Source organism: Kribbella sp. NBC_01510 (assembly GCF_045040325.1).
GTDB lineage: Bacteria > Actinomycetota > Actinomycetes > Propionibacteriales > Kribbellaceae > Kribbella.
This window is the reverse complement of the sequence record NZ_CP109418.1, coordinates 4,693,465-4,924,150: the sequence shown is the minus strand read 5'-3', so window position 1 is coordinate 4,924,150 and position 230,686 is coordinate 4,693,465. Positions and strand designations below refer to the sequence as shown.

Here is a 230,686-nt window from a genome sequence, read left to right as displayed (position 1 = left end):
CGGTACGACGGTGGTCGCGATCGACGCGGATCCCGACGTACTGGACCAGGCCCGGCAGCACACTGCCGGCGCGGTCCGGTGTGAGCTGGCCTCGATGGACGACGGCGCGGAACCGTTGCGTAAGGCAATCGACGCACCTGCCGACCTGATCTGGGCGTCGGCTTCGGTGCATCACGCCGGCGACCAGCAGGCCGCTGTCGACGCACTGGCGTCACTGCTGGCACCAGGCGGTCGCCTGGCTCTCGCCGAGGGCGGTCTGCCGGCCCGGAGCCTGCCGTGGGACCTGGGCGTCGGCGAGCCCGGCCTCGAGCTGCGACTCGACCTGGCCCAGGACCGCTGGTTCAAGGTGATGCGTGACTCGCTCCCCGGCTCGGTGCCGATGCCGTACGGCTGGACCGAGGCGCTCACGCGCGCCGGGCTGAGCGACGTCACCACCCGAAGCATCCTCAGTGAAACCCCACCACCACTCTCCCCCGACCGCCTGGAGCATCTGGTCTCCGCGTTCCGCTTCCGAGTCGAACGTCTGACGGCTGAGCCTGCGGAGGACGGGCACTCACATGGACACGGTCACGGGCATCTGGTGCCGGCCGATGGCGAGTGGTTGAGTGCTGACGACGTGGCGGCGTGGGAGCAGTTGCTGGACCCGGCCGGCCCGCACTACCTCGGCCACCGGACCGACCTCGCCGTACTGTCCGTGCGCAGCGTCCACGTCGGCCACGCACCGCGCTGACCACGCTCCGGCCCCGGCGTACGGCGTACTGGAGACGAACGCCACGCCGGGGCTTGGGCTGGTGGTGGCCTGGGTGTCGGTGGCTCGCCGTAAGGTGGGTGCCCATGAACGACCGGCTGGTGTGGATCGACTGCGAGATGACCGGCCTCGACCTGGCGGCGGACGCCTTGATCGAGGTCGCGGTGCTGGTCACCGACTATGAGCTGAACGTGCTCGGTGACGGGATCGACCTGGTGATCGCGCCACCACCGGCCGCGCTGGAGCAGATGGGCGACTTCGTCCGCGACATGCACACCGCCTCCGGTCTGCTCGCCGAGCTCGAGCACGGGATCCCGCTCGCGGACGCCGAGCAGCAGGTGCTCGAGTTCATCTCCGGATACGTGAAAGAGCCGCGCAAGGCCGCCCTCGCCGGGAACTCGGTCGGCACCGACCGGACGTTCCTGGTCCGCGACATGCCGCGGGTCGAGGCGCACCTGCACTACCGCAACGTCGACGTCAGCTCGATCAAGGAGCTGGTCCGCCGGTGGTATCCGCGGGTGTACTACGCCACCCCTGCGAAGACCGGTAACCACCGTGCGCTGGCCGACATCACCGAGAGCATCGCCGAGCTCCGCTACTACCGCGAGACCGTGTTCGTCCCGCAGCCCGGTCCGGACTCCGACACCGCCCGAGCCGCCGCGACCCTGATCACCACCCCGGACGCCCCGCCGGCCCCCTGATCCAGGGTGCGGGTGGGCCGATTTCTGGTCCACGGGGTTCATCGCTATGATTGCTCAGCCGTCGCAGTCAGGGCGGCAATGGTGGGTGTAGCTCAGCTGGTAGAGCACCTGGTTGTGGTCCAGGTGGTCGCGGGTTCGAGTCCCGTCACTCACCCGAAGGCGAAGGCGATCTGTGTCCGCGGAAAGCGCGGACCTGGTCGCCTTCGGCATTTTGTGCGGCTGCGCTTCGCTTGCCGCGGGTGGGGGCTTCGCCACCCACACCCCCTGCGCCTTCGCTTCGCTCGGCTCCGTGGCTGGGGTTGCCTTTTGGCTTTCGTCTGTGGCTGAGGTCGCCGTTCGGCTTGTCCGTGGCTGAGGTCGCCGTTCGGCTTTTGTCTGTGGCTGAGGTCGCTTTTGGGCTTGTCCGGGTTGGGGTTGTCTGCGGCCTTCGCTGGTGGCTGATGGGAGGATGCTCGGGTGAAGTCTTCTGGGAGTTTGTGGTTCGGGTATGGCGTGGTGCTGGTGGTCACGTTTGTGGTGGGGTTCTTGGCGTTCGCCGTCTGGGTGCTCTCGATGGTGTTCTGAAAAGTCGGGTGTGATCTTCCCGGCGGGTGGGTGCGTCTCTTGAGGCAGAGGCATCGACCGAGAGGCTGCGATGAGGGCAACTGAAGACTTCGAGGAGTTTGCGCGGGCGCGGATACCGCAGCTGTACCGCACCGCCTGGCTGCTGACAGGTGATCGGCACCACGCCGAGGATCTGGTCCAGGACACGCTCGCGAACATGCTGCGGACCTGGCATCGGGTCGAGAATCCGGCGGCGTACGCGCGGGCCGCGCTGGCGCGGACGTTCATTTCACAGCGGCGGCGGAAGAGCTGGACCGAGCGGCCGACCGCGGAGGTGCCGGAACGCGCCGAGCGGGCCGGGGATCCGGAGCTGCGGATGGCGCTGCAGAGTGCGTTGGCCGAGTTGGCGCCGTTGGATCGCGCCGTGCTGGTGCTGCGGTTCTTCGAAGATCGCAGCGTCGAGCAGGTCGCGCTCGATCTCGGCAAGAACGCCAGTGCGATCACCACCCGCACCGCCCGAGCCCTCGACCGCCTCCGCGCGGTCCTCGGCGACGGCGCCGCCCAGCTGATCGCGCACTGAACCCGAGGAGCACCGATGAACAACCAACTCACCGATCTCATGCAGCGGGCCACCGAGAACCTCGAGCCGGTCACGCCCGACCTGCTCGAACGGAGCGTCCAGCAGGGCCTCCACCTCCGGCGTCGTCGTACGACGGTCCTCAGCCTCACCGGAGCCGGAGCCGTCGTGGCCACCGTGGGCCTGATCGCCGGCGGAGTCCAACTGCTCGGCGGCCCGTCGGAAGCAGCAGTCGCCGGTACGCCGGCTCCCTTGACCGCACCGCCGGCAGCCAAGCCGCGCCACGTGACCCCGCAGCAGACTCTCGCCACACTCCGGTCTCTCGTCGAGGCACCTGGCCGGACTCTCACCAAGCCCGAGACGTGGGGCGAATCCAAGGACGGCTTCGTCGCCGCGGCGTACGTCGTCGACGACGGCAAGGGCGCCTCCCGCGTCGACGTCCTGCTCTCCGCCGGCGGCGAGGAGAACCCCTGCGCCACCGCCTCGACCGGCTGCACCAAGTTGCCCGATGGCTCGTCGGTGTTCGCCATGGCCGAGCAGCCCGAGTACCCGGGCAACCGCAACAAGGACGGCGTCACCAGCAACTACGTCGCCCTGTACCTGCGCGACGGACGCTTGATCAGCATGACCAGCTACAACGCGCCGGCCGAGAAGGACTCGCGGCACACCCGCCAGAAGCCGTTGTTCACGGTGGCGCAGCTCACCTCGATGGTGAAGAGCAAGACCTGGAAATTCCCACCGGCGAACCCGGTCAAGCCCAGCGGTACGGCGGTCAAGCCGTCGTCGAAGGTCCAGCCCAGCAAGTGAACGCAACGGCCCGGCTACCCAGGTGGATAGCCGGGCCGTCGGCGTTCTCGCCGTCACTGGCGGATGAAGCGGACCGCATCCGTTACGACGTAGCCGTCGCCGCTGTCGGCCAGTTCCACGGTCCCGGCCAGTCCGCCGGCGAAGGGGTAGGTCCCCAACGACACCCATTCACCGCCACATACGTCGGGCACGCCACGAACGGTCTGGTCGACGGCGACTGCCGTGGATCCGTCCGCGTGATTGACGACGTACGGCGTCGGCGCCCGACCTGACGGACGGCGAGTTCGACCGCGTCGAGAATGAGTTCGGCGGCATCACCGACCCCGACGCCGATCCCATCGCCACCATTCCGTTCTGGCGAGATCTTCTGTAGCTCACTTGCGCCGGAAGCTTCGCAGTGAGCGGCTGATCCAGGCCCAGGCGATGGGGATCCCGGTGGGGGCTAGGGCGACGAAGGTGACGTTCACTGGGTTCCAGCGCCATGACTGCGGATCGCGGACTCTTGTGGGTTTGCGCGGGTCAACCTCGAGTTGGATGACGTCGCCGCTCTCCGGTCGCTGGTGGATGTCCTCGACCTGCACCCTGACGCCGGCGAAGGGCGACTGCAGTTCCGCGTTGAAGCTGGGTCCCCGCTGGTCGTAGTTGGTCCGGATCACTTGCGCGCGAACGAGCTCACCACGCTGATCGAGCATCAGGTCGTCGTAGGCGAAGGAGATCGAGAGCCCAGCCATGACAGCGATCCACAGCAGGCTCACGACCAGCCGCAGCGTCGACCAGTTGCCGACCGGGGTCGACAGAACGATGCGCTCGAGCCACGGGCCGTCGGCGGCGGGACGGTGTCTACCCGTCGACATGTCGGCCTCCCCTGCCGGGGCTGGTTCGTGGACCACTGAGGAGGCGGTTGGAGGCTGTCCAGCCGACGAGGACGGCGATGATGGTTGTGCCGCCGATGGCGATCAGGCCGGCGACGTCCGATGGAGTTCCGCTGTCGGTTGCGAAGTCCTCGGCATCGACCGCGGCGATGACCTGGGTCGGGTCGTCCGGCTTGTAGAGGATGCGGAGCGGGGCGGCGTATCGCGTGCCGACCGCCGGTGGGTGGCGGCCGTCGGCGTTGCCCTCCGGATCGCCCAAGTTGTTCCACAGCGTCGCCAGGTGACGTTCCGCCGCCACGACGAACGTCACTTCGACCTCGTCGATGTAGCTACCACCCTTGCTGTACAGGACCCGCAGCTCGACCTGATCCGCCACGGTCTCGACACCCGTGTCCTGGTACTCCTGCGCCACGGCTCGCTGATGGCGGATGTCGAGAAGGGCTACGAGACCGAGCACGGTGGCCACCAACGCAAGAGCGCCCACGACCGAGGCCCAGCGCGGAATGGACGGCACGATCAGGCCTCTTTCGGTCGACGACAAGTACGTCGCCGACCAGGCTTCCCGGCACACCCTCGGCCGTCGTCCCGCGAGAGTACGACGGACTCACTCGTAGTATCGCCGTCCGGCACCGCGCGTTACACGCGTCCGGGTGCAGACTCGTAGGCAGACAGTGGGCCCGGAGTAGGGAGCACGGATCATGCGCGACACGGTGGAGCCCGGCGGTGACGGACCGGAGGTCGAGGAGGCCTGGTCGCAGGAGGACTACCACCACCCCGCTGCCGGCTGGGGTGCGGCGGTGTCGGTCGCCCGGGTGCTCACCCGCGAGCACACGGTCGTGTCGGGTACTCGCGCGATGCTCAAGATGAACCACGAGGACAGCGGGTTCGACTGCCCCGGGTGTGCCTGGCCCGACGCCACCGACGGGCTGAAGCTCGACCTCTGCGAGAACGGCATCAAGCACGTCGCGTGGGAGATGACCTCGAAGCGCGCCGGCCGCGAGTTCTTCGCCCAGCACACCGTGTCCGAGCTCGCTACCTGGACAGACTTCGCGCTGGAGGATCAGGGCCGGCTGACCGAGCCGCTGGTGTACGACGCTGCCACCGATCGCTACCGGCCGATCGAATGGCAGGCCGCATTCGACCTGATCGGCCAGGTGCTGCGCAGTCTCGACACCCCCGGCCAGGCGGCGTTCTACACCTCCGGCCGGCTCAGCAACGAGGCGACGTTCCTCTATCAACTGATGGCCCGGGAGTACGGCACCAACAATCTGCCGGACTGCTCGAACATGTGCCACGAAGCCTCCGGCCGAGCACTCCAGGCAGCGCTCGGCACCGGGAAGGGCACGGCCGACCTCAAGGACTGGGAGACCGCCGAGGCCCTGTTCATCCTCGGCGTCAACGCCGCGTCGAACGCACCGCGGATGCTGACCGCGCTCTCGGACGCGTATCGCCGCGGCGCGCAGATCGTCCACATCAACCCGCTGGTCGAGGCCGCGGCCCGGCGCACGATCGTCCCGCACGAGGTCGTCGACATGGCGCTGTTCAAGTCGACGCCGACCAGCACCCTGAACCTCCAGGTCCGGCCGGGCGGCGACCTGGCCCTGCTGCGCGGCATCGCGAAAGCCGTACTCGAGGAGGCGCGCACCGATCCGAAGGCGCTCGACGAGGTCTTCCTCGAGCGGCACACCGACGGGTTCGCGGCGTACCAGAAGTTGTGTGAGGCAACGGATTGGCGGGAGCTGGAGCGGCAGTCGGGACTGTCCGAGGCGGACATCCGGCGCGCGGCGGAGATCTACTCACGGTCCAAGCGCACGCTGATCAGTTGGTGCCTCGGCCTTACTCAGCACGAGCACGGCGTCGACACCGTCCGCGAGATCGTCAATCTCCTGCTGCTGCGCGGGAACCTGGGCCGCGAGGGCGCAGGACCGTCGCCCGTCCGCGGGCACAGCAACGTGCAGGGCAACCGCACCTGCGGGATCGATCACCGCCCGACGACCGAGTTCCTCGACCGGCTCGCCGCCGCCTGTGGCATCGACCCCCCGCGCGAGCACGGCCTCGACACGGTCCGCACGATCGCCGCGATGATCGACGGATCGGTCAAGGTCTTCGTCGGGATGGGCGGCAACTTCGCGCTGGCCGCTCCGGACACCGCGGCGACGGCGGATGGCCTGCGGCATTGTGAGTTGACCGTGCACGTCAGCACGAAGCTCAACCGAAGCCACCTGGTGCACGGGCGGAAGGCGCTGATCCTGCCGTGCCTGGGGCGGACCGAGCTGGATCTGCAGTCTGCCGGACCGCAGTCGACCTCGGTCGAGGACTCGATGAGCATGGTTCATTTGTCGAGGGGCCGGAAGCGGCCGGCCTCGCCGTACCTGCTGTCGGAGCCGGCGATCATCGCCGGGATGGCTCGGGCGACGCTGCCGGGGAGCGCGACGCCGTGGGAGTGGTACGTCGAGGACTACGACCGGGTGCGTGATGTGATGGCGAAGGCGCTGGACGGGTTCGAGGACTTCAACCGGCGGGTCCGGGGGCCGCTCGGGTTCCGGCTGCGGCAGCCGGCCCGGGAGCTGGTGTTCCGGACGCCGTCCGGGCGAGCCGAGTTCTCCACCGCCGACCTGCCGGACGTAGTGCCCGCGGACGGCGTCCTCGTGTTGCAGACGATGCGGTCGCACGACCAGTGGAACACCACGATCTACTCCGACGACGATCGCTATCGCGGGGTGAAGAACCTCCGCACGCTGATCCTGATGAACCGCGACGACATGCGGTCGCGCGGGATCGGGCAGGGTGCCTTGGTGGACATCACCGCGACCGCGCGGGACGGGTCCACGCGCGTACTGCGGAACTACCGGGCGCTGCGGTACGACGTACCTCGTGGCAGCGCCGCCGGGTACATGCCCGAGATGAACGCGCTGGTCGCGGCGAGCGACTACAGCACGCAGAGCGATCAGCCGTTGATGAAGAACATCAAGGTCCGCGTCGTCCCGGCCTGAATCCGGCGGCGAAGCGGTCAGGTGACGGGGTCGACGTACCAGTCCGGGAGGGGGACCGGGCGGAGGTCGGTCGGGTCGCCGGGGCGGCTCAGGGTCAGCACGGCCCGTTCGATCTCGGGGCGGGCGTTCAGCGCCTCCTCGATGTCGTTCAGGCGGATGGCCACGGCGGACTCGGGGTCGTTGCCGATGACGTCGACCGCGGCGACCAGGAAGATCTTGTCGGCGCCGACCCACTCCATGTGCAGGAAGCTGACCCGTTCGATGTCCTTGTGATCGAGCAGCGCCCGCAGTGCCCGGTTGCGGGCCAGCGGCGTGACTGCCTCACCGGTGAGGAAGTCCATGTTCCGGCTGATCAGGAACAGCGCGACCCCGCCGAGCAGCAGGCCGACGATGATCGACCCGATCGCGTCCCAGACCGCGTTGCCGGTCAGCTGATGCAGCAGGATCGCCAGCGTCGCGATCACGATCCCGATCAGCGCCGAGAGGTCCTCGACGAACACCGCCCGCAGCACCGGGTTCGAGGTGATCCGCACGTACCGCAACGGCCGCAGCATCCGCTTGAGCGCACCGGCCTTGGTCTGGCGCAGCGCCTGCGCGAACGAGGTCCCCTCGAGCACGAACGAGATCGCGAGGACGACGTAGGCCCAGGTGTACGACGGGCTGCCCTCCTCCCCGTTCTGCAGCGACTGGATCCCGTGCCAGACCGACACCGCCGCGCCGACGGTGAACAGTCCGAACGCGGCGAACATCGACCAGATGTAGCCCTCCCGCCCGTACCCGAGTGGATGCGTCCGGTCGGCCGGTTTCCGGGCCCGCCGCTCGCCGACGAGCAGGAAGATCTCGTTGCCGGTGTCGGCCCAGGAGTGCGCGGCCTCGGCCGTCATCGAGGCTGAGCCGGTGATCACCGCGACGGCCGTCTTCGCCACCGCGATCAACAGATTCGCGGTCAGCGCGACCACCACGGTCAGAAAGCTCTCGCCCCCCGCGTTATCCGAGCTACTCACAGCACGACAGTAATCCCCCGCCCTCGCCGGTCACCGCAACGTCGGCGCCCGGGCGCGCATCGTCAGCCAGGTGGGCGGATGATGCGTTGCTCGATGGCGCGGGCAACTGCGGCGGCCCGGGTGTCCACTTCGAGCTTCGTGTAGATGTGCGAGAGATGCGACTTCACCGTCGCTTCGCTGACGAACAGGCTCCTGGCCAGTTCCCTGTCCGCGACGCTGGCACTCTCCGCGGCCCTGGTCGGCGTCGGCGTACCCACGGCGTCTGCCCGGCCCGCTACCTACGAGCTCTCCGGTGACGCCGGTGGGTCCAAGTTCGAGGGCATCGGGTACGACGCTCGCACGCAGCGGTACTACGTATCGGAGACCACCGGTGGCGAGATCCACCGCGGACAGTTGCGATCCGCGGCCGCGACCGAGTGGCTACCGGGTGACGGGACCGACGGCCGCTGGACCGCGCGTGGTGTCGCGGTCGACTCGCGCGGCCGGGTATACGTCGCGGGTGGCCCGAACGGCATCGATCACCCAGGGGCGCCGGACCTGTGGGTCTACGAACGTGATGGCCGGCTCCTCGCGGCACTGCGGACCGGCGTGCCGAACGCGTTCCTGAACGACCTCGTGATCGGACCGGACGGAGCGGCGTACGTCACGAACTCGAATGCCGCAGGTGTTCCGCGTTACCGAGGAGCACGGCCGCTGGACCATGCGGACCTGGGCGGACGCCACTGCGACCATCCCGACCCAGACCGGCTTCAACCTCGGCGGAATCGTCCTGTCCCCGGACCGGCGCGCGCTGGTCGTCGCCCAGGGCAACGTCGGCAGGCTCTGGCGGTTCGCCCTGAGCACTGGCACGGTTTCGGCTGTCGACACCGGCGCGGCTGACCTCGTCAACGCGGACGGTCTCGTGCAGGATGGCCGTCGGCTCTGGGTGGTCCGCAACTTCTCTCGCGTCCTGACCACGCTGCAGCTCTCAAGCGACGGCCGTACGGCGCGATTGGCTTCTGCGACCCCTACGGACCCGGACCGGGTGCTCACCACGGCGAAGCTCGCCCAGGGCAGACTGCTGCTGGTCGACAGCAAGTTCGACGAGCCCACCGCGGTCCCGCCGTACCAGGTCGTCACCCTTACCCCACCGCGCCGATGAACCGCACCATGGCAGCGGCTGCCGTCATCATGGTGACGGCAGCCTGCACGACCACCGACAGGACCCCACCTCCGTCCCCGTCCCCTCAGAGGACCAGCGCAGTGTCGACAGTCAGCACCCTCGATCAGCAACTGATCGCCGCCGCCTGGAGGAACGACGTCGCCGAAGCCCGCCGGCTGATCAACGCCGGCGCGAACGTCAACGCGGTCGACGACTCCGTGCAGAGCGCCTTCCTGATCGCCGCGAGCGAGGGGTACGTCGAACTCCTCGACCTCACGCTGCAGCACGGCGCCGACATCCGCAGCCTCGACAGCTACCGCGGTACGGCGCTGATCCGCGCCGCCGAGCGTGGTCACGCGGCGGTGGTCGGCCGGCTGCTCCAGGCCGGTGTGGCAGTAGATCACGTCAATCGCCTCGGCTGGACCGCGCTGCACGAGGCCGTCCTGCTCGGCAAGGGCACCCCGCAGTACGTCGACACGGTCCGGCTTCTGATCGCCGCCGGAGCCGACCGGAACAAACCAGCGGAGCGCGACGGCACCACACCGGTGCAGGGAGCGCGGAGCCAGACCGAGGTGGCGGCTGTCCTGGCGACCAAGCTCCCGAGCTCCCCCGCCGCCGCTCTGCTAGCGGCTGCCGCGGCTGGCGACGCTGACCAGGTCGCTGCCGCCCTGGCCGCCGGTGCGCCACTGGAGTCCCGCGACGACAACCGCCGTACCGCTCTGCTCCTGGCCTCCTTGAACGACCGCGTCGACGTGGCCCGGCTCCTGGTCGCGCTGGGCGCCGACCCCGATGCGCAGGACGACCGGCAGGACTCCGCGTGGCTCGTCACCGGCGTCACCGGCAGCGTCGCGATGCTCGAGACCCTCCTGCCCGCGAAGCCGGACCTGACCCTCCGCAATCGCTTCGGCGGCATCTCGGTCATCCCGGCGAGCGAACGCGGCCACGTCGACTACGTCCGCCGCGTGGTCCAGACCGGCATCAATGTCAATCACGTCAACGACCTCGGCTGGACCGCCCTCCTGGAAGCCATCATCCTCGGCCAAGGCACCAAGCCCTGGCAGGACATCGTCCGCATCCTCCTCGCCGCCGGCGCGGACCCGTCCCTCCCCGACACCGACGGCGCCACCCCCCTCCACCACGCCACCAACCGCGGCTACACCGAAATCGCCGCCCTCCTCCGCTCCGCCGGCGCCCGCTAGGCCCAGATGGCAGCCAGCGTCCCGTCACCGAGAGCTTCGGGGGGATCGGGGTACGGGACGGCTCGGCCCTCGGCGTACCGCTTGGCCGTCCAAGCCGCCGCGGCGGCATCCAGCACGTCGTCGACAGCCGCGAACTCGCCGGCGGGACCGATGTCGCCGGCGATGCTCATGCCGGCGGCCGCGAGCAGTTGTCTGCGCTCCTCCCCACCGGCCCAGGTCGACTTCGGATGGGCCAACGGCCGCCCGGCCATCGTTGCGAAGCAGACTTCCGGGTGGACCTCGATCACCGCGCAGCGAGCGCTCGGCACCCAGGCGTCGACCTCGAGGATCTTCCGCGCCAAGGCGTACGCCTGTTGACTGATCCCCTTCCCTGCCGCCTGCACATTCAGCGCCGACGCCTCGGCGTGCGTCGCCGCCGTCAGCGCCTGCCTGACCGGGGTCGCGAACACCGACGACGCTCGCCGCCCGACCGTACGCCGCGCCAGCACGTCAGCCTGTCGCGAGCCGGTCGACGGCAGCCCGATCGGAATATCGACGCCCACCACGGCCAACGCCCCATCCAACTCCGCCAGGTCGACCAGTTCTTCGATCGTCGTCCCGAAGTAGGCCCGCAGGCCGTCGGTAACGCCCACCCACCCCTTCTTGCACGCGTCGACACCCATCACCCGCGTACCGGCCGATCCTTCCCGCATTGCTCCTCCGGTTGTCACGCCAGCAAGGTAGCGCCACAGACCGTCGATACGTCGGGGCGTGACACGATTGCGGGGTGCGGCTCTTCTCTGGTGGCGGTGGCGACAGGGCGAGCGAGCTGGCGGTCGGGCATGCGTTGGTTCGGCGCGCGTCGGCCGGCGAGGTGGAGGAGGCGCTGCGGGTCTATCGGCCGTCAGGCCCGGTGGTGGTGTTTGGGCGGCGGGACACGCGGCTGCCGGGCTTCGGGGCGGCGGTGCGTGCGGCTCGGGCGGCCGGATTCGAACCGCTGGTGCGGGCGGTGGGTGGACGCCCGGTCGCGTACACGGATCAGGCGTTGGTGGTTGATCACGTCAAGCACGAGCGGCTGGCGCCCGACGGGATGGAGACCCGCTTCAAGCAGTACGGGTCGCTGTACGCCGACGTGCTGCAGACGCTCGGGATCGACGCGCGGGTCGGAGCGGTGCCGGGCGAGTATTGTCCGGGCGCTCACAGCATCAACGCGCGCGGTCTGGTGAAACTCGTCGGCACCGGGCAGCGCGTCGTACCCAACGGGTGGCTGTTCAGTGCCCTGGTCGTGGTGGGCGACGACGGGCGCCTCCAACCACTGTTGGCCGATGTCTATCGACACCTGGAGTTGCCCTTCGACCCGGCGTCCGTCGGCTCGCTCTCGACAGAAGTGCCGGGCTTGACGGTCGAGACCGTGGAGCGCCATCTGCTCGACGCGTACGGCGCGACAGACCGGCAGGCGCTCGACGACACAACACTCGAGCTCGCGACGTCACTCGCCGCCGATCACCGGGTCGCCTGAATCAGTCGTGGGTCAGACAGCGCGACGGCAGCTCGAACCACCTCAGGTGATCGAAGTCCGTGTTCACGCGGCCCTCGGAGTCGGTGCTCTGCTCCTGACAGGTGGACAGGAGTTCGCGGGCTTCGCTGAGGTAGTCCTCGAGAGCTGACTCCGGTGCGGTGTGATCGTGGCGTGGGTACCTCAGCTTGCCGTCTGCGTCGTACCCGACCTGCGACAGCCGCATCGGCGGCTCGACCGGACCACGATGGTGCCGCCACAGGCCCGTCGCCGGGTCGAAGCGGTAGTCGCCGAGCAGTCGCCATCCGTCACGGGCGACCAGCTTCACCGCCTCCACGACGTACGAGAAGACCGCCTCCGAGATGAAGTAGTTGAAGTTGACCCGCACCCACCCCGGCTTGATCCCCTCGCAGCCGTGCAGGATCTCCTCGGCGAACTCGTGCGAGCGCACCAGGTCGATCCCCAGCAGCGTGTGTCCGTACGGACCCGCGCACGAGCACCCGCCCCGCGACTGGATGCCGAACAGGTCGTTCAGCAGGGCGACCACGAAGTTGTGGTGCAGGTAGCGCCCGGACGGCGCCTTGACCTCGAACGAGACGATCGACAGCCGCTCGGAGTCCAGATTGCCGAGGATCTGCAGGTGCGGCTCGTCCTTCCACGCCTCGACCGCGCGGCGCAGGTACGCGTCCTCGTGCGCGCGGATCACGTCGATCCCCACCGCCTGCTTCAGCTGGAAGGCCAATCCGGCCCGGATCGACCCGATGATCGCCGGCGTACCGCCCTCCTCCCGGTGCACCGGGTCGTCGAGATAGCGGTGCTCCAGCGGATTCACGTACGCGACCGTCCCGCCACCAGGTACGTCGGGGACCCGGTTGCGGAGCAGCTCACGCCGGGCCACGAGTACGCCGGGAGTCCCCGGACCGCCGATCAGCTTGTGCGGACTGAGGAAGATCGCGTCCTTGTACGACAGCGGGTCGGTGTCGCGGCCGCCGTACATGTTGATCTCGACGTACGGCGCCGCGGCCGCACAGTCCCAGAACGACAGAGCGCCGTACCGATGGAGCAGCGCCGAGACGCGATGGGTGTTGCTGACGATGCCCGTGACGTTGCTAGCCGCGGAGAACGAGCCGATCTTGAGCGGGCGATCGGCGTACTCGATCAGGCGCTCCTCGAGCTGCGGGATGTCGATGTGGCCGTCGTGGTCCTGGCTGATCAGGACGACGTCGGCGATCGACTCACGCCACGGGAGTTCGTTGGAGTGGTGCTCGTACGGCCCGATGAAGACGACCGGGCGCTCGTCGGGCGGAATCTGGTCGGTGAGGTGATAGGTGTCGTCCAGTTCGGCCGGGATGCGTAGGCCGAGGATGCCGATCAGCTTGTCGATCGCGCCGGTCGCGCCGGAGCCGCAGAAGATCAGCGCGGTCTCGTCGTCACCGCCGACGCTCTGGTGGATGATCCGGCGGGCGTCCTCGCGCAGGCGGGTGGTCTGCAGCCCGGTCCCGCTGGACTCGGTATGCGTGTTCGCGTACCGCGGCAGGACCTCCTCGCGGATGAAGTCCTCCAGGAAGGTGAGCGCGCGGCCGGACGCGGTGTAGTCGGCGTACGTGACTCGGCGGGGACCGTACGGCCCCGGCATCACCTGGTCGTCCCCGATCACCGACGCCCGGATCCGCCGCAGCAGCGGCGTGTCCGGCGGCATCTCCCCCTGGCTCCTCATGCCTCAGAGTAAGGCGACCGAGTGACGTTCGTCTCGTGCCGTCGGGGCGAGCTGTGGATAAGGTCGGTCCCAGTCGACGGCGAGGAGTTGGGATGACGTTTTCCGGCGAGCTGTGGGACCGCGGTGGGGCGGCCATGTACGACCAGATCGTCCGGCATCCGTTCATCACCGGGCTGACCGACGGGACCCTCGACCACGATGCGTTCCGTTACTTCGTCGTCCAGGACAGCCACTACCTGCGGGCGTACTCGCGGGCGCTCAGCCTGGTTGCCGGACGCGCTCCGGACGACGACGCGGTGAGCATGTTCGCGCTGCACGCCGCCAACGCGATCGCGGTCGAGCGCTCGTTGCACACGTCGCTGCTGGAGTCTCTGGGGTTGACGGTGGCCGATGTCGACGCGGCCGGGTCCGGACCGACGACAACGGCGTACATGTCCTATCTGACCGCTGTCTGCGCCACAGGCACGTACGCCGAGGCTGTGGCCGCCGTACTGCCCTGCTACTGGATCTACCGCGACGTGGGCCGCGAGCTGCTGAAGCGGTCGTCGCCGGACCCGCTGTACCGGCAGTGGATCGCGACGTACGGCTCGGACGAGTTCGACGCGGTGGTGGAGTCGGTGCTCGCGGTCGCCGACGCACTGGACGTGAGCGCGTCCGAGCGGGAACGATGTCATCAGCACTTCGCCACGACGTGCCGCTATGAATGGATGTTCTGGGACGCCGCGTACCACAAGCTCGATTGGCCGGTGGGATGAAGGACTTCTACGACGTCGTGATCGTCGGCGGCGGGCACAACGGCCTCGTCGCCGCCACGTACCTGGCCCAATCCGGGCTGTCTACGCTCGTACTGGAGCAACAGGCCCACACCGGCGGCGCAGCGGTCAGCCAGCAGGTGTTCCCGGGTGTGGACGCGCGCCTGTCCCGGTACTCGTACCTGGTCAGCCTGCTGCCCGACAAGATCTCCGCCGACCTCGGTCTGTCCCTCGAGCTCCGCTCGCGCGCGGTGGCGTCGTACACGCCGGTACGCCGTTCTGGACGCGATCTGGGCCTGATGGTCGAGCGGCCGGAGGGGGCGGCGACCCGTGCGTCGTTCGAGGCCCTCACCGGCAGCGATGCCGACTACGCGGCGTGGACCTCCTTCTACGGCGCCGTCGGCTCCCTTGCCGCCGCCATCGCCCCCACACTGCTCGAACCCCTGCAGTCCGGCGCCGTACTGCGCTCACGTGTCGACTCGGCGCTCTGGGACGAGCTCATCGAACGACCTCTGGGCGAAACCATCGAACGACGCTTCGCCGACGACACCGTGCGCGGCGTGATCGCGACCGACTCGGTCATCGGCACGTTCGCGTCACTCCACGACGAGTCACTGATCCAGAACCGGTGCTTCCTGTACCACCTGATCGGCAACGGCACTGGTGAGTGGCGGGTGCCCGTTGGCGGCATGGGCGCTGTCACGGACGCCCTGGCTGCTGCAGCCCGCCGCGCCGGCGCCGCATTGGTCACCAACGCCGAGGTGACGTCTGTGGAGGCCGACGGTGTGCGCGGGTCTGTCACCTGGATGGGTGGCGACGGCGAGCGGTCAGTTGACTGTTCCTACGTCCTCGCGAACGTCGCACCGGCGACGCTGGATGCTCTCCGTGGTCGCCATGTCGAGGTGCGGCCTGAGGGGTCGCAGCTGAAGATCAACCTGCTGCTGCGCCGGCTGCCTTTGTTGAAGTCCGGCGACGATCCGGCGCGGGCCTTCGCCGGGACCTTCCACATCGACGAGGACTACAGCCAGTTGGAGTCTGCCTATTCTGAGGCGGCTGCCGGCGGGCTGCCCGCCGTACCTCCCTCAGAGGTCTACTGTCACTCCCTCACCGACCCGTCGATCCTCTCGCCGGCATTGGTTGCCTCCGGCCACCACACGCTGACCGTCTTCGGTGTCCACTTCCCCGCCCGGCTGTTTGCCGACGACAACGACGCAGCCCGGGACCTGGCGACCCGCCGGGTGCTGGCCGGCCTGGAGTCCTACCTCGCCGAGCCACTGGAGGACTGCATCGCCCGCGACGCGGACGGCAACCTGTGTGTCGAGGCCAAGACGCCGTACGACATCGAGGAATCCGTCGGCATGCCCGGCGGCCACATCTTCCACGGCGACCTCCAATGGCCCTGGGCCACCGACGACGCCGACGCCGGCCGCTGGGGCACCGAGACCGACGTCGCCAACCTCCTGATCTGCGGCTCCGGAGCCCGCCGCGGCGGCGCCGTCTCCGGCCTCGGCGGCCACAACGCCGCCATGACCATCCTGACCGCCTAACCGATTTCGCATCTCCCCCGCCCCCCTGCTACGATCCTCATCGTTCGAAAGCACCACAAGCGCCGCTAGCTCAATTGGCAGAGCAGCTGACTCTTAATCAGCGGGTTCGGGGTTCGAGTCCCTGGCGGCGCACAAAAGCCCAGGTCACCAAGGTGTCCTGGGCTTCGTTGTGTCCGCTACGTCCCCTTTACGTCCCTCTTTGCCGCGGATCGCCCACAAGCTGCCCCGTGTCGCCCGACCTCATGTAGTCCTGTCGGTCGATCGCGCCAGCACTCCCACATCCACATGATCGTGACTGTGCGTCACATCACACCGCTTCCCATCGTTGCCGTTCTTCGCGATCCATCGGTCCGGCCAGCGTTGAGCAGCCAACCATCACGCCGGTTGGAGGCTTGATATGTCGAGGCCACCGTTGCCCGTCGGGACGTGGGGAAGCATCTCCACTCGAGTCGAGAGGACTGATGCCAAGAGCAAGCCTGTCCGCTACCTGTCGAAGGCAAACTTCCGCGACCACGACGGACGCGTCCGCGACGTGACCGCGTTTGGCAAGACAAAGACGGCAGCCGAGCGTGCCCTGCTGAAGAAGCTCCAGGACCGCGCCAAGACCAACCAGTCCGGCGAGCTGACCGCGATGCACAAGATCGATCACCTCCTCGACCTCTGGGAGAAGCGCTTCGAGGGCCTTATCGCCGACGGCAAACGCTCCCCGACATCGCTGGACACCTACCGCCGAGCCATCAAGAACCACATCCGCCCCGCACTCGGCGAACTCCGCGTCGGCGAAGCCACCACCCCACGCATCGACACAGTCCTCACGAAGATCAAAACCACCGCCGGCGCCCCCACCGCCAAGACCTGCCGCGCCATCATCTCCGGCGCCATGAAACTCGCCGTCCGCTACGGCGCGACCGCCGTCAACCCCGTCCGCGAAGTCGACTCCATCGAAGCCCAACCCAAGAACCCACCCCGAGCCCTCACCACCGAAGAAGTCACCCTCCTGCGCAAAGGCCTCGCCGCCGACGACCGCGCCGCCCAAGCCGACCTCCCCGACCTGGTCACCTTCATGCTCTCCACCGGCGTACGCATCGGCGAAGCCGTCGCCGTCCTCTGGTGCGAAGTCGACCTCGAAGCCGGCACCGTCGAGATCACCCACACCATTGCCCGCCTCAAAGGTGAAGGCCTGATCCGCAAGACCACCAAGTCAAGGGCCGGCCAACGCGTCCTGCATCTCCCGAACTGGGCCGTCGCCATGCTCCGCACCCGTCAGACCGCCGGCATCCGGCTCGACGAACCGATCTTCGCCGACGTCCTCGGCGGCTACCGCGACCCCTCCAACACCCGCCGCGCCCTCCGCACCGCTCTGTCCCCCGTCGGCAACACCGCCCGCCGCGACCTAGGCCTCAGCCTCCGAGCCATCCGCCGCCAAACCGGCTTGACTCGCAAGCAAGTCGCCGACCACTTCAGCTGGCCCCAATCCAGACTCGAGCTCATCGAGACGGGCCGCGTCAGAGTCGACCGCCAAATGATCGCCACCCTCGTCGCGACCTATTCCATCCGCCTCGAGGATCACCACCGGCTCCTCGCCCAAGTCCACGACGCCACCCAGCCAGCCGAGTCCGACAAACTCGCCTGGATCCGATCCCATGCCCTCCGCAAAACCACCGCCACCGCCCTCGACCAAGCCGGCCACACCGCCCGTCAAATCGCCGACCAACTAGGCCAAGCCAAAGTCTCCATCACCCAAGACATCTACCTAGCCCGCCAAGCCGCCAACCCAGCCGCCGCCCAAGCCCTCGAACACGCCTTCGACGATCCAGAACTCCTGTGAACGGCGGAAGGCACGTGGTCGGGCAAAGATGTTCCAGTTCTACGCCGAGGACCACGTCCGCTTCACCGGCGAACGGGACGTGACGAAAGTCCGGGAGCTCAACCCCGACCTGGAGTCCTTCGCGACATGGCTCGAGAAGCACCGCGACGAGCTCAAAGCCTCGCAAAACTGACGAATCCGCACTCTTCCGCGGCGGCCTGAGCCGTGCACTCAGGCCGCCGTACATCTGTCCGATCTGCACTCATCGATTCGCGTCAGTGACCGGCATTTCGCAGCGCCTCACGGAGCAGTGACGGAGCAGAGTGCCTTGCTCGGCCGGTTCACGGAGCGCCCCTCCGACGACGAATCCAACACGTTCGGCGTCTGGGACAGCGCGGTGAACGGATGGCGCGCAACAGGCATCACCAACGAGCCGAAGGCCCGCGAACTGGCCTCAGACCTCGACATCCAGTACCGCGCCCATGGCCCACGCCCGGCTGACGCGATCCGGCACGTCCACCCCTCCCAGGAGATCCAGCGCGCCGCCTGGTCCACCGGCGAGCTCGACGTCTGGATCCGCGACAAGCGAAGCGGTCTGGCGGTCTGGCGGACCCACCTACAGGCCGGACTCTGTCTCGCCTTGTGCATCCCCGTACGAGGAGATGAGCAGGGACATCGCCGGCCCCGGACCGGAACCACCACCTCTCGCCGTACCGGTCATCGCCAAGGCGCCCGGCGCTGTAATCGCCTGCCTGATGCTCGCCGCCGCACGCAGCGGCAAACCGATGCCCAGGTCTACTCGTGGCTGACCAGCGTCAACTCCACCGAGCCCGAGGGACGGCTGCGCGATTCCGCCAAAAGCACCGGTGATTCCGACGACATCACCATGGCCGAGGGCTCGAAGCGATCCGCTTCGCCCGGAACGGCTGCGCGCGACGTGTTCGGTACCGCGCAGCAAATGGCCAGCTGCCTCGGATCCAGCAGGGTCCCGGCCTGGATCAACCCCGCGGCCGGAGTGCAACCAACATCAATTCGTACGCCGCGCCGGCCCCCTCTACAGCCCGTCCCGCGAGGGCGCCGCCAGCGCCGGCCGCTGGTGACCGCGCTCACCGCGGCGTCGTCAAAGCCGCCGAGGACTACGCCACCACCTGCCCCGGCGGCCGGCTCCCCGTGCCGATGATCGGCGTCCTCGACGAAGCCGCGAACGTCTGCCGCTGGAAAGACCTCCCCGACCTTTACTCGCACTACGGGTCGCGTGAGATCGTGCTCACCACGATCCTGCAGTCCTGGGCCCACGGCTCGGAGCCTGGGGCGACCGTGGCATGGAGAAGCTCTGGTCCGTAGATCTACGTCAGGGCGTACCGGCCCATCACGCCGGCGCAGGCCTGGTGTCACGAGTGGTGAAACACGGCGAAGCCGTCAGCGTCTTGTCCGGGCTGCGGCGCGCCTGGGAAGTGCTGCGCCTCGAGCTCCGGCACCGGCATGAGCGTTGGTGGCGCGACCACTGCTACCCGCACATGAACAGCCTGATGAACCCCCAAGGAACTTTCAGCAAGTGCACCCGCGACGGCCACCACCACAACGGCAACGCCTCGAACCGTCGCCCTGGGCCTCCGGCCGAGCTGTACGAGCCCCTGTCGTACGGCGGCTGACGGCGACTTTGCTCAATCTCTGAGCACACGCTGCTCGGCAACATGACGGGTTGCGAGGAGTCCATCGACCGTCTTGTAGCCCGGCCGAGTCATATCGATCACGCCTGTGTCAGGCAGGCCAGAGTCGATGATGACGCTGTCGCCGCAGTCGCCGCAGTCGCCGCTGTCGCCGCTGTCGGCGGCCAACTTGACGCCTGCGAACAGATCTGAGCCGTCGCTATCAGCACTGGCCTCGCGGATTCCCTGAATAATCTGCTCGACAGCTGCCGATTTGGTCTGCTGCTTGCCGGTGTTGCTTTTGATGCCGGCGGGCGAAATGCACGTGCTTCACGATCTTCGGCGACCCGTCTACTGCCCGATGGTCATCCAAGCCTTTCGATACGTGGACTGTAGCATAATTGGCGAGAACCTCGTCTCGCAGGCCGGCCACGGCTCGGATCACACCATGATTCAGAGGTTGCTCTCGGTCGTCGGAACGTCGTCTGGCAGTGCGGCAGCAGGCCCCGCTGCTGAGCCGACGGTCGCGTCACAATCGAGCCCGAGAGTGTAGGCGGCCATCGAGATCGAGCCGGCGGCATGTCCGTCGACAAGGAGATCGAACGGCTCATCGTCGGCGAGCCCGGCCGCGTAGAGCAGAGGCAGGAAGTGGTCTGGCGTCGGAACCGCCTGGGCGAAGTCAGGATGAGCATCCAGAGCCGCGACCTCCGAGGGGGAGCCCTCGAGCAGCTCGCGCGCGGCTTCGTCGAAACGCAACGCCCAGTCGTATCCCGAGTCCGGCTTGCGGTAATCGACGGCGCGCAGATTGTGGACGATGTTGCCACTGCCGAGGATGAGAACGCCCTCGTCACGCAGCGGGCTCAGCTTACGGCCGAGTTCGAGGTGATGGTCGAAGTCCTTGAACGCGTTGAGAGACAGCTGGACGACCGGGATCGAGGCGTCCGGGAAGGCGTGGAGCAGTACCGACCATGTGCCGTGGTCGATTCCCCAGCTGTCGATGTCCTGTCCGACCCAGCGGGGCTTGCAGACGTCCGCCACGAGTTCCGCGACCTCTGGCGCCCCAGGCGCCGGGTACTGCACATCGAACAACTCCTGCGGGAATCCGTAGAAGTCGTGGATGGTCCGAGGCCGGGGCATCGCGGTCACTGCCGTCGCATTGGTGTACCAGTGCGCGGAGATGACCAGGATCGCGCGGGGCCGCGGCACCGATGCGCCGAAGATCCGCCAGGCCTCGGTATAGCGGTTCGTCTGGAGCGCGTTCATCGGGTTGCCGTGGCCGAGGAAAGCAACGGGCATGCGGGTCTTGTCCACGGTCATCTCCCGATTCGAGTCCAGCCCGACATTACGCCGCGCGGCCATACGTCCGCACCACACAGGAGAGCGTCGAGCCGGCCGAGAACAGATGCCCGATGTTTTTCACTACGCATTGGGTATCGAAAAGCACCGCTGAGATCCCACTGGGCCTCGTTTTCGGCCACGTCGCGGGACGGGATGTTGCACCGGGACAGGAGACCCCTTGAGCGCTTCCGGGCGACGAGCCTGCTGGCTGCGGGACCGGCGTGTCAGGGCGGCAACTGCGCTACCCAGGTCAGTGTCGGCCACGACCACTCGTTGGCTATGGCCGACGTGTGTTCGGCATGTCAGTATGCAGACGAGATGAGCAGTTCGCCACCACCGCAGGTACCCGCAGACCTCGACACCGGCGCCCCAAGGCCCTCGGAAAGCCCGGCGCCGGAGCCGCGGGAGCCCGCGGCCCCGGACATCGTCGAAATTTGGGGACTCGACTCCTTCCCAGCCAGTGATCCTCCGGCGAACTGGTGAGTCTTCGACATTGAGCGGCGCGCGAGATCGTCGATGGCCACCTCCAGTCACGAGAACCAGGCGTCGACCACAGCCACCCTCGCGGTTGTTTACCAGCCACCCGAGCGTCGCCGGACTCAGCCCCGGCCATATAGGCCCCCAGGACAAGCGTTCAGGGCGAGACGGTTCAAGCCCGGCTGATCCGGTCGACATCGATTGACAGCATGCTTGCGGCTCTCCGATTCGACAGGATGATGGCCTCGAGACTCTCCAGAAATGCCGAGTCGACCGAGCCGTTCGACGAGGCAAGGAGGTACTGCAGGCTCTTTGAGTTTTCGGAAAGGATGTCGATCACCTGCTGTGCGACGACTGCCCAGTGTCCGCCTTCCTGCCGAGCTCGCGCCGCGTATTCGAGGATCCGACGCATGACGGCCGGTTCGCGGTCGACCATGCTCTGCACCGAACCCTGGACGGATCGATGGAGTTCAAAGATCTCCGGCCTTGCAGCCTCATCCATACCGGCCGTAGCCGCCAGCGACTTCGCCGGGCCGTTGACCGCAGCAACGTTTCCTGCCAGATCGTACGAGAACAGGGCAACTCCGGCAGAGTCCGCGAAGTCACTAGCGGCCGCTGTATAAGGGCTGAGAGAGTAGAAGATCGCGCACTGCCGGTCGTAAGCTGCACCACGCAACTGCTCAACCGCCGGCGCTCCCACCGGTGCCTGCGCGTAGTACTTGACCTGGGCAACCGCCTGAGCGGAACGGACGTCGATACCACCGTCGTTGCCTGCTCCGGTGACAGCCGCGTCGGCGAAGCCGAGGCTCTTCATATGCCAGGCTGCCAGACGTTCCGCCTCTTCCCACGTGTCGACGACGACTCGAGCCTGCATCGCAACCTGCGGCCGAAGCTGCCAGAATTGCCAGCCGACGGGCGGCGGACCCCATGTGGGATCCGGTTGCCAAGTCTCTCCCGGAGCCCAACCGTCAGGCGCCGACGGCCAGTTCGGTGGCGCTACCCAGGTCCATTTCTGTGCCTCTTCCACGCGACCCCTCCCCAGACAACTCCTGGTCGCCGATCATGGCACCCACCGCCGACAGCGGCTCACCAGAGACGAGGACAACCTCTCGGACTGCGACCTCCTCGGCATGGTGGCACTGGGCGCAGTAGCGAAGATGCGGCATGATTCGAAGACGTTGCAGACCGATCGGCGCTTCGCAGATCTCGCAATGGCCGTACACGCCGGTGTCGATCCGATTCAAGGCGGCCTCGCTGTCAGTCAGTACCTTCATCGCAGCAGCAGTGAGCTGGGCCTGAACCTCGATCCGCGCACTCGTGCACTCCGTTTGTGCCTGCCTAGGCCATGCGGAGAGCTCACGCAATTGGTTCCGGCGGAAGATGCGGTGTTCGCGCAGCCTCAGCTTGAGTCGGGCAAGTTCGTCTGCGGACAACATCTGTCTGTCCCGGACAGCCCTCTGACCGGCCGCCACAGCACCTCCAACCTCGATCACGGAAGCCATCGATCAGCCCTCCGCCTGGCTGCGGTTTCCGTCCGTCGCTCTGGCGACCGGCGGGATGATCACGATGGGAACGGTGGCCTCGTGAGCGACCTGCTGACTGACCGACCCGAGCAGCAGCCCGGCGAAGCCGCCTCGTCCGCGCAAACCGACCACGAGGAGCGAGCTCTCCCGTGCCGCTTCGATCAGAGCTGGTGCGGCGGAGCCTTGCACAACGACTTGTTGAACCTGACCTACGATTTCAGTGACGTTTGCCGCGGCCACACTGTCGGTCAGCGTCCGCCATGCTGCCTCCTCCAACGCGGCGGTATCGGCCAGCACCGGCGCATACGGGGACATCAGGACAGCAGCTGGTTGCTGCCAGGTGTGTACGACGAGCAGGTCAGCGCCACGCAGTTTGGCCTCAGCTGCCGCCCATTCCAGGGCTTGTTGTGCAGACTCGCTGCCGTCGACACCGACGACGATCTTCTCCATCTCTGTCTCTCCTCTGGTGATGTACGCGCGCATCGAGCGCGTCCTGGGGTACGGCGTAGGTCGTCAGCGACGACCCGCGCTCATGGCGGACTCAGGCTCCGGCGCGTCGCCGGCAGTGCCCGCCGAACCGGAGTCAGTCGCCGGCTTGGGCAAGGCCGCCTGCTTGATCCGGTGGGCGCGCACAGCGAGTCGGACGGTGATGATCACCACCGTCACCCCAAGCAGCATCAGGAGAATCGCCTCAATTCCACCTGTCACGGTTACCACTCCTCTTCGGGTTGTCGCTCCAACATTCATCGCTACACTGACTGTAGCGTAATTGACTGCAGATCTATTCCCGGCAGACTGGACTCATGCCCCACACCACACACGGACGAGGCCGCCCCCGGCTCGAGTCGACCGACGAGCGCATCTTCGAGGCGGCTCACGAGTTGCTTCGCCAGAAAGGCCCGGCCGCGGTGAACATCGACTCGGTCGCACATCGATCCGGCGTTGCGCGTACGACGATCTACCGGCGCTATCGCAGCCGGCGCGAGCTCCTGACCGCGCTCATGGAGCGGCTTGTCGAACCTGCTCCGCCGGCCCCTGACCTCCCGGTCCGAGAGAAGCTGCGCTGGGTTCTCGACCGGATCTGCGACATCTTGCAAAATCGGCTCGGCCCGGGTGCGACGGCGGCCGTCATAAGCGACAGTGATCCTGAATTCACCACTGCCGTACGCGCGCGACTTGCCACTCGTCTGAGTTCGCTCATCGATCTGATGAATGCCGACATCGAATCGGGCCGGCTCTCCCCCGACATCGATCCCGACACCGTTCTCGGAATCCTCGTCGGCGCGTACCTCGCAGAGGTCCTCAGATTCGGGAGTCCGCGTGAAGGGTGGACCGACCGCGCCATCGACTTCCTGACGCCTGCGGTGACGTCGCACCTGTCGCGCAGCTGACGGGACGAGCGGCTCATTTGCCTGTCCCATGGATCAGCCTGTCCCAATCGATCGGAGAACGGCCCGCACCGTGTCGCCGAGAACGAACGGGCTGGGGTCTCCCGCGGCTCTCGCGCCGGAGGCCAGCCAGACCGCGATGCCGCGACGATTTCGGCGCTCGAGCTCGTCGAGGCAGGCCTGTCGTTGTGCGACGATCCGCAAGCGCTGCGCCAGTGAGGTGGACCGTTGCAGCGCAGAGAAACTGGCCCGCCATGCCAGGCACAAGTCGTAGTCGCTCAGTTCGGAAGCGTCGGTCCGGACAGGTGCTGGTGGCTCCGATTCGGCGTTTGCGCCGGGCTCCAGGACAGACTCCGACAAGGTTCCGGTACGGTCTGCGGCAACACCCTGGCGGTGCGGCATTTGCAGGTAGTCGTGTTGCCTGAGCCAGCGGACGCAGAACCGGATGACTCGAGGCGATCCGCCGACCGCAAAGGTCACGAGAACCACCGCTGTCGGGGCGCCCAGAAGGGTCCCCAAGCCGATCAATGCCACGCAGCCACCGCCGCTGAGAGCCGAACTCGCTGCCACCGCTCGTCGCTGGCAGCGCGGGAGTCGTGGGTTGTCACCTTCGGGCGTCAGGACGAGCCAGGTGAGAAAACCGCCGACGACGGCCGCCATCACCAGCGCGGCGATCACCGCACCGAGCGACAACGTGAACGCAGCCATCGCGCCTACCGCACCGAGCAGCCCGCACAACAGCAGCCAGACGACACGACACACCCTCCCCACAGGTGCACGACGCACCTCCTAGTAGCGTGTCGCTGCTTAGTTCTGGGGGTGTGGTTGGGAGGTTTGGGTCCGGCAGATCTTCCTTCCCCTCTGCCAGACAGGACTGTTGTCGTGCCTTCGCTGATGAAGCGTCCGGTGGTGTTGACCGAGGCGGATCGTGACTGGCTGGTTCGGGTGACCACGACGGGTGTGCATCCGGCCGCGGTGATCAGGCGGGCGCGGGTGCTGCTCGCGCTGGATACCTCGGTGGGCGAGGTCGATACCCAGGAGGTGCTCGCGGCCCGGGTCGGTGTCTCGGCCGAGATGCTGCGGCTGGTCGCCAAGCGGTTCGCTGAGACCGGCGGGGATGTGGACGCCACGATCTCGCGCAAGCAGCGTGAGCATCCGCCGGTGCCCTCGCCGGTGACCGGCGAGGTCGAGGCGAGGCTGATCGCGCTGGCGTGCTCGCAGCCACCGCAGGGCTATGCCCGGTGGTCGCTGCGGTTGCTGGAAAGGCATGTCGCGCTGGTCGAGGACATTCCGGACCTGGATCACTCCACGATCGGGCGGGTGTTAAAAAAACGAGGCTGCGTCCTCATCTGAAGAAGTGCTGGACCATCCCACCCACGGCGAACGCGCAGTTCGCTGCCGCGATGGAAGACGTTCTCGCGGTCTACGCCCGCCGCTTCGACCCGGCGCGTCCGGTGGTGTGCATGGACGAGAAGCCCTACCAGCTGCTGGGTCACGCCCGCGACCCGATCCCCGCCGCACCGGGACAGGACCTGAAGGAAGACAGCGAGTACGTCCGCCGCGGCACCTGCTCGATCTTCTGCTGGGTCGAGCCGCTGGCCGGCTGGCGGCGCGTCGACGCCCAGCCACAGCGAACCAGGACCGACTGGGCCCACCAGACCGAACGGCTACTCACCCTCGACTACCCCGACGCCGAGAAGGTGGTGCTGGTGATGGACAACCTCAACACCCACACCATCGGATCGCTCTATGAGGCGTTCGATCCGGCCAAGGCGTTCGCGTTGGCGCAGCGCCTCGAGATCCACCACACCCCCAAACACGGCTCCTGGCTCAACATCGCCGAGATCGAACTGTCCGCGCTCACCCGCCAATGTCTCGACCGCCGGCTCGACGACCTCACCCTCCTGAACACCGAACTCGCCGCCTGGCAACAAGCCACCAACACCACCCAGCGTCAGGTCGACTGGCAATTCACCACCCACGACGCACGCACCAAACTCCGCCACCTATACCCAAACAATTAGCTGCGACGATCTACTAGCAGTACTCCGTCATACCGTTGGTCACGTCCAACCTTGCCGCGCTGCGGCGATGACGAGTAGGGCCGCGATCGGCGAACCGTCCGATGCCCTGCTTCCGGCGTCCGGCAACAGCGCCCGATGCGGACGACCGCGACCGGCCCACCTATCTGTCGGCTCGACGTCGGCGCGGGGCAGTTCGACGCTGCGCAGCCTTCATCTCGTGAGTTTCGCGAGAACGTCCTGGTAAGCCTTTTCGAAGCTGGCGATGCCGTTCTCTTCGAGGGTGCGTCCCACGGCCGTCATGTCGATACCGACCGCAGCCAGGCGTTCCATGATTTCGGCTGCCTGCGATAGACCGTGGTCGACGGTCCGCGCCGTTCTGCCGTGGTCCTCGAAGGCGGCAATGGTTGCCTCGGGCAAAGTCGTGACAGTGTCGGGGCCGATGAGCTCCTCGACATAGCGGGTGTCGCGGTCGCCGGGATTCTTGGTGGACGTCGAGACCCACAGCGGACGCTGGATATCAGCTCCCAGGTCGGCGAGGTGGTGCCAGCGTCGGCTCGAGAACTGTTCGGTGAACGACCGGTAGGCCAGCTTGGCCTGAGCGACGGCGGCCTGACCGCGCAGGGCCAGCGCCTCGTCGGTGCCGAGCGCCTCGAGTCGATGGTCGACCTCGGTATCAACCCGGCTCACGAAGAAAGATGCGACGCTGCTGACAGTCGAGGGATCACCGCCGTTCGCAGTGAACTTCTCCAGGCCGGACAGGTACGCCTCGATGATCTCGGCGTAGCGGGACAGGGAGAACAGCAGCGTCACGTTGACACTGCTCCCTTCGCCGGTCAGCGTTTCGACGGCGGTCACACCTTCGGCCGTCGCCGGGATCTTCACCAGCAGATTGGGTTGGGGCGAGACGACGCCGCAACCATCGCGCTGCGTCGATCGTGCCGGCCGCGTCGTGAGCCAACTCCGGAGACACTTCCACCGACACGAACCCGTCAACGCAGTCTCCGGCGTCGAAGACCGGTCGCAGTACAGTGAGCGCCTGGCCGACGTCGGACATGAGCAACTCCCAGTACGCCTTGTCCACCGATGCGCCGACCGACATCAGCGCCGAGAACTGCTCGTCGTAGTCGTCGGATCCAAGGATGCTCCTGGCGAAGATCGTCGGATTCGCTGTGACGCCGCGGATCCCTTTGCCGACCAATCGCGTCAGAGTTCCGTCACGCAGGTAGGCCCGGGTGAGATTGTCGAGCCAGGGGCTCTGCCCGAAGTAGGCATAGAGATGTTCCAGTTTGGTCATCGCGCTCTCGGTCCCCCGGTATCCGCCGGAGTCGTGGTTGTTCACTGCTCCATGTCGTGGAGCAGGTCGTCCCAATCAATGCGGGCGCGACTTGCAGCGCCGTCGCCCAGCACGAATCTGCTCGGGTCTCCAGCGGCCCTCGGCCCTGACGCCAGCCACGCCGCCATGCCGTGCACGCTTCGGCGTTCGATCTCGTCGAGATATGCCCGGCGCTCGTCGACGATCCGCATCCGTTGCGAGGTGCCCCAGGGCCAGCGTAGATTTTCCGCGACTGGTCGCTTCGACAATCATGACATCGAGGTTCTCGTTGCAGTGATCGGTCGCAGACAAGGCCGGCCGCGACCATAGCGGCCCGACCCAAGCCGGAAGTACCCAAGTGGCGCGTCGGAAATGGCGCCCAGTCCCCTCGACGCCCTGACAGCCGCCACGCAGCCAGAGCCCACTGGTCGAAGGGAACACCCTCCGCATCGATCGCTGACACAGGCTGAGCCTCCCCGCTGCCGGAGCCTCCGCGTTCAAAAGCGCGGCCGTCAACACACCTTTCCATCAGCATCCCGTCGATCGCCGCGCCCAGGCCGCCACCCCAGGCCTGGGCCAGCTCAATCTGGGTCTGGGCCTCGATCAAAGGCGCGTTCGCGGCGTAGGTTTCGGCGCGCAGATAGTTCTGGTCCAGGTGGGACAGCCGGTCGCGGGGTCAGTACCGCTATCCCTGGCGACATGACCGGTGGGTACCCGATGTTGAGGGCGTGCGCGGTCAGGACGGCCGCGATCGTAACGTGCAGATCGGCCAGCCGGGTCCCGCCGCCGGACACCGCGGTGAACGCTTCGACGAATCTTGGCTGCCAGGCTGCGACCTCGAGCAGCACCTCAGACAGATCCACCCCTCGGCAGCATGGCCTGCAGCCGCTGGCGCAGATCGATCAGGCTCGGTGGGTCTGGGAGGCCTTCAATGTGTTGCACATGCAGCTGGCCGTCGTCGACGGTGACGGCGGTGTTCACCACCAGCCGGCCGCCGACCTCGCGGTAGGAGACATCCAGCAGCCTTGCATGCCCCAGCCAGCAGCCGATCCGGATCCTCGGGCAGCCCGAGCGAGTTCAACGCGGCCGGATCGCCGCCACCCACGCAGGCCCGTCGAGCAACTGGGCCCGCGGATCACGCCACCTGGTCGACGTCGCCGCGTACACATCGCGACGCAGCAGCGCCCGATGGAACCGCTCCCCTACACAGAACTCCCAGCCCGCCTTGTCGACCACGCCGTCCGGCAGCCCCGCCGGTGCACCAGCCGGCGCCGCTCACCACCCAGCAGGTCGGCATCGATCACAGTCCGGGATCTGTCCGCCAGTCAGCTTGCGTGACCGGTAGGCCAGCACCTCCGGCAGCGCACGCATCGCGGCCAGGACCCGCTCGCCGTCGGTGGTCGCGCCGAAGGAGATCACCTCGCACAGCATCGGCAGAGAACCCCGCACTGTGGCGATCCGCCCGGCGAGCTCGGCGCGCCATTCCCCATCCGGATCGGCTCCCGGTGGTGGTGCCACATCGTCGATCTTGTCCACCGCCGCGCGTAGTTCCGCGCGCGACACCACCGCTTCGATCGACTCCCACAACTGCTCGACGGTGATGTTCTCGCCAACTCAGTCGCCTCGAACAGCACCTCCACCGCAGCCGCAAGCTTGCCCGCATCCTTGGAGACCCACGGGTAACGGCGCAGCTTCTCCCTGTTCGACTCCCGCTCCCCGCGAGCCAGCAGGTTCCGACACCAGCAACACCGTCCAGGAGCTCCAAGGCGTCATCGACCGCCTTGCCCTGTAGGTGCCGGAGCGCGGCGAGCATCGTGGCCAGCCGGCGCTCAACCGGGTGCCGCTTCAACGCCGGAGCCTTGCCTGACAGCCCGTATCGGGCCAGCTCGGCCACCCGCCGCGCCGGTACCGCGGTCAGATCGATCCCGCCGACCCCGAGGCCGGCGATCTGCGACACGCGGTCCAACGCTTTCACCATCTGCGGCCCCGACGGCTTCGCGGACGGTCCCTTCCGGAGCTGGTCGAACCGAGACGTCCGCGCACCATCCGGCACCTCCAGCGACAAATCCAGCAGCGGGCTACAGATCGACGACCCGGCCGGCGGGGCTGCCTTGCTCGGCGGCGCGACGCCCGAGTTCGCGCACGATCGCGAGCTCGTGCTCGCGGGGCTGCAGCCCGGCGATGGCAGCGTCCGCGAGCAAGGTGAGGTATTCGATCAGCAGCTCCAGCGGCGCTTGGGAATCCCCGACGGCGGCCTGTGCGATCGCGGTCAGCCAGGCTTCATCTGCGCTGTTCACGGGCCGTCGCCCGAACGCGGTAGCCGACGGGATTCGCTTATCTCACTCCCCTTCGCGCGGGATCGATGCGGGTGTGAGGCGCTGTTCCAGTAGAGCATCGTTGCCGGGCGTCGGCCATAAGGCCGGTCACAGGTTCGCCGATCGTGGCAGTACCTGTCGTGGCGCAGGAACGGCACAGTCGAAGCCACAGGGATCCAAGCTGAACGGAGCGACGACATGACGAAGGCAAATGCTGTATCAACCCACGACTACCGGGCCGAGACCATTCCCTACTGGGGGCCCGCCGATAGGCCCAGCTACCGCCTGCCCGCCACGCGCCGTAGCGGCGCGCGTCGCAGCCTACGCGCAAGCCTCCGGCATTGGCGCCGCGGCATGGGAAGGGCGCGACGGAATGCGCCTCCTCCGACCCGTGTGTAGTCGCATTAAACCGTGACCGCCGCCCGGTCCTTGTCGGTGTCGACGGCTCGGTGTCTGCGCCGGGCGCGCCGGCCTAGGTGTGATGTCCAGGGAGGTTGGTCAGCCGGGTGATGGGTGGCTGGCCTCCGATGGCGGAGTGGGGTCGGTGGTGATTGTAGAAGTGGAGCCAGGCGGGTAGGGCTGTTCGTCGTTCGGTTTCTGATTGGTAGTGCCGGGTGTAGGTCCAGCCGTCGGCCAGGGTTCGGTGGAATCTCTCGATGCCGTTGGTTTGGGGCCCGTGGGGCCGGGTGTGTTTCGGGGTGATGCCGAGCTCGGTGCAGGCGTCGCGCCAGGCGGAGGATTTGTAGGCCGAGCCGTTGTCGGACAGGACGCGTTCGACGGTGACACCGTGGTCGGTGAACCAGGCCAACGCGCAAAGCAGCATTTCTGAGATTCAGCCCACACGAATTGGCAGGAATCGAACGATTGTGTTGGATGCCTTCTCCGTCGAATCTGGAGCCCTGTCGCCAATCGTCACGATCGATGTCCCAGGCAACGAGGTACCGGCGACGACCGGTGCGCACCAGCCGATGCGGCAGACCGCCAACGGGGCGGTCATCTGCTGCCTGGCCGGAACAGCGCCGGTCCCACCGCTTCCACCGGGCCTTCATGCGGCGCTCAAGGCGCTACGCTATCGACTAGAAGCCGTGGTGGGCTCTGGGCTGATGTCTCAATGCAGACGCCGACCTGAAGGAAAGGTGCCAGGCGCCGCAAAGTCAAACAGCCCCGTCGTGGCCGCCACCATCCGGCATTCAGGTGCGTCAGCGGCCTATGAAGCCAGGGGCACCCACCGGGGTCGGGTTGGGACGTACAGCCCCGCCACCACCATAAATGGGTGTTGGCCCCGATGGTGGTTGCGGTCGGCCTCAACCATGGTTGGAGGCAGGACGCAACTGAGGCGAACGGCGCGCAAGACGTGGCCCTGTTGGCCTCAGCGGCGCCTATCTTCATGTCCACTGTTCGTGAGAGGACGTACCTTAAGTGAGCACCGACGCGGCCCGTTCCCCTGAGCATGACGTGCATGAGGCCCGCCAGCGCCTGGGACACGAACACAGCTCCCGTCTCATTCAATTGAGCGCAATCGAAGACGGCGCTGCCCACGCCGCAGAGGAACTCATCGCGGCTCAGACAGCCGCCATCCGGCGCGTGCTGACCGAGATCAAGGCTGCCGAGGACCGTCTGACCAACCGCTCCTATGGCACGTGCCAGCACTGCGGCACGAGTATTCCAGTTGAACGTCTGGGGATCCTGCCCTACGTGCGCTATTGCGTCGATTGTCAGCAGCGCGCCTCCTGATCTGTCTGTCTTCTTACGCCTGGTAGAGGGTTGTGAAGCCTTGACTTACTCGTTCGCCACTGTCGGCGAAGTCGAACTCGCCCCCGAGGATCTGGCCTCGCTGCGCGCTGATCTTCACGACGAGCGCGCGTTCCGCCTGGAGCAACTGGACGGCATCGCCGAAGTCTGGCCAATCGACGGCGGCCGGCCAGACGACCAGCACGCGATAGCCCGAGAAGAGGTGCTGAACGCGCTTGCTGCAGCCGCCCAAGTGGTACTCACCGATGTCGACGCCGCGCTCAGCCGGATGAAGTCCGGCATGTACGGCAGCTGCCACCTGTGCGACTGGCCCATCCCTCTGCCGCGCTTGCGCATCATTCCGCACGATCGGTACTGCGGGCCGTGCCACCAACTCAAGGAGGCAGCCTCATGACTTCGTTTCCGCGTAGGGCGCCGCTGCAACGCCGTGGAGCGTGGTCGGCTAGCCAGCGGTCTTTCGGCATAGCGATCGACCTGGGCAGCGCCCGCACCCGAGCTTGGATGCCCGACCATGGGCTGATCTTCGACGTGCCCACGATCACTTCGCCAGGCGCAGACGGTGTCTCTTATCCGGTGCGCCGCGGCAATATCGTCGACCGCCCAGGGGCCGCGCGCATGCTCGATCAACTGCTGGGCTGCCGAGCCGGCCTCGGTCGCTACTCCCTCATCGTCTTGACCACCCCGGTCCTGTGCGCCGACCAGCAGCGCAGCGCGGCTCTGGCCGCGCTGGAGGTCCTCGACGTCCGCAAGGTATTGACCATCGAGAGTGTGAAAGCTGCCGCCTTCGGAGCAGGCGCCGATCTGAACCGGCCACTGCTGGTCGTGGATATCGGAGCCCACCTCACCGAGGTGGGACTGCTCGTGCACAGTGCCGTGATGCAGGCCCATCGACTCGCCGTGGGAACCTCGGATCTGGGCACTACGACGACCGCTGCTGGGCTGGTGCGGTCGATCGTGGCAGTGGTGACCGATCTCCTGGGCCAGGACTGCCGCCCGCAGGTTGTCGGTGCTTTGGACCGGGGGCTGCTGCTCACCGGAGGTGGCGCTCTGCGTCCGGAGATCACGTACCGGTTGGCCAAACGCCTGTCCGCCCCGGTGCGGCCCGCTCCCGCCCCGCACTTCGCCGCCATCCGTGGCGCCGGCCTCACCCTGGTCGCGGCCCAGCGCCACCCCAGCTTCGGGACCAAGTCGCGTTGTGACTCCCTGCGCCTGCCAGCCGGGGGCACAGAGCGACGTGCCGATTGACAGAGGCTGCTCCGGGACGACGCTAGTTGGCCCGAGGCGAACGCCATCAGTTGACTTTGACGGTCCAGGAGGCGGATGGCCGCGGCTGCCACGGGACGGGTCCTGTTCCGGGCGTACGGCACTCCCGCGCGGTTCGGATCCAGCGGGCGGATACTGAGCGTAGGTGTGATTGAGAGAGGCGACGTTGCGATGGCGTTGTTCTTGCGAATCTTCGGACTCAATGCGGTGGTCCTTGGCGCAGCCACGGCGCTGCTGCTGTGGACGTGACCGTGTCCGTGCCGGTACTCCTTACCGCGGCTGTCGTGCTGATCGGCGGCTTGGCCGTAATGCTGGTCGCCAACGCCGTCCTGCTGCGCGTTGGCCTGGCACCGTTGGAGCGAGTGACTCGTCGGATGGCCACGGTCGCAGACATCAGCTTCGGCGATGGACGAGAGTCTTTGGTGCGCACCGCGATCGACATTACGGGGCGCCTGGACGTGCTGGTCAACAATGCGGGAGTGACCGCTACGGCGCCTGTTCGCGGGCGCCGCGAGACTGCCCATCATGCCGCTGCCGGCCGGCCGCCTTCAGCCCGTTGACGTACGCGAGGTGGCCGACCGGCTGGTCGAGCTGGCGCTCGGGCAGCCGCGTGGCCGCGTACGCGACCTGGCCGGCCCTGGGGTCCGCGACACCGGTGATCTGGCGCGCGCCTACCTGCGCATCAACGGCAAGCAACGCCCCCTCTTGACTGGGTCGATGTCACCAGCGGTAGATCCGTTGCATGACCTGATGCCGCGGCGCTTCCTGCGGGCCGGGGTAGGCGATGAGGATCGGGGCGTGGTCGGGTCCACGTCCCTCGACGAGGGTGAACCCATCGAGGGTTGACCGCGTCACCTGGGCGGACTGTTGCCTCAGTACTCGTTCGCACCGGTCCAGTTCGCTCTGGCTGGGCGCGGTCCAGATGAGGTACTGCACGCCAATGTGGCCGAGGCTGTGCGGGGCCCTTGGACCGCGTCTGCGCAGATACAGCTGGAAGCCGTCAGGGCAGGTGAGGAGCGCGGCGTCGAGGTCGCGGACGGCGATGGTCCACGCCAGCAGCTCGGTGTAGAAGGCAACCGCCCGGTCCAGCTCGGTCACGAACATCACCGCGGAGGCAAGGCTCAAACTCCCCGGCCGTCCCGCCTCAGCTGGGTTCTCCTGGCCGGGACGGGGGCCAGGTTCAGCTGCGGCGAGTGCGGCTGCGTCGTCGAGAGACATCCCGGGAACCTTTCTCGCGGGTCTGGCCGGCTACCAGCGGGGATGCCGCCAGGTTCGCCAGCACCTCGTGGTAGGCCTTGTCGAAACTGGCGATGCCGTTGTCCTCCAGGGTGCAGCCGACGGCGGTCATGTCGATGCCGACCGCTGCCAGCCGCTGCATCAACTCGGCTGCCTCCGGCACACCGGAGTCGACGGTGCGAGCCATCTTGCCGTGGTCCTCGAAGGCGGCGATGGTTGCTTCGGGCAAGGTCGTGACGGTGTCGGGCCCGATGAGTTCCTCGACATAGCGGGTGTCGCGGTCCTTGGGGTTCTTGGTGGACGTCGAGGCCCACAATGGACGCTGGATATCTGCACCCAGGACGGCGAGCCGGTGCCAGCGGCGGCTAGAGAACTGTTCGGTGAACAACCGGTAGGCCAGCTTGGCCTGCGCGACGGCAGCTTGGCCGCGCAGGGCTAGCGCCTCGTCGGTCCCGAGCGCCTCGAGGCGCTGGTCAACCTCGGTGTCGACCCGGCTGACGAAGAACGACGCGACGCTACTGACCGTCGAGGGATCACCCCCGTTCGCGGTGAACTTCTCAAGCCCGGACAGATAGGACTCGATGATCTCGGCGTAGCGGGTCAGCGAGAACAACAGCGTGACGTTGATGCTGCAGCCCTCGGCGGTCAGCGTCTCGACGGCGGTGACACCTTCGGCGGTCGCTGGAATCTTCACGAGCAGATTGGGTTGGTCAATCCGCCGGCGCAGCCACCGCGCGGCGGCGATCGTGCCCGGCGCGTCGTGAGCCAGCTCGGGAGACACCTCCACCGACACGAACCCGTCGATGCAGTCACCCCCGTCGAAGACCGGACGCAGAACATCGAGGGCCTGGCTGGCGTCGGAGATGACCAACTCCCAGTACGCCTCGTCCACCGACTTGCCGGCCGCCATCAGCGCCGCGAACTGGTCGTCGTAGTCGTGCGAACCGGAGATGCTCCGGGCGAAGATCGACGGGTTCGCGGTGACGCCGCGGATCCCGTTGGCCACCATGCGCGCCAGAGTCCCGTCACGCAGATAGGCGCGGGTGAGGTTGTCCAGCCACGGGCTCTGCCCGCAGTAGCCGTAGAGGTGCTCAAGCTTGGTCATCGCGTACCTGGTCTCCCTGCCGTCCGCAGCAGCGGCTGTCGAGTTGTGGTGTTCATTTGCCTGTGTCGTGGAGCAGGCCGTTCCAGTCGATCGGGGCGCGGCCTGCCGTGCTGTCTCTCAGGACGAACCTGGTGGGGTCTCCGGCGGCTCTGGCCCCGGATGCCAGCCACGCAGCCATGCCCCGGGCATTGCGGTGCTCGATCTCGTCGAGATACGCCCGGCGCTCTTCGACGATCCGCAGCCGCTGTACTGGCGAATTCGCCCTTTGCAGAGCAGAGAAGCTGGCCCGCCAGGCGAGGCACAAGGCATCGTCGCTCAGGGAGGCCGGTGCGACGTGAGGCTTTGCCGGGCGGTCCAGCTCGGCCCTGGAGGTCTGCTTCGGCGCGGACCCTGGCGAGCGCTCGCCAGGGTCCGGTGGGGCAGGCCGCAGCGAAGGCTCCGCCAGGTGACCGTGTTGTCTGAGCCACTGCAAGCAGAAGCGGATCGCGTAGGGCGATCCGCCGACCGTGATCGCCAGCAGCAGGACTGCCATCGGGGCACCGAGTAACGTCCCCAGGCCGACGAGCGCCACGCTCCCTGCCCCGCTGAGAACCGAGCTGGTGAGCACTATTCGTCGTCGGTCGCGCGGGAGCCGGGTCGTGCGTTCAGGGTCCAGCGCGACCATTGCGGCGACTCCGCCAAGGAAGGCCGCGACGACGAACAGCATGACGTTCGCCGCCGACGACCAGGTGAAGGCGACCACGGCGCCCAGGGCGCCGAGCATCCCACACAAGAACAGCCATACAGTGCGATAGATGCTCATCGTGTGCTCTCCCGCACCGCAGCGACGGCTGCGTTGAACCGGGCGGCGGATAATTGGTCCACGACAAACCTCCTAACGAGTGCGGGCGGGTCGCACGTGCCCCCTGTCTTTCGGCGCTGCACACGAACGACAGTCCACTCGTCATCCACGCTGCTCAGCCAGACAACGCAGTACGCCCTCATTGCGTCCTTCTGCATCTGATGTTCGTGCACTGACGACTCTGCCCTTACGGGGCGACGACGCCTATGGCCACGATCGGCCATCCTGCGGCCGGTCTGATGGCCGACGCTCGGCAACCAAGGCAGCGTCAACTAAGCGCCGGGCGGAAGGTCCCACGCCGTCATTCAAGGAGCCGCGCGCTGAGTACGGCGGTGCGAACGCGAACCGTTGCGCTGGATCGGCTGGATCATGGCTGGTCAGGGACTTCACATTGCCGGTGGTCGGTCAGGAAGCCAGTCACAGCTTGGCCGGTCGCGGCAGTACCCGCCGGTCCGCGCGAATGACACGGTCGGTACCGCAGGGCATCGAGAGCTGAAGCGGAGCGGCGACATGACGAAGGCAATTGCTGTGAGGTACCGCGGCCGTCGGCCGGTCCTGGTCGGGGTCGATGGTTCGGTCTCCGCGCAAGGGGCGCTGTCCTGGGCCGCAGCGGAGGCGTCGTACCGGCACTGTCCGTTGCACATAGTTCACGCAGTCAATTGGCCGACGATCGGCAACCCACTCGACAGATCGGTGGTCGGGCCGATGACCGACGGTCTGCGAGCAGCGGCCGAATGGGTCCTCGGCGATGCGGAGAACCACGCGCGGCGCGCGGCTCCCGGCATCGGAGTCACCGCTGAACTGTTTATCGCCGGCACCGCACCGACGTTGCTGAGTCAGGCACAACACGCCGAATTGGTGGTCGTGGGCAGCCGGGGCATCGGCGGTTTCCGCGGTCTGCTCGTCGGGTCGGTAAGTGCCACCCTGGCCGCGCACGCCCCATGCCCGGTGATCGTGGTGCGTCCGCACCGGGAGGGGGCGGCGTTCCGTGCCTCTCCACGGGGCCGGATCGTGGTCGGCGTCGACGGGTCAGAGGTCTCGACCGCAGCGATCCGGTTCGCGTTTCAGGAGACCGCACGCCGCCATGTCGGAGTCATCGCCGTACACGCCGCGATGCCGCGGCGACGGCATCCGTCACATGGCATGTCCGCAGCGGTTGTCGCACAGCTCGAACAGCAACTGTTCGGTGAGTCGCTGGACCACCTGCGGATCCGCGGCATCGGCTTGCAGACGAAGCTGGTTCGCAGTCATCCGGCACAGGCGCTGATCGACGAATCGGCTGGCGCCGAACTGGTCGTGGTTCGCTCGCACGGCCGCGGCGGCTTCGCCGGCATGCTCCTTGGCTCTGTGAGCCAGGCAGTGCTGCAGCACGCCAGCTGTCCGGTAGCCGCGCCCGACGCCGTCGTCCATCTGCTCACCAGGATCCCTGCCAGGATCGATCCGAAGCGGATGTCCCGCGACTTCGCCCAGACCAACCGGCTGCGGACCCAAGGCACCCTCAACCTGGTGGACGCAGCTCATCAGGCCGGAGCCAAGCGCGTCATCACCCAAGGCCTGGCCTACGTCTACGAGCCGAAGAGACCCGGTCTGGCCACCGAGGACGAGCCGTTCTGGCACCACCCACCAAAGGAGTTCCGTCCTGTCCTCGATGCCCTGCGGGAGCTGGAAGAGCTCACCGAGGAAGCGGGCGGACTCGTTTTGCGGCTGGGTCATCTGTACGGTCCCGGCACGATCTATGCGCCTGATGGAGCCTTCATCGGTCTGGTGCGGGCCGGCAAGGTGCCGATCATCGGACCCGGCACCGGAACCTTCTCCTTCACACACACAGATGATGCCGCCGGCGCCATCGCCGCGGCCCTGGACAGTACCGTCAGCGGCGCGCTCAATGTGGTCGACGACGAGCCTGCGCATGTCCGCGAGTGGCTGCCGGTCCTGGCCCGACTCCTGAACGCACCCCAGCCGATACGTGTGCCAGCAGCACTGGCCAGATTGGCGATCGGCAGTTGGGGTGTCGCCTTCATGACCAGACTCCGCGGCGCCGACAACACCAACGCCAGATGCGTCCTCGACTGGCGCCCAAACTACCCATCGTGGCGCCAGGGGTTCGCGGCCGAACTTTCTCGCGAAGGGTCAGCGCCGTAGATGAGTCTGGCTTGAGGCTCGGGTAAGGCGGGTAGCAATGGGGCCGAGCCGGGGCGTGCAGGACGAAGCCCCCCTGCACGGGATAGACCGAGGTCGAGATGCTGGTCGAGGTGAGCCGCGCTACGTCCTCCTCGGACAGCTCGCGCGGCGTGAACCGGGTTCCGGCCGGTACGCGCGGAGACATTCGGTCGACCCGAAAGGTGCGCCAGTTGTCGCGATCGATGTCCCAGGCAACGAGATACCAACGACGCCCGGTGTGGACGAGCCGGTGCGGCTCGGTGGTACGGATGCTCGACGTCCCGGTCTTGTCCCGACAGTCGAAGCGCAGCCGCTGATGGTCCGGCAGACCGCAGCGACCGCATGGTCTTTGCCAGCAGGTCTGCGTCGGAAGCAATTCGCCCTGTCCAGCTCCGTCGCGAACATCATTGCGGAAGCGAGACTCAAACCGGGCAGCCACACGACGACGTACAGCGGCGCCGGATATCGCCACCGGTCAACAGGGCTTGGGTGGAGACGCGCGCGGTGGCCGGGATCGTCAGTTTGTTGGTGCTCATGGTGGGGTCCTTCCAGGGGGATTGAGGTGATTCGTCACCCCTGCGTCGATCGAGCCCACCAGGAATCGACACCCCGTGAGATTCAGGCCAGTTCGGACTTGAAGCCGAGGCGCCACGACGGGTAGCGCAACTCCCAGCCGAGCTCCCGCTTGGCCTTCGCGTTGGAGAAACCGCGACCCTCGGCCAGCACCGTCACCGCCACCGCACCGGCCAGCGGCCGGGCCAACCAGACCGGGACCCGCATCGGCTTCTTCGCTCCCGCGCACTCGGCCAGGTAGGGCAGCCAGTCGTTCGCCTCGGCCGGTTCGTCGTCGACGATGTTGAAGACACCCTTGGCCTTCTGCTCGACCGCAAGCACGGTCGCGCTGGCTGCGTCGTCCAGATGGATCCACGAGCAGACACCCGCACCACTCCCGACCACCGGGAACTGCCGCTTGCGGATCGGCTCGACTAGATCCTCCATCGCGCCCGGCCCGTAGAACCAGCCATACCGCAGTACGGCGCCACCCGCCTTCACCACCACGTCCTCGACGTGACGCAGCGCAGCCATCCCGGGCTCGGCCGGCGTACCCGTCATCGGGTCGATCGGATCCTGCTCGGTCTTCAGCAACGCACCGGAACGCAGGCCGTTCCAGGCGCCGTAGCCCTGCGCGACGAGGTTCGTCACCCCGGCCGCCTCCGCGGCGGCGAGCAGGTGGTCGGTCCCCTCGGTCCGCAGCCTGTTGGTCCCGGCGAACCACCGGTCCATGTGCTTCATGTCGGCCTTCCCGGCGTGCGTGGCCGAGATCGCCGTCATCTGGTGCACTATCGCATCCGGCGCGGCTTTGGCCACCGCCGCTCCGACCGACGCCGCGTCGAGTCCGTCCATCACGACCGCCTCGGCGCCCAACTGCTCCACCAGGCCGGCCTTGGCCGAACTCGTCGTCGTAGCCGTCACCTGGTGCCCACGAGCCACCAACTGCGGTACCAGCCGCCGACCCAGAACGCCCGTTCCACCAGCCACGAACACCCGCATTGCCATCACCTTTCCGATTCAGACGTCACCAACCAGACACTTGCGCCGACGGCGTGTGACATCGGCGAGCCGGCTCAGCGACGCCGAGCGCTGTGGGTCGTCGCGAGGCATCCTTGGAACCTTTCGCGCGGGCGATGCCGGGGGTCTCGGCGGCCGCGGTCAGGTCTGCGAGTACGTCGCGATAGGCCTTCTCGAAGGCGGCGATGCCGTTCTGCTCGAGGGTGCGCCACGGGCTCTGCCCGCAGTAGCCGTAGAGGTATTCCAGTTTGGTCATCCTGTCCTCGGTTTCCCTGGCACCCGCCAGCGGCGGGCTGTCGAGTTCGTTGTTCACTTGTCCGTGTCGAGGAGTAGGTCGTCCCAGTCAATGCGGGCACGGCCTGCCGCGCTGTCGCCCACGACGAATCTGGTGATGTCTCCCGCTGCTCTCGGTCCCGACGCCAGCCACGCTGCCATGCCGTGGGCGGTGCGGCGCTCGATCTCGTCGAGATACGCCCGGCGCTCGTCGGCGATCTGCAACCGTTGCGTCGGCGAACTGGCCCTTTGCAGAGCCGTGAAGCTGGTCCGCCAGGCCAGGCAGAGGGCTTCGTCGCTCAGTGCCGCCGGCGCGACGTGAGGCTTGGACTTCTGCGCTGGTTCGGTCCTGAGGCTGGGTGCCGTCGCGGACTCTGGCGAGGGGTCGGCACGATCCGGCTGGACAGGCCGAGGTGCCGGGCTTTCCAGGTGGCCGTGGTCCTTGAGCCAGCGATGGCAGTAGCGAATCGCGTAAGGCGACCCGCCGATGGTGATGGCCAGCAGCAGCACCGCCGTCGGAGCGCCCAGTAATGTGCCCAGGCCGACGAAGGAGAGTGTCCCACCCGCGGTGAGGGCTGTGCTGCTGGCCACTATCCGTCGCCGATCCCGCGGAGGCCGGGTGGGACCGTCGGGGTTCTCCAAAGCGACCAGGGCGACGACTGCGCCCATGAGTGCCGCGAGGACGAGCAGCATAATGACGGTCGAGAGTGACCAGGTGAAGGCCATGACTGCGCCCAGGGCGCCCAGCGCACCGCACAAGATCAGCCAAACGATCCGATAGGCTCTCATGGTGTGTCCTCCTGCACCGTGGCGTCGGGTCGGGGGACGGCTGATTGGTCCACGACAACCTCCTTGTTCGTGCAGCTACGACTTTGCCGCTGCCGGTCCGCGACAGGTACGGCGCCGATCGGCGAACTGAGGCGGTCCTGATCGCCGGGGTCCGGCAACGATGGGCTGCCTCAGCGGGACATGGCGCGAGGTCGGCTAGGAGTGGGTGTCCGCGCCGTGAGGGAGATCGCGTGCGGGCCAGTCGAGAAGTCGTGCGCCGAGGACGGCTATGTGCAGGATGAACCGCTGAGTAGGATCGCCCGGGTCGTGGCCCGTGAGTTCCTTGACCTTGGTCAGCCGGTAGGTGACGGTGCGGACCGAGACGTTCAGGCGGCGCGCGGCGTCGGTGGCGACCTCGCCGGTCGCGAAGTACGCCTCGAGGGTCAGCAACAATGGGTCGGCGCCCCCACGGGCCTGGGTCAACGGGGTGAGCACGGCCTGAATGAGATCGACGATGGCGGCCTGGTCGCGGACCAGGACCCGGTAGACGAGCATGTCGCGGGCATCGACCACGGGTGTGTCGAGTTGCAGCCGCTCGGTCAGCATCAGCGCCTCGCGCGCCTCTTCGTAGGAGCGGGCGATGCCGTAGGAGCCGGGGTAGGGCCGGCCCGTCGCGACGCGCCATTCGCGGCCCGAGCGGTGCCGTAGCAGCGCGTCGTGGATCAGGGTTCCCACGCCCTGGGTGATGGTGCGTGGGGCCGTGGCTGGGGCGGTGGCCGGGATCAGCACCACGAGGAGTCCCTCTTTGGTGGCCACCAGGACTTCGCGGTCTCCGAATCGGTCAAGTATGAAGAGTTCCAGCATGTTCGCGCTGGTGTCGCCCTCGGGGAGTCCGTCGGCGGGGCGGGCCAGGACCACCTGGTGGGGCCGTCCGAGGTCGAGCCCGAACGGTTCGGCCCGCTCGACGATCCGGGAGACGTCGGGGTCGCCGCGCAGCAGGTCGTCGACCAGTTCGCGGCGCAGCGATTCCTCTTGTCTGATCAGCTGCTTGGTCGCGACCTGGTAGCTGTCCACGAGGACGGCGATCGCTTCACCGACGGCCCGCAGTACCGCCTGGGCCGAGGCGCGGACCGTGTCGCGATCGCGGTACGGCACGACATCGGGCAGGTCCCGCCACATCCGCCACGCCGCGGACAGGTACAAGTCGACAACCCGCCCCGCCGGGATGCCCTGCTCGGCAGCGCGACGCCCGAGTTCACGCACGATCGCCAATTCGTGTTCACGGGGCCGTCGCCCCGAGATGGCGGCGTCCGCGAGCAGGGTGAGGTACTCGACCAGCAACTCCAGCGGCGCCTGGGAGGAGTCTCCAGCGGCCGCTTGCGCAATCGCCGTCAGCCACGCTTCATCCGCGCTGTTCGCGCCGCCGGAACCCGGCCACCGCAGCCCCCCGGACTCGCTCATCCCACTCCCCCTCACACCGGATCGACGCAGGTGCTGGGCCATGTCCCAGTAGAGCATCCTTGCCGGACGTCGGCCATAAGCCCGGTCACAGGTTCGCCGATCGCCGCACTACCTGTCGCACCGCTGGAACGGCACAGTCGAAACCGCGGGGGCATCTAGAGCGGAAGCGGAGCAGCGCCATGACGAAGACAACTGCTGTAGACAACCGCGGCCGCCGCCCGGTCCTGGTCGGTGTCGACGGCTCGGTTTCCGCGCAAGCCGCGCTTGCCTGGGCGGCCGCCGAGGCCTCGTACAGACGCTGTCCGCTGCACATCGTTCACACCTTCACTTGGCCGATGATCGGAGACCCATTCGGCCTGAACCTCACCAAGCCCATGAACGACGGCCTCCGGGCAGCGGCCCGCTGGATCCTCAGCGAGGCGGAGAACCAGGCGCGCCGGGCCGCTCCCGACATCAAGGTCACCGCTGAGCTGTTTGCCGCCGCCGCCGCTCCGACGCTGCTGGGCCAGGCGCGAGACGCACAACTGGTGGTCGTCGGCGGCCGGGGCATTGGTGGCTTCCGTGGCTTGCTGGTGGGCTCGGTCAGCTCCACAGTGGCCACGCACGCCCAATGTCCGGTGATCGTCGTCCACCCGCACCGAGACGGCACCGCGTTCCCCGCCTCCCCGGCCGGCCGGGTCGTGGTCGGCGTCGACGGGTCCGAAGTCTCGGCCGCGGCGATCCGGTTCGCGTTCCAGGAAGCCGCACGTCGCCGTGTCGGAATCACCGCCGTGCATGCCGCGATGCCGACCCGCCAGCATCCGTCTCTTCATGTCCCTGCGGACATCGTGGAGCAGGTCGACCGGCAACTGTTCGCGGAAGCGATGGACAGCAAGCGGATCCTCATGCCCGGCATCGACGTGAAGACCAAACTCGTGCACAGCCACCCGGTCCAGGCGCTGCTCGATGAAGCCGACGGTGCCGAGCTGATCGTGGTCGGGTCGCGCGGGCGCGGCGGCTTCACCGGGATGCTGCTGGGATCGGTCAGCCAGGCCGTGCTGCACCACGCCGCCTGCCCGGTCGCGGTCGTCCACCCCCATCGGACCAAGACCGATAAGTCGCCTGCGCAGCAGCCCATCCTCCAGATCGCCGCACCGAATCGCTTCGCGGACTTGAAGGAGCTGTCATGACACCGACGCCGCAAGGTTTGCCGGAAAGCCTTGGGTTGCACAGCCAACTGCTCGACCTGGATCCATCAGAGACCCAGGAGTGGCTGGAATCGATCGACCAGGTGGTCGATCATGCTGGGCAGAACAGGGCGCGTTACCTGCTGCTCAGCATCCTGCAGCGGGCGCGTGACCGCCGCGTCGGTGTCGCGAATCTGCGCAGTACCGACTATCTCAACACGATCGCACCCGATGCTGAGCCGACATTCCCCGGCGACGAGTACGTCGAGCGGCGGATCCGGGCGTACAACCGCTGGAACGCCGCGGTCATGGTGCACCGGGCGCAGCGGCCCCGCATCGGCGTCGGTGGGCACATCTCCACCTACGCCTCCGCGGCGGCGCTGTTCGAGGTCGGCTTCAACCACTTCTTCCGCGGTCACGACGCGCCCGGCGGCGGCGATCAGATCTACTTCCAAGGACACGCCTCGCCGGGCATCTACGCGCGCGCGTTCCTGGAAGGCCGACTGACCAGCGACCAGCTCGACGGCTTCCGGCAGGAATTCTCTCACGCCGGACTGGGCGGCGGTTTGCCGTCGTACCCGCACCCGCGGCTGATGCCGGACTTCTGGGAATTCCCCACAGTGTCGATGGGGTTGGGCGCGATCAACGCGATCTATCAGGCCCGCTTCAACCGCTATCTGCACAACCGTGGCCTCAAGGACACCAGCCGGCAGCGGGTCTGGGCGTTCCTCGGCGACGGTGAGATGGACGAGCCGGAGTCCCTCGGCGCGATCGGTGTCGCGGCCCGCGAAGAGCTCGACAACCTGACCTTCGTCGTCAACTGCAACCTGCAGCGCCTCGACGGCCCGGTCCGCGGCAACGGCAAGATCATCCAGGAGCTGGAGTCGTACTTCCGAGGTGCCGGCTGGAACGTCATCAAGGTGATCTGGGGCCGGGAATGGGACCCGCTGCTGGCCGCCGACACCGACGGCGCGCTGCTCAACCTGATGAACACCACACCCGATGGCGACTTCCAGACCTACAAGGCCGAATCCGGCGCGTTCGTGCGCGAGCACTTCTTTGGCCGCGACCCTCGCACCGCGGCCATGGTCGAGCACCTGTCCGACAGCGAGATTTGGAACCTCAAACGCGGCGGGCACGACTACCGCAAGCTGTACGCCGCCTATCGGGCCGCGACCGAGCACACCGGGCAGCCGACGGTGATCTTGGCCAAGACCATCAAGGGATGGACCCTGGGCTCCCATTTCGAGGGCCGCAACTCCACCCACCAGATGAAGAAGCTGACCATCGAGGACCTGAGGGGATTCCGGGATCGGTTGTTCCTGGAGATCCCCGACTCGGCGCTGGACGCGGTGAAGCCGCCGTACTACCGGCCGCCGGAGGACTCATCGGAGCTGGAGTACCTGCATGAGCGGCGGCGCGCCCTGGGAGGCTATCTGCCTTCGCGCAGAGTCCGCAGCACGCCTCTTGCGCTGCCCGGTGAGGCGGCATACGAGGTCGCAGGGCGCGGCTCAGGCCGGCAAGAGGTCGCCACCACGATGGCGTTCGTCCGGCTGCTCAAGGACCTGATGAAGGATCCGCAGATGGGACACCGGTTTGTGCCGATCATTCCCGACGAGGCCCGCACCTTCGGGCTGGATTCTTTGTTTCCGTCCAAGAAGATCTACTCCCCGCACGGGCAGAACTACCTGTCGGTCGACAGAGAGCAGATGCTGAGCTATCAGGAGAACCTCCACGGTGTGCTCCTCCACGAGGGCATCACCGAGGCCGGCTCTGCCGCGTCCTGGACAGCCGCCGGTACGTCGTACGCCACCCACGGCGAGCCGATGATCCCGCTGTACATCTTCTACTCGATGTTCGGGTTCCAGCGCACCGGCGATCAGCTCTGGGCGGCTGCGGATCAGATGACCCGAGGCTTCCTGCTCGGCGCCACTGCCGGCCGCACCACCCTCAACGGCGAAGGCCTGCAGCACCAGGACGGTCATTCGTTGCTGCTGGCATCGACCAATCCCGCGTGCATCGCGTACGACGCCGCCTACGCGTTCGAGCTCGGCCACATCACCGCCGACGCACTCCGGCGCATGTACGGCGAACCGCGACCCGGCGAAGACCAGAACGTCTTCTACTACCTCACCCTCTACAACGAGCCGATCCCGCAGCCGGCCGAGCCCGATGGCGTCGACATCGACGGGATCCTCGCCGGGATGCACCGCTACTCCCCCGCCCCGGACGGCGACGGTCCGAAGGCGCAGATCCTTGCCTCCGGCATCGCGATGCCCTGGGCAATGGAGGCGCAACGCCTCCTGCAGACCGACTGGGGGGTGCAGGCCGACGTGTGGTCGGTGACGTCGTGGACGCAGTTGCGCCGCGACGCGCTCGCCGCCGACGAATGGAACCAGTCTCACCCCGACCAGCCTCCCCGAGTTTCCTATGTCACGAAGCGGCTGGGGGAAACCGAGGGCCCGGTCCTGGCGGTCTCGGACTGGATGCGGGCGGTACCCGACCAGATCGCTCCGTTCATCCACAGGCCTTGGACGTCGCTGGGCACCGACGGATTCGGCCACTCCGACACCCGCGCCGCGCTGCGCCGCCACTTCGGAATTGACGCGCAGTCCATCGTCGTGCGGACGCTGCAGCAGTTGGCCGATTGCGGCGAACTGGACGAGTCGGTACCTCGGTCGGCCACGATGACCTATCTGGCTGCGCAGGAGGACGGAGGCGCGACGGACGGCGGCGATGACACGTCGCAGTGACGCCGTGCGGCCCACAGACGGGATCGCTCTCGAGGAGGAATCATGCGCGTCTTCGTAGCTGGTGCAACCGGCGTCATCAGCCGCCGGCTGCTGCCACTGCTCACCTCCCAGGGCCATGAGGTGATCGGGCTAGCCCGCTCGTACGGCGCCGCCGTCGAGGTCGAGATGCTGGGAGCCGTGGTCGCCGAGGCCGACGCACTGGACTCCGAAGCGCTGAGCCGCGTAGTCAAGGACGCCGCACCCGACGCGGTGGTTCACCTGCTCACCGCGATCCCGGCCAAGATCAACCCGCGCCGGATGAGCCGCGACTTCGCACAGACCAACCGGCTCCGCACCGAAGGCACCCGCAACCTGCTGTACGCCGCACAACAGGCCGGCGCCAAACGCATCATCACCCAGGGCCTGGCCTGCATCTACGAGCCGAACACGTGGGTCCCGGCCACCGAGGTCACGCCGTTATGGCGGGATCCGCCCAGGCAGTTCGGCCCGGTGCTGGCCTCGTTGAGGTCGCTTGAAGAGCGCACCAGGCAGGCAGATGGGCTGGTACTGCGTCTGGGACAGCTCTACGGCCACGGCACGATCTATGGCAGACAGGGATCATTCGTCCGTCAGGTACAGGCCGGGAAGATGCCGATCGTCGGCTCCGATGGCGGCACTTTCTCCTTCACCCACGTCGGCGACGCCGCCTCGGCCATCGCCGCGGCGCTGCACAGCCACGTGCACGGCGCGCTCAACATCGTCGACGACGAGCCGGCACCGGTCCGCGAGTGGCTGCCCATCCTGGCCGAGCTGCTAGAGGCTCCCCCACCCAAGCACGTACCAGTAGCTCTTGCCAGATTGGCCGCCGGGGCCTGGGGAGTCGCCTTCATGACCCAATTGCGCGGCGCCGACAACACCCTCGCCCGGCGTATTCTCGACTGGGTCCCGCGCTACAGCTCATGGCGACAGGGGTTCGCGGCCGAATTGACCCACCCCGCGCATCCCTGACCCGAGCGGCAACCCATCCCACCGGCGACTGCTGGTCTGCGCAGACGAGCGGTGCCTCGCCTCGAGATCCCGATCATCTCGGCCTCGCGCGCGGTGATTGCTCCCTGACACGCGTCGCCGGGAAAGCGTTGCCTAGGCCAACGTTCCGATGGATCCGGGTGTTGCCGGTCATCGGCAGCCAGAGGGCTCTAAGTCAGCCGAGCAGGGGCGGTGCTAGTTCGTGGCCGCGAGACAAGCATAGAAGTACATCGACGCTCTAGAAGGAGCAGACTATGAGCACTGAAGGGCGCACCGCCCGCACGCCAAGCCGGGAGACGCTGTCCGACCCGGCCTACCAGGCCTTCCTGGTCCTGCGAACCGTCTTCACGGTGGCCCCGATCCTGTTCGGCCTCGACAAGTTCGCCAACCTCCTCACCGACTGGCCCGGCTACCTGGCCCCCTGGATCAACGACATCGTCCCCGGCTCCGGCCAAGACGCCATGTACATCATCGGCGTCATCGAGATCGTCGCCGGGATCGCCGTCGCCCTGATCCCCCGCTACGGCGCACTCCTCGTCGCGGCCTGGCTCGCCGGCATCATCGTCAACCTGCTCACCCTCTCAGGCTTCTACGACGTCGCCCTGCGCGACTTCGGCCTCCTCGTCGCCGCCCTCGCCCTGGCCCGCCTCGCCACCAAATACGCACCGGCCCGACACAGCTCCTGACGAGAACAAACGAACAGTTCATGTTCCCTTCGCATTGAAGGAGCCGTCCACCGACCAGCTGGCCGACGCCCCGCGCCGGGCAACCAGCCGGCGAGCAAACCCCGCTGACCTTGCCCTTCGGTGGCAGGATCCCCCGGTTCCAGGAAAGCGGGGGCAACAAGGTCTCGACAGCTTTGCCCGTCGGTCGTCGAGTAGCCATCGACGAGACCACGGGCGACGTCTTACGGAGAAGAAATGATCATCCTTTACCTACTACTCGCAGCGCTGGTCGCCGGCCTGATCGGATCGGCGGCGTGCGTCCGCGTGGTCAAGCAGTTCGAGCGCGGCGTCGTGTTCCGGTTCGGCCGAGTACGCCCGACGATCCGGCCACCTGGCCTTGCCTTGCTGGTGCCGATCGCGGACCGGCTGCAGAAGGTCAACATGCAGATCATCACGATGCCGGTCCCCGCACAGGACGGCATCACCCGCGACAACGTGACGGTTCGCGTCGACGCGGTCGTCTATTTCAACGTAGTCGATCCGGTCCGCGTGGCCGTCGACGTCGAGGACTACATCTCGGCCATCGGCCAGGTCGCGCAAACGTCCCTGCGCTCGATCATCGGCAAGAGCGACCTGGACGACCTGCTGTCCAACCGCGAACGCCTCAACCAAGGAATGGAGTTGATGATCGACAGCCCGGCGCTGGACTGGGGCGTCCACATCGAGCGGGTCGAGATCAAGGACGTCGCGCTGCCCGAGACCATGAAGCGGTCCATGTCGCGCCAAGCAGAGGCCGAACGCGAACGCCGGGCCCGCATCATCACCGCCGATGGCGAGTTGCAGGCCTCAGAGAAGCTCGGCCAGGCCGCCGAGGTGATGACACAACACCCAGCCGCCCTGCAGCTGCGCCTGCTCCAGACCGTCGTCGAAGTCGCCGCCGAGAAGAACTCCACCCTGGTGCTGCCCTTCCCCGTCGAGCTGCTCCGGTTTCTCGAACGATCGACACCGCCGGAGCCCGCCAAGGCAACCGGCGCCGACCAAGCGACGCCGACCACAGCCCCGGCCACGAGGAACGGCTCGCCGGCGACTGACATTGCCCCGATCCGCGAGATCGAGCAGTTCCAGCAAACCAGTGGAATCTCACTCGACTCGTTGACGGTATCCCCAGCGGTGACGGCCAAAGGACCGGCACTGCCGGCCCCCGAAACGGCCGGGCTGGCACAACCGAAGTGGGGCGGACTCCACGCCGGTTGCGCCGACCCGGCATGGCAGCCGTGAGGACGCAAGGTCAGTCGGCGGTGGGAGGCCAGATCGTCCGGCACGTATGTGCCGGTGAAGGAAAGGAAGCGCGACATGGCAACGGTCTCGTTCAAGGGAGCCACCCGGGTGTATCCGGGCTCCGACACTCCCGCCGTCGACGGGCTGGATCTGGACATCGCCGACGGCGAGTTCATGGTCCTCGTCGGCCCGTCGGGTTGTGGCAAGTCCACCTCGCTGCGGATGCTCGCTGGCCTCGAAGAGGTCAATGAGGGCAAGATCTACATCGGCGACCGCGACGTCACCAACTTTCCGCCGAAGGAGCGGGACATCGCGATGGTGTTCCAGAACTACGCGCTCTACCCGCACATGACGGTCGCGGACAACATGGGCTTCGCCCTCAAGATGCAAAGCCTGCCCAAGGACGAGCGAACCAAGCGCGTCACCGAGGCGGCCAAGCTGCTCGGCATCGAGGAGTACCTCGATCGCAAGCCGAAGGCGCTGTCCGGTGGTCAGCGTCAGCGTGTCGCGATGGGCCGCGCGATCGTGCGTAACCCGCAGGTCTTCCTGATGGACGAGCCGCTGTCGAACCTCGACGCCAAGCTCCGCGTGCAGACCCGCACCCAGATCGCCGAACTCCAGCACCGCTTGGACGTCACCACGGTCTACGTGACCCACGACCAGATCGAGGCGATGACGATGGGCGACCGTGTCGCCGTGCTGAAGGACGGCCGGCTGCAGCAGGTCGACACGCCGCTGGGCCTGTACGACCGGCCGAAGAACGTGTTCGTCGCGGGCTTCATGGGGTCGCCGGCGATGAACCTGATCGAGGCGGAGATCACTGGCAGCGGGGCGAAGATCGGCGACTATGTGGTGCCGATCGAGCGGAACCTGCTGGCGAAGGCCGGTAACGATAAGACGCTGGTGCTGGGCATCCGGCCGGAGGCGTTCCATCTCGCGGATGAAGGGTTGGCGGTGAAGGTCGGGGTGATCGAGGAGCTCGGCTCGGACGCGTTCCTGTATGGCATCGCGGAGCACTCCAGCCTGAACCAGCAGATCATCGCCCGGATCGGCACCCGGATGCACAGCGAGACGGGCGCCATCGTGCACCTCGCCCCGCTGCCCGACAAGCTGCACCTCTTCTCGACCTCCACCGGGCTGCGCCTCACCGCCTGACCGCTTCGTACTCCGCCGGCGGACCCGGGTCCGCCGTGGATTGTATGTCCGGCCACCCCCGGTGAGCTACGGGCAGGTTCGCCAACAGCACGCCGATCGGCAGCGGAGCGCCGTATCAGAAGCGGCCCCGGCAGCGCGGGCTGCCGCGGTCCTCGCAACACCTCGACGTGAGAAGTTGTGAGGACAGTGTCGTATTCGAAGGAGTGCCCTGGTCTGCTGCGGTTGGTGGATGCTGGCGTGTCGGTACCTGGTGCGGGGCTCGGGGGCGGCAAGGCAAGCAACTCGAGGCTTCGACGCAGCCTGCTGCGCTGGTTCGTGGTGACTGCTGGTGCGGCCCTCCGATGAAGGTCGTCCTCCGCGGTCTTGTTGGGTGTCAGTCGCGGCCGGCGGGGTCGGTCTTCGACCCGTTCCCGCGAGATCCGCCGGCGTGGCCCTCGGCCCGCGCGGCGTGGAGCCTGACGCCGGCCAGCGAAGAGATGACGGTGATGATCAGGACGCCGGCGATCACACTCAACGAAACGCCTGTGCCGATTTCGGGGACCTGGAGAGGCTGCGCGTCGTTGACGAACGGGAGGTTGTTCTCGTGCAACGCGTGCAGGATGAGCTTGACCCCGATGAAAGCCAGGATCGCGGCGAGGCCGTATGACAGGTAGATGAGACGGTCCAATAGACCGTCGATGAGGAAGTACAACTGCCGCAGCCCCAGCAGGGAGAACGCGGTGGCGGTGAACACGATGAACACGCTCCGGGTGAGGCCGAAGATCGCCGGGATGGAGTCCAGCGCGAAAAGGACGTCGGTTCCACCGATGGCCACCATGACGAGCAGCATCGGCGTCATCACGCGGCGGCCCCGGTCGACGGTGAGCAGTCTGTCGCTGTCGTAGGTCTCAGAGGTGCGCAGGAACCTCTTGGCGAGGCGGACGATGATGTTGTTCGCCGAGCGGCCCTTCGCGGTCCCGGGTCTGAGCATTTGGCCGGCGGTGACGAGCAGGATCAGTCCGAAGATGTAGAACACGAAGGCGTAGGAGTTGACGAGCGCGGCGCCGAGGAAAATGAAGGCGGTGCGCGCGAGGAGGGAGAAGACGATGCCGAACAGCAGCGCCTTCTGCTGGTCGGCCCGCGGGACCTTGAAGCTGGCCATGATGATGAGGAACACGAAGAGGTTGTCGACCGACAAGGCCTTCTCCGTGATGTAGCCGGCGAAGTATTCGCTGCCCAGCGCCGCGCCGCCCAGGAGCCAGACGCCGACGCCGTACAGGATGGCGATGCCCACGTAGATGGCTGACCAGATTGCTGCCTCGCCGAGGGTCGGGGTGTGAGCGGTGCGTACGTGGAAGAAGAAGTCGAAGAGCAGCAGGGCAAGGATCCCGAGGATCGTCAGCGCCCAGGCAAGGGGCGAAACATCCATCAAGCATCGGTCGCCGTCACGGTCGCCTCGTGGTGGTAGCGCGCCAACTGTTCGGCGCTGACGCGTTTGAGTTCGCCGCCCGGGAACGGCGACAGTAGTTGCCAACCCAGGTCGAGAGTGTCGGTCAGGGTTCGTCGATCTGGTCCTTGATCCAGGTAGGTGCGTTCGAAGGCTGCGGCGAAGGCCAGGTAGCGGCGGTCCTCTGCGGGCAGGCCGCTTTCGCCGACGATCGACATCAGCCGGCGGACCTCGCGGCCGCGCGCATAGCAGGCGTACAGCTGGTCGGCCAGGCCGCGGTGGTCGTCGCGGGTCTTGCCGGCGCCGATGCCCGCGTTCATCAGCCGGGACAGCGACGGCAGTACGTCGATCGGCGGCTGGATGCCTTGCCGGTCGAGGTCACGCGACAGCACGATCTGACCTTCTGTGATGTAGCCGGTGAGGTCGGGGATCGGGTGGGTGATGTCGTCGTCGGGCATCGAGAGGATCATCAGCTGGGTGAGCGATCCGGCGCCGCCGCGGATCCTGCCGGCCCGTTCGTACAGTGAGGCCAGATCGGTGTACATGTAGCCGGGGTACCCGCGGCGGCCCGGCATCTCCTCACGGGCGGCGGAGATCTCGCGCAGCGCTTCGCAGTAGGCGGTCATGTCGGTCATCACGACCAGGACGTGCCGGTGCTGTTCGAACGCCAGGTATTCGGCCATGGTGAGCGCGACCCGCGGTGTCAGCAGCCGCTCGATGGTGGGATCGTCGGCCAGGTTCAGCAGCAGGACGCTGCGGGCGGCGGCGCCCCCGGTGAGGAACTCCGCGCGGAAGAACTCCGCCTCCCGGCGAGTGACGCCCATCGCCGCGAAGATGACGACGACCTCGGTGTCATCGTCGGGCACGCGTGCCTGGGCCGCGATTCGGGCGGCGAGGCTGTTCGCGGGCAGCCCGGCGCCGGAGAAGATCGGGAGCTTCTGTCCCCGGACGAGGGTGATGAGTCCGTCGATCGCCGAGACCCCGGTTTCGATGAACTGGTCGGGGTGGGCGCGGGTGATCGGGTTGAGTGGCAGTCCGTTGACGTGGCGGTAGTCGTCCGGGACGGGTTGCGGGCCGCCGTCGCGTGGTCTGCCGGCTCCGTCGAGGATTCGCCCGAAGTAGTCGGTGCCCACACCGGTCCGGGCGGCGCGCCCGCGGGTGAGTACGGAGGTTTCGCGGCGTCCGATGCCGACGGTTCCGCCGAAGACCTGGACGATCGCCGTTGACCCGTCGAGCTCGAGTACCTGGCCTTCGCGGACCGGGCCGTCGCCGGTTTCGACCTCGACCAGTTCGCCGTACCCGACGCCGTCCATCCCGTCCACGATGATGAGTGGCCCGGCGACCCGGGTCACGGTGCGGTGCCCGACGGTGAAGAGGGCTTGGGTTTGGGCTTGGGTGGTGGTCACAGCGAACTCATTTCTTCAGCTATCCGCTGGATGAGGAGGGTTGCGGAGTCGTCGACGTTGTCGATGGGCCAGCGGCGCATCCGGCCGAGATCGGCAAGCACGCTCGCGGAGGTGATCGCGGTGATGGCAACGCCCCGCTGGTGCGCTGAGCTCATGGCAGCGCCGGCCTCGTGGATGACGCGCAGCATGGCCAACATCCGTTGTGGTGGACATGAGGCGTCGAGGTCATCGAACGAGGACTGCTGGAGCAGGTCTTCGCGCAACGCCTGCCCGATGCGCAGAGTGATCCGTTGCTCGGCGGCCAGCGCTTCGACGCCGAGCAGCGACACGACCTCCTGCAAGGCGCCCTCGTCTTGCAGCGCTGTCGCCGCCCAGCGGCGCAGCGGCGACCAGTCCGAGCCGATCTCCCGGTCGAACCATTCGTCCAAGCCGTACTGCGAGAAGCTGCGCAGCCAGTTCACGGCAGGGAAATGACGTTGCCGGGACAGCGCGGTGTCGAGCGCCCAGAAGCAGCCCGCGAGCCGCAGGCTGTTCTGGGTGATGGGCTCGGAGAAGTCGCCGCCGGCCGGCGATACGGCGCCGACGACCGTCACCGACCCGGTGCGTTCCGGCGTGCCGAGGCACTGGACCGCGCCGGCCCGTTCGTAGAAGCCGGCGAGTCGCGTGGCCAGGTAGGCGGGGTAGCCGTCCTCTGCGGGCATCTCCTCCAGCCGACTCGACACCTCACGCAGCGCCTCGCCCCAGCGACTGGTCGAGTCGGCCATCATGGCGACGTCGTAGCCCTGGTCCCGGTAGTACTCCGCGATCGTGATCCCGCTGTAGATGCTGGCCTCCCGGGCCGCGACCGGCATGTTGGACGTGTTCGCGATCAGCACGGTGCGTTCCATCAGCGGGGCGCCGGTGCGAGGATCGGTCAGTTCGGGGAACTCCTCGAGCACCTCGGTCAGTTCGTTGCCGCGTTCGCCGCAGCCGACGTAAACGACGATGTCTGCGGTCGAGAACTTCGCCAGCGCCTGTTCCAGTACGGTTTTGCCGGTCCCGAAGCCGCCGGGGATGATGGCGCTGCCGCCGCGGGCGACCGGGAAGAGCAGGTCGAGGACCCGCTGGCCGGTGATCAGTGGCACGGTGAGCGGCAGCCGGTTCGCGACCGGGCGGGCCCGGCGCAACGGCCACCGCCGCAGCATCGCCACCGGGTGCCCGTCGATGTCGACGACGGGATCAAGGATGCTGGCTGGCCCGGGGCGGACTGCCGTCACCACCCCGGTGATGCCTGTCGGCACAAGGATCCGGCGCTCGATGGCGCGGCCCTCCGGGACCGATCCGAGCAGGTCACCGGGTCCGACCCGGTCCCCGACCTCGACGGCGGGCCGAAAATCCCACCGGTGGTCGCGGTCCAGGCGGGGCGGGTCCGCGCCTCTGGCGATGTAGAGATTGCCGTCGGTGCTCAGGTTGCTCAGCGGACGCTGGGTGCCGTCGAGGATGCCGCCGAGAAGTCCGGGGCCGAGTTCGGCGTACAGGGGTTCGCCGGTTGCCTCGACCGGTTCGCCGACCTGGAGGCCGGTGGTGTCCTCGAAGACCTGCATCACCACCACGTCGCCGTCGATCTTGATCACCTCACCCAACAGCCGCTCTGCGCCGACCCGCACCACGTCGAACAGACGGGTATGGGGCAAGTCGGCGGCACTGATCACCGGGCCGGAGATCTTGACAACCCGGCCGCTGTCGGTCGTCACCTGCCTGGCCGGTCCGGGACGCCCCGGTTGCACTGGCGTAGTGCGTGGTCTGGTCCTGGTCATTCCGGGCCTCCGCTGGGGGTGAAGGTGATCTGGTAGCCGATTGCGCGGGCCAGCAGGTCACGGAGCGCTGCGTCCTTGGCCGCGGAGACGTCGCCGTCCTCGTCGGGGAGCGTGAGGATGAGCGGGGAGGTCTGTTTGGTCCAGGTCGCGCGGACCGACGGTGCGACGAGCGACCAGAGTGCCCCGTGGATGGCGATGACTGCGGCTCGGCCGTCGGCGATCTCTTGGGTGACCGCGGCGATGGTCTGGGCAGCGTCGTCCGCGGTGATGGTTCGCGCCCCACCGAGACGGAACCCGGTGGCGGTGGCGGGTGTGGCGATGACCAGCGCGTCGGTCATGGGCTTGTCTTGTCTGAGCGGCGACGTCGTGTTCATCGGACGAGCAGGTCTCGGACGTCATGAGCGGGAGCGGTGCCGGCGAGAAGGAGCCGGATGGTGCGTGCCTCGCATTCGGCGGCCAGGACGTAGCCGACGGGCACGTCGGCGCCCAGGGGGTCGTCGCGCCGCAGGCCGCGCACTGCCTGTCGCCACAGGTCCATGGCCAGGTCCCATTCGAGCGCGGGGAGGTTTTCGTTGTGGAGGTGACGTTCTAAGGGTTGCCGCCAGCTGGGGCGGGTGGCGACGGCGGTCTGGAGGTCGCCGCGCCGGGCGGCCAGCAACGCCGATTCGGGCACCAGCCCGGTGGGCAAAAGACGCGGCATCTGGAGTGCTGGGTCGCGCAGGACCGCGAGCAGGTTGGCCCGATCGCTTTCGGCCTGGATCAGCTCCAGGATGGGGCGAGCGGCCCGGCCGACCCATTCCAGACGGTCGATCCAGCCGTCGATCGCGGCCGCCGCGACGGCTGTTTCGAACTCGTCCGGGTCGCCGGTCAGCTCGTAGCGTTCCCAGGCCCTTGGGAGCGCCCCGGCGGTCAGCGGGTCGGGGAGCCGGTGCGCGGCGAGTCGGAAGGCTGCTGTCGCGCCGTCGGGTGCCGCGGCGACGTCGGCGGCGGATCGCTGATCGAGAGCACCGACCCCCATGACTGCGGCGAGCCGGTCTACGGCGGGCTGCCCGGTGCGCGCGCCGCGCAGCAACGCGAGAGTGTCGCGCAGGTCGTGCCGGGCCAGCAGTACCCCGACCGCGGTGCCGGCAATGCCGCCGTACAGTCCCCGAACTCCGCGCAACAGGTCGCGCAACCGGCGCCCGACAGCGTCGAGGAGCCTCAGGTCGCCCGCAGGGTCACGGCTCAGGTAAGGGCGGTAAATCGACGCGGCCAGCCGTTCGGCGACTTCGCTGCGGGACAGACTGGCGAACTGCTCGTACTCGAAGGGGCCGAGCAGGGCGGGCAGTCGCGCCCGGAGCCGGGTGTTGCCGGCGATGAAGTCTGCGCGGGGCGTCACGAGTCCTGATTCCAGGAGCTGCTCAGTTCGGCGCGGATCTCCGGCCAGGTGTTTGCCAGCCGAGTGAGGTAGGTGTTGTCGATGTAGCGGCCCTGGTCGTCCTCGGCGATGGCGCCGCCGTGTTCGAGGTCGGCGACGATCTGGAACGTGGATTCGGGCCTCAGCTTCGGTGCGTCGGCAGGGTGAACATGCACTGTCGTAGCCTGCGGCATCGCGATGACCGCTTCCTCCAGGCAGGCGGCCGCCAGTCCCGGCCCGTCTGGGCTGCCGGGCAGGGCAAGCAGTTGCTCGCGTACCTGGCTGAGGACCTCTTCCAGCGCGTCGTCGCGCGCGGTCCGGGCGGCCCGGCGGGCCCTGAACCGCGCGGTGATCAACAGATTGTCCGACTCCTGCCGGGCTGCGGTTTCGGCCGATGTGACGGCATCGTGATGGATCTTGGCGGCGCGCTCGTGGGCATCGGCGAGAAGCTGAGCTGCCTCCTGGCGCCTGTCTTGTTGGGCCTTCTCGTGCTCGGCTGCTCCTTCTTCTTCCAGTGCGGTGAGCAGGTCGCGCAGGGCCATCATTTGCCGCCGAGGAGCAGGATGATCATGGCTGCGACCGCGAACCCGAGGATGACTAGGGTTTCCGGGATCGCGACGAGCAGGATCGCGCGGCCGGTCAGTTCGGGCTTCTCTGCCACCGCGCCCATGGCCGCGGCTCCGATGCGTGCCTGGGCGTAGCCGGTAGCGAGGGCGGCGAGTCCGACGGCGAGGCCGGCGGCGAGGGCGATCAGTCCGAGTTCCATGGTGTTTGTCCTTTCAGACGGGTGACCCGGCCGGGACCGGCTCGGGTGAGTTGGCTGCGGTGGAGGGCAGCGCAGCGAGGCGCTCTGACTCGAGACCACGGGCGACGGATCCGCCGAGAGGTGCGAAGAGTCGGCCGCCGCCTTCGTAGAACTGTCCGAAGAACTCGACGTAGTGCAGCCGGAGCGCCTGGATGGTCGGGCTGAACGCCGCCAGGGCGAGATTCAGGGCATGAAACAGGATGGCGACGAGTAGTCCGAGCAGCAGCGGCCCTCGGGCGCCGAGCTGGTTGGCGACCTCGGCCAGGTACGTCGAAGCGAGACCGACCGCCGCCAGCCGCAGGTAGGACAAGACGTTGCCGAGGGCACCGAGCAGATCGAGTGGGCCCAGCAGCAGCCCGAGCGCGCCCTGGGACACGCAGGCCACGACGACACCGACGACGAGCGCGGCAACTGCGGGAGTCAGTACCTGTGCGGGGAATCCTGCGGCGGTGACACCGGCCAGCCCGAAGAGCCCGGCCAGCACCAGAAGGGTTCCCAGTTTCGAGGCCAGATGCCGACGCTGGTGTCCGCGGGCGGCCGTCCATACGCCCAGCAGCAATCCCAAGACGACGTGGGCCAGGCCGATGGCCAACGAGAACAGCAGCAAGGGTTGGAGCGCGGTCGGGCCGCCTCGGTAGAACCAGAGCGCCGGCATGCCGATGCTGTGGCCCAGGCTGCCGAGTGCTTCGCCGTAGAGGAGGCCGAACAGGACCGTCCAGGCTCCGCCGAGCATCATCACCCGGCCGACCTCGCCGATCGTGCTGTTCTTGGCCCAGTGCGATCTGAGCCACCACGCGGCCGCCAGCAGGAGGGCACCGTAGACGACGTCGCCGACCATGACGCCGAAGAAGAGCGGCAGCACCAGCGCCGTCAGACCGGTGGGATCCAGGTCGCCGCGCGACGGCCAGGACAAGAGCCCGACGAGCTGCTGAAACGGCTGCCAGCCGGGCCGGTTCCTCAGCAGAACCGGCTGATCCTCAGCCTGTTCACTGGTGTCGAGGCGCTCGACGGCGACAGCCGGTCCGAGCCGGTCGGTCAGTGCCTGCTCGACCCGTGCGGTCTGTTTGGTCGGGACCCAGAGCCTGAGGATGAACGTGCGCGAGGACAGATCGGCCTGTGTGGCCGCCACAGCTCGTTCGGCACGGGCCCGCAGCGTGGCGATGGTGGCGTGCAGTGACCCCGCGACCGGCGTGACTGTGGCGGCCAGTCGGGCCTGCACGCGGTCGCGTTCCCCGGGCAATGCGGCGAGCCGTTCGCGCATCGCCTCGACGGTCGCGCGCAGCGACTTGCCGGCGTAGGCAGCGGGGACACCTACCTCGACGATCCGCTCCGTGCCGAGCAGCGCGTGGACGTCGGGTAGATCGCGGCGGCGAAGAACGAGCAGGCAGCCGACGGGGTTGCCGGGTGTCGCCGGGGAGGTGACCATCAGGTATCCTCGGCCGAGCAGGTCGGCGAGTTGCCGGGTGAGCTCGGGGACGATCCGCAGGTCAGGGTCGTCGAGGACCAGCGCCATACTGGCCAGGCCCAGGTTCGCCAGCTGCCGATCATCCAGCCGCCCGAGTTCGGGCACGAGCGGCTGTAGCCCGTCGAGGGCGTCGATGGACCGAGGCAGTGCCTCAGCTTCGCTGCGTAGCTCCTCCTGTTCGGCCAGCAGTTTTGCCACCTGAGGTTCGACGTGGTCGAGGGTGGTCCGTAGGGCGCTGTCGCTGGGCACGGTGCCGGTCGCGGACTGGTCGACGAGCTCGAGCAGGGCGTCGGTGCGGGCGATGAGGTCAGCCAGGTCGGGCGGGGTCTCGCCTGGATCGACGATGGTCACGACCTCGGCCAGCCGCAGTTCCTGCAAGGCTGTCAGCGCGTCGTCCAGGCGCGGCCGAAGCCCGACGACCTCGAGCTGGGTGAGCGGGACCATCATGCGCGGCTCACCTCGTCCTGCGATGACCGTATCTGTTGCGGCAGCACCGCGGCGACGACAGTGGCGACGTCCTGGTCACGGTGCCGGGCGGCGACCGCGGTCAGCTCGGCGGCGCGGCGGAGGCCAGCTTCGGTCAACCGGGCGGCCTCGGCGCGGGCGGCGGACAGGATCGCGGCTGTCCGTTGCCGCGCCTCCTCCGCCGCCCGAACCTCAGCCTCGGCGATGAGGTGATCCGCCTGCACTTGAGCTAGTGCCACCTCAGCGCCGGCTTGGTTCGCCGCGGCCAGCCGGGCGGCGATCGAATTCTCAAGCTCGCGCACCAACTCGTGCGGCGTCGCCTGGGCAACCGTGTCGCCGTCAGATTGCGCGCGGCTCATGCCGCGCTCCGACTGCGGTCAGGGCCGTCGCTGGTCGCGTCGCGGGAGGCCCGCCGGGTCCGGGCGCGTCTGAGACGGGCGTGCTCCTCGCGTTCGCGCTCGTCCAGCGTGAGCGCGATCCGCCGCGCCTCGTCGTGCAACTGAGGGAGCACGATGTTGTCCAAGGCATTGACCTGCGTGGTGGTCCGGGCAATCTCCGTAGCCAGCCGGCGCACGCTCAGCTCCACCGCACACAGATCCAGCAGCCACTTGAGTTCCTCCTCGTAGGCCGTCGCGACGGTGTCGAGGTGGACCGAGACCAGGGCTGGTGCCCAGCCGCGGGTGGCAGCGTTGCGGCGGACCGGGCCATGGCGCAGGTCGAACACATGAACACCGGCCACGGTTCGAGACCGCAGCTCCGCGCCGATCCCGATCCCGGCGGCCAGCGCGCCCGATGCGAGTGCCTCCGGGCCGCACACCGCGGTGGCCTCGTCAAGACGCTGCCGTGCCTGGACCGCGAGGATCCGCAGCCGTTCCAGCCCGTCCAGGAGCTCTGTCTGGTGGTGGCGGAACTCGCGCACCAGCGCGGTTCGTTTGTCTTTGAGCAGATCGCGGCCTTGAGCGACGAAGACCGCCCGCCGCCGGCGGTCGAGCAGCTCACTTCGGGTAGCAACAGGGGATTGCATGGCACACTCCCGGATGCGTGATCGGGTATCTCTGACACTGCCGTGACGCCGCTTCGCCGGGTATTGGCACCTTCGGCGAAGGTCGCATCTCGTTGATTGCCGGGAACCGGCAATGGTGCAGCTGGTCCAAGGTCGTTCTCGACCGACCGTTTTGGGCGCGGCGCAACGCCTGGGATGCGGGTTCGACGACCGGGGTGCCCTGCTCAGGGCAGTTGGGCGGATGCGAGGCGCCGGATCTTGCCATCGGGCAGGTACGTCACGAGGCAGGCGGGCGGTCCCGGAGCGCGAGAGCGGCCTGGATGAGGGCGGCGTGGGTCAGTGCCTGCGGGTAGTTGCCGAGGTGTTCGCGGGTCGTGGGGTCCATCTCTTCGGCGTACAGGCCCAACGGGCTGGCGCGGTCCAGCAGTTCGGTGAACAGGTCGAGGGCCTCGCACCGGCGGTCATCAAGTGCCAGCGCTTCAACCAGCCAGAAGGAACATGGCAAGAACGCGCCTTCGGTGCCCGGCAGTCCGTCGCGTCCCGGTGGGTATCGGTACAGCAAGGGACCCTCGGCACTCAGTTGGCTGCGGATGGCATCCACTGTCCCGCGGACCCGCGGTGATCCGCGCTCCTCGAGTCCGATCCGGGGCAGGACGAGGACGGCGGCGTCGAGTTCCTGTGACCCGTAGCTTCTGGTGTAGCTACCGATACTGGTGTCGAAACCCAGCTTCTTTACCTCGATGCGGATCGCCTCGCGGCCGGCCTGCCAGCGGCGCCGCCGACGGTCGGAGAGCCGGTGCGTCTCGGCGATCCGCAGGGCTCGGTCGAGCGCCAGCCAGGCCATCAGCTTGGAATGCACGTGATGGACCTGGTCCCCGCGGACCTCCCAGATGCCTGCGTCCGGCTCACTCCACCGTCGCGCGACCAGGTCGGCGAAACCGCGCATCGCGCGCCACGTTTCGGAGTACAACGGATGCCCCGCCTGCACGAGGTTCCAGGCGGCGTCGAGCACCCATCCGTAACCGTCAAGTTGATGTTGCTGGGCCGCACCATTGCCCACCCGGACCGGGACGCTGCCAGCGTAGCCCGGCCAGTTTCGCAGGCCACGTTCTGGGGGTGCTTGTCGACCGTCCAAGGTGAGGAGAACCGGTAGCCGGGGACGTTGCAGCCGGCTGGCGTGCAGCAACCACCACAGGAACCCTCGGGCTTCCTCGACCATGCCGACACCGAGGAACGCCGCGATCCCGATGCTTGCGTCCCGGGGCCACGCAAAGCGGTAGTCCCAGTTCCGCACCCCGCCGAGCTGCTCGGGAAGTGAGGTGGTCGGCGCGGCCACGGGCGCACCGGACGGCGAGTACGTCAACAGGCGCAGCGTCAGCAGGCTGCGAAGCACCTCCTCACGAAAGGGCAGCTCCTGGTCGACCCGAGCCGTCCAGGCACGCCACCGGCTCTCGTCCTCGGTGAGAAGCGCCCAGGCGGCGGCAGCCTGAACCTGGACCAGCGGTTCCCGATGCGCGATGGTGAGGACGAACGTGACCGGCCGATCAGGGGTGACCGTGAAGGGCGTCGGCATACCGGGCTCGATGGCTGGCCCGGCATCGCAGCTCAGCGACATCGCCAGCGCGCCCCATTCGCAGACGAGATCCTGGCCGCGGCGTCGGCTGCGCGGCCGGGTGTGCTCCTCACCGCGGCGCGGGTCGAACTCGACCAGAGCCTCGACGGCGTCGCCCTCGGCGGACAATCGCCGCACGAGGACCGTCGCAGGCAACAGGCGTCCGGCTACCTCGGCCACCATCGCCTCGGTCAGTGTCAGCTTGCCGCGGGGGGTGGCCCAGGTGGTCTCCAGGGTCGCGGTGTGGAGGCGGTACTTGCGCTCGACAACAGTGGCGGTGGCGGCTGGTCCCAACCGGAATCTGCCCGCGTCAGGACCGCCAACAAGTGCTCCGAAGACCGGGGCGCCGTCGAAGCGCGGAGCGCACAGCCAGTCGAGTGAGCCGTCGCTGGAGACGAGTGCCGCGGTGCGGGTGTCACCCAGCAGTCCGTAGTCGGCGATCGGCTTCATTTCAACGGGCCTGGAGCAGCAGGCCGAGCATGGCACCGTAGACGAGGTGGGCGGCGATGGTTACGGCTGGAGTCTGCACGCCATAGTTGAGGGCGAGCAGACCCGGTGGCTCGAGCACGGCTCTGCTCGCGGGTCCGGCGCGGTGCGATGCCATCCGGGGATGGAGCCCGGGGAGCACTGGGAGCAGCACCATCAGCGCGACCGCGACATGCAGGAGGCCAAGCAGGCCGCCAAGCCACCAGGTGGCTCGATGCAGCAGGGCGAACACGGTCGCGTAGCCGAGCGCGAACACCTGGCCGACCACCAGATGGATGAGGAACCCAGCGACCCGGGCACGATCGGGGTCCTCTGTGACCAGGGTGCCGAGTACGAGCGGAAGGTCCAGCCGGGTGAGGCCGGCCAGCTGCGCGGTGATCATCACGGCAGTCAGCGCGGAAGTGGCCACCAACCCGAATACCGCCCACCCGAACCAGTCCACGACGTCGCCTGTCAGGCCCGTCGGCTACGGGTGAACCGAAGGCTCCGCCAGTCGTCCGTAAAGCGGCGGCCGGCCAGGCGAGAAGAACAGCACAACGGCGATCGCTGGTCTGGGCCGCGCACTCCCCCGGTTCCACGAACCACGGCGCACCTCCTGGCGCATCGCGCGCCCTGTGGAGCGACCTGCGCAAGTATATCGTAACACGATATACTTGCGTCAGGGCCGGGTCTCCCGGCGAAACCACTGAGGATGTGACCACATGCAGCCGGACACGATGCACGATGAGCAGGCGGCAGAGCCGTTGACGAAGGCGGATTTCGAGGCGTTGGCTCGTTTCCGTTTCGGCATCCGCCGGTACCTGCGCTTCAGCGAGCAGACCGTTCGCGGTCATGGCCTGACGCCGCAGCAGTACCAGTTGCTGCTGGCGTTGAAGGGGTTCCCCGGCCGCGAGTGGGCGACCTTGACCGAGTTGGCCGACCGCCTCCAGTTGCGTCACCACAGCGTCGTGGAACTCGTGAACCGTGCGCAGGCGCAAGATCTCGTGAACAGGGCGTCAGATCCGACGGACGCCAGAGTGGTCCGGGTGGAGTTGACGCGGCACGGCGAGCGGGCGTTGGCGCGGCTCAGTGCGCTGCACCGCGACGAGCTTCGACGCATGGGCACGGCCCTCGCAGTGCCCGACTGGAGCGGCACCGCCGGCGGTGCCGCATGACGCGCCACACTGTCCGGGTCCGCAGGATCTACGATCACCCTGCGGCCGATGATGGCATCCGGGTCCTGGTCGATCGTGTGTGGCCCCGCGGGATCCGCAAGGAAGCGGCCGCCATCGATGAGTGGGCAAAGGACGTCGCACCATCCACCGAACTCCGCAAGTGGTACGGCCACGTCCCGGAGCGGTTCGCACAGTTCGAGGCGCGTTATCGCGACGAGCTGGCAACACAGGCCGGACGGAACGCGCTGGACCACCTGCGCACGCTGACAAAGCGCGATGCCCTGACCCTGGTGACGGCGACCAAGGACGTGGATCACAGCCAGGCGGCGGTCCTGGCCCGGCTGCTGCAGGAGCCGCGTTGACCTCCTGTCCGGTCTGATCGGCTAGCTGGCAGACATCGACCTACTGAGCGGGGCGCTTCCTGATCTGCAGGCCGGGACGGCGCCGATGGATGGTCAGGTAGGACAGGCCGTTGTCGCCGGCGGTGATGTTACGGGTCGAGCCGTGGGGCAACCAGACGACGTTGCCGCCGGCAAGAGCCTGCTCACCGTCAGGTGTACCGACGGAGCCGCCACCCGCGATGACGATGAGGATGACGTCGAGATCCGGCTCGGTGTGGGTGTCCACGCGCTGTCCGGCAGGTAGATGGATGAGGTTCGCGTCGAGCTGGCGACCCGGCTCGGCAAGCGTCCACCGCGCACCCGAGGGTACGGTCGACTCGTCGACGAGTTCACGCACGTCGACCAGGACCCGCACCGTCGGCCGCTCAGGCAGGAGGTCAGCTGGAACCGCAGGCGACTCCTCAGGCATCAGCGGCAACCCGACCGATCCGCACCCGCCATTCCTCAGGCCCGGCCAGCAGATAGTCCCAGCTGAAGGCGCCCGGGTGCATGGCTTCGAACTCCCGGCGCAACGGCTTGGGGTCGTGGCTGTTGACCAAGATGAACGCCTCCCCCGGAGCCAGCCGAGCATAGCGGGCGAATACGCGTGGATGACGGCCGCCCCGAGCGATTCGCCGTACGTCGATGACCGTCGGCTGCTCGACCTGCTCCCCCGCGAGGTAAGCCCGCAGGTCCGCGGCCAGTAAGGACGGATCCACACCAGTCAGGCCGGCGAGCGCGGGAAGCAACACCGACTCCTCGATCTGGAGGTGGCTATCCAGGGCCGCCGCGATCATGACGCCGAGCCTCGCCGCATCTACCGGGCCGGCGGCTGCCAGTTCATCGATCTGCGCGTTGAGTGCCGCGGCCCCGATCCGGAGAGCATCGACCAGGAGCCGGGTCTCATCATCCTCGGAGGCGGGCGCATACAGGTTCCGATCCGCAGTGACTAGGTACCGGCGCACTTCATGGAGGCAGAAGTCCACCAACTCTGCAGACAGCCGCTCGGCACCTTGGGCAACTGGCTGCGCCGTGGTCAGCTCCGCCAGTCCGGACAGCAGTCGATCGTGGGCCTCTTGGACCGCACCGCGAGCGATGACGTCCGGGTCGGTCTCGGTCGCCTGGATGTAGATCTCCGAAGCCGGCATGCTGCCACTCTCCTCAGGTCGCTTTTCAATGATTATTACATGTGATATTTGTAGTAATTACAAGCGTCTGATGAGGGAGCCCGCTGTGACCTACGTGATCGCGTTGCCGTGCGTCGACCTCAAGGACCGAGCCTGCGTCGACGAATGCCCGGTCGACTGCATCTACGAAGGTGGGCGCTCCCTCTACATCCAGCCCGACGAGTGCATCGACTGCGGCGCGTGTGAACCGGTCTGCCCGGTCGAGGCCATCTTCTACGAGGACGACCTGCCCGAGCAGTGGAAGGACTACCAGGCCGCGAACGCCGGATTCTTCGACGACCTCGGCTCCCCCGGCGGTGCCTTCAAGGTGGGCGCCATGGCACACGACCACCCCCTTATTGCGGCGCTACCGCCGCAGGAGCAGGCAAGCTGACCTCCATGACCAGGACTGACCAGACGGCCGGCGACCAGCCCCGCCGGCAGGCACTGCTCGAAGCCCTGCGCGGCTCCGACGCTCCGCTGGGTGTCACTGAGCTCGCCGGACGGCTCGGTATCCACCCCAACACGGTCCGGTTCCACCTCGACGCGCTCGTGACGCAAGGACTGGTCGACCGCCGGCTCGAGGAGCCGACCGGGCGGGGCCGGCCGCGGACCGTGCACACACCACATCCGGGGATGGACCGAGGCGGCCGGCGTCAGTACCACCTGCTGGCCAAGATCCTGCTCGGCCAGCTGTCCACGAGTCCCGATGCGGGCGCGGCAGCCGAGGCCGCGGGCCGCAACTGGGGCGGCTATCTGGTCGAGCACATCCCCCCGTCCCGTCAGCCCGGCGTCGCCGAGGCCACCCAGCGGTTGACCGCGATGATGACCGACCTGGGGTTCGCGCCGGAACCCGACGGCGACCCAGCCGATCGCATCAGGCTGCGACACTGCCCCTTCCTGGAGCTCGCGGAGGAGTACTCGTCTACCTTGTGTCCGCTGCATCTCGGCCTGATGCGAGGTGCCCTCACCGAGATCCGCGCACCGATCACGGCAACGAGCCTCGAGCCGTTCGCCGAGCCCGACGCCTGCATCGTCCACCTCTCCCCCGCCCGCAGTACCGGCGTGGGCGCCCGGGCGCACAATCGTCGCAACAGGAGCGCATGATGTACCTGACCAGGATCGGTACCACGCCCCGGCGCCGGGCGCCCATCCCCGGAGGTCCGACGATGGAAGTACTCGTCGCGGCCGAGACCTCCGACAACATCGCCATGGTCCAGGTCTGGATCCCGCCCGGTGGCGGCCTGCCCGAACACGACCACGGACCGTCGGAAATCATCCTGATCCACCTCTCCGGCTCCATCGAGCTTCGGCAAGGCGACCAGCAGCACAGACTCGCCCCCGGCGCCGTCGCACACCTCGCCACCGGGGAACGCGTCAGCCTGACCAACCCAGGAACCGAACCCGCCGTCATGATGATCGTCGCCTCACCGCCCGACTTCGTCGCGCGAATCACCGGTTGGCCGGCCGCATAGGGCCATCGGCAACCACGCCGGGACTCCTCCACGGTCCCCGAGCGCGGGCAACGTCACGGATCCAGAAGGAGCAACAGTGAACGCCGCACCAGCCGCCGTAGCAACCGCCGCCGTCTTCACCTGGCTCGGCATGGTGCTCGCGATCTCCTTCCTGGAGGCGCCCCTCAAATTCCGCGCCCCAGGTGTCGACATCCCCATCGGGCTCGGCATCGGCCGCATCGTCTTCCGGGCGCTCAACCGCGTCGAGATCGCATTGGCGCTGGTTGCGCTCGCAGCGATCGCCGTGGGACGGCCGACCGGCTCCGTAGCGACTCTCACAGCAGCGATCCTGATCATCCTGGCCGGACAACTCATCGCCATCCGGCCCCAACTCAACCGGCGCACCGACCGCGTCCTCGCCGGTCAGCACCCGCGCCGATCGAGCATGCACCTGTACTACGTCGGTCTCGAGGCAGCCAAGGTGCTCACGTTGGCAGCGCTCGGAATCTGCCTCCTCGTGGCGGAGTGACTTGTACTTGACGCGACACAGCCCTCGCGACTTCAGCCGTTGGCCCAGGGCGGATCTCAGCGCAGTGCGGGCCTGGGGATGGGTATCGGTAGCAGCCAATGTCGGCATCTTGACCACGGGTGGCCTGGTGCGTCTGACAGGTTCGGGACTCGGCTGCCCAACCTGGCCGCAATGCACCGACGCGTCGTACGTCCCACACAGCGCGATGGGAATCCATGCAGCGATCGAGTTCGGGAACCGGATGATTACCATCGCGGTGGCCGCGGTCGCGGTCATGACGTGGCTGATCGTGATGCTCCATCGGCCGCTACGGACAGACCTGCGCCGGTTGGCCACGTTCGCCGCGCTCGGAGTGCCTCTGCAGGCTGCACTCGGCGGAATCAGCGTCCTGACAGGCTTGAATCCATGGATCGTGTCGACACACTTCCTGGTCTCGCTGTCGATGGTGACGCTTGACCGTGACACTGGCGCGCCGCGCCGGCGCCTCAGCTGATCCACACGCGCCACCGGCGGTGCGGGCACTGGCTGCAACATGCCTGATCACGGCCTGGCTGGTGCTCGTACTGGGCACTGTGGTCACGGGCGCCGGGCCACACGCCGGCGACCCCGAATCAGGACGCAACGGCCTCGATGAAACAGCGATCAGTCAGCTGCACACCGACGCGGTCTGCGTGTTGCTCGGCGCGACAGTGGCGCTGGTAGTCGTTTCCCGGGCCACGGAGACCGCCCGAACCGTCCGGCGGTTGTCCACCGTAGTGCTGGTGACCGAACTCACCCAGGGCGCGATCGGGTTCACTCAATACTTCACCGGCCTTCCGTGGGAACTGGTACTCGTGCACATGGCCCTAGCTGCGGTGCTCACAGCGTTGATCACCGTGCTGTTCGATCACAGTTACGCTGCCTGTGCCCCACTGACCACCACCTGAACCGGTGCGACCCGCCTCCTCGTGGCGGGGCGACATGACGCGGCTAAACCGTGACGTGTGCGGCCAAGGGAACTGACGCGTCCGCAAGCCGGTCCGGATCCACCGGTTGCCGGCTGCGGATCAGCTCGTCGACGGGCGCGATGCCGTCGTCCCACAAGTTGACCTGCATCCCTGCCACCACTCGATTGTCGGTCAGCCAGAATGCGTGGAACGCCTGCCCAGCGACATCGCCGCGGGTGACGAGACGGTCGTAGCCGTCCGGGCCGATCCAGCCGGAGAACTCCATCCCGACGTCGTACTGGTCGGTGAAGAAGTACGGAAGCTTGTCGTAGGCAATCCGCTGCCCGAGCATCGCCTGGGCTGCGACCGGAGCACCATGCAACGCGTTGGCCCAGTGTTCGGTTCGCAGATGCCCGCCGTAGAAGGGCCGGTACGAATTCGCGACATCGCCCACTGCATAGACGTCCGGGTCTTGCGTGCACAGCATCTCGTTGACGACGATCCCGTTGTCGCAGCTCAAACCTGCCTGCTCCGCGAGTTCGATGTTCGGGATCGCGCCGATGCCCACGATGACCGCGTCCGCCGCGAACTCGCTGCCGTCATCGGTCAGGACACTGTTCACGCGACCGGTCCCACGGAACTCGGTCACAGTGTGACTCAACCGCAGATCGACACCATGGTGCAGGTGCAGGCCGGCGAAGAACGCGCCCATCTCGCTTCCGAGGGCAGCGAGCAGCGGCGCCGGCTGCGGATCGATGACGGTCACGTCGCAGCCGAACTCACGGGCCGCGGCGGCCGTCTCCAGGCCGATCCAGCCGCCACCCACGACGACGATGCGGCCACCGGCGCGGATGGCCTCGCGCAACCGGTCGGATTCCTCGACCCGCCGCAGGTAGTGCACGCCCTCGAGCTCCGCGCCCGGCAACCGGAGGCGGCGTGGCGAAGCTCCCGTGGCCAGCAGCAACTTCGCGTAGCCGATCCGGGCGCCGGTGTCGAGCTCCACCTGGTGGGCGACGCGGTCCAGCAATGTCACGCGCCGGCCGAGCAGAAGGTCCACCGCGTGGTCGGCGTACCAGCACTCGTCGTGGACGTAGATCTTCGCTCGCTCATCCGTGCCGAGCAGATAGCCCTTCGACAGCGCAGGCCGCTCGTAAGGCAGCTCGATCTCGTCACCGATCAGGACGATCCGTCCGGCGAACCCCTGTTCCCGCAGCGTCTGAGCCGCCGCCGCTCCCGCCAGGCTCGCGCCAACGATGACGTAGGTGGGCTGGTGGTTCATGATCACCTTTCCAGTGACGAAATCTCGGGATGAGAGCAGCTATTGACGGGTGCTGGGTGTCGCTTCAGGGACGGATGCCGGCCAGTGCGAAGAACTCCTGGCGGGAGATCGGGCTGTCTCTCAGCAAGCCGTGCAGGGCCGAGGTGACCGTGCGCGAACCGGCGGCACGAACTCCGCGCGATGACACGCACAGGTGCTCGGCTTCGATCACCACGCCGACGCCCTTGGGTGCCAGGTTCTCCTGCAGCCAGTCGGCGACCTGCTTGGTCAACCGCTCCTGGCCTGCAGATCGCGGGCGAACAGCTCGACGACCCGCGCCAGCTTCGACAGGCCCAGGATCCGATCCCCGGGCAGGTAGCCGATGTGGGCGACGCCGTGGAACGGCAGCAGGTGGTGTTCGCACAGCGAGTTCACCGGAATGCTTCGGGCCAGCACCAGTTCGTCGTAGCCCTCGTCATTGGGGAAGGTGGTCAACTCGAACGCAGGAGGCGTGAGCAGCTCGGCATACGACTTGGCGACCCGGCGCGGTGTGTCGGCGAGATGCTCGCCGGCCGGCTCCTTGCCCAGGGCAATCAGGAGATCGGCGACCGCCTGTTCGGCAGCCACCAGATCGATCTCACCTCGCCCCGGGACAACGCGGAGCCGCTGAGGCTTCAGCGGTTGCCGCGCGAAGCGATCCGGCTCTAAGACAGTCATGCGGTTCGGTCCTTCCCCGCCCGTCAGGAGTGGTGTCGGGCCGGTGCGTATTTGGTGGCGAGGCGGGCCAGGGCGAGGGCGGCGACGAGGAGGCCGAAGTCGCGCAGGGCGACGTCGTAGAAGCCTGAGAGTGTGAGCAGGTTGACGATGATGCCGGCGAGCCAGGCCGCGACGAGGAGTGCGCCGTAGCGGGGGATCAGGGCGACGGCGATCCCGGCGACGATCTCGATGACGCCGATGATGTACATGGCGTCTTGGCCGGAGCCGGGGACGATGTCGTTGATCCAGGGGGCCAGGTAGCCGGGCCAGTCGGTGAGGAGGTTGGCGAACTTGTCGAGGCCGAACAGGATCGGGGCCACCGTGAAGACGGTTCGCAGGACCAGGAAGGCCTGGTAGGCCGGGTCGGACAGCGTCTCCCGGCTTGGCGTGCGGGCGGTGCGCCCTTCAGTGCTCATAGTCTGCTCCTTCTAAAATAGATCTATTTTGACTTTAGAAGGAGGCTCAGGGTTTCGTCAATGGGAGTTGGCTTTAGAATGGGTGTCGTGGACGACACCAGGGAAGCGCGGATCTTGGCGGTCGCCTCGTTGGAGGAACCAACGCGGCGGCGCCTGTACGACCACGTCGTACGCCAGACAGCCGCGGTGACCCGGGACGAAGCAGCTACGGCGCTGGGGTTGCCGCGTGCCACCGCCGCGTTCCATCTCGACCGGCTCGCCGCCGAGGGTCTGCTCGACGTCGTTTACGAGCGTCGCAGCGGCCGGTCCGGCCCCGGTGCGGGCCGGCCGGCGAAGCTGTACCGACGATCGGAGCGGCATGTCGAGGTGTCGCTGCCCGAACATCGCTACGACCTGGCGGGAAGCCTGCTCGCGGCAGCCATCGAGGACGCCGAGACCACCGGAGAAGCGCCACGAGCAGCACTCGAGCGGCGAGCCCGCCAACTCGGCAACGAACTCGCGGCCGCTGCCCGGGGCACCGCTAGTGCGCGAACCAGTTCCGATGCCGTGATGCGCATCCTCGAAGCACATGGCTTCGAGCCCCGCGCCGGCGAGGACGCGATCGTGCTCGGCAACTGCCCCTTCCACACGCTGGCCCGGCAGCACACCGACCTGGTCTGTGAGATGAACCTTTGCCTGCTCGACGGACTTCTGACAGGCCTCGACGCCACGCAACTACAGGCTCGGCTCAAGCCGGAGCCCGGCCTCTGCTGTGTTCGCCTCGAGCCCAACCCGACATTCCGCTCATGAACTTGGGAGGACCTAGATCCTCGGCAGCGGCGCTCGCCTCCGGGCTGGCTTCCGAAAGAGGCGGGCGTTCTCACGTCTCGTCGTCTCCTTCGGCCTCGATGCCGGCGGTCTCCTCGAGATGCTTGACCCGGCCCTGGTCCTCGCCGGCGTCGAGCAGGTTGTCCTTCGGCGCGCGATTGTCGGGGTACTCCGTGAGCGCCAACTCCGGGTGGTGTCGGTCGAAGGCGGGGCTTTCGGACCGGATCCTTGGCAGTTCGATGAAGTTGTGCCGGGGTGGTGGGCAGCTGGTCCCCCACTCCAGGGAGCGGCCCCAGCCCCACGGGTCGTCCACGCCCACCAGCGGCGCCCTGCGGGACTTGTAGATGTTGTAGAGGAACGGGAGGGTCGAGGCGCCGAGGATGAAGGCGCCGACGCTGGAGACCTGGTTCAGCGTGGTGAAGCCCTCGTGCGCGCCGTAGGACGCGTAGCGCCGCGGCATCCCCTCGACACCGAGCCAGTCCTGCACCAGGAATGTCGTGTGGAAGCCGATGAACAGCAGCCAGAAGTGCACCTTTCCCAGGCGTTCGTCGAGCATCCGGCCGGTCATCTTCGGCCACCAGAAATAGAAGCCCGCGAACATCGCGAACACCACCGTGCCGAACACGACATAGTGGAAGTGCGCCACCACGAAGTAGGTGTCGGTGACTTGGAAGTCCAACGTCGGTGAGGCCAGGATGACCCCGGTCAGGCCACCGAACAAGAAGGTGGTCAGAAACCCGAGCGACCACAGCATCGGCGTCTCGAACGACACCGAGCCACCCCACATCGTGCCGATCCAGTTGAAGAACTTCACCCCGGTCGGAACTGCGATCAGGAATGACATGAAGGAGAAGAACGGCAGGCTGACCGCGCCGGTGACGAACATGTGGTGCGCCCATACCGCCATCGACAACGCAGCGATCGCCAGCGTGGCGCCGACCAGACCGAGGTAGCCGAACACGGACTTGCGGCTGAACACCGGCAGGATCTCGGTCACGATGCCGAAGAACGGCAGCGCGATGATGTAGACCTCGGGATGCCCGAAGAACCAGAACAGGTGCTGCCACAGCATCGGGCCGCCGTTCGCGGCATCGAAGATGTGGGCCCCTAGGGCTCGATCCGCCTCCAGCATCAGCAGCGCGCCGGCCAGGATTGGGAACGCGACCAGCACCATGATCGACGTGATGAGAGTGTTCCAGGTGAAGATCGGCATCCGGAACATCGTCATGCCGGGCGCTCGGAGGGTGATGATCGTGGTGACGAAGTTGACCGCGCCGAGGATCGTGCCCAGGCCGGCCATCCACAGGCCCATGATCCACAGGTCGCCGCCGATCCCTGGCGAGCGGACCGCGTTGGACAGCGGCGCGTAACCGGTCCAGCCGAAGCTCGCCGCGCCGCCCGGGGTGAAGAATCCACTGAATGCGATGAGCCCGCCGAACAGGAACAGCCAGTAACTGAACATATTCAGCCGCGGGAACGCCACGTCGGGGGCGCCGATCTGGATCGGCATGATGACGTTGGCGAAGCCGACGAACAGCGGGGTCGCGAACAGCAGCAGCATGATCGTGCCGTGCATGGTGAAGAGCTGGTTGTAGACCTCTTCGTTCACGATCTGCAGACCCGGCTTGGCCAGCTCGGCCCGGATCACCAGCGCCATCACGCCGCCGATCAGGAAGAACGCGAACGACGTCATCAGGTACATGCGCCCGATCAACTTGTGATCGGTGGTGGTGAGCACCCGCACCACCGCACGGCCCAGCGGGCGGCGACGTCCTGCCGCGGGTTCGCCGGATCCGACCCTTGCCGTCACTGACCAGGGACGGTTCTGGTGGGCGCCGACATGCGTCAACTGCTCGTGGATCGGGTCGCTGTCGTCGGCCTGAGTGGTCCCCACGGGCCGACTCACCAGTTCGCCGGCGGGTCGCTGGCAGGGAACGAATCCTCGCCCCAAATGTCGACGATGTCCCGCGGCGGTCGCGAAGCCGACTTCGGGATGGTTCCGGTGCGCCAGGTATGCCGGCGGGGGTTCTCGGATTCCTTGGAGAGTTGGCATCGCAGGCAGTGGCTGGCCATCGGGATGGCCTGCAGCCGGTCCGCGGGGATGGGGCGACCGCAGCGTTGACAGTCCCCGAAACGACCGATCGCGAGCCGGAACAGAGCAGCGTTGATGTCCGCCAGGGAAGCTCTCGCGGCTCTCATCAGCGTCGCTGTCACCTTACTTCGAGCGTCGTCGGATGCGGCCAGCGCGTCGTAGGCGAGATGAGTGAGCTGATCGAGACGAAACCGGCGCTGCTGTTCGAGCTCGCGACGGTACCACTGCACGTCGACGATGTGCCGGTCGCTTGGTGGGCTGGGTGGTGCCACCTGATCCAGGTCGGTCATCGAAACCTCCTCGTCGCCACGGATCGCGGAGCCGCGATACTCCGCGCCTCCCTGGCCGCACGGTCCCAACGATGTCGTCTCGCACGGGGGCCGAATAGGTGTCCGACCGGCGAAGGTCGGAGTCCGTCGTTGCCGGGTATCGGCAGCCTCGCGGACCTGGCTGCGGATGTGCGGGTTCTCATGTCTCGGGCGGTCCGTCATCAGGTACTCCCCTCGTAGGGAAGATGGCTTGCTGAGACGCCAAGCCCACGAAGTAGCCGCTGGGCCAGCCGTCCCGCGACTTCAGCCGAGGAATGTCGAAGCTGCTCGGAAGAACACGCAACAGTCTGGAGGTACTCCGGCGAAGGGAAGCCCTCGAGATCGAGCCCGAACTCGAAGTCCTCAATCGCGTCAGTGGCCCGGATGCCCGCGAGCCTGTCGATGAACAGACCCAGCCGCCACGGGCCGGTGTAGGCGAGGTGCTGCTCGCCCAGATGTGCGACGAGCCGGCAGAAACTCGTGAGGAACTCGAGCACCCAAGGCGGATTCACCGCCTGTTCGAACTCGGGACCAGTGAACAGAAACTGCGTACGCTGTGCGGTGGTGCCGGCGCCACAAGCGACCTCCACGGCGCCGGCATCGGTCACCAGCAGCCACACCAGATCGTCCTCGGCGAACCGGAGGCCCGAGCCGCTCGTGTCCTTGCGGACGCCAGCGGTCAACAGGCGGCCATCGGGATGGGCCCGAAGGGTCGCCGCGCTATGCAACAGCGGAGGGTCGTGGTCCGGCTCGATGCCGATCGCTCGCCGCAGCGTTTCCGTGTCAAGGCAGCGCCGGGACGGAGTAGCCACCGGTCCGGCAGCAGGTTCGGCGAGCAGATACAGGTGGCCGTTCTTGCGATCTGAGGCCGGTACAGGGTCGAGGTTGCCGGCGATCGATCGCAGCCGCGATTCGAATCGTTCCGTGTCGAACCGCCGAGCCAGCATCACCTCACGGACCTGCGGGTCGGTCAGTATCTGCCTCCCGTTGGAGGTGCGGCCCCAGTACCGGCCGTCCACCTGGTGAGGCGCCTGGGCGGACTGCGGCACCGTCGCAACAAGGACACCCACAGCAGGATCGTCGGGACTTCGAAACGGCGGGTGCAGCACGACCTCGACCCGGGGTGTGACAAGACTCGAGGCCACCCGAAGGATTCGTTCGGCCATGCCGGGGAGCGGGACGCCGGTCACCCGCCAGGCAGACCCCTGATCACGGGCAACACCAAGAATCAGGACTCCGCCGTCCATGCCGAGGCTGGCGAGGTCTTCGGCCAGGTCCCTCTGCGCCTCGAGGCTCGTCGGCAGCCCACTGTGGAAGGCGACCCGATGACCTTCGGCGAGCGCGCCAGTCGCGACCGCGGACACGACCTCGTCCCAGCCGACGGCCGCCAACCGGGTGTGGTCGGGCGACGAGAAGAGAAGCTCCCGTGTCATAAAGGGCTCACCGGGCGACGAGTTCGGCATCGGCTGCCCCTCCACGCTCACCGTTCTTGGTGGCTGCCTCTGCGGTGTCGGACGGCGTCGAACGCTCGAGGAAGCGGAGCAGTTCGACCGGGAACGGGACGACAAGAGTTGAGTTCTTCTCCGCCGCGACCTCCACGACCGTCTGCAGAAGCCGCAGTTGGAGCGCAGCCGGGTGTTCGGCCATCACCTCGGCCGCCTCAGCCAACTTCTGCGACGCCTGCAACTCGCCTTCGGCAGTGATCACCCGGGACCGGCGCTCGCGTTCGGCCTCGGCCTGGCGCGACATCGAACGCTTCATCGTCTCCGGCAACGCGACGTCCTTGATCTCCACCCTGTCGATATGCACCCCCCACTCCGCAGCCGGGCTGTCGATCATCAACTCCAGGCCCTGGTTCAGCCCTTCGCGGTTCGACAGCAGATCGTCCAGATCGCTCTTTCCGATGATCGAGCGCAGAGAAGCCTGCGCGACCTGGAGAATGGCCGAACCGTAGTCCTGGACGTCCACAGCCACCCGGAACGGGTCGATCACGCGGTAATAGACCACCGCGTCGACCCGCACGGTGACGTTGTCACGAGTGATGCCGTCCTGGGCCGGCACCGGCAGGGTGATGATCTGCAGGTTGACCTTCTGCAACCTGTCGATCACAGGAACGATGAACGTGAGCCCGGGAGCGCGCGGTGTGCGCTGCACGCGGCCGAAGCGGAACACCACACCACGCTCGAATTGCTTGACGATCCGGACGCTGGCGAACGCGCCGATCAAACCGACGACCGTGACAGCCACCAACAGATCAACGATGATCACTGCTTCCTCCGTTACTTCCTTCCGTGGAACCGCTGCGCGCGGCACCACGGCCTTGGTTTCTATCGTAATACGACATATTTTTGGGTGAGCCTTGGCCGTGACGGTGCTTCGGATGGAGTGCGGCTAGCAAGAGGGCTGGGTCTCCCCCCGTTGCCAGGGCCAACGAATCCCCACCGCCCCGCTTAACCAGATCGCTCCCTCCATTGGTTGTTCGTTGGTTGGGCGAAGGTCCTTGACGTCAGGCCTCGATCAGTCCGGCCCGGATCGCGTAGCGGGTCAGTTCCAGGCGATCGCGCAGGCCGAGTTTCTGGAGCATGTTTGCCCGGTGTCGCTCGACCGTTTTGATGCTGATGAACAGGGTCTCGGCGATCTCCTTGGAGGAGTGACCCTCGGCAACGAGTTTCAGGACCTCCTCCTCGCGGGCGGTCAGGATCTGCTCCGGGATGGTCTGGCCGAGGCTTGCCCGATTCAGGTAGTTGCGGATCAGCGCGTTCACCGCTCCCGGGTAGAGGAACGGTTCTCCGCGCATCGCGGCCCGGCAGGCCTCCACCAGGTCGCGGTCGGCGACGGACTTCAGTACATACCCCGCCGCTCCGGCCTTGAGGGCTTGGAAGAAGTACTGCTCGTTGTCGTACATCGTCAGCATCAGAATCCGCAGGTCGGGGTGGCGCGACGACAGCTCACGCGCTGCCTGCAGACCGGTCATTCTCGGCATGGCGATGTCGAGAATCGCCAGATCGATCTCGACGGACCGGGCGAGGTCGACGGCCTCTTTCCCGTCCCCCGCTTCGGCGACCACCGTCAGATCGGGTTCGCTGTCCAGGATCAGCCGTACGCCACGTCGAACCAGCGCATGGTCGTCGGCGAGCAGGATGCGGGTGGCGTCAGGTGCAGGCATGCTCATGGTCCGTTCCGGTCGAGAGGCACCAACAGGTTCACCTCGGCACCGCCTGCCGGCGCGGCGCCGAGGTCGAGGCTGGCGCCGACCAGCAGTGCGCGCTCTCGCATGCCACGGATTCCTGCTCCCTCGTGGGCTAGCCCGAGGCCGCGGCCGTCGTCACGGATCCGGAGGCGGACAACTCCGTCGCTGTGGCGCAGGCTGATCTCTACGTGGGTCGCGTCCGCATGACGGGCGACGTTGGTCAGCCCTTCCTGGGCGACCCGGTAGATCACCAGCTCGGCCTGCTCGTCCAACACGGGTAAACCAGGCTGGAAACGGTGACGTATCGCGAGACCGGTGTGCGTGGACAGCTCGGTGACCAGCGCAGTCAAAGCACTGACGAGCCCAAGATCCTCCAACACACCCGGCCGCAGCCTCCGCGCCAGCCGGCGTACCTCGTCCAGGCTCTCCCGGGTCGTCTCCTGAGCATGGAGCAGGTCCGCGCGCAGGTCGGAGTCGTCCACCCGCCCGGCCGCGCGTTTGAGTTCCAGCAGTACGGCGGTCAGGCTCTGGCCGACTTCGTCATGCAGTTCCTGGGCGATCCGTCGCCGCTCCGCCTCCTGGGCAGACAGCGCACGCGTACTGCTGGTGGCACGTTCTGCCTCCAACCGCGACAGCATGTCGTTGAAGGCACGGATCAGCTGCGAGACACCACCGTGCCCGGCCACCGGCAGGCGCTGCCCGGGCTTCAGCAGATCGACCGTCGCCATCCGGCGGCTCAACCGATCCAGTGGAGCCAGACCCACCTGCAGCAGTACGGCGTTCGCGACCAGCATCACCGCCAGTCCGCCCAGCAGCACCAGGGCCTCGGTGAAGACCACGGGAACCGACACGGTCACCGGCGCCCACAGCAACAAAGCTGTCGCGGCAGCAAGCACTACCGCGTTCAGAGCGAAGATGCGCCAGAACAATGGCACCGTAAGCACCCCTTTCTTCACCGCCGTCGTCTCACGGCCCGGCAGCCACTTGCCGTGCCCGCCGGACCACTGGCGACTCCCAGCGGTCGTGAACATGGGGTGGAGGCGGTCATTAGACGTTGCATGTCTTCCAGCCTGCCTCCAGCCCCGCCACAAGTCGATCGGGGCTGACACTCATCTGCCTATCGCTGCCTGCAGGTGTCCGAGCACCCGAAATGGGTGTCAGGCCCGATGGTCAGCGCCCGCAGCATCGCCGATGGTGGTGACAGAACCAAGACACGAGCCTGAAGACGGCGACATAGGCCACCGGCGTGCGCAATGCCTCTCACTCGCACGCCGGTCCCCGTTCCCGTCCCTTGAAAGGACCCGATTCAATGACCACCGACATGGGCCGCGCCCGGCAGCTCACAAAACACGAAGCGCGCCAGCGCCTGGAACACGAGCGCAACTCGCGCCTCACCCAACTGAGGGCGATCGAAGAGTCCGCGCCGCATGCCGACGAAGACCTGCAGGCGGCGCAGACCGCCGCGATCCAGCGCGTGCTCGAAGAGATCGACGCTGCCGGACGACGTCTGGCTGACGGCTCCTACGGAGACTGCGACAACTGCCGGACCGCTATCCCCGTCGAGCGCCTCGAGATCCTGCCCTACGTGCGCTTCTGCGTCGGGTGCCAGCAACGTGCCAGTTGATCACAACGCGATTCCCGCGCCCGTCTTCCCACCGAGCCATCCGTTCGTCCCCAGTCGAGGAGCGCCAGTCGTGACCCATCAGATCTCAGCAGTCGGCAACCATCGCCTCGCTCCCGCGGAACTCACCGCGCTGCGGGCACGTCTGCACGAAGATCGCCTGTTCCGACGCCAACAACTTCGCGGCATCACCCAATTCGCCAACGCCGCCGCCGGAACGGCCGGCGCTCCTGACGTCGCCGCGCACCGCGAGGTCCGTCACAAACTCACCGTGGCCGCACGAATCGCGCTGGCCGAAACCGAGGACGCCCTGGCCCGGATGGACGCGGGGCGGTACGGCGGATGCGGCCGATGTGGCCGCACCATCAGTCTCCAATGCCTATCCGCCCATCCCCAGGCGCGCTACTGCACACAATGTCGGCATTTCCTGGAGACACAACGATGAGCGGGTTCCACAGACTGGGAGCAGTCCACCACCCCGGCGGCTGGTCACGGAACCGGGACCGCTCCGGTCTTGCTCTCGGGAGCCTGCGCACCCGCGAATGGATACCTGACCATGGCATGGTCGTCGACGCCCCTACGATGACGACACCGCCCACCGGCGTCAGCTATCCCATATCCCGGGGCAGGATCACCGACGTTCCCGGCACCTCCGCATGCTCGATCACCTTCTACTCGGGCATGCCAGTCTCGCCCCGCAGCCCGAGATGATCGTCATCACCGTTTCCGGTCCTCTGCCCCGAGGCCGAACGACACGGACTCCTGGAGGCCGTCGAAATCCTCCAGCCCCGCACCGTCATCACCATCGACAGCGTCAAAGCAGCCGCCATCGGCGCCAACTCCGACCTGGTCAAACCTCTCCTCGTGATCGACCTCGGAGCCCACCTGACGGAGACAGCCGTTCTGGCAAACGGATCCGTGATCGAAGCGCGGCGTACTCCCCACGGCACGGCCGACCTTCGCACTTCAATCACGATCGACAATCTCATCGAACGCATCCGCGCCATGGTGGCCGACCTACCGCGCCACGACCGTGGGCCCCCTAGGTCGTCGACGCACTCGAAAGAGGACCACTCCCCGCCGGTGGCGGCGCCATGCTCCCAGCCATCACCTACCAACTCTCCAAACAACTAGCCTGCCCGATCCAGCCGGCACCCGCCGCGTACGCAGTCGCCCTCCGCGGCGCAAGCGCCATCGTCCTCGCCGCCAACCGCCACCCGGGCGCCCATTACCGCGACTTCGCACGGTGAACCAGATCTGATGCGCGACGATCGGAGGGTCGTGCGTGCCGCCGAGAGAACCGGACGTCGCTGGTAGTACTGCGTCGAACTGGCCGCCCGGACCCACTTCGAGCAGGACCCTTCGCTCCGCAGCGGCTCAGGCTGGGCCAACCTTTCACCTCAGGTGATCGACCAATGGCGGGCACCCATGGAACTCACCAACACCGAGATCCGCAAGCTAGTACCGATGCACGACACCATCGGTGCCGTCCGGGACGCGTTCCGCGAACCGAGCGAGACCATCCATGCCCTCGGCAACGGGCTCATCAGCAGAAAGGTGTTGAGAATCGATTGTTATCTGGAGCCGCTGGCGTGGGCGCTGCCGGTGACCTGGGAATTTTTCGTCTTGGACGATGTCCCTATCGAGGCGGTCATGGTTCGTGAGGCCGACTTCAGCAGGACGCGATCGTTATCGAAGTGCGTCCCGAAGGTCCGAGGGCCAGGGGTGGTCCTCGTAACGCTCGTCGACGCTGCCGTCGGCCCTAGAAATGCCGTTCGATCCACGCGACTACTGCTTGAACGGTTGCGCGCGCGTCGAACAGCCAGGCTGTGGCCGCGCCGACCTTCCCCTCCCGTCCGGCGCCTGCCTGGACAGCCTGGACGGCGAGAGTCTCGACTGCGTTCTCGATCGCCAGATCCGGCCGTTCCCAGTATGGCAAGCCGCCGTAGAAGGTATCCAGCGTGCTGTAGTCCCGCCAGATGGTGCCAGCGTCTGTCCTCACCGGCATGCGGTAGCTGTGGTAACGCTTCTCGGCCACGTTGGCGACAGCCTCAGCGTGATGGCAAAGGGTCAGGGTCTTGAGGGGGGCACCGAGTAGCAATACCCGGCCGCCCAGGTCGACGAGACGGCCCAGCGGTCCGCCAGGGCCCCAAGGGTTGTCATCATCAGTCCCCAGGACCAGGTCCGCGGCATGGCGACCGAGGGCAGTGAAGCTGGCTTCCGGGTGGGAGCTGCGCAGTGCTCCTGGCCAGGTGCGGAGCCGCTCAGGGAAGCGTCCGAAGTCTCGACGAGCAGACGACACCCTTGGATCGAACGCCGGAACCTCCTGGTAGGCCTTTTGCCAGTGCCGCGGCCAGAATGCGACGTGATACGGGCTGTCGTCCCAGCCGCAGAACGCGAGCAACGTGCCATTCGAGCCAAGAGCGTCCCGAAGGGGCAGCACCACGGTGTCGATGCCGCCGACGACCCACTCCAATGCCGACAGCCGGACGTGGACCATCAAAGTGTCGCCTTCGGCCACGCCTAAGCCTCGATCCACCGATCAGGCTGGTGTGAGTCGCTGATTTGGATTGATGGCGATGCCGGGCTGTTGGTGGCGTGGTGGGGCGTCCCGCCTCGCTGCGGGGGTGTTCCGCTTCGGGTCTCCGGTCGGGCCGATGTTCGGCGCGGTGGTCAGGGCATGGCGGTGGCAGGTGGCCCGCAGGCATGCGCGAACAGGCGGGTCCATGGTGTCTGCCAGGGCCAGTTGCTGGGCAGGTGCAGGGTGATCCGCCGCGCAGACGAGGCGATCCGGGCGGCGATGTTGACCAGCTTGCGTCGCACCGTGGCGGTGACGGCCTTGGCCAGGTTGCCGCCGGTGAGGGTGGCGGCCGCGCGGGTGAGGTTGAACGCCATCACGGCGAGCACGAGCCAGGCGGCGTTCGCGGCGAACACCCCGGACGGCAGGTGCGCGAGCGCTGAGTTCTTCAGGTCGGCATTGACTTGTTCGATGATCGCGTGCCCGCGGTGGGTCTTGTCCGCGGTGACGGTGTCCATCACTTCGACGTTGACGGTGGTGAAGAAGGCGTGGAACCGCCACATGTCGAACAGCGTTTCCTGCCCGGGCGCCTGGTTCTTGCCGGGGTTGAGGTCCGGGATCCGGCGGACCACGAGCCGGCCGGGCACCTGCTCGGCCTTGCTGCGGGACGTGAACGCTGTGAACGGGATTTCGGCGACCTCGGCGCGAGAGATCCATCGGCCGGTTTGCTCGTCGTAGATCGCGTCTTTGTACTCGATCGGGGTCCAGGCGTCGTCGGCGATGCCGGCGATCGCGGCCTTGACCCGCTTGTCCAGGCGGGCGGTGACCGACACATCGGCACCGGCGCGGACCGCGGCCAGCACCAGACCACGCCCGTAAAACGCCGAGTCGGCCCGCACCAGCGGCCTGCCATTCGACACTCCGGCCAGTCCGCGCACGGTCTTCAACGCATCGGTGATCAGGCGTTTCGCGCCACGCGGCGACCCGACCGAACCCTTGCGCAGCCGCTGCGCCACGATCACCGGCGCCGTGTGTGGGGTGGTGACCGTTGCCAGCAGCGCGTTCAGCCCACGCACCCCGGAGTAGCCGAACCCCGCGCCCTGCTTGGCATAACCGTGCACCTCGATGACCGTGTCATCGACATCGACCAACACGAACTCACCGTCGCCGGCCTCACCGACCAGCGGGGCCCGTCCAGCCAGCGCGGCCACGAACCGCGACGCCACCGCATCCAGCTGGCGAACATGACCGAACGTGAACGCCCGCAGGAACGCCCCCAGCGTCGACGGCGCGTAGACGTGGTCGAACACCCGGCGCATCCCGCCGTGGCGCAGCAGCGCCATGTCGTCGATGCTGTCCGCGCCGGCCACCATCCCCGCAACCAGCGAGCACACCTTCAGCCCCGCGTTCGCGCCCTTGTCCGTCGGCACACTCAACCGCACATCGGCCAACTCACGCAGCCCCACAGACTCCGCCAGCGCCAGCGCCATCACCGGCACCAACCCACCCGACGACACCAAATTCGGATCATCGAACACCGCGCGAACGACCCGAGGACTATGAGACAGTTGCACTCGACGGATGCCCTTCGCGCTCGGTGATCTGGAACCCTAGACAAGTCCCAATCTCCCAGCCCGCAAGGGCATCCTCGCGTTACGCCACACCCACCCCACCGAACTCATCGGTGGATCCGGGCTAAGCCGATCAACGCCTGTGTGACCTGTGACCGTGTCAGGGGGGCGAAGCCAGAATCGTTCAGCATCGACTCGGAGGGAAAAGCCATAGCATCATTCTGGCGGGATGGCCGCAATGACGCCGCTGGTTTAGATCGTGCTAACAGCTCTGCTAACAACAGCGTGGACCTCGACAGAGATGGATAACCGGCCCGGCAGGCACCGGCGTCCAGGCGTCGTTCAGACCGCCCTGGACACGTTGAGCTCGACTACGGATCAGCCCGACCCGGCAGCCTGCCTGCCATTCCGATTGCTCGTAGCTCGCCGAGGGTCTGGGCGAGTTGGCGTCGGAGTCGCTGGTTGTCTTCGGCGAGTTCACGGTTGCGTGCGTTGGCGATCTCGAGGCGTTGCAGCAGCGACGGGTCGGTGGTGCGTTGTCGGGCGGGCACTGCTTGCGCCGGTGCCCGATGGTGAAGGCTCCGGAGTTGTTGGATCTCGGCGCGAATGTCGGGTTGGGTGTAGAGCCACGACCTGGATACGCCGGCGGCTTTGGCGACGATCGCGAAGGTGACCGCTCCGCCGGATGCGTCGAGCTCGCGCAGCGCCTGGATGGTCTTGCTTCGGGTGAGTTCGTGGCGGCGCCGGGCGGCTGTGGTCAGGTGGATCGTGTTGTCAGCTCTCATCTCGGATGTCCTGGTCGCTGTCGCTGTCGTCGTCGAGGGCGCCGATGATCCGGTCGAGGTTGCCGAGCACCTGCTGGTTCATCTCCGACAGCCGCCGCTGTCCGCGGGCCTCGGCGGCGGAGATTATCTGCAGGACCTGTTGGCGGTGCTCGTGGTGCTGGGGCAGGAAGTCGGCGGTGGTGATGAACATTGGACAGCTCAGGCAGGCGTTGGCGTGCGGGCAGGACTGCTGCAGTGGCAGACCGCAGTAGCCGTTGGGCAAGGCCTGGGTTGCCCGGCCGAGTCGTTGCTTGGCCCAGGCCGCGTCGGCCAGTGGCCCGGAGGGATCGAACGACACCGTCTGTCCGCTGATGTTGACCTTGCGGGCCTTCTCCCAGTGGCGCCGGATGGTGGTGTCGCTGAGCCGGGCGTAGTGCGCGGTCATGACGTGCGAGTCGTGGTCGAGGATCCGGCGTACGACCTCTTGGGGGACGTCTTGGTTGATCAAGCGGGTTCCGAGCGTGTGACGGAACCTGTGCGGGGTGATGTTCACGGGCTGTCCGTGTTCGTCGCGGACGTCGCAGGTTTCCAGCCAGCGGCGCAGCGCCCGGCGGTAGGTCTGGTCGACCATCCACCGCTGGCCCTCTGGGTTGTCGGTGGGTTGCGGGAAGAGCACTGGCGTGCTGCCGGGCCATCGGTCTCGGACGCGGTGTCGCTGTTCGCCGAGCTCGCGTTCGAGTTCGGCGTCGATGGGCACGAGCGCCTCGCGCCGCATCTTGTGGTTGAAGTAGCGCAGGTAGGGGGCGCCGTCGCCGTCGCGGGTAATGCAATCGGGCGACAGGCGCAGCGCGTCGCCGATGCGAAGTCCGCAGCGCATCATCACCAGGGTGACCAGCCGGTGCGCGGGATCGCCCCACCGGGCGAGGTTGTCGGGATGCTCGAGCTGGGCCATGACCGTCTCACTCAGCGCGCGAGGCAGCCGCTCGCCTTCCTTCGGGAAGTCCTCGGGAAAGAACATCGCGGTGGTCGGCAGCGTGTCGTCCCAGCCGTGCTGGCGGATCGCGGTGAGGAACATATTCAGCTGCCCGATCGAGCTTCGGTGAACCACTCGACCGCCGAGCAGGGCATGCAGGTGGGCCAGGTAGCGCTCCAGCAGCGTTCGATCCAGCTGGCCAAGGCTGGTGATGGCGGACTCCTGGGCCGCGAGGAACTCACCGAAGCGGGCGACCGCCCTCGTCCCGGACGCCGCCGTCGCTGGGCCGAAGCCCGCCGCGAGCCGCCACCGTGCCCACCGCTTGGCCAAGGCCTTCAGCCAGGGCTGCGGGATCGAGTCGAACCGGATGTGCGTCGGCGTGCGGCTGTCGATGCCGAGCTCGCGGAGCCGCCAAACGTCCCGGTCGTACTCGGCGTCCCAGGCCGCCTGCGCCACCGGGCGCAGCTCGCGGGCGCGCGGGAGTGTGCTCGGGCCGGGCATCGCTGTCTCGCTCGCGGGTCGCAGCACCGTCACAGCCGCACCTCCCGGCCGCTGAACCAGCCCGCTTCCTCCAGCGCCTTGCGGGCATCCTCGGCGGTTAGGTGACCGTAGACGTTCGCCGTGGTGGTGATGTCGGCGTGCCCGAGCAGCTTGGACACCACCTCGATCGGGACACCGTCACGCAGCAGCCGAGTGGCTGCGCTGTGGCGGTACCAGTGCGGGTCGAAGTCGATCCCGGTCCGGCGCCGCAGCCGCCGCACCAGGTCATAGACTGCCGGGTAGGCCAGCGGATGCCCGTGCGGCCGACCCCACAGGTTGACGAAGACATAGTCGGATTCGAGATCGCCGTACTCGCCGTGCAGGTAATCGGCGTAGAGCCTGACCAGCTCGGCGCTGACCGGGATCGACCGCGCAACACGAGACTTCGTCCGAGCGCCGTTGTCGTTGGTCCGCGGAACAACCCTCACCTCTTGTTCGGCGGCGGCGATGTCGGCGTGCCGCAGGCCCAGCGCCTCGCCGATCCGGACGCCGCTGTCCCACAACAGCGCGAACAAGAACCGATCCCGCAGCCGCTCACAGGCGTCGAGGATCGCCTGGGTCTCCACGACGGTGAGGACGCGCGGAAGCTTTTGGGGCGCTGGCAACCCGATCGTGCGCCGCGGTTGCCGCTGCCCTTTGCTGATGTGATGCAGGAACGGCTTCCATCCCGAACTCCGCCGGCCGGCGGGCTGCCAGGTGGTCAGCAGATCGCCGAGGTCCACGCCGTTGCGGGCCGCGTGCTGGTAGAACGCACTCAACGCCGACAGCTTCCGATTCACCGCGGACGGCGAGCAGTGGTGCTCCACCGACGGCAGCACCGCTACGACCGCGCCGCGGGACGCCGGCGGACGCCGGAGCCACGCGATGAACTCCGCGAGATCCTCCAGGCGGACCTCGCGCCAGTCCAGCCCTTGCCTGGCCAGGAAGACGAACCAGTCCTTCAGGTCATGGGCGTAGGCCTTGACCGTGTTCGGGGAACGCTCGATGTCAGTCAGATAGGCCAGATACCGCTCGACCGGCACCACCGGGCCGTCATCGCCCAGAACCGTCCATGACTCCAACCGCGTGGCAGGCGACAGCACCCGCTGAACAAGCATCGCTCCTCCGGAAGATCCGCATGATGGACAGCGGCAGATAATCACGACCACCACGCAGACCCCGAAGTCTCAAGGCCCTGTGGTCCACGTCGACGACGGCCGACCAGCGGCTCCAGATAACGATCGTTTCTCAACACCCCAGCCGGATCCCGACCGGGACACCGACACGCCGTGGCCGAAGCGTCGAAAAACGTGTTGCAAAGGCGGAGTGTCTAACAACTCGCTGATCCTCCCTCACGGCTTCCTCGACCAGTCGGCGCCAGCGGACCAGACCCAGCGATGGCTGCCGGGGGTCTCGGGTCGGTAGGCGAGCGGCCAGCCGCAGAACTCGTCCGCGGTGCGCCCCATGCGTTCGGCCGCGCGTCGCGTCTCTTCCCAGTCGATGCCGTAGAACACCTGCCGATCCCACGGTCCGCCGACGAGGGTGATCACTGGCTCGCGCAGCGGCCCGGACATCAGATCGCGCCGCGCTCGGGTGCCGGTCGAATCTCGTTTTGGTCGATGAAGGAGATGCGACCGTCGGCGTGCCGGACACGGCCGAGCCATCGGCCGCCTTCATTGATCCAGGCGTCCAGCTCGCCGATCCGCTGCCGCCAGCCGTCGACGGGCACCGGTGGATCGACGCGGCGGACGTCGGCCTGATCTCGGGGGCCGTGAACGGTGTATTGCAGCTCCAGATCCGCGGCCAACGCGTTCGCCTCGATCTCGGTCGCGCATCGGCCCCGGTGACCGTTCCTCGCGTTATCCCAGACCATCCAGTCTCGGCCGTCCCCGTCGCCGGGTCGCACATTGAAGCGTCCCACCATGAGCCCATCATGACATTAATCGAACCCATGTTCTAGGTGGGCTGGTCGTACGACATGACAGTACTGTGATGTCTCAGGACATCGGTGACAGTTCTGCATCAGGACATCGGTGACATTCGATGTGTCAGGACGTCGGTGACGATTCAGGGTCTTGGCGTGGGCCGCGGGGGCGGCCGTTGCCGACGTAGGTCACTCCGGGCGCGGGCCTGGTGTGCTCGATGAGGATCTCGCCGTCGAGGTCGGTGACGGTGATCTTGTCGCCGGCGGTGATGACGAGGACCTGCTGGAAGCCTCGTCGCCCGTCGACCATGTACTGGACCTTGTTCAGCATGAAGACGCCGTTGCAGGTCAGCTTCTTGACGACGGTGCCGTCGGGCAGGTCTGTGGGCACTGGTGCCGGGGCGGGTCGGGGCCGGCTGGCGGGACGGCGGATCAGGTCACGTGTGGGGCGAGGTGCCTCGGCCTTCGCGGTGGCCTGCCAGGCGGTCTGGGGTGTGACGCGGCCGGGCAGGCCTTGGTGGGGGCGCTGGGTGTTGTAGATGTGGTCGAAGGCGTCGACCTGGGCCTGCAGGTCAGCCAGCGTGTCGGCGATCGGCTGCTTGTCCAGGTAGCGGAAGAGCGTCTGGTGGAAGCGTTCGTTCTTGCCCTGGGTGGTCGGCTTGTACGGCTTGCCGGTGATCGGCTCTACGCCCAACGCCATCAGGTGGACGACGAACTGACCCAGGAGTCCGCGGCGCGACGGGTTGAGCGCGAGTCCGTTGTCGGACAGCAGCCGCTGGGGCACACCGTGGGCGGACACGGCCTTGTCGAAGACGACGATCGCCGCCTCGGCGGTCTCAGCGCACGCGACGTGGGAGGCGACCGCGTAGCGGGAGTGGTCGTCGATGAGCTGGAAGATCACACACTTACGCCCGCCACTGAGCACGTACTCGGTGCCGTCGAGCTGCCAGCAGGCGTTCGGCGCTGGATAGACGAACCGGCGCCAGGCCGAGCGTGGCTTCTTCCTCGGCTCGAACCGAGCCACACCTGCCTGACGGAAGATCCGGGCCAGTGACGCGACTGAGGGCACCACCTCCAGCCCCATCGCGCGCATCTTGTCGTGCACGCTGATCGGCCCGTGGTCCAGCCCGGAGGCCTCCAATGCAGCCCGCACCCGTACCGCTTGCTCTTTGACCTCCTCGGTCAACTTCGCCGGGCTCGACCGCGGGCGCCTGGACCTGGGCTCGAGCACGGCCGCCGGGCCGTCGGCCTTGGCGCGCTTGCGCAGCTCGTAGAAGGACTTGCGCGAGATGCCGTGCTCGGCGCAGAAGGTCGAGACCGCGCCGCGCGGAGCATCCTCGGGCCACTGCGAGATCGCGAGGCGGACACGGGGATCGATGGGTTCATTGGCTGACACCGCCCGAGCCTCGCGGCCGAAGTGTCACCACCAAGCCCACCAGAAGAGTCACCGATGTCCTGATCTAAAACCGTCACCGAAGTCCTGCGACATGACACCCGGATCCACCGATGAGTTCGGTGGGGTGGGTGTGGCGTAACGCGAGGATGCCCTTGCGGGCTGGGAGATTGGGACTTGTCTAGGGTTCCAGATCACCGAGCGCGAAGGGCATCCGTCGAGTGCAACTGTCCCATAATCCTCGGGTCGTTCGCGCGAAGTTCGATGATCCGAATTTGGTGTCGTCGGGTGGGCTGGTGCCTGTGATGGCGCTGGCGGAGTCTGCGGGGCTGCGTGAGTTGGCCGATGTGCGGTTGAGTGTGCCGACGGACAAGGGCGCGAACGCTGGGCTGAAGGTGTGCTCGCTGGTTGCGGGGATGGTGGCCGGCGCGGACAGCATCGACGACATGGCGCTGCTGCGCCACGGCGGGATGCGCCGGGTGTTCGACCACGTCTACGCGCCGTCGACGCTGGGGGCGTTCCTGCGGGCGTTCACGTTCGGTCATGTTCGCCAGCTGGATGCGGTGGCGTCGCGGTTCGTGGCCGCGCTGGCTGGACGGGCCCCGCTGGTCGGTGAGGCCGGCGACGGTGAGTTCGTGTTGGTCGATGTCGATGACACGGTCATCGAGGTGCACGGTTATGCCAAGCAGGGCGCGGGGTTCGGCTACTCCGGGGTGCGTGGGCTGAACGCGCTGCTGGCAACGGTCACCACCCCACACACGGCGCCGGTGATCGTGGCGCAGCGGCTGCGCAAGGGTTCGGTCGGGTCGCCGCGTGGCGCGAAACGCCTGATCACCGATGCGTTGAAGACCGTGCGCGGACTGGCCGGAGTGTCGAATGGCAGGCCGCTGGTGCGGGCCGACTCGGCGTTTTACGGGCGTGGTCTGGTGCTGGCCGCGGTCCGCGCCGGTGCCGATGTGTCGGTCACCGCCCGCCTGGACAAGCGGGTCAAGGCCGCGATCGCCGGCATCGCCGACGACGCCTGGACCCCGATCGAGTACAAAGACGCGATCTACGACGAGCAAACCGGCCGATGGATCTCTCGCGCCGAGGTCGCCGAAATCCCGTTCACAGCGTTCACGTCCCGCAGCAAGGCCGAGCAGGTGCCCGGCCGGCTCGTGGTCCGCCGGATCCCGGACCTCAACCCCGGCAAGAACCAGGCGCCCGGGCAGGAAACGCTGTTCGACATGTGGCGGTTCCACGCCTTCTTCACCACCGTCAACGTCGAAGTGATGGACACCGTCACCGCGGACAAGACCCACCGCGGGCACGCGATCATCGAACAAGTCAATGCCGACCTGAAGAACTCAGCGCTCGCGCACCTGCCGTCCGGGGTGTTCGCCGCGAACGCCGCCTGGCTCGTGCTCGCCGTGATGGCGTTCAACCTCACCCGCGCGGCCGCCACCCTCACCGGCGGCAACCTGGCCAAGGCCGTCACCGCCACGGTGCGACGCAAGCTGGTCAACATCGCCGCCCGGATCGCCTCGTCCGCGCGGCGGATCACCCTCCACCTGCCCAGCAACTGGCCCTGGCAGACACCATGGACCCGCCTGTTCGCGCATGCCTGCGGGCCACCTGCCACCGCCATGCCCTGACCACCACGCCGAACATCGGCCCGACCGGAGACCGAAGCGGAACACCCCCGCAGCGAGGCGGGACGCCCCACCACGCCACCAACAGCCCGGCATCGCCATCAATCCAATCAGCGACTCACACCAGCCTGATCGGTGGATCGAGGTTTAGTGCAGTGCTGACTGGTGGCCGGGTTTGAGGAGGGTGGGCAGGGGTGCGGGGTCGGTGTTGACGGCTTGTTGGAGGAGGCGGTAGAAGAGCAGGCCGCGGCTGCGGGCGGTGCGGCGGTTGAACCGGAAGGTGTACTCGTCGAGGTAGTAGGGCAGCTGGTGGTCGGCGACCGCGTAGTGCAGGGTGCCGGTGAGCCAGCGCTTGAGCAGTGCGGCGACCAGGTGGACGCCGGGGAGCACGGCGGTCGGGTCGGGCGCGTTGTAGCCGGTGGCGTACTCGTGGGTGTAGCCCAGGGTCCCGAGCCGGCGCATCATCATGGCGCCGTCGGTGCGGATCGTCGAGGCGGGCGCGACCATGCGTTGCGCGAACTCGACCAGCTCCAGCGTGGCGGGTCGTTCGGCGACCTCGAGCCGGATCCGGCCGAGTCTCCTGCCCCCGTTGACCTTCTCGGCCGCGACCATCACCGGGACCTTGTCGCTGCTGGCCCCCAGGTGGCCAGTGCTGACCCCGCCGACGAAGGTCTCGTCGACCTCGACGACACCGCTCAGCCGGTCGCGGTCGGGGCGGACCATGGCGCGGCGCAGCTTGTGCAACCAGGCCCAGGCAGTCTCGTAGGAGCCGAACCCGAGCACCCGCTGCAACCCCTGCGCGGAGATGCCGTTCTTCTGCGAGGTGACCAACCAGATCGCCGCGAACCACGACGACAGCGGCGTGCGGGTCCGATGGAAGATCGTCGCGGCCGTCAGCGACGTCTTCCGGCCACAGTCCCGACACATCCACAGCCCCCCGCCGGTGCGCCACGCATCCCGGCCGCCACACGCCGGGCAGATGAACCCGTCAGGCCATCGCAGCGCGGCCAGGTACTCCAGGCACGCCGCATCGTCGGGGAACCACGCGAGCAGCTCCTGGTAAGTCCGCGGATAGTCAACCCCGCCGACCGGATGAACCTCAGACGCCCCGTCCACGCCCACAATCTACTGCACTAAAGCAGATACCCAGAACATATGTTCGAGTATGAGCTATCCTGGCGGCATAGAGAGACGGTCATCCGCCGCAAGCGCGTGCCACGCCGCTCGGAGCAAGCCCGCACACGGCTCCGTCGGTCCGGTGCCCCTCTGCATCTCAGCGCATAGGCGTGCGCGTGCGCAACCGTCCTCAATTCGGCAGATCAGTGCGTTGGCTGGCCACCACAAGTGTGGCCAGACGTCTAGTCTGTCGCACCTCATCTGGCGTAAATGTGTCGCGGATCTGTTGGCGGATCACAACTGGCGGTACGACGCGGTGTCGAAGGTGGCGTCCGTGGCCGGACAGAACAGGACCTGCAGGACGAACGACACATCGCCAGGTTCCTTGGCGAGCAAGGCAAGCGCGGCAGACATGGTCCCGCCGACCGAGTCACCTGCGATCGCCAACCGGGATATGTCGAGCAGGTTGGCCGCGCGCTCGCGGGCGACCCACCGGGCCATCGCATAAGCGTGCTCGATCGCGACTGGATACCTGGCCTCAGGTGCGCAATCGTCCTCGGCGAACACGACGCGGCGTGCGACCCGCGGGCCAGGTCACGGGCGAGCCCACCAAGCGCCGTTCCTAGCCAGGCTGCGTCGCCTCCGAGGCGCGGTGATTGGTTCGGGTGCAGCCGAGCAAAGAGGTCCAGTCTCGGAGGCGGCGTACGGCCATGGTCAGGTCACGGTGGAAGGCCACGGGGTCGGAGGGGGCGGCGTCTTCTTGGTAGCAGGCTTCCCAGAAGGTGCGGAGGGCGGAGAGTTCTTCGACGACGGCTCCGTGCTCGGGCCAACAGGGTGGGATGATTTTGTGGTCGAGGGTGTAGCGGCCCACGGCCCAGGTGACCCAGCCGGCGAGGCGTTCCAGTTCTTCTTGAGTGCTCGCGGGGTCGAGGTCGCGCCAGCAGATGACGTAGGGGTCGGCGGCCAGTGCCAGGGCTCTCGCCAGGTCGTCGTTCGGATTCATCAGCGCTTGGTTGCCTGGTCGATGCTGTCGCGAATCTGATCGGCGTCTGGGCGGTCTGTCCAGGGCACCATCTTGAGGAGGATGGGTGGGGCGGTGCGGGCGAGCAGGATGCCGGTGCCGAAGGGGAGGGTGCGGATGACGTCGGGCGGGAGGATAGGGATTCTGCGCGTGCTGGTCGAGATGGTGCGGGCACCGTCGGCGCCGCGGCTCCAGTTGCGGATCTCCTCGTCACGGTCGCCGCAGACGGCTGCGAGGTCTTGGAGGTCGCGGGGTTGAGCGGAGCCGCCGAGGATGAGGCGAAGGGTGGCCGCGTCCCACATGGCCGCTGCAGCTTGCTCGCCCCAGCGCTCGCGGGCCTGGGCCAGCGACTGAATGACGACGAGTGTGGAGATTCCTGATCCGCCACCGTCCGCCATCAGCGACGGCAACGAGGGTACGGCGCAGAGGTTGGCGATCTCGTCGAGGACGAGAGCCAGCGGCGGTTCGAGTCGGCCGCCTGGATTATGGGCAGCTAACTGGCGGGCTGACTCAGTGATGTCTTCCAAGAGCGCGGCTATGAAGGCTGAGGTTGCACTCGCGCCGGCGCCTGTGCCGAGCAAGTAGATCGTGCCTCGTTCGCGGATGAACCTGTCCGGCTCGAGGCCTTCTCCGGGTGGTGGGTCGAAGGAACGGCGCACGGCGGGATCCGCGAGGGCGGACAGGGCCGAGCGCACGCCGGCCCAGATGGCGTCTCGGGTGCGGCCGTCCATGCGGACGATGCCGTCGAGAGTGTCGCCCCAGCCTTCGGCGGCATCGTTGGAGCGGTTGAGGATGGTGACTGCCTCGATGGCCGAGGCGGGCTCGAGGCCCCAGCGGTAGAGCTGATCGATACCGGTATCGTCGATGGCGGCGGCGTGGAGGAGGCCGCGGAGTGCCATCTCAGTTTGGCCGTGCCAGAAGGCGCCATCGCTGACATTGCCCTTTGCGAAGCCCGCACCAGCGGCCAGACCGCTAGCTCGCACCATCGCTGTCGTCGGGTTCTCGCAGCCCCGAACGGGTGACCACCGGATGCCCTCGACGCGACCGAGGCCTTGCGGGTCGAAGATGGCGACCGGGCCGATTGCCCGACGCAGTTCCAGGGTGGCGGCGAGATTGTCGGGTCGGGTCGACGTAGTGACGACGGCGCCCGGTGCGTCGATGATCGCGCCAATGATCTGATGCAGACCCTTACCGGATCGTGGTGGTCCGACGTCGATGATCGAGTCCTCGACGGACGCCCAGCATTCGCGGCCACGCGACCTGCCAAGCAAAGTTCCGACCTCGGCTGCCCTTCCAGTGGGCGCCTGCGGGCGCGCCGATCGACCTCGCCGTACGACTTGTCGACGTCCCACCGCGGCCTCGATATCGCCTTTGGACGCGAGTCCCGGACGCACGGCCAGCACCCGGCCGCGACTTCTCGCCGTCGACCGCCGTCCCTGCCACATACGCGCCACGAGGTAGGCCAAGCCGATCGGCAACGCAACTAGCACGGCAAGGCACGTCCAGTACGTCGCCGTTCCGAGCTGTGTGCGGTTCAGTCCAAAGGCCAGAGCAGGGCTGGCTGGGTGCATCGGTACAAGGAGTGCGTCTATCCACGGGGATCTGACCCATCGCCGTGTAGTCAACAGGCTCGCAACACCCCCGGCGAGATAGAGCATGCCGGCGCATCCGAACAGCACTGCTCCGGCGACGAAGATCATGTCGCTCAGGTCGCGAGGCGGTCGTTGATTCATCGAGCTCACATCCTGGCGTCGGTATCGAAGAGTTCGACCTCGCGGGCGTGCCGGACCAGCTGTACAACGAACGATCGGTTGGGCAGCCGCCAGAGGGCTCTGCCCTTGGGGAGTTTAGCGATCGTGGCGATCTCCACATCGGTGAGGCCGAGGAGGCTCGCCGTTCGTTCGAGTTGATCAGGTTCTTGGCGCAGCATGATCCTGGTCGAACAGTCCGCGAGAAGGCCTTCGGCCAGTGCTCGAGCCTCGGATCCGAGATCTCCGACGGCAGCTAGATCCGACAGACGGTGGACGATCAAGATGTTCGACACTCCCCAGGCTCGCGAGAGCTTCCACTGCTCCTGCATGCGACGCAGCAGGGCCGCGTCGCGCATCACCCGCCACCCCTCGTCGTACACGATGTAGCGATTGCCACCCGCTGGGTCGGCGACCGCCGCCTCGAGCCACGACGACGCGCACGCCAACGTCAGTCGCAGCGCCTGGTCGTTCCCACCGCTGCCCAGCCACGACGAGTCCAGCGTCACCATTGGCAGCGTCGGATCGAACTCGGTCGTCGACGGCCCATCGAACATGCCGGACAGATCGCCATGCACGAGCCGCCGGATCGCGTGCGCGACCTCACGACCGTCGGTCGTGAGGTTGATCGCCTTCAACCCGGCCCGTTCAGCTCGCGCTGAGTCTGGAGTGAAGAGTGCGACCACGACGTCTGGGATGGTTGGCTCCTCGACCTGGCTGGAGACCGTCTCCAGCGCAAGGTCGAGAGCAGTGTGCTCGATCGCGGCGAGCGGTCGCCCTAGTGTGGATTCAGCCAGCGTGCCCAGCAACGCCCGGCGACGCGACCACACGATCCGTTCCCATTCCGATGTTTCGACCACGGCCGGTCGACGGCCCGCGTCGAGGGGGTTGAGGCGCGTCGGAAGGCCCGGCCCGAGCTTGATGACAGCTCCACCCATCGCCGTAGCCACCGGAGTCCATTCGCCCTTGGGATCACACGGCACATACGCCTTGTGGCCGAGGGCAATAGATCGAGTGATCAGCGCCTTTGCCGTAGACGACTTGCCACTGCCGATCACCCCGGCCAGCAGGACGTTCGGGTTCGTGATGACTCTCCCGTGGTAGAGCACCCAGGGGTCGTAGACGAACGAGCCGCCGCTGAACACGTCAGACCCAATGTAGGTGCCGTCGGCACCGAGTCCACCTTCTGCGAGGAACGGGTACGCAACCCGCAGCACTCTGGTGGTGGCTCGATGCTTGTCAACCAGTAGCCGTGGATTCTGACCACGGCTCGGAGGGGTTCGATCCAGCGAGTCAGCCTGCCGCATTCGAGGCGCGGCGTACGGCGCTCTGCGGTTGGCGCGACGGGTCGCGCGGTCGGCGCCTTCTCGCTCGTAGAACGCAGATCGCTGCCTTGCCATCAGAGCCCGATCCCGAATGGCAGGGCCGCGGCCATGAAGCCCTCCATCTGCTGGCCGACCAGTCGACGAAGGTCAAGGAGAGCCTGAGTCGCGGCGATCTCGACTTCCATGCAGGCGTCGTCGAGAGCCTCCTCACTGTCGGCCGAGACGACGACGAGACCGAGCCACCGCACGTCGCCGTGCCCAGCTGCCAGGTCTCGCTCGCGCTGGGCAACGTCAGCATCGAGCTGACGATCCTCTTCGGTCTCCAGTTGCCCGATCTTGGCGCGGGTAGCTCGATCCGTCACCCGCTCAACCTGGTGTCGCCGGGCATCTCGCAGCGCCTTGGCGATCGGGATCGGCTGCAGCACCATACTGAACGTCCGGCGGATCCCCGGCTTCAGGAGGAGCGGACTCAGGAATGTCGGAGTTGTCCGGACGCGCGGCCACTCCGTGATGACATAGACGCGGTGGAATGACGAGTCGGTGCGCAGGTGGTCCCAAGCCGCGTCGACTCCAAGCGGACCAGCCTCGGAGGCATCCACCGTGTCCGAAGACGGGATCGTGCGGGTCGCGGCAGGGTCGAAGGCAACGCGGAGGCTCATCGCGAGCTCTCCTGCACTGAGCCAGGAGCCTGCCACGCCCGCGGCCGCCAGTGTTGTCTGGAACGCCCGCGCCTCCGACTCGAGGACCGCCGTCGCCCCGACCATCCCGCCGCCGTGCTTGCGAACCTCACGGGAGACCGCGTCCAGGTTCACCGCGAAGCTGAACAAGGTCTCGTGCTTCGCGGCGGCTGGCGCCGCCCGTTCCAGCAACTCGGTGTAGATCGCACCAGCCGGCGTACGCGGATCAACTCGACGCTGCTTAGCCCACTCGCTCAACTCATCGCCAGGGTCGGGGAGCGTCCGTTCGAGGATCTGCGCGCGGGCGATCCGGTTGCCTTGGCACAGCCCGGCGATCAGTCGCCCGTACGCGGTCACCCGACGGTCCTGCTCATCGGTGTTCTGCAGCAGATGCGCAGGGCCCTCGATCCTGGCCACCGCGATCAGCCGGCGGCGCCGGGGATCATGAACGATGCCAACCCCAGAGACTGTCGTCAGGATCCGCAACGCGCCTCCCTCCCCTGGCAGAAGGAGTTGTCCGTGCCTTCGCGGTTCGATGACCCGGGAGCGGAAGGATCGCTGCCCGCGCAACGTCCGCAGGACATGAACAGCTCGGAGAACCAGCCATCGGTACAGCGGCAGTTCTTCAGCCCGCGCGAAGGCCACCGCAACGCACGCTACCGCCACCAATACACCGCAAAACTTGGACGTTGCGGGCAGGCTGCTGACGACCGTCAAGGTAACGATGACGATCGCCATCAAGAGGAGGGCGACCTGAACTGGGCGGAGGCCGAGCAGTACGGCGTTCCGCTCAGGCCGCGGGAATCGGGTTGAGAGTGTGCTGGGCGTCGTCATCAGCGCTCGCCTCCCTGCGCGTCGCTGTTGCTTGGGCTGTCAGCCTGTCCACCAGATCCACTCGACCCGTCGACCGAAGCCTGGCTCGTCGCCAGGGCGATGGAAGTCGAGCCCTCACCACCACTCGCCGTCGGCTCAAGCCCGGATGGCGGAGTGACGGCGCCGTCGAGTCCGACCGACTGCCCCTGAACTGCGGCATCGCTTCCGGTCGAGGAGTCGGACGCCTTGTCGTCAGGCCCGTTGCCTCCACCAACGACTGGGCTGTCGTCACCCTGGCCGCTCGATCCCCCGAAGTGATGCGCACCCCATTGCTGTGCCTGTTCGAGCCGCTCTTTGAGGGCGGAGGTTCCCGCAGTGCCCTGCTGCAATGCTTGAGTCACCGCGTGCCCCTGGTCGCCGGCCCAGTGGATGAAGGAGTAGGTGGCCAATGGCGCGAACGAGGCCATCGCGAACAGGAGGATCCCAGTCAAGAAGGTGCCGATGCTGGTCTCGCCGTACTGGTCGGTGTTCCCAGTAGCCGCCAGACCGAGCGTGAAGACGACCGCCATCGCGATCTTGGAGAACACCAGTGCACCAACGACCTCGATCCATCGACGGAGCCAATGTCGGGTGGCCGACCAGGTCCAACTCGCCAGCGCGACTGGCGCGAAGACGACAAACGCGACGATCGCAACCTCGCGGATCAGCATGACGAAGTACAGCGACACCGTCGCGAGAATGCCCAGACTGACAGCCATGACCAGGAACCCGCCGGCGGTCACGCCAGTCAGAAGACCAGTGATGTCGAGCATCCGCTTGAGGCCTGCGGTCGTGGCGGCGGTCTTGCCCAGTATCCCCGCCGAGATTCCATCGACAACCTCGCCGCAAGTGGCCACGATCGCCACCGCGAAAGGGACACCGCCCGTGCCGAGCAGCGCGCCGAGCACCGCGTGCCCAAGCCGTCCTGGCTCTCGACGGACGGCGGCGGACACACATTGGAAGATGAACGCCGCAACTAGCAGCGGCAGCGAGATCGCGACCATCAGGCCGAGATTGTCGCGCCACCACTGGTGATCGAACTGGGGCGACGTACTCAGGCTGAAAGCTTGGAACACATATGAGGTGAAGTCACTCAGGCCGTGCGCCATCCAGCGCAGGAAGGAATCCCACGCGTGCTCGGTGATCGCGTTGGCTCCCTGGTCGACCACACAGGCCTTGGGGTTGAAGAGACAGTCTTTCCAGGACACTGATCTACTCCTCGATCAGTTGATGTGAATGCCGCTGAAGAATCGGATGAGGCCATTGGCCGAGCCGATGAGGATCGCGGCACCGGCGGCCACCAGGCAGCCCGTCTTGCCCTTGCCTGCGTAGTGCGCGTTGTTGTTGAAACTTCCCATCGCCCAGGCCGCGGCAGAGATGACGAAGGCCGCGACACAGATCACGAGACTGAAGGTCAGCAGCGCGCCGACCATCTGGCGGAGCGCTGGCAGCCCGGGCAGACCATTGGTGTTCGGACTGATGCCTGGGTCCTGGAGGAAGACGATCTGAGCGAGTCGAGTATGGATGAACACGTGGCTGTCCTTCATTTGGTCAGGTGGTCGAGTAGATCGGCGGAGCCCAACCGAGGTACGTCGCGCTCCACCGGGATTCGATGAGTTCGAGGGGGACGAGATAGACGCCGCCTTCGCCTGGGACGCGGTCGCCGATGTCGTTGGAGACGATCCGGCCGTTGCCGACGTACACGGCGACGTGGCCGTAAGGTCCACCTGTCTCCCAGAAGACGAGGGCGCCGACCGGCGGTCGCCGGTCGCCGACATGTGCATTGCCGGCCGCAACCATTTGTCGCCACTGTTCGGCCGCGGAGATGTATCCGGCACGTGGCCGACCCCAGATGTTCGCAGCCAGCCGGGCACACAGCTGGTAGTAGCCGTGTCCACCCACCAGACGCAGAGCCCGAGCAATGGCTGCTTCAGCGTCTGGAATCACGCCGCTGCTATCGCCGATCGGCGGTGCCTGGCATTGGGCTGGCAACGCGTTAGCGGGCGCGGCCACGCAGGTGTCGGCTCCATCCGCAGCGACCGCGAGCGGTGCGACCAGGCCGATGCCGCTGACCAGCAGGCAACCGGCCAGCGTCAGCTTGGCGATCACGGCTGGACTTGATTGGTCGCCGACCAGAACTTGCAGGTCGGTGCGCAGACGACCGCAACCACGGCCTGCCGCTCGACGACCGTCGTCTCGGTGTCGAGCACGGTCCTCTGCTTGCCACTGATGACGAAGGCGTGCCAACCGTTCGGGGCATCGTCGCTGTCTTCCAGCTGCTTCAGCGCCGGTGTCGTCTCTGCGGCGACGTCCGTGACGGTGGCGTTCGCCTTCCGCTGCTCGAGCTGCCTCCACTCAGGCATCAGTGGCAGCAGGCTCATTGCGACCGTCGGAGCCGCACCGGTCGGATCGGCGTACGCACTGACGGCGCCCTGCCAGTCCTCCAAGCTGTGGCGGGACGTGTCGTAAGTCCAGATCGCGCGGGCATAGGCGATCGCGAGTTCGTGGGGGTTGCTTGTCATGGGCCGCGCCCACGCGTCCAGCCTTCCGTGCGTCTGCTGGTTCTCGCCGGGTAGGAGGGTGCTCCCAGTGCTCGGTGTTCCGGACTGCCTCGCTGGAGCGTGGTGCCAGCGGGCGACGAGCGTCAGGATCAACGCGGTGAGGCCAAGCAGGATCACGATGGGGATCACGATCTTTGATCGGATCGACTGCTTCACGACAGTTCCTCTCTTGGGTACTTCGGTACGGCGCAGCCACGCGAACACGGCAGCGGCGATCGGCGGCGGGATGATCCACACCGCGGTGAGGACGCGCAGCCCGACCTTGAGCTGAGCGCGGTAGCACCGGATGAGCCAGTGGTGACGGAGGACGGTCTGATGCGTCATACCGGGCCTCAACGGTTGAGGTCCGGGGACTTTTCGTCAGGCGGCTCTGAGCCACTCCACCCCAGCCGCTCGGCGGTGGCCGAGGCGGCTTGGTCGGCCGAAAAACCGTAGGTCACGGCCGACAGCGGCCAGCATCCAGCGCCGTACGACGGGGTCGCTGAAGATCTCCTCTGGCGCCTGCCCCAGAGCCAGCCGCGCCAGGGCAGACGGTCGACCTGCACCACCTCGAAGCAGCCATGCCAACGCCTCGGCCTGCGAAGCTGTGGCATTGGCTCGGCGGAGCCTGAGGATGATCGCCGAGCGGTAGTACGGCGGTCCGTCGGCTGCGACTCGGATCAGCCTCCGACCAACCGCGGCCGAGAGCCCCTCGTTTTCCAGCTCGGACGCGATCCGCTCGAGGTGCGGTCCGAGTGACCAGCGGTGCGAGACCGCCAGCTCGGGGAGTTGGTGGGTCAACGGATGCCGCTGGCCACGCAGGACGTCAGAACGGACCGCGTCCATCAGTCGCCACCGAACCAGGTTGGCCAGGTATCCCCATGACACACCGGCCGCCGGCGGATTGACCGCCAGCTCGAGGCACCGCTCCCAGGCGATCACTCGAGCGAGCTGTTCGGCCTCGTCGCGGCCCAGAGCTGCACGCAGCCGACTCGACAGTGGGAAGACGATGTGGGACTCGATCTCCTCGGCCAGCCGTTGTGACGGCCCCTGCGCCCACCCCGATCGGGCCGCCTCGGCGATGAGTTGCTCCAAGTCAACGTCCATGCCATCAATCTGCTGGCCACCGGCTGGAACCAGAACCTGGATTCCAGGATCAAGGACTCCTGGAATGGTCCGGAGGATCAACCCCCGCCTCGACATGCTCCAAACCCGAGTGCCGCGGCCGGCGACGCTGCCGTGCGTTGCGCAGACCGACCGCTGCGATGACTTCACGCGACACAATCTGCTGGTCCAGGCGCACAGCCCGCGAGAGTCTGGCTACTTCAGTAGCGACTCGCCCGCCAGGCAACCTGGCCACTAGCGGGGCGACGGCTCGTACGGCATTGACCTGTCCGCTGATGTGATCGAGTACGTTGTTCCACCGCGCCAGCTCAGCCTCGATCGCGAAGTCGACGAGCGGACGAGCTGAGTTCAGCACGTCACGCAGCCGGCGTCGGTCGGCCGCGTAGAGCGATGCCGGATCCTGCTGGTCGGCCAGGCGGGCGAAGAGCACGTTTTCGAAGACGTCCGACAACACGTCGAGGCTCCGTACCGCACCGGTCCGGCCTCCGACGTCGCCGTCGAGAGCCACGATGACCCTGTCCGACTGCGAATACTTCCTCGCGATCAGCGCCTGCGCACGCGTGACGGCGGTACCGCAACAGGCGGCACCCGCCCACTCATCCCCCGCCAGGGCAACTGCCGATGCATCCATCGGACCTTCGACAAACACCGGAACGGCTCCCGCCCGCAGCCGTTCGAGCTGATCGTCGAGTCCGACCAAAGTCGTCGTCTTGGAGTACACCTTGGTGTTCGGCGTGTTCAGGTATCTGAGCCGTGTGCCGTGTGCGCGGCCTATGACTCCGACGGGACGCAGGTCGCTGTCATGGGCAACGAACACGACTCTGTCTCGAAATCGGTCGAGCAAGTATCCGGACTTCGTGACCGATGCCAGCCCTGCCGCCACGATCACCTCGTCATCGAAGCCCTCTCGACGCAGGTGACCAACGAGCCTGGACCAGCCATCAGGCGCCAAGCCCACCCGCCAGCTCGATGCAGGATCCAGCATCGCGGCTAACCCGCGGTCCCGCAGATGACTGGCCGCCCATCCATCGGGTCTGCCAAGCAGCTGACGCCTGTAGAACGAGGCAGCCGCAGCATTTATCTCGAGCAGCGGCTGGCTCATAGTCCTGGTCCGCGATCAGGCGGATCCGGATCGGCGAGACGCGCAGAGGCGAACCCGCTCCCGCTCGCTCGGTACGTCATCAGTGGACGTGCCCTCGACAACGCCTCGTGCAGACGTTGCGGACCGGCCTCCCCCAGTGCGAGCAATCCAGGGCTAGCAGGAAGTTCGACGGCACGCACTCGATCGAAGAAGAAGGCCAAGTCGAGCAGATACCCGGCCGACTGATTACGTTGAGTCTGATCGCCGCTCAACGCGACGATCACCTTCTCACTCGAGCTGACTCCGCGAAGGATCCTCGCCTGCGCAGTGGACAAGCCAGCACCCCAGACCGGAATCCCCGCCCATTGACCGGCCATGCTCCGACCCACGGTCGACACAGCGATCGCATCCACCGGCTCATCTACGATCACCGGAGTCGCGCCAGCGCCGAGAAGGTCTAGCTGCTCTTCTACCCCGACAAGAACATTGGACGGCCGGTGGATGGGCGTGACCGGACTCTCCGAGCGAGCTTGGCCGTCGTCGCCGATACCGACGAAAGCAACCGGGGACAACCGATGATCGCGGGCCACCAACATCAGGCGGTCCCGATGACGATCGACCGCATCCCCGCCCTCGGTCCATCTCATCAGCCCGGCCCGCGCCATGGTCGCGTAGCTGAATCCCTCTGACCGCAGGTGGTCGACCAGACTCGTCCAAGTATCCGGTGCGTACCCAACCTTCCATTTCGAGTCTGTCGACAACACCTGCTCGACACCATTGACCGCCAAGTAGCGCAGCGGCCACCCACCCGTTGCCCGAAGCAACTCCCGCCGAAAGAACCGCGCCGCCGAAGCATTCGCCTCCAGCAACCGCCGCCGCTCCTCCAACGACATCGCAAACCCAGGATCACTCACCGAGACCTCCAACGAGCCGAAACAATTCCGGCCTCGAAGATCGCCTGACTATGCGACCGGCAGAACCCGGATGACGAGTTCCAGGACTTGGTCGGCGCGACGACTCAGAACCTCTCAGGGCAACTCGAGCTCGATCACTTGCTCGTCGACATATGACTCGGCGGACCGCGTCGATGAACCCAGCGCATGGCGTCGTGGCGAGCGCGGTCTCTTACGAGCCAGCGCGTCAGATGTGTCGTCCCACAGGCCGGCCGATCGTGCCAATTGGGAACCTGCAGAATCGATGGCCTCATCCAGTAGGTGGATCAGTTTCGCGATAGACCATGCGGGTGGTCGATGCCTCCGTGCGCACTCTGGATCATCCTCAGCGTTGTCGCCGCCAACAGCAGTGTCCGTGTCCATGCAAGCCAAGATCGCCGCGTGGCACACCTCGAAGAACCAGGATCGCGATATCCAGGACCCACTCAGCGAGCAGACCCCAGCGACCGTGATGTTCAGAGCCCTTTACCAAGCCGGTGTAGATCTGGGGCCGCGGACGAACCTCATCGAGTGGCGGACCTGGCCAGCCTGCGTGGCGGCATCGGCCGCGGCTTCGGCGACGACGAGCGGCTCGACCTTGGTCAACGGCTTCTTGGAGTCCTTCCCGCTCCATCGCTGCGACGTGATCTCGTCCGGCCACGGGTGGCCCGGCTTCGCTGGGGTCACCACCGCGCCGGGTTCGGCCGGCTGAGCCGGGGTGAGTGGAACGGTGCGGCCGACGATGACCAGGTCGTCGCCGCGGTGCAGGCCGGCGATCACCACCGCAGGCCCGGTGATCGGCCCGATCACGCCACCGATCAAGAACTCCCGCAACCGATCAGGCCGGGCGACGGGGTCGACCTGCGCCGCCGGAAGTTCAACCAGCTCGCGTTCGGCACCCTCGACGTACTGGTCGTCGGCGCAGCACCGACCTTCTTCAACGCCGCCGCGGTCATCTTCAGCGGTATCCCCGGCGGCATCCTGTCCATCGCGAGACTGAGCGCACTCGGCGCCGCCCTCGACCGGCACACCGGCCCCCTCCCCAGTACGGCGCTCGACAGCCGCCCTCGCGGAACCGTCGCCGGCACAACCGTCTTCGCGGTGATCTTTCGCCGCGACCGCGCTCACCGGCCAACTACCGTTCTTCCGCCTCTGGTCCGCCCCACTCGCCGCCATCGCGTACGTCGTGATCGCGAGCGTCCAGTGGTCCCGTCTACCCCACCACGAGACTGCGAACTAGCACGGCCACCCGGGCTCGATCTTCTGGTTGAGGTGGAACACGTTCTCGGGGTCGTACTCACACTTCACCCGGGCCAGCCGCTTGTAGTTCTCCTCCCCGAACCCCGCGATCACCCGGTTCTGCCCCTCGTTGCCGATGAAGTTCAGGAACACGTACCCGCTCGCCCACTCCCTCAGGTCGTCGCAGACGTCTCGCGCCCACCTGATCTCGCGGGCGTCGTCGGCCGGATCGGTCCACATCCCGAACGGGTGCGCCACCCACCTCGCCCGCCGGTGCGGTAGCGGCCACTGATCCGCGCCCCGAAGCACCTCTCCACCCCATGGGAACAGCAGCTCCGACGACAACGGCGACACGATGTCCTCGGCCCGACCGCAGAACGCCTGGATCGCCGCATCCGGCAGCGACAGCAGATGCTCGGCCGACCAGTAGTTGCGGAACCCTGGCGGATCGTCCATCGCGCTCTGGAGTTCGTCGTAGGGCATCTGCACGACCTCCTGGCTTTCCGGCGCAAGGGCGAACAAAGGCGCGAACACCTCGCGAAGCTCCGCCTCTGTCCCTGCGTAAGTCGCCAGCGCCGTCATGCACGGTTTCCCTTGAAGATGCTCCGGCACGGACTCATCCGGCTCCCCGATCATCACGACCGCCGCACCACCGAGTTCCTCCGGCGCACCGTGCTCGATCAGATCCCGGTACGCGCGGAGGACCGCCGGGCCGGCCTCCGCGGGCCACAACAAGACCGCGAACGTGGTCGCCCGCAACTCATGGAGCCTGAAGGTGAGCGACGTCGCGACGCCGAAGTTCCCGCCGCCACCGTGCAGCGCCCAGAACAGCTCGGTGTTCGTGGTCTCGTCCGCGATCAGCAGCCGCCCGTCCGCGGTGACCAGTTCGACCGAGACCAGGGCGTCACAGGCCAGTCCCCACTTGCGTTCGAACCAGCCCGACCCCCCGCCGAGGGTGAGCCCGGCGACTCCGGTGGTCGACACCCGGCCACCCGTCGTCGCCAGCGAGTACGGTCGGCAGGCCCGGTCGAAGTCGGCCCAGGTCGCGCCACCGCTGACCCGCGCCAGCCGGGCTCCCGGGTCGATCTGTACGCCGTTCATCCGGCGCAGGTCCACGACCAGACCGCCCTCGCTGACCCCGGTACCGGCCACGCCGTGGCCACCGCCGCGGACGGCGATCTCGAGGTCGTGGGCGACGCCGTACCGGAGCGCGGCCTGGACGTCGGCGGCGGATTCGCACTGGGCGATCAGCGCCGGCCGCTTGTCGACCATCGCATTGTGGACCGCCCGGGCGTCGTCGTACTCCGCGTCACCGCTTCTGAGCAGGACGCGCCCCCGAACCCCGGAGGTCTCGACTGCTCGATCGTCTCGGACATGCTGGAACTCCCCCTCGCTCACTCCCCAGGTGATCTGTCGATCGTGCCCCGCACTCCGGAACGCACGTGACACGGGTTCAGCTCAGTCTGCGCGCGGAGCGCCAGAGGCGGCCTGAGTAGTAGTGCTCAATTCCGCCAGCCGGCCAATGGCGACAATCCGCCACGACCCGCAACGGTCGCACCCGAGAACTCCAGTTCGACCCCTCCAAGGCCGGCCGCAGGCGCGGAACTTCCTGCGGCGGCAACCGGCAGATAGCCATCACGCAGGTGGTCCAGGTGCACGGACATGATCCGGCCGGCCTGCGGCCGCGGGAACGAGCCGACGTACGTCGGCGCTGCTCAAGGGCTCTCTCCCCCTCCTCGCACTCCACTCTGACCCGACACGCCCTCCGCGCAACCACCCACCTACGGCGGCCCCTGCGGGGTTCAGCAGTTGCACTCCAGCCGCTCACTCGCCGGTGAGCGGGGACCCCGGATCATCCTTCCAGCGGAAGTAGACCGGGTCGCCGAAACTCACCGGCACCTTGCCCTGCGACTGGATGACGGTGGCCGTGCCGTTGGCGCGGCCAACGGCGTACATGTAGCCGCTACGGGTGTCCTTGTCGATGCCGAGCAGGATCGTGCCGTACTGACCGCACTTCTGCGCCAGCAGCGCCTCGAACCCCTGCCAGGTCTTCGCCCGAACCAGCTTCACCACCGGCTTCATCGGCGCCGTCGTCGGGATGTGGATGGTGTAGAGCGCGCCGCCGCGAGTGTTCGCGAGGAACGTGTCGTAGGTGCGGGACTTGCTGATCAACGCCATCGACTTCACCGCCGCGAACCCCGGCGCGGATGCCCTGTTCCGCCAGACGCCCTTGGTGTCGACGGTCCAGCGGAAGAGCGTGCCGTCACTGCGGAGCCCGTAGGTGTTCCGTCGCGAGATGCCTGCCTCGGTCGGGCCCTGATACTCCGCCCCCTCCAACGCGACGAAGGTCGCCCAACCGCCCCCGATCCGGGTGTTTCCGCCGTTCACGGGGTTGGTGGTGTATCCGGTCAGGTACAGTCCATCGCCGATGATGACGTAACCAGAGACAGCGACCCCGCTGAAGCCGTCGTCCATGACCTCCATCGAGCTACTGACCTTCACCTGCCCCGGACCGTAGAAGCGGCTCGCGTAGACGTCGACCCCGCTTGCGGTCGGCGGCCTGGTCGCGAAGACGATCCGCGCGTGATGATCACCGCCGGCGGTCACCGATCCTGCTGCCAGGGCGCAACTCGCGGTTGGTGCGGCCGTCGCCGTGGTCGGTACCAGAGCCCCTGCCACGAGCAGAGCTGCCGCTGTCGTTCCGAGTGCCTTGATCATTTCGCACCATCCCTCCCACTACGCATGATGGCGGTCGGTGCGGGTTTGTTGTTGACCGTTTGTCGGTGGGGCGTGTGAGGATGCGACTGTGAGCGGGATCGCGGTTCGGGTGGGGGTTGCTGAGGACTACGACGCGCTGTCGGGCGTGTTCGGGGCGCGATGATGTTCGATCCGTCGCCGGATGACCTGGGGCGGCGGTTGTTCGAGCCTCGGCGGGCGTTGGTGGCGACCGACGGCGCGGAGGTGATCGGGACCACCCGGGCGTTGACGCGGGATCTGTCCGTGCCGGGCGGGGTGGTGCCGGCGGCGCACGTGACCGGGGTCGGAGTGAAGGCGACGCATCGTCGGCGTGGGGTCATGTCGTCGTTGATCACCCGGCAGTTGCGTGAGGTGCCGGAGGCGATCGCGGTGTTGTGGGCCAGCGAGCCGGGGATCTACGGCCGGTTCGGGTACGGCGCTGCCGCGTGGGGCACGACGTACGAGATCACTGGTCCACCGCTCCCCTGCCAGGAGGGGGAGAAAGAAAGTCGGCCAAACCAAAGGCTGACACTCCCACCGCCCGGGCAGAAACCGGAGTCCCGAGATGGGCGTACCCGCAGTCCTGCGGATCCTCAGCGACGACCACGACGGCGCTTTCATCACCGAGTGGGCACCCCCGGAGCGAGTCATCCCGGCTTCGCGCGCTGGATCGAGCAGTGCCGAACCAGCCACGTCACCCCGACCGCCGCCAACTACCACGACTTCGCCGTGAGCGATCCCGAAGGCGATCACTTCCGCGACAGCTACGCGATCGGCGCAACCGAGCCGGACACCATCGAGTACCGCTATGTCTTCCGGACCGGTGCCTACGGCAACGGATGGGTCGCCGACCTGACCGTGTATCGCGCCCACGCGCGGCCCGATCGCGAACCGCTGCTGACTGTCTGGCATTCGATCCGGTTCAGCAACGCCGACACCAGCTCGATTCACCAGCTTGCGTTCCGCGCCGTCATACACATCATCAAGCCCGTCAAGTCGCTGAACAGGCCACAGCACACGGCCCCCGCCCTGCAGGAATGGGCCCAGCTCGCCACCTGGCACCGGGCCCGGGCGGGTGCGGCATGAGCGGCGTCGAGGTGGACCTGGACGACGTCGTCGACCGCATCGACGAACAAGGCATCTGGGCGTACGTCGGCCAGACCGGCGGCGGGTGCGCAACGATCTTCGCCGGGGCGTGGCACAGCGTCCCGGACGGCCGCTACGACCGCACCATGTACTCCGCCGTCGCCGGACCCGGCACCTACGGCTGCGACGAGGAACCTAACAGCGGACACACCGACGAGTTCTTCATCGGCGCCGACGATCAAGGAGACACCGCCGGGGTCACCTGCGCCATCCTCGACATCCAGAGCACACGAGACGTGGCCGACTTGATCATCGCCCAAACCCGGCTCCCGCTCGGCACAGACCTGACCCAACGTCAAGCGCGCCGCATCCTGCGACGCAGACGCCAGGCCGAAGCCGAACGAGCCCGCATCCAGGCCCAGCTCGACGCGCAAGCCCTCAACGGCATCGCCCAGTTCATGAACCAACCGGGCCCCTGGAACGGCGGCGACGTCTGCGAGGTCATGGCCGAGGCTCTCGTGGCCACCGGCCGCAAGCTCTACGAGCTGGCCGAGAAGCGCTAAGCCATACGCACCAACCACTCCACTACCGACGACCCGGCAACCATCGCGTTCGGCGCGCTGACGAAGCAGGCTGAACGGTTCGGCTACCTCGCCGCGGTCTGGACCGGCGACCCCGCGTTAGCGGCCCCAGTCGAGGTCGACCATGAAGCCCAGACGGTCGCCATTGACGGTGACGCGGATCCGGAGAACGTGATTCCGGCCCTCGCAGCGATTGTCGCCGCGATCGCTTCCAACGCCGAGCACAACAGCTGAGCAGACCCGAGGGGCGCGCCTATCGATTCGGGCGCGCCCCTCACGGCAGTGGGTCGTACGCCGTGCCAGTGGGCTACCTCAAGCGGATGCACCAGACCCGTCCGGACCTGTTCGACGCCAACGTGAACGGCTGGTTGCACGGCGCCAGGGCCAAGGCCCGGCTGCGCAACGGGGAGCACGAGCTGATCCGCCCGGCTGTACCGGGCAAGAGCGACTCCTACCTCTTCCGGACCTTCCAGGGCAGCGACGGACCGGGACTGGGCCGCGCGTTCCTGTCCGACGGGTACAGGCTGATGGACCACCTCGACGTCCTCATGGCGATCCTCGAAGGCGTCGAAGCCGCAGGCATCCACGTCGACATCCGAGGCTGCGACCTGACCGAGTCGCGGATGTACGTGCGGATCCAGGCCAACGAGATCAAGAGCTACGCCCCGACCCTGCTGAAGGGTTACCGGTCGCCGTTCAGCGGAGCGCTCGGTGACGACAACCCGACCGTGTTCGCCGGGTTCGTGTTCTCCAACAGCGAGGTGGGCGCAGGCGCCCTGACGCTGGCACCCCAGTTGGTTGTGCAGGTCTGCGACAACGGCCTCACGATCGACAAGGAAATCCGCCGCGAGATCCACCGGGGTGGGCAACTGTCCGACGGCCTGATCCGGTGGTCGGACGAGACCCGCAAGAAGGAGGTCGAGCTCATCCGGTCCAAGACCAAGGACGCCGTGACGACCTTCCTTGACGTCGACTACGTGCCCCGCGCGATCGCCGACCTGGACGAGACCGCGAGCAAGCCGCTCGAGAGCGCGGACAAGGTCGTGCGCGCGGTCGGGAAGAAGCTCAGCTTCTCCGAGGAACAGATCGACGGCATCCTCGACCACTTCATGACGGGCGGTCAGCGCACCGCCGGCGGCGTCCCAGGCAGTCACGTCCTACGCGCAGACGATCGCCAGCGCCGACGTCGCCAACGAGATCGAAGCCCAGGGCATCAAGGCAATGGAGCTCGCCGCAGCAGCGTGACGCAGCCACCCCGGGAGACGCGACCCGTAGCCGCGCCTCCCGGGGGCCGGCGCTGCGCGGGAGTCGAATCTGCAGGGCATCGAGCCCGCAGACACGACGCTGTCGCCCTGTGGCTGGAGAAGATCTGCACCCTCACCGAGTCACGCCTTCAGTAGCAACGGACCACGAGAACCGCCTGCCCCCACAGCCAGGCCTCGGCCCCGAGCCAGACCCGCGAACCGCGTCATGTAGCTGCTGCCGCCGGGAAGGTCGACACGTCGTCAGGGGCCAGATCTGGGCGGTGCCGGGCATAGCGGAGCCCGGGCCGCCACTGGCCGGCCTGCATCGCCGCGTCGGCCAAGACGTCGATCACGACCAGCGGTTCCACCTTGGTGAGCGGCTTCCGCGCATCGCGGCCGCCCCACCGCTGCGAGCTGATCTCGTCCGGCCACGGATGGTCGCGACGGGCCGGCTTCAGTACCGCGCCCAGCTCGGCCGACTGTGCCGCCGTGAGGACCACAGTGCGGCCGACCATGACGAACACGCCGGTCTCGGTGTAGCGGCCAGCGATCACAACCTCCGGATGACGAAGCGGACCGAGGACCCCGCCGACGATCACCTCGACCGTGTCGCGTTGCTTGACCTTTCGTCGGGGTTAGCAAGCTGTCGTGCTTTGTCGCTTACCAGGCCTCTGCTGGGTGTCCGACACCCGTTCTCGAGGTCCGGGGCCGGCGGCATTGATGGTGGCGCCCCGGTGGCGACCTGGGCTGACGACGCTCTTGTCGTCCGTGGTCACTGTCGTCGGCGGGGCCAGCGGACCACCAGTTGCCGGGGTAGACCGTTGCGGTCAGGGGCAGGTTTTCTCGTAGGGGCGGTCGCCGAATGCCTGGCTCCACTCGTCGTGGGTGAGGTTGCGGCCGGCCATCGTGCAGGCGTAGGCGATGGTCTGGTCGATGCGGGTGTCCCAGCGGTAGGTGCTTCCGTCGTACGCGGCGATGGTGACGATGTCGCTGCCGCCGGTGAAGCTTGGGGAGACGGCGACCGGCTTGTCTGCGGTGGAGGTGGCGACCGAGCCGAGCAGGTCGAGAGACTGCGCGTCCCAGAGGCTGACGGTGCCGTCGGCGGCTCCTGACACTATCCGTGTGCCGTCTGGTGAGAAGCGGACGAAGAGACCCTCGTCATTGTGTCCTGTCGTCGGTGCGCGCTCGACCAGGCCTGACCGGACATCGATGGTGACCAGCTCACCGCCGACCCCAGTGCCCGCGATGAGTCGACCGTCGGGCGAGTATGTCGCGTCGTTGAGGCGCAGGGCCAGGACTCCCTGGGAGATGACCCTGCCGGTGTCTGTGTGAATGATCCGCCAATGCTCGCTGGCGGCGTCCGCGGGGTCCTCAAAGAGCACCGCGGTCTTACCGTCCGGGGACGGCGCGGTGCAGCAGTCTGCGGGCCAGACGACGTTGTCCGCTTCCGGCCACAGGTCCGCGCCGTAGAACCTGATGCCTTGCCAGGTGCCGACAGCGAGGCGTTCGCCGTGATCGATGTAAGCGATCGAGCTCAGATGAGGGCTCGCTTCCTCCTTGAGCACCTTACCGGTCCGGGAATCGAGGACCGTGATCCCTGACTGGTCGTGGATGGCCAGGCGCACGCCGCTCGGGTGCCACGACGCGGCCGTCCGTGCTAGCTCTAGCTGGCGGAGGTCAAGGTCAAGGCGTGTGGGCGTGGTTGTGGTCCCACTGGTCGTGTCCGTGAAACTCACCCAAGACGCAGCGCCGTCCCGCCACAGGTAGGCCGTCTTGGTTCCGTCGTCGGACGGGACAACGTACTGGTAGCGGCGCACGGGAACGGCCTGCGTTCGGCGCAGATACTGCCGTTGCCCGGCCAGGTCGTAGACACGCAGGATGCCCTTGTTGCCGCCGGTGTACAGCGCGTGAGCGTCCGGACTGAAGTCAACGGCCCACGACACTTCTGCGGTCGTGATGCGTTCGCGCGGGGTGCCGGTGGCCACGTCCCAGACGACGACCTCCCCGCCCGCCTCGGCCACCCCCAGCAGTTTGCCGTCGCGGGAGAAGGCCAGGGCGCGGGGTGGGTCGGCATGATTGCGCAGCACCTTGACGGTCTTGCCGGTGTGCGCGTCGACCAAAGCTGTCGTAGCGCTGTCGACCCGCCCCGGAACAGGCTGTTCAACCGCCAGCAGGCCGCCGCTCCTCGTGATCGCGACCCTCGAGCTCCCCCGGAGATCACGGCGCAGCCACTCCTGCTTGCCAGTGCCTACGTCGTAGGCCGTCAGCGGGTACTGCGTGTAGATGGTCCGCCCGTCGGGGCTGATAGTGAGGGCCGGGGCGGAGCCATTTCCGTCGGCGTTTGGAAGCGCCAACCTGTGCGGCAGCCGGTCAACTGCGCGGAGGTCCCACTCCAGGCCAAAGGGGTAAAAAGCCTTCCATGTCTGGGCCACGGCAGCGAGGTAGCGACCATCTGCGCTGAATGCCACGCTGTAGTTGGAGTACTGCGAGGGGTCGATCTGGAATCGGTAGGGTTGTCGCCTTACCGGGTGCAAGGTGTCGGCGCTCAGCAATCGGATCGGCCAGTCTGGATCGATGGGACCGCCCGAGTCGTCTGCGGCGGTCACCGCGATCAGCCGGCCGTCCGGACTGAACCGCGCAGTGGTGAAGACCCGCGTGCCCCTTGGTACCGAACCGAAGCTGTAGGAGCCGAGAACCCGCCCTGATCTGGCGTCGTACAGGTCGAAGGTCGCGTTGTCGTCGCCGGCGACGATCCGGGTGCCGTCGGGTGAGACCTCGAGATTGTCGGTTCGGCCGAGGGGCGCGGGGATCGACCGAAGCAGGCGCGGGCGCCTGCTCATCGCGGCCACCAGATTGGTCCGTGTCTCCGGGGAGTTGTCGAGCCGGACACCGTGGACGGCGAGCAGGAGTGACTGGCTGATGTCATCGGTCAGCAGCGCGCGGGCCCCGACCCGACGGGCGAGCTCACTGGTCGCCGCCTGCCCGGCACGGTCGGCCTGGCGGACCGCGACCAACCCGGCGATCAGCGCACCCACCAGCAGCACGGCCGCGGTGGCGAGGGCGGCGCGGAGCCGCCGGTTGACACGGAGTTGACGACGGGCCCGGTCCTCGGCTGCGTGCAGTTCCGCCTCTGACCGCACCTTGGCCGCGGCGAGGAAGTCCCGCTCGATGCCGGTGAGGGTGGGAGTACGGGCCACCTGCCACTCGAGGGCCTTGGCGAGCCGGACACCGCGGTACAGCTCGCTGTCCGGGCGGCCCAGCGTGTCCCAGGAGTCGGCCGCGGTCGCAAGGTGGTGCAGGATCCGCTGGCCTTCCAGGTCGTCGTCGAGCCACTCCCGCAGCCGCGGCCATGCCCGCGCGAGGGACTCGTGAGCGAGCTCCACGACACCGTCGTCGCTGCTGACCAGCCTGGAGCCGACCAGCAGGTCGATCACGGCCTCGCTCTCGGCGCCGGTCACAACCTGCCGCCGCGGTAGCCGGCTGCGGACCGGCTCGCCGTCCGAGCCCGGCGTGACCAGCCGCAGGAGGAGGTCGCGAAGTACCGTGCGTTTGCCCGGCGCGATCTGCTCGTAGACCTGCTCAGCTGACTGCGCCACCGCACCACGGATACCTCCGGAGGCGCGATAGCCGGCGACAGTGAGGGTCCGGCCCTCACGGCGGCGCCAGGTCTCGGCCAGTGCATGCGACATCAGCGGCAGCGCGCCCGGCTGATCGGCCACCTCGTTGACCAGCAGATCGACCAGCCCCGGTTCCACCACCAGCGACGCCAGCCGGGCCGGCTCCTCGATCGCCGCCAGCAGGCCGGCCTCGGTCATCCCCGCCAGCAGGTAGAAACCCTGGTCCACAACACGGGCGAACATCGGATGGGCCGAGACATCGGCGAGCCGGTCGGCCCGCAAGGACAAGATCAGCTGCGCCGTCGCCGCGTGCGCTGTCAAGGCGCCCAGGAAGGCCTCCCGTTCGGCGGGGTCCCCGCACAGCGAGAAAACTTCCTCGCACTGATCCACCACGAGCACCGGTGCCGGCCCGCGGCCCGGCATCGCCACGGCCAGGGCAGCGATCGGATGTACCCCCGGCGTCATCACCACGACGCGCTTCCCGTCTCGCCGCAACGCGGCCGCAACACCCGCCCGCACCAGCGACGACTTGCCACACCCCGACGGGCCAACCACCGCCAGCACCGAGCCGTCGGACATCTTCCGCAGGCACGCCGCGACGTCGGCGTCCCGGCCGAAGAACCCATCCGCGTCGTCGACGTCGTACGACCTGAGGCCCTGGTACGGGCAGACCGGGCTCGGCTCCGGCAGTGAGCTCTCGGCCACCAGCGACGGATCCTGGCGCAGGATCGCCCGCTCCAGCGCGTCGATGTCCGGGCTCGGGTCCAGCCCGAGGTCGCGGTTCAGCACCGCGCGCAGCCGGTGGATCGTTCGCAGCGCGTCGCCCTGCCGACCGGCCTGGTACTGCGCCGTGGCCAGCAATGCCCAGCGGCGTTCCCGCAACGGGGCCTCGGCCACGAACGCCTCGGCCTTGGCCATCACCTTCTCGTGCTGCCCCGACCGCAGCGCGGCCTCGACATACAACTCCTCGGCCGCGTGCCGCAACTCGATCAGCCGCGCCACCTCGATCCGGGCCGGATCCCACCCGTCCAGCTCCGCCAGCGGCCGGCCCCGCCAGACCGTCAGCGCGTCCGCCAGAACCACCGCGGCGCGCTCGGCCTCGTCGGCCGCCAGCAGCTCGCGGGCACGCCCCACCGCCCGCTCGAACCGCTGCGCGTCGATCTCGTCGAGTGGAACCGCAAGCCGGTAACCGAGCGGCAAGGTCTCGATCGCGCGGCTGCCGAGAATCTTGCGGAGCCGGACCACACAGCCCTGCACCACCTTCGGCCAAGTCGGCGGCACCCGGTCGCCCCACAGCACGTCGGCCAGCACCTCCGCGCTGACCACCTCTCCGGGGCGCACGGCCAAAGCGGCGAGTACGACGCGATCACGTCGTCCGAGAACCTTCTGTTCCCCCTCGATCGTGAGCGGGCCGAGAACGGCGATACCCACGCCTCGACTCTCAACCCGGTCATCGCGCCGGTCAAGTACGCCGTTACCGGCGTGTTACCGGGCTCAGCCGGCGCGTTACCGCCCCGAGCGACAACAACAACACCGACCGCCCGGGCGCACCCGGACCACCAACAGCGGTGGACCCACCCGAGGCGAGAACAGGAGCACAGCAGCCATGTCCGCACACGGAACGAACACATCCCTCACCTGGAAGAAAGGCCTGGCCGCGCTGACGATGGCTGGTGCCGGGATCTGGCTCGCCGCCATGGCGACAGCCGCGCCTGCCACCGCCACCGAACCGCCGGCGCCCCACTCAGCCGCCGGGTCAGTCGCCACCATGCCGACTCAGGCACCCCCGAACTACCCGAGCTACAACCCGCGGTACGAGGTCCACCCCACACCGCAGCCACAGGGCCCCCCGAACTACCCGACGTACAACCCGCGAAACGAGGTCACGGTCAAGCCCGTCAAGCAGGGGAACGGGCAGGCCACCAGCTCGGCCACGCTGACTGCGCTGGGCGGCCTCGCCCTCGGCGGCGCCGGACTCGGCATCACCCTCGGAGTACAACGCCGCCGGAAACACTCGGCACCGCACGAGGCCTGATATCGCCGCCGACGACGCACTCGCGGGTCGTCCGAACCATCCGGACGACCCGTCGTCGTCGAGTGTCTGGCAGACACGATGGCACCGAATTCACCGATGCTGCAGGCCGCCTGATGCTGCGAGCCACAGATCCCGGGCTTGGGCGGAGACTCACTCCGCCGACCGAACCCGTCCCTAACCGCGGCTTTTGGTATCCGATCTTCTGCGCCTGGCGCTTGGAACCAGGAGTCGTGCGCGACACCTGTCGCTCACACCACCACCCACATGAAGGCGGCCGTGACCAGCGCAGATGTATTCACTCCGACAAGCGGACACAGCCCACCCCGCCAGAACTGACTTTCAGCCACTCGCGTCGGCCGCCCACGTACCGCAGCCCGGCGCCCTTCACGACCAGTCCCTCCACACCCATCGCCTCGGGCAGGACCTCGAACCACTCGCGCGCCTCGCCGATGTCAGCGGTCACCGGCGAGACCTGCAACGGCGCGGACCAGCCAGCCGCCAGCTGTTCCAAGCGGGAACGGCGTACCGACCAGCGCTGGGTACGCAGATCGACCCCGCCGACCGCCAGCACGTCGAACGCGGCATACGACGCCGGGACCGACGCGACCAGACGCCGCGCCTTCGACGGCGCCGTGACCAGCCGGCGCTGCGACGCGTCAAAGCTCAGCCGACCGTCGACGAGGATCACGAGCTCGCCGTCCAACACGACCCCGTCCGACAGTTGCGCGACAGCAGCCCGCGCAATGTCGGAGAACTGTGCAGTCAGGTCCTTGCGCTGGCGCGACCAGAGCCGCGCAATGCCAGCGGATCGCACGATCGCCGCGCGACTAGGGCGTGTCTCCTTATTGGCGTAGCCAGCTGACGATCGCGCAGAGAACGGCGCCTCCGCGGTAGGTGAGGGCGAGTTTGTCGTAGCGGGTGGCCAGGCCGCGCCATTGCTTGAGGGTGTTGAAGGATCGTTCGACCACGTTGCGGCCTTTGTAGATCTCGGCGTCGAAGCCGACCGGTCGGCCGCCGTGGCGGCCGCGTCGTTTGCGGTTGGTCTGCTGGTCGGCGGGTTCGGGGATGACCGCGACGACCCCGCGGGCCCGCAGCAGGGCGCGGTTCGCGCGCGACGAATAGGCCTTGTCGCCCAGGACCCGGTCGGGCCGGGTGCGGGCCCGTCCCGGCCCGATCCGTGGCACCGCGATCGCGGCGAGCAGGTACGGAAACATCGGTGAGTCATGGCCCTGGCCCGGACCCACCAGGATCGCCAGCGGCCGGCCCCTGCCGTCGCTGGCGTGGTGGATCTTCGTGCTCAGGCCACCGCGCGAGCGCCCGATCGCGTGATCAGGCGGTTCACCGCGCGGATTCTTGTAGTTCGATCGTTCCCCCTGTGCCACCCAGAGCACGCGGCAGGTTCGTCGCGTGCTGATGCGCACGATTGATCGTCGAGTCCACCGACACGTTCCAATCGACCTCGCCGGCCGCGTCCGCCTCGGCCAGCAGCCGCGCATGGATCCGGTCCCAGGTGCCATCGGCGCTGAACCTGCGGTGCCGCTTCCAGACCGTCTGCCACGGCCCGAACGCCGCCGGCAAATCCCGCCACGCAACACCAGTCCGGAAACGGAACACGATGCCCTCGACCACCTGCCGATGATCACGAAACGGCCGCCCCCGCTGACCAACCGACGACGGCAGCAACGGCTCGATCCTCGCCCACTGGGCATCGCTCAACACAGCCAGACGCGACATCCCACCAGCATCACCGACCAACCAGCCACCATTTAGGAGACACGCCCTAGTTGACTGAACTCTTCTGTCTCTCCCAGGGTCTCGACGCCACTCCCTGGTTGTGCTGCTGCCTGGCCGGTCTCAGACTGCTATTGGGGGTGGATGACGTGCTTGACATAGATGGTGAAAGTGGCGATTCGGGGTCGTCTCTCTCGGTACCCGTCGTTCTAGTTCGGCAGCAGTGACCAGACGATGCGGCCCCACATTGCTGGCCAGTCCAAACGACGCGCTGGCGCGACAGATCACAGTCCGTGGCCCATTCGTGCGGCCATAATCGGCGCTATTGCAACGCTGATTGCGACACTCGGCAGCCTGTATTTCTCCGGCCAAGCCGTTCGCCAGTCAACCGAGCAGGCGCGGCAGGCTCAGGTACAGCTGACGTCGGAACGGATCTCACGATCCGTCGAGCAACTAGGCTCCGACAGCGTCGCCGTCCGCCTCGGCGGCGTCTACTCGTTTGCCCGTCTCCTGCGTGACGCCCCCGGCGATCACGAAGCCGTCGTTGAGATCCTCAGCGCACTCGTGCGCGTCCAGGCCGGTGAAACATCGCATCCGCAGAAACAAGCGCGGAAGCCCGTTCCAGCCGACATACTGGCGGCGCTACAGGTGCTGAGCAATCAACCCCTACCCCGCCCCGAGACGGAACTCGGGCCTCTGCCGACGATGCTGCTTGATGGAGTTGACTTCTCCGGATTCAACCTCGGCGACGTAGAACTACACGAGGCAACGTTGATTCACGCGAATCTGGCCTCGGCGGATCTCACCTCCGCAAACCTTGCTGGCGCGCACCTGAACGACGCGGACATGACACACGCGATACTGCAAGCCGCAAACCTCCGCGGCGCCAGCCTCCTCGGTGCGGACCTGAGCGGCGCGACCCTGGGCGACAGTCACCTGGACGGCGCGGACCTGGATGGCGCGGATCTGGCCGGCGCAGACCTCACGTTCGCCTACCTGCACGGCGCAACCCTGTTCGCTGCGCACCTGGCCGGCGCGGACCTGGCCGGCGCGGACCTGAACGGCGCGGATCTGACCGGCGCGGATCTCAGAAACGTGAATCTGCGCGACACAAGTCTGGTTGGTGCCATAGGTCTGGACAGTGCCTGCTCGAACCAGACGACATTGTGGCCGGACACTATCTCTCTGCCTGCGCGGCCTCGGTGCAGCCCGTGACCGGCATGGACCCCAAGGCCCTGTTGCGATGCAGAAAGTCAAATTGCAGGCAGCCCCTGGCTCGATGGGTTCAGTGAAGAAATCCATCCCACTTCGGTTCGTAGCGCGATCCGCCCGGCAACGCGCGCTCCCCCGGGATCTCATCAACGGCCTTGGCCAGCTCGAGGTCGACCGGACCGACCAGATCCGCAGGCAGCCGGACCACGCCCACGTCAGCGCGGCGAGCCGGACTCATCAACATCCCCGTCACGGCCGAACCGCGGCCACACCACCCGGACGATCCGCTTGATCTCCAGGCGCTGATCCCGCTTCGGGCACAACCGGTGATGCTCCGGGACATCCGCCGCCCCATCGCACTTCCCGCAGCGCCACTCTGCCACGACGCCAGGATGCGCCCGCCACGCGATTCATACACCTGCCCGGCGGCGATTGCCGCCGGGCAGGCGGTGATCGCATGGTGGATGACGTGGACGTCGCCGCAGCCGCACTCGAGCTCTACGGGTTGCCACCCGAAGACTTCACCGCTGCCCGCAACCAGGTCGTCAAGCAGGCCAAGGACGCCGGCGACAGCAGCAGGGCCGCAGTGAAAGCGCTCCGCAAGCCAACGCTCGCGGCCTGGCTGGCCAACCTGCTTGTCCGCATCGACCCCGACGGCATCGCCGAGCTCACCGACCTCGGCGAAGAGCTGCGCCAGGCGCACGTGTCCCGCGACGGCCGCAGACTCCGCGAGCTCACGCTGCGCCGGCACGGACTCGTCCACAAGCTCGTAACAACCGCCCGGGCGCAAGCCCGCGTGCAGGGCCACGCCGTCAGCGCACCGACCGAGCAGCGGCTGACCGAGACACTCGACGCCGCGGTCATCGACCCCGGCGCCGCGCAACTGCTCCGGACCGGGCAACTCACCAGCGCCCTGCGGCACGTCGGGTTCGGCGTCGTCGACGAGACCGGCGACCCCGCCCAGCTCGCCCCCATGAAACCCCGCGTCGTCCGCACCTCCCCGCCGAAACCGCCGCGCAAGGCCACCGCCCGTCGACAGACTAGATTGCCGTCGACCGCGAGCTGGGGTGTCTCAGTCACACTTCGGCCCCTCCCTGGGGCGCACCGCTGGTCGGTCTCCCCACCTCGAGGCGAGAGGGGAACCTGATTTCAAGTGGGCTCGCCATCTGTTGGACTAGGTGGTGTGAAGTGCAACTGGACCTCACGGTGACGGAACTCGGTACTGGAACCAGACAGCCTGAGTAGTCCCGCTTGGTAGGCCCAGTCCAGAAACTCTGACAAATCGTTAGGAAGCTCGCCGGTGCGAGAGCCTCTCCGGGAGTACAGACGGTGCTGGACATACCAGCCACTCGCACGGGTAACTGTGAAGCCCAACGTGGATCCGAACACCAGCCCGAAGACAATGCCAGATGCAAGACCATCGGTGGCGCTCTGAATAAGCCCGAGGATGAATCCACCGGGCGCGGCCACCAGCAGGATCGCTCGCCTCGCCTGTTGATGTGGTTCACTCGGCTTAGTGGCCGAGTCGTGAATCGCCTGCAGACCGCCGACGAACCCACCCAGCATTGCCAGAAGCGGGCCCATGACCACGCCCAGCAACATCCCCAAGAGGGCAATGCTGATCACGGTCACGACAAGCCCTGCCTCTCCGGACCGAGCCTCCGGACTGAGGGAAAAGAGCAGCGTGACGAAAATGATTCCGACCGGCGGTCCAATCCTGATGCCATCGCGAGCATTAGATCTGAGCCGGTGGCGGGTCTGCGGCGAACGGATCTGCCTAAGATCCACTCGGACCGGCTGCCGCGGCTCCGGCGAACGCGCGATGCGAACGTTGTAGAGAAGAACGACCAGTCCACCGACCAGGTTTGCTGCCTTGGCGGGAAATGGTGCCTGGACGCCGACAACCAGCAGAAAGTCCAGTGACCAGAGGAGCCAGAAGACGAGGATGATGAGTATTACCGCACGTTCGCGGATCCCTCGCCCGGGAGGATCGCCATCTGAACGCCAGAGTTCTTCGATCGTGAATTCGCTCGCCGAACCTCCCGTCTGCTCGGAGCGTGCCAGGTGACGAGCCAACGTTCGCAACCAGCGCTCGACGGCCGCTGGTTCGTAGTGCGCACCGTTCCCGCGAGGGTGGTGGGCGGCCAGCGCGGGTATGAATCGGGCGAACAGATGCGGATCCAGCTCGCCGGACTTCAGACCACAAAGTACCTGAGGCTTCGTGCCGACCCGATCGTAGACCGTCAACGCCAGGTAGAGCCGCAGCGGTGATGACAGGCATCGGGCAAGCCGGCCATTGGGATGCGCGCGGAGGCTTGACAGGACCGGGCGCCAACGGGCTCGTTGATCCGGATGTGGCAATCGATGGTGAAGCCATGCGCCGACCTGCTCGACGTCGAGCGGTTGCAGCACGATCGCGGTGGCGTCCTGAAGCGGTTCGCCGGACGATTCGTCGTCCGCGAGCTGTTGGTATCTGACTGTCCGACAGCTGAGGACGACCGCAGTCGGTGCAGGACCAACAGGAAGGTTGAGTCCGTCGATCACTTGACTCGCTCTGTTCGGCACGGCTTCCTCGGGGTCCATCTCGTCAAGCCCATCGAGGATCGGAAGGATCCAGCCGCCGGCGATCAGTGCGGACGCCGTCGCGGGGTGAACGTTGTGAACTGAAACGAGGTGATCGGCGATCCACTTGTCGAGCTCAACCCGGGCCTCGCCAACCGTGGTCACTGAGGTCCGGAACGAAGAGAGACTCAAGCGGATGGGTACCTTCACCGGAACATCAGAAGGACCATCGAGGATTGCAGCTGCGAGATCGAGCAGGAGGCGCAGCACGACGACTGTCTTGCCCGCTCCGCCTTCGCCGAGAACCACAAGACGACCGCGTTGGAGGCTGTTGTAGTAGCCAGCAACCGTCGCAAGCGAACCTGTCCGGTCGCCTCCATCGCTGCGCCATCGGACCAGGCTCGCGTCGAGCTGGGAATAGCCGACGTCCGCCGGTCTGGGCTCGCCATTATCACCGAGCAACTGCATCAGCGCACGGGCTTCAGCCGTCGCCACTGCGGAGGTCAACGCCCGCGCTTGCTGGCGCATCAATCCCCCATCATTTGCTGGTGGCCGCGACCGCAGCCCATAGACCGCCGCGACAGCACCGATGATGCCGAACGGCAGCGCAAGAACATTCGCAACCGCCGCGCCGTCGGACATGGTGGTACGGGTCAGCAACCACCAAGTCGGTGCAGCCACCAGGATCAAACTTCCGACAGCAGTTACGACCACCGACCGAGACGACCACCTCCGCCCCTTCATCGCGCCCCCAAAGTCGCTCTCTCTAGCCACCAAGCACCGAGATGACCACGTCCCAAAGGTCGATCTGTCATCGCGCTCTCGTCCACTGCATCACCTTTACCGACATCAGCACCTCAGCGCGACTCGACGCGCGAACCTGGTATGTCGCGGTGGTGGAAGGCTGTGAGTAGCATTCGCGGACGTGAGAGGGACTGTTTCCGCACCTGAGAAGACACTCGAGCACTGGGCAAGCCAGTATCTGGCGTACCGCTTCAAATCGAAAGCTGCGCTGTGGTGGCCGACCGCGGGACAAGATATCGATGTCGCCTGGTTGCCGGCCCGGCCGGGCAAGGCCCTGCAGCTCGAGCTGAAGACGACGACCGTGATCGGTGTGACGAGGCATGAAGTGCGGGTGGACTTGGGACAGCTGTGGGACTACCACCAGCGTCCACTCAGCCGACAGCCGTTCTATGTCTTTCCGCGGCCTGACTGGATTGGCGAGCTGGCGTCCGTGGCCACGAGCCACGGCGTCCCGGTGACCGAGCTGGCCGTCGCGGGCTTGGCCTGAGTGAAGCGCAACAGATTCGTCAACCTCACCGGCGGGACGAAGAAGGTGAACCGTGAGCTCGAAGCCAAGGCCCGGGCGCTGGCCGGGATCAAGGGCTACGTGACCAACCTCGACGCCGGGCCTGAGTTCGTGATCAACGCCTACCACCGGCTGTTCAACATCGAGAAGTCGTTCCGGATGTCCAAGAGCGACCTCGCCGCGCGGCCGATCTACCACCACAAACGCGACTCGATCGACGCCCACCTGACGATCGTGTTCGCCGCCCTCGCGGTCTCACGCTGGATCGAGGACACGACGGGCTGGTCGATCAAGAAGTTCGTCCGCACCACCCGCCGCTACCGCACCATCGAAATCCAGGCCGGCGCCCACACCATCACTGCCGCCGACCCGCTACCCAACGACCTGCGCAAGATCCTGCGAACGATCCACGGCCACGACAGTGCGCACTAACTTGGCACAAGTCAGACCTGAACGATGACGATCTGCCGAACCTGGGGTTCCATCAGACGCAGGTTCGTCCCACTCGCTTCCGCCATCCGGACTACCCCGCTCGGGTACACGTCGATTGCCGCTTCCCCGACGGTGCGCGGGCCGCGATCGAGCGAGCCGAAGGGCTAGCAGTCCCCATGCCGCCCAACGAGTCCGCGTCCCAGTGCGATGCGGACCGGGTCGGCTGGCGCTGCCGTCTGTGATGCCCCCCGGATCCGGCTCGGAGCGTTGACGATCATTGCGCGCGGCCACCCAGGCTGAAGACGATCGCTCGCCGACTCTAGACCTCAGCTAGCTCCACCCGGCTGCTACCGACCTGACCGAGTACAACTAAATGATATAAGTCTCGACCATGCAGGTACGCCGTAGGTCCGGCGGCAGCTAGACCTCTTGTTCAAGGGCGTCGAAGCGGAGGCCAGATACTGGTGGGCCGACCAACGGTAGGCGGCGGCGTTGCATCCACAGGACCGGCAGGCCATCAGTTCGGCGGGCGAGCATCCATTGGCGATGGAGCCGGAGGCCGGTGACAGGTACGGCGGATGGCTCGATCCGGTGGACCGGTCCAGAGGCAGGCGCGGCGGGATCGAGCAGGAGCGGCGAGACGGGCGCAGGCATCAGTGCCGGCGGACGCACGTCCAGGTCGGCTAGTCGTCCCTGGACGAACACTCTGCGGCCGTCGACCTCTTGAATCTCGTACGGGTGCCAGTATCGCCGCAGGCCGATGCCCGCCCGGTAGGTGTACGTCGCCGGGAGGCTGCCAAGCACCTCGCCTGGTCCCGCGGGCGGCGGTTCGGTGGGTGGTGGCGGCGCGAGTTCCTTGCCTGCGGCACGTTGTTCGATTGCCCAGAGCACGTTCGCGTCCTCGTCGACACCGACGATGACCTCGTCCACCACTCGGCTGCTCAACGGAGAGACTGCTGTCGGCCAGATCGCCAGCGAGGCCGGAGCGAGGCCGGCGACCTTGAACAGCGACCAGTCGGTGGGCGGCGTGATGGTCTCGTCCTCGTCGAAGGAGTTGCGGACGGTCACCTCGTTGAGGGTGACAACGGTGCCGGCTCTCGCCTCGATGGGGAAGCTGAACCAGTCGTCCGCATGCGAGACGACCAGATCGATCAATAGCATGGTGGCGAAGTGGCTGCGATCGGGCGGGAAACCGCCGATGTCGACGTGCGCGTTCTCGATCTGCCACCAGCGCGGGTGGGGTGCTCCCGGGTACTTCAATCGGGTCGGCAGGGCGTCCACCTGCTTGGGCGGATCCACTGGCACGACGAGCGGACCGTCCGCGGTGACCGAGAACCAGTCCACGTCGCCACCGTCGTGCTTCGGGACCGAGAGAGCGACGTCACCGCTGCTGAACTTGGCGCTGTAGTTCAGCTCGGAAGGGTTCCAGAAGTCGGCCGGTTCGATCGCGGGCACCGAGGCGAAGACGCCTTCGGGGAGGCGTAGCTCCATGCGCCGAAGATAAAGAGCCAGCCCGTCGTACCCGGTGCCGTCGAGCCGGTCGTACGGGACGGGGAGTCCGGCCAACTGCAGGGTCAGATCATCCGCATGCGCTGCCGGGACGTGCTGCCTGGCGGCCATCCCGATCCGAATCCGTCGCCCGGCGGTCCACCATTCCTGCGGCTCGGACTCGATGATGGCTTCTGCCGGCGTGATCGCGGGATCGGTCGCCGGAGTGCCGTCGAGGGAGTTGATTGCGTCGTGCGAAGCCCGGTAGCTCACGTTGACCGGGGACGCGGCGTCCTCACCCTGATGCTCGCCCAGGTGCCATTGCCGCGCCAGGAACCAGGCCGGATCGGCGATTTCGGCGCGGAAGCCACGCTCCAGGTCGGTACCCGGTCGGATCGGTTCCAGCCGACGGTCACGGTCGATGCGGGTCATTTCGGCGCCAGTTCCACACCGGTCGGCTGGTCGACCGGTAGCGTGATCAGTGGCAGCCCGGCCGCGTGTGCGTCCAGCTCGGCCTGACCGGCCGCGCGAGCTCGGGTGAGGATCCTGGTTTCTGCGAGGATGTCGATCAGCGTTTCGGCGTCCAACGGCATCGAGACATCCGGTGGTACAGCGAGGAGTATCGCCTGCGGTGCTCGCGAACCCGGAGCGTCGTAGTGGAACGCAGCCGTCGTAGCGTGGTCGGTCGCGGGGACCACCTCACTCCAAGAGTCCAGCAGTCCGAGCGCGATCGTCTGCGCTGGGTCGGCGGGCGGATCGAAGGTACCGACGGGACCGAAGACCGCAAGAAGCTGTGTCTCGGCCAGCAGGCCGTGCGCGAGACCGGCTCCGGCTTCAGCGTCGAACGTGTGATCCACTTGCCAAGGGTCGCCAGGGCGACTTGTCCAGCTGGCGAACGGACTGCCGAGCCCAATCCGCTCACTCAGCTGATGAGCCTCCAGCCTGGCGAGGGCGGGACGGACGGCAGCCACGGTCTCGAGCCACTCACCATCGATTCGACCAGTGCCGTCGGCCGGCGGTCCCGCGGCCGGTTCGGCAGTGACCGAGGTGGGGAATGCAGCCAGGGCCATCCGGGCCAGCACAGGCAATCTGCCTTCGGGTGACACCAGCTCGGACATCGCCCTGGCAATGCCGGCCGGGGCGAGTTCGGCGACGGCCTCCGGTAGCGGGGCTTTCTGGATCCGCTCTGCCAGTGCAGCAGCCGCCCTGCTCACCAGAGTCCCCAGCGGTGCATCGTCTGCCGTCAGAGGGGTGATCCCCCAGCGCAGAGCGTCCCGAAGCGCCACCGCCTGCTCGGACGCCGTACCGGAGACCGCGAGTCCGATCGTCGCCTGCGCGTCCTGAGCCAGAGCGTGCACTGCCGAGTACCGGTCGGCCAACTCCGCCTGTACGTCCGTCGCCGAAGGCGGTTCACCGGCGATCGCGACGTCCGCGGGCAACGCCGGCCGGCTGCCGAGCAAATCGGCCAACCGCTGCGCCGTTCCCTGCGCCGGTAGCTCCACTGGGCCATCCGCTACACCGCCAACGGGTCCCGCCCATGCAGCACCGGGCACCTGGGTCAGTACTTGGGCGGACAGGTCGGCGGCAGACAACGAGAGTGTATCGATCGGCAGTAACTCCAAGTCGGCAAGCGTCATCGTGTCGAGCATCAGCCCGTCCGCATCCCGGGCTTGCCAGGTCCAGTCTGAACTGTCAGGTGCGCCGGTCACGGCTTCGAGGAACGCCGCGACCGCGGGCTCGGCCAGCAGACCAGGGCTGGTTCGGCTGTCGGGAGCAGCCGGGCCGGGAACGTCTGGGATGGCCACGGCCACCGTAGTGCGAGCTGTCCGCCCGCCACGAGGTGTTCGGATCACGTCCAGTGTGGGCGGGGCAGCGAGGCCGGCAGCCGCCTCCATCGCCGCCGCAGCCTGATCGGTCCGACCGGAGACGACGTCGTACACGGCGTCGGACACCAGCAGGTCGCCGTAGACGTCGACCGCGACAGATAGCTTTCCGATCTCCACCAGCGTTTCAGGGCTCAGGCCCAGTCCAAGCAGCGCGGCCGGATTGTCGGTGGAGTCAGCGATCACCCGCAGGCCGTCGCAAGTACGCCGTCCGCCGTGTTCGCTCCGGATCGGATAAGCCCTTCTCAAGGCGTCGACTGTGGCTCGGGTTCCGACCAAGTGTTCGACCGACCGGCCGGTGACCTCACTGAGGTGCCTACCGAGCCGGACCTCGGCAGCGAGCTCTGCGGCGAGCCGGACACGGTCGGACTCGAGCTCGATCTTCCATCGAGACACGTCCTGGTCCGATAGCGCACGGTCTCGCAGGATCGCAGCCGTCAACGCCTGCTCATGCGACGGCGCGTGCAGGTACTCGGGTGTGAAGGTTGACGAAGTCCGCGGCTTCGGCGAGTCCACCCAACCGTAGGCACCCAACCAGAAGACCGTCTCCGGATCGGTGTCAACCAGCGTTTGCAGCCGCCGCCACGCCACGCCGGTCAACCAGGGATCGATCCGGTACGACGCAGTGTCGAGCGCTCCCCGGAACGCTCGCTCCAGCTCGGTCAAATCAGGCCCGAGCCGGCTGATCTCGTCCAGGAGTTCGATGATGGCCTTTCGACCGAGTTCGTACAGCTGGCTGGGCGCATCGCCGGTCAGCAGATGCTCGTCGAACTGCCGACCCCAACTGGACAGCGCCGTCGGGATGATGCTCGAGGCCTGGATCGGTTCGAGCAGCGGCCCGGCGTCGCGAGCGCTCGCTCTGACCACCTCGGCGGCGTCCACCAGCCGGGCATGAAGCAACAGCCTGAACAGCAGGCTGTTCGGGATCGGCCGAAACCACTCCGCCAGGGTGCCCGGCGTAGCCAGATACTGAGCGGGAGCCTGGTGCAGGCGCTTCAACATCTCGTAGAGGTCGTGATCCACGCCGAGATTCGTAGGCACGACGAGGGGAAGCCGAAGGTCCTGCGGGAAGCCTATGGTGGCATAGCGCCGGGCCGGCGGGCCGCCTAGATCGAGCGCCGCTTGCGCAAGCTTGTTCCACCAGGTGACCAGGTCTGCGAACGAGATGCCTTGTCCGAAAGCCCATTTCAATTGGTACATCAGGTCCAGTGAGAGTTGCCAGCGCCAGGCGTACCCGCGGGAGTTCGGCAACTGGCCGACCAGGTCCAGCAAGCGATCGGTGTCGGCGCCCACAGTGGTCCCGGCTCGGTCGGCCGCTTCAGCCGCGGCATCGCGCAGGCCGGTGCCGATCTTGAGAATCGACATCTCGACCCGCGGGTCCTTCGGATCGGCGACCCAGCGAGCTGCACTGGTCACGGGCAGCACCCCGTACGGCTGATCACCAACCCGGATCGGCGGCACCGGACCGTCCGGGATCAGGTTGCCGGCCGCCCAGATTCCCAACTCGAAGGGCAGGTCGCCGGAGTTGCCCGCGCCCCAAATGTCCTTGATCGCATGCCCGTACAGCGCCGACCACAGCCCCGCGACCAGCGCGTGGTTCAGTTGACGATAGTCGGTGTCTCCGCCTGGCAGCGGCAGTAAGGCCGAGCGGTCACCGGCGAGGGCATGGCCAAGAGCCCGTGCTCCGGTCTGCGGACCTTGATTGGTCAGCAGATCCAGCCACGCCTGCGGGTCGCGAGCCAGGTCTGCAGCGGGCTCGCCATCCACTGTGTTCGTCGGCGCGCCCAGCGCGAGGACGCCCAGGGTGCCCGCATCCCTGTGGTTCTGGAACAACTGATCGGGCCTCTCCTCGCCGATTCCGACGACATAGAGAACGTCGATGTCGTCCGGAGTGACCGGACCGATATCCAGCTCGATGCCCAGCCCGACCTCCTGCGCATGTTTGAACGAGGACCACCATCGAGTTTCTTCGCTCGCGGGGTCCGGCAGATCCAGGCCCAGCTTGGTGTGATCGATCTCGAGCTGGGCGATCCGAGCAGGGGCCGCGCCGGACCGGCCCATCCAAAGCTCAAGGCTCTTCGGCAGCCCACCGACCCGGCCTGCCGCCAGTCCGTCTCGAATGCCTCCCACCTCCGGTCGGTTGATCGTCCAGCCAGCGTCAGGTGCCTCGACCGCCGGAAACGCTCTGGCCAGCCAGGCACCTCGGGCGGCGCCAACTTGGGCGGCGAACCGTCGCCACTGCGTCTGGGAGTGGGCAGTACCAAGATCACCATCGGCGAATTGCCACAGCCGCTCCACCGCGTCCAGCTCGACCACCGTCGGCAACGGATCGTGGCGATCGAGCGAGGCAGCATCCGGAACCACCCGGACTTTCAACAGCCAGCCATGTCCTGCATCTGGCGTGGTGAACCGAGTCTCCAGCCGCAACGGAAGCATGACGCCAATCGTCCGCGGGCTCATGTCGTTGCTCCGATCAACGCCGAGCCGCGGATGAGCACCCGGTACGGATCGGCGAACGCCGCGTCGGCGAACGCCGCGCCATCCGGGAAAGTGTCGGGATGCAGCAACACGGCTTGGTGATGCTGACTCATCCCCGGCTCCGGACCACTGCGGAACTGAACACCGTGCGGCGGCTCCTCGAGCACTGCCCAGAACCGCCGGCCTTGCGATGGATCGAGGTCGAACCCGAAGAACACGATCTCTGGCGTCAGCGCGCCTTGGAACGATGGCTGGATCCGATTGGCGAGGTCGGCCGGCGCATCCCAGTCCGGCTCGCCGCCGACCTGCGGTGCCGGCGCCAGATAGACCACTGTCTGCGGATAGCGACGGAAGAGGGTCGTCCGGAGGACAAGCACCAGATCGGCGCCAGCAGCTGCCGGGGTCTGATGTGATGCATCGCCCACCGCCGAGGCATCCGGCCACAGATGTACGCCGACGATGTCGTCGAGGAACGTTTCGGCGGCCGGATCGGCCCGGGACCAGAACTGCCGCATCGGCGTACAACCCGTCCGCACCGGAATATTCCGGAACCGAAGCTCACCGATGGTCTGGGTGTTCAAGCCGAGCAGATACGAGTCGACGAAGACCGGATTGGTCTGCATTGCGACGACAGAGTCCATCGCCATCGTGCCCGCTCCGGGCATCAGCCAGTCCGGGTCGTGGTCCCGCAACAACTGCCATGCCGGGATATCCAAGTCGGGGCACAGCTCCGGCGGGGTCAGCGGCTGGTCATCGATGCCGCCGATGGTGCCAAGCACGCGATCGATCACGAACGGCCGCGGCAGGGTGGGGTCGATCGCGTCCTTCACAGCTGTCGCCAGTCTGCCTAGATCGACCGGGCGGCAGGGACGGTCAGGCTTGTCGGTGATCAGGTCGTGGGCCAGGCCGATCAATGTGTCTCGATCGAGATCGGCCTCGTCGGCCTTGAGCCGGCGCAGTGCGCGGAGCAGCTCGACGTCCGAGAGTCGTTTGCCCTCGGCTGGGTCGAGAATGGCCAAGATCTCGGCGAGTGGGATCCGCTGTCCGCTCTCAGCGCGGTCGATCCAACCTGCCATCGACCGGTCGAACTCCTGGACCGTCGACTGGCTGTAGGGGGTTCGATCGAACCGCTCGACGAGCTCGCGGAGGTTTGCGTACGGCACTCGGCCAGTGTCCAGGGCTTTCCGGAGCTCGTCGTCCAGTGAGTTGAGGCCGAGACTCCTCAGCCTGTCCGCGTGCGGAAGCGATCCGGGGGCGCGGGGCGGTGCCGGCGGGCAGGTATTCGCCGAGACGAAGACAGCAGCCGGATCGTTCGCGCCCGGCCTGGCCAGGGCGGTGCGCGCCGGGCCTCGCCGTAACATGCGGCGAGCCGCGGTGGAGAAAAGCGCGGCCGGAAGAGGGCGATCCGAACCGGAGATGGCGGTCAACGCCGTACCGGTCGGAATCATCATCCGGCGAAGCGTCGGACCGAACACCGCCAGTGCGCGCAGCGGATCCGCGGGCAGTCGCCGGAGCCACAGCGACCGAGCAGCACTCAGCCCCGCCGTCAGGTGCCTGATCCGGGCAGCGGCCTCGCCGAGCGCTCCGGCCTGCACTGTGGCGACGTCCGAGATGAGATCCTGCGCGTCGATCCCGTTCTTGGATCCCAGACCAGCGGCGGATCGCTGCCGAGGGTCGGATCGGAACGTGACTCCCCACCCGGTCGCCGTGGGATCCTCCACCCACGCTGTTCCGTACTGCGGCAGCGACACCACCGGCCTCCGGGGATCTAAGAGGGGGGCGGTGAGCACGGTCATGTCAGCGGCAACAACTGCCGGAACCGCGTCGTCCTCGCTGCCGATGGCCGTCAAAGCGCCCCGCGCGAGCTCGGGCGGCGCGAGCGGCAGCGGACCGTAGGTCAGCGGCGCGCGGCCCAGTTGGGTGGTGACGATGCCGGGCCGCAGGCGGGCAGCCAGGGTTGGGAAGTCGCCGGCCTCGCCGGTCGCGAACGTCCAGTAGTGCATCAGCGGGAGCGTGACGGTCGTGTCGCCCTCGTTCCAAGCAGCTAGGCCTTGCGGGGTGAACGCCGGCACCAAGACCGCAACGTACTCGGTGGACTTGTCCAAGTTGCGGGGCGACAGCAACCTCGCGACTTCTCGCTCGCCGGGATGGTCGACATCGTCCTGCCCGTGCGCCCACCGACTGGAGTCCTTCAACGGGTGTGTGTCCAACGCGGCGCCGGACAATGTCACCATCCCGCCAGGCTGGATCGACACCTCGGTCGGCGTTCCGGTGACGAGTACCAACCAGGGCCGTAGCGCCCGCGATTCCGGTCCGAACGGTAGTTGCGGGGTGTAACGCCATTGGAGGTCGCCGGCCGCCAGTTCGACGTACGCGCAGGCGGTCTCCTCGAAGTCGAGCGTGCCGGGCGGCGGCACCATGTGCAGGACCGCGCCAGACTGGGTTCGGTCGACGTCACCAGGCCCCAGCAGGTCGAACTTCACTACCGCCGCGGCGGAAGAGTCGTGCGGTGGCTCGGAGTTGCGCAGGGTCAGACCCACTTCGCCGGTGAGTCTGCCGCTCGGCGTCAGAGTCGGGCCGCTGACGGCACTGAACGTGCCAGGCCGCCGCCAACCGAGGAAGTCCAACCGGACGGCGGCCACTCAGATCACCCCCAGATCGACGAGGTCGTTGACGTGCAACGCAGTCTGCTTGCGAACCCGCGCTTGCTGGTGAGCCTCGCTGACGCTCAGCCCGCCCGCCACGACGGCTCCGTTCGCGTCCCGGACCGCGAACTGTTCCTCCACCACCGTCAGATAGGGCGTAGTCGTTTTCGCCTGCGCGGCGCCGGTGCGGGCGCGGATTCCAGCCAGCACGACCGCGGCCATCGGCAAGGCTTCGGAGACGAACTGATCCCGGCTCGGCAAGCGGATCTCGATGACTGTGACATCATGCCGTACGGCGGTCGAAGAAGTGGACGCGCCCATCGAGATCCGTGCCCCGGCATCGAGCTTCTCGAATCCTGGCCGGTTCAACGCCTCGGACTGGCTGAGGTTCGCGAATGTGCCCGGCGCGAACCAATCCTGTGCCGAACCTCCACCGCTCGACACCGTCAATTCGACCCGCTGGCGCTCGGCCAGTGGGGAGCCCTCGAACCGGTCGAGCAACAGGTTCAGCGGAACCCTCTTCTGTGCCCAGCACAGCGAGCCGAGCGGAGAGACCAGAGGGTTGTCACCCGGCACCGACGGACGCGGTTTCTGAACTACGTGGGGATCTGTGCCTCCCTCGGGACTGAGATTCGCAGGATCCGACAGGTCCGGCCCAAGAGCCTGGGCGACACTGCTGACCGCGGGCGGGGCCGGTTCCGAACTGCCGCCAAGGGTGATGGTCGCGTCCGCGCAGATGTCGAACCACAAGATCTCGAAGCACGCTTTCCCGGTGAGTGTCACCGGACCTGGCCCGGTGATCGTGCCCTCCAGCCGGACCCCGGCCAAGGTCGTACTGTTCCAGCGCAGGCGAACGCCGGCACTGATCGAGACTTCGAAGTGGAACGGGGAGAACTGGAATAGCGCGTCCAGAGCGAGGAAGCCGACGAGGTTCACAGGCCCCGCGGCGTATCCAAGCTCGACCCGTCCGCCGAACTGCACGGTGTTCGAGGTCAGTGCGAAGTACGCCTCGGCCCGAAAGAACACCCCAAGCGACAGGAAGCCGGGTTTCACCGTCAGCGCGAGGCGGGTCATCTCCGGGAACTGCGCCGGAAGCGGCTTGAAGTTGGGGTGGAACCCACCGAAACTCAGCAACAGGTACGGGTGATCCCCCCAGGCGATCCGCAGCGCCAGATCGCCGGTGAGGTTCAGCACCTGCATGACCATCGAGTTGATCAGGGTGGCGTCGAACTCGATGATGCGTTGGGGGAAGTCGACGAATCCGACGATGTCGAAGCGGATGTCCAACAGGTGCGGGATGCCCTTGACCGGAGGGACCTGTGCGCGGGCAGACCCAAGCAGGATGATTCGGCTCGGACCGGGGAACTCGAAGAACAGCCCGAGATCGAGGGTGAAGATCTTGAACCCGGCGATGTTGAGCCAGCTCAGTTGGACGGTCGGCCCGAAGACATGCGTCCCTGCGTGCGCGGGGAAGAGCGCGCCAAGGTCCGCCAGGATGCGGGGCGCGTTACGGATCGGGTCCTCGGCGAACAGGACGTTCCCTGCAGCGCCGGAAGTCAGTCGCTCCCGCAGGGCATCGGTGTCGGCTCGGCGATTGATGCCGACCAGGCCGCCGAACCCCGAGATCTCTAGGAAGAACCCGAGCTGGATCCCGGGGGCGAACCTGACACCCAGGACCATCACGAGCGAGGTACTGCGATTGCTGTCACCCGGCTTGCCGGTCAATTCGTGCAGGCCGAAGGCGGTGATCTCGAAGCTGCCGACCCGAACGTAGACGACACCGCCGTACCGCTCGTTCGGGCCGCCGGTGAAGTCGAGGTAGCCACCGCCGGTGAACGGACCGGCGGTGATCTGCAGACCCGCGCCGGTAGGCGGCAGGAAGCCGACGTAGCTCCTCGAGCCATCGACAGTCCAGTATCCGACCCAGCCTCCGAGACCATCGGCGACCAGGATCACCGGCCCGAGTCGGACAGAGATGTGGAACCGGACCTCGGCCCGGACATTGAAGTCGTCCTGTGTCGCCTCGATCGGCACATGCAGCCGAATGCTGTGCAGGGTAAAGCTCACCGGCAGCTTCTTGCCGAACTCCTTGTCGATCCCGAAAGTGACGTCGAGACCGCTGCTCAAGTTGAGCCTGACTCCCAGGCTCTCGATGTAGGCGATGTCCAGCTCGAGCGCAAACCGAAGACCGTCCCGGAAGACGGTGTCGCTGATACCGAACGTGCGGAACCACCGGTTCGTCAGTACTGCCGAGAAGCCGTGCACGAAGCCGCCGATCTCGAAGATCGGGTGGTCCTCACGCAGTTTCAGGTAGAGACCGAGGTCCTGCACGATCAACCGGGTGTCGTACGGCGGACCGAAAGAGATGTCGGGCCGGCCCAGACCCAGATCTCGACCCAGGCTGACGACGACCGGATCACCCGGTCCGGGCTGTTTCGACGGGTCGAGAACGAATTGCCGGAACGCGCCGTGCCACTGGCCGTCGTACCCGAACCCAGCGTCGACACCTGGCTCCACCCGGACGTACCAGTCCGAACCTAGGTCGTACTGCCAGACGTCACCCTCGATCGCGACCGCAAGCCACATCTCGAAGACGGTCCGCGCACCGCCGCCCGGCTTCGGCAACCGCTGCGATCGGATCGCCAGCGTGCCGGTCAGGTCCGGCAGAATGTCCGCGGTGTAGTCGTAGATGTCGGCTGGGTACGGAGTGGGCTGCGCCGGATCTCCGAGTGGCACGGTCACCGAGATCCAGCCTTCGGTCGCCGCCCGATAGTCGCGCCACGGTCCCGGTGCATCGGCGACCGGGGCAGGCAGCGGGGTCACCTTCAGCTGGTCGCGAGCCAGCGCGAGGACAGTCTGCGGGGCGAGGAGCAAGAGGCCCATCAGTACGGCGGGCAACCGACCGGTCCCCGGCAGCCCGGCATCGCCGAGCAGCGCGTCCCAGAACGGCTCGTTGACGAGCGTCCCGGGATCCTGCAGCAGCTGCTGGAACTTCAGCCGGTTCAGCCTGTCAGGCTGCCCCGGCTGATGCACGACAACGCCGACCAGGCTCAGAAACGCCGCGGTACGGGGCGAATCCAGCTCGAGGAAACGGATAAGTGCGGCATCCTCGGCGTCCGCCGGATTCCCGCCGAAGGCCTTGCCTGCCACGTCCTGCAACTTGGCATGCCAGTGATCCATCGCCTGCGCCCAACTAACCGGATCTCCTGCAGCGGACACAGCCGCCGCCCGATCTGTCAGCTCCGCCAGCGCGGTTCGGGCGCCGGGCAGGTCGGGACCAGTGAGCGGTGGCAGGGTGGACTGGTCTCCGTCCAACGCCGAGCGCATGGCATCGCAGAAAGCGTCGGTCAGGGCCTCGATCATCGGCCGCTCGGACATCAGCTCATCACCACCGAAACGTCCGCGTGATGGCGCCCGGTGTCACTGGAGGCGTCTCCGACCGGGGCGATCAGATGGTGATGCACGGTCAGCGGGCCATTGCTGAACTCCAGCATGGAGAACTGCGGCAGACCGACGAACATTCGCCCGACGCGATGCAGGTCACCCGCGCGAAGCGCCTTGACCATTTGATAGGACTTCACCGGATCCCAGGTCGGCCAGGCCGGTGCCGGTGCAGTGGCCATGTCGTTCGCCAATGGGCCAGCCGGGGGCAATGTCTGGTCGTCGACGGGTACGACGGTGTACGTCCAGTCCCCCGCCGGCAGCCCGTACGCCGCGGCCACGTCCTCCGCGATGACGGCGGGAGTCTCCTGTCCCGCTCGGAACACCCGTCCGAGAAGCACATCGGTCAGGTCGTCGTACGGCAACGAAGCGCCCGCCGGTGGTGCAGCCGCCAACTTGGAACGGTCAGCCGCGCTCAGTGCCAGGTAGCCACGCTGAGTGCGCGGCCGCTCGATCCCGAGCCGCATAGCCAGATCGCCCAGGAGATGCAGCACCATGGTCTTCGCGTCGGCATTGTGAGCGGAGCTGGACGTGACCATGGCGGCCGTCGACGTAATCCCCAGACGCGTGTACGACGAACGCGCAGTACCGCCGAAATGTACGTCGCCTCCGAGCAACAGCACCGGACCATACGCACCCACGCGGCGCAGCAACTCCTGGTGGTTTGCCGTAGCACCCGACCACGACTCGAAGTCGGTGTAGATAGCGCCGCCCGGTAGCAGCCCGGATGCCGGCTGGACGTCGTGCTCGATGACGTGGGTACCCAACGCAGGCGATGGGGTGACGATGACGGTCAGGTCAGCCGGCCCGAGTCCAGCCGGGCCGGGCAGCATCATTCCGAGAGCGGCGACGCTCGTCCGCCCCGGCGGATGGTCGACTCGATGGAACTCCCGTACGGTTCGCTCGTCCAGACCGATCAGACGTACCGGCCAACCGTCTCCGGGTCCGAGCTCGAAGTCGTAGCGCAGCGCTCCGGGAACAGTGAGGTCCCGCAGTACGGACGGCGGCGCCGGGGGTGCCGCGATCGGGAGTCCGAGCAATGCCCGGGTCGCCGGCGAGTCCGGACTGCTACCCGTCCAGACCGCCGCTGCGAGCGCGGCAGCCTCCGGAGTGCCGGCGGCGGCGAACCGTTCCGGCACGTTCCCCCAGTGCTGACACACGAGGTACGCGAGCAGCCCGTTGCTGACCACGCGAGTACCAGCGGGATCCGGGTAGACAGCTGCGGTCCACGCATAGTCGAGGTTCCAGTCGTCCGTTACCTCGTGGTCATCGAGGACCATCATTGACGGCACGGTCGCGAGCACCTTGCGAACCGAAGCCAGTCCAGCACGGAATGTCGACACGACGTCGCGCTGCTCGTTCCAGCTTCCCTCGTCCAGTTGCGCGGCCGGATCCAGATCGGTCCCCGGGATCACATCAGTCCACGCAGGCAGCACCGCCGGCCAAAGGACATCGGACCAATAGAGCAGATAAGTCGCCAGAAACTCGCCGAGAAGCCACAAATGGTTGTCCGCGGCTGATGAGGTGAGCTTGTGCGCCTCCGACGGCTGTTGCCTGCCACCGATCCTCGGCAGCGGCAGGAACGGTGCGGCATCGTCCACGTCGACGAGATCCTGACTGATCCGCCGGATCCGAGGTACCAGCACCGACGGCACCTCGTCGGCATAGATCTGATCGCCTGACATCACGAGCAAATGCGGCCGCGCACTCGGTTGCGCCGTAGCGATGCGCTCCTGGATCACCGCGTGCGCCTCGGCGAGTCCGTCTCTCCCATTGCCGTGCACCTTGCGGCAGGACGTATGGATCAAGACAAGTTCTTCGATGGTCGCAGGCGGACCCGGGAACGCGGGTCGCAGCGAGCCGATCGCCACCTCCGCCCAGTTCGGCTCCGGCCAACCAACTGAGGTGAGTCGATACTCGTACAGGACACCAGCAGCGAATGTTCCGCCGACGGGCGATCCACCTGTCAGCACTGCCAACCACAGCACCCGTCCGACCCGGGTCGGCGTAACCGTCGCAGCCGCGATCTCCGTCTCCGGCTGATTCGCGATCCGCAGGAGCAAGGTCACCGGATCCGGGCGACTGACCGCGATCCAGACAGAAGCTTTCGTCCGGGTGACGCGGCGCAGCACCGGCCCGGCCACGATCCCGGGCAAGGCCGCAGGCACCAGCGGTACGTCGTCCATCAATCCCCCCGACCGCCAAGCCGACCGGAGATCCAGCCCCTCCGCCCGGTGGGTCACCCTCATCGTGACCCACCGGCCCGCCCAGTTCAACGGTTCGGCGAGAACCCAACCTCAATGAAGCACTTGTTGGGCCGGTGACATAGCAGGGCATTGCTAAGGGCAACCTTTGGGAACTCGCTGCACCATTCGCTCAGGTCAAATGTTTCGAATCACGAACTGTCGCAACGCGAGCGGCGACGGCGTACGTTGAAGCTGGCGGCTCGGTCCGCCGGGGGCAAGGGGAACTTTCATGTCGCACACGGACGAGCACGTCTACGATCCACAGAACGACGATGAACTGCGGTACTGCGCGCTTCCGCAGCAACCCGAACCGGTGATTCCACCCGGTCTCGGAGCCGACCGTCTCGAAGCCATCCGACCTGCCCGGAGCAAGTGGGTGAACGGGACGGTATTGCATTACTACTTCTTCGACCGACAGACCGACGGATCGCAGATCCAGTTCCCCGACGGCACAACGAGATTCGTCTCGTGGGTCGGGGCCAAACCACAACTCGACGTCGTCCGAGGCGCGTTCGAGACCTGGACTAACCTCGGCATCGGCCTGGAGTTCCGCGAGGTCAACGACCGCTCGGAGGCAGAGGTCCGGATCGGGTTCCTCTTCGACTACGACGGATCCTGGTCCGCCGTTGGCCGCGACGTACTGATGGCGGGGATGAACACGCGCACCATGAATCTCGGCTGGGATCTCACCTCGTCGCCGTACGGCATGTCGACCGCGCTCCACGAGATCGGGCACAGCGTCGGCCTGTCGCACGAGCACCAGAACCCGTTCGCCGGCATCGTGTGGGATGAGGAGAAGGTCTACCAGTCCTTCGCCGGGCCGCCGAACGAGTGGGACCGCGACAAGACGTTCTACAACGTGCTGCGCAAGCTCGAGCCCGCCGACGTCGAAGGCTCGACCTGGGATCCGGCCTCGATCATGGAGTACGCGTTCAAGGCCGGCCTGATCATCGAGCCTGCGCAGTACAACGTCGCTGGCGTCCACCCACCGGGCACCATCTCCGCCGCCGACAAGCAGTACGTCCTGAGCTGGTACCCAACGATCAACAATGCGCCACCACCACTGGAGCCCTTCCAGTCCGTCCCGCTGTCGCTCAAGCCCCGCGGGCAGGCCGACTTCGAGCTGACGCCACCGGACACCCGCCAGTACGACCTCGCCACCTTCGGCGCCAGCGACACCGTGATGGTCCTCTTCGAAGACGTCAACGGCGAGCTCCGCTACGTAGCCGGCGACGACGACAGCGGCGAAGACCGCAACTCCCACCTCACCGCCAAACTCTTCCAAGGCCGCCGCTACGTTCTCCGCATCCGCCTCTACTACGCCTGGTCCTCCGGCCAGACCGCAGTCATGTACTGGTGAGTCAACGCCATGAGATCGGTATGGATCGCGTACGGCGCCACCTTGGTCATGACGCTCCTCGCGGCAGGCGCCGGGCGCAAACGCAGCGGATCGTTCTTCGGGATCTTCATCGACGCCCGTGACACCTGGAGTCTGACCAGTTCCAGCTCGTGCTGTGGTCGTTCATCGTCGTTCCGGTCCTGGTCGCCATCATGAGGGGAGCGCAACCAAGGACCCGGCCACCGCCTGGGACCTCAAGATCTCAGGAGAAATTTGGGCCTACTGGGGATCACGCTGGGCAGCACAACTGGCCACCGCCATCAAATCACAGAAGGACGACCCTCCGGGTAACCCGCTGAGTGCAGGCGACCGAGTCCTGGCCCGCGCGTCAGCAGGAAAGGCTCGGATGTCCGACATGTTCGCGTATGACGAAGGCACTGGCGCACTGACCCGCCTGGACGTCACAAAGGTCCAGAACTTCCTCTTCACTGGAGCGCTGGCAGTCACTTACCCATGGAACTGCCTCTGGCTCTTCCACAACGCTGCAGACCCATCGGCGCTCACCGCTCTTCCCACCCTCAGCGCAGCCGCCCTAGCACGACAGCCGTAGTTCGTGATTTGGCGGTGTGGCGGTCCCGGACGTGAGGCGGCCACCGGTCGATGATCTCGGGTTGTGTGGACTCAAGAAGATCTCGCGGTGGCCGCGGGCCAAAGCATAGACCCTGGTCGTTGGCGGGTGGAGTTCGATGGGTTGATGGCGCGGATCGCGTCTCGGTTCGCCCGATTGGAGTCGCGGCGGCTGGCGCGGGATGCGGTCGCTGGGTTGATGTCGGGGTTGGCGGTGAAGAACTGCTGGACGCTGGCCGAGCACGCCGGTCACGACTCGCCTGACGGCCTGCAGCACCTGCTGCGGAAGGCGAAATGGGATACCGACGGCGTGCGTGACGACCTGCGCCGGTATGTCGTGGAGCGGCTCGGCACGGTGGATGCCGTGCTGGTGGTGGACGAGACGGGCGACCTCAAGAAGGGCGCTCACACCGTTGGGGTGCAGCGCCAATACACCGGGACCGCCGGGCGGATCGAGAACGCCCAGGTCGCGGTCTATCTGACCTATGCCGGCACTGCCGGGCACGCGTTGATCGACCGGAGCTGTATCTGCCGCGGGTCTGGGCCGACGACACCGACCGGCGCGAGCAGGCCGGTGTCCCGGCGACGGTGAAGGTTCGCGACCAAACCGGCACTGGCCACCGAGATGATCACCCGCGCCCTGGACGCCGGCGTGAGCGCGCGCTGGGTCGCCGGTGACGAGGTCTACGGCGCCGACCCGAAACTGCGTAAGACCTTGGAGGACCGCGGTGTCGGGTATGTGCTCGCGGTCGCGTGCAGCCACCCGGTCCGCACCGGCGTCGGCAAGGTCCGCGCCGACGAACTCGCTGGCCGCCTGCCCCGCAAGGCATGGCAGCGGCTGTCGGCCGGTAACGGCTCCAAGGGGCCACGGTTCTACGACTGGGCCTGGATCAGCATCGAACCCGAACCGGGGGCAGTGCCCAGTGGCACTCTGGGGCAGCGGTGGCTGCTGATTCGCCGCAACAACGCCACCGGCGAGCTCGCCTATTATCGCTGCTGGTCACCGGCACCGGTCCCGCTGCGCGAACTGGTCCGCGTCGCCGGCCGCCGCTGGACGATCGAAGTGTCCTTGTGCGCCACGAGGCGCCTTGTCATATTCCCCATCCAGTGGGGAGGAACTCGGAGGGAGGTTCTTGGGTCTGATGACTTACCTGGCGCCGAAAGGTTAAGGGGACAACAGCATGTCAGCGAACCAGTGGCCGGGTCCAGGCGTATGGGACGGTGCGCTGGGAAGACCCGCGCGATATGGCGAAAGCTGGATTGCCTGAAGCCTAATCTCCAGACGATGAAACTTCACATCCACCGGAAAGACGTCTGAAACCGGTGTTACGCCCTGCCTCGGCGTTGAACGATAGCCGAGGCAACCTCCGGGGCGGGAAGCGATGTCCAATGAGGACATTCAAGGAGATGAGTGGGCCGCCTACGTCGCGCTGCACCGTATGACAGGGACGAACGTGGGATCGCCTACGGGGCGCGAGTCCTACGGCGACGCAGTTCCCGTAGTAGTCGCAGGAGTCACGACCTGCCAAGGAGGACGGGAAAGCCGTCTGCATGGGCGAAGGGGAACAGGTGATCGGGCACCATCAGATCGGGAGGTATGCGAAATGCAGAGCGCCGAAGCGGTGCTGGGTGTCCTCCGTGAACGCGGCAGGCGTGGCCTGCCATGTGATGAGCTGTATCGGCAATTGTTCAACCCGCAGTTGTATCTGTTGGCCTACGGACGTATCTACTCCAACCACGGGGCGATGACGGCCGGGGCCACGAAGGAAACCGTGGACGGCATGTCGCTGGGCAAGATCGGCCGCATCATCGATGCGATGCGCAACGAGCGCTACCGATTCAAGCCCGTGAAGCGGGTCTACATCCCGAAACGCAACGGGAAGTTACGCCCGCTGGGGATGCCAACCTGGTCGGACAAGCTGGTCGGCGAGGTAGTGCGCCTGCTGCTGGAGGCCTACTACGAGCCGCAGTTCTCCGACCGTTCCCACGGGTTCCGTCCCGGCCGGGGCTGCCATACCGCGCTCCGCGAGGTGGCCAACACCTGGACCGGGACGAACTGGTTCATCGAGGGAGACATCTCCGACTGCTTCGGATCTCTTGACCACGAGGTCATGGTCACGACGCTGGCGGACAAGATCCACGACAACCGTTTCCTGCGGCTGGTGCGCAACATGCTGACAGCCGGATACCTGGAGGACTGGGTCTACAACGCCACACTGTCCGGAGCGCCGCAAGGCGGCGTGGCGTCTCCGGTCCTGTCCAACATCTACCTGCACCGATTGGACGCCTTCGTCGAGACAGTCCTCATCCCGGAATACACCCGAAAGGCACGCAGGGCCCGCAACCCTGCCTACCTGGAGGTCGCGGCCGCGCTCGCACGCGCCCGCAGGCGCGGCGACCGTGTCGAAGCCCGAAGGCTGCGCAATCGCATGCGAAGCCTGCCAAGTCAGGACCCTCACGATCCCGACTACCGACGGCTGCGATACATCCGCTACGCCGATGACCACCTGCTCGGGTTCACCGGACCCAAGGCTGAGGCCGAGGAGATCAAACAGCGCCTGGCGGCGTTCCTGCGCGATGATCTCGCGCTGGAACTTGCCCAGGACAAGACGCTGATCACGCACGCCAGAAGCGGCGCGGCACGATTCCTCGGCTACGACATCACCGTCGGACACGACGATCGGCAGTTCACCCGCGGCAAACGCGCGGTCAACGGCCAGATCCAGTTACGCGTGCCCCCGGCGGTGATCAAAGCCAAGAGCGCCCCGTATCTCATGCGCGGCAATCCCGCGCGGCGGCCCCGCCTGATCAGCCGTGGCGACTACGACATCGTCAGGATCTATGGGGCGGAGTATCGGGGCATCGTCCAATACTTCTTGTTAGCCGGCAACGTTCGCCTACTGCACCGGCTGCGCTGGGTCATGCTGACCTCGATGCTGAAGACGCTGGCCTCCAAGCACCGCTCGACGGTGTCGAAGATCGCGGCCAAACACACGGCCAAGATCCAGACCCCACACGGGCCACGCACGTGCTTCGAGGCCATCGTCGGACGCGGCAAAGACAAGAAGCCACTGGTCGCACGGTTCGGTGGTATTCCACTCACACGGCAGAAGACGGCCGTCCTCGACGACCGTCTTCCGGAACGGGTCATCTACCCCCGCAAAGAGCTGGTCACCCGGCTCCTACGGGGCAGATGCGAGCTCTGCGACCAACCCGGCGAGATGCAAGTCCATCACGTCCGCACCCTCGCCGAGCTCGCCCCACCCAGACCAGCCCAACCCGGATGGAACAACCTCATGGCCAAACGGCGACGCAAAACCCTCGTGGTCTGCGCCGCCTGCCATGACTACATCCACACCGGGACCCCAGTCGCAACACTCACGGAATAGTCACTGGAGAGCCGGATGCCCGGAAACAGGCACGTCCGGTTCGGCGGGAGGCCGCGCGGAAAAGGACCTGCACACCACAGGCACCTCGCCGCGCGGCCCACCCAACCCAAGCGAGCAAGACCCTCACCGGGCTCGATCAGCACCAGGTCCGCCGCTGGACGAGTTGGCGCCGCTGGACCATCGTCGCGATGCTCGCCTACGCCTTCCTGGCCGTCCTCACCGCGACCGAACGAGCCGAAACCTCACCCTCACCAGGCCTGATCGCGTTGACCTGCAACGAGATCCACCGCCTGTTCAACACCCTCATCGTCGAGCCGATACGAGACCTGCGACACCGGCTGCGCTGGTCGACCTGGAGACGCCGACACCAACACCGCGCCCGAACCAGCCACGACCAACGCCGAGAAGCCTTCCTGGAATGAACGTCACGAATTCCGGCTGTCGTACTAGTGTCGTGAGTCGGTAATTCGCTGGCAGTAGGCGGCGAGGGTGTCGAGGATCTGGTCGGCGGTCTTGGTCCAGACGAAGGGTTTGGGGTCGGCGTTCCATTCGTTGATCCAGCCGCGGACGTCGGCTTCGACTTCGGTGATGCTGCGGTGGGCGGAGCGGCGGAGTTTGCGGTTGGTGAGTTCGGCGAACCAGCGCTCGACCAGGTTCAGCCACGACGAGCTGGTGGGGGTGAAGTGCAGGTGGAACCGGGGGTGGCGGATCAGCCACTCCTTCACCTTGGGGGTCTCGTGGGTGGCGTAGTTGTCCAGCACCAGGTGCAGTTCCAGGTCGTTCGGCACCGCGGCGATCAGCTTCAGGAAGCGCAGAACTCCTGCTGACGATGCCGGCGGTAGTGCTGGGCGATCACCGAACCGCTGCCGAGGTCGAAGGCCGCGAAACAGGCTGGTCGTGCCGTGCCGGACGTAGTCGTGGGTCATCCGCGCCGGCGTGGTCGGCATCACCGGCAGGATCGGCGCGGTCCGGTCGATCGCCTGCATCTGGCTCTTCGTGCGCCGCCAGCACCAACGCGTTCTCTGGCGGGCTCATGTACAGCCCGACGACGTCGCGGACCTTGTCCACGAACAACGGATCGGTCGACAGCTTCCAGGTCTCGATCGCGTGCGGCTTCAGCCCGAACGCCCGCCAGATCCGCGACACCGCGCTCTGCGACATGCCGGTCCTCGTAGCCATCGACCGGGTCGACCAGTGCGTGTCCTCACCAGCCGTGGACTCCAGCGTCTTGGTGATCACCTGCTCGATCTGATCGTCGGTGATCGTCCGCGGCCGGCCCGGACGCGGCTCATCCGACAACCCGTCCAGCCGATCGGCCAAGAACCGCGAACGCTACTTCGACACCATGTTCCGCGACACCCCCACCTCGCGAGCAACCTCGCCGATCGTGCCGCCGTCCGCACTCCGCCACACGATCCGGGCCCGCAACGCCAACGCCAACGACGTTTTCCGCCGCCGCGCCCACCCAGCCAGGACCGACCGCTCCTCGTCGGACAACACCACCGGATCAACCTTCGGGCTTGGCATCACCACAGTCTACCGACTAGCGCCGAATTATTGACTCAGGACACTAGATGTTGACTGATACCTGTCGCGCGTTCATTCATCCCCGCCTCGACACAAAGGACCACTCGCGGCGACCACCTACCGCCCCCTGAACTCGGTCGCTGTCTCGGCCACACGTCCCGCCAACGCACCTCCTTACGCACCTCAATCAGCGAGAGAGGATGGTTGCCAATGAGAACTTACGCGCAACAAGCGGCCGCCGGAATCCGTTACCTGTAAGGGATCCCGAGCATCATTGACAAATGATGATCAGCCTCAGAAATCAGCGGCTTCGGGTTCGAATCGGCCGGTCTCCCGGCTCATACGTTGAGCGTCAGCCGTGTGGTTAATGTGCGTGTCCCCTCGGACACCGACACTATCCACACGCGGGGCAGGCGTGATGGAGACTTCAGCCACCCGCGTGCGATGGTCGTAATCGATCGCCAGTCGAGGTGCGTCGTACAACTCAGCGAGGTCTCGCCGGTTCGCCTGATCCGACGCCCGTGCAATGTCGCCTAACTGATCAGCCATCGCCCGAATCTCCTTCGGCGTCAGCCGCTCTGGGTACTCGATCGTCGCCAGGCCAGCCTCGGCGACTCGCATCTCAGCAACCGCAGCGTGGTACTGCGAGGTCAACTCGGCGGGATCCCAGCCTGCCTCCAATGCCCGCGAAGCCTCAACATCTTCGCCTCGGCCGCCTCGATCCTCCACTTGAAATCCGCCTCAGCGCGTTCGGCCGGCGTGTCCTCCTCGACCACAGCCGCCAGCCCCTCGACCGTGGCGTCCGATACTCGGGACTGAAGAGCTTCGCAATCCAATCGTTGACCTTCGTACTGAGCTGATCCACGCGGAGTTACAAAGTCGGCTGATGCTCCAAGGCGGCACTGGATCCAGGGGCGGGGGTACGTGCCGCGCACCGACAGAACTCAGTGTTCCGGCGCATGGCCCCTTCCATCTTCCTCGTGCAGATGCTGCACCGAACCCGGCACCTGAACAGGTAGGTGTGCGGTGTCCGAACGCGAATCCGCTCGCGAGATGTCTGGTCGCGCCGGCCACCCCCTCGGCTAGCGCGGATCTCGAGCTGGACTCGCGTGAAGTCCTCTACGGAAACGATCGCGGAGTGCGCGGGCTCACGGAGCGGACGATCTTCGACGTCGGCGACTTCCGGAACCTCACCAAGTGGCCGGCCGCAACGTCTTCGGGGTCGAGTAACTCCTCGACCCTCTGCCACCGGCCATAGATCGGGAAGCCCGTGTACCGAGGGTTGTCCAGGATCGCCTTGACCGTCGACGACTGCCACCATCTCCACGCCGATGCCGCTTCTGTTGCGGAGAGTGCGCCGACGGGCAGGCCACACCTTCGGCGTTGAGTGTCTCAGCGATCGCCCTGAACCCGAGTCCAGCCGAGTACAGGGCAAAGATCCGCTCCACGATCGGTGCAGAGGATCGGCCCAGGCCGAGTCTGGCTACTGTGGATGGGTCGCAACGAGCCAAACGTCGCCCACCAACCGAAGCCACTACGACAATGCCAAGGGGACTGTCCCGACGTGTTCGCCCAGCCAGCGAGCGCGAGGCACCGCGCTCAGTTGCTGGATTGTACGGGCGCACCGGGTTGCGCCGTCCGTCGTTGCTGTGGAATACATAGCCTTGGCCGTCGGGTTGGTCAATGAGAGTGTCGATGTTGCACTGGACCCGGCGAGCCATCTCGAAGCATACGGCCTGCGCATCCGCCCAGAGTCCCGGTTCTCGGATACGGTCGCCGAACTGGCGTCGCTCATGCCACACGAGCGCCCGGTCGCCGGCAAGATAGTGCTCATGCATGGTGGCGATTCCCAGATCTTCCGCCGGCAGAAGCAGCCAAGCGTCCCCCGCGCCCTGTGCTCAGCGCTGGCGCCGGCACCGCCCTTCGTCTCGTAGTTGCGCTGGTCGTCCTCGTCATCGAAGCCCAGCAGGAGGACCGGCTCGGAATACTCCTCGACATCAGTCGGGACACCATGGATCGACTCCGGGGTCAGCTCGCCGGCTGCAACGTCCGCCGACGGCAGCTTCTTACGCACCGAAACGACGTAAACCGCTTCGTCCTCGACCCGGCCGTCCCGTCGGCGCAACCCGACGCCGATCTCGATGACGCCCGGACTTCCGAGCAGCTCGTCGCGCACCTCGTCGTACGAGGCCGTCAGGCGGTCCTGAACAGCCGCCCATTCCTCCCTGGCCACGCATCCTCCCCCTTGAGAATGCGACTCCGCCGAACAAATTCCCGCGGATACGCGATTTTCATCGTGGCGCACCGCCAGACATCCAGCAAGCCCTCGCAACGGAACACACGGTCGCTGAAACAAGTATTTGTACTGCGGGTTGTTCTCGCCGTGGCCTGGACTCGGCGTCGAACTGGTGTCATTCTTCGGCACAAGGGGCGGATGTGATGGCAGACTTCGTGGTGGACGTGCATTGTCACGTGTTCAATGCCGATGACCTTCCGGTGCGGGGCTTCGTGCAGCGATTGCATCTGAACACGCCCGCGCTGGGTCCGTTGCTGGCGACTTTGATCGATCGTGTCGTGCAGGGAGCCGCACCCGGCTACGAAGAAGACATGGCGCGAATCCGGCGTCTGCTCGCGACCGGCGGGGAGACCGTTGCCGACGTACTCGGTCCAGGGATCTTCGGAACCGCCGCCGCACTGGAATCGGTCGGCGGACTCGAAAGTCAGACCGACGTTGCCTTCGACGACCTGCTGGCCCAAGACCCCATCTTCGTCCGGCGCCTGAACAGCGCTCTGGCAACAGAGGAACATCGCACCGGGACCGGCGCCGGTGCCGCGGTGGCATCAGCCGAAGGGTGGACCGATCGGCTGGCCGACGCCCGCCGCGCGGTCCGATGGGCCAAGCTGTTCGGCCTTTCGCGATTCGACCTCGCCGCCGAACTCGTCCGCAACTCTTCAGCTCAGGTCGACCTGTTCTGCCCGTTGCTCGTCGATCTCGGCACCGGGCTGGGGGATCGGCCGAAGACCACGCTCCGCCAGCAGGTCGAGCTGTTCGAGGGCATCAGCAGATTGAGCATGGCCGGCCGGCTGCCGGGTGTCGAGAACGCGAGACTGCATCCTTTCATCGGCTTCGACCCGCGCCGTCAAGTCAACGCGGTGCTCGCGGGGCTGGCCGAGACGCCGTTCGACGTGGTCAAGTCAGCGATCTTGGAGCACGGATTCATCGGCGTGAAGGTCTATCCACCGATGGGGTGGGTACCGCTGGGCAACAAGGCGACCATCGACATGACCCCCACTGAAGCCGAGCTCGTGGACGGGGAACTGCGGAAGTTCTACGACTGGTGTCAGACCGAGCAAGTTCCCATCACCGCGCATGCGAACCGGTCGAACTATGCCGACGACTCCTTCAAGGAGTTCGCGGGGCCTGTCGGCTGGGCCCAGGCCCTGCGCGAGTTCCCCCACCTGCGGGTCAACCTCGGACACTTCGGTGGAGCCCGCGCGAACGAGCCTGCTACGGGTTGGCCCTGGCGGATGGCCAAGCTCGCAGTGGCCAACGACCACGTCTACGCCGATGTCGGCAACCATCGCATCGACGATGACGGCATCGCGCGCGCCTACTTCGCGATGCTCGGCGAAATGATGGCCGCTGACGCACCGACCGCGCCAATGACCGACCGGTTGATGTTCGGCTCCGACTGGTTCATGCAGGCTCTGCTGCCGGCGCACGACCAGTTCCTCGACAGCTATCGCTCGCACTATCGCAAAGCATTCGGCGTCGCCGCGACAAAGCGATTCCTCGGCCGGAATGCACTGCGTTTTCTAGGCTTCGACAATCCCGGGAACCGCAACGCACTGCGGCTGCGGCGACGCTACCAACTGCTCGCACCAGATCGGATTCCCGACTGGCTCGCATGATCTGCACAACACGCTGGGGGAAACATGGCAACCGCACAAGAGCGGCGCGCCGCCGTCGCCGACGCACGCGCGACAGTCCGCACGCTCTATGGCAGCGACCTCGAATCGAAGTCCACCGACGACTTCTGCCTCACCGTTAGTCTGCGTCGCCCCTCAGTCGCGCCTGGCATCGGCCTAGAGGCCGTCGCTGGCCCGGCGCCGGCCGGCCTACCAGCCATTCCGACCGTGGTCGAGTTCGCCGCACCGACCTCGTCCCCGCGCCTCCCGATTCCCCGGGACCTGTCGAACTGGTCGGCCATCGGCACAGAGACCCACGCGGACAGCTCGGTGGACTACCCGAACACGACGATGCTCCGCAGCGCACTGGTCCACACAGCCCGGACGTCGGCGTACCAGTTCGTCGGCGATGTCTACAACGAGATCGAACGACTCTCCGGTTCGTCGCTGGGCCCAGCGCCCGAGGTGGTCGGGGCTCCGCAGATCCCGACCCTCGTCACCCAGATCTGCTGGCTGAACCACACCTTGCGCACCTGGGCCGGCCCCGAGGTTCTTGCGGACGTATGTGCTGACCACAGCGTCACCTCGCTCGACGTTCCGCGGCGGCTCGCAGCTGAAGCCAACACGCGCAACCACACTGCGATCGGCTACCCAGCGTTCTTCGAGTCCGAGCATCTGACCGGCAAAGGCATCACCGTCGCGGTCATCGATACCGAGGTGGCGCTGAGGCATCCCGCACTCCGCGGCCGGATTGTCCAGCGTCGGAACTTCACCGCCGAGCCGTGGGGCAACCCCAGCAGCCACGGTACGGCGGTCGCCGGGATCATCGCAGCGGACGACATCGACAACGGTGGCATCGCGCCCGGCGCGACCATCTACAACTACAAGGTGCTCGCCACGAGCCACCTGCTCAATGGCGACAACTTCAGTGGCGGTCTCGCGATCCAGCAGGCGCTGGAGGATGGCGCGGCGATCGCGAACTGCTCGTGGGGTGCCGGACCTGTCACCAGCACCAAGAGCCCGGAGGCCGTCGCGGCTGAGGCTGCGTGGGCGCTGGGAATGGTAGTGGTCAAGAGCGCGGGCAACAGCGGTCCGGGGCGGGCGACGATGACCCGTCCTGCCGAGGCCGACGGCATCATCGTGGTCGGCGCTACAGATCTCGACGGCACGGCCGTCGAGGACTACAGCAGCCGTGGTCCGGCGGGGCGGCGGACCGAACCGGATGTCGTCGCTCCCGGCGGCGGCGCGAGTGGCAACATCGCTGCGTGCCTGGTTGCCGGCGGCTTCGGAGACGCAGGCGCCGGCACCAGTTACGCGGCTCCGCACGTGTCCGGGATGCTGGCTCTCTGGCTCGAGAAGGATCCGGCACTCGATCCAGGCCAACTCCGCGACAAGCTCGTCAGCGAAGCCAAGCGGATCCGCGGCACGGTCTCGGCGAAGGGCAAGGGACTCGCTCACTTCGCTTAGTCCTCGGCCTCCAGCTTCGTCGGGAGGTCCATAGTTACGACGTGCTCATCCGCGGCCAGATCGTCGACCTGCTCGGCCCGAAGCCGGGTATGAATCGTCGAGTTGATCCACGCGGCATCGATGATCTCACCACCTGCGGAGGCGATCCGTTCACTCACCGAGGCGACCTCACGCTCGAACCGCTGCTTCGCGGCAGCGATCTTCTGACCCCGGCTGCCCTCGTCGGGCAACACCGGAGGCGCCAGGGCGACCACGACCTCAACGGCCTGCCCAGAATCGGCGTCATCCAACTTGGCCCGCAACCGCGGGCTGACCTTCTCCTGCGGCTTATCACTCACTCGAACTGCCTCCGGTCTCCCACTTCCCCGACAATACCTCGCCATCGGCAAGCAGCCGCCGGATCGTCGGCGTCGCACACGACCAGTATTCCGCCCTCATCATCGCAGGGGTGAGCCGCATCGTAGGGGGTTGCTGGCAGGCCCGCGTGGGGGGGATGCTGGGGTGCATCTTCCCGGGGGGACACAGTGGTAAGCCGAGACGCATTCGATGAGGCGTACGAGCGTGGTGTGTCACGCGCTGTTCGGCGACCGGCCCGATCAACAGCGCCGCGGCGGCGGGATGTCCCACTGGATGCTGGCGCTGCCGAGGCTGTTTCGGCACAGCCGACGGCTCTTGGCGGTTCGGTCCTGAAGAGCGATGGATCGATCGCTCGTGGCTGGGTGGTGGTGGACGGTGGGCAGATCGTGTCGGTGCGCACGACCAAGCCGCGCGATGTCCAGCACGCGATCAACACCGGGGGTGTCATCGTGCCGGGTCTGATCGATCTGCATGGGCATCCAGAGTACAACGTGTTCGCAGCGTGGGAGCCACCGAACATCTACATCAACCGCGGCCGGTGGCGTGACAGCGACGAGTACGACCGGCTCATCAAGCAGCCCTGGCACGTATTGACCACGGGCGGAAAATCGCTGTCGGTAAAGACCGCGATGACCCGCTATGCGGAAGTCCGCGCGGCGGTCGGCGGCGTGACGGCCATCCAGGGCGCCTCCCAGGACTACCCGAACAAGGTTGAGGCTCTGGTGCGAAACGTCGACCTGGTGATCTTCGGCTCCCAGGTCGCTCGCAGCACGGTGGATTTCGACCGCCTCAACGACGACGACATCGAAAGCATTCGCAAGGGGATCTTCGACACCCAAACGGTCAAGGCGCATTACGTCCATCTCGCCGAAGGACAGAAGACCAACCAAACATCGGTGAACGAGTTCCTCCAGTTCACCGCCTCACCTCTGTTCAGCCCCGCGACGGTGGTGATCCATGGGACCGCTCTGACCCGTGTGCACTTCGACCAGCTCGCCGCGGCGGGTGGGAAGCTAGTGTGGTCGCCGCAGTCCAACCTGCGTCTGTACAACGAGACCACCGACATCGGCGCAGCACTGGCCGCCGGTGTACCGGTCGCGTTGGGCGCGGACTGGATGCCCTCCGGCAGCCCGAGCTTGCTGCACGAGATGAAGGTGGCCTGGCAAGTCCTCCGGCAAACCCCCGGCAACACGGTGAAGGCACCAGATCTGGTACAGATGGTCACCAGCGGCGCCGCCAAGATCGCCGGCCTCGCGGACAAGATCGGAACCCTCGAGGCGGGACGCGCAGCGGACCTGACAATCCTCCAAAAGCACCTCGACGACCCGTACGACAACGTGGTCTCGGCGTACCCGTCCTGGGTCGACATGGTGATGATCGGCGGGGACATTATCTACGGCCGCCCCGATTGGGTCGCCAAACTCTCCACACCTGCCGACTACGAACCGGTCACCGCCTGGGGACGGCCCATGCTGCTCGACACCCGATTCGGCTCCCCTGAGGACGCCGGCATCGACGGACCTCCACGACGGCTAGCGGAGATGCGCGCCAAGCTCATCGCGCGATACCCCGCCGTCGGCCCGATCTTCGCCTAAAGAACTGCGGCCGCCCGACGGCGTCCAGCAGCTCGGTGGGGTTTCACCACTCGACATCTTGCCCACCGCAGGAGCAGCCTGGAACCTTTCTGCCGTACGGACGAAGGGGGTCGACGATGATCGACTTCGACCCGGACTGCACCGAGCATCGAGTTCGGCAAGGGCCCACCCATTGGGATCGCGCGACACTTCGCTGCGCTGCCACCCGCTGCCCCCGAACACCGCGACCTGTTCTGGTACGACCAGGGACCGGTGTTCCACCGCGGCCGACTCGACGGCAGCGCCGATGTCCTCGGTTTCGCCTCGGACCCAGAACCCATCGAACGACCTCATCGCCGGTTGCAGGCTGGGGGCCAGCATCGCCTCCGGCGGCAACACCCAAGCCGCCTTCACGCTCTGGGAAAGCACACCTGACGTTCCCGCCGTCGAGATCCCCGAGGAGTTAGCCATGTCGCACCCCGATACCGTCGTCCTCACAGCAGACCACGACCTAGGCACCGTCCGCACCATGCCGCAATTCCGCAGCCACATAGCGCAAGGCCCGCTCACCAAAGCCCAGCGCCGCGTCGTCCTCGATCAGGCCGAGATCCTGATCGGAGAGGTCTACGCCCACCTGCCCCTCAAGCGCGCCATGCACGCCATCGACCCCCTCCAGGCGCTGCGCTACCTGCGGCACCGACTGGCCGATCTCACCGAGACAGAGTTCCACGAGCAACTGCAGCGGATCTTCCTCGGCCTGCACGACCTACACACCAACTACATCCTGCCCTCGCGTTACGCCGGCTTTGCATTCCTCGGCATCTTCCTCGAACGCTGCGTCGACAAAGGACGCACGGCCTACCTCGTGACCACGACATTCGACCACATCACCGGCGACCCGCAGCTCAAGGCGGGAGTCGAAGTAACGCACTGGAACGGCACTCCGATCCAGCTCGCCGTCGAGGCCAACGCCGCACGCGAGGCCAGCAGCAAACAAGGCGGCCCAGCTCGCGCAGGGCCTCCAGAACATGACCCTCCGTTCGATCAACATGTCGCTGCCACCGGACGAGGACTGGGTCGACGTCACCTACAAGGTTGAAGGGGCGACCCACGAGACCCGAGCGCCGTGGCGGGTCTTCGAGTCCGCCGCGGAAGTGACAATCCCCGGGGACCCTGCCGTCTTGCCAACCAGCGTCAGGGCCGCGGCACATCACCTGGTGGGCATGGACCTCCGCACGGAGCTGGCGCGGCCGGTCAAGCGCCGACTGTTCGCGCCGGCCTGCCTGAAGGACGCGCCCGTCGCCAATAACGAAGGGACGCGTCCGCAAACCTTGCGCCGCAGCGCTCGCGGCCGGCCCGGTCCCGAGCAGCCGTCCCGACGAGCTCAAGGGCCGGATCGTCGACACCCCGAGCGGCACCTTCGGGCACCTTCGGATCTTCACCTTCCACATGCAGGACCAGGACATCGAAGCCTTCCTCAACGAGGTCGCCCGGCTGCTCTCCGTTCTCCCGTCGGGAGGGCCTGGTGCTCGACGTCCGTGGCAACGGCGGTGGCTACGTGATCGCGGCGGAGTACCTGTTGCAGTTCCTCAGCCCGCGCCGAATCACGCCGGTGCCATTCCAGTTCGTGAGCACGCCCAGCACCACCGGCCTGGCCACGACGGTCTCCGATTACCAGGACTGGAAGGCGTCGCTCGAGGAAGCGGTGAGCACCGGCTCGGCGTACTCCACCGCCTTGCCGCTCTACCCGATCAACGCGGTCAACAGCGTTGGGCACCAGTACCAAGGCCCCGTCGTGCTGGTGACCGACGCGCTGTGTTACAGCGCGTGCGACAACTTCGCCGCCGGCTTCCAGGACCACGACATCGGGCCGGTGCTCGGCGTCGAGGCCAACACCGGCGCGGGCGGTGCCAACGTCGTCACGCACGAGGAACTGCGCACTGAATGGACCGGCAGCCAAGTCAGGCAACTGCCCAAGGGAGTGCAGATGCGCGTCGCGCTGCGCCGCTCCCTACGGGTCGGTACCCGGATGGGCCAGCCAGTGGAGGACCTCGGCGTGGTGCCCGACGTGCTCTGCGAACTCACCAAACGTGACCTCCTCGAGGAAAACGCCGACCTCATGGCCACCGCTGGCGCCCTTCTCGCCCGACGCCAACCGCGACTGCTGCGCTTCACTTCAACCGCATCCGGCACCAAGAAGCGCAAACTCACCGTCACCACCGGATCAGTTGCCAGCATCGACGTGTACGTCGACGGCCGACCCAACGAATCCCACCATCGACGGCACCACCCAGATCACAATCCCCGCCGACGCTGGCGACGTTGTCCGGATCGAAGGCTACGACGCCGCCGGGACGCTCGTCGCGAGTAGCCAGCAGAAAGTGTGACCAGTGGCTGCCGGCGATCGGGCGGCACGCGTTGGGCCTGGGAAAGAGGACCGGATCCAGGTTTCTGAGCGGTCGGCGGTGTGTTCGCGGCGCTTCAGCCTGCTCGTCTCCGGGTGACGCGGGCGGCCAGGCCGGCTTCGCGGGAGGCTTTGCGCAGGGATTCACCCCAGCAGGCGACTGAGCCCGGCCATGAAGGACGACGTGCGCGGACCTGAGCGCAGATCTGGGCTATCCGACCCAGATCCGTGACCGCCTGCGCTACCCGAGGTCCTGATCGCAGCCAAGCCCGGGGAGCGGACATGCTGAGGGGACATCCCGCGTTCTCCTCAAGTCCCCTGCACCCGCGTCCGTTCCGCCGCTCGACGATGGATGGGAATTCCTGCACAGCGCTCAGCTGTAGGCGTTCTACGCCTACTCCGCCCATGAGGTGGACAGTGAGATAGCGGCGCTGAAGCCCGAGAGCGCGTCGAAACTCGGCGGCTCGAGAACCACCGCCGCCGCAGCGAACGTCGCCATTGTCGAAGCGGAGCTCCACAGGACCGTGGCGCCCAAGGTAGAGCCGCCGCCGGATCGATCCAGTCGTCTTGGCAGACGGGCCGGCGTCGGCGGCGGCTTATGCCGCGCTGATCACGGTACGGCGACTGCTGGACGAGCACTCGCACAACACCTACCTCCGGTTGCGATTGATCGGGCAGCGGCTCCTCCTGGCAACGGTTCGGATGGCGGCTTCCTTCATCGGGCTGGGCTTTGCCGTTGCTGCCGACGTGCTCGGCCCAACGCAGTTCGCCAGCATCACTATCCTGCATGACTTCGGGACCTACTTGATGATCGGGTGTCTCGGCATCCTCGGCGCGCTGCTGAGCTTCGCGCTCGGCGCGTTGCCGTCGGGAACCAGCCGGCGGATCTATGAGTTGGCGTCCGGCCGGTACTCAGCAACCATCGCCCGGGTTCTCGCCGCCGCGATGGCTGCCATCGTGGTGGCCATCGCGATCCAGGCACGCGTCGTCCCGCTGGAGGCGAAGTGGTTGCTGATGTTCGCCATCGCGGCGGGTTTCAGTGAGCGGCTGGTGCGGCGCATCGTCGAGTCGCTGAGCGCCGACGCCGAGAAGCCCCGGAGCTCGGCTCCTACGCCAGACAAACCAGCCTGACCGCCTTCGAGGAAGTCCCGCTGGTTGTCAAGGACAACGAGCTCGATTGGGCCATCCCACCTCGCCGAGGGCGAACGGCTGCAGGTTAGTCAACGGGTGCCTGCGAGGTACGCGTTGGGCTGCTTCTACATTTCGGCCTGCACTTTGGCGAGCCCCCCGGACGACACCGCCTTCTTGAGCTTGTCCAGGCTGTAGTCGGCATCGACCGCACCGAAGAAGAACAGCGGGTTGCCGTACTGTGTGAAGGCCTGCGAGATCTGCGAGTCCTCGCGCTTCACCGGCGTGACGTCCGGGATGAAACCGGCGAACGTGTCGACGGTGAAGTTGTCATAGTTCAGCGCCCAGGTGAAGCACCCGGATTCGGACTCGGTCATCTGCGCCGAACGCCGTTCCAAGGAGGTCCGCCAGCACAGCGCTGACCTGGGAAACGCGTAGGTGCTCAGCTACTCGAACTTGTCGTCGCCGACCGGCCTCCAGTCCTTGCCCCGATTCCGTACGAGATCAGGTCGTGGTTATCCTTGATCGACAAGCAGTCCTCGAGCTGCATGGCGTTCTCGTTGCTCGCGCCCTTGGCGATCAGCACGGTGAAGTTGTTGGACTGGAACGTCTGGTTGGGCTTCGTCGGCTTGCCGCCCTTGAGCGGCATCCCGTTCGCCATATTCCCGGTCTTCACAGCCTTGAGCGGGCCAGGCAGCAAGGTGGTTGTCGACAGTCCGTCGGTGGTCGCCCAGGCGCTCGCGGTCTGGCCGTTGGTGAACAGGTCCTTGGTCATCGCAGCGTCGGCGTTCAGCGCGGCCCGGTTGATGACGCCGTCCTGCAGTACTTCCGGATCGTGCGCCGCGTCTCGACCACGCCGGGCTCCTCCCAGAACCGGATCGGCCGCGAGCTACCGGTGGACTTGACGTCGGCGGCGAGGAAGAACGGCATCGACTCGCCGCTGAAGCACCGACCGATTCGGTGGCTAGCTGCACTTCAGCCGATGACGGTGAGGAGCTGCTCGCAGGAATTGTCGTCGGTCAGGGGTGCCCTCCTGCCCGGTGACCTTGAGGTAGGCCGGCTCCGGACGGACTCGTCGTCCGTGGGCGTTCGACTGCCACCTCGAGAACGTGGAGACGAATCTGCCGCGGGCGTTCTCGGTCCTCGCTGAAGGCGGGCCACAACGTTCCAGCTAGACGGCTCCGGCTGTCGCGGCCGCGAAGAGCAATTGGCGCGACGAACCGTTGGGCGCCGGCCGGCAAGACCAGCTCGTCGTGATCAATGGTGAGCCGGAACAGCGGAGCATCTCGAGCGTGCAACCGGAGTCGGCAGCGATGAAGGTCAATCTGTCGCGCTCCAAAGGAGTGGCCGATGCCCTCGGCGAGGTGACACTTTCGGCACCTCAAGCTCCGCCCGTAGCTGGACCGCTGCCGCCTTCTCACCGCTTGGCTCGCTCATTGGGTGGACCGAACTGCCAAGGAACGCGACCAGGGATGACATCATCGAACGCAGCCTTCGCGTCGCTTCGACCGCGTTCGATGGCGGCCTCCATGAACTCCGGTTCGAAGAACAGGTAACTCAGCAGGTCACCGCGCCGGCTGCCATCTCCGTGCAGGAGCCGGCCCAACAGCCGCATGTCCGGGTCCGCAGCGAGCCGCCGTAGGCCGCCCAAACCGCCAGGCCGACGGTCGAAGACCTCGGCGGCCAGCAGACCGAGCGTGCCACGATCTGGCGGTCCAATCGCCAGGAACGGCACCACCGCGTGATTCGCCACGGACTGGCCGGAACTGCCCAGCTGTTCCGCGGCACCGACCTGGACGTTGATCTTCGCCAACGTGTTGACGTCCTCGATCATCCTGTCCACCAGGGCCGCGTCAATGACGCGTACCAGTGTGTCGTCGACGTCGGGAGGTGTCCCTGGCTGCGTGTGCTCGATACCGGACGCCGCGTCGAAGGCAGGGTGATTTGCGACGATCACGACGGCGTCAGCCTCCAGCGCCAGCGCCGGCTTCAGCGGCGTGTTCAGCCGCACGCCGCCGTCGATGTACCAGCCGCTGGGCGTGCCATCCTCAGCTGGCACCCTCACCGGTGGGAAGACGACCGGGATTGCCGCAGAGGCCAAGACATGGTCGGGCCCGATCTTGGCGCGCCGGTAGTCGATGGGGCGACTGTCATCCGAGGGTGGCAAGTCCGCACCGCCCCGGTCCACGAACACGACAGTGCGATTGTCGGCCCCGGAGGTGGTCACCACCGCCAGCGCGATCCGCCCGTCGTCCAGGTTCGTCCGCAGCTGGTCCCACTTCACGACGGTCCGCGCCAACTGCCGCAGAGGGCTGGTGTCGAGCAGGCTGGTCAACGTCAGTCCACGGATCCGCAGGAGCTGTCCCACCCATTTGCCGGTGCTGCCAATCCCGGTCTTCATCGGAGACCGGAACACGTGGTGGGTGCGGATGTTTCGCCACACCTCGAGCACTGCCTCCCCCTGCTCGACCGCTGGCAAGTGCGCCGCTGCCGCGTACAGAGTCGCGTTGATCGCCCCGGCACTGGTACCGACGAACAACGTCGGGACCACTCCGGCCGCCTCCAGGCACGGCAGTAGGACAGACAGCACCCCGGCCTCGTACCCCCCTCGTGCCCCCGCACCGGCAACGACCACCGCGACTCGACGGGGCCTGAAGTCCGGGAACCAGAGCGGCTCCGCGGAGGCCATCGGCGTGCCCATCACCGCGCTCCGTGCCAAGTCTTGTCGTGGGCCAGGTGCGCCTCGGTCAGTCCGCCACGGAAGTACTTGTGGTAGTAGCCCTCTTCCACATGGTGTGCCTGCATCCAGGCACCGGGAACGTGAATGGCCTCGGTATGTGCCGGAAACCGTCCGTGGGTTTCGTAGATGTAGTTGCACACGTCGCGAGTGCAGGCGATCACGTCCGCTGCGTAGTTGCTGGCCTCCTTCAGATACCGCGTGCCGAACTCACCGTTGTAGATCCGCTGGAAGAGAGCCTCGTCGGAGTAGATGCCGCGTGGGCCGAATTTGTCGGCGACCACCACATCGACGGCTTCACTCATAGTCGGGTAGTTCGGCGGGCACATCGCCTTGATCAGCGGCTCGCCCAGGCGCCGCAGCCCGACTGGGTGGGCCCGCACCTTTGCTGCGATCGGCAACGGAATCCCCCAGCGCCAGATGTCTGCCGGCTTCCACCTCGGAACCACCCAGTCGAAGCCGAGCATGGACCCGTAGCGGGCCTTGAACTTCGGATCACCGAGCAGGACAGCGGGGGAGATCGAGGCGTGGATCCAGGCGCCGAGTCCCATGGAATCCGCGGTCAGCATCAGGTTCTGCAGCAGCAGATCGGCCTCGATCTGGGTGCGCATCGCCCCGAGGTTTCCGAGCGGAAGCTTGATGTCCTTGTTCAGGAACCCGTTCTTCACCCACTTCCGCACACCCGCCAGCCGGTAGAAGTTGCGGTCGTCGACGATCGTGGGTCTCGCCCCGGTGGGCTGGGTGAGCAAGTACATGATCGCGTTGATGTACTGCCGGGACAGATCGACCACCGGGAAGAGGATGGTGGTGCCAGAGAGGTTCGACAGGAACCGGTTCGAGTCCAGGTAAGCCGGAAAGTCCCGGTTGCCGTCCGGTACGTCGATGCGGCGGTCAAGCAGCTTCACCTTGGCCTGCGCAGCCCTCCTGAGCAGGGCGTCAGGGTCGAGCGCAGACGCGCCTGAATCGTCGGGGGGCAGCTTGCGCAGGTAGTACGTGCCTGTGTCGTTGATCAGGAGGAAGTGGGTGCCCTGAGCGTTGTCTGGGCTTCCGGCGGTCCGGCCGGCCATGTTCAGGTTCGGCTTGGCCATGATCGGCTGGTGGTTGCGAGGGTCGTTGAACGGCCGGTCGGGCATCGTCAGTCCGGTGCAGCCGGTGACCGCGACTAGCACCGCCTCCTCGAGTTCGGTCAACGGAGCCCGCGGCTCGGTCGAGGTATAGCTCATCGAACCGGCCTCGACCGAGGAGCCCCGGCTGACCCGGTGGGTGCGACGATGCCACAGCGCGGTGACCAGCGGCCGGTCCGCAAGCGAGTCTAGGCCGGGGTGGCTTCGGACCTGTTCTGCGGTCATCACGAGCCTCCGTCCGAAAGGGCTGTAGTAGTTGCCGATGCGCCGCTCGAGCTACCGTGAGCTGGTCGCGCCGCGGGGCGCCATGGCGCGAACGCACTTCGGCCACGCGGCAAGAGTGCCGCGGCGCCTGGGCAGTGCCGCAGAATGACGCTGGTCATAGTGCTCTGCGCGATCCAGTCCATCCCGAACGGTGAGTAGATCTCCGGACGGAAGTCGACGGTGAGGAACCGATCGCTTTGCAGACGTCGTGACGCCATCAAGATGAACACGCGGAACGCGGTGTCGGAGAACCCGAAGCCATCGGGCGGGGTCTCGGCGAATAGGCCGATCATGGTGTCCACGTCGTCGACGCTGCGGTAGATCTCACGCATCCGGCGCACCGATTCAGGGCTGGCCGAAAGCTCCTCGAAGTCGCGGAGTCGCGGCTTGTGCAGCCCTTCCCGGAAGTCGTTGTACCGCGGGACCCCTCGCCGCCGAGTGCGGATCAGATCGACCACCGAGAGGTCGATGTGCTCGCCATCTCGGGTGAAGTCTCGCAACGCGTCCGGGAAATTGTGCAACGTGATCGCCCCCGGGTGGGCGCAGCCGAACGAGTAGAGCATGTTCTCCAAGCCGAGCGTGCGCAGCTGCTCATCGGCGTCGGCCCCAGAGATACCTGCGAATCTGGAAGTGCCGATCAAGTGCCCATCGGAATGATCAAGGAAGCTGTAGTCGTCGGGAATCAGCGGATGCAGCCGATAGACGGTGACGAAGTCCTCGGTGAGAGAGTACGGAACGCCGTGATGGTCCGGTGTGGTGGACGGGATGCCGACGCTGGCGTGGGTGTCCAGCAGCCAGATACCGAGCTTGGTCACCCAGTCCTTGCTCGGCGGGCCGCTCCAGTTGGTCTTGAGGCCAAGGTCGATCGCCTCGGTCGCAAGGATTGCCGGCGTCCACTCGACGGTGTGGATCTTCGCAATCAGGGCTGCGACGATCAGCCGCGCGGTCTGGTAAACCCGCTCGTCGCTCCACCCGCGGTAGTGCCTCCGGAGCTCGTCACAGATGACGTTGTGCTCACGGGCAAAGAGGGTGTGCAACCCGGACAGGCCCAGCCACCAGCTCTCGTTGAAGCCTGTGATCTCCATCCCTGAGGTGTCCTCCGGCAGATATCCGTCGCCGGTGAGCCGGATCTTCGCTCCCTCGCGCACAGCAGCGCTTCTCGTCTCGTCCGACCCATACACCTCCGAGGCGTCCCACCAGTGCGAGGCGGCATCGGCGAACAGTTGCTGGGTGCCGTCCGAGCCGACCCTGAGCGCCTTGTTCCCCGCGATCCGCATCAGGTTCTCGGGCCGGCCGTCAGGGGTGTTCTTCCAGGTGCGGCCGCTAGGCATCGGCACTTTCACGTCATCCTCGCCGAGCGGCACGCGGGCGTGGTTGACCCAGTCGTGGACCTGGAACTGAATCCAGGCCGCAGCCAGCAGGTTCAGCGACGTCGCCGGCAGGAATCGCTCCCTCGCCAGCAGCCGAGCGCTGACGATGACAGGGTTCGGGTGGTCGAAAGACTGCGTGTAATCCGGTTTCAGGTTCCGGCCGAACGCGGCACCGACCGCACCCATCGACGGGACGGACAGATCGTTGTAGCGGCCATCGGGCCGCCGCGCCCACCGAGCCTGCTCCGGGGGGAGAGCGGGCACCGCCCGAGGTGCCGGCGGCGCCTCGGGCGGCTCGGTGTCGATGAGATTCTGCCGCCGCAGAACGTGCCGGTATGCCTCGAGGTTCAACACCGACAGCCGCACCGGCAGCCGGTACCACGGCAGCCACCGGTTGAGCACCGAGAACACCGCGCGTGCGGCGGCGCCGGCTACCAGATTGCGGGCTGGGACCGCTGTGCGCCAGCGGGTTCCCGTGCGCACCGCCGCGCTCGCCTCGTAGGACGCTTTCCGGGCACGGTTGAGGTTTCCCAAGGGCCGGAACTCATCCGTGGTGTTCCACGGATTGAAGGCCAGCGCGTCCACGTCCTCTGCAACACGCTGCGCCTCAGGGCTTCTGGTGTCACACGGGCCAAGCGTCAGCACCGCAACCGGTTCGGCCGGCGCGGCCTTCTCGGTCCACTCCACAGACGTATCTTCAATCGGGGTTGAGATCGGATCCCGGTACCTCTGGATGCACAGCTCCATCCGCGCCGGCCCGCCAGCCAGACGTCGGGCGGCATCGGTGGACAGGTAGGCAGGGTCGGTCAGCGACGGGGCCGACTGCCGAGTCCCGCTGGCCGGCCGCAGTAGGTAGCGCACCGCGACGTCAGGGCCCCAGCGCAGCGCGCCGCGGCTCCAATAGGTCTCGGTCAGAACACTTCCGGGCTGCCGGCGGCGAGCCACGAAGACCTTGCGCAGCATGCGGACGGTCTCGCGGGCACCGAACAGGTAGACCAAGCGGGCGATTCCCATCAGTCGCGACGCGGTGCCGCCGGCCGAGGCACGTGCGAACTCGACGAACTGACGGGCGTCGCGGGCGTGGGAGACAGGAAAGTTCGTCATCAGCAGGTCATGAACGGTGTCGTCATCGACATGCACTCGTAGTGCTACGCCGCGCAGGTCGGGTTTGAAGTCCGGCGCCCCGGTGCTTGAGGCGTTGGAGAACCGGATGGTGGTCCGGTACACCGCACCAGGCTCCGCGAACCCGTGCCGTAGGTCCTCGGGAAGCTCATCCATGAACGCCAGTTCGGCGTTCGTCAGCGCCAGCGTCGCTTTCGCGTGCAGCGTCCGCGCCATGTCGTGCGGAACGCCGTGGGCGCTGGCCTTCTTCTGTGCCATCGCCTGGGCAGACATGATCGTTGCGGCGAGCACGGCGAACTCAGCGCCCTCTGTCTCCGCGCTACCGCCGCGATACATCTCGGTCCACCCCTTACCGGTCGGCTTCACGCCGCGCACGCCCGGAGCGGCCGCAGTCCGGGTGGCTGAACGGAACCTCCTGGTCAAGGTACCTCTGGACATCACGACCGGAACCTTTCTTCGAACATCTTCACCAGACCTGGGATGACGCCGTCCGGCGAGGGACTGTAGTGGGGTATTGCCCACCGAGTGATGTGGGCGTCGATCACCGACGGCCGTCCGGAGGCGAGCGCTTGGGCGAAGCAGGTTTCGAACTCCTCCAACGTCTCTGCGGTGTAGCCTTCGGCGCCGCAAGCCTCGGCGTACGCGGCGTAGTTGGGGTTGCGGAACTCCACCAACCCGGTCTTGTGATACGTCGCGAACTGGAACATCTTGATGAGCTTGAACTCACGATCGTCGAAGATCACCCAGATCACCGGGAGGTCATGCTCGACCGCCGTCATGAGCTCGAACCCCGACAGGTTGTAGCAGCCGTCGCCGCAGCCGACGACGACCGTTCGGTGCGGATTCGCGGCCTTGACGCCGATCGCACCATTGGTGTGCCCGGCCATCGGACCGAACTCGCCGACCTTCCGGAAGTTCTGGCCCTCCTCGAGGTCGATGTAATAGGCCAGCCAGGCCAGGTGAGCGCCGGCGTCGGCCAGGACGATGCCGCCTGGCGGGAGCATCCGCCCGATGGCCTGAGCCAGCTCGCCCGGGTGCAGTGAGTCGGTGAGGTGAAGGATGTGCCGCTTCTCCCAGTCCTGCCCGTCGACGGCGACCGGCGAGACGCTCGCGATCTTGGTGTCCAGCGCGGCGTACAAAGAGGCCATCGCGGTACGAGCGTCCGAGACGAGCGCGTGATCTGCCTTGTAGGCCTTGTCGATCTCGTCCTCGGAGATATTGACGTGGATGAGGGTCTTGCCCACGAACAGCCCTTCGTCGTAGTTGAACGTCGCGTGCTGGTTGAAGGCGTTGCCGACCGCGAGGATCACGTCAGCTTCCCGGAACACCTTCCATGCGCTGGCGTGGCCGCTGTCGCAGAACACTCCAACGCAGAGCGGGTGACCTTCGGGGACGATCCCCTTGCCATCTTGGGTGGTGACCAACGGGATCTGGAACCGCTCGATGAACCGCTTGACCTCTGCTTCGGCATGAGCACGGATCGCCCCGAAGCCGATGAGGGCGACGACCTTCTTCCCGAGCCTCAATGCGTCGGCCAAGAGTTCCGCGGCAGCATCCACGTGTGCCTGATCTGCCACGACAGGTTTCACATCGAGCCTGATGCTGTGGTAGTTCTCGACGCTCTGCCCCTGGTGAGTGAGGTTCTCCGGGACCGTGATGTGCACTGGGCCGGGACGGCCTTCGAACGCAACGTTGACGGCCTCCTCGAGAATGTCGCAGGTGTCCTCGATCCGAGTGACCAGGAACGACTTCTTCGTGGTCGCGGCGAACATCTTGAGAGAATCCGGTGTCCGGTTCCATCCCGACGTCTCGTTCAGCGAACCCCTTCCTTTCCACTCCATCGACGCGTATCCAGAGATCGCCAGCACGGGATAGGAGTCACTCATCGCGACCGCGAGACCGGAGAACAGGTTGAACGCCCCGGGACCGGCCGTGGCGAAGCAGACACCGAGCTTGTCGGTGTACATCGAGTATCCGCAGGCCATGAAGGAGGCCGCCTGCTCGTGGCGGGTGATGATCCCCTGGATCTTCGTGGACTGACTCAGCGCAAGCATCAGCCCAGCGGCATTCTCCCCCGCACCTCCGAACGCCACTCCTACTCCGATGTCCTCCAAGCCCTTCACGATCGCTTCATAGACACGCATCTGGATTCCTCCGTCTGGCCCTCAGTCCCGGGAGCCGGATCGACACGACTGCCAACGGCCACCAAACAGGCCCGATAGTCTCTTGTACGTACAGATGTGTCACTTCCTAGATCGCCCGGAATGTCCCCACAGCAAAAGACCTTTCAGTCATTGCCAACGCGCTTGAGACATGCGCGGGGCTCAGCGACCCCGCAGGCGCTCCTCGAGCGTCTCCCACGCCCCGTGCAGCGTTCCCTTCGGCGAACTGCTGTAGTGCGGCAGAGCCCAGCGGGTGATCTTTGCGTCGATGACCGTCGGCCGCCCTGAGGACAACGCAGCGGCATAGGCATCCCTGAATGTCCCGATCGATTCGACGGCGTACCCATCGGCTCCACAGGCGCGGGCGTATGCGGCGAAGTCGGGCGCTGCTAGCTCCACCAGCCCTGTCCTGCCGTAATTGACCAACTGATAGAGCTTGACCAGCTTGAACTCGGCGTCGTTGAAGATCACCCAGATCACAGGCAAGTCGTTTTCCAGCGCTGTCATCAACTCAAAGCCAGCCATCGCGTAACAGCCGTCTCCGCAGCCGACCACGACAGTCCGGTGTGGCTGGGCGGCCTTCAGACCGATGGCCGCGTTGGTGTGCGCGGCCATCGGACCGAACGTGCCGCACTTGCGGAAGTTCTGTCCCTCCTCCAACTCCAGGTAGTAGCCAAGCCAAGCCAGGTGTGCGCCGGCGTCGGCCAAGATCACCCCGCCGGGCGGCAACATGCGGCCCATCGTCTGGGCCAACTGTCCGGGGTGGATGTGGCCCGTGACGTGCGGGATACGCCGGGCCTGATAGTCCTGCCCATCGACCTTCGCCGCGGCGACCTCGCCGATCTTGCGCGCGAGCGACTCAGTGACCGCAGCGAGGGCAGGTCTGGCGTCCGACACCAGTTCGTGTTGGGCACGATAGTGCTTTCCGATCTCCTCCGCGCTGATATTGATCTGGATTAGCGTCTTGTTGTCGAACAGGTCATCCCGCAGCCCAAATGTCGCGTGTTGGTTCAGGGAGTTCCCGACTGCCAGCACCACGTCAGCCTCCCGGAACGCCTTCCAGGCGCTCGAGTGACCGCTTTCAGAGAACACACCCACGTTCAGCGGGTGGTTCTCGGCGATGACTCCTTTGCCGTCCAGTGTCGTCAATACCGGTACCTGGAACCGTTCGGCGAAGCGCCTCACCTCGGACTGCGCGCCACCATGCACCGCTCCGAAGCCGACCAGTAGGACGACCCTGCGGCGCTCGCCGAACGCTTGCGCCAGAACGTTGGTGATGTTCTCGACGCCCTGAAGATCGGGCTGCGGGGGGGTCACGCGCAGCCGCGGGGCTCTGTAATCGGGTACTTGGGCGTCGCGATGGGTGAGGTTCTGCGCGATTGCGATGTGGACCGGTCCGGGGCGTCCTTCGAAGGCGATGTTGACCGCTTCCTCGAGCACGTCACAGACATCGGCGGTATCGGTGACCTTGAAGGACCGCTTGGTGATGGCGGAGAACAATGCCTGGGAGTCCGGGGTCCGCCTGATGCCGGAGGTGTCGTTGACCGCTCCGTGGCCTTCCCATCGGGTCTCGATGTAGCCAGTCAGCGCCAGCACGGGATATGAGTCGCTCATGGCGACCGCGAGCCCGGTGACCAGGTTGAATGCGCCTGGTCCGACGGTCGCGAAGCAGACCCCGAGATTGTTCGTGTACATGGCATATCCGCAGGCCATGTAGGCGGCCGCCTGTTCGTGGCGAGTGAGAATGGGGCGAATCTTCGATCGTGCCAGGGCGACGGTCAGGCTGGCGATGTTCTCTCCGTTGCCTCCGAAGGCGGTCTGCACCCCGAGGCTCTCCAACCCCCGAACCATCGCTTCGTACACCTGCATGACGCAGTCCCATCCCCGAGCCTGCCCGCTCCCCTAATAATCAGGATCCTCGCTACCGCGGGAAAGTCAACTGGCTATGCGCAATGGCCTGCCGACTCAGCAACGCGCTCCCGATTGTGATGATTAGCGACCGCACGCCCAAGCTTATTTCGAAGCAACATGAAACAATCACGACTCGATCGACCGATTCAATCGAGTGATGGCTCGAGCAGAGCATGTGTCGACTATTCTTGGGCACTCCGTACCGCAGGATGAATAGATCAGGAGGCAATCGAAATCCTGGTGCGTGGGATTGCCTACCCGACGAAGGACCGCGGTCTACTCTTTGCCTCGAGGCACTGTCGTGGCCATCACAGGATCGGCGGATCCAGCGGCGCCAGGTTCTCGGGCTCTCTCCACCCTCGGTCGTCGCTGAGTGGTGCACAGGTGAACCTTCGCTCGATTCCTGTACGGCGGACTCCGTCCAGCCAGGTCAGCGCTTCTGAATCGCTGAGTCCAGCGATAATGAGCGCATCGAAGAGCAATTGGTACTCCATCGGCAGGGTGGAGTTGAACACCAGCGGATCGTCCGATCCCACCGTGACAGCCAGGCGCGATGCTGTACTCCCCGGCATCGGAGAGTTCAGCCGCCACAATGGGTGACCGGTCAGGTCTCCAAGATCGCCAATGAGGAGATTCGACGTAGGGTTGATCTCTACGGCGAGCCCTCGGCGACCGATCTCCGCGCACAGTGATGCCGCGATCCGCTGGATGGCATCGACCTCTCCAGCCGGGTCTACCCAGACGGTACGCCGTCCGGCTCGGAAGATCGTCTGGTCTGTCAGATAGCGCCACAGACGAATCATCCGGTCGTCGAGCGGGCCCGCCAGGCGGCCGTCGGGAAAGCCGGCCACCCGGAGCCGGTCGACATTCCTCAGATCGTTGGCAAGCTGTTCGATCATCCAGGGATTCAGCGGCTCGCCGAACCATTCGTTGGTCAGATTCATCGCCTCACGGGCGAGGTAGGACAGGCGTCCAGTGTCCGCGCCATGGCCTCTCTGCGACCACCAACTCCATTCCCAGGCAACGTCGAAGACCCGCTCCTCCAGCGGCATCGCGATCCGTCCTACCCGCTCGGCCCATCGAGCCGGGTCGACCCCAAGGGCCAGCCCGTGCCCGATCCGGTCTCCTTCCCGAAGGTCGAGTACTTCGACTGCTTCGTCGACGTGCCGCAGTCCAGTGAGCAGGTGGGCGAAATCCTCGCCGGCATGCACTGTGGTTCGCAGCGGACCAGGTTGTCTGCCCGGCGAGTTCGACAGCCAACGCGCACCGGACTCTGCTCCCTGACGGACATAGGTCAGAAGAGGGCGAAAGACCCAGGCCGGGACGGCCAGTTCGTCCGCGCAGATGTCCAATCCACGAATCAGGTGCAGCGTCCGTGGCCAGCGGTGCAGAATCCGCGCGAGGGTGATGGCACGCGCTCGCTGCGCAGCGAAGTAGGCACTGAAGCGGTACCCACACGCGTTGGCAGCAGGGTCCCCGGTCGTGCCGCTGCCATTCACCTGCGGTACGCCGGGCGACACCTCGCCGCCGCGTTCCTTGACGAAATGGAAGACCATGCCGAGTTCGGTAGTTCCCGTGCGCGAGCGGTCGTCCGCCGCGCGTACCCAGGCCAGGAGTTCTTCGATGTCCGCATCCGGCCGGGTCCGCATCTCCAGTGACGACAATCCTTGCTCGAGGCCGCTGCGCATCGCCGCGGCCTCGAAGAGCAGCGATGCACGGACGTCGCCACGGGCCTGGATCAGACGCCCGTAGAACCGGATGAACCAGGGCAGGCCCGGAGTGAGTGGCCTTTGGGTCAGGTGCCGGTAAAGGATCGTCCGCACCCTGACGGTCTGCCAGAAGAGCTGAGCGGCCATCCGGTCGGCGTCCTGCGCCCGCTCCCGTTCTTCCAGATAGACACACGCTCGGGAACCCAGACGCTGCTCCGGTGATCCAGAGCCGGGGCCGAGAATGGGATGGATCGGGTCGAGCGCCCACACGGCCGGGATGTCCGTTGCGTTGGTATAGGTCTGAGTTCCGGCCAGCGCGGCGTACGCAGCTTGCAGAATCGCGTGCGGCAGGTCCGTCGATAGCTTGCCAGCCAGCAGATCCGTCACCGCAAGGAGCACGACGGAGAAGGTCGTGACGCCTGCCTCGGCGATCACCCGGCTGCGCAGCAGCGGGCCCTGAAGGTACGCGGCCAGGCCGGCTTCGGTATCCGATGCCAGAAAGCCGGCGAGAACCGTGCGCGCGATCGCACACCGCAGCAGCCACGCGGGCAGGTCCAATCCCTCCTGCAACGCGGCGCCAGGGGCGGCGAGCTGGGTGACCGAAAGCCCGGGCGATGCCAGCCGGGTGAGGAGAAGCGACCAGACGCTGCGAAAGTCGAGCGATGCCCCCACGTGAAGGTGGGCCTCGGCAAATCCACGAGCCAGCAGTTCCCGGACCGCTGGGGTGAGCATGTCCAGGTTGGGGACCCGCCCATCGCGGGCAGCCATGGTGAGCAGGAGGTCCTCAGGCAGGGCGAACGTCAGCCATAGCCACGACTGGCGGGCCTGTGCATGGGCCGGACGAGCAGCGATGGGTCCGCCCAGCGGTGGCGGTCTGCCGGGACCAACGCCGGCGCCGAGGTACTCGAGGTGGCGCAGGGCGACACCGCGCAGAAACGCCTGCAACGAGCGTGAATGGCCGGGGTCGTCCGCGAACCAGCATCCGTCCCGCAGGGCGGTGAGATCGTCAAGGGACAACCCCGGCGCGGCCGCAAGAAGGTCACGCTCGGCCGCGCGCCACAATCGCGCGGTCGGTCCGCTCATCGCGGGGTCCAGGTGCGTGACGGGATTGGTCAGCGCAGCCTCGGAGGCGATGGGGTACGCCGCGAGCTCGGCGAACAGGTGATCGAACGGCATGTGCGCCGACCGGATCGCGCCACTCACTTGTCCGCCTTCGAAGGTAACGTCGCCCTCTTGGTTGGACGGGAGGATCTGCTCGCGCGGGTGGACTGAGGTTCAACCAGCTTCCGCAGGGACGGTGGCAACGCTTGGGCGCGCTGCCTGCGGAGCGACGCGACATGCTCCAGTCGCTCAGCCGGGAGAATCTCGGGGTGCGTCGTCATGCCCATCTCAGGGGTGCATAACAGCCCAACCGCGTCCAGCCAGGTGTTCGCGCGCGGAGTCTCACCGAGGTCGCGCAATCGGCGCGCGAGGCTCCCCCAGTTCTTCGCGAGCGCCTGCCTCGGCCGGTCGAACGCGTGCCGCTCATCAGGCACATCGAACAGTTGCGCCGTCATGACGGCGACCCACGACCCGAACGCCCCGTCTAGTTGCTTCGCCCATCCCTTGTCGGCCTCGTCCAGCCAGTTCATCGCTCGTTCATAGGCCCAGAAGGTCGAATGCGTCACCCAAGGCCAGGGAACTCGACGTGGATCGGACGGAGCGGTCTGGGACCAGATGGTCGCGCGGGGAGCCTGGACGGTGGGGACCTCGGGGGGATGCGCAAACACAGTTCGCAACCGCGAGCCGACGATCTCGATGCTGCCAACTAGTGTCGCCGACTCGACCAGACTGAGCGACCCCGACTGCACCTCCGCTTTCCACCCCCGCCAGGACCACACATCGACGAACGGAGTCTCTTCCGGCGGTGAGGATGATTGGCCAAACCATGGCCGGATGTCGAACCGGGCATCGTCATCCAGAGACTCGCCAAGCCGCTGGTCCAACATCGCCAACGCGTGCTGGACCAGCGGAGAATCCGGGACGTCGCGCCCAGCCCCCGCGCGCTTCGGGTTGCGCTGGGCCCACACCTGGTAGTCCAAGTAGAGGTCGACGAGCCGGCGCATCGGCTGTCGCAGGACCAGCGGCCAGGAAAACGGTGCCAGCCGCCGGGCCAGCGGACCGGCCTCCGGCCTGGTCTCTGCCGGCCAGAACCCACCACTCACGACAGGGGTCAGTGCTACCTCCTCCAGTGGTAGCCCGAAGTCGCCGGGCGCCCACAGTGCTGCCTGATCGGAAGGCAGCTCGATGTGGCCAATAGCTGTGCCCAGGCTGTCCGCCCCAGGTTCCAGCGGAGTAAGTGCGAATGCGTGCCAAGGCTCGACGAGGCCGAGGATCACCCGCTGAGCCGGAGGTAGGTGCTTACGCAGCGCGCTGGCAGCGAGGTCGACCGCAACCCGCTCGTCCCGTGAGGTGGTCGAACCAGGCCAGCCGATGCGGGCCAGGTCACCCCGGAAACTCAGGCTCAGGATGGTGCCGAGCAGAGCGATGTCCGCGGCCAGAACGATGACGAGATGTGGAGACGACACGGCGCGGAGGAGCCGCAGCAGCGGCACGCACCCCCTGACGTTCAGGTCGACATCGTCAACCGGTAGCACGAATACCGGGTCGGTCAGCTCCAGGGTCTTGCTCAGGGCCTCGCTGAGGCGGGCCAGCACGGTGGCGAACCGGCGGTCGAGGCCGAGCCGCTCGCGTTCGGTGCGACGCGACTCGATGGCGAAGGTGTCCGGGTCGAGACTTCCGGCACGAGCGAGGAGATTGCCGTCGATGGTCAACGCGACCCCGGTCTGGAGCCGGGCGAGTTCGTGCGAGACATCATGGAAGCTCTCCCCCGGGTACAGCAACGAGGTCTTCCCGGGAGAGACATCCATGCCGGGGAAGCGGGCGCCGAAGGCATCTTCGACCCGAGCGAGCACGGCGCCGAGAAGGTTGACGTTCTCGGCGAGGGGCTCCATATCGAGGGTTTCCAGCCACACCAGCCGCCGGCGCAGCTCGCGGGCCTGACTGGCGATCGGTTCCGGAAGAGTGTTATCCAGAGAAGGTTCGCGTCCGGATTCGAGACGGGTGGTGGCGAGGATACTGGCCAGCGACAACAGCATCGTCGTCTTTCCCGTGCCTCGTTCGCCACCGACCAGAATGTTGCGACCGGACTGGGCCGTCGACAGCTGCGGCCTTGGCTGAGCCGGGGAGTCGGTCGAGGGGCCGGCTGCCCGGTCTTGGCTCGAGACAGGCCGCTTCTCCTTCGCGGCCTCCGTCGCGGCCGTCAAGAGATTCACGATGCGCGCCAGGGCGATCTTCTGCTGTTCGTCGAGCCGGTTGTACGGCAATGGACCCGCCTCGGGCCGAAGCGTCTCAGGGTTCCGGTCATCCGTCCGGGCTGTCATCGTGAATCTCCTGGCGTGTTTCCTGGTGCCGAGGCCGGCGGTGGATCCGATCGCACCGCCGTCGAGCCGCGTGTCTGTTGTCCCCGATCTCTCTCAACGGCTTCCTTGGCGCCGACCGCGATGTCGAAGATGTCCTTCAGCTTGGCAAGTGCATGCCGCGAGAACAGACCGCTCAAGGTGGCGACCGCCGCGACGCCGTACAGACCTCCCGCCGACGTGGCGACCTGGCCACCGAGGCCTCCTTGCAGGACGAACAAGAAGGCCGTTGCCAGAGATGCTCCAACGACCGGGTTGGCGAGGTACCACATCGTCCAGACGGCATCGAAGCTTCTGTCACAGACATGACTGGTGAGCGAAGCGATACCGTGCAGAGCACCCCCAAGCGCGCCCCCGACCGCTGACACCATGACGAACACCATCGGCTGGGTCGGCGCTCCACTCCACCACAGGTAGGAGACATCGGTCGCTTTGCTGCGCTCGAGCGCGTTGGTCGCGCCGATCAACGGGACCAGGGCACCCAGTAGCAACAGGAGTTCGGCAACGGTGATTACCCCGAGAGCCCAGGCCCTTCGCGGGGCGTTCGGGGCCGGCTCGCCGTCTCGGGAAGTCCTGCCTTGGTCAGACGATTCCGACTGCATCGCATGCTGCTTCCACTACCGCGATCCTGCGGGAGCGTCGCCCCGGCGTGAGCAAGCGGGACAGGCTCCGCGCAGCTGCCTTGCCCAGGCTGGCGACGATGTCAGAGATCTACCCAAGCAACGCGCGTAGCTGGAAGGCGTACTCCAGCCGGCCGGTTTGGTCTGTGACACGTCGAACATCTCGTGCGCCACCCCCCACCGCGCCGGCACGTCCTGGCGAATGTAGACGGGAAGCCAGTGGCTGTCCCCGACCTCGCAGTAATAGTGAGCGGCGATGTCGTGCAGCACGTGCCGGAATTTCACCGTGCGGGTTGGAGTCACCTTGTTCATCGTTGCCGAGGTTTCGTTGCCGGTGTTCGGAATCAGGCTAGTTGCGACCGGCGGTGCGTCGCTCCCCGCCCGAAGTGTGGCCAGCACCTCCGGTCCGCACGGGTACACAGTTGGACGGGAAAGGTCCGGCTTCTCGGCCACGGCACTCGCCAACGGGTCACCGGTGCCGAAAAGGACTGCCAGTTTCTTGCTCATCCGACCTCCCGCGCCGGCTACTACGGCGAAGTGCCATAGCGGTCTCCAGATCATCCGGAATCCTGCTGCGAATGCTTCGAGCGTCGACAGGCACCTCCCCGCGACTGCCGGCAGATCCCCGTCGGCTCGATCGAGCCAAGACTGTCCCCCTCACGACGCACAGCGTCAAATTGAGCGTCCCACTCGTGGTGAATACGCGCAAGGCTGAACACGCAGAGGGACCAATTCAACTGTTTGAGCGAGAATCAACGGCGGAAAGCACGGATTCGGGAATTCGCCGGCGCCGACGCTAGCGATCAGCCATTCGGTGGTGCCGGGGCCTTGGCCCGCTCCCCGCCAACCGGTCGCAAGGGCCTGCAGATGTCAAACATTTGCAGCCTTGACGGTGGTTGGGAGGGAGAGGAGTGTGAAATTTGACGTGCGGTCGGTGGAGCTGGGGAGCGGGTCCGGCCGGCGTTCTCATTGGGGGGTGTCGAGGTGCGTCCAGAATCGGTGGAAATCAAGATCACGCTTGCCGGCGCGCACATCGAGGAGGCGGTCGACCGACTCGGGCTGACCGGCGGCGACGCCTGGACGGTGGCTTTCTGCGAGGACGTCACCGACGCCGCGGCGTCGACGGCACTGCTCGACATCGGAGTCGTTCTGCGCGTGCGCGGCAAGACCGCGACGACCGGCGACTCGACGATCAAGCTCCGGCCCAGTCGCTGGTCCCAGCTCGCCCCGCAGTACTTCGAGAACCGGGAGGCCGGCGACGAAGAGCTGAAGATCGAGGCGGACTGGGCGGGCGACAAGCGGTCGCTCGCCACGGCGATGACCGTGCAATGGACGGACTCGCGGCTGGCGGCCGCGCAGGCCGATGCCGGGCTGGTCCCCGAACTGTTCAGCAAGGAGCAACTCGACTTCCTCGGCAAGTGCGGCCAGGGCCGGGTCAACCTCGCGGCCGTCAGCATGCTGCCGCCGATCGCCGCTACCCGGTACGAGAAGTTCACCCTCGACGGCCTGACGTCGGACGTGCGGGCCGAACGCTGGCAGGTCGACGCCGGGCTCGACTTCCTCGAGCTGTCGATCGTCGCCAAGCCGAAGAAGGCCGTCGCCGCTCAGGCCGCGCTGACCGACTTCGTGCAGCAGCAGCAGCTACCGGTCGACGACAGCCAGGTCAGCAAGACCCAACGGGTCCTCGACCACCTGATCGCCAAGTCAACCGTCTGACGCGCGCAGATGAGCGACAACGGGCAGGACCCGGGGCCGGTCTTCCAGGCCTTCACCATCAAGACCACCAGCCGCGCCGCGCAACAGAAGGTGGATCGCGCGATCAGCGACGTACTCGGCGCCGGCTGGAACGCCACGAACTACGGAGACCGCAAGAACCAGTTCGAAGTGATCTCCCAGGAGGATGCGCTGACACCCAGACAAGCATGGGATCGGACCTACCAGCTTCGCGCGCACAGAGGCATCGCGAGCGCCGAGCCGTTGTTCAAGGCCTGGGTCACCGACCGTCCGGAATGGGGCTTCGACGGCGACGAACAAACGGCCGCCGCGTTCGGTCTGCCCAGCTTCGGCTGTGCAAGCGGTCCGGATTTCGCCAAGGCGAAGCCGCATGAGTGGAGCATCGAGCTGGCCAACGTTCCCCTGGCCTGGCAGAACCACTTCGCCGGCGCCGAGCCCGGAGAAGGAGTGGTCATCGGCCACCCGGACACCGGCTACCGGCGCCACCCCGAGATCGCGGCCAACCTGCTGACCGGCGCCGGCCGCGATCTCGTCGACAACGACGACGACCCGCAGGACGAACTGAAGAAGACCCTGCCCTGGCAGAACGGCGGGCATGGCACGGGGACGGCAAGCGTCATCGTCAGCCCGCGAGGCGCCGCCGACGCGAAACCGGAGCACGTAGTCAGCGGTACGGCGCCACACGCCATGCTGGTCCCGTTCCGGGTCTCCGACAGCGTGGTCGTCCTCGACACCCTCAACCTCGCCCGAGCCATCGAGCTCGCCACGGACCGAGGTGTCCACGTCATCTCCATCAGCATGGGCGGCCTCAGCAGCGATCGCCTGCATGACGCCGTGGTCTACGCAACCAGCAGAGGCGTCATCGTGCTCGCCGCCGCCGGCAACTGCGTGCGCTTCGTGGTGTTCCCCGCGGCCTACGACGAGGTCGTAGCCGTCGCCGCGTGTGATGCCGAGCGGGGCATCTGGAAGGGGTCGTCACGAGGACGCGCGGTCGACATCACCGCACCCGGCGACCGGGTGTGGCACGCCACCGCGAACGCCAATGATTCCCTCAACAACGTGAGCCAGGGCTCGGGAACGTCGTACGCCGTTGCCACCGTCGCGGGGATCGCTGCCCTGTGGCTCGCCAAACACGGGCGGAACACGATCATCAGCGCGTGCGGCGGTAAGGAGCGGATCGCGTCGACGTTCTCGCAACTGGTGCGAGACACCGCAACCTCGGTCCCGGGCTGGCCGTCCGGGGAGTTCGGCGGCGGACTCGTGAACGCCGACGCTCTGCTCTCTGCACAGCTGCCGAACGGCCGGACCGTACCGACCCTCGCGCCGACCGCCACCCAACACGTTCCGTTAGGACGCGGCGGCCTCACCACCTTCGGCCATCTCTTCGAGAGCACCGTCCGCAGCGCCCAACCACTTCTCGCCGCTGCACCAGGTCCGGCGAACGGCCTCGACGACGGGTTGGCGGACCTCTTGCGGACCACCGCCGACAAGGTACCGGCCGACCTCGGCCAGGTCGGCCAAGAACTCGCCTTCTACCTGGCGACCGACCCCGAGCTCTACCGGCGGTTCGAAGACGCCGTCTCCCCCGAACAAGACGAAGACGCCGTCGACGACGTTCGCAAGCAGCTCCTCGAGAGAGGCGTCTCGGACGCCCTACAGGTCAAGCTGTCGCGCCAGGCCCCCGATCGTCAGAAGGCCTCGACGCCAGCTGAACCGCACCACATCGCCATCACGCCGGTGATGCCGGCATCCGATGTTATGGAAGGACCGTTACCTGTACGTCGTACCGGGCGGCAGGCGGACCTGAGGCGAAGGACCGGCGGAGGGTCAGGTGGCAGTAGGCCTCCTCGAGCCGAGCCTGCGCAGCATTGCCTCGGAGAGCATGCCCGTGAGCCCGTACCGCGGGGTGATCCCACGTTCAGCCTGGCGAACCGCGAGGCAAGGGTTCGGCGACATCCCGAGTGACGCCAGGTCGAGGTCCGCGACGTCCGCTGTCGATACAACACTCTCCGGATCGGCGCCGAGGCCGTGCCGCCGCACCTCCGCGTCATCGCCACGATCGCGCGGTGGCAGCCAGCCCAGCCGCTGGTCCGCGATCATCGACCGTAATCGACCGAACGTGAATTCACCCTCGTTTGCCGGCATGAGATTCTCCCCCATGAAATCGTTCGTAGGCTGCCGCCGAGCAGATAGCTCACAAAAGCAAACGATTCAAAGAATATGAGTCGAGATTCAATTACCAGACGGCTACGCAGTCCACATCCTTTCCTGCCACCGTGCTCCACTACTCTGTCAACTCCACGTATTGTGCTATGCAAAGACCCCGATCGCTCATTCGGCCAGCCAGGAGCAGAAATGAACGGTATCCGCGTCAGCCTCGCACCGTCGGTCCGAGCCGGACTGGGCGCCACCGTGTACGAGGGAGGGGCGACATTCCGCGTGTGGGCGCCCCACGCGACCGATGTCGCCGTGGTTTGCCGGCTTGCGGCAGACGAACCCGAAACGATCCTCCCGCTTGCTGCCGAGCCGGCCGGCCTCTGGTCAGCCGACACGAGGGTGTCACCACAGGAGCCCTCTACAAGTTTCAGCTGGGTGGCGCGGATCCCCAGCAACGCAACGATCCCTACGCCCGCGAACTCACGCACTCGTCGGGCACTTCCGTGGTGTGCTCGACCGGCTTCGACTGGGGACAGGACGACTACCAGACGCCGTCATGGGACGACTTGGTGATCTATGAATTGCATGTCGGAACCTACAACGACACCGTCGGTGGCCCACCGGGGAGCTTTGCCAGCGTCGAGGCCAAGCTCGTGGTGGAGTCGGTCCAGATCCTGCCCGCAACCACCGTGGTCGGGCAGTTCCGCGACCAGGTCGCTGCCCGCCGCGGCCACAACATCGGTGTCGTCGCGGCCGCCCGCCGCCAGCTGGAATACGTCTTCTGTGCCCTGCGCGACCACCACGTGCGGGCCCTGAACAAGCAGCCGGATAAACACGCGAGCGCGGCATGAGCCGCGCTTTGCCGAACTGGCCGGTCGCGGGTCGTCCAGGTCAAGACCCCCCAACCATGGCGTGGTCGCGCCTCTGATTGACTCCGACCGACCAGCACCACTGCGAACCCCATCATGCCGCCTACCGCGCGGCGAAGGGATGACGGCAGCCCACACCGCGTCTGCCACTCACCGGGACACCCGGCCTTGACGAGCGCCCAGCCAATACCCCTACAAACCCCAGGGAGCACCGCAAGCTCTGTCTCCGCTGCCCATAGCGTGCGCCGAACGGCGCCAGCGTCAAGGCCCTCCGGCCGCTACGCGGTCGGGCTACGCCCGAGCCTTGACCCCGACGCCTCATGCCGGCGCGCCCAGACCATCACCGAAGAAGCAGAACGACGGTCACAAACACCTCTTGACCGTCCCCGCTCCTTCAGGGATGACCTGGAAATTGACTCGTTCACTGAGTGCCACCGGTTTCATTCGGCTTCTGTCGTCCCCCGGCGACACCTGATCAGATGCATGACCATAGAGGACTGAGCCCAATCAACGAATAGTTCCGTCCAACCCCGGCAGTTCTCGGCACACCTGGGCAGGACGAAGACCTACGGAGAACTTCGAGCTGCTTGGCGTCGGAGCAAAGCCACCGTCAGTACGACTGCGGGCCATGGTCAGCACACCGATCCCGACCGCTGGACCCGCTTTCGCGGGCAAGATGACCTGCGGGAGGCACAGAGTCGTCGCCATCTTCACGCTTGCCGTCGACATCGCGCGTACGCACCTCTGAACCACGTCGTCATTCAATGAGAAACGCTTCCGGGAAGGTCGCGGCTAGATCTGACGCACCACGACGCTTCGAGGTTCCTACGCCTCATCTTCCGCGGCCGCCAGGTTCGCCGGTGCCTTGGCCGCCGAGACCGGAGTCTTCGGAGGCAGGGCACCAAGCGCCACCCTGTCGAGCGCACTGTGCAGAGTGCCGCGCACGGCTCTCGGTCACCTCGTTCACGGCTTGAAGTACGCAAGCTGCGCGGCCGCACCTCCGGCCGCGCCGGCCCTGGCGTACCCGCCCCAGACCTCGAGCTGTTCGTAGGTCTCGCTCTTCAAACGAAGCACCCAGAACGTCCGGCCGTGTTTCCGGACCGTCCAGTAGGTGCCGTCTGCTGTGTAGTTGCGAAATCCGTTCGTCTTCTTCGTGGCCATTTAGCTTCCCCCGGCAGGAATCGGTGATCCGGCGAGCATCAGGGCCGCCAACTATCCAGGCCCTATGCACTGATCACCCTGCGTTGCCAAGATGTTGTTAGCAGAGCTTGCGTGAGGTGGGCGACGTAGACGGCTGGGATGAGGTCGTCGGAGACTTCCGTGCCGTGGCGGGCCGCAGAAGATGTGGACTACCAAGATCAGGAAGGGCGGCCACAGGCAGGTCTCCCGGGTCTCGATGCAGCGACGAGGGGACGGGTTGCGCCGTTGGGCCAGCAAAGATTGACCATCCACCTGGCAGGCCTCGAGCCGCGCCGATCCATTGTTCTTCACGTTGTTCACGGCTTCGAGACGGCGCATGTCTCCAGGCTTCGATCTCGCCGACGGCGTCATCAGGCCGCCGGGTTGGGGCGATGTCGTGGTTGCGGGGATCCGGCCGACGCTGTCGGACGTGGTGGTGATGATCGCGTCCGTCTAGACGATCCGGAACGAGCCATCAAGAGCTGCACGGATCCTCTGCAGCACAGGAACCGTTCGGTCCCTGAGACCACGGTGGGTTCAGCCACCTCGAACGGAGCGTCTTCGCGGACGGCCCGCAATACGGAGGCGTAGCGCTGATCAGCAGTCAAGAAGCGTCGCAGTCCACGCTCTTCCGGCTCTTCGCAGTTGAGGGTGTAGCGGTGGGCGGGGCGGGGCGGTGGCTGCGTAGGGGTCGAGGTCTCCCGATGCGGGGGTTCCTCCGGCGTCCATCCGGAAGACCTCGACGTGGTTCACGCTGCCTTCACCGGCCCTGACCTGACCACGTTCTGACGTCTTGACGAGCTCGGCCTCGAGGTCACCGGGCAGCGGCTCGAGCCGGACCGTGCCGTGCTGGCCTGCCAGGTCGTCGACACCGACGAGGCTGATGGATGGTGCCGGCGCTGCGGATGCGAAGGCCTATCCCGCGACACCGTCGTCCGGCGGCTGGCGCACGAGCCGCTGGGCTGGCGCCCCACCACGCTGCTGGTGACGATCCGCCGCTACCGGTGCACGGCTGCGGGCACGTTTGGCGCCCGAGACACCAGCAAGGCCGCCGAACCACGGGCGAAGCTGTCACGCCGTGGGCTGCGGTGGGCGCTGGAAGGGATCGTGTGTCAGCACTTGACCGTCGCTCGTGTCGCCGAAGGCCTCGCGGTGGCGTGGAACACTGCCAACGACGCGGTCCTTGCCGAAGGCAAGCGCGTCCTGATCGACGATCCCAGCCGGTTCGACGGCGTGAACGTCATCGGCGTGGACGAGCACGTGGGGCGTCATACCCGTCGTGGCGACAAGTACGTCACCGTCATCATCGACCTGACCGTGATTCGCGACGGGACCGGGCCGGCACGGCTGCTGGACCTGGTCGAGGGCCGCTCCAAGCAGGTCTTCAAGACCTGGCTCGCTGAACGAGCCGAGTCCTGGCGCGAGCGGGTCGAGGTGGTCGCGATGGACGGCTTCACCGGCTTCAAGACCGCGGCTGCCGACGAGTTGCCGGACGCGGTCGCGGTCATGGATCCGTTCTGCGTGGTGCGAATGGCCGGCGACGCTCTCGACGAGTGCCGACGACGAGTCCAGCAGGCCATCCACGGGCTGCGCTACGGACGCCAGTACCTCCGCCCACTCGACATCGGCGGAACGCTGACCCCACCACCCAGCGGCGGCATCCTCGGCTGGTCCCGCATCCTGGGCCCTGAGGAAGCACTCGTCGTCGCGAACACGAACGGCGTTCAGCCCGCGCCCAGGGCACGAGTATTAGTCGACGCCAACCTCAACCAGGCAGACGGCACGATGACTGTGGTCGCCAGCACTGTTCACTCAGCCGACCCGGCCGCCCTTGTGCCCCACGCGGTCGGCACCTCTGTGCCGATCGAGAAGGACCCGACGGCACTACGTTTGTCACGATCGAGTTCCTCGGTCCGTCTGAAGTGATTGTGCTGCTGAACCACCCCGATCCCGTGGCTGGGGCTGGGGCTGTCCATTAGCGCAAGCGAGGAGCCACAAATACAGGGACGGATCTCCTGATGCGATACTCCATCACGCCACTCCCACGCCACTATTGTGACGGCTCACCATGGCCAGTTCCGATATCCCCGCAAGCGCTGTCGCAGCTCTATGTGCGCTACCTCGAGTTGATGCTGCCGCGGCGACTGTCACCGGGCATGACGTTCGAGAAGTATTTTTGGGTCTGGCGGTCAGGACGGCGGGCGAGTTTTCGTCGGCCTCGGCGACGGCGCCCTGGATCGAGGGCCTAGCACCGACAAGCAGCTCATCAGTCGGCCGGATCATGAGCTTCGCGGCGTGATCCGAACGATGGTCCCCGGAGGTGGCCGAGTTCCGCCGTATTCTGCCGCTGCATTCCTGGCTGCCGATGGACGGCGCAGCTGGTGCGGCTCGGGATCGAGTCTGTCCATGGCCGCCGACCGGTGTCGTGAGGGCAGTGCCCCCGCTCCGTTCGCACCGGCGGTGACCTTTCGGAGTATCTTGGGCCCGTGGCTGAGGGCTCGCAGGCGAGGGAGCTGGGACAAGGGTGCGCTGGAGTACGTTGGGTTTGTCCCGGGTACGGCTCGACGCTCTCTTGCAGAAGCTTCGCCCAGAGCCGATCCGCATGCACGACCTCGCCCTCGCCGAGCACCCCCGATCCCAGGGCTTCCCGACGAACCACCCGCCGATGAAGAGCTTCTCGGGCGTACCGATCCGGACAGGCGAGCACGCTTGCCGATCACCGAGTCCCAACTCGGCGCGACGTACGTCGGCGAAGTCGTTGCCTTACCGCCTTCGCCAGTGCGTGGCTGTTCTCTGGCAAGGACCTGAAGCCGTTCGGCAGGATTGGCAATGTTCTCGGCAGCGCGGTCACGAACGTCGCTAAGGTCCACGTCTCCGCCGCACGATGTGACCCAGCCTGAGGCGACGGCCGTCGATCTCGTACACATCTCGACCGTCCGGCTACCAAGCTCTCGCGCTATCTGCGGCGATAGTCACTATTCGACGGAACCCATGGCTGCGAGGCGGAAAGGGTTCATGAGGAGGCGGTCATGCTGCAACGGCTGAGACCTGCGATAGGGCAATTCACACCCCCGCTACTCGGACTTGCGTTCGGCGTGGCGCTCGTCCGGTCGTCGAGTGGCCGGGGTGATTCGCTGTGGTGGCTCTGGGCACCGTTGGCACTCTCCGCATGTGCCACCTCCGGCCTCGTCTTCGTCTACGGCGTGCGTCGCTGGGCTGAATTGACTAAGGCGGACCAGGTCCGGGTACGCGATGTGGCAATGCCCGTGGCGGCAGTCGTAGTCGCCGGGACTCTCGCCATCAACGTGCCTGCAATCCTAACCGGCACCGACGACGGCAGTGTGCGCAGTGGCGTGCTTCTGACACTTCCCCTCCTGGCCGGAATCCCTGCCGGGGGCGCCATGTACGGTGTTCGCTATGTGGCATCAAACTTGCCAGCAAACCTCATAGCCGGTGCCTGGCTCGCATCGCTGATTGACATGCGACGACTGTTGCGGCGGCTGCTTGCCGCGGTCGGCTCCTTGGTCGCGTTGACCACCCTTCAGGCAGCAGCGCTGATGGCGCTGGAGCGAAGCACGAACTCGCCCGGCACCCGGCCGCCGCAGTACGTGTTGGTCATCGGAGGCTTCGGTTCGTTGTTGGTCGCGCTGGCTTACGTGCCCGGCTGGGCAGCCCTCCAGCATCAGGGACAACGGCTGTGCGATCATCTTCTGCCCTTGCAGCCCCTTGGAGACGCGTCAGCGATCGTGAGCACGGCCGAAGATCGGCAGAAACTGGAGCGAGTCCTTGGCGCGGATCGCGGCATCATCGCGGACTTGCAAGCTGACTTGATCATCTTTGCCCCACTCCTGGCGAGCGCGGCAGCTGCTCTGCTTCCTCGTTAGCCCACAGCGCCTGTACGCCGTACGTCGACTGCCTCAGAACTGCGGATACGCAGATCACGGGTGTGGTAGGTGGCCGGGCAGTCCTGCGCCTCGCGCACTCCCTCCGGTGGGCGGGGCGCAGGAGGCTAGTGATCCTCGTGATCCTGCGTTCTCGCTGGCCTCGCGGTGAGACATGTCATTCACGAATGATCCCCCGACCGTGTCGTCGCTCAGGCGTCGGTCGTAGCGGCTGGTCCGTCGCCTGAGGCTGCCGCGACGACCAGCGTGGGATCAAGGCCGCCTTGGTCGAGGCGGAAGGGCGGATAGACGTCGGTCATCAGGGCCGCATAACCCGCGACCCGCAGGGCCCACCGGTTCATCCCGAGGATGAAGTCGTACAACGACCGTGGGTAGGCGCCGGTGAACGCGAGGATCACGGCGGAGACGGCCACCAGGATGCCGACCAGACCGCCGCCACCGCTGAGGGTCCACTGCCAGTTGTCGGACCGGTTCACGGCCCATGCGCCACCGCCGACGAAGATCCCGACGATGATGTAGTGCGGGATGGCCAGCAGCCACCACTTCACCAGGACCAGGCCGCGGGACAGGTGTCCCGGGTAGTCGACCGCCAGGTGCGCGGGATAGTCCTCGACCTCCTTCAGGGTGAACGGCGGGTACCGGTCGGTCCCGAGCGCACCGTAGGCGCAGTACGTCACTCGCCACGTTCGCGACGACCCGCGCGGCTTCCCCTCGCTTCGGACACTGTGCACGAGCAGCGATGGGTCGGCCGAGACTGACGGCAAATCGCTGGCGTCTCTCGCAACCGGCTTGTGACTGGCGCACGTTGGTGGACTGATTCGCCCTCGCCTGCCGACATTCGCACCGAAGGAGCCCGGCCGCGAGCACACTCCTGCCGAGTGGGCGCGGCTCGGTCCTGTCGGGAGGCGTCGCCACCTTGTCCCTAGTGGGCCAGAGCCGTTGGGTCAGCGTGGTGGCGATCCAGTCTCTAAGAACGAGACGGACGTCGCTGAGTCGCTTGAGCACAGAGCCCCACCGCGATGCTGGTCATGAGTGCGGCGATGCCGATGCCGGCGAGAAGCATGACCCACCAGGATTCGTCGGCTGCGGAGGATCGCGATCATCAGTGTCGCAACGCCGGCAGCCGCCAGTAGGAACCAGACGAGCGGCCGCAACGCGACGAGCGGCAATGCTGATGTGCTGTCGCTCTTGGTGTGGTCGCCAGTAAGCATGCTCCAGAGGAAGCTGCGGGTCGGTTCGGCGAACCGCCACGCGATTCGCTCGGATGTCCTCTCGCACTCGTCCTGGCGGCCAGTCGCGACCTTGAGCCACCGTCCCAGTCCGAGCGAGCGACACGTGAACGAGTCGATCGCCGATGCCTGTGGTCGTGGACGCCGGTACCCCTCGGTCCTTGTCGGCGTCGTTCAGCCCGTCGATCATGCTTCCCAGGCCGGCCAGCCCTACCCCAAGCGGGAAGCGTTTCACGAGCGCATTGACGAACTCCGTCGCATCCCAGCCCTCTGCCTGGAGTACGGCCTGCTGAGTGGAACGCACCCAGGCGGTCGCCACTTCGGTGTCGGTGCCGTGCATCAACGTTCCGATGTGTGCGACCGCATGCAACCTGCCCAGGAGCCAGTCCCAACGGCGCCGGGATTCCGGTCCAAATGCACCAAAGTGGCTGACCTGGGTTCCGCAGAGGATGCCGTCGCCAAGTTCAGCGGCCAGCTTCCGATGCTTCGGATCGGTGAGCAGAGGCAGTCCGATGTCAGGCCCGAGCCGCACGAACCTGAACGGCGCACTGCGTTGGTCTGGCGACCGAGACGACGTGCAGCGGGCAACGATCTCGACTGTCAAGGCGATGGCTATCAACTCCTGGTCTTCGAAGAGGCTGGTTTTCAGAACGCCGATCTGCTGGCCGAGGGCTTGCGGTACGTGGTGGGCGGCGAATATGCCGTTGAGCGCAGTGGTGATGTTGGTGACCGAGCTCTCCGGGGTGAAGCTCGCTGCCTTGATCGCTAAGGTGAGTGATTCTCGAACGGCGAGGATTGCGCAACACCTCGCTGGCGGCGGACACCTCCGCCATCAGTTCGGACACCGACCGCGTTTGGCGTTCAGTGTCTTGAGCCTCCGCCCGGCAGCTGGCAGCAAGGTCGTCCCGCAGCTTGCGCAGAATCAGCCGGGCTACCCGCTCGGCCGGGCCGAGACCCCATGGCCATCCAACATTCCCATCAGCGTCGCGAACGCCGGGGCTGATTGGCGCGCCCTCGGCCGGCGTCCACAGCGGATGCAGAACCACGATCCTGCCGACGTCCTCCCCGGACACTGCGGCGGACTTGTCGAGCACCGTCGTACGGCCCTGGAGACGGTCACGGCTTCCACACTGCGCCAGGACGCGCTTGGCCTATCGATACCGACCGCGCTGCCGCCTCGATGTCACGAAGCCAGTTCTCGACACCTTCTGGTTGCGGGTCGTCAGACAGTTGGACATGAACTCGGGTATCCGTGCGCGTCTCGATCGCAGTCACCCTTTCCCAGAGTGCATGCTGGTAGCGCTCTCGTCGGAGATCACACGAAGCGTGTGACAGGCTGGTTGTCTCGACGAGGAATGTTCTGAGCTCTCTCGCAATGAGCACATCCGCGCGACGCTCGGTGCCGGCGATCGCTGGCTCGAACCCGATGGATGCGCCCTGACCTTGCCATGCACGACCGACCGACCCGACCGTCCACCCGCGCAATCTCACCCGACAACACCAGCAGCTCAACCGGCAGGATCGAGTCCCAGAACGTCGGCTGATCATTTACAGTTCTGAGCACGATGGCCTCGATCCCTTCTAGCCAAGGTTCGAGGCCATCCTCTCCACCAACAGCACACATCTCAGGCACCGCCACGCGGCGACTTTTGGGACTGCTGCACGGATAGGTGACAGTTTCGGTCACGCAGCCTGACTGGCTGGCGTGGTCATGATTGCTTCGTACTCGATGGGGGTCAACCGGCCGAGAGTGCGTTGGCGTCTGCGGCGGTGGTAGGTCCGTTCGATCCAGGTCACGATCGCGATCCGGAGCTCCTCGCGGGTACTCCAGGTGCGTCGGTTGAGGACGTTCTTCTGCAGCAGGGCGAAGAAGCTTTCCATGGCGGCGTTGTCACCGGCAGCGCCGACCCGGCCCATCGAGCCGACGACGTCGTGACGACCGAGTGCACGCACGAACTTCCTGGACCGAAACTGACGATCCGCGGTCGGTGTGCAGGACACAGCCGGCGACCTCGGTGCGTCTGGCGACGGCGTTGTTGAGCGCGGCTACCGCGAGCCGGGACTTCATCCGCGAGTCGATGGAGTAGCCCACGATCCGGTTCGAGTAGACGTCCTTGATCGCGCACAGGTAGAGCTTGCCCTCGGCAGTGCGGTGTTCGGTGATGTCGGCCAGCCACAGCTGGTTCGGTGCGGTGGCGGTGAAGTCACGGCGGACGAGGTCGTCGTGGACCGGCGGACCAGGCCGCTTGCCGTTCTTACCGCGTTTCTTGCCGAACGCGCTCCACCAACCCATGCCAGAACAGATCCACCACGCGGTCCGATCCGCCATCGGCTCACCGGCATCGCGCGCCTCGTCGACCAGGAACCGGTACCCGAACTCCGGATCATCGGCGTGGGCATCGAACAACGCGTTCGCGCGGTAGGCCTGCTCGAGCTCGGCAGCAGTGACCGGCCGAACCAGCCAGCGGTAGTACGGCTGGCGAGCAATCTTCAGCACCCGGCACGCCACCGCCACCGGAACCCCGGCAGCAGCCAGCTCGCTCACGAGCGGGTAGAGCCTTTTCCCGGAAGGCTGGCCTGGGACAGGTACGCCGCCGCGCGGCGCAACACCTCGTTCTCCTGCTCCAGCAGCTTGATCCGCCGCCGAGCCTCACGCAGCTCGGCCGACTCACCCCGGGACACACCCGGCTTGGCGCCCTCGTGGACCTCGGCCTGGCGCAGCCACTTGAACAGCGTCATCGGATGAACCCCGAAGTCCTTGGCGACCTGCTCGACCGACACACCAGGCCCTCGGTCACGGCAACACGAACCACTTCGTCACGGAACTCACGCGGATAAGGCTTGGGCACAGCAACATCCTTCCAGGCAGGCCTCTTGGCAAGCCAACTCAGATGTCACCTACTCGTGCAGCAGACCCTTTCGGGTCGAAGTAGCTAGCGCTGAATGTCCCGTGCGCGTGCTCCAGATGTTCCTCAGGATGTCCGATTGGGTCAATGTATCCAGCAAGTAGAGCAGGCTCTTATAGCGAGCGTCCACATCGCGGAGCAGGGCGTAAGTCAGGTCCGCGCTGGGCACCGGGGCAACCGCCGCAGGTTGTTTGATCGAGTGCGATCGCCACGACTGCGAAGGTAGCTGAGGCCGCGCAGGTGGCTCACCACGACTCGCGGACCGGAATCACTCCCAGCGGTGAAGGTATGCCCGTAGCGTTGAATCCATTCGATGGCCTCTGTTAGCGTCACCTGCCACGGTGAGCCGTCGGGATGGACGCCCCCGACTCGATCGATCCTCCCTCCGGCTCGGGTTGCGCAAAGGATGCTGCGTTCCGGGTAGACGATCGGTCGTTCGCGGCCCCACAGCGTCACTGTTACGACGAACAGCCCGGAGCCATTGCCGGGCTGATTGTCGTTGATACGTAGGTGCATCGGCAACGACAGCTGGCTTAGGAACCGTCGGCGTTTCATGTGCTCACCGACCAGGAACCAGCCGCCGACGCGGGCCAGCAACGCGAACGGGTGTGCGCCGACCGGATCGAGTCCCGTGTGCAATGGCCAGCGGGCGTCGTCGACCAACTGGTCGGTCCATCCGGCCGGGCCATTGCTGCCCGCGAGTGCCAGCCCCGCCCGGATCTCACCGGTTGCTGCAATCTCGTACTCGTCGCCCCACTCAAGGGTTATGCCCGTGAAGACATCGCGCGCCGACTCTGCCACGGCATAAGTGAACGTGCCGACTAGTTGACGAGCACTGGACAGCACTGGTGGTGGAGTCGATGCCTTGCGGCTCTGTACGGTCGGCGAGAAGACATCGACATCCGTTGCCGGCAGGGGCCGATCGCCGAGTACGACGCGGCGCACCTCGGGCAGTCGCTCCAGCACGACCCGGGGAACGGCGGGGGCGGGCCACGCCGTGAAGCTGGGCAGCACGGGAAAGCCGGACGTCGCCACGGGTATACCCGCGGCTGCGCGCCGACTGACGTGTAGCCATGCCAGCGCCATGGCAGAGAGATAGTCCACCGCAAGGCGGATGTTCTGCTGATCGTTGCTGATCTCCGCGTCCTGCCCTGCCGCGTCGAGGAGGTCGTAGCGCTCGTTCAGTTGACGTAGCAGCAGGCCCTCAAACTCCGTGGCGCCGAGAATGACGGCTACCGCCGTCGCGTGCGCAGAGTCGAGAAGTCCCGGCTCGGGAGGTGAGGTCGGGGCAACGCGGGTGCGTTCGGCACGGAAAAGGCCGAGGTACGCATCACGCACTGTCGTGTCGGGATCGTCTAGAGCGCTGATCGCGAGGTGGGGCGGGAACCCGCGGGCATTGCCACCACCTAGGCGCATACCGGCCATCCAAGCTTCGACGCGCATCTTCGGCTCAAATTCCTTGAGCAAGTAGGCGAGTGCCACTTCTCGGGCGCTCGCATCGTTTGAGACGTCGAAGCAGTCACGGTGCCGAAAGAGCGCTGCCGCGGTTCCGATTTGAACGGGTCCGATGCTCCGCGCGGCTGCCTCCAGTGCGGTACCGGCCAGAGTGCCGATGGGTGCGCCAACTAGAGGAGCCAGTGAGCCCAACCCAATCGCAAGGCCCGCGATTATCGGAGGGAGGATGGCTGCTCCGGCGAGCGCCGCTGCAACCAACTCTCGGATGCGGCCGTCGAGGTTGCGGGAGTAGCCGGCGCGCTCCAGGGCCGGATGGAAGTCCAATCTGGAGGCGAAGTCGCTGCCGGCGATCGATCCAAGTGCGCGTGCGATCGGCAGTTCCATTGCCGGCATCCCACCGGTCGCCCCTCGTCCATTGAAGCCGCCACACGGCCGAATCAGCAGATAACCGTTGGCAGCAAGGTACTCACCAAGCAGCCGCACGGGGGGCACCAAGGCTCGCCGTACGGCCCCTGAGCCGCGCCGACCGACCAGTCTGTCGGCGATAGTCAGGCCACCTACTACTCCCACGATTTCGTCGCCCGAGGCCTCCCAGACCTGGTAGCGGTAATGGTAGTCGGGATGGTAACCGGTGAAATGATCTGGATCCTCACCAAGTTGGTAGGCATCGGCCTCTGGCCGCGGCAGCAGGGTTCGCAACGTGCTCAGGGTCCGCCAAGGGACCCGCTGCGGATCTGTCGCCGGGACACAAAAGCGATACGCGCCATCGTCGTCGACGAGGAAGTCAGTACAGACGTCCGAGCCATTTGGCTGCTGCTCCCAGTGGTCGGATGTGGCCGGATCCCAGCGGACCAGCCATCCTGCGTCGCCAGTACGAACAGGAAACAGCGAGCCTACGGTCTCGATCCCACGAAGGAGTGGCACGGACGACTGGCTGTAGCCGAGGCTGACCTCCACCGCCAGGGCGGTGAGAAGCTTTCCGCCCTCGAGCAGTGGGTTCTCACGCCCGTGATCCACAACGTTCCAACGCTGCACAAGTGCGACATCCGAAGGGGACAGCCCTTGTACAGCCTCGGCTGCCGGCTCCTGGAGCACGTTCCACAGCGAGAGAAGATTGGCGCGACGCCAACGCCCAATCGCAAAATGTCGCGCCAGCACCTTGGCTCCGAGAGCCGAATAGAGGCATTCATGTTGCTTGGGAGTTGCCACGCTGGCCTTCCTTCATTGAAGGACCGAACGACGGATTGCGGGACTCGGACGCTGCAGTTGACGAGCATCGCGGGCTCAGGTGTCGAGCACACGCGGTGCGGTTCCGGTCGCAATGCACCGCTGAATGGTTTTCGATCCTTAGCCCATCCGCCACCACCCGTGCCACCAATCTGTGAAGCCGGGCTCCCACGCGGCGGTGTAGACCTTGGAATCCGTTCCGACGACAAAGGCGTCAAGCTTGTCGGCGCTTCGAGAGACGGCCGTTACCGGCGCACCCGGAGCAGCGACGCCACCGTTGAGCGCCCACCAGCCGTGCCACCCGTCGGCATTGCCCGGCTCCCAGGCTGCGGTGCGGATGGCGCCGGCCACGTCGGTGACAAAGATGTCGAGTTTGTCGGTACTGCGCGAGACTGCGCCGACAGGTGCGCCTTGGGGTGCGACCGCGTCGCCGATGCGCCACCACCCGTGCCACCAGTCGGCGAAGTCCGGCTCCCAGGCCGCGGTGTAGATACCTCCGTCTGTGCCGGTGACGAAGACATCGAGCTTGTCAGGCCCCCGCGAGACGGCCGTCACCGCTGCACCGGGGGCGGCACGACCGCCGTTCAGCGGCCACCAGCCGTGCCACCCGTCGGCATTGCCCGGCTCCCAGGCTGCGGTCTGGATCGCTCCGTTGATGTCGGTGACGAAGATGTCCAACTTGTCTGCACTACGCGACACTGCGCCGATCTGGGCGCCTTGAGGCGCGATCAGACCGCCGATACGCCACCATCCATGCCACCAGTCGGTGAAACCGGGCTCCCAAGCTGCCGTATAGATGCCGCCGTCTGTGCCGACGACGAAGACGTCGAGCTTGTCCGTGTTCCGGCTCACCGCCGTGATGTGTGCTCCAGGCGCCGCGACGCCACCGTTGAGCCCCCACCAGCCGTGCCACCAGTCGGGGAACGAGGGTTCCCACGCCGCGGTGTAGACCAGCGAATCGGTTCCGCTCACGAAGGTGTCGAGCTTGTCCGCGCTACGGGATACCGCTCCCACCGGCGCACCGGGAGCGGCGCGACCGCCATTGAGCGACCACCATCCATGCCACCAATCGGTGAACCCCGGTTCCCAGGCAGCCGTCAGGATCGCGCCGGCGGTGTCGGTGACAAAGACGTCGAGGTGATTAGCGCTGCGAGACACCGCAGTGATCTGTGCGTGGCCCGGCACGATCGGACTGGCCAGACCACTCGCCCGGTAACAGATATCGACATCGCCGCCGGGGTTGCTGTTGCTCGCGACGACCGTGTGCTGACCGGTGTCCGTGACCGAGTCAACGGCTGTCCAGCTGATCGTCGGGTGCGATGACCCTGCGCTGATGTCGATGCCGGACATCGAGGTCCTGAACGTGTTGGGGTAGTCGGTCGCCGCTTTGATCGTGTACGCCTCGAGAGTCTGGATCGCCCAAGTCAGCTCGTCGACATTGGTCACCGACAGTGTGGTGTTCGCGATCCCGGTGAATTCACAGCTGTACGAGTGCTGGGTTCCATTGGTACCCGTCTGCGTCATCACCCCGGTGAGCACATCACCCGCGTTGACCCGGACCGGCGTCGTGTAGAACGACTGCCCACTTTGACCGTCGGCGTACCAGCTGGCCACCGCCCAGTAAGTGCCGCCGCCCGCTGCCGACGGTCCCCACTGGAGCACCGGCTGGTAGATCATGGTCGAGTTCTGAATACCGTTGAACAGGAAGATCGTCTGGCCGTTCGACGTGGACGGATCCGGCGGAACCGTCCAGGTGGTTGAGAAGCTGGAGATCGGTGTTCCGGTGCTGTTCGTCCACCACGCATACGTGATCCAGCCTGTGCCGAAGACCGGAGTGGGGCCTCCGGCTGCGGCTAACGCACCTCGGTTGACATTCAGGGGGTGAAGCGGTCGGCCGGCAGCGCGTTGCAAGTGCGGGCCGTAGTCGTCGAGCAGTCGGCCGTCTTCGGCAAACCGGCGAAGGCGACCCTCGCCGCTGTCCAGAACTGACCCGGATTCGACGTGGTGGACGAGGTCGGCAGACTTGTAGCCGCCGGGTGTCAATACGAGCTGGGGCATGTGATGGTCCCTCGGGTTGATCGTGACTTCTGACGAATCAGGCGGATTCACGACAAACGATCCGTCTTCTAGTAGCGTGTCGCTGCTTAGTTCTGGGGGTGTGGTTGGGAGGTTTGGGTCCGGCAGATCTTCCTTCCCCTCTGCCAGACAGGACTGTTGTCGTGCCTTCGCTGATGAAGCGTCCGGTGGTGTTGACCGAGGCGGATCGTGACTGGCTGGTTCGGGTGACCACGACGGGTGTGCATCCGGCCGCGGTGATCAGGCGGGCGCGGGTGCTGCTCGCGCTGGATACCTCGGTGGGCGAGGTCGATACCCAGGAGGTGCTCGCGGCCCGGGTCGGTGTCTCGGCCGAGATGCTGCGGCTGGTCGCCAAGCGGTTCGCTGAGACCGGCGGTGATGCGGACGCCACGATCTCGCGCAAGCAACGCGAGCATCCGCCGGTGCCCTCGCCGGTGACCGGCGAGGTCGAGGCGAGGCTGATCGCGCTGGCGTGCTCGCAGCCACCGCAGGGCTATGCCCGGTGGTCGCTGCGGTTGCTGGAAAGGCACGTCGCGCTGGTCGAGGACATTCCGGACCTGGATCACTCCACGATCGGGCGGGTGTTAAAAAAACGAGGCTGCGTCCTCATCTGAAGAAGTGCTGGACCATCCCACCCACGGCGAACGCGCAGTTCGCTGCCGCGATGGAAGACGTTCTCGCGGTCTACGCCCGCCGCTTCGACCCGGCGCGTCCGGTGGTGTGCATGGACGAGAAGCCCTACCAGCTGCTGGGTCACGCCCGCGACCCGATCCCCGCCGCACCGGGACAGGACCTGAAGGAAGACAGCGAGTACGTCCGCCGCGGCACCTGCTCGATCTTCTGCTGGGTCGAGCCGCTGGCCGGCTGGCGGCGCGTCGACGCCCAGCCACAGCGAACCAGGACCGACTGGGCCCACCAGACCGAACGGCTACTCACCCTCGACTACCCCGACGCCGAGAAGGTGGTGCTGGTGATGGACAACCTCAACACCCACACCATCGGATCGCTCTATGAGGCGTTCGATCCGGCCAAGGCGTTCGCGTTGGCGCAGCGCCTCGAGATCCACCACACCCCCAAACACGGCTCGTGGCTCAACATCGCCGAGATCGAACTGTCCGCGCTCACCCGCCAATGCCTGGACCGCCGGCTCGACGACCTCACCCTCCTGAACACCGAACTCGCCGCCTGGCAACAAGCCACCAACACCACCCAGCGTCAGGTCGACTGGCAATTCACCACCCACGACGCACGCACCAAACTCCGCCACCTATACCCAAACAATTAGCTGCGACGATCTACTAGTTGCTCCACGACCGAGCCTTGGGGCACACGGGTCATGGAACTTCGAGGCCGGGGTCCTCCGGGGGCGACGACGATTTCATCCGGATCATTCATTCTCGAATCCCGTCGCAATGCCTGTCGCGCTAATCTTGTGCGTCCGGATTGACCGAGCCGCCCATGCTGATCCCTTGTCGATCAGCCATCTGACGAGCTCCGCCATGCTCTGAGAACCCGGTCCACCTGCACCTTGCGCAGGTCTCATCGGCGGCCAGCTGGCGACGAGGGCTCCCCCGATCTCGACCTTAGGCCCATGCGATCGCAAACACCACACGCGATCGGACTTCACCCGATCTGTTCCACCGACCACTGCCCGCCGTAACCGCGCAGCGACAACTCCGGTTCAAATTGCCGGCATCCGGATAAACTCGTTCGTTTCATTCAAGCGCATCAGTCGCCAACCATCGGACCAAGCGCATTGCAGGCTGCTTGAAATGGTCTCCGGATGATTGTCTCAACGCTTGAGTCGTCTGGTGTTCCGGCGCAAGCTGAACTGAAGCGTCCGACGGTAGGGGTGCCGTGTGGGGCGCAGGGACCTGGGCCGGGCGATGCCGGCACTGGGCGAGGGGGCCACGATGCCTGGGCATTTCAGTCACATTTATGCGGCGCGGCGCGTCTCGGACTTGTTGCTCAGCGGTGAGTTCGACGACTGGCCGGATCTTGGCGAAGGTGGTGTGGCGGTCGGTTACTACACGCCCGAGTTCTGCGGGCAGGTGATGCGGCATTGGGAGAAGTTCACCGCGATCGGGGCGATCGGGCCGGACCTGTTCTTCTTCAGCCAGGACTGGAGCAACGACGTACTCGGTCCGCGGTCCGATCAGATCATGCTCGCGCTGGCGACCTTCTACTACTTCGACATGGCGGCCGAGAACGACTGGGAGCCGCTGCTGGTCATCCTCGACAAGGTGTCCTCGACGATGGCGGGGATCCTCCGGCTGCTGATCAGGCTGAACAACATCTGGCAGGACTTCGTGGAGGCCTGGAACCGGACGATCGGCCCGTTGGTGGACGCGGCGTCCGCGGTGCTGGACGACCTGACCGGCGGTCTGCTCGGTGAGCTCAAGGTAGCGCTGGAGGACCTCAAGCTCGCGCTGGTGAACATCGGCGAGATGGAGCTGACGACGTACGTCGACATCTGGGGAAAGATGAACACCTGCGTCCAGAAGGGGTGGACCGAGGAGTCGTTCCTGTGGAGCGACATGGGCCACTACCGGCGGACGTCCGCGACCTGTCAGGCACTCGTCGCGCAGGCTGAGGCGATGCACGACGGGTCCGAGTACGGCGGCGATCGGTTCCAGCAGATGCTGGCCTTCGCGCTAGGCTGGATCGTGCACGTCGGTACCGACACGATCGCGCATTCGTTCGTCAACGAGCAATGCGGTGGTCCCTACCGCGACCACCCGACCCGGCACCACCTGATCGAGAACCACCTCGACGCCTGGAACTACAGCCAGAGCGGCCAAGGTGGCTCAATTCCCGACGACCCGTGGGGGAAGACCGACGACTACCCCGACCTGTCGATGTCGGCATTGTGGTTCGCTGTGCAGCTGACTCCGGACAAACCGCAGGGCGAGCTGCGGCCGCCGCCGCTGCCCACGGACCCCGACGAACGGGCCGAGGCGCTCGACGTCGACGGTGAGATGCCACTGTGGCTGGCCGAGGCCGTGGTGAAGGCGCTGAAGCACACGTTCAAGGACCATCCCCATCCACAGATCTATTTGGGCGACGCGTTTCCAGCAGCAGATCGATCAGGGCATGCTCACCAACGTGGTCCGCGACGTCACCGGCCACGGCCTGGACCGGCCGTTCCAGGAGATCCTCGACGGGATCGCGCCACCGCCGCCGTGCGACGTACCGCGTGGGTTCCCATTGCCCTGGGAGGTGCGTACGGCGTACCGGCTGATGATCACGTTGTACAAGCTCAACTTCAACGGCTCGTGGGAGCTGCAGAAGCCCCGCAAACCCGACTTCGTGATCATGCCGCAGGCCTCGGACTTCACCAACCTGCTGCAGCCGCCGGACTTCTCCGGGGTGTCCGGCGACAATCCGATCGAGGACGCCTGCGCGGTGTTCATCGCCCTGGTGGAGTGGGCGATCAAGGAGCTGGGCGCGGCGATCGAACTCGCCGGCGACCTGATCAAGATGGCGGTGAGTCCACTCACCTACCCGCTCCGGCTCGGTCTCTACGAGCTGGCGATGATGATCTGGGACGTCGCGATGAAGACCCACAACGTGATGACCCACACCGGTTTCCTGATTCCGCATTCGCAGCAACGCTACGACGACGGCGAGTTGCGGCTTCCCAACGAGATCGACCTGCCGCTGATCACGCTCGGCGGAACCATCGACGGTGCCTTCGCGCAGGCGCTGGCGGACGCGCTCGACCCGTTCGCTCATCTAGACTCCCAGACGGGCGTGATCGTCAGCCATTTCGTTCGCGACGATCGGATGCCGTACTACCCGGTGCTGCAGTACCACGCCGACGGTTCGAAGCCCGACGACTGGGAGTTCCGGCGTCCCTGGGCCTACCCGTCGATCTCCGAATTCGAGAGTGGTGGTCACAACTTCGCCGTACCGACTCCGACCGAGACCTACGACCCATCGAAGTCCGACCCATCAGTCAAGTCGCAGGCGTTCCGGCCGATGCGGCCCGGCCCTACCCGGAGGGATCCACCCCGGACCAGGTCTTCTTCCGCACCGACGCCGGCCACGATCCGGACGGGCGGCACAACTACGAGCACGCACAGACTCCGTGGCAGACGGACCTGCTGAACGAAGAGCACATCGGCAAGGCCCGGGAACGCCGAAGTCCGCTCGGCGACCCGATCCCGTTCTCGGCGTACCTGATCGGCAGACTGGCGAATCCGACCGGGGTACGACACCCAGTTCAACCTGGACTCCGACCGGGCGTACGCATATCTGACCTGGGACTGGATCCGTGGGGAGGAGATCGGCAGCACCGACATGGGATTCCAGTACCGCAAGCCCGTCGTGCCTCCGCAGGGCGACCGCGGGCCGGTCTCGCCTCCGCCGACCGGCATCAGGCACTGGGACGGTGGGATGACTCCGATGCAGCTGCAGTACGTCGACCCGCCCGATCCGCCGATCATCATCGGCCGACCTGCCGAGACGGACGGAGAGCCCGGATGAGCAAGCACAAGCGTTGCGACTGCGGCCACCACGAGCACCATCACGACCGCGATCACTGCTGCTGCGACCACCACGACTGCCGGCAGTGCCACCCGGACCACAGCAAACCTGACCGCCCCAACCACGGCGACCACGGTCACGGTCACGGTCACGGCGGCAAGGACGGCACCGACATCGGCTGGAAGAACCCGAACCGGCCAGGCAGGCATTGCGGTACGTCGACCGGTCAGGTGCCGGGCGGCTACCTCGAGCCCGGGAACTTCGATGACAAGCCACCCAACCAGTGGCCGGGTCAGCGCGGAGATCTCTACCTGCCGTTCCTGTTCATGCGAGCAAACCCTGGCGATCTCGGCGCTCGTCCTGTAGTCGGGCCGTTCTGGGAGAGCCCGGACATCCTGCTGCTGGCCGGCGTCGACCCCGGACAGGCTCCCCCGGTGCCGCCCCAGCTGGGGCAGACCGCCCTGGCGGGTCAACCGAACACCCTGTACGCCCACGTGTGGAATTTCGGAATCAGTCAGGCGCCGTGCGTCGTGGTGGAGTTCTACTGGTGCGATCCAACGCTCGGGATTGGACCGGGAAGTGCCCATCTGATCGGCCAGACGACCGTCGCGCTGGGTGCCCGCGGCAGCGCCCGATCTCATGCGGTGGTGCGGTGCCCGGACGCCTGGGTGCCGACCTTCGTCAACGGCGGACACGAGTGCCTGGTAGTCCGAGTATGGGACGAGACCTCGGACGGGATCGGCACGCCGGAATGGGATTCCGCACTCAACCGACATGTTGCCCAGCGCAACATTCACGTCATCGCCGCAGGACAGCAGAATCGGGCCTTACCGGGAACTCTGATCCTGCCCGCCCCACTGACACTCGAGGTCGGACCACTGTACGGCGAGCCGGCCAACGTATCCGTCCAACGCGCGGCACCCCACGAGATGGCGTGGTTGCAGCTCCGTACAGGCGTCAGAGGGCAGTTCCCGGGCCAGGCCGCGCCGACCGGCGTGGCATTACTCGGCGCTCCGCGGCCAATCGGAACCGGCACAGGCCTCGACGGCGGAGCAACCCAGCATCAAGTGACCGACGAGCACCAGCAGGTCGCCTTTCACACCACCGACGATCCACCCGCCCCCGGCGAAGCACACGTCTACCGCGTAACAGCCAGCCAGCAGGGCCAAGTCTTCGGCGGCTACACAATCGTCATGCTCGGATAACGGTCCCGCCGAGCAAACTCCTCCGCAACGGCGACATGGAGGGCATCGGATGAAGTTCCCGGCAAACCACTTTCTCGGCGCGCAACGCAACGGCGTGAACCATGTGTCCATGAACGTGGGCACATTCGGCCCCAATGGGCCGGTCCGTGGGACGAACTACCCCGTCTACTCTGACGCCCTTCTGGACTGGTACCAGACCAAGGGGATGGGTTCGGTTCGTCTCATGTTCAGTTGGGAGGCCGTGCAGTCAACGCTCGGCGGTCCGGTACCCGCACCCGGGGCAAATTACGCCGTGTACTGGGCTGACCTCATCGATGTGCTGATCCGGCTTCTCGCGCGCGGATTGATGGTTACGCTCGCTCCCTGGCAGTACAACAGCATTTCCGGCGACACCGACATCGTCTATGCCAACGCGCCGATCAGCCCCCCGAGCTTCGCTGACTTCTGGCGCAGCTTCGCTGCAGCGGTCAACACGGTGACCGGAAACGACCAGCGTGTGGCGTTCGACCTCATCAACGAGCCACACACACACGAGGAATCCGGCAACAAGCCCGGGGACCTGGGAATCAGCCTGCCCCAATGGTTCTTGTGCGCTCAAGCGGCCATTACCGAAATCCGGAAACCTGCTCCTATCTATACCAACACGATCTTCGTGCCCGGTGTGGGGTATGCCGCCGCGAGCAAGTTCGTCGACAATGGCAGCGCTGCCGGATGGCTCGCTCTGACGGATCCCACGGCCAACCTCGCCGTCACCGTCCACTGCTACTCCGGCCTTGGCTCGTCCAAACCGACTGCGCTTCGCGACGCGTGCGCGGGGGTGGTCGGTTGGGCGAGAACCTACGGCGTCAAGGTCCAGATTGGCGAGATCGCGCTCGATGCCGGCCCTAACGGGACCGCTACATACGGCAGCACGTTCGCGACCGCACAGGCACAGTGGGCCGATTGGCAGCAATTCTGTCTCCAGAACGACGACGTCCTCATCGGCTGGAACTGGTGGGGGAACTCGGCGCCAGGATGGTGGAACCAGGGCGACTCATACGATCCCGCTGGTTACCACTGGGGCCTTACCCTGAATGACGGCGCCACTCAGACCGTCTACGCCGACCTCATCGATGCAAGTTTCGTCACGCCTCGTCTGGCCGTTCTCGACAACTCGGCCGATTCCGGAATGGGACCCAACGCCACCACGCCGGTTGGCTGGGAGAGTCCCGACATCTGGGTACGGCAGACCGCGGACGGGGGGCTCGTTGGTGAGCCGATTCTGGGCGGACGCCCTTGTGTGGTCTACGTCAGAATCCACAACCGCGGGAACGCCCCTTACCCGATCTCCGGGACCGATGTCCTCCAGCTGTACTGGGCCAAGGCGAACGCCGGGCTGTCCTGGCCCAATCCCTGGAGCGGCTCGAACCCCTCCCAGGGCGACATAGTAGCGCCAGCGCAACACATTGGCGCGACGGGCTCCGCGCAAGCCACCGTCCTTTCGTTCAATTGGGTCAACACCCCCAATCCCGCGGGCTACCCGGGCAACGACGGACACTTCTGCCTTCTGGCTGTGGTGACGAAGGCAGATGCCTCCCCATTCGACGGCTTCAAGGATTCCGACCTCAACCAGAACGTCCTGGACCTGAGCCACGTGGCGTGGCGCAACATCCACATCATTCCCGTCGCGATGCGGTTGCTCGGGGAGCTCGTCGTCGCCAATCACACCACCCACGCCATGAACACGCAGGTCACGTTCGAGCTGCTCGACGCTCGCGGGCGCCCCGCTGGTGAGGGGGCCGAGCAGTTCATCCTTCTGCCCCACGACGCTGCACTCGCACGGATCCGAGACCTCGACGACCCGAACGGCAACATTGAGGACCTGGGCGAAGGAGCCTATCGCCTGCTGGATCCTACGGCCGGCATCGACGGCCTCGCGTTGCGCTCCGGTGAGCACCTTCGATTCGGCCTGGAGTGGGCACCGGACGACGGCGCACCAGGGCACGCTGTTCGAGCCACGCAGTACGCGCTCGAAGCCGGCGAACGCATTCCGATCGGCGGACAAACATTCGTCATCGGACAAGTAGACGGTTGGTCAAGCGGCACAGCGGAATAAGGCGGGGGGCGACCGCGGCTCGAGTGACCCGCAATGCCCCTCCGGGTGCCCAAAAAGCGCTGCTCGCGCCACAGGGTCCCAAGCAGAGCGCCGTGAGGGCTGCCTGGATGGCCGGCTGCCTGCAGGGTCTCGGCATAGCGCAGGTGGACATCGCCGGGAGGCGCGGTCTCGTCGTCGAGCAGCGATCGACTCCGAGGCCTGCGCCTCGTCACCGCTGGCGGCGTCGAGCGTGCGTAGTCGCACAGGGCACGAGGTCCGTCGCAGCTCGCCCGATGGCTTGGTCGAGATCGCCGAATGTGCGACATTCGAGTTCCGGCCCGCCCTGCCTGTCCTCGAAGTGCGAAGCGGTTCCCGAGGGTGAAGGCGCTGTACTCCGCTGTCGGGGCGATCAGGCCTGGATGGCGTCTGGAACACGCGTTTGACTGCTGCGCTGAGAGTCATACATGGTCGGCGCACCGGCGGCGGATCCGACGTCTTGAACTGAGGGCACGGTGTCAGCCCGTCAGTGTCGTTTTGTCCGCGTGTCCCGCTGCCCAGGCTGCGATCGAGCCTAGTACCACGGCGCCGCCGATAGCGATCATCGTCCTGACCAGAGGGGATGGATTCCAACCGAGTGCGTCGAAAGCAGAGGTAGGCTGGATCATCGTCCAAAGTACGAAAGCTGTCGACGCGACCAGCGCCCGAATGAACTCAAGAACTCCGAGTCGCTTGGCGCCGACAAGACACAACAGACCCGCGATGGCCATCATGAACCAGAAGACCCAAGCCATTTCCGTCGGCTTGGTGATGACTGTCGATGTGCTCGCTCCCTCCGCTGTCGTCGTGGTCCCCAAAGTCATTGCCAGGGTGTGGATCGCCAGGGCCTCGGCCGGCACCAACGCCACGAGAACGTCAGTCCAGTGCCCGACCGGGTCTTTGGTCCCACCCGGCTCCGCAACCCTCGCGTCGAAGCTGAGAGGTGCGCCCGGTGCGGCTGACAGTCGCCGGCTCGAAAGATTGCCGTACAAGTAGGAACTCATGGTGCGGTGCCTTTGCTCATCAGAGCCTCCTGAATACACCGGTGAGGCCGGCAATCAGCATCGCGGCCAGCGCCCAGCCCGCAAGTGTGTAACCGGCCGTCCACCAGGCGATGTCGGGGAGTGCCGTGAAGCGGGTGCGTTCTCCTAGGCTGGCTCCGGGGATCAGTAAATCTGCCGTGTAGAGGGCGCTGTTGAAGCCCTTGCTCGGCACGATTTTGCCGTGGTCGGAGGCTCGGTCGAACCACCACCACCCGAAGAGGAACAAGGCACCGATCGGGCCGAGGATCAGCCATGGGCGGTATCCGTACCCTACGGTGATCAGCAGCAGGGTGCTCCAGAAGACGCGAATGGGACGAACTACCCAGTCCGACCAGAGCGACCTGACCGACTGGCGTCCGCTACTGCTGAGCTTGTCACTCCGTGCGAGACGACGTCGCCATTGCCCCGCAATCTGAACTTTGCGGGCCTTGCCTGCATTGCCTTCTCCCCGGTACACCCTCGCCAGTTGCTCGTAGGGCTGCGGTATGAAGCCTTCGGAGTCCCGGACGATCCAGTCGAGCCGATCCTTCACACTGATCCGGGGGTCAGCCTCGATTGCCCGGTAGGTGAGTCCGTGCAGATGCAAGGCTCTCGCCGCCGGCCAGGTGGTGGCGGAGTCGTACCAGCCACCGGTCCGAGCGAAGCGAAGGTCCAAGTCGCCGATCAGCCGCACTGGGCGCATGATGACGTCTTTCCCGATCTCCGCTTGCACCAGATCGCTCGCCGTCCCCCCTGCCTGGCCGATGAAGGTGCCGCCGGAGCAGTCCAGGTCCCCGCTGATCTGCGCGTGCACCAGGTTGACTTCGCCGCTCGCAGCGAACTCCCGGAACAGAACATGTCCCCACCGATGACGACCCTGCGGGCGTTGAGGGCGCCATGCTGTACATCGGAGAGTTTCGCGCCGGCGCAGTTCAGGTCACCGCCGATCTCGGTACCGATGAGTTGCAGTGCGCCTCGAGCGGTCGAGCCGTTACTGCGGGCCTTGGACGTGCTGCCGGCGCTGCTGTCGAGGTTCGCCAAGCTGGCGGCGCAGAGGTTCAAGTTGCCACTGATACGTGCGCCGGTCAGCTCTACGGTGCCGACCGCCTCAAAGCCGTCCTGGCAGGACATGGAACCCTCGACGGCCAGGCCCGCGGCGCCCAGCGCAGTCCCATCCGGATTCGTGAACTTCGCCTCGTTGCACTTGAGGCTGCAGCCGATGTGTGCGCCAGTCAGCTCAACCATGCCAGCGGCTTCGAACCCGTTGCTGCAGGACATCGGGCCGTCCACCGAGAGATCCGTGGCGTAGATCGCCTTTCCGCGCGGATTCGTGAAACTGCCACCACTGCAATTCAGACCGCCACCAATGTGCGCGATCGGCAGGCGGACCGTACCCCGTGCGGCGAAACCCGTCATACAGAACATGTCCCCGTCGACGACCAGGCTGTCAGCCGTCAACGCGTCTCCGCCCCAGTGCGTGAAAGTCGCACCATCACAGACGAGCTGGCCACTGATGTGAGCGTCGAGCAGGAGCACTTCGCCCATGAACGTTGCCCACTCGGCCCACATGCTCTCCTTGACGACTATGCTGCCGCAGTCCAGCGACAGCCCCTGCGGGTTGCTGAAATGGCCGCCGTCGCAGTCTAGGGTTCCGCCGACGGTCGCACCGTGCAGATTGACAACGTCGGTCGCGGTGAAGCCATCACATAGGCTCAGGTCGCCGCGGGTATTCAGGCCGCTGGCCTCGACGCGTGGTACGAAACAGCCGGTCAGACTGATTGTCACGGCTTCGACATCGGTGAGCTCGATCGATTGCTCGATGAAGCAGTCCTCAAAGTGCAAGGGCCGGCCAAGTGTCGCCCCGACCAGGTCGATTGACCCCGTGATCCGAGCCCCTGCAAGCCAGAGGGGACGATGTGTCCAGCCCTTTGCGCCGGGCCTGACCGACAGCAACTCCACGAGGACTGAGGTGTCTACTGTCCGTTTCGCGAGCCAGTTCTGACCGATCGAGGCTTTCACACGTTCCCCTGGCGTATCGCGAAGGTCCACCTGATCCCCGCGGGCCAGCCGCTTGCGATGCTGCGACGCCGCCAGGTTGAGCCTGTGCTCCTCTCGCCCCATCACCAAGACCACCCGGGTTCAGGCGATGCCGACTGCGGCGAAGGCCGCGTCTACCGCGGCGATCTTGCGATCGCGCTCGTCCGGCGGCAGCTGACGGAATAGGCTTCGTGCGCTGGAGACCGTGAAGCGGCGGCTGTCGGCGAACTGGGAGGTGCGCGACAGGCGCTGCGTCAACGCGATGTAGAACACCGCGGCCACTTCGTCCGGGCCGAGCACCAGGTCGCCGGCGCCGTCTACCGCCGTGAACATGTTGAAGGCCGCCTTGTTGTGGATCCCGGAGTTGACGTGTACGCCGCCCCAGTCGCCTCTTCGGGTGTAGGGCAGGTCCTTGAAATCCCTCATGTGATCGGGCTGCCCGAAGCGTGGCGGATCCGACAGATCACGGAACGGCTTGTTCCCATCCAGAAGGTTCTCGCCCAGTTCCCAGTCCCACTTCCGCGGATCAGCCTTGCCGAGGTTGGAGACGTACACGCCGTAGATGTCGGAGATCGACTCGTTCATCGCCCCTGACTGGAAGGCATACTCCAGTCGGGCGGTGTGCTCGGTGATGCCGTGAAACATCTCGTGGGCGACCACGTCGACGTTGGCCGACAGCGACCGAAGCCCGTCGGTGCGCAGCACCTGGCCGTACACCATCTGCTCGCCGTTCCAGAACGCGTTCTCCCACTGTTCGGGACCCGGGCTGTCTTCTTGAACGACACAGTTGATCGTCGACCTCATGGTCCCGCCGCTACCGTCGATGTTGTCCCGTCGCAGCACCATGCGAAGGAAGTCCGAAACCGCAATCGCGTTCACATGAGCGCTCACGCCAGCCGGTGTCCAGGCCGGCGGGTCGCTGATCATGCGGCCGGGCAACGTGTCGACCGTCGGATCCTGGAACGTGAAGTCGTAGGTTTCGACCTTGTGATCGGGGTCGATCATCACCAGTAGGTCGGCTTGAGGCGACACGAGGAATGTCTGCTCGACGCCGAAGGTGTCGACTGCCGTCTGCTCCACTGGCGCCATGCTCGGCGTCCTCGGCAGGATCGTGACGACCTCGCCGTCCTGTGCGTCCACCACATAGTCGACGAAGTGCGGCGGATCGAGTGTGGTGTCACGGTCTTCCGACGCCTCAGCATGCCGATCCAGCCGGATCGGCACGTCCTCGAGGATGTAGACGAGCCTCCAGCGGGCGATCTTGATGTCGTAGAAGTAATTCAGTCGCGGGACAACGCTGGTGAGCGTGGGCTGATAGCCGTCCTGCGCACTCGCGGCCGCGTCCAACGCAGCCGCTGGCGACACGCTCGCAACTGGGTTGATGCCTCGTGGCTCGCCGAGTGCGGCGTCGATGCCGATCAGTCTGTTCGTGTCGTCGACCTCGACCGTCACGAGTGAACCGTAGATCGGGATGTCGTCCAACACTTGCCGGAACTTCACGGTACGGGTTCCCGTGAGCGGCACGGTCTCCGTGCCAATCGTCCTGAACTGACGACCGCCACCGCTCCCTGATGGCGCCGTGAACGCCGGAACCGAATCGCTGGCAACGGCCTGGTCCAGGAATCGGCGCGCCGCGGTTTCTGGATCGACCTCGCCCGCTGTGTCGGCACCCTCCGGTCGCAGGCCAGGACGCACTGCCTGTTCTTGTTCGAGTTCTTCGATCACACCGGACGACGACTCATCCGAGCTGTGCAACGAGAAAGAATTCAGTCCATTACTGTTACCGACCACGGTTGGCATTCCGGATCTTCCTTCCGATCGAACTCACGGATGTACGGCGAAATCGACTGCGACCAGATGCAGCGCATGCAGCGGATGCGGTGACACCCGGAAGCCGACGGACGCGGCTATACCTCGTTCTTTGGCGTCCTCACCGACGAACACGCAACGAGTCGCCGGCAACGCCGCACGCTCGCGGGCGCGCTCAAATAAAGCGGCCTGGGATTTGTCGATACCCTCGATCGAACTGAACAGGCACAGCTCGGCATCGACGAGAGGCAGGAGCCCCGCGGCACGCAGCACCTTGTTCATCGTCGCCGCGGATTCGTCACCGGTGTCCGAAATGAGTCCGACCGAGGCTGGGGGCGCGACGTCTCCAGACCGCAGTCTGACCAAAACCTCCGGCACGAACGGGTACGTGTCGAGACGAGACAGGTGCGTCCCTTCCACCACCGCGCTCGCCAAGGTGTCCCCGACATCGAAGAAAACCGCCAGTCCCTGGCTCATCAGCCCTCCCCCGACCTGCCACAAATGAAGGCGGCACCGGCTCCAAGATCGGACGAGGTCGTGCTGTGATACCTCGAGCGCCGACAGACCGCCTCCCCTGCGGCCGACGACGATTCCCCCTGGCTCCGCCGAGCCGAATGATGCCCCGCGACGCAAAGCGTCGATATCAGCGTCCCACTCGCCCTGAAAACACGCAAGGCTGTGCGCCAAAGCAGACAATCGCTTGATCACCGGAGCAATCGTTCATCTGACTGAGCAAAGTCAACTTTGTCAGAACCGAGACAGCCTTGCTATCCACCCCTAGCATCGCGTTGGAGGATGGTGCGTCGGAGGGGCGAATGCACAGTGACGAGAATGGCAAGGAGGCCCGAGGCGGGCCACGACGGTCCGCTTTGCCAGGCGCTCCGCGCCAACGTACCGGGTTCGCGCACATCGGAAGGTGGAACAAGCGGTCAGCGATAACCGGCTCTTCACGATCGAGGGTGTAGTTGCGGCCTGAAGCCGCCGGTCTCGAGCAGGGATCTGGCGATGTAGTTGGTCAGGTTGCGGAACCCGAGTGCGGAGCCGCGGAGGTGTTCGAGGCGGCCGTTGATGGCCTCAGTCGGTCCGTTGGATGTGCCGGGACGGTCGAATAGGCCAGCACGTCAGCGGCGCGCTTGTTCAGGGTCCGGCCCAGCGTGACAACCTCGACGAGCGCAGCGGGTACGCCGTGGTTGACTGAGTTGATGAGCTGCTGCATCAGCTTCCGGCCGTGGCTGCGGTCGGGTTCGCGGTATGCCCGGCGATCATCTGCTGGTAGATCCCCCAGGTCGCTTCGATCTCGACGTGCTCGTCGGTCGCGAACAGGTCGGTGAGTCGCCGCGGCAGCTTGTCGGTGAGGAGATCGGCGCCGGTGTGCAGCGTCCGGCGACGAGCTGGTGGGGGTGAAGTGCAGGTGGAACCGGGGGTGGCGGATCAGCCACTCCTTCACCTTGGGGGTCTTGTGGGTGGCGTAGTTGTCCAGCACCAGGTGCAGTTCCAGGTCGTTCGGCACCGCGGCGATCAGCTTCAGGAAGCGCAGGAACTCCTGCTGACGATGCCGGCGGTAGTGCTGGGCGATCACCGAACCGCTGCCGAGGTCGAAGGCCGCGAAACAGGCTGGTCGTGCCGTGCCGGACGTAGTCGTGGGTCATCCGCGCCGGCGTGGTCGGCATCACCGGCAGGATCGGCGCGGTCCGGTCGATCGCCTGCATCTGGCTCTTCGTGCGCCACGAGGCGCTGCATGACCGGATGGAGGTGGAAGGACTCCATCGCTGGTCTGTCGCAGCGGGCCGGTGAAGCTGAGGGCAGCCTGGTCCGGGATACGCCGGGGAGGGTGGGAGCAGCCCTGACAACGACAGGACGGGTCGGTACTGCCAGACGGCCTGGGTCTGCCTAGCGAGACGGGAAGGTGTACGTGAGAAACCAGCGTCTAAAGCCTCTTAAGAGATACACCGGCTCCAACCTGGCGGATGTGGGCCGGAGTGCGGTGCACGCCCGACGCTGCTTTCGGGGCGGTCGGGCGACTCCTGAGCCGGGTGAAGTCGCCGGCAGGGAGGCCACGAGGAAGGTCTGCGGCGTACTCGTGGCGATGCCGCAGGGGCAAAGCTGGGCACCGACCCCGTCGACCGGTGTGTGGTGAACGTGGGAAGCGTCCCGGGCTGGACCCGTGTCTCGACCGGCCAGGTCGGGTACGGGCAGGTTCGTCGTCGGCCGATCGGGCCGGGGCGTGGCGGAGCCGTCGTAGTAGTCCGAGGCCGGGAAAGCCGGTCACATGGCGAAGGGCGGCAGCGAGTTGGCAGCGCAGGGACTGGGATGGCGGGAGATCGCCGGTGAATACTGGCGTGCTGTGGCCCGAGGCCGAATGGGCCGAGACGCAGGTACTGCGGATCCAGACCAAGCTGCACCAGTGGGCGACCGATGATCCCGGTCGCCGGTTCGATGATCTGTTCAACCTTGTCTGTGACCCGGCCGTCCTCGTTGTGGCGTGGGCCCGGGTCCGGGCCAACCGAGGGAAGCGGTCGGCGGGGGTGGACGGTGTCCGGCCGGATGCCGTGTTCTCCGCCGAGGAGGGGTTTCTGCCGAGGCTGCGGGCCGATCTCAAGGCCCGGCAGTTCGCCCCGTTGCCCGTGCGGGAGCGGATGATCCCCAAGCCTGGCAGCAATAAACGCCGCAGGCTTGGCATCCCGACTGCTCGGGACCGCACCGTGCAGGCGGCCCTCAAGCTGGTGCTCGAGCCGATCTTCGAGGCGGACTTCAAGCCATGCTCGTATGGCTTCCGTCCGAGGCGCCGAGCCCATGACGCGATCGCCGAGATTCACCAGTTCGCGTCCCGCTCCTATGAGTGGGTGCTCGAAGGTGACATCGAGGCGTGCTTCGACATGATCGACCACCCGGCCCTGATGGACCGGGTGCGGCATCGTGTCGGAGACAAACGCGTTCTGGCCTTGGTGAAGGCGTTCCTCAAGGCGGGCATCCTCGGTGAGGACGGCCAGTTGCGGAACACGACCACCGGTACGCCCCAAGGCGGAATCCTTTCTCCGCTGCTCGCCAACATCGCCTTGTCAGTCCTGGACGAGCACTTCGACCAGGCCTGGCAGACGATCAGCGGCACTACCTACCAACGGACCAAGCGACGCCGAAGCGGGCTCGCCAACTACCGGATCGTCCGCTATGCAGACGACTTCGTGGTGTTGGTCGCCGGAACCGAGGCGCACGCACAGGCCCTACGGGAGGAGGTAGCGGCGGTCTTGTCCCCGATCGGTTTGCGCCTGTCGGAGGTCAAGACGAAGGTCTGCCCCATCGACGAGGGCTTCGACTTCCTAGGATTCCGCATCCAGCGGAAACGGAAACGAGGCACCAACAAGCGCGTGGTTTACACCTACCCGTCGAAGAAGGCACTCGCCTCCATCGTCGGCCGGGTCCGCGCGCTGACCCGCAGATCGTCACATCCGACGCTTGCGGCCCTGCTACGCCAACTGAATCCGGTGTTGCGGGGCTGGTGCGCCTACTTCCGCTACGGCGTGTCGAAAGCGACCTTCGGCTACCTCGACCAGTACGCCTGGCACCGGGTGGTCCGCTGGATCCGCAAACGGCACAACCGCACGAAGTGGGTCGTTCTCATGCGCCGCTACCTTCCCCGGTGGCGACCGACCGAGGACGAAGTGGTGCTGTTTCAGCCCCAGCAGGTGACGGTCAGCCGTTACCGCTACCGGGCCAACAACATCCCCGCACCCTGGGCGAGCACACCGAGATCAGCAACATAGTCCAACCCGGACTCGTGGAGAGCCGGATGCGTGGAGACACGCACGTCCGGTTCGGCGGGCGGGCTGGGGAAACGTAACGCCTGCAAAGGCGTCAACGCGCCCCAGCCCGACCCGACTCGTCCACCGCCAGCACCAACGCGTTCTCTGGCGGGCTCATGTACAGCCCGACGACGTCGCGGACCTTGTCCACGAACAACGGATCGGTCGACAGCTTCCAGGTCTCGATCGCGTGCGGCTTCAGCCCGAACGCCCGCCAGATCCGCGACACCGCGCTCTGCGACATGCCGGTCCTCGTAGCCATCGACCGGGTCGACCAGTGCGTGTCCTCACCAGCCGTGGACTCCAGCGTCTTGGTGATCACCTGCTCGATCTGATCGTCGGTGATCGTCCGCGGCCGGCCCGGACGCGGCTCATCCGACAACCCGTCCAGCCGATCGGCCAAGAACCGCGAACGCTACTTCGACACCATGTTCCGCGACACCCCCACCTCGCGAGCAACCTCGCCGATCGTGCCGCCGTCCGCACTCCGCCACACGATCCGGGCCCGCAACGCCAACGCCAGCGACGTTTTCCGCCGCCGCGCCCACCCAGCCAGCACTGAACGCTCGCCTTCAACGCCCCAGACCTCCTTGCCTAGACCACAAGACTAGAACATGCGTTCGAAATGGCGCTAATCTGAAGGCATGCTTGGGCGGTTCACGGTGCCACCTTCCGACGACGGATCGAACAGATTCGGCGTCTGGGACGGCACGGTCAACGGGTGGCGGGCAACAGACATCGACGACGAGACGGAGGCACACCGGATAGCCAGCGACCTTGACGTCCAGTACGACGCGCACGGCCCCGCTCCGCCGACGCCATCCGCAAGGTGGACCCGCCGCAGCCGGTCCAGCGCGCCCAGTGGGCCAACGGCGAGCTCGACATCTGGATCCGCGACAACGGCGAGTGGCTCGGCCGCGTCCGCGACAAGTCCGGCCGGGTCACCTACCAGGCACCAACCTCAGACCGATCTAAGCGCCTCGACCAGGTGTCCCAAGGCATGGAGGAGCTTCGTCTGCTGCAACCTGGGCAGCGTCGACCGAATTGGCAAGACGATCATGACAAGCAGTTGCTTCGCCCGTCGACGTCGGCCAGCAGCACGGCGCGTGGGTCGACCTGCAGCGCAAAACTGACCTTCGACGTCGGGGGATCGGCTGCACCTAACAGCCTTCTGGATAGGTGCAGACGGCAGTTGGAGCACGTCCATCTAGGCGATCGCCGCAGTCGATGTCAGCGCGCTTGCTTGAGGACATCGCCGACCGGTCCGGTCAAGTCCCGGGTTGTGGTGTAGCGCTGCGTGCTCCTTGGTGGTGGTTCAGGCGGTGAGTGCGGGCAGGTCGTCAACTCCGATCTCGGGTTCGGTGGTGGGCACGAGGTTCACGCGGCAGCGGGCCAGGAGGTCGAGGCCGAGGTAGCGGCGGTCTTCGGCCCATTCGTCGGTCTGCTCGGCCAGGACGGCGCCAGCGAGGCGGGCGCGATGGCGTCGCGGTTGGGGAAGATACCGACGGCGTCGGTGCGGCGCCGGATTTCCTTGTCCAGCCGCTCGGCGGGGTTGTTGGACCAGATCTGGGTCCACACGTCCTTGGGGAAACTCATGAACGCGAGGATGTCCTCGCGCGCCGATGCGAGGTGCTCGGCGACCGCGGGGAGCTTGTCGGCGACGTAGTCGATGAGCCGGTCGAACTGGGCGTGCACGGCGGGTGCGTCGGGCTGGTCGTAGACCGAGTGCAGCATGCCTTGACCGCCGGCCACATGCTCTTCGGGGTCACGCTCGTCGGGTTCGCGGCGTAGTGCGTTCTGCAGCGCTGCCAACTGGTGCCGGGGTAGGTTGGCCGCGATCGCCTCGCGCGGGCCGGCATGCGCGTCGCTGGTGACGAGCCGGACCCCGGACAGGCCACGGGCGACGAGGTCGGCGAAGAACTCGTTCCACGCCGGCCCGGTTTCGCTGGTGGCCACGCGCATGCCGAGCACTTCGCGGTGTCCGCCGCCGTTGACGCCGGTTGCCAGCAGTACGACGGCGTTGATGACGCGGCCGCCTTCGCGGACCTTCATCGTGAGCGCATCGGCGGCCACGAACGTGAACGGGCCAGCCTCACCGAGCCCGCGATGCGGGAAGTCGTCCACGATCGCGTCCAGCTAGGTCGCCATCCTGGAGACCTGGGACTTCGACAGCGAGTCGATCCCCAGCTGCTTGACGAGCTTGTCCAGCCGGCGGTGGACACCCCGGCGAGGTAGCAGTCCGCGACCACGGTGATCAGGGCCGCCTCGGCGCACTTGCAGCGCTCCAGCAGCCACTCGGGAGAGTAGGTGCCCTTGCGCAACTTCGGGATCGCGACGTCGACGGTGCCGGTGTCCAGGTCGCGGTGCGCAGCCCAGCACCGCTACCGGCGCACCCCTTTACGCACCTCAATCAGCGCGAGAGGATGGTGAGCGATGAGAACCGATGTGCACCAGAACACCCACGAATCCCTTGCCAGTAAGAGCTTTCGATCATCATCGACAAACGGTGATCAGTCTCAGCTGGAATTCAGCGGGTTCGGGGTTCGAGTCCCTGGCGGCGCACCATGAGCCCAGGTCGCAGCGTTGGCCTGGGTTTCTTCATGTCGCCGACGGACCACTTCGGACCACCTTGGCGGATACTCGCGTCTCAGTGAGACCCTGGCGGTCGCGACCGGCGCCACCTTGGTCCTCGCCATCAAGCAATCGGTCCACCGTTCCGACATCCATCTGCTCGTGACTGTGCGTCACATCACACGGCCGCATCGTTGCGATCTTCTCGGATTCTCCGCCTTGCCGGGTATTGAGCCGCCACCGACCACAGATGTTGGAGGCCTGAGATGCCGAGGCACCCACTGACGACGGTCGGACGTCGGACGACATGCGTCGCTGCGCCTAGGCGTATGCAGTGCGGATCTTGTCGGCTAGTTCGGGGAACTGCTGCTCGAGACTCCTGAACGCCGTTCCGAACATGTTCCAGATCGTGACGTGCGATGTTGCCTTGACAGTCGCCGTACGGCGGCCGTCGCCGATTATCGACAGCTCGCCAAAGCAGTCCCCCCGACCCTAACTCCCGGATCTCCTGGTTGCCTTGAATCACCGCGGCCGTGCCATCCCTGAGGACATAGAACGCGTACCCGGAAGCGCCTTCCCGCAGAAGGGTGGCGCCGCTGTCTCGTTCCTCGACGTCGAACCACGAAGCCAGTTGTTCCAGTTCCAGTGGTTCCAACTCCGCGAACAGCGACATCGACCGCAGTTCTTCAGGCGTCGGTCTCACGATGTCTCACCCCACCAATCCCGAGTGGCGACGCGGTGCCACGTCAATCCTCGCACCCGCCGAGATCCGAGGAGGTGAACATCGCATGAACTGGGAGCAGATACGCCACGCTCGGGTCCACGCATCAACCTGGTAGAGGTGCGCCCAGCCGCGGTACCGGGCTGCGGGCGAGGAGGCGTTCGACTGCGCAGCCCGGTTCGAGCACTCAGCCGCTGTCTGGTCGGTCGGTGCCGTCCAGCGGGTCGGCGGCCAGCCGCTCGGTGATGACGGCGTCGGCGGCGGCGATGCTCAGGGCGTTCCCCGAGATGGCCGTGAGGAACTCGGTCCGTCCGAGGGCGAGGGTATGGAGGGGATCCGTGGCCGTGATCGTCGCCGTGCGCGGTACGTCGCGCAGCAGCGCGATCTCCCCGAAGCAATCACCGCGGGCCAGGGGTGGCCTCGGTGTTCCGCGCACGCTGACGGCAGCGGCGCCGCTCAGGATGATATGGAAGTCGTCCCCCCAATCGCCCTCACGGAGGACGACCGTGCCGCTGTCGAACCGGCGCGGACGGAACTCGGAGGCGACGAGCTCGGTGACCGCCAGCGACAGGTGGCGGAACATCGGCAGACCGCGGACCAGCTCGAGCTCCGGTCCGGGCTCGGGCATCGCCCGGTCAAGCCTGGTGAACCGGCGTAGATGGGCCAGTGCGAGCGCGGCCAGTCCGCCGCCGAGGAGTGCCAGCGTGCCGGGTACGCCGATCGTTGCTATCAGCAACGGGGTGATGAGAGACCCGAGGCCGATCCCCAGCAGCGCCAGCAGCTCGGTCGCGGCCAGCACTCGTCCCAGGACGCGCGGACTGGCGAGCCGCGCGATCAATGTGAAGGCGCCGACGTCTTCAAAGGCGTTGCCGACCCCGACCAGAACCAGCGCGATGTACGCGACGGCCGGCGTCGGGAACAGCGCGAGCCCGGCGAGCGGTACACCCCACAGCAGCAGGCCTGCGACAAAGGTGCGACCGAGCCGGGTGGCGCGGACGACCGACGCCGCGGCAGCGCCACCGATCAAGCCGCCGATGCCGAGGGCCGCGGTGAGCCAGCCGATGGCTGCGTCGCCGAGGGCCAGTACGTCAACCGCGAGTACGGCGATCAGCACGGTGATGGCACCACGGACCAGCGTCTGCGCTAGCACGAGGATCGCTACGCCACCCGGCGGGGCCAGCCGGACAAAGGCACTCATCCCCTCGGCGATCTCCCGTACGACGTGCGCGTGGCCGGCTCCGGCGGCCGTCGGCCGGCCCGGCACTCGGAGCCCTCGTAGGGCGAGCATTGCGAGGCAGAGGAACCCGGCGGCTACGCCGATGGCCGTCTGTGCGTCGGCAATGGCTACGAGAGTGCCGGCGAGCACCGGACCGACCAGCGCCCCCGCGCTCTCCATGACCGCGGCCGTGACGTTCGTTGCGGTCAGCTCGGCCGGTGTGCGGACCAGCCATGGCAAGATCGCCGCCTGCAGCGGACGGTAGACCCCAGCGAAGGCCGAACTGACGGCTGCGACCGCGACGACCGCCGCCGGCGGGCCCGACAGCACGACGACGAGCGCGGCCAGCGCGAGCAGCGCCGTCGTGACGCCGGTGAACCAGCGCAGCAGTCGGTCGCGGCGCACCCGGTCGCCGACAGTAGCGACGAACATGCCGACGCCGATGGCCGCCACTTCGCGTGCGACGACGTACGCCGCGACGAGCGTCGCGCCACCTTCTTCGTACGCGTAGACGACGAGTGCGACGTTGCCCGCGAGCTTGCCCACGACGAGCAGGCCCCAGCCAAGCTCGATCCTGCGTACGTCGGGAACCCGGAGCACCTCACGAATCACTCCCATGGGCTGCCTCCTCCGGTCAGCTGCTCGCCGTCAGACCACCGGCGCGGCCGCTAGCGTGTCCGCCGACACCACGTCTCCCTTGGACCGGTACGCCGCGGCTGCTGCCGCGGCCTCGACCGCCGCGTCGCTCGCCTCGCCCCGGGTCGTCAGCACAGCTGCGAGTCCGGCATGGGCGAAGCCAAGTAGCTCGAGATCGTCGGTGCTCCTGGCCAGGTCGAGAGCAGCTCGGGCCAGAACCTCGGCGCCCGCGATGTCACCCGCCGCGAGCCGGCACGGCACGCGCGTGCCGCGCCACGCGATCTGTGAGGCGAGGTCGCCTTCGGCCGCGGTCCGCTCCGACTCGACGGTGAGCCTCTCGGCCTCGGCGAACCGTCCTTGCGCGACGAGCGTCCGTGCCAGGTACGCCGCGACGGTGGACATCCCAGCACGCTCGCCCATGTCTCGCAGCGTCTGATATCCCCAGCGGAGCTCTGCCTCAGCCTCCCGGACGTCGCCGACAAGGAGCAGCGCCATACCGGACAGCACCGTCCAGTGCGCCCGGCTGAAGGTGAGGCCGAGTTCCTCATGCCGCTGCCGTCCTCGCTGCACATAGGACCGGGCAATCTCGGCGCGCCCCGCTATCGCAGACAGGTAGGCCAGGACTACATAGACCGCGGCCTCCACCCGCCGCGAACCCTGCAGCAGTAGGTCCTGGCAGCGCACGATGGCCTCTGGCGCCGGCGTCGGTCCGAGCGCCAGGCAGGAGGCGAACCACACCGAGATCGCGGTCTCCTCCCTCGTCTCACCAGCACTGCGTGCGTGCATGAGAGCGCGGTCGAGCGCCTGCGACGTCGCGCCGTACGAGCAGGCCATCCAGTCCAGCTCGGCGCGCAGCCGCCAGACCCGGGCGAGGCCGCTGTCGTTCGCCTGATCGCTGAACACGCGGTACGCCTGGTCGGTGACCTGGGTGAGCGAGCCGGCCGCGGCGTCGGGCTGGGTCTGCAGGCGGATCACCTCCCGGTCCAGCCGGGCCAGCTCGGCGAGCCCGATGTCGCCGGCCGCGCCGGCGTACTCGATCGACTCCGACAGCGCCCGCTCGGCGTCGTCGAAACGGCCCCGGGCCACCAGCGCCGCACCGAGGTCGCGGAGCAGCCCGGGCCGCTCGGGATCGGCAGCTGGCAGCAGCCGCACTGACCGCTCGAGCAGGCTCGAGGCGGCCGACATGTCGTCCCGGGCCAGTGACCGGCGACCGGCCACCGACAACCATTGGCCTGCGCGGGCACCGAGAGCCCGGCCCCGTACATCGACCCAGCCGAGCTCGCGCAACTGCCGCACGGCCTGTTCCAGGTGGTAGCCGATGATCTCCTCGTACTCGGCGGACCGGGCGCCGACCCGGGTCTCGAGCCAGCCGGCGAACCTCTCGTGGAGCCGGGCGCGGATCTCCTTCGGCACACTCGCGTACGCCGCGTCGCGGGTCAGGATGTGGAAGAACCGGAAGGTATCCGAGCCGGCGAAGCCCGGACCCACCGGGCGGACCAACTGTTTGGCGACCAGCGAGCGCAGATGCTGGTCCATCAGTGACGGAAGCTCGCTGGATACGTGCTCGAGTGCCTCCCGGTAGAACTCGCGGCCCATCACTGCCGCACGCTGGATCAGCGTCCGTTCGGCCGGGTCGAGGCGTTCGAGCCGGCTTGCGAGGATCGCGGTCACGGTCGCAGGCACCACCAGCTCACCGAGGTCGGCGGTGGCCAGCCAGCCCGCCTCGGTGCGTACGATCGCGCCTTCGTCGACCAGCATCCGGACGAGCTCCTCGACGAACAGCGGGTTCCCGTCGGCGGCTGTCACGATCCGCGCCGCGACCGGCTCAGGCAGCCGCAGACCGTCCAACAGGTGCACGAGGAGCACATCGATGTCGGCGGGGGCCAGCGGCCCGGGCGTGAGCCTGAGGGCGTCGTACACCGCTCCGCACCACCCCGGGACGATCTCGTCCAGCTCCGGGCGGGCAGTACAGACGAGGAGCAACGGCACGCCGGCCGCCAGCGTCGCGATGTGCTCGACGAGGTCGAGCAGCGCGGGCTCGGCCCAGTGGATGTCGTCGAGCAGCACCACGAGCGGGCGGCCGGACCGCGCGACCGCTTCCAGTAGGCGCCGGACCGCCCAGGCGATCTCTGTCGTGTCGGCGAGACCTGACGACAGCCCGATGGCACCGGCGACCACATCGGCGACATGCTGCGCATCGGCGTCGATCCGATCACCGGCGTCAGAATCCGCCGTAACCCCCAGCAGCGCGAGGATCCGGGATCGGGCGAACTCCGGATCATCGGTCGTCGAGATGCCTGCCAGGTCCCGGACGATCTCCGCGATCGGCCAGTAGGTCGCGCCGTCGCCGTAGGACAGACAGCGTCCATGGGTCACCCGGGCACGATCGGAGATCCGGTGCACGAACTCGCGCGTGATCCGGGACTTCCCCAGCCCGGCCGGCGCGACGATCGACACCAGTCGGCAGGCCGAGCTCAGGCATTGCGCGAACGACCGCTCGAGCATGATCAGGTCCTGCTCGCGGCCGACGATCGGCGAGTCGAGATGCCGCTGCAGCCAGGGGGCGTCCGGTGTGACGTCGAGCAAGTACCAGGCCGGCAGGGGCCGCGCCTTGCCCTTCGCGGCGAACGGCTCCACGGGTTCCGCGGAGACCGCGTCGCGCACCAGTCGGTAGGTCGTCTCGCCGAGGAGGATGTCGCCTGCGGCGGCGTGCTGCTCGAGCCGCGCCGCGACGTTGATCGCGTCACCGGTCACGAGCCGCTGGTCGGCCACAGCCTCGCCGGCGACCACCTCGCCGGTGTTGACGCCGATGCGGTTGGCGATCGTGACACCCCAGCCGGCACTGAGTTCCTCGTTCAGGCCGCGCAGTGCCGAACGCATCTCGTGGGCCGCCCGTACGGCGCGCAGGGCGTCGTCCTCGTGCAGCCTCGGTACGCCGAAGACCGCCATCACCGCGTCACCGATGAACTTCTCCACGGTGCCGTCGTGACGGTCCACGACCCGGCGCATCTCGTCGAAATACAACGCCATCACGCGTCGAACCGATTCGGGGTCGAGCCGCTCGCCCAGCGCGGTGGAGTCGACCACGTCGCAGAAGATCACCGTGACGGTCTTGCGCACCTCCCCTGACGACGCCGCGAGACCCTCGGACATCGGGGCACCACATTGCGGGCAGAATCGCGCCGTCGCCTCGGTCTCCCGCTGGCAACTGCCACACCGTGCTGTAGGGGCAGGGTCTGCCTCAGGACCTGAGCGTGACCACGATGTCGTCATCGGTGGCCGTCACGCCGTTCGTGGTGTCGGTGATCGTGTTCTGCGCGAAGGTCGCCGACAGTGCGACCAGCGACTGTCCAGGCGGGCAGGAGAAGCCGCCGGGGTTCGCTGCCCCGGTGTCCAGCACGACGGTTCCGGTGATCTTCCCGTTGCGGTCGGCGGTGAGCGTGGCCGGTGTCGAGACCGGAGCGGTCACCGTCGTCTTGTTCCCGGCGGGCGGGCGATTCGACCCATTGTTGACGCAGCCGAACGTCGCTGTGACGACGGACTGCAGTCGGTAGGTGACGTCGGGTGTGCCCACCCCGAGCTCCGTCCAACTGAACAGCAGGTCGGGCAGGTCGGCCGAACCAGCGGTCCCGGCGGCTGCCAGGCCCGGGGCCGTGTTAGTTGTGGTTGTGACGGTGAACGTCTTGAAGTGCGGGAAGTTCGCAAACGCCGTGCCGGTGGTGCCGATCATGCCCACGGTGATCGCGATCGCGAGTGCGCCAACCCACCGCAACGTGCGAGCGAAGCGATCCGGCACGTTCTTGTTCATCGTCCCGCCCTTCGGCCGCGCCGTCATGATCAAGCCCCTTCCGGGTGATAAGCGTCCCGCGTCTATCGCAGCAGATTCCGCTTGACCGGGGCGTGACCGCTTCACCCGTCTGCGTGGGTGGATCGGTGGTCCGTACCAGGTGTCATCGCACGTCCACCGGGTCGGTGCCACTCTGCTATTAAATGCGACGGAGATGGAATATGCGATGGTGAGGTACCAGAACGCCGAACTACGGGGCGCCCGCATGCGGCCGCCGGCGAGCTGATGACGCGCGTCGAGGAGGCCGTGCGGGAGGCGAGCGCGCGCTTCCACCCGACTGTGGAACACCACCAAGCGCGCATCGTCAGCGTCGAGACGGGCGTTCGTGGGCCTGAAAGTCATTGAGCAGCACGCAGCCTGGGCGACGCGTATGCTCGCCGGGATCCCGCTCGGTACCGTCGCGAGCAACCGCCGCGTACTGATCTACAGGTGATGCGGATTAGGGATCCAGCGACGGCGGACGGCTCGTACGCGTTGACCACCGGTTCCCAGGTCTGGTCGGCGCCCTGCGGTGTGATCGGCGGGCGACGTGGTCGTGCGTTCGGCGGCCGTGCCCGGTGTCTCGAGCAATTGGTAGAGCGCCGGTACCCACCACCCACGCGGATAAAGCAACACTCCGCAGATTCAAGTCCACCAAGGGCCGACCCGCCAGTTCTCATGTAACAGCTGCGCAGGTGAGCCCAATTCCCTTCAGGCAGGAGTGGATCCGTGACGTGACATTCCCGAAGCTGACCCAGCGAGCCAGATCCGTACGCCGCGGACTAGGCCCGTCAGCCTGCGCCGCGATCAGCCAGGCGATCTCGACCTGACGCGCTCAATCGGACGACACGGCTTTCAGCCAGTCCGTGTAGCGGATCCTCGGGCCTGATTCACGGCTCGAGTTCCCACAGTGCGCTGATCGGCATGGCGCGCAGCTTGGGGCCGAACGGGAGAGTGTGCTGACCCGTGTGCAGAACCACACCAGCGATAAAGTCATCCCCCAGTCGATCCTGGAGATGCCGCAGGCCGCGGAAGTCGTCGGAGCGCGGTGTCGATGACGCCTTGACCTCGATACCCACCACTTGCCCGCGTCGGTTCTCCAGCACGGCGTCGACCTCAACCTGATCGCGGGTGCGGTAGTGGTACAGATCAACACGCATCTCGTTCCAGCTCTGCTGCCTGGCGAGTTCCATCAACACAAAGCCTTCGAGCAGCGGCCCGAACGAGCTCCCTGGTCGCTTGAACTGAGCTGTGTCGGCTCCCACCAGATTCGCCGCGATCCCCGAGTCGGTCACGGCGACCTTCGGGGTACCGGTGACCCTCGTGCTCAGGTTGCGAGACCAGGCAGGGATCAGCTTGATCAAGAAGATCTCCTGCAGCAAGCTCACGTACCGCGCGACCGTGTGATTCGCCAACCCCGCCTTGCCGGCGAGTTCGTTGATCACCAACTGTCCGCCGGAACGTGCGGCGATCAACCGGATCAGCTTCTCCATCTCGCCGGCCTTCTCGATCTCGCCGACCTGGCTGACATCGCGGGTGATGAGATTGCTGATATAGGAGTCGAAGAATCGTTGCCGCCGGCGCGGCTGGTCACGCGCAACCGCCTCGGGGAAGCCACCCCGCACGACACGATCGGCGTAATCGGCGCGGTCAAGAGTGGACACGTGCCGCAGATCAGGCCCATGGCTGAAGACCGCGTCGATGAAACGATCGGGTCTTCCGTCGATCTCACCTTGCGCGAACGGCCACAGCTCGATCGTCTCCATGCGCCCCGGAAGCGCATCCGGCAACGTACGCAGACCCAGAACCCGCGCCGACCCCGTCAGCAGGAACTGGCCGGGCAGCGGTCGCTCATCGACCCGGGCCTTGATCGAGAGGAGAAGCTCCGGGAGCCGCTGGATCTCGTCGATGATCATCGGCTTCGTCCCGGCGACGAACTCCCTGGGGTCCTCGCGGGCCGCCTCACGGATGTCGGTGTCGTCGAAGGTGTACCACTCCGCGTCCACGGCAGCCCCGACCAGACGCACCAGGGTGCTCTTGCCGCTCTGCCGCGCACCGTTCACAAGAACAACCCGGGTATCGGCCATCGCCTCGTCGACCAGCGCACGCGCATGCCGTGGCAGCACACGTCCCAACGGCGACTCGCGCTCAGCTCGAGGTTCCGATTCATCGCTCACCCTGCGAGTATGCACCAGACTGCAAATCTGCCGCCACCTAGGCTGCAAATCTGCCGGTCCGTGACTGCAAATATGCCGACCTGGTGGCTGCAGACCTGCCGCTCATGGTGTGCCTACAACAGCTGTGCGCATCGCCCCGTTCTCGGGCAGGCCCTGCCGGGCGCCGCAGCCAGCCACTCAACTGACGACGACACGACCGAACTCAGGGCAATGTTCAACCTGGAGAGCCCACCTCGCGGTCCCTGCAGGGCCGCTTGCTCACCTCTTTACACATCTCAATCAGCGCGAAAGGTCCACTAACAACGACAACTCATGAGCCTGTCACGACCGCTGAATCCGTTACGTACAAGAGATTCTGCGCACCGACGGCAACCCACGGGCAACCTCAGGTGGAAATCAGCGGGTTCGGGGTTCGAGTCCCTGGCGGCGCACAGTAGCCCAGGTCACGCAAGTGCCTTGGGCTTAGTCATGCCAGGCACGGGCCCTTTACGTGCCTCTTTGCCAGAACTTCCCCTCGCAGCGAGCTCTCACCGTCTTCATCAGATCGGTTTGCACCCCTTGGCCTGATCATTACTGTGCGTCACATCACGTCGGTTCGCAACGCTGCGGACTTCTCGCACTCTCCGCCGCGCCCAGCGTTGAGCAGGGCCAACCATCACCCCGGTTGGCGGCATGACATGTCGAGACCACCGATGTCGATCGGAAGCTGTCAGCCCCGGTGGAGACTGGTCGATCAACCAGCGCTCGAGGCTGGCGACGAGATGACTCTCGATCTGAGGTCGGCCGGCAGGGACCTCAGAGTCATCCGGTTTCGCCAGAATCTGGCCGCGATTTGCGTGCGGCGCTGGCTGGACGGGTCTCGGCTCCTCGAGACGGAACGCCTTCGCCGGCAGGCCACACCTGATCCGGGGACGCAGTCGACCGCCATAGTCGGCTCGGGGCGCGGGTGTGTGGGCGTCCACGAGCCAACGTTGGTTAGGTTGTCATTCGGTGTGCCGGGAAGCCTGGTCGGCTGTGGGTGACATTTGCCGACCTAGGGAGCATCCGATGGTGTTTCAGATTCTGCTCGCCGTAGTGGGCTTGGTTGACCTTCGCGGCGGATCATCTTGTGCTTGGCTCGTCGCGGTTGGCGGAACGGATTCGGATCAGTCCGGTCGTTGTCGGTGTTGTTGTCATCGGCTTGGGCACATCCGCACCTGAGTTCTTGGCCTCCGGAGTAGCCGCAGCACGTGGGGACACCGGACTGGCGGTGGGCAACATCGCCGGGTCCAACATCTTGAACCTGACTCTCGTCCTCGGCATCGCCGCATTGGCTGGGTCAGTGGTGGTGACCTCGCACGTGATCCGCCGCGAAGTGCCGCTGACCGTAGGAGCCGTGGTTCTGTTCTCGTTCCTGGCTTGGGCGGGCCTGAGTCCCATCACCGGCGCGCTGCTGGCCGTCGCCGGTGTATGCGCACTGTTCGTTCTCCTGCGATGGGCCGGCCAAGCGCGCAACAACGAGGAGGTCGCCGATGAGGCGGCCGAGTTCACGCAAGGGAGGGCGACTGTACATGTGCCGGTTGCACCGTCGACACTGCTGGCGTGGTTCGAGCCGGTGCGCGTGGTCCTGGGTCTGGCTGGGGCTCAGTTGCTGGTCGCCAACGCATCGGCGATCGCGGCTCATCTCGGCGTACCTCAGGTCATCATCGGGGTTTACCTTGGTCGCGCTTGGTACGTCGCTGCCGGAGCTGGTCACCGCGGTCCAGGCCCAGCGCCGTGGCCAGTCCGACCTCGTTGTTGGAAACCTCTTCGGCAGCAATCTGTTCAACAGTCTCATCGGAGACGCGGTCGTGGGGTTCGCGTCTGGCTCGGCCACGCCCGGAAAGGCGGCGGTTGCGCTGAGCGTCACGATGATCCTCACCGCCGGGCTGGCCTGGGTCCTGCTTCGCCGGGGTCTGACCTTGACCCGCGTCGAAGCCCTAGTCCTCATGGCCGCCTACGCACTGACCATGCCGCTGCTGCTGTCGACGTGAGACCCGGCCGGATTCCGAAGTGCGGAACCGGTCCACGTGTGCTGGTCTTCCCGAGTGGCCTCTGCTCGGCCACCAGCAGGTGCGGTTGTGAGCTCTGGACAAGCCTCGGTCACGCGAGCGTGGCCCTCTTGTCGACGGCAGCTGAAAACTGATCGGTGGGCGGCAGCAAATCGGGCACCTGATGCTCACCGGTGCCGCTGCGCGCCGGCGATGCGGAAAATACCAAGTCTGACGTGGGTCTGATGTCGCATCGCCGGACCCGACATCAGGATCGCGCAGCTGGGCGTGAATGCCTGGTCAGCTTGGAGGTGTGGGTGGGTGAAGGTCGATCGAGATGTCCGGTGGGGTGGTGATCGAGTTGTGTACCGTGCAGTGTCGTGCGACGGCCAGGAGCGCGTCGCGCCGTACGGGCGGTAGGTCGTCGGCCAGCCGGATGGTGATGTCGATTCGGTCGACCCTGGCGGGCTTGTTCGCGAGCTGGAACGAGGCGTCGACGACCAGGCCGGTGGTGTCGAAGTGGTGCCGGTGCAGGTAGCGGCGGGCGTAGAAGGCGACGCACGAGGTCAGCGATGCGACGAAGAGCTCAGTCGGTGTCGGCGCGGTGTCCTCGCCGCCGGCGTCGATCGGTTGATCGACCGACAGGACGTGGTTGCGGATTCTGATGCCGAACCTGTCACCCGATCGGTGGTCAACCCGGATCATCGCCGTGGAGTCCTTGACCTCCCCCGCGGTTACCGTGACGGCTTGGCGCCGAAGCCAGCGTAGGTGCTCTTCATCGCCCAGCAGATCGAGACGGTGCCACAAGACAGTCGTGGGGACGGCTTGGGAGGCGTGCGCGAGACTCGCTATCCGCTGATGTTGCCGGTCAACGCGAAGTACCAGGTCGATGTCGGTGGGGTCGTGGCCGATGAAGCTGGTTCCGAACTCGCCGTTCAACCGGTCCGCCACTGTACGCGGTACTGTCCACCCGAGCACCGGCAGGTCAACGCAGCGCGCAGCTGCGAGCGCGGCCGCAGTGGCCGCGGCGTGATCGGGATGTCCGCTCACGCCGGAAGGATCGAAGACGAGCAGGCCATCGGCACCTGCCGCCTTGATCTGGGCGAGTACATCGCCCGTCAGCGTCGTCCGGCCGACGTCGGCCAGTGCGCCATCGGGATGGTCGAGCAGGACGGCCGAGTCGACGCCGAGCTCCTTGGCCGCGTTCTTCAGTTCGGCGGCGCGCAGTATGGCGAGGTCTCCGGCCGGCCCGAGCGTGGAAGCCTCGCCGTGGGTCAGACACAACACGGAGACCTGACTGCCGGCTCGTCCGAAGCTGTCGAGGATCGCACCCAGCCCGAACGACTCGTCGTCGGGATGGGCGACCACGGCGAGAACCGAGGACCAACCAGGCAATGTGCGGGTCGGGTGGTTGGCAGGTGCGGCACCAGTCATCGTGTACCTCCGTCAGGGCAGCTGCACGTAGCCGTGCCGCATCTTCCACAGGAAGTACTTCTCGAAGCCGAGCTTCATCAGGTGCGCCTGCGGGCCAGGGATCAGCACACCGTGCTTGCGCGGCGGCAGCATCTTGTCGGCGAGGATGATCACGCCGTTGTTGCCGGCGTCCATCACGCAGATCGCCTTGATGTCACCGAACGCCTTGGTGTTGGTCGGCTTCTCGCCTCGGATCTGCGCGGCGATGTTGGCCGCGGCGGTGTGTGCCATCACCTCGGTCGGGAAGCCGGTCTTGGGGATCCCGACGGGTGTCGGGGTCTGCCAGGGAGCGTCGACTGCGGCGGCCACACCGACTGCGTAGACGTCGTCGTACTTCTCGCTCTGGTAGGTGTCCCGCACGACGACGTAGCCCTTCTCGTCGACCAGCCCGTTCGACTCGTTGAGGAATTGCTGCCCGAGGAAGGGTGGGATGACCATTCCGAAGGTGAAGGGCAGGTTCTCGCCGTCGGCCAGCACCAGAGCACCCTGGTCGATGTGGTCGATGCCGACCGAGATGCGCGTGTCGATGCCCTCTTTCTTGAGGAACATGCCGAGGAGTTGCTCGCCGTGTGGCAGGCCGCCGATGCCGAAGTGTCCGAGGAAGGGTTCTGCCGTGACGTAGGTGAGTTTGACCTGCTTGTGCAACCCTGCCTTCCGCAGCTGGTGTGCGGTGTTGAACAGGAACTCGTAGGCGGCGCCGAAGCAACCCGCACCCTGGGTGGCCGCGACGACGACGTCACCCGGGTGATCCAGGAACCGGCGCCAGGCGACCCCCGTCCGCTGGGCCTCGGGGAGCGTGGTGATGGTGTTGGCGTTCTCCTTGAACCCGGGAACGACGTCGTCCTTGTTGCGGTAGCCGGTGGCGATGACCAGGTAGTCGTAGCCGAGCTCCCGGCCGGCGTCGGCCGTGACCTTCCTCGCGACCGGGTCGACTTTCGTGGCCGCCGCGTGGATGAACTCGATGCCGTGGGCCTCCAGGGTCGGTGCGACCGGGAAGGTGATGTCGGCGCTGTCCCGCTTACCGAACGGTAGCCAGATCAGGCTGGGATTGAACAGGAACTGGTCGCTGGCCGACACCACCGTCACGTCGACATCGCCGTCCAGCTCGTGCCGGACGGCCAACGCGGCGGTCAGCCCTCCGAAGTTGGCGCCCAGTACCAGGACCTTCTTGCGCATCTCCAGCCTCCTCGATCGAACTCTCTTGAGGCAGGTATACCCGGGGAGGTATCGGGGCCATCAGGGTCCTGTGGCCCTTCATCGCGGGCCAGAGGTCATGCCCAGCGGTCGGCTGGGGCGCGGCCGTCCGATGACCGTCGGCGGTGCGCTGGTCTGGCGGCGACGAGCCCTGAGTCTGGGCCTTGACCACCTCACGCCAGGGAGAGGAAGAGCTTCTCCATCTTCTTCGTGTCGATACTGTCCGGTCCGTCACCCTCCACGATGCATTGGCGCAGGCCGCTGGCCACGATCGCGAATCCGGCGCGGTCGAGTGCGCGGGAGACGGCGGCGAGCTGGGTGACCACGTCCTCACAGTCGCGGCCTGCCTCGAGCATCCGCAGCACACCGGCGAGCTGGCCTTGGGCGCGCTTGATCCGGTTGACGACGGGAGTCATCTCGGTCGGGTCGAGTGCTGTCATCTGTGCTCCTCGGTGAGGGCCGCAAGCGCGGCGGTGAGGCGGTCCTTAGCGTCTCGGGCGACGCTGTGCAGCTGCGGGGCGTCGGACAGCCCCATCATCGCGTCAGGGTCGAGAGCTTCGACGACGGTGGTCTCCTCGTCCACGGATCGGACCACGACGTTGCAGGGCAGCAGCGCGGCGATCGACGGCTCCACTTGCAGCGCCTGGTAAGCCAGCGGCGGCCGGCAGGCGCCGAGGATTACCTGCGGGGGTACGTCGACGTCGAGCTTGGCCGCGAGTGTGGCCTTGAGGTCGATCTCGGTGAGGATGCCGAATCCCTGGTCGGCGAGGGCCGCACGGACCGCTTCGACGGTCTCGTCGTACGGCCGCTCGACGGTCGTCGCGAGCGTATAGCCGGGCATCAGGCGCTCCTCGCGCCCTGCTCGTCCGCCGCATCCGCCCGCGCCTTCTCGATGTCCAGGTCACGCACCGCCGCGATGACCTGCTCCAGCGCCTGGGCCGGCAGCGCGCCAGGCTGGGAGAAGACCAGCGAGCCGTCCTTGAAGGCCATCAGGGTGGGGATCGAGGTGATCCCGGCGGCCGAGGCCAGCGCCTGCTCCGCCTCGGTGTCGACCTTGCCGAACACGATGTCGTCGTGCGCGGCGGCGGCCTTCTCATAGATGGGCGCGAACATGCGGCACGGGCCGCACCAGGATGCCCAGAAGTCCACCAGGACGATCTCGTTGTCGAGGATCGTCTGCTCGAAGTCGGCTCTGCTGAGGTTCACGGTGGTCACGGGTACTCCTTCTGCGACGGCGAAAACCGTCTGACTTGACGATACCCCGGAGGGTGTTACCCACATTAGCGCACATACCCCCACCCGTATTCCCGGCAGCGATGTGACCGCGGCCGGTTTCAGCGGGAAAGAGGCCGACACCAAAGGGTCGGGCGCGATCGACCCCGTCCTTGACTACCGCATCCACGGCGACGCGTACGCACGGACCGCTCTGGCCAAGCTACACGGTTCAGTGCCACGCCGACGGCAGTCAGACCATGTTTGCGAATACCCCAGGGGGTGTTATCGTCAGGTTCATTAGATACCCCATGGGGTATCGACCTGATCACTTGGACAACGAGCGAAAGGACCTGCCCGATGCGGGTGACCATCCCCGAGATCGATGTCGACCAGCTCTCCGAAGCCGTCAGAGCCGGCGCTGCGCTAATCGACGTCCGCGAGCCGAGCGAGTACGTCGTCGGCCACGTCCCGGGAGCTGTTCTCATCCCGATGGGCGAGCTGCCCAGCCGCCTGGCCGAACTCGATCGGTACGCCGCGGTGTATGTCGTGTGCGCGTCGGGCAACCGCAGCCGCACCATGACCGACTTCCTCCGCCGGGCCGGCTTCGAGGCCTACTCGGTGACCGGCGGCACGGGCGGCTGGATCCGTTCGCGTCGCGCCGTCGTCACCGGCAACGAACCCCGCGCCTAAACCCAAACCCTGACACACCCCTTGGAACAGACATGACTGAAGCCATCGACCGGACACATCCGGCCAACTCTGCCGGCATCACGGTGATCTCCCTCGAGACACCGACACTGGGCGACCGCAGCTATCTGGTGCACGACGGCGAACAGGCCTTCGTGGTGGACCCCCAGCGTGACATCGACCGGGTGATCGCGTTGCTCGAACGGCACCGCCTGCGGCTGACCCACGTGTTCGAGTCCCACATCCACAACGACTACGTCACCGGGGGGCTGGCATTGGCTCGGCGAACCGGTGCGGCGTACCTGGTCAACGCCAGGGACAAGGTGTCCTTCGAGCGCACGCCGATCCGGGACGGTGAGGTCGTCGAGATCGGTGCACGGATGCGAGTCACCGCGATCGCCACACCGGGACACACCTTCACCCACCTGTCGTACACACTCACCGACGCGGCCAGCAACGCGCAACTGGCCGTCTTCTCCGGCGGATCCTTGCTGTACGGCGCCACAGGTCGCCCCGACCTGCTCGGTCCGGACCACACCGACGACCTGGTCCGTGCACAGCACGCCTCGGCCCACAAGCTCGCCGCTCTGTTGCCCGACACAGCCGAGGTGTTCCCGACCCATGGCTTCGGATCGTTCTGCTCCGCGACCCAGTCCGAGGCGTCGTCGTCGACGATCGGCCAGGAGAGGCAGACCAATCCGGTACTGATCCAGGACGAGGAGACCTACGTCCGCGAGTTGCTCGCCGGCCTCAGCGCCTACCCCGCCTACTACGCACACATGGCGCCGGCCAACACCGCCGGCCCGGCCGAGCCGGACCTCTCGACGCCGACCAAGGCAGACCCCGCCGAGCTGCGGCGACGGATCGATGCCGGGGAATGGGTCGTGGACCTGCGCACCCGCACCCTGTTCGCAGCCGGGCACGTGCCCGGCTCGCTGAACTTCGGGCTCGACGGCGCCTTCGCCACCTACCTGGGCTGGCTGATCGAGTGGGGCACCCCCCTCACCCTGCTCGGCGAGTCGGCCGAGGACGTGGCCGAGGCCCAGCGTGAGCTGGTCCGGATCGGCATCGACCGGCCGGCAGCGCACGCCACCGGCAAGCCCGAGGACTGGGTTGCCGGCACCGGACGCCGCGTCGCGGCGTTCCCGATCGCGACCTTCGCCGACCTTGCTCAGGTCCGCCACCATCGAGACGTCACCGTGCTGGACGTGCGCCGCAGCGACGAATTCGCCGCCTCCCGGATCGAGGGGGCGCTCAACATCCCGATCCACGAGTTGCCCGGGCGGCTGTCCGAGATCCCCAGTGGGGAGGTCTGGGTGCACTGCGCCGGCGGCTACCGCGCATCGGTCGCCGCATCGCTGCTCGACGCCTTCGGGCACCCCGTGGTCGCGATCGACGACTCCTTCGACAACGCGAAGCAGACAGGTCTGCCGCTGGCAGGCGCGGAAGCGTGATTCTCGCGATCGCAGCCGTAGCGGGCGCGCTCATCGGGCTCAGCCTGGGCGCGCTCGGCGGCGGCGGGTCCGTCCTCGCCGTCCCGGTCCTCGTCTACGTCCTCGGGCAGTCCCCGGCACAGGCGACAACGGGGTCGCTCGTCATCGTCGGCCTCACCGCCATGGTCGCAGCCGTCACCGCCTACCGCTCCGGCGCCGCCCTACTCGCAAGGGGCCTGACGTTCGGCGTGGCTGCCATCGGCGGCGCCGCAGCCGGCGCGAAAGCCTCCAGCCTGGTCCCAGAGCCCGTACTTCTGGCCGCCTTCGCCGCGTTGCTCCTCGTGATCGCCGCAGTGCTGGTCGTCCGCCAGATCCGCACTCGTCATGGCCTGCCAGCAGAACGCCGGCCAGCCCATGTCGACAACCCGATCATCACCTTCTCGCCCAGGTTCGCGTGCCAATGCCCACAAGCACTCAAGGTGCTCGTCACTGCCACCGCCGTCGGCGTGCTCACAGGCTTCCTCGGCGTCGGCGGCGGCTTCCTGGTGGTGCCTGCTCTGATGCTCGCGCTCAAGCTGCCGATGGAGTATGCCGCCGGAACCTCGCTAGTCGTCATCACCATCACCTCGGCGTCGGCGCTGGCGGTCCGAGCCGGCGCCGGCACCCAACCGAACCGGAGCCTGGTTGCGGTGCTCACCGCTGCGGCAGTCCTGGGCGGCTGGACCGGCGCCCGGCTGACGGCGCGCCTCGACACCACCAAACTCCAGACAGCGTTCACGGTGCTGCTCGTGCTGGTCGCCGGCTACACCGCCTGGCAGGCCGTGCCCGCACTCATCTGACCCCCCACCCACTGTCCAGCACAACCCGACGATCCGAGGGAGAACCACCATGTGCAGAACAGTCACCTGCAAAACGTGCGGCAAGACGACCTGGGCCGGATGCGGCCAACACGTCAAGCAGGTCATGGCAGGCGTCCCCGCCTCCCAACGATGCTCCGGCCACACCGCAGAGCCGACCGGCCGAACCGGCTGGTTCGACAAGCTGATCGGCCGCGCCTGAGCCGGCGGGCTGCGGTGTGTCCACCGTCGCCAGCCTGCGCCGGCACACCCGCCGGGATCACGTGTCCGACCTGCTCGACGGGTATGGCGCCTGGCTCCCGCTCACCGGAGGCCGGCGCCCAGCGCTGACGTCATGCCCAACTCCTCAATCCCACCTCTTCATGCGAGGCAGTCATTTCCACCACCGAACCGTCATCGAGACAGACCGAAAAGCTGACTCCCGCCGTCCTGCGCGAGCTACTGCGCGGCGAGGGCGCCCCGCGGCTGCTGGACGTGCGGACCCCGGGCGAGTTCCATACCGCGCACATCCCGGGTTCGTACAACGTCCCGCTCGACACCCTGCGCGAGCACCGCACGGAGTTGCGGCAGCACCTCGACGAACAGGTCGTGCTGATCTGCCGCTCCGGCAACCGGGCCGGCCAGGCCCAGCAGGCCCTCGCCGAAGCGGGCCTGCCGAACCTACGCGTACTCGCCGGCGGCATGCTCGCCTGGGAAGCCGCGCAATGCCCGGTGATGCACGGCAAGCCCCGCTGGGACCTCGAACGCCAAGTGCGCCTGGCGGCCGGGACCACCGTGCTGGTCAGCGGGCTGGCCGGTCTTGTGGTTCCCGGCGCGCACCTGGTCGGCACCGCCCTCGGTGCCGGGCTCGCCTTCGCCGCAGTCACCAACACCTGCGCATTGGGCATGCTGCTGTCCAAACTCCCCTACAACACAGGCCCGAAAGCGGACATCAAAGCCGTGATCGGCACCTTACCGCTGACCGGGCCTGAACCCGTGTGATCGCTTGGCGATCACACGGGCTGCGCAGAGTGCCTCAAATGAATGCTGACCAAAGTAGGAGGCCGCCTGCAGAAGAAACGCTCGACGCCTCGACGAGGACGCATACGCAGACGGATCGCACTGACCGTGAGAACAGGCGCGGCCCGTTGACACCTTGACACCCACTCCGGCCACGATCTCGTGAGCGGTGTGGAGATCGTGCCACCTGCAGGTACCGCAGCACATAGGTGCAGGGGTAGCCGCGGTTCATCGGCATCCACTCGCCCGGCCCGTCATCGTTCTTGGACGCGTTCGCCGGCCCGTCAACGGCCAGCAGGTTCGCGGCTTGGTCGTTAGCGAAGTCGACCCGCCGCTGTTTCGGCCAGCGGGCCGCGCCCATGTCCCAGGCCAGCGCGAGCTGGTAGATGTGGTCGATGTGCACCTTGGCCGGATGGCTTTTCGGAACTCGATCCTGCGACCGGTGTACGGGTCGGTCGCGAGTGTGCCGGCGACCACGACGCAACGGGATTTGCCGCAGCACCGGACCGCGGCCAGTTGTGCCGCGAGGACATCGTTGCGGGTTATCCGCACCTCCTTCCACCACGGAAGCGACGAGCGTTGGGTGAGCGACACGTTCTCGTCGCTCTCGCTTATCCCACAGTGCGAAAGGGACGGGACGTCTGACGGCCCTCCCGAACGACGTCCCGTATCCCTTCACGAGCGACGTCAGCGCCGATCAATGGCCTGGGGACTACCTGTGGATGTACCCGGCCATGCTGCTGATGCTCCTCTTCGTCGCATTCACCGCGTCGGTGCACGAGTACGCCCCTCCGACGCGCAGAATCTTCAGCCTGCTCGGGCTCTGTCTCGCGGTCGTCGCGGCCGCAGTCCTGCTCATCGACTACTTCATCCAGGTCACTGTGATGCAGCCGAGTCTCAAGAAGGGCCAACTCGCCGGCTGCGCGATTCTCACGCAGTACAACCCGAACGGTGTCTTCATCGCTCTCGAGGAGCTCGGATGCCTACTGATGACCCTCGCCCTCGCCTGCCTCGCCCCGGTGTTCACACAACCGACAAAGGTCGAGCGGACGATCCGGTGGCTCTTCGTGCTCAGCCTCGCAACTGCGGTGGCGGCGCGCGGGATCGATCCGGGAGATCTCTTCGAGGTCATTGTGATATCGACCGTCTGGTTGACGCTCATCGTCGCCGGGCCGCTCGTCGCTGTCGTCCTCCGACGCGCCGCCACCCGTTCTCGCCGGGCGTGACGCGCGCCGGCAAGACCGGGAGGTCAGGCACGTCGACTAGGCACGGCGAGCGCCCCGCAGCGGCGCGGACCGGAACGTGTGAGGTCACGCTCAGCGCCGTCCGTGACGAAGCCGGCGCACCCGCCAGTTCCTGCGCCACAGAGTGCGCTGCAATGGGGTCCCGTTTGGTCGCCCTGGACGGTCACGATCCCACGCTGACCGATCTGGGGATCGTGATCCAGGTGAGCTCGCCGAGCGATCCCGAGCGGGTCGCCGCGATGCAGCGCGCGTGGGAGGAACGCTGCCCGATTTATCTCGCGCTGCTGAACCCCAACTCCGTAAGTCTGTCCTTCCGCTGACCAGCTCACAGATCACTGAGCAGCGCCGGGGCCGGCAATGTTCGAGGCCTACTCCTCCTCGGAAGCGGTCCTGAGCGGGGCGATGTCGCAGACGCTTGCGCGTAGGGGGGAGCTGCCGCTGATCGGGTCGCTGGGTGTCTGGCGCAGGACGAGATTGAGGTTCGCACTCTCCGGGCCGTAGGGCGGGTAGCCCGGCAGCCCCAGTTCGTCGCAGGACTCCCACCAGCCGTGCTCGGCGAAGACGACGTCCGGGTCGAGGTTGGCGTTGAGTTTCGCGCGCGCCCGGACGCTGCCGCACGGGGTGTTGATGGAGACCCAGTCCCCCTTCGAGATGCCGCGGGCCGCGGCCGTGGAGGGGTGCATCTCGGCCTGCGGGTCCGGTGCACTCTTGCGCAGGGCAGCGACCTGTCGGTGCTGGGTCTCGCAGAAGAACAGCGATTTCGCACAGCTGAGGACGAGCGGGTACCGCTCGGCGAGGTCCGGCCTGGAGCGAGGGCTGGTGAGCGGCTCCTCGAACGTGGGGAGCGGTGAATACCCGTGGCCGGCCAGCGTGGCCGAATACAACTCCACCTTCCCTGACGGCGTGGCGAACCCGGTGTCGGCGTACTTGCGGTACCGCGTCGTCAACGGCACCCGCACCCCTTCCGGATGAGCCCGCAGCTCCTCCAACGTGATTCCGCTCGGCGCGAGCTGATGCCGCAACGCCGCCTCGATGTCGCCGTCCCAGAAGTGCGCGCCGAGGCCGAGCCGCGTGGCGAGGTCGAACACGATCTGCAGATCGGAGCGGGCCTCGCCGCGCGGCGCGACCAGTGGCTGTCGCAACTGGACCAGCGACTGCGCCTCCTGGCTGTACTCGAAACCGATCTTCAGGGCCTCGGACTCGAACGGGGACGTCACCGGCAGCACGATGTCGGCGAGCTCGGCCGTGGGAGTCAGGAACAAGTCGGCCTGGACGAAGAAGTCCAGGCGGCGCAGTGCTTCGCGACCACGGAGGCTGTCGGCGTGGGCCATCACCAGGTTGCCGCCGAAACCAACAAGCGCCTTGATCCGCCGGTCGAGGACAGCGGTGTAGAAGTCCTCGCCGGTGACGAACCCGAACCGCGCCGGCCCTAGCGGCCGCTCAGCGGCGCCCACCGCAGGCGGGCACGATTCGGAGAGGAACTCCTTGCCATCGATCGGGTTTGATGGCACCGCTTCGAACAGCACGTTCCCGCCCGGGACGTCCAGGCTGCCAGTCAGGGCGTAGAGGACGTCGATCGCCCGGATGGTCTGCGTGGCGCCGCTGTGCTGCTCGAGCCCGCTCCAGGTGTAGAACGCGACCGGTCGGGCCTCCCACAGCGTCCGGGCTGCGGCCACGATCTCCGCAGCCGGCACGCCCGTTATCTCCGCTGCCACCTCGGGTGGGAACTCGGCACAACGCGCTGCGAGACGCTCCCACACGGGACGACCCCGGACCTCGTCGGCGGCGTTGGTCCAGTCGCGGACGAAGTCGGCGTCGTACCAGCCGTTCTCGATCATCACGTGCGCCAGGGACAGAGCGAGCGCCGCGTCGGTGCCCGGCCTCACCCGAAGCCAGTGATGGGCCTTGGCTGCCAGGCCCGCCTTGCGAGGGTCGACGACGACCAGCTTCGCGCCGCGTGCCACTGCCGCTGCGGCGCTCGTGGCGTGGGCGAGGCGGGCGACGGACGGGTTGTACCCCCAGAAGAGGATGCAGCCAGCATTCTCGAGATCCGGAAGATAGACGCCAGGCACGGACGAGCCAAACGTGTAGAGCGGTGCGAGGTACCGGCCCCACCCGCACAACTCCATGTAGTTGCAGTAGTTCGGGCTGCCGAAGGCACGGATCAGCCGCTGGACCCAGTCAACGGCATCGCTGACCGCCGACGTGGACGGCGAGCTCGAGGCGAAGCCCACCGACTCCGGCCCATCCGAGGCAGCGACGGCCAAGAGCCGTTCGGCAACTGTGTCCAGGGCCTCGTCCCAGGAGATCGGCTCCCACCCCGGGTCCACGGAATCCTTGGGCTTGGTTCGCCTCCAGGGGTGGAGGAGCCGCGACTGGTGGTAGAGGATCGCCGGCGCAGCCTTGCCCTTCAAACAGATTGCCTTGCCGGTCGGATGGGACGGGTCGGGGTGCAGTGCGACGAACTTCCCGTCCTCAACTTCGGCGCGCGCCCCGCATCGCGACACGCACAGCGGACAGAACGTCGGGACCGGGTTCCCACCCATTACAGGATGATCGCTCGCGTCGCGGGCGTAGGCAACAACCCCGGCCGGTCCGTGTTGTGGCCCGCGGGTGGGCCCTCGCCGGGCCATGCTGATCGCCAGCGGCGACGGCGGGGTTGTCTACGAGGTGATGGGTTTCGTCGCGATCCAGAGTTGGGACGGGTGGCTCCGTCCCGCGACGTGAGTCAGGTCCGCTGCTGAGGTCACTCGGTTCCCAGTCGAGCACGCACTACCGCTCCGGCGCGGTCGCAGGCGGTGTCGTCTTCATGTAGGACCGCGAGCAGGCTGGCTCCGGCCAGCAGCGCACCGATCTCGAAGGCGAGTTGCGCCGGGTCGCCGTCGATCTTCCCACGTTCGTAGGCGCTTCTCGGCCTGGTCGAGCAGCAGGTCGCGCCAGTCGCGCTGGTAGGCGGCGATCTTGTCGTGCACCAGGCCCGGGCTGCCGCCGGCTCCGCGGCGGCCCGGACGAAAAGGCACCCACCGGGGAAAACGCGGCGTTTGACGTAGTCCA

At 66.7% G+C, this 230,686-nt stretch carries 203 protein-coding genes, 2 tRNA genes and 17 pseudogenes (2 of these 222 running past the window's edge); 84 read left to right on the top strand and 138 right to left on the bottom strand.

Going from position 1 to position 230,686, the window contains the following annotated elements:
* The 5 genes from OG558_RS24740 to OG558_RS24720 all read left to right on the top strand — a co-directional run.
* Positions 1-730: the 3' portion of a class I SAM-dependent methyltransferase gene (locus OG558_RS24740; protein WP_405065149.1), read on the top strand. Its footprint begins 176 nt before the window's first position; only the last 730 of its 906 coding nucleotides appear in the window; its start codon lies beyond the left edge, outside the window; its stop codon occupies positions 728-730.
* 104 nt (positions 731-834) lie between these two features.
* Positions 835-1,449: an oligoribonuclease gene (orn, locus tag OG558_RS24735; protein WP_405065148.1), complete on the top strand. Its 615-nt coding sequence runs from the start codon at positions 835-837 to the stop codon at positions 1,447-1,449.
* A gap of 81 nt (positions 1,450-1,530) precedes the next feature.
* A tRNA-His gene (locus OG558_RS24730) sits at positions 1,531-1,603 on the top strand.
* 480 nt (positions 1,604-2,083) lie between these two features.
* Positions 2,084-2,572: a SigE family RNA polymerase sigma factor gene (locus OG558_RS24725; protein ID WP_328522619.1), complete on the top strand. Its 489-nt coding sequence runs from the start codon at positions 2,084-2,086 to the stop codon at positions 2,570-2,572.
* Positions 2,573-2,587: 15 nt separating this feature from the next.
* Positions 2,588-3,376, top strand: a complete 789-nt coding sequence (locus OG558_RS24720) for a hypothetical protein (protein ID WP_405065147.1) — start codon at positions 2,588-2,590, stop codon at positions 3,374-3,376.
* Between the two features lie 53 nt (positions 3,377-3,429).
* Here the strand turns inward: OG558_RS24720 and OG558_RS24715 are convergent, their stop codons facing one another.
* The 3 genes from OG558_RS24715 to OG558_RS24705 all read right to left on the bottom strand — a co-directional run bounded on the left by OG558_RS24715 (position 3,430) and on the right by OG558_RS24705 (position 4,762).
* Positions 3,430-3,567 carry a hypothetical protein gene (locus OG558_RS24715; protein WP_405065146.1) on the bottom strand — a complete coding sequence of 46 codons (138 nt, stop codon included), beginning with the start codon at positions 3,565-3,567 and terminating at the stop codon, positions 3,430-3,432.
* A 183-nt stretch (positions 3,568-3,750) separates the two neighbouring features.
* Positions 3,751-4,230, bottom strand: coding sequence for a hypothetical protein (locus tag OG558_RS24710; RefSeq protein ID WP_405065145.1), 480 nt, complete (start codon positions 4,228-4,230; stop codon positions 3,751-3,753).
* Positions 4,217-4,762: a hypothetical protein gene (locus OG558_RS24705; RefSeq protein WP_405065144.1), complete on the bottom strand. Its 546-nt coding sequence runs from the start codon at positions 4,760-4,762 to the stop codon at positions 4,217-4,219. Before OG558_RS24705 ends, OG558_RS24710 begins: the two co-directional genes overlap by 14 nt.
* 184 nt (positions 4,763-4,946) lie before the next feature.
* Here OG558_RS24705 and OG558_RS24700 point away from each other — a divergent pair, with 184 nt between their 5' ends.
* Entirely contained in the window at positions 4,947-7,241 is a 2,295-nt protein-coding gene (locus OG558_RS24700) for an FdhF/YdeP family oxidoreductase (RefSeq protein ID WP_405065143.1), read from the top strand.
* A gap of 17 nt (positions 7,242-7,258) precedes the next feature.
* Here OG558_RS24700 and OG558_RS24695 read toward each other — a convergent pair whose 3' ends face one another.
* Together OG558_RS24695 and OG558_RS24690 are read right to left on the bottom strand one after the other, a co-directional pair.
* Positions 7,259-8,245 carry a cation diffusion facilitator family transporter gene (locus OG558_RS24695; protein WP_405065142.1) on the bottom strand — a complete coding sequence of 329 codons (987 nt, stop codon included), beginning with the start codon at positions 8,243-8,245 and terminating at the stop codon, positions 7,259-7,261.
* A gap of 62 nt (positions 8,246-8,307) precedes the next feature.
* Positions 8,308-8,502 carry a response regulator transcription factor gene (locus tag OG558_RS24690; RefSeq protein WP_405065141.1) on the bottom strand — a complete coding sequence of 65 codons (195 nt, stop codon included), beginning with the start codon at positions 8,500-8,502 and terminating at the stop codon, positions 8,308-8,310.
* Between the two features lie 407 nt (positions 8,503-8,909).
* On the opposite strand from OG558_RS24690, the gene OG558_RS24685 reads away from it, so the two are divergent.
* Entirely contained in the window at positions 8,910-9,386 is a 477-nt protein-coding gene (locus OG558_RS24685) for a hypothetical protein (protein ID WP_405065140.1), read from the top strand.
* A gap of 101 nt (positions 9,387-9,487) precedes the next feature.
* Complete coding sequence (locus OG558_RS24680; protein WP_405065139.1) at positions 9,488-10,585, top strand: ankyrin repeat domain-containing protein; 1,098 nt, start codon at positions 9,488-9,490, stop codon at positions 10,583-10,585.
* On the opposite strand, the gene OG558_RS24675 is transcribed toward OG558_RS24680, so the two are convergent.
* Positions 10,582-11,295, bottom strand: a complete 714-nt coding sequence (locus tag OG558_RS24675) for a DUF429 domain-containing protein (RefSeq protein ID WP_405065138.1) — start codon at positions 11,293-11,295, stop codon at positions 10,582-10,584. The two genes, OG558_RS24680 and OG558_RS24675, sit on opposite strands and share 4 nt — an antisense overlap.
* A 56-nt stretch (positions 11,296-11,351) precedes the next feature.
* Between OG558_RS24675 and OG558_RS24670 the strand changes: the two genes are divergently transcribed.
* Positions 11,352-12,083, top strand: coding sequence for a biotin/lipoate A/B protein ligase family protein (locus OG558_RS24670; RefSeq protein ID WP_405065137.1), 732 nt, complete (start codon positions 11,352-11,354; stop codon positions 12,081-12,083).
* A gap of 1 nt (position 12,084) precedes the next feature.
* On the opposite strand, the gene OG558_RS24665 is transcribed toward OG558_RS24670, so the two are convergent.
* Positions 12,085-13,797, bottom strand: a complete 1,713-nt coding sequence (locus OG558_RS24665) for an aminotransferase class V-fold PLP-dependent enzyme (protein WP_405065136.1) — start codon at positions 13,795-13,797, stop codon at positions 12,085-12,087.
* Positions 13,798-13,889: 92 nt separating this feature from the next.
* On the opposite strand from OG558_RS24665, the gene tenA reads away from it, so the two are divergent.
* The 8 genes from tenA to OG558_RS24625 all read left to right on the top strand — a co-directional run bounded on the left by tenA (position 13,890) and on the right by OG558_RS24625 (position 19,555).
* Positions 13,890-14,552 (top strand): thiaminase II, encoded by a 663-nt coding sequence (gene tenA / locus OG558_RS24660; RefSeq protein ID WP_405065135.1) that lies wholly within the window; start codon positions 13,890-13,892, stop codon positions 14,550-14,552.
* The gene (locus tag OG558_RS24655) at positions 14,549-16,096 is read left to right on the top strand and encodes a phytoene desaturase family protein (protein WP_405065134.1); all 1,548 of its coding nucleotides are present in this window, start codon (positions 14,549-14,551) and stop codon (positions 16,094-16,096) included. Before tenA ends, OG558_RS24655 begins: the two co-directional genes overlap by 4 nt.
* 59 nt (positions 16,097-16,155) lie before the next feature.
* Positions 16,156-16,228: transfer RNA gene (locus tag OG558_RS24650), tRNA-Lys, on the top strand.
* 265 nt (positions 16,229-16,493) lie between these two features.
* Positions 16,494-17,924, top strand: coding sequence for a helix-turn-helix domain-containing protein (locus tag OG558_RS24645; protein ID WP_405065133.1), 1,431 nt, complete (start codon positions 16,494-16,496; stop codon positions 17,922-17,924).
* A 28-nt stretch (positions 17,925-17,952) separates the two neighbouring features.
* Positions 17,953-18,096: a hypothetical protein gene (locus OG558_RS24640; protein ID WP_405065132.1), complete on the top strand. Its 144-nt coding sequence runs from the start codon at positions 17,953-17,955 to the stop codon at positions 18,094-18,096.
* A gap of 117 nt (positions 18,097-18,213) precedes the next feature.
* Positions 18,214-19,083, top strand: a complete 870-nt coding sequence (locus OG558_RS24635; RefSeq protein ID WP_405065131.1) for a hypothetical protein — start codon at positions 18,214-18,216, stop codon at positions 19,081-19,083.
* Entirely contained in the window at positions 19,080-19,247 is a 168-nt protein-coding gene (locus tag OG558_RS24630; RefSeq protein WP_405065130.1) for a TraM recognition domain-containing protein, read from the top strand. The genes OG558_RS24635 and OG558_RS24630 overlap by 4 nt, the downstream gene beginning before the upstream one ends.
* Positions 19,226-19,555 carry a DUF4913 domain-containing protein gene (locus tag OG558_RS24625; RefSeq protein WP_405065129.1) on the top strand — a complete coding sequence of 110 codons (330 nt, stop codon included), beginning with the start codon at positions 19,226-19,228 and terminating at the stop codon, positions 19,553-19,555. The genes OG558_RS24630 and OG558_RS24625 overlap by 22 nt, the downstream gene beginning before the upstream one ends.
* Before the next feature lie 450 nt (positions 19,556-20,005).
* Here OG558_RS24625 and ygiD read toward each other — a convergent pair whose 3' ends face one another.
* The 5 genes from ygiD to OG558_RS24600 form a co-directional block, all read right to left on the bottom strand.
* Complete coding sequence (gene ygiD, locus OG558_RS24620; protein ID WP_405065128.1) at positions 20,006-20,911, bottom strand: 4,5-DOPA dioxygenase extradiol; 906 nt, start codon at positions 20,909-20,911, stop codon at positions 20,006-20,008.
* Positions 20,912-21,539: 628 nt separating this feature from the next.
* Positions 21,540-22,241 carry a restriction endonuclease gene (locus tag OG558_RS24615; RefSeq protein ID WP_405065127.1) on the bottom strand — a complete coding sequence of 234 codons (702 nt, stop codon included), beginning with the start codon at positions 22,239-22,241 and terminating at the stop codon, positions 21,540-21,542.
* 94 nt (positions 22,242-22,335) lie between these two features.
* Positions 22,336-22,869: a TraR/DksA family transcriptional regulator gene (locus OG558_RS24610; protein ID WP_405065126.1), complete on the bottom strand. Its 534-nt coding sequence runs from the start codon at positions 22,867-22,869 to the stop codon at positions 22,336-22,338.
* 3 nt (positions 22,870-22,872) lie between these two features.
* The gene (locus tag OG558_RS24605; protein WP_405065125.1) at positions 22,873-23,340 is read right to left on the bottom strand and encodes a universal stress protein; all 468 of its coding nucleotides are present in this window, start codon (positions 23,338-23,340) and stop codon (positions 22,873-22,875) included.
* A 63-nt stretch (positions 23,341-23,403) separates the two neighbouring features.
* Positions 23,404-23,598: a hypothetical protein gene (locus tag OG558_RS24600; protein ID WP_405065124.1), complete on the bottom strand. Its 195-nt coding sequence runs from the start codon at positions 23,596-23,598 to the stop codon at positions 23,404-23,406.
* A gap of 95 nt (positions 23,599-23,693) precedes the next feature.
* On the opposite strand from OG558_RS24600, the gene OG558_RS24595 reads away from it, so the two are divergent.
* The gene (locus OG558_RS24595) at positions 23,694-24,281 is read left to right on the top strand and encodes a TetR/AcrR family transcriptional regulator (RefSeq protein ID WP_405065123.1); all 588 of its coding nucleotides are present in this window, start codon (positions 23,694-23,696) and stop codon (positions 24,279-24,281) included.
* A gap of 33 nt (positions 24,282-24,314) precedes the next feature.
* Here the strand turns inward: OG558_RS24595 and OG558_RS24590 are convergent, their stop codons facing one another.
* Positions 24,315-24,986, bottom strand: coding sequence for a hypothetical protein (locus OG558_RS24590; RefSeq protein ID WP_405065122.1), 672 nt, complete (start codon positions 24,984-24,986; stop codon positions 24,315-24,317).
* 186 nt (positions 24,987-25,172) lie between these two features.
* On the opposite strand from OG558_RS24590, the gene OG558_RS24585 reads away from it, so the two are divergent.
* Together OG558_RS24585 and OG558_RS24580 are read left to right on the top strand one after the other, a co-directional pair.
* The gene (locus OG558_RS24585) at positions 25,173-25,631 is read left to right on the top strand and encodes a helix-turn-helix domain-containing protein (RefSeq protein ID WP_405064857.1); all 459 of its coding nucleotides are present in this window, start codon (positions 25,173-25,175) and stop codon (positions 25,629-25,631) included.
* Complete coding sequence (locus OG558_RS24580; protein ID WP_405065121.1) at positions 25,520-26,302, top strand: IS630 family transposase; 783 nt, start codon at positions 25,520-25,522, stop codon at positions 26,300-26,302. The genes OG558_RS24585 and OG558_RS24580 overlap by 112 nt, the downstream gene beginning before the upstream one ends.
* Positions 26,303-26,512: 210 nt before the next feature.
* Here the strand turns inward: OG558_RS24580 and OG558_RS24575 are convergent, their stop codons facing one another.
* The 8 genes and pseudogenes from OG558_RS24575 to OG558_RS24540 form a co-directional block, all read right to left on the bottom strand.
* Positions 26,513-27,139 (bottom strand): transaldolase family protein, encoded by a 627-nt coding sequence (locus tag OG558_RS24575; RefSeq protein WP_405072215.1) that lies wholly within the window; start codon positions 27,137-27,139, stop codon positions 26,513-26,515.
* Positions 27,024-27,596, bottom strand: a complete 573-nt coding sequence (locus tag OG558_RS24570; protein ID WP_405065120.1) for a transaldolase family protein — start codon at positions 27,594-27,596, stop codon at positions 27,024-27,026. The genes OG558_RS24575 and OG558_RS24570 overlap by 116 nt, the downstream gene beginning before the upstream one ends.
* A 41-nt stretch (positions 27,597-27,637) precedes the next feature.
* Positions 27,638-27,826, bottom strand: coding sequence for a hypothetical protein (locus OG558_RS24565; protein ID WP_405065119.1), 189 nt, complete (start codon positions 27,824-27,826; stop codon positions 27,638-27,640).
* Positions 27,827-28,149: 323 nt separating this feature from the next.
* Positions 28,150-28,278, bottom strand: a pseudogene (locus tag OG558_RS24560) (Tn3 family transposase); the annotation flags it as partial.
* A 413-nt stretch (positions 28,279-28,691) separates the two neighbouring features.
* Positions 28,692-28,850, bottom strand: a complete 159-nt coding sequence (locus tag OG558_RS24555; protein WP_405065118.1) for a hypothetical protein — start codon at positions 28,848-28,850, stop codon at positions 28,692-28,694.
* A 39-nt stretch (positions 28,851-28,889) separates the two neighbouring features.
* A complete protein-coding gene (locus OG558_RS24550) occupies positions 28,890-29,201 on the bottom strand; it encodes a hypothetical protein (protein ID WP_405065117.1) in 312 nt (103 codons plus the stop codon).
* Positions 29,202-29,692: 491 nt separating this feature from the next.
* Positions 29,693-29,911 carry a hypothetical protein gene (locus OG558_RS24545; RefSeq protein WP_405065116.1) on the bottom strand — a complete coding sequence of 73 codons (219 nt, stop codon included), beginning with the start codon at positions 29,909-29,911 and terminating at the stop codon, positions 29,693-29,695.
* A gap of 490 nt (positions 29,912-30,401) precedes the next feature.
* Positions 30,402-30,740: pseudogene (locus OG558_RS24540) on the bottom strand (integrase core domain-containing protein); the annotation flags it as partial.
* 608 nt (positions 30,741-31,348) lie between these two features.
* Here OG558_RS24540 and OG558_RS24535 point away from each other — a divergent pair.
* Genes OG558_RS24535 through OG558_RS24525 form a run of 3 tightly spaced genes read left to right on the top strand, consistent with a single transcriptional unit; the run spans position 31,349 to position 32,926 of the window.
* Positions 31,349-31,663, top strand: a complete 315-nt coding sequence (locus OG558_RS24535; protein ID WP_405065115.1) for a TraR/DksA family transcriptional regulator — start codon at positions 31,349-31,351, stop codon at positions 31,661-31,663.
* Positions 31,664-31,703: 40 nt separating this feature from the next.
* Positions 31,704-32,075, top strand: a complete 372-nt coding sequence (locus OG558_RS24530) for a TraR/DksA family transcriptional regulator (protein WP_405065114.1) — start codon at positions 31,704-31,706, stop codon at positions 32,073-32,075.
* Complete coding sequence (locus OG558_RS24525; protein WP_405065113.1) at positions 32,072-32,926, top strand: rod shape-determining protein; 855 nt, start codon at positions 32,072-32,074, stop codon at positions 32,924-32,926. Before OG558_RS24530 ends, OG558_RS24525 begins: the two co-directional genes overlap by 4 nt.
* Positions 32,927-33,430: 504 nt before the next feature.
* Here the strand turns inward: OG558_RS24525 and OG558_RS24520 are convergent.
* Genes OG558_RS24520 through OG558_RS24505 form a run of 4 tightly spaced genes read right to left on the bottom strand, consistent with a single transcriptional unit; the run spans position 33,431 to position 36,048 of the window.
* Positions 33,431-33,640, bottom strand: coding sequence for a hypothetical protein (locus OG558_RS24520; protein ID WP_405065112.1), 210 nt, complete (start codon positions 33,638-33,640; stop codon positions 33,431-33,433).
* A 24-nt stretch (positions 33,641-33,664) separates the two neighbouring features.
* Positions 33,665-34,162, bottom strand: a complete 498-nt coding sequence (locus tag OG558_RS24515) for a VOC family protein (RefSeq protein WP_405065111.1) — start codon at positions 34,160-34,162, stop codon at positions 33,665-33,667.
* The gene (gene tal / locus OG558_RS24510) at positions 34,125-35,285 is read right to left on the bottom strand and encodes a transaldolase (protein ID WP_405065110.1); all 1,161 of its coding nucleotides are present in this window, start codon (positions 35,283-35,285) and stop codon (positions 34,125-34,127) included. Before tal ends, OG558_RS24515 begins: the two co-directional genes overlap by 38 nt.
* Positions 35,286-35,337: 52 nt before the next feature.
* Positions 35,338-36,048: a hypothetical protein gene (locus tag OG558_RS24505; RefSeq protein WP_405065109.1), complete on the bottom strand. Its 711-nt coding sequence runs from the start codon at positions 36,046-36,048 to the stop codon at positions 35,338-35,340.
* 588 nt (positions 36,049-36,636) lie between these two features.
* Here OG558_RS24505 and OG558_RS24500 point away from each other — a divergent pair.
* Positions 36,637-38,268: a universal stress protein gene (locus OG558_RS24500; RefSeq protein ID WP_405065108.1), complete on the top strand. Its 1,632-nt coding sequence runs from the start codon at positions 36,637-36,639 to the stop codon at positions 38,266-38,268.
* A gap of 138 nt (positions 38,269-38,406) precedes the next feature.
* Here the strand turns inward: OG558_RS24500 and OG558_RS24495 are convergent.
* From OG558_RS24495 to OG558_RS24475, 5 genes and pseudogenes are all read right to left on the bottom strand, one after another.
* A pseudogene (locus tag OG558_RS24495) lies at positions 38,407-38,625 on the bottom strand (helix-turn-helix transcriptional regulator); the annotation flags it as partial.
* A gap of 279 nt (positions 38,626-38,904) precedes the next feature.
* Positions 38,905-39,837, bottom strand: a complete 933-nt coding sequence (locus tag OG558_RS24490; protein ID WP_405065107.1) for an NAD-dependent epimerase/dehydratase family protein — start codon at positions 39,835-39,837, stop codon at positions 38,905-38,907.
* Positions 39,838-39,862: 25 nt separating this feature from the next.
* Positions 39,863-40,111 carry a hypothetical protein gene (locus OG558_RS24485; RefSeq protein WP_405065106.1) on the bottom strand — a complete coding sequence of 83 codons (249 nt, stop codon included), beginning with the start codon at positions 40,109-40,111 and terminating at the stop codon, positions 39,863-39,865.
* Between the two features lie 53 nt (positions 40,112-40,164).
* A complete protein-coding gene (locus OG558_RS24480; protein WP_405065105.1) occupies positions 40,165-40,917 on the bottom strand; it encodes a hypothetical protein in 753 nt (250 codons plus the stop codon).
* Between the two features lie 195 nt (positions 40,918-41,112).
* Positions 41,113-42,357 (bottom strand): PucR family transcriptional regulator, encoded by a 1,245-nt coding sequence (locus OG558_RS24475; RefSeq protein WP_405065104.1) that lies wholly within the window; start codon positions 42,355-42,357, stop codon positions 41,113-41,115.
* 179 nt (positions 42,358-42,536) lie between these two features.
* Between OG558_RS24475 and OG558_RS24470 the strand changes: the two genes are divergently transcribed.
* From OG558_RS24470 to OG558_RS24445, 6 genes are all read left to right on the top strand, one after another.
* Complete coding sequence (locus tag OG558_RS24470) at positions 42,537-43,526, top strand: universal stress protein (RefSeq protein ID WP_405065103.1); 990 nt, start codon at positions 42,537-42,539, stop codon at positions 43,524-43,526.
* Complete coding sequence (aceE, locus tag OG558_RS24465) at positions 43,523-46,276, top strand: pyruvate dehydrogenase (acetyl-transferring), homodimeric type (RefSeq protein WP_405065102.1); 2,754 nt, start codon at positions 43,523-43,525, stop codon at positions 46,274-46,276. Before OG558_RS24470 ends, aceE begins: the two co-directional genes overlap by 4 nt.
* A gap of 42 nt (positions 46,277-46,318) precedes the next feature.
* Positions 46,319-47,263: an NAD-dependent epimerase/dehydratase family protein gene (locus tag OG558_RS24460; RefSeq protein WP_405065101.1), complete on the top strand. Its 945-nt coding sequence runs from the start codon at positions 46,319-46,321 to the stop codon at positions 47,261-47,263.
* 272 nt (positions 47,264-47,535) lie between these two features.
* Positions 47,536-47,967, top strand: coding sequence for a hypothetical protein (locus OG558_RS24455; protein ID WP_405065100.1), 432 nt, complete (start codon positions 47,536-47,538; stop codon positions 47,965-47,967).
* 234 nt (positions 47,968-48,201) lie between these two features.
* Entirely contained in the window at positions 48,202-49,224 is a 1,023-nt protein-coding gene (locus OG558_RS24450; RefSeq protein ID WP_405065099.1) for a slipin family protein, read from the top strand.
* A gap of 75 nt (positions 49,225-49,299) precedes the next feature.
* Positions 49,300-50,379, top strand: coding sequence for an ABC transporter ATP-binding protein (locus tag OG558_RS24445; protein WP_405065098.1), 1,080 nt, complete (start codon positions 49,300-49,302; stop codon positions 50,377-50,379).
* 373 nt (positions 50,380-50,752) lie between these two features.
* On the opposite strand, the gene OG558_RS24440 is transcribed toward OG558_RS24445, so the two are convergent.
* The 12 genes from OG558_RS24440 to OG558_RS24385 all read right to left on the bottom strand — a co-directional run bounded on the left by OG558_RS24440 (position 50,753) and on the right by OG558_RS24385 (position 62,681).
* The gene (locus OG558_RS24440) at positions 50,753-51,787 is read right to left on the bottom strand and encodes a TerC/Alx family metal homeostasis membrane protein (protein WP_405065096.1); all 1,035 of its coding nucleotides are present in this window, start codon (positions 51,785-51,787) and stop codon (positions 50,753-50,755) included.
* Positions 51,787-53,211 (bottom strand): V-type ATP synthase subunit B, encoded by a 1,425-nt coding sequence (locus OG558_RS24435; protein ID WP_405065095.1) that lies wholly within the window; start codon positions 53,209-53,211, stop codon positions 51,787-51,789. The genes OG558_RS24440 and OG558_RS24435 overlap by 1 nt, the downstream gene beginning before the upstream one ends.
* The gene (locus OG558_RS24430; RefSeq protein WP_405065094.1) at positions 53,208-54,944 is read right to left on the bottom strand and encodes a V-type ATP synthase subunit A; all 1,737 of its coding nucleotides are present in this window, start codon (positions 54,942-54,944) and stop codon (positions 53,208-53,210) included. The genes OG558_RS24435 and OG558_RS24430 overlap by 4 nt, the downstream gene beginning before the upstream one ends.
* A gap of 59 nt (positions 54,945-55,003) precedes the next feature.
* A complete protein-coding gene (locus tag OG558_RS24425; protein ID WP_405065092.1) occupies positions 55,004-55,381 on the bottom strand; it encodes a V-type ATP synthase subunit F in 378 nt (125 codons plus the stop codon).
* Entirely contained in the window at positions 55,378-56,385 is a 1,008-nt protein-coding gene (locus OG558_RS24420) for a V-type ATPase subunit (RefSeq protein WP_405065090.1), read from the bottom strand. Before OG558_RS24420 ends, OG558_RS24425 begins: the two co-directional genes overlap by 4 nt.
* The gene (locus tag OG558_RS24415) at positions 56,382-56,948 is read right to left on the bottom strand and encodes a V-type ATP synthase subunit E (protein ID WP_405065088.1); all 567 of its coding nucleotides are present in this window, start codon (positions 56,946-56,948) and stop codon (positions 56,382-56,384) included. The genes OG558_RS24420 and OG558_RS24415 overlap by 4 nt, the downstream gene beginning before the upstream one ends.
* On the bottom strand, positions 56,945-57,169 hold the full coding sequence (locus OG558_RS24410; RefSeq protein WP_405065087.1) for a hypothetical protein: 225 nt from the start codon (positions 57,167-57,169) through the stop codon (positions 56,945-56,947). The genes OG558_RS24415 and OG558_RS24410 overlap by 4 nt, the downstream gene beginning before the upstream one ends.
* Positions 57,170-57,182: 13 nt before the next feature.
* Positions 57,183-59,120 carry a V-type ATP synthase subunit I gene (locus tag OG558_RS24405; RefSeq protein ID WP_405065085.1) on the bottom strand — a complete coding sequence of 646 codons (1,938 nt, stop codon included), beginning with the start codon at positions 59,118-59,120 and terminating at the stop codon, positions 57,183-57,185.
* Positions 59,117-59,497, bottom strand: a complete 381-nt coding sequence (locus OG558_RS24400; RefSeq protein WP_405065083.1) for a hypothetical protein — start codon at positions 59,495-59,497, stop codon at positions 59,117-59,119. Before OG558_RS24400 ends, OG558_RS24405 begins: the two co-directional genes overlap by 4 nt.
* Positions 59,494-60,162 carry a V-type ATP synthase subunit D gene (locus tag OG558_RS24395; RefSeq protein WP_405065082.1) on the bottom strand — a complete coding sequence of 223 codons (669 nt, stop codon included), beginning with the start codon at positions 60,160-60,162 and terminating at the stop codon, positions 59,494-59,496. Before OG558_RS24395 ends, OG558_RS24400 begins: the two co-directional genes overlap by 4 nt.
* Before the next feature lie 256 nt (positions 60,163-60,418).
* On the bottom strand, positions 60,419-62,203 hold the full coding sequence (locus OG558_RS24390) for a glycoside hydrolase family 15 protein (protein ID WP_405065081.1): 1,785 nt from the start codon (positions 62,201-62,203) through the stop codon (positions 60,419-60,421).
* 1 nt (position 62,204) lies between these two features.
* Complete coding sequence (locus tag OG558_RS24385) at positions 62,205-62,681, bottom strand: hypothetical protein (RefSeq protein ID WP_405065079.1); 477 nt, start codon at positions 62,679-62,681, stop codon at positions 62,205-62,207.
* Positions 62,682-62,940: 259 nt separating this feature from the next.
* Here OG558_RS24385 and OG558_RS24380 point away from each other — a divergent pair, with 259 nt between their 5' ends.
* Positions 62,941-63,393, top strand: coding sequence for a MarR family winged helix-turn-helix transcriptional regulator (locus tag OG558_RS24380; RefSeq protein WP_405065077.1), 453 nt, complete (start codon positions 62,941-62,943; stop codon positions 63,391-63,393).
* Positions 63,390-63,755 (top strand): DUF488 domain-containing protein, encoded by a 366-nt coding sequence (locus tag OG558_RS24375; RefSeq protein ID WP_405065076.1) that lies wholly within the window; start codon positions 63,390-63,392, stop codon positions 63,753-63,755. Before OG558_RS24380 ends, OG558_RS24375 begins: the two co-directional genes overlap by 4 nt.
* Before the next feature lie 40 nt (positions 63,756-63,795).
* Here the strand turns inward: OG558_RS24375 and OG558_RS24370 are convergent, their stop codons facing one another.
* Together OG558_RS24370 and OG558_RS24365 are read right to left on the bottom strand one after the other, a co-directional pair.
* On the bottom strand, positions 63,796-64,203 hold the full coding sequence (locus OG558_RS24370; RefSeq protein ID WP_405065075.1) for a cupin domain-containing protein: 408 nt from the start codon (positions 64,201-64,203) through the stop codon (positions 63,796-63,798).
* Positions 64,196-64,921, bottom strand: a complete 726-nt coding sequence (locus OG558_RS24365) for a DUF2249 domain-containing protein (protein WP_405065073.1) — start codon at positions 64,919-64,921, stop codon at positions 64,196-64,198. The genes OG558_RS24370 and OG558_RS24365 overlap by 8 nt, the downstream gene beginning before the upstream one ends.
* 85 nt (positions 64,922-65,006) lie before the next feature.
* Here OG558_RS24365 and fdxA point away from each other — a divergent pair, with 85 nt between their 5' ends.
* From fdxA to OG558_RS24335, 6 genes are all read left to right on the top strand, one after another.
* A complete protein-coding gene (gene fdxA, locus OG558_RS24360) occupies positions 65,007-65,333 on the top strand; it encodes a ferredoxin (RefSeq protein WP_405072214.1) in 327 nt (108 codons plus the stop codon).
* Positions 65,334-65,338: 5 nt separating this feature from the next.
* Entirely contained in the window at positions 65,339-66,046 is a 708-nt protein-coding gene (locus OG558_RS24355; protein ID WP_405065072.1) for a helix-turn-helix transcriptional regulator, read from the top strand.
* Positions 66,047-66,108: 62 nt separating this feature from the next.
* Positions 66,109-66,414, top strand: coding sequence for a cupin domain-containing protein (locus OG558_RS24350; protein WP_405065071.1), 306 nt, complete (start codon positions 66,109-66,111; stop codon positions 66,412-66,414).
* A gap of 76 nt (positions 66,415-66,490) precedes the next feature.
* Positions 66,491-66,922, top strand: a complete 432-nt coding sequence (locus OG558_RS24345) for a hypothetical protein (RefSeq protein WP_405065070.1) — start codon at positions 66,491-66,493, stop codon at positions 66,920-66,922.
* 127 nt (positions 66,923-67,049) lie between these two features.
* Positions 67,050-67,415, top strand: a complete 366-nt coding sequence (locus OG558_RS24340; RefSeq protein WP_405065068.1) for a COX15/CtaA family protein — start codon at positions 67,050-67,052, stop codon at positions 67,413-67,415.
* Positions 67,375-67,848: a hypothetical protein gene (locus OG558_RS24335; RefSeq protein ID WP_405065067.1), complete on the top strand. Its 474-nt coding sequence runs from the start codon at positions 67,375-67,377 to the stop codon at positions 67,846-67,848. The genes OG558_RS24340 and OG558_RS24335 overlap by 41 nt, the downstream gene beginning before the upstream one ends.
* Before the next feature lie 43 nt (positions 67,849-67,891).
* Here OG558_RS24335 and OG558_RS24330 read toward each other — a convergent pair whose 3' ends face one another.
* From OG558_RS24330 to OG558_RS24320, 3 genes and pseudogenes are all read right to left on the bottom strand, one after another.
* On the bottom strand, positions 67,892-69,127 hold the full coding sequence (locus tag OG558_RS24330; protein ID WP_405065065.1) for an NAD(P)/FAD-dependent oxidoreductase: 1,236 nt from the start codon (positions 69,125-69,127) through the stop codon (positions 67,892-67,894).
* Between the two features lie 64 nt (positions 69,128-69,191).
* Positions 69,192-69,823: pseudogene (gene folE, locus OG558_RS24325) on the bottom strand (GTP cyclohydrolase I FolE).
* Positions 69,824-69,846: 23 nt separating this feature from the next.
* Positions 69,847-70,278, bottom strand: coding sequence for a hypothetical protein (locus tag OG558_RS24320; protein ID WP_405065064.1), 432 nt, complete (start codon positions 70,276-70,278; stop codon positions 69,847-69,849).
* 87 nt (positions 70,279-70,365) lie between these two features.
* On the opposite strand from OG558_RS24320, the gene OG558_RS24315 reads away from it, so the two are divergent.
* The gene (locus OG558_RS24315; protein WP_405065063.1) at positions 70,366-71,067 is read left to right on the top strand and encodes a helix-turn-helix transcriptional regulator; all 702 of its coding nucleotides are present in this window, start codon (positions 70,366-70,368) and stop codon (positions 71,065-71,067) included.
* A 70-nt stretch (positions 71,068-71,137) separates the two neighbouring features.
* Here OG558_RS24315 and ctaD read toward each other — a convergent pair whose 3' ends face one another.
* The 6 genes from ctaD to OG558_RS24285 all read right to left on the bottom strand — a co-directional run bounded on the left by ctaD (position 71,138) and on the right by OG558_RS24285 (position 77,706).
* A complete protein-coding gene (ctaD, locus tag OG558_RS24310; protein ID WP_405072213.1) occupies positions 71,138-72,787 on the bottom strand; it encodes a cytochrome c oxidase subunit I in 1,650 nt (549 codons plus the stop codon).
* Positions 72,788-72,987: 200 nt separating this feature from the next.
* Entirely contained in the window at positions 72,988-73,467 is a 480-nt protein-coding gene (locus OG558_RS24305; RefSeq protein WP_405065062.1) for a TraR/DksA family transcriptional regulator, read from the bottom strand.
* Between the two features lie 200 nt (positions 73,468-73,667).
* Positions 73,668-74,651: a hypothetical protein gene (locus OG558_RS24300; protein ID WP_405065061.1), complete on the bottom strand. Its 984-nt coding sequence runs from the start codon at positions 74,649-74,651 to the stop codon at positions 73,668-73,670.
* A gap of 274 nt (positions 74,652-74,925) precedes the next feature.
* Complete coding sequence (locus OG558_RS24295; RefSeq protein WP_405065060.1) at positions 74,926-75,753, bottom strand: slipin family protein; 828 nt, start codon at positions 75,751-75,753, stop codon at positions 74,926-74,928.
* Between the two features lie 238 nt (positions 75,754-75,991).
* The gene (locus OG558_RS24290) at positions 75,992-76,651 is read right to left on the bottom strand and encodes a response regulator (RefSeq protein WP_405065059.1); all 660 of its coding nucleotides are present in this window, start codon (positions 76,649-76,651) and stop codon (positions 75,992-75,994) included.
* A 2-nt stretch (positions 76,652-76,653) separates the two neighbouring features.
* A complete protein-coding gene (locus tag OG558_RS24285) occupies positions 76,654-77,706 on the bottom strand; it encodes a HAMP domain-containing sensor histidine kinase (RefSeq protein WP_405065057.1) in 1,053 nt (350 codons plus the stop codon).
* Between the two features lie 278 nt (positions 77,707-77,984).
* Between OG558_RS24285 and OG558_RS24280 the strand changes: the two genes are divergently transcribed.
* From OG558_RS24280 to OG558_RS24265, 4 genes and pseudogenes are all read left to right on the top strand, one after another.
* Positions 77,985-78,299, top strand: a complete 315-nt coding sequence (locus OG558_RS24280; protein WP_405065056.1) for a TraR/DksA family transcriptional regulator — start codon at positions 77,985-77,987, stop codon at positions 78,297-78,299.
* Between the two features lie 70 nt (positions 78,300-78,369).
* On the top strand, positions 78,370-78,741 hold the full coding sequence (locus OG558_RS24275; RefSeq protein WP_405065055.1) for a hypothetical protein: 372 nt from the start codon (positions 78,370-78,372) through the stop codon (positions 78,739-78,741).
* Positions 78,742-79,034: 293 nt separating this feature from the next.
* Positions 79,035-79,430, top strand: a pseudogene (locus OG558_RS24270) (rod shape-determining protein); the annotation flags it as partial.
* Positions 79,391-79,546 carry a hypothetical protein gene (locus OG558_RS24265; RefSeq protein WP_405065054.1) on the top strand — a complete coding sequence of 52 codons (156 nt, stop codon included), beginning with the start codon at positions 79,391-79,393 and terminating at the stop codon, positions 79,544-79,546. The pseudogene OG558_RS24270 and the gene OG558_RS24265, both read left to right, overlap by 40 nt.
* Positions 79,547-80,058: 512 nt before the next feature.
* Here OG558_RS24265 and aac(3) read toward each other — a convergent pair.
* From aac(3) to OG558_RS24225, 8 genes and pseudogenes are all read right to left on the bottom strand, one after another.
* Positions 80,059-80,817 carry an aminoglycoside 3-N-acetyltransferase gene (gene aac(3) / locus OG558_RS24260; RefSeq protein ID WP_405065053.1) on the bottom strand — a complete coding sequence of 253 codons (759 nt, stop codon included), beginning with the start codon at positions 80,815-80,817 and terminating at the stop codon, positions 80,059-80,061.
* 152 nt (positions 80,818-80,969) lie between these two features.
* Positions 80,970-82,388, bottom strand: coding sequence for an IS1380 family transposase (locus OG558_RS24255; protein WP_405065052.1), 1,419 nt, complete (start codon positions 82,386-82,388; stop codon positions 80,970-80,972).
* A 368-nt stretch (positions 82,389-82,756) separates the two neighbouring features.
* On the bottom strand, positions 82,757-83,170 hold the full coding sequence (locus OG558_RS24250; protein ID WP_405065051.1) for a DUF6262 family protein: 414 nt from the start codon (positions 83,168-83,170) through the stop codon (positions 82,757-82,759).
* Complete coding sequence (locus tag OG558_RS24245; protein WP_405065049.1) at positions 83,160-84,656, bottom strand: tyrosine-type recombinase/integrase; 1,497 nt, start codon at positions 84,654-84,656, stop codon at positions 83,160-83,162. Before OG558_RS24245 ends, OG558_RS24250 begins: the two co-directional genes overlap by 11 nt.
* Positions 84,653-85,759, bottom strand: a complete 1,107-nt coding sequence (locus OG558_RS24240; RefSeq protein ID WP_405065048.1) for a site-specific integrase — start codon at positions 85,757-85,759, stop codon at positions 84,653-84,655. The genes OG558_RS24245 and OG558_RS24240 overlap by 4 nt, the downstream gene beginning before the upstream one ends.
* A gap of 234 nt (positions 85,760-85,993) precedes the next feature.
* Positions 85,994-86,215, bottom strand: coding sequence for a hypothetical protein (locus OG558_RS24235; RefSeq protein WP_405065047.1), 222 nt, complete (start codon positions 86,213-86,215; stop codon positions 85,994-85,996).
* Positions 86,215-86,565, bottom strand: a complete 351-nt coding sequence (locus OG558_RS24230) for a hypothetical protein (protein ID WP_405065046.1) — start codon at positions 86,563-86,565, stop codon at positions 86,215-86,217. The genes OG558_RS24235 and OG558_RS24230 overlap by 1 nt, the downstream gene beginning before the upstream one ends.
* Positions 86,566-86,663: 98 nt before the next feature.
* A pseudogene (locus OG558_RS24225) lies at positions 86,664-87,919 on the bottom strand (integrase core domain-containing protein).
* A gap of 260 nt (positions 87,920-88,179) precedes the next feature.
* Between OG558_RS24225 and OG558_RS24220 the strand changes: the two are divergent.
* Positions 88,180-89,592 carry an IS1380 family transposase gene (locus tag OG558_RS24220; protein ID WP_405065045.1) on the top strand — a complete coding sequence of 471 codons (1,413 nt, stop codon included), beginning with the start codon at positions 88,180-88,182 and terminating at the stop codon, positions 89,590-89,592.
* A 144-nt stretch (positions 89,593-89,736) separates the two neighbouring features.
* Here the strand turns inward: OG558_RS24220 and OG558_RS24215 are convergent, their stop codons facing one another.
* The 16 genes from OG558_RS24215 to OG558_RS24140 all read right to left on the bottom strand — a co-directional run bounded on the left by OG558_RS24215 (position 89,737) and on the right by OG558_RS24140 (position 105,963).
* A complete protein-coding gene (locus OG558_RS24215; RefSeq protein ID WP_405065044.1) occupies positions 89,737-90,705 on the bottom strand; it encodes an IS1595 family transposase in 969 nt (322 codons plus the stop codon).
* 294 nt (positions 90,706-90,999) lie between these two features.
* Entirely contained in the window at positions 91,000-91,272 is a 273-nt protein-coding gene (locus OG558_RS24210) for an alpha/beta hydrolase fold domain-containing protein (RefSeq protein ID WP_405065043.1), read from the bottom strand.
* A 55-nt stretch (positions 91,273-91,327) separates the two neighbouring features.
* On the bottom strand, positions 91,328-91,708 hold the full coding sequence (locus OG558_RS24205; RefSeq protein WP_405065042.1) for a hypothetical protein: 381 nt from the start codon (positions 91,706-91,708) through the stop codon (positions 91,328-91,330).
* Positions 91,708-93,426, bottom strand: a complete 1,719-nt coding sequence (locus OG558_RS24200) for a type IV secretory system conjugative DNA transfer family protein (protein WP_405065041.1) — start codon at positions 93,424-93,426, stop codon at positions 91,708-91,710. The genes OG558_RS24205 and OG558_RS24200 overlap by 1 nt, the downstream gene beginning before the upstream one ends.
* Before the next feature lie 38 nt (positions 93,427-93,464).
* The gene (locus tag OG558_RS24195) at positions 93,465-94,691 is read right to left on the bottom strand and encodes an ATP-binding protein (protein WP_405065040.1); all 1,227 of its coding nucleotides are present in this window, start codon (positions 94,689-94,691) and stop codon (positions 93,465-93,467) included.
* A gap of 182 nt (positions 94,692-94,873) precedes the next feature.
* Positions 94,874-96,214 carry an SCO6880 family protein gene (locus OG558_RS24190; protein WP_405072212.1) on the bottom strand — a complete coding sequence of 447 codons (1,341 nt, stop codon included), beginning with the start codon at positions 96,212-96,214 and terminating at the stop codon, positions 94,874-94,876.
* A gap of 95 nt (positions 96,215-96,309) precedes the next feature.
* Positions 96,310-97,536 carry a hypothetical protein gene (locus OG558_RS24185; protein WP_405065039.1) on the bottom strand — a complete coding sequence of 409 codons (1,227 nt, stop codon included), beginning with the start codon at positions 97,534-97,536 and terminating at the stop codon, positions 96,310-96,312.
* A gap of 15 nt (positions 97,537-97,551) precedes the next feature.
* On the bottom strand, positions 97,552-97,860 hold the full coding sequence (locus OG558_RS24180; protein ID WP_405065038.1) for a DUF6112 family protein: 309 nt from the start codon (positions 97,858-97,860) through the stop codon (positions 97,552-97,554).
* A 19-nt stretch (positions 97,861-97,879) separates the two neighbouring features.
* The gene (locus tag OG558_RS24175; protein ID WP_405065037.1) at positions 97,880-98,437 is read right to left on the bottom strand and encodes a CHAP domain-containing protein; all 558 of its coding nucleotides are present in this window, start codon (positions 98,435-98,437) and stop codon (positions 97,880-97,882) included.
* Positions 98,434-99,213, bottom strand: coding sequence for a hypothetical protein (locus tag OG558_RS24170; RefSeq protein WP_405065036.1), 780 nt, complete (start codon positions 99,211-99,213; stop codon positions 98,434-98,436). Before OG558_RS24170 ends, OG558_RS24175 begins: the two co-directional genes overlap by 4 nt.
* A gap of 36 nt (positions 99,214-99,249) precedes the next feature.
* Positions 99,250-99,975 carry a hypothetical protein gene (locus tag OG558_RS24165; RefSeq protein WP_405065035.1) on the bottom strand — a complete coding sequence of 242 codons (726 nt, stop codon included), beginning with the start codon at positions 99,973-99,975 and terminating at the stop codon, positions 99,250-99,252.
* 49 nt (positions 99,976-100,024) lie between these two features.
* Positions 100,025-101,095, bottom strand: coding sequence for a toprim domain-containing protein (locus tag OG558_RS24160; protein ID WP_405065034.1), 1,071 nt, complete (start codon positions 101,093-101,095; stop codon positions 100,025-100,027).
* Positions 101,092-101,961 carry a hypothetical protein gene (locus OG558_RS24155; RefSeq protein WP_405065033.1) on the bottom strand — a complete coding sequence of 290 codons (870 nt, stop codon included), beginning with the start codon at positions 101,959-101,961 and terminating at the stop codon, positions 101,092-101,094. The genes OG558_RS24160 and OG558_RS24155 overlap by 4 nt, the downstream gene beginning before the upstream one ends.
* Positions 101,962-102,492: 531 nt before the next feature.
* Positions 102,493-103,035: a hypothetical protein gene (locus tag OG558_RS24150; RefSeq protein ID WP_405065031.1), complete on the bottom strand. Its 543-nt coding sequence runs from the start codon at positions 103,033-103,035 to the stop codon at positions 102,493-102,495.
* 207 nt (positions 103,036-103,242) lie between these two features.
* A complete protein-coding gene (locus tag OG558_RS24145; protein WP_405065030.1) occupies positions 103,243-104,694 on the bottom strand; it encodes an FAD-binding oxidoreductase in 1,452 nt (483 codons plus the stop codon).
* A 375-nt stretch (positions 104,695-105,069) separates the two neighbouring features.
* Positions 105,070-105,963: a hypothetical protein gene (locus tag OG558_RS24140; protein ID WP_405065029.1), complete on the bottom strand. Its 894-nt coding sequence runs from the start codon at positions 105,961-105,963 to the stop codon at positions 105,070-105,072.
* A 162-nt stretch (positions 105,964-106,125) separates the two neighbouring features.
* On the opposite strand from OG558_RS24140, the gene OG558_RS24135 reads away from it, so the two are divergent.
* From OG558_RS24135 to OG558_RS24125, 3 genes are all read left to right on the top strand, one after another.
* A complete protein-coding gene (locus OG558_RS24135; protein ID WP_405065027.1) occupies positions 106,126-107,067 on the top strand; it encodes a GNAT family N-acetyltransferase in 942 nt (313 codons plus the stop codon).
* Entirely contained in the window at positions 107,064-107,630 is a 567-nt protein-coding gene (locus tag OG558_RS24130) for a hypothetical protein (protein WP_405065026.1), read from the top strand. The genes OG558_RS24135 and OG558_RS24130 overlap by 4 nt, the downstream gene beginning before the upstream one ends.
* Before the next feature lie 320 nt (positions 107,631-107,950).
* Complete coding sequence (locus OG558_RS24125; protein WP_405065025.1) at positions 107,951-109,048, top strand: DUF932 domain-containing protein; 1,098 nt, start codon at positions 107,951-107,953, stop codon at positions 109,046-109,048.
* 68 nt (positions 109,049-109,116) lie between these two features.
* On the opposite strand, the gene OG558_RS24120 is transcribed toward OG558_RS24125, so the two are convergent.
* Both OG558_RS24120 and OG558_RS24115 read right to left on the bottom strand, forming a co-directional pair.
* A complete protein-coding gene (locus tag OG558_RS24120; RefSeq protein WP_405065024.1) occupies positions 109,117-109,446 on the bottom strand; it encodes a hypothetical protein in 330 nt (109 codons plus the stop codon).
* A 273-nt stretch (positions 109,447-109,719) separates the two neighbouring features.
* On the bottom strand, positions 109,720-113,940 hold the full coding sequence (locus tag OG558_RS24115; protein ID WP_405065023.1) for a BTAD domain-containing putative transcriptional regulator: 4,221 nt from the start codon (positions 113,938-113,940) through the stop codon (positions 109,720-109,722).
* A 175-nt stretch (positions 113,941-114,115) separates the two neighbouring features.
* Between OG558_RS24115 and OG558_RS24110 the strand changes: the two genes are divergently transcribed.
* Positions 114,116-114,544, top strand: coding sequence for a hypothetical protein (locus tag OG558_RS24110; protein WP_405065022.1), 429 nt, complete (start codon positions 114,116-114,118; stop codon positions 114,542-114,544).
* Positions 114,545-114,839: 295 nt separating this feature from the next.
* On the opposite strand, the gene OG558_RS24105 is transcribed toward OG558_RS24110, so the two are convergent.
* Complete coding sequence (locus OG558_RS24105; protein WP_405065021.1) at positions 114,840-115,358, bottom strand: hypothetical protein; 519 nt, start codon at positions 115,356-115,358, stop codon at positions 114,840-114,842.
* A gap of 28 nt (positions 115,359-115,386) precedes the next feature.
* Positions 115,387-116,278, bottom strand: a protein-coding gene (locus OG558_RS24100) for an IS5 family transposase (protein ID WP_405065019.1) whose coding sequence is annotated in 2 segments (ribosomal slippage) — positions 115,387-115,924 and positions 115,923-116,278 — 894 coding nt in all. Because the reading frame shifts where the segments join, the coding sequence is not laid out codon by codon here.
* 231 nt (positions 116,279-116,509) lie between these two features.
* Here OG558_RS24100 and OG558_RS24095 point away from each other — a divergent pair.
* A complete protein-coding gene (locus OG558_RS24095; RefSeq protein WP_405065017.1) occupies positions 116,510-117,490 on the top strand; it encodes a pentapeptide repeat-containing protein in 981 nt (326 codons plus the stop codon).
* A 70-nt stretch (positions 117,491-117,560) separates the two neighbouring features.
* Here the strand turns inward: OG558_RS24095 and OG558_RS24090 are convergent, their stop codons facing one another.
* The gene (locus OG558_RS24090) at positions 117,561-117,725 is read right to left on the bottom strand and encodes a hypothetical protein (protein ID WP_405065016.1); all 165 of its coding nucleotides are present in this window, start codon (positions 117,723-117,725) and stop codon (positions 117,561-117,563) included.
* A 219-nt stretch (positions 117,726-117,944) separates the two neighbouring features.
* Here OG558_RS24090 and OG558_RS24085 point away from each other — a divergent pair, with 219 nt between their 5' ends.
* Positions 117,945-118,634, top strand: a complete 690-nt coding sequence (locus tag OG558_RS24085; protein ID WP_405065015.1) for a hypothetical protein — start codon at positions 117,945-117,947, stop codon at positions 118,632-118,634.
* Between the two features lie 2 nt (positions 118,635-118,636).
* Here the strand turns inward: OG558_RS24085 and OG558_RS24080 are convergent, their stop codons facing one another.
* Positions 118,637-120,763 (bottom strand): NACHT domain-containing protein, encoded by a 2,127-nt coding sequence (locus OG558_RS24080; RefSeq protein WP_405065014.1) that lies wholly within the window; start codon positions 120,761-120,763, stop codon positions 118,637-118,639.
* 211 nt (positions 120,764-120,974) lie between these two features.
* Here OG558_RS24080 and OG558_RS24075 point away from each other — a divergent pair, with 211 nt between their 5' ends.
* Entirely contained in the window at positions 120,975-121,340 is a 366-nt protein-coding gene (locus OG558_RS24075; RefSeq protein WP_405065013.1) for a hypothetical protein, read from the top strand.
* Positions 121,341-121,790, top strand: a pseudogene (locus OG558_RS24070) (IS1634 family transposase); the annotation flags it as partial. It abuts the gene before it with no gap.
* A gap of 420 nt (positions 121,791-122,210) precedes the next feature.
* Here OG558_RS24070 and OG558_RS24065 read toward each other — a convergent pair.
* The 5 genes from OG558_RS24065 to OG558_RS24045 are packed head-to-tail and all read right to left on the bottom strand — an operon-like array spanning position 122,211 to position 135,911.
* On the bottom strand, positions 122,211-123,710 hold the full coding sequence (locus tag OG558_RS24065) for a hypothetical protein (RefSeq protein WP_405065012.1): 1,500 nt from the start codon (positions 123,708-123,710) through the stop codon (positions 122,211-122,213).
* Positions 123,707-127,597, bottom strand: coding sequence for a hypothetical protein (locus OG558_RS24060; RefSeq protein WP_405065011.1), 3,891 nt, complete (start codon positions 127,595-127,597; stop codon positions 123,707-123,709). The genes OG558_RS24065 and OG558_RS24060 overlap by 4 nt, the downstream gene beginning before the upstream one ends.
* Before the next feature lie 20 nt (positions 127,598-127,617).
* Positions 127,618-130,281, bottom strand: a complete 2,664-nt coding sequence (locus OG558_RS24055) for a hypothetical protein (protein WP_405065010.1) — start codon at positions 130,279-130,281, stop codon at positions 127,618-127,620.
* Positions 130,282-133,662 carry a DUF6603 domain-containing protein gene (locus OG558_RS24050; protein WP_405065008.1) on the bottom strand — a complete coding sequence of 1,127 codons (3,381 nt, stop codon included), beginning with the start codon at positions 133,660-133,662 and terminating at the stop codon, positions 130,282-130,284.
* Complete coding sequence (locus OG558_RS24045; RefSeq protein ID WP_405065007.1) at positions 133,662-135,911, bottom strand: hypothetical protein; 2,250 nt, start codon at positions 135,909-135,911, stop codon at positions 133,662-133,664. The genes OG558_RS24050 and OG558_RS24045 overlap by 1 nt, the downstream gene beginning before the upstream one ends.
* A 289-nt stretch (positions 135,912-136,200) precedes the next feature.
* On the opposite strand from OG558_RS24045, the gene OG558_RS24040 reads away from it, so the two are divergent.
* From OG558_RS24040 to OG558_RS24025, 4 genes and pseudogenes are all read left to right on the top strand, one after another.
* Entirely contained in the window at positions 136,201-137,331 is a 1,131-nt protein-coding gene (locus tag OG558_RS24040; RefSeq protein ID WP_405065006.1) for a M12 family metallopeptidase, read from the top strand.
* Positions 137,332-138,064: 733 nt separating this feature from the next.
* Positions 138,065-139,255 (top strand): annotated as a pseudogene (locus OG558_RS24035) (IS701 family transposase).
* 64 nt (positions 139,256-139,319) lie between these two features.
* Complete coding sequence (locus OG558_RS24030) at positions 139,320-141,326, top strand: reverse transcriptase domain-containing protein (RefSeq protein ID WP_405065004.1); 2,007 nt, start codon at positions 139,320-139,322, stop codon at positions 141,324-141,326.
* Positions 141,327-141,514: 188 nt separating this feature from the next.
* Positions 141,515-141,748, top strand: a complete 234-nt coding sequence (locus OG558_RS24025) for a hypothetical protein (protein WP_405065003.1) — start codon at positions 141,515-141,517, stop codon at positions 141,746-141,748.
* A gap of 24 nt (positions 141,749-141,772) precedes the next feature.
* Here OG558_RS24025 and OG558_RS24020 read toward each other — a convergent pair whose 3' ends face one another.
* From OG558_RS24020 to OG558_RS23990, 7 genes and pseudogenes are all read right to left on the bottom strand, one after another.
* Positions 141,773-142,312, bottom strand: a complete 540-nt coding sequence (locus OG558_RS24020) for an IS630 family transposase (protein WP_405065001.1) — start codon at positions 142,310-142,312, stop codon at positions 141,773-141,775.
* A gap of 205 nt (positions 142,313-142,517) precedes the next feature.
* Positions 142,518-142,625: pseudogene (locus OG558_RS24015) on the bottom strand (IS630 family transposase); the annotation flags it as partial.
* A 33-nt stretch (positions 142,626-142,658) separates the two neighbouring features.
* Positions 142,659-142,853 (bottom strand): helix-turn-helix domain-containing protein, encoded by a 195-nt coding sequence (locus OG558_RS24010; protein WP_405065000.1) that lies wholly within the window; start codon positions 142,851-142,853, stop codon positions 142,659-142,661.
* A 294-nt stretch (positions 142,854-143,147) separates the two neighbouring features.
* Positions 143,148-143,474: a hypothetical protein gene (locus OG558_RS24005; protein WP_405064999.1), complete on the bottom strand. Its 327-nt coding sequence runs from the start codon at positions 143,472-143,474 to the stop codon at positions 143,148-143,150.
* Positions 143,475-143,972: 498 nt separating this feature from the next.
* The gene (locus tag OG558_RS24000) at positions 143,973-144,221 is read right to left on the bottom strand and encodes a recombinase family protein (RefSeq protein WP_405072211.1); all 249 of its coding nucleotides are present in this window, start codon (positions 144,219-144,221) and stop codon (positions 143,973-143,975) included.
* Positions 144,221-144,301, bottom strand: a pseudogene (locus tag OG558_RS23995) (hypothetical protein); the annotation flags it as partial. The gene OG558_RS24000 and the pseudogene OG558_RS23995, both read right to left, overlap by 1 nt.
* 86 nt (positions 144,302-144,387) lie before the next feature.
* Positions 144,388-145,086, bottom strand: coding sequence for a hypothetical protein (locus OG558_RS23990; RefSeq protein WP_405064998.1), 699 nt, complete (start codon positions 145,084-145,086; stop codon positions 144,388-144,390).
* A gap of 206 nt (positions 145,087-145,292) precedes the next feature.
* Between OG558_RS23990 and OG558_RS23985 the strand changes: the two genes are divergently transcribed.
* Together OG558_RS23985 and OG558_RS23980 are read left to right on the top strand one after the other, a co-directional pair.
* Complete coding sequence (locus OG558_RS23985) at positions 145,293-146,765, top strand: amidohydrolase family protein (RefSeq protein ID WP_405064997.1); 1,473 nt, start codon at positions 145,293-145,295, stop codon at positions 146,763-146,765.
* 24 nt (positions 146,766-146,789) lie between these two features.
* Complete coding sequence (locus OG558_RS23980; protein WP_405064996.1) at positions 146,790-148,229, top strand: S8 family peptidase; 1,440 nt, start codon at positions 146,790-146,792, stop codon at positions 148,227-148,229.
* On the opposite strand, the gene OG558_RS23975 is transcribed toward OG558_RS23980, so the two are convergent.
* Positions 148,226-148,567 carry a hypothetical protein gene (locus tag OG558_RS23975; RefSeq protein ID WP_405064995.1) on the bottom strand — a complete coding sequence of 114 codons (342 nt, stop codon included), beginning with the start codon at positions 148,565-148,567 and terminating at the stop codon, positions 148,226-148,228. The two genes, OG558_RS23980 and OG558_RS23975, sit on opposite strands and share 4 nt — an antisense overlap.
* 405 nt (positions 148,568-148,972) lie before the next feature.
* Between OG558_RS23975 and OG558_RS23970 the strand changes: the two genes are divergently transcribed.
* From OG558_RS23970 to OG558_RS23955, 4 genes are all read left to right on the top strand, one after another.
* Entirely contained in the window at positions 148,973-150,181 is a 1,209-nt protein-coding gene (locus OG558_RS23970; protein WP_405064994.1) for an amidohydrolase family protein, read from the top strand.
* Positions 150,182-150,467: 286 nt separating this feature from the next.
* Positions 150,468-151,259 (top strand): hypothetical protein, encoded by a 792-nt coding sequence (locus OG558_RS23965; protein WP_405064992.1) that lies wholly within the window; start codon positions 150,468-150,470, stop codon positions 151,257-151,259.
* A 426-nt stretch (positions 151,260-151,685) separates the two neighbouring features.
* Positions 151,686-152,531, top strand: coding sequence for a S41 family peptidase (locus OG558_RS23960; RefSeq protein ID WP_405064991.1), 846 nt, complete (start codon positions 151,686-151,688; stop codon positions 152,529-152,531).
* Between the two features lie 600 nt (positions 152,532-153,131).
* Entirely contained in the window at positions 153,132-153,695 is a 564-nt protein-coding gene (locus OG558_RS23955; protein WP_405064990.1) for a hypothetical protein, read from the top strand.
* Positions 153,696-153,820: 125 nt separating this feature from the next.
* On the opposite strand, the gene OG558_RS23950 is transcribed toward OG558_RS23955, so the two are convergent.
* The 12 genes from OG558_RS23950 to OG558_RS23895 form a co-directional block, all read right to left on the bottom strand.
* Positions 153,821-154,069 carry a DUF3502 domain-containing protein gene (locus OG558_RS23950; protein WP_405064989.1) on the bottom strand — a complete coding sequence of 83 codons (249 nt, stop codon included), beginning with the start codon at positions 154,067-154,069 and terminating at the stop codon, positions 153,821-153,823.
* Between the two features lie 65 nt (positions 154,070-154,134).
* Complete coding sequence (locus tag OG558_RS23945; RefSeq protein WP_405064988.1) at positions 154,135-154,467, bottom strand: hypothetical protein; 333 nt, start codon at positions 154,465-154,467, stop codon at positions 154,135-154,137.
* 14 nt (positions 154,468-154,481) lie between these two features.
* The gene (locus tag OG558_RS23940; RefSeq protein ID WP_405064986.1) at positions 154,482-154,622 is read right to left on the bottom strand and encodes a hypothetical protein; all 141 of its coding nucleotides are present in this window, start codon (positions 154,620-154,622) and stop codon (positions 154,482-154,484) included.
* Positions 154,623-155,109: 487 nt separating this feature from the next.
* On the bottom strand, positions 155,110-156,393 hold the full coding sequence (locus OG558_RS23935; RefSeq protein ID WP_405064985.1) for a patatin-like phospholipase family protein: 1,284 nt from the start codon (positions 156,391-156,393) through the stop codon (positions 155,110-155,112).
* On the bottom strand, positions 156,393-157,778 hold the full coding sequence (locus OG558_RS23930) for a hypothetical protein (RefSeq protein ID WP_405064984.1): 1,386 nt from the start codon (positions 157,776-157,778) through the stop codon (positions 156,393-156,395). Before OG558_RS23930 ends, OG558_RS23935 begins: the two co-directional genes overlap by 1 nt.
* Positions 157,778-160,747 (bottom strand): peroxidase family protein, encoded by a 2,970-nt coding sequence (locus OG558_RS23925; RefSeq protein WP_405064983.1) that lies wholly within the window; start codon positions 160,745-160,747, stop codon positions 157,778-157,780. Before OG558_RS23925 ends, OG558_RS23930 begins: the two co-directional genes overlap by 1 nt.
* Positions 160,747-162,453, bottom strand: coding sequence for a thiamine pyrophosphate-binding protein (locus OG558_RS23920; protein ID WP_405064982.1), 1,707 nt, complete (start codon positions 162,451-162,453; stop codon positions 160,747-160,749). Before OG558_RS23920 ends, OG558_RS23925 begins: the two co-directional genes overlap by 1 nt.
* A gap of 180 nt (positions 162,454-162,633) precedes the next feature.
* On the bottom strand, positions 162,634-164,340 hold the full coding sequence (locus OG558_RS23915; RefSeq protein ID WP_405064981.1) for a thiamine pyrophosphate-binding protein: 1,707 nt from the start codon (positions 164,338-164,340) through the stop codon (positions 162,634-162,636).
* Between the two features lie 350 nt (positions 164,341-164,690).
* Positions 164,691-166,823 carry a hypothetical protein gene (locus OG558_RS23910; RefSeq protein ID WP_405064980.1) on the bottom strand — a complete coding sequence of 711 codons (2,133 nt, stop codon included), beginning with the start codon at positions 166,821-166,823 and terminating at the stop codon, positions 164,691-164,693.
* Positions 166,824-167,290: 467 nt separating this feature from the next.
* Positions 167,291-169,513, bottom strand: a complete 2,223-nt coding sequence (locus tag OG558_RS23905) for a hypothetical protein (RefSeq protein WP_405064979.1) — start codon at positions 169,511-169,513, stop codon at positions 167,291-167,293.
* Positions 169,510-170,151, bottom strand: a complete 642-nt coding sequence (locus OG558_RS23900; RefSeq protein WP_405064978.1) for a hypothetical protein — start codon at positions 170,149-170,151, stop codon at positions 169,510-169,512. The genes OG558_RS23905 and OG558_RS23900 overlap by 4 nt, the downstream gene beginning before the upstream one ends.
* A gap of 15 nt (positions 170,152-170,166) precedes the next feature.
* Positions 170,167-170,676, bottom strand: a complete 510-nt coding sequence (locus OG558_RS23895; protein WP_405064977.1) for a hypothetical protein — start codon at positions 170,674-170,676, stop codon at positions 170,167-170,169.
* Between the two features lie 492 nt (positions 170,677-171,168).
* On the opposite strand from OG558_RS23895, the gene OG558_RS23890 reads away from it, so the two are divergent.
* The 4 genes from OG558_RS23890 to OG558_RS23875 all read left to right on the top strand — a co-directional run bounded on the left by OG558_RS23890 (position 171,169) and on the right by OG558_RS23875 (position 174,911).
* Positions 171,169-171,885 carry a hypothetical protein gene (locus OG558_RS23890; RefSeq protein WP_405064976.1) on the top strand — a complete coding sequence of 239 codons (717 nt, stop codon included), beginning with the start codon at positions 171,169-171,171 and terminating at the stop codon, positions 171,883-171,885.
* Between the two features lie 9 nt (positions 171,886-171,894).
* Positions 171,895-173,868 carry a S8 family peptidase gene (locus tag OG558_RS23885; RefSeq protein WP_405064974.1) on the top strand — a complete coding sequence of 658 codons (1,974 nt, stop codon included), beginning with the start codon at positions 171,895-171,897 and terminating at the stop codon, positions 173,866-173,868.
* Between the two features lie 255 nt (positions 173,869-174,123).
* The gene (locus OG558_RS23880) at positions 174,124-174,633 is read left to right on the top strand and encodes a hypothetical protein (protein ID WP_405064972.1); all 510 of its coding nucleotides are present in this window, start codon (positions 174,124-174,126) and stop codon (positions 174,631-174,633) included.
* Complete coding sequence (locus OG558_RS23875) at positions 174,567-174,911, top strand: hypothetical protein (protein ID WP_405072301.1); 345 nt, start codon at positions 174,567-174,569, stop codon at positions 174,909-174,911. The genes OG558_RS23880 and OG558_RS23875 overlap by 67 nt, the downstream gene beginning before the upstream one ends.
* A gap of 981 nt (positions 174,912-175,892) precedes the next feature.
* Here the strand turns inward: OG558_RS23875 and OG558_RS23870 are convergent.
* On the bottom strand, positions 175,893-176,090 hold the full coding sequence (locus OG558_RS23870) for a hypothetical protein (RefSeq protein WP_405064970.1): 198 nt from the start codon (positions 176,088-176,090) through the stop codon (positions 175,893-175,895).
* Between the two features lie 762 nt (positions 176,091-176,852).
* Here OG558_RS23870 and OG558_RS23865 point away from each other — a divergent pair.
* Positions 176,853-177,701: pseudogene (locus OG558_RS23865) on the top strand (ISL3 family transposase); the annotation flags it as partial.
* Positions 177,702-179,137: 1,436 nt separating this feature from the next.
* Positions 179,138-179,992, top strand: a complete 855-nt coding sequence (locus OG558_RS23860; protein WP_405064968.1) for a hypothetical protein — start codon at positions 179,138-179,140, stop codon at positions 179,990-179,992.
* Between the two features lie 209 nt (positions 179,993-180,201).
* On the opposite strand, the gene OG558_RS23855 is transcribed toward OG558_RS23860, so the two are convergent.
* The 5 genes and pseudogenes from OG558_RS23855 to OG558_RS23835 all read right to left on the bottom strand — a co-directional run bounded on the left by OG558_RS23855 (position 180,202) and on the right by OG558_RS23835 (position 188,504).
* Positions 180,202-180,687 carry a DUF4389 domain-containing protein gene (locus OG558_RS23855; protein WP_405064967.1) on the bottom strand — a complete coding sequence of 162 codons (486 nt, stop codon included), beginning with the start codon at positions 180,685-180,687 and terminating at the stop codon, positions 180,202-180,204.
* A gap of 349 nt (positions 180,688-181,036) precedes the next feature.
* Entirely contained in the window at positions 181,037-181,771 is a 735-nt protein-coding gene (locus tag OG558_RS23850) for a hypothetical protein (protein ID WP_405072210.1), read from the bottom strand.
* 1,151 nt (positions 181,772-182,922) lie between these two features.
* Positions 182,923-184,088, bottom strand: a pseudogene (locus OG558_RS23845) (IS3 family transposase).
* Positions 184,089-184,295: 207 nt separating this feature from the next.
* Positions 184,296-186,809 carry a DUF3892 domain-containing protein gene (locus tag OG558_RS23840; protein ID WP_405064966.1) on the bottom strand — a complete coding sequence of 838 codons (2,514 nt, stop codon included), beginning with the start codon at positions 186,807-186,809 and terminating at the stop codon, positions 184,296-184,298.
* A gap of 138 nt (positions 186,810-186,947) precedes the next feature.
* Positions 186,948-188,504: a hypothetical protein gene (locus tag OG558_RS23835; protein WP_405064964.1), complete on the bottom strand. Its 1,557-nt coding sequence runs from the start codon at positions 188,502-188,504 to the stop codon at positions 186,948-186,950.
* A 554-nt stretch (positions 188,505-189,058) separates the two neighbouring features.
* Here OG558_RS23835 and OG558_RS23830 point away from each other — a divergent pair.
* Both OG558_RS23830 and OG558_RS23825 read left to right on the top strand, forming a co-directional pair.
* On the top strand, positions 189,059-189,517 hold the full coding sequence (locus OG558_RS23830; RefSeq protein ID WP_405064962.1) for a helix-turn-helix domain-containing protein: 459 nt from the start codon (positions 189,059-189,061) through the stop codon (positions 189,515-189,517).
* Positions 189,406-190,188, top strand: coding sequence for an IS630 family transposase (locus OG558_RS23825; protein ID WP_405064960.1), 783 nt, complete (start codon positions 189,406-189,408; stop codon positions 190,186-190,188). The genes OG558_RS23830 and OG558_RS23825 overlap by 112 nt, the downstream gene beginning before the upstream one ends.
* Positions 190,189-191,088: 900 nt before the next feature.
* Here OG558_RS23825 and OG558_RS23820 read toward each other — a convergent pair.
* On the bottom strand, positions 191,089-191,442 hold the full coding sequence (locus tag OG558_RS23820; RefSeq protein ID WP_405064959.1) for a hypothetical protein: 354 nt from the start codon (positions 191,440-191,442) through the stop codon (positions 191,089-191,091).
* A 554-nt stretch (positions 191,443-191,996) separates the two neighbouring features.
* Here OG558_RS23820 and OG558_RS23815 point away from each other — a divergent pair.
* The 4 genes from OG558_RS23815 (at position 191,997) to OG558_RS23800 (ending at position 196,691) form a co-directional block, all read left to right on the top strand.
* Positions 191,997-193,013, top strand: coding sequence for a hypothetical protein (locus OG558_RS23815; RefSeq protein WP_405064958.1), 1,017 nt, complete (start codon positions 191,997-191,999; stop codon positions 193,011-193,013).
* Positions 193,014-193,205: 192 nt separating this feature from the next.
* Entirely contained in the window at positions 193,206-193,391 is a 186-nt protein-coding gene (locus OG558_RS23810; RefSeq protein WP_405064956.1) for a hypothetical protein, read from the top strand.
* The gene (locus OG558_RS23805) at positions 193,388-194,596 is read left to right on the top strand and encodes a hypothetical protein (protein WP_405064955.1); all 1,209 of its coding nucleotides are present in this window, start codon (positions 193,388-193,390) and stop codon (positions 194,594-194,596) included. Before OG558_RS23810 ends, OG558_RS23805 begins: the two co-directional genes overlap by 4 nt.
* A gap of 49 nt (positions 194,597-194,645) precedes the next feature.
* The gene (locus tag OG558_RS23800; RefSeq protein WP_405064954.1) at positions 194,646-196,691 is read left to right on the top strand and encodes a glycoside hydrolase family 5 protein; all 2,046 of its coding nucleotides are present in this window, start codon (positions 194,646-194,648) and stop codon (positions 196,689-196,691) included.
* Between the two features lie 494 nt (positions 196,692-197,185).
* Here the strand turns inward: OG558_RS23800 and OG558_RS23795 are convergent, their stop codons facing one another.
* From OG558_RS23795 to OG558_RS23765, 7 genes and pseudogenes are all read right to left on the bottom strand, one after another.
* Positions 197,186-197,710, bottom strand: coding sequence for a hypothetical protein (locus OG558_RS23795; protein WP_405064953.1), 525 nt, complete (start codon positions 197,708-197,710; stop codon positions 197,186-197,188).
* Between the two features lie 19 nt (positions 197,711-197,729).
* Entirely contained in the window at positions 197,730-198,422 is a 693-nt protein-coding gene (locus tag OG558_RS23790; protein WP_405064952.1) for a hypothetical protein, read from the bottom strand.
* A complete protein-coding gene (locus OG558_RS23785; RefSeq protein ID WP_405064950.1) occupies positions 198,413-199,849 on the bottom strand; it encodes a hypothetical protein in 1,437 nt (478 codons plus the stop codon). Before OG558_RS23785 ends, OG558_RS23790 begins: the two co-directional genes overlap by 10 nt.
* 18 nt (positions 199,850-199,867) lie before the next feature.
* Positions 199,868-201,565, bottom strand: a complete 1,698-nt coding sequence (locus OG558_RS23780) for a M4 family metallopeptidase (protein WP_405064949.1) — start codon at positions 201,563-201,565, stop codon at positions 199,868-199,870.
* A gap of 24 nt (positions 201,566-201,589) precedes the next feature.
* Positions 201,590-202,282: a hypothetical protein gene (locus OG558_RS23775; protein ID WP_405064948.1), complete on the bottom strand. Its 693-nt coding sequence runs from the start codon at positions 202,280-202,282 to the stop codon at positions 201,590-201,592.
* A gap of 239 nt (positions 202,283-202,521) precedes the next feature.
* Positions 202,522-202,960, bottom strand: a pseudogene (locus OG558_RS23770) (transposase); the annotation flags it as partial.
* Positions 202,959-203,292, bottom strand: a pseudogene (locus OG558_RS23765) (transposase); the annotation flags it as partial. The pseudogenes OG558_RS23765 and OG558_RS23770, both read right to left, overlap by 2 nt.
* Here OG558_RS23765 and OG558_RS23760 point away from each other — a divergent pair.
* Together OG558_RS23760 and ltrA are read left to right on the top strand one after the other, a co-directional pair.
* Positions 203,234-203,368 carry a hypothetical protein gene (locus tag OG558_RS23760; RefSeq protein ID WP_405072300.1) on the top strand — a complete coding sequence of 45 codons (135 nt, stop codon included), beginning with the start codon at positions 203,234-203,236 and terminating at the stop codon, positions 203,366-203,368. The pseudogene OG558_RS23765 and the gene OG558_RS23760 overlap by 59 nt on opposite strands.
* Before the next feature lie 533 nt (positions 203,369-203,901).
* Positions 203,902-205,335 (top strand): group II intron reverse transcriptase/maturase, encoded by a 1,434-nt coding sequence (ltrA, locus tag OG558_RS23755; protein WP_405064947.1) that lies wholly within the window; start codon positions 203,902-203,904, stop codon positions 205,333-205,335.
* Between the two features lie 115 nt (positions 205,336-205,450).
* On the opposite strand, the pseudogene OG558_RS23750 reads toward ltrA, so the two are convergent.
* From OG558_RS23750 to OG558_RS23715, 8 genes and pseudogenes are all read right to left on the bottom strand, one after another.
* Positions 205,451-205,933 (bottom strand): annotated as a pseudogene (locus OG558_RS23750) (IS630 family transposase); the annotation flags it as partial.
* 818 nt (positions 205,934-206,751) lie between these two features.
* Positions 206,752-207,498 carry a transposase gene (locus tag OG558_RS23745; RefSeq protein ID WP_405064946.1) on the bottom strand — a complete coding sequence of 249 codons (747 nt, stop codon included), beginning with the start codon at positions 207,496-207,498 and terminating at the stop codon, positions 206,752-206,754.
* Complete coding sequence (locus tag OG558_RS23740; RefSeq protein WP_405064945.1) at positions 207,423-207,695, bottom strand: transposase; 273 nt, start codon at positions 207,693-207,695, stop codon at positions 207,423-207,425. Before OG558_RS23740 ends, OG558_RS23745 begins: the two co-directional genes overlap by 76 nt.
* A gap of 571 nt (positions 207,696-208,266) precedes the next feature.
* A pseudogene (locus OG558_RS23735) lies at positions 208,267-208,425 on the bottom strand (cyclic nucleotide-binding domain-containing protein); the annotation flags it as partial.
* A gap of 428 nt (positions 208,426-208,853) precedes the next feature.
* The gene (locus tag OG558_RS23730; RefSeq protein ID WP_405064944.1) at positions 208,854-210,500 is read right to left on the bottom strand and encodes a cyclic nucleotide-binding domain-containing protein; all 1,647 of its coding nucleotides are present in this window, start codon (positions 210,498-210,500) and stop codon (positions 208,854-208,856) included.
* Between the two features lie 30 nt (positions 210,501-210,530).
* Entirely contained in the window at positions 210,531-213,671 is a 3,141-nt protein-coding gene (locus tag OG558_RS23725) for an ATP-binding protein (protein ID WP_405064943.1), read from the bottom strand.
* Positions 213,672-213,759: 88 nt separating this feature from the next.
* Positions 213,760-214,353 carry a hypothetical protein gene (locus OG558_RS23720; protein ID WP_405064942.1) on the bottom strand — a complete coding sequence of 198 codons (594 nt, stop codon included), beginning with the start codon at positions 214,351-214,353 and terminating at the stop codon, positions 213,760-213,762.
* A gap of 881 nt (positions 214,354-215,234) precedes the next feature.
* Complete coding sequence (locus OG558_RS23715; RefSeq protein WP_405072209.1) at positions 215,235-216,470, bottom strand: ATP-binding protein; 1,236 nt, start codon at positions 216,468-216,470, stop codon at positions 215,235-215,237.
* Positions 216,471-217,629: 1,159 nt separating this feature from the next.
* Here OG558_RS23715 and OG558_RS23710 point away from each other — a divergent pair.
* Positions 217,630-217,923, top strand: a pseudogene (locus tag OG558_RS23710) (sodium:calcium antiporter); the annotation flags it as partial.
* A 295-nt stretch (positions 217,924-218,218) separates the two neighbouring features.
* On the top strand, positions 218,219-218,533 hold the full coding sequence (locus OG558_RS23705) for a hypothetical protein (RefSeq protein ID WP_405064941.1): 315 nt from the start codon (positions 218,219-218,221) through the stop codon (positions 218,531-218,533).
* Positions 218,534-218,830: 297 nt separating this feature from the next.
* On the opposite strand, the gene OG558_RS23700 is transcribed toward OG558_RS23705, so the two are convergent.
* From OG558_RS23700 to trxA, 5 genes are all read right to left on the bottom strand, one after another.
* Positions 218,831-219,964: a PIG-L family deacetylase gene (locus OG558_RS23700; protein ID WP_405064940.1), complete on the bottom strand. Its 1,134-nt coding sequence runs from the start codon at positions 219,962-219,964 to the stop codon at positions 218,831-218,833.
* Positions 219,965-219,976: 12 nt separating this feature from the next.
* The gene (locus OG558_RS23695; RefSeq protein WP_405064939.1) at positions 219,977-221,179 is read right to left on the bottom strand and encodes an NAD(P)/FAD-dependent oxidoreductase; all 1,203 of its coding nucleotides are present in this window, start codon (positions 221,177-221,179) and stop codon (positions 219,977-219,979) included.
* Positions 221,180-221,370: 191 nt separating this feature from the next.
* Complete coding sequence (locus tag OG558_RS23690; protein ID WP_405064937.1) at positions 221,371-221,637, bottom strand: metal-sensitive transcriptional regulator; 267 nt, start codon at positions 221,635-221,637, stop codon at positions 221,371-221,373.
* Positions 221,634-222,038: a DUF302 domain-containing protein gene (locus OG558_RS23685; RefSeq protein ID WP_329474972.1), complete on the bottom strand. Its 405-nt coding sequence runs from the start codon at positions 222,036-222,038 to the stop codon at positions 221,634-221,636. Before OG558_RS23685 ends, OG558_RS23690 begins: the two co-directional genes overlap by 4 nt.
* Positions 222,038-222,412 (bottom strand): thioredoxin, encoded by a 375-nt coding sequence (gene trxA / locus OG558_RS23680; RefSeq protein ID WP_405064935.1) that lies wholly within the window; start codon positions 222,410-222,412, stop codon positions 222,038-222,040. The genes OG558_RS23685 and trxA overlap by 1 nt, the downstream gene beginning before the upstream one ends.
* Before the next feature lie 357 nt (positions 222,413-222,769).
* Between trxA and OG558_RS23675 the strand changes: the two genes are divergently transcribed.
* From OG558_RS23675 to OG558_RS23660, 4 genes are all read left to right on the top strand, one after another.
* Positions 222,770-223,102, top strand: a complete 333-nt coding sequence (locus OG558_RS23675; RefSeq protein ID WP_405064934.1) for a rhodanese-like domain-containing protein — start codon at positions 222,770-222,772, stop codon at positions 223,100-223,102.
* A gap of 32 nt (positions 223,103-223,134) precedes the next feature.
* Positions 223,135-224,553 carry a rhodanese-like domain-containing protein gene (locus OG558_RS23670; RefSeq protein ID WP_405064933.1) on the top strand — a complete coding sequence of 473 codons (1,419 nt, stop codon included), beginning with the start codon at positions 223,135-223,137 and terminating at the stop codon, positions 224,551-224,553.
* The gene (locus tag OG558_RS23665) at positions 224,550-225,371 is read left to right on the top strand and encodes a sulfite exporter TauE/SafE family protein (protein WP_405064932.1); all 822 of its coding nucleotides are present in this window, start codon (positions 224,550-224,552) and stop codon (positions 225,369-225,371) included. Before OG558_RS23670 ends, OG558_RS23665 begins: the two co-directional genes overlap by 4 nt.
* Before the next feature lie 393 nt (positions 225,372-225,764).
* Entirely contained in the window at positions 225,765-226,370 is a 606-nt protein-coding gene (locus tag OG558_RS23660) for a rhodanese-like domain-containing protein (RefSeq protein ID WP_405072208.1), read from the top strand.
* A 34-nt stretch (positions 226,371-226,404) separates the two neighbouring features.
* On the opposite strand, the gene OG558_RS23655 is transcribed toward OG558_RS23660, so the two are convergent.
* A complete protein-coding gene (locus OG558_RS23655; RefSeq protein ID WP_405064930.1) occupies positions 226,405-226,791 on the bottom strand; it encodes an HNH endonuclease family protein in 387 nt (128 codons plus the stop codon).
* A gap of 331 nt (positions 226,792-227,122) precedes the next feature.
* Between OG558_RS23655 and OG558_RS23650 the strand changes: the two genes are divergently transcribed.
* On the top strand, positions 227,123-227,614 hold the full coding sequence (locus tag OG558_RS23650) for a hypothetical protein (protein ID WP_405064929.1): 492 nt from the start codon (positions 227,123-227,125) through the stop codon (positions 227,612-227,614).
* Positions 227,615-227,766: 152 nt separating this feature from the next.
* Complete coding sequence (locus tag OG558_RS23645; protein WP_405064928.1) at positions 227,767-227,952, top strand: hypothetical protein; 186 nt, start codon at positions 227,767-227,769, stop codon at positions 227,950-227,952.
* A 48-nt stretch (positions 227,953-228,000) separates the two neighbouring features.
* Here OG558_RS23645 and OG558_RS23640 read toward each other — a convergent pair whose 3' ends face one another.
* Together OG558_RS23640 and OG558_RS23635 are read right to left on the bottom strand one after the other, a co-directional pair.
* Positions 228,001-230,178: a molybdopterin-dependent oxidoreductase gene (locus OG558_RS23640; protein ID WP_405064926.1), complete on the bottom strand. Its 2,178-nt coding sequence runs from the start codon at positions 230,176-230,178 to the stop codon at positions 228,001-228,003.
* Positions 230,179-230,378: 200 nt separating this feature from the next.
* Positions 230,379-230,686: the 3' portion of a TetR family transcriptional regulator C-terminal domain-containing protein gene (locus OG558_RS23635; protein ID WP_405072207.1), read on the bottom strand. The gene runs 1 nt beyond the window's last position; 308 of the gene's 309 nt are visible here — the last part of the coding sequence; only part of the start codon is in view: it crosses the right edge, with 2 bases visible at positions 230,685-230,686; it ends in the stop codon at positions 230,379-230,381.

Bases quoted from the DNA above. Each gene is read 5' to 3' on its own strand.
- orn (WP_405065148.1), top strand. From the start codon at position 835: ATGAACGACCGGCTGGTGTGGATCGACTGCGAGATGACCGGCCTCGAC.
- OG558_RS24725 (WP_328522619.1), top strand. From the start codon at position 2,084: ATGAGGGCAACTGAAGACTTCGAGGAGTTTGCGCGGGCGCGGATACCG.
- OG558_RS24720 (WP_405065147.1), top strand. From the start codon at position 2,588: ATGAACAACCAACTCACCGATCTCATGCAGCGGGCCACCGAGAACCTC.
- OG558_RS24710 (WP_405065145.1), bottom strand. From the start codon at position 4,230: ATGTCGACGGGTAGACACCGTCCCGCCGCCGACGGCCCGTGGCTCGAG.
- OG558_RS24700 (WP_405065143.1), top strand. From the start codon at position 4,947: ATGCGCGACACGGTGGAGCCCGGCGGTGACGGACCGGAGGTCGAGGAG.
- OG558_RS24665 (WP_405065136.1), bottom strand. From the start codon at position 13,797: ATGAGGAGCCAGGGGGAGATGCCGCCGGACACGCCGCTGCTGCGGCGG.
- tenA (WP_405065135.1), top strand. From the start codon at position 13,890: ATGACGTTTTCCGGCGAGCTGTGGGACCGCGGTGGGGCGGCCATGTAC.
- OG558_RS24655 (WP_405065134.1), top strand. From the start codon at position 14,549: ATGAAGGACTTCTACGACGTCGTGATCGTCGGCGGCGGGCACAACGGC.
- OG558_RS24645 (WP_405065133.1), top strand. From the start codon at position 16,494: ATGTCGAGGCCACCGTTGCCCGTCGGGACGTGGGGAAGCATCTCCACT.
- OG558_RS24640 (WP_405065132.1), top strand. From the start codon at position 17,953: ATGTTCCAGTTCTACGCCGAGGACCACGTCCGCTTCACCGGCGAACGG.
- OG558_RS24630 (WP_405065130.1), top strand. From the start codon at position 19,080: ATGATCGGCGTCCTCGACGAAGCCGCGAACGTCTGCCGCTGGAAAGAC.
- OG558_RS24625 (WP_405065129.1), top strand. From the start codon at position 19,226: ATGGAGAAGCTCTGGTCCGTAGATCTACGTCAGGGCGTACCGGCCCAT.
- ygiD (WP_405065128.1), bottom strand. From the start codon at position 20,911: ATGGCCGCGCGGCGTAATGTCGGGCTGGACTCGAATCGGGAGATGACC.
- OG558_RS24615 (WP_405065127.1), bottom strand. From the start codon at position 22,241: ATGCAGGCTCGAGTCGTCGTCGACACGTGGGAAGAGGCGGAACGTCTG.
- OG558_RS24610 (WP_405065126.1), bottom strand. From the start codon at position 22,869: ATGGCTTCCGTGATCGAGGTTGGAGGTGCTGTGGCGGCCGGTCAGAGG.
- OG558_RS24605 (WP_405065125.1), bottom strand. From the start codon at position 23,340: ATGGAGAAGATCGTCGTCGGTGTCGACGGCAGCGAGTCTGCACAACAA.
- OG558_RS24595 (WP_405065123.1), top strand. From the start codon at position 23,694: ATGCCCCACACCACACACGGACGAGGCCGCCCCCGGCTCGAGTCGACC.
- OG558_RS24590 (WP_405065122.1), bottom strand. From the start codon at position 24,986: ATGGCTGCGTTCACGTTGTCGCTCGGTGCGGTGATCGCCGCGCTGGTG.
- OG558_RS24585 (WP_405064857.1), top strand. From the start codon at position 25,173: ATGAAGCGTCCGGTGGTGTTGACCGAGGCGGATCGTGACTGGCTGGTT.
- OG558_RS24570 (WP_405065120.1), bottom strand. From the start codon at position 27,596: ATGACCAAACTGGAACATCTCTATGCCTACTTCGGGCAGAGCCCCTGG.
- OG558_RS24565 (WP_405065119.1), bottom strand. From the start codon at position 27,826: ATGCGGATCGTCGACGAGCGCCGGGCATATCTCGACGAGATCGAACGC.
- OG558_RS24525 (WP_405065113.1), top strand. From the start codon at position 32,072: ATGACTTCGTTTCCGCGTAGGGCGCCGCTGCAACGCCGTGGAGCGTGG.
- OG558_RS24515 (WP_405065111.1), bottom strand. From the start codon at position 34,162: ATGTCTCTCGACGACGCAGCCGCACTCGCCGCAGCTGAACCTGGCCCC.
- tal (WP_405065110.1), bottom strand. From the start codon at position 35,285: ATGACCAAGCTTGAGCACCTCTACGGCTACTGCGGGCAGAGCCCGTGG.
- OG558_RS24505 (WP_405065109.1), bottom strand. From the start codon at position 36,048: ATGCTCGGCGCCCTGGGCGCCGTGGTCGCCTTCACCTGGTCGTCGGCG.
- OG558_RS24500 (WP_405065108.1), top strand. From the start codon at position 36,637: ATGACGAAGGCAATTGCTGTGAGGTACCGCGGCCGTCGGCCGGTCCTG.
- OG558_RS24490 (WP_405065107.1), bottom strand. From the start codon at position 39,837: ATGCGGGTGTTCGTGGCTGGTGGAACGGGCGTTCTGGGTCGGCGGCTG.
- OG558_RS24485 (WP_405065106.1), bottom strand. From the start codon at position 40,111: ATGACCAAACTGGAATACCTCTACGGCTACTGCGGGCAGAGCCCGTGG.
- OG558_RS24480 (WP_405065105.1), bottom strand. From the start codon at position 40,917: ATGAGAGCCTATCGGATCGTTTGGCTGATCTTGTGCGGTGCGCTGGGC.
- OG558_RS24475 (WP_405065104.1), bottom strand. From the start codon at position 42,357: ATGAGCGAGTCCGGGGGGCTGCGGTGGCCGGGTTCCGGCGGCGCGAAC.
- OG558_RS24470 (WP_405065103.1), top strand. From the start codon at position 42,537: ATGACGAAGACAACTGCTGTAGACAACCGCGGCCGCCGCCCGGTCCTG.
- aceE (WP_405065102.1), top strand. From the start codon at position 43,523: ATGACACCGACGCCGCAAGGTTTGCCGGAAAGCCTTGGGTTGCACAGC.
- OG558_RS24460 (WP_405065101.1), top strand. From the start codon at position 46,319: ATGCGCGTCTTCGTAGCTGGTGCAACCGGCGTCATCAGCCGCCGGCTG.
- OG558_RS24455 (WP_405065100.1), top strand. From the start codon at position 47,536: ATGAGCACTGAAGGGCGCACCGCCCGCACGCCAAGCCGGGAGACGCTG.
- OG558_RS24450 (WP_405065099.1), top strand. From the start codon at position 48,202: ATGATCATCCTTTACCTACTACTCGCAGCGCTGGTCGCCGGCCTGATC.
- OG558_RS24445 (WP_405065098.1), top strand. From the start codon at position 49,300: ATGGCAACGGTCTCGTTCAAGGGAGCCACCCGGGTGTATCCGGGCTCC.
- OG558_RS24440 (WP_405065096.1), bottom strand. From the start codon at position 51,787: ATGGATGTTTCGCCCCTTGCCTGGGCGCTGACGATCCTCGGGATCCTT.
- OG558_RS24425 (WP_405065092.1), bottom strand. From the start codon at position 55,381: ATGAACACGACGTCGCCGCTCAGACAAGACAAGCCCATGACCGACGCG.
- OG558_RS24415 (WP_405065088.1), bottom strand. From the start codon at position 56,948: ATGATGGCCCTGCGCGACCTGCTCACCGCACTGGAAGAAGAAGGAGCA.
- OG558_RS24410 (WP_405065087.1), bottom strand. From the start codon at position 57,169: ATGGAACTCGGACTGATCGCCCTCGCCGCCGGCCTCGCCGTCGGACTC.
- OG558_RS24405 (WP_405065085.1), bottom strand. From the start codon at position 59,120: ATGATGGTCCCGCTCACCCAGCTCGAGGTCGTCGGGCTTCGGCCGCGC.
- OG558_RS24400 (WP_405065083.1), bottom strand. From the start codon at position 59,497: ATGAGCCGCGCGCAATCTGACGGCGACACGGTTGCCCAGGCGACGCCG.
- OG558_RS24395 (WP_405065082.1), bottom strand. From the start codon at position 60,162: ATGCAATCCCCTGTTGCTACCCGAAGTGAGCTGCTCGACCGCCGGCGG.
- OG558_RS24390 (WP_405065081.1), bottom strand. From the start codon at position 62,203: ATGAAGCCGATCGCCGACTACGGACTGCTGGGTGACACCCGCACCGCG.
- OG558_RS24380 (WP_405065077.1), top strand. From the start codon at position 62,941: ATGCAGCCGGACACGATGCACGATGAGCAGGCGGCAGAGCCGTTGACG.
- OG558_RS24375 (WP_405065076.1), top strand. From the start codon at position 63,390: ATGACGCGCCACACTGTCCGGGTCCGCAGGATCTACGATCACCCTGCG.
- OG558_RS24370 (WP_405065075.1), bottom strand. From the start codon at position 64,203: ATGCCTGAGGAGTCGCCTGCGGTTCCAGCTGACCTCCTGCCTGAGCGG.
- OG558_RS24365 (WP_405065073.1), bottom strand. From the start codon at position 64,921: ATGCCGGCTTCGGAGATCTACATCCAGGCGACCGAGACCGACCCGGAC.
- OG558_RS24355 (WP_405065072.1), top strand. From the start codon at position 65,339: ATGACCAGGACTGACCAGACGGCCGGCGACCAGCCCCGCCGGCAGGCA.
- OG558_RS24350 (WP_405065071.1), top strand. From the start codon at position 66,109: ATGGAAGTACTCGTCGCGGCCGAGACCTCCGACAACATCGCCATGGTC.
- OG558_RS24330 (WP_405065065.1), bottom strand. From the start codon at position 69,127: ATGAACCACCAGCCCACCTACGTCATCGTTGGCGCGAGCCTGGCGGGA.
- OG558_RS24320 (WP_405065064.1), bottom strand. From the start codon at position 70,278: ATGAGCACTGAAGGGCGCACCGCCCGCACGCCAAGCCGGGAGACGCTG.
- ctaD (WP_405072213.1), bottom strand. From the start codon at position 72,787: ATGTACCTGATGACGTCGTTCGCGTTCTTCCTGATCGGCGGCGTGATG.
- OG558_RS24305 (WP_405065062.1), bottom strand. From the start codon at position 73,467: ATGACCGACCTGGATCAGGTGGCACCACCCAGCCCACCAAGCGACCGG.
- OG558_RS24300 (WP_405065061.1), bottom strand. From the start codon at position 74,651: ATGGCCGAACGAATCCTTCGGGTGGCCTCGAGTCTTGTCACACCCCGG.
- OG558_RS24290 (WP_405065059.1), bottom strand. From the start codon at position 76,651: ATGCCTGCACCTGACGCCACCCGCATCCTGCTCGCCGACGACCATGCG.
- OG558_RS24285 (WP_405065057.1), bottom strand. From the start codon at position 77,706: ATGTTCACGACCGCTGGGAGTCGCCAGTGGTCCGGCGGGCACGGCAAG.
- OG558_RS24280 (WP_405065056.1), top strand. From the start codon at position 77,985: ATGACCACCGACATGGGCCGCGCCCGGCAGCTCACAAAACACGAAGCG.
- OG558_RS24265 (WP_405065054.1), top strand. From the start codon at position 79,391: ATGCTCCCAGCCATCACCTACCAACTCTCCAAACAACTAGCCTGCCCG.
- OG558_RS24250 (WP_405065051.1), bottom strand. From the start codon at position 83,170: ATGAGAGCTGACAACACGATCCACCTGACCACAGCCGCCCGGCGCCGC.
- OG558_RS24240 (WP_405065048.1), bottom strand. From the start codon at position 85,759: ATGCTTGTTCAGCGGGTGCTGTCGCCTGCCACGCGGTTGGAGTCATGG.
- OG558_RS24235 (WP_405065047.1), bottom strand. From the start codon at position 86,215: ATGTCCGGGCCGCTGCGCGAGCCAGTGATCACCCTCGTCGGCGGACCG.
- OG558_RS24230 (WP_405065046.1), bottom strand. From the start codon at position 86,565: ATGGTGGGACGCTTCAATGTGCGACCCGGCGACGGGGACGGCCGAGAC.
- OG558_RS24205 (WP_405065042.1), bottom strand. From the start codon at position 91,708: ATGAATCCGAACGACGACCTGGCGAGAGCCCTGGCACTGGCCGCCGAC.
- OG558_RS24200 (WP_405065041.1), bottom strand. From the start codon at position 93,426: ATGATCTTCGTCGCCGGAGCAGTGCTGTTCGGATGCGCCGGCATGCTC.
- OG558_RS24190 (WP_405072212.1), bottom strand. From the start codon at position 96,214: ATGGCGATCGTCATCGTTACCTTGACGGTCGTCAGCAGCCTGCCCGCA.
- OG558_RS24170 (WP_405065036.1), bottom strand. From the start codon at position 99,213: ATGACGCATCAGACCGTCCTCCGTCACCACTGGCTCATCCGGTGCTAC.
- OG558_RS24165 (WP_405065035.1), bottom strand. From the start codon at position 99,975: ATGGACGTTGACTTGGAGCAACTCATCGCCGAGGCGGCCCGATCGGGG.
- OG558_RS24160 (WP_405065034.1), bottom strand. From the start codon at position 101,095: ATGAGCCAGCCGCTGCTCGAGATAAATGCTGCGGCTGCCTCGTTCTAC.
- OG558_RS24140 (WP_405065029.1), bottom strand. From the start codon at position 105,963: ATGATCAAGGCACTCGGAACGACAGCGGCAGCTCTGCTCGTGGCAGGG.
- OG558_RS24135 (WP_405065027.1), top strand. From the start codon at position 106,126: ATGTTCGATCCGTCGCCGGATGACCTGGGGCGGCGGTTGTTCGAGCCT.
- OG558_RS24130 (WP_405065026.1), top strand. From the start codon at position 107,064: ATGAGCGGCGTCGAGGTGGACCTGGACGACGTCGTCGACCGCATCGAC.
- OG558_RS24110 (WP_405065022.1), top strand. From the start codon at position 114,116: ATGTCCGCACACGGAACGAACACATCCCTCACCTGGAAGAAAGGCCTG.
- OG558_RS24095 (WP_405065017.1), top strand. From the start codon at position 116,510: ATGCGGCCCCACATTGCTGGCCAGTCCAAACGACGCGCTGGCGCGACA.
- OG558_RS24090 (WP_405065016.1), bottom strand. From the start codon at position 117,725: ATGAGTCCGGCTCGCCGCGCTGACGTGGGCGTGGTCCGGCTGCCTGCG.
- OG558_RS24085 (WP_405065015.1), top strand. From the start codon at position 117,945: ATGGTGGATGACGTGGACGTCGCCGCAGCCGCACTCGAGCTCTACGGG.
- OG558_RS24065 (WP_405065012.1), bottom strand. From the start codon at position 123,710: ATGACCCGCATCGACCGTGACCGTCGGCTGGAACCGATCCGACCGGGT.
- OG558_RS24060 (WP_405065011.1), bottom strand. From the start codon at position 127,597: ATGCTTCCGTTGCGGCTGGAGACTCGGTTCACCACGCCAGATGCAGGA.
- OG558_RS24050 (WP_405065008.1), bottom strand. From the start codon at position 133,662: ATGTCCGAGCGGCCGATGATCGAGGCCCTGACCGACGCTTTCTGCGAT.
- OG558_RS24045 (WP_405065007.1), bottom strand. From the start codon at position 135,911: ATGGACGACGTACCGCTGGTGCCTGCGGCCTTGCCCGGGATCGTGGCC.
- OG558_RS24040 (WP_405065006.1), top strand. From the start codon at position 136,201: ATGTCGCACACGGACGAGCACGTCTACGATCCACAGAACGACGATGAA.
- OG558_RS24030 (WP_405065004.1), top strand. From the start codon at position 139,320: ATGTCCAATGAGGACATTCAAGGAGATGAGTGGGCCGCCTACGTCGCG.
- OG558_RS24025 (WP_405065003.1), top strand. From the start codon at position 141,515: ATGCTCGCCTACGCCTTCCTGGCCGTCCTCACCGCGACCGAACGAGCC.
- OG558_RS24020 (WP_405065001.1), bottom strand. From the start codon at position 142,312: ATGCAGGCGATCGACCGGACCGCGCCGATCCTGCCGGTGATGCCGACC.
- OG558_RS24010 (WP_405065000.1), bottom strand. From the start codon at position 142,853: ATGCCAAGCCCGAAGGTTGATCCGGTGGTGTTGTCCGACGAGGAGCGG.
- OG558_RS24005 (WP_405064999.1), bottom strand. From the start codon at position 143,474: ATGCGAGTCGCCGAGGCTGGCCTGGCGACGATCGAGTACCCAGAGCGG.
- OG558_RS23985 (WP_405064997.1), top strand. From the start codon at position 145,293: ATGGCAGACTTCGTGGTGGACGTGCATTGTCACGTGTTCAATGCCGAT.
- OG558_RS23980 (WP_405064996.1), top strand. From the start codon at position 146,790: ATGGCAACCGCACAAGAGCGGCGCGCCGCCGTCGCCGACGCACGCGCG.
- OG558_RS23965 (WP_405064992.1), top strand. From the start codon at position 150,468: ATGTCCTCGGTTTCGCCTCGGACCCAGAACCCATCGAACGACCTCATC.
- OG558_RS23950 (WP_405064989.1), bottom strand. From the start codon at position 154,069: ATGACCGAGTCCGAATCCGGGTGCTTCACCTGGGCGCTGAACTATGAC.
- OG558_RS23945 (WP_405064988.1), bottom strand. From the start codon at position 154,467: ATGACCAAGGACCTGTTCACCAACGGCCAGACCGCGAGCGCCTGGGCG.
- OG558_RS23940 (WP_405064986.1), bottom strand. From the start codon at position 154,622: ATGCCGTTCTTCCTCGCCGCCGACGTCAAGTCCACCGGTAGCTCGCGG.
- OG558_RS23935 (WP_405064985.1), bottom strand. From the start codon at position 156,393: ATGGGCACGCCGATGGCCTCCGCGGAGCCGCTCTGGTTCCCGGACTTC.
- OG558_RS23930 (WP_405064984.1), bottom strand. From the start codon at position 157,778: ATGACCGCAGAACAGGTCCGAAGCCACCCCGGCCTAGACTCGCTTGCG.
- OG558_RS23925 (WP_405064983.1), bottom strand. From the start codon at position 160,747: ATGTCCAGAGGTACCTTGACCAGGAGGTTCCGTTCAGCCACCCGGACT.
- OG558_RS23920 (WP_405064982.1), bottom strand. From the start codon at position 162,453: ATGCGTGTCTATGAAGCGATCGTGAAGGGCTTGGAGGACATCGGAGTA.
- OG558_RS23915 (WP_405064981.1), bottom strand. From the start codon at position 164,340: ATGCAGGTGTACGAAGCGATGGTTCGGGGGTTGGAGAGCCTCGGGGTG.
- OG558_RS23910 (WP_405064980.1), bottom strand. From the start codon at position 166,823: ATGCTCACCCCAGCGGTCCGGGAACTGCTGGCTCGTGGATTTGCCGAG.
- OG558_RS23905 (WP_405064979.1), bottom strand. From the start codon at position 169,513: ATGACAGCCCGGACGGATGACCGGAACCCTGAGACGCTTCGGCCCGAG.
- OG558_RS23900 (WP_405064978.1), bottom strand. From the start codon at position 170,151: ATGCAGTCGGAATCGTCTGACCAAGGCAGGACTTCCCGAGACGGCGAG.
- OG558_RS23895 (WP_405064977.1), bottom strand. From the start codon at position 170,676: ATGAGCAAGAAACTGGCAGTCCTTTTCGGCACCGGTGACCCGTTGGCG.
- OG558_RS23885 (WP_405064974.1), top strand. From the start codon at position 171,895: ATGAGCGACAACGGGCAGGACCCGGGGCCGGTCTTCCAGGCCTTCACC.
- OG558_RS23880 (WP_405064972.1), top strand. From the start codon at position 174,124: ATGAGTCGAGATTCAATTACCAGACGGCTACGCAGTCCACATCCTTTC.
- OG558_RS23870 (WP_405064970.1), bottom strand. From the start codon at position 176,090: ATGGCCACGAAGAAGACGAACGGATTTCGCAACTACACAGCAGACGGC.
- OG558_RS23860 (WP_405064968.1), top strand. From the start codon at position 179,138: ATGCTGCAACGGCTGAGACCTGCGATAGGGCAATTCACACCCCCGCTA.
- OG558_RS23835 (WP_405064964.1), bottom strand. From the start codon at position 188,504: ATGATCTACCAGCCGGTGCTCCAGTGGGGACCGTCGGCAGCGGGCGGC.
- OG558_RS23830 (WP_405064962.1), top strand. From the start codon at position 189,059: ATGAAGCGTCCGGTGGTGTTGACCGAGGCGGATCGTGACTGGCTGGTT.
- OG558_RS23820 (WP_405064959.1), bottom strand. From the start codon at position 191,442: ATGTCGCTCCACAGGAACGACTCCTCGGTCCACCCCTTCTGGACGCAG.
- OG558_RS23815 (WP_405064958.1), top strand. From the start codon at position 191,997: ATGCTCACCAACGTGGTCCGCGACGTCACCGGCCACGGCCTGGACCGG.
- OG558_RS23810 (WP_405064956.1), top strand. From the start codon at position 193,206: ATGGGATTCCAGTACCGCAAGCCCGTCGTGCCTCCGCAGGGCGACCGC.
- OG558_RS23805 (WP_405064955.1), top strand. From the start codon at position 193,388: ATGAGCAAGCACAAGCGTTGCGACTGCGGCCACCACGAGCACCATCAC.
- OG558_RS23800 (WP_405064954.1), top strand. From the start codon at position 194,646: ATGAAGTTCCCGGCAAACCACTTTCTCGGCGCGCAACGCAACGGCGTG.
- OG558_RS23795 (WP_405064953.1), bottom strand. From the start codon at position 197,710: ATGAGTTCCTACTTGTACGGCAATCTTTCGAGCCGGCGACTGTCAGCC.
- OG558_RS23785 (WP_405064950.1), bottom strand. From the start codon at position 199,849: ATGGGGCGAGAGGAGCACAGGCTCAACCTGGCGGCGTCGCAGCATCGC.
- OG558_RS23780 (WP_405064949.1), bottom strand. From the start codon at position 201,565: ATGCCAACCGTGGTCGGTAACAGTAATGGACTGAATTCTTTCTCGTTG.
- OG558_RS23730 (WP_405064944.1), bottom strand. From the start codon at position 210,500: ATGGGAGTGATTCGTGAGGTGCTCCGGGTTCCCGACGTACGCAGGATC.
- OG558_RS23725 (WP_405064943.1), bottom strand. From the start codon at position 213,671: ATGTCCGAGGGTCTCGCGGCGTCGTCAGGGGAGGTGCGCAAGACCGTC.
- OG558_RS23720 (WP_405064942.1), bottom strand. From the start codon at position 214,353: ATGACGGCGCGGCCGAAGGGCGGGACGATGAACAAGAACGTGCCGGAT.
- OG558_RS23700 (WP_405064940.1), bottom strand. From the start codon at position 219,964: ATGACTGGTGCCGCACCTGCCAACCACCCGACCCGCACATTGCCTGGT.
- OG558_RS23695 (WP_405064939.1), bottom strand. From the start codon at position 221,179: ATGCGCAAGAAGGTCCTGGTACTGGGCGCCAACTTCGGAGGGCTGACC.
- OG558_RS23690 (WP_405064937.1), bottom strand. From the start codon at position 221,637: ATGACAGCACTCGACCCGACCGAGATGACTCCCGTCGTCAACCGGATC.
- OG558_RS23685 (WP_329474972.1), bottom strand. From the start codon at position 222,038: ATGCCCGGCTATACGCTCGCGACGACCGTCGAGCGGCCGTACGACGAG.
- OG558_RS23675 (WP_405064934.1), top strand. From the start codon at position 222,770: ATGCGGGTGACCATCCCCGAGATCGATGTCGACCAGCTCTCCGAAGCC.
- OG558_RS23670 (WP_405064933.1), top strand. From the start codon at position 223,135: ATGACTGAAGCCATCGACCGGACACATCCGGCCAACTCTGCCGGCATC.
- OG558_RS23650 (WP_405064929.1), top strand. From the start codon at position 227,123: ATGCTGCTGATGCTCCTCTTCGTCGCATTCACCGCGTCGGTGCACGAG.
- OG558_RS23645 (WP_405064928.1), top strand. From the start codon at position 227,767: ATGGGGTCCCGTTTGGTCGCCCTGGACGGTCACGATCCCACGCTGACC.
- OG558_RS23640 (WP_405064926.1), bottom strand. From the start codon at position 230,178: ATGGGTGGGAACCCGGTCCCGACGTTCTGTCCGCTGTGCGTGTCGCGA.